This is a genomic window from Cellulomonas dongxiuzhuiae, assembly GCF_018623035.1.
Taxonomy (GTDB): domain Bacteria; phylum Actinomycetota; class Actinomycetes; order Actinomycetales; family Cellulomonadaceae; genus Cellulomonas; species Cellulomonas dongxiuzhuiae.
On record NZ_CP076023.1, the window covers coordinates 2,115,223 to 2,345,908 of the forward strand.

Annotated in this window: 183 protein-coding genes, 3 tRNA genes and 2 pseudogenes (2 of these 188 running past the window's edge); 75 read left to right on the plus strand and 113 right to left on the minus strand. The window is 72.9% G+C overall.

Going from position 1 to position 230,686, the window contains the following annotated elements; all coding sequences use genetic code 11:
• From KKR89_RS09535 to KKR89_RS09635, 21 genes are all read left to right on the plus strand, one after another.
• Window positions 1-99: the 3' portion of an MSMEG_0569 family flavin-dependent oxidoreductase gene (locus KKR89_RS09535; RefSeq protein WP_208195133.1), read on the plus strand. The gene continues 1,218 nt to the left of window position 1, outside the view; the window shows 99 of its 1,317 coding nt (coding positions 1,219-1,317); its start codon lies beyond the left edge, outside the window; it ends in the stop codon at window positions 97-99.
• 28 nt (window positions 100-127) lie between these two features.
• Window positions 128-976, plus strand: a complete 849-nt coding sequence (locus KKR89_RS09540; RefSeq protein ID WP_256443115.1) for a carbon-nitrogen hydrolase family protein — start codon at window positions 128-130, stop codon at window positions 974-976.
• An 11-nt stretch (window positions 977-987) separates the two neighbouring features.
• The gene (locus tag KKR89_RS09545; protein WP_208195134.1) at window positions 988-2,160 is read left to right on the plus strand and encodes an MSMEG_0565 family glycosyltransferase; all 1,173 of its coding nucleotides are present in this window, start codon (window positions 988-990) and stop codon (window positions 2,158-2,160) included.
• Window positions 2,111-3,547 (plus strand): AMP-binding protein, encoded by a 1,437-nt coding sequence (locus KKR89_RS09550; RefSeq protein WP_208195135.1) that lies wholly within the window; start codon window positions 2,111-2,113, stop codon window positions 3,545-3,547. Before KKR89_RS09545 ends, KKR89_RS09550 begins: the two co-directional genes overlap by 50 nt.
• Window positions 3,548-3,597: 50 nt before the next feature.
• A complete protein-coding gene (locus KKR89_RS09555) occupies window positions 3,598-4,803 on the plus strand; it encodes a Fic family protein (protein WP_208195136.1) in 1,206 nt (401 codons plus the stop codon).
• Window positions 4,804-4,944: 141 nt separating this feature from the next.
• A complete protein-coding gene (locus KKR89_RS09560; RefSeq protein ID WP_208195137.1) occupies window positions 4,945-5,808 on the plus strand; it encodes a universal stress protein in 864 nt (287 codons plus the stop codon).
• A 561-nt stretch (window positions 5,809-6,369) separates the two neighbouring features.
• Window positions 6,370-7,134, plus strand: coding sequence for an ABC transporter ATP-binding protein (locus tag KKR89_RS09565; RefSeq protein ID WP_208195138.1), 765 nt, complete (start codon window positions 6,370-6,372; stop codon window positions 7,132-7,134).
• A gap of 10 nt (window positions 7,135-7,144) precedes the next feature.
• The gene (locus KKR89_RS09570; protein ID WP_208195139.1) at window positions 7,145-7,963 is read left to right on the plus strand and encodes an ABC transporter permease; all 819 of its coding nucleotides are present in this window, start codon (window positions 7,145-7,147) and stop codon (window positions 7,961-7,963) included.
• Between the two features lie 47 nt (window positions 7,964-8,010).
• Window positions 8,011-9,123, plus strand: coding sequence for an ABC transporter substrate-binding protein (locus tag KKR89_RS09575; RefSeq protein ID WP_208195140.1), 1,113 nt, complete (start codon window positions 8,011-8,013; stop codon window positions 9,121-9,123).
• A gap of 61 nt (window positions 9,124-9,184) precedes the next feature.
• Entirely contained in the window at window positions 9,185-9,970 is a 786-nt protein-coding gene (locus KKR89_RS09580) for an N-acyl homoserine lactonase family protein (RefSeq protein WP_208195141.1), read from the plus strand.
• Window positions 9,967-11,346, plus strand: coding sequence for an MmgE/PrpD family protein (locus KKR89_RS09585; protein WP_208195142.1), 1,380 nt, complete (start codon window positions 9,967-9,969; stop codon window positions 11,344-11,346). The genes KKR89_RS09580 and KKR89_RS09585 overlap by 4 nt, the downstream gene beginning before the upstream one ends.
• Complete coding sequence (locus KKR89_RS09590; protein WP_208195143.1) at window positions 11,343-12,278, plus strand: isocitrate lyase/PEP mutase family protein; 936 nt, start codon at window positions 11,343-11,345, stop codon at window positions 12,276-12,278. Before KKR89_RS09585 ends, KKR89_RS09590 begins: the two co-directional genes overlap by 4 nt.
• On the plus strand, window positions 12,275-13,666 hold the full coding sequence (locus KKR89_RS09595) for an FAD-dependent oxidoreductase (protein WP_251140841.1): 1,392 nt from the start codon (window positions 12,275-12,277) through the stop codon (window positions 13,664-13,666). The genes KKR89_RS09590 and KKR89_RS09595 overlap by 4 nt, the downstream gene beginning before the upstream one ends.
• Entirely contained in the window at window positions 13,663-14,448 is a 786-nt protein-coding gene (locus KKR89_RS09600) for an SDR family NAD(P)-dependent oxidoreductase (protein WP_208195145.1), read from the plus strand. Before KKR89_RS09595 ends, KKR89_RS09600 begins: the two co-directional genes overlap by 4 nt.
• Before the next feature lie 23 nt (window positions 14,449-14,471).
• Complete coding sequence (locus tag KKR89_RS09605; RefSeq protein ID WP_251140842.1) at window positions 14,472-15,089, plus strand: cysteine hydrolase family protein; 618 nt, start codon at window positions 14,472-14,474, stop codon at window positions 15,087-15,089.
• A complete protein-coding gene (locus KKR89_RS09610; RefSeq protein ID WP_208195147.1) occupies window positions 15,082-15,930 on the plus strand; it encodes an aspartate/glutamate racemase family protein in 849 nt (282 codons plus the stop codon). Before KKR89_RS09605 ends, KKR89_RS09610 begins: the two co-directional genes overlap by 8 nt.
• Entirely contained in the window at window positions 15,927-16,616 is a 690-nt protein-coding gene (locus KKR89_RS09615) for a GntR family transcriptional regulator (protein WP_208195148.1), read from the plus strand. Before KKR89_RS09610 ends, KKR89_RS09615 begins: the two co-directional genes overlap by 4 nt.
• A 24-nt stretch (window positions 16,617-16,640) precedes the next feature.
• Window positions 16,641-18,077 carry an FAD-binding protein gene (locus tag KKR89_RS09620; RefSeq protein WP_208195149.1) on the plus strand — a complete coding sequence of 479 codons (1,437 nt, stop codon included), beginning with the start codon at window positions 16,641-16,643 and terminating at the stop codon, window positions 18,075-18,077.
• Window positions 18,074-19,543, plus strand: coding sequence for an FAD-dependent tricarballylate dehydrogenase TcuA (gene tcuA / locus KKR89_RS09625; RefSeq protein WP_208195150.1), 1,470 nt, complete (start codon window positions 18,074-18,076; stop codon window positions 19,541-19,543). Before KKR89_RS09620 ends, tcuA begins: the two co-directional genes overlap by 4 nt.
• Window positions 19,544-19,550: 7 nt before the next feature.
• The gene (locus KKR89_RS09630) at window positions 19,551-20,702 is read left to right on the plus strand and encodes an MFS transporter (RefSeq protein ID WP_208195151.1); all 1,152 of its coding nucleotides are present in this window, start codon (window positions 19,551-19,553) and stop codon (window positions 20,700-20,702) included.
• Between the two features lie 87 nt (window positions 20,703-20,789).
• Window positions 20,790-22,640: a phosphoenolpyruvate carboxykinase (GTP) gene (locus KKR89_RS09635; RefSeq protein WP_208195152.1), complete on the plus strand. Its 1,851-nt coding sequence runs from the start codon at window positions 20,790-20,792 to the stop codon at window positions 22,638-22,640.
• Window positions 22,641-22,721: 81 nt separating this feature from the next.
• Here KKR89_RS09635 and KKR89_RS09640 read toward each other — a convergent pair.
• The 12 genes from KKR89_RS09640 to KKR89_RS09695 form a co-directional block, all read right to left on the minus strand.
• Window positions 22,722-22,795: transfer RNA gene (locus KKR89_RS09640), tRNA-Pro, on the minus strand.
• A 91-nt stretch (window positions 22,796-22,886) separates the two neighbouring features.
• Window positions 22,887-23,945 (minus strand): hypothetical protein, encoded by a 1,059-nt coding sequence (locus KKR89_RS09645; protein WP_251140843.1) that lies wholly within the window; start codon window positions 23,943-23,945, stop codon window positions 22,887-22,889.
• Between the two features lie 7 nt (window positions 23,946-23,952).
• Window positions 23,953-25,494 carry a ribosome biogenesis GTPase Der gene (der, locus tag KKR89_RS09650; RefSeq protein WP_243882216.1) on the minus strand — a complete coding sequence of 514 codons (1,542 nt, stop codon included), beginning with the start codon at window positions 25,492-25,494 and terminating at the stop codon, window positions 23,953-23,955.
• Window positions 25,495-25,573: 79 nt separating this feature from the next.
• Complete coding sequence (locus tag KKR89_RS09655; protein ID WP_208195153.1) at window positions 25,574-26,269, minus strand: lysophospholipid acyltransferase family protein; 696 nt, start codon at window positions 26,267-26,269, stop codon at window positions 25,574-25,576.
• Window positions 26,266-26,967: a (d)CMP kinase gene (gene cmk, locus KKR89_RS09660; protein WP_208195154.1), complete on the minus strand. Its 702-nt coding sequence runs from the start codon at window positions 26,965-26,967 to the stop codon at window positions 26,266-26,268. The genes KKR89_RS09655 and cmk overlap by 4 nt, the downstream gene beginning before the upstream one ends.
• Complete coding sequence (locus tag KKR89_RS09665; RefSeq protein ID WP_208195155.1) at window positions 26,964-28,073, minus strand: prephenate dehydrogenase; 1,110 nt, start codon at window positions 28,071-28,073, stop codon at window positions 26,964-26,966. Before KKR89_RS09665 ends, cmk begins: the two co-directional genes overlap by 4 nt.
• Window positions 28,070-28,948: a pseudouridine synthase gene (locus tag KKR89_RS09670; RefSeq protein WP_243882218.1), complete on the minus strand. Its 879-nt coding sequence runs from the start codon at window positions 28,946-28,948 to the stop codon at window positions 28,070-28,072. The genes KKR89_RS09665 and KKR89_RS09670 overlap by 4 nt, the downstream gene beginning before the upstream one ends.
• Window positions 28,945-29,613, minus strand: a complete 669-nt coding sequence (gene scpB / locus KKR89_RS09675) for an SMC-Scp complex subunit ScpB (protein WP_208195156.1) — start codon at window positions 29,611-29,613, stop codon at window positions 28,945-28,947. The genes KKR89_RS09670 and scpB overlap by 4 nt, the downstream gene beginning before the upstream one ends.
• Window positions 29,610-30,563: a segregation and condensation protein A gene (locus tag KKR89_RS09680; protein ID WP_208195157.1), complete on the minus strand. Its 954-nt coding sequence runs from the start codon at window positions 30,561-30,563 to the stop codon at window positions 29,610-29,612. The genes scpB and KKR89_RS09680 overlap by 4 nt, the downstream gene beginning before the upstream one ends.
• Entirely contained in the window at window positions 30,547-31,410 is an 864-nt protein-coding gene (locus KKR89_RS09685) for a ParA family protein (protein WP_208195158.1), read from the minus strand. The genes KKR89_RS09680 and KKR89_RS09685 overlap by 17 nt, the downstream gene beginning before the upstream one ends.
• Before the next feature lie 108 nt (window positions 31,411-31,518).
• Window positions 31,519-32,451: a site-specific tyrosine recombinase XerD gene (locus tag KKR89_RS09690; RefSeq protein WP_208195159.1), complete on the minus strand. Its 933-nt coding sequence runs from the start codon at window positions 32,449-32,451 to the stop codon at window positions 31,519-31,521.
• Between the two features lie 10 nt (window positions 32,452-32,461).
• On the minus strand, window positions 32,462-33,340 hold the full coding sequence (locus KKR89_RS09695; protein WP_243882354.1) for a heme o synthase: 879 nt from the start codon (window positions 33,338-33,340) through the stop codon (window positions 32,462-32,464).
• A 543-nt stretch (window positions 33,341-33,883) separates the two neighbouring features.
• Here KKR89_RS09695 and tkt point away from each other — a divergent pair.
• The 5 genes from tkt to pgl all read left to right on the plus strand — a co-directional run bounded on the left by tkt (window position 33,884) and on the right by pgl (window position 41,285).
• Window positions 33,884-36,052, plus strand: coding sequence for a transketolase (gene tkt / locus KKR89_RS09700; RefSeq protein ID WP_208195161.1), 2,169 nt, complete (start codon window positions 33,884-33,886; stop codon window positions 36,050-36,052).
• Between the two features lie 83 nt (window positions 36,053-36,135).
• Window positions 36,136-37,269 carry a transaldolase gene (tal, locus tag KKR89_RS09705; RefSeq protein ID WP_208195162.1) on the plus strand — a complete coding sequence of 378 codons (1,134 nt, stop codon included), beginning with the start codon at window positions 36,136-36,138 and terminating at the stop codon, window positions 37,267-37,269.
• Window positions 37,266-38,807: a glucose-6-phosphate dehydrogenase gene (gene zwf, locus KKR89_RS09710; protein ID WP_208195163.1), complete on the plus strand. Its 1,542-nt coding sequence runs from the start codon at window positions 37,266-37,268 to the stop codon at window positions 38,805-38,807. Before tal ends, zwf begins: the two co-directional genes overlap by 4 nt.
• A complete protein-coding gene (locus tag KKR89_RS09715) occupies window positions 38,804-39,721 on the plus strand; it encodes a glucose-6-phosphate dehydrogenase assembly protein OpcA (RefSeq protein WP_208195164.1) in 918 nt (305 codons plus the stop codon). Before zwf ends, KKR89_RS09715 begins: the two co-directional genes overlap by 4 nt.
• 70 nt (window positions 39,722-39,791) lie before the next feature.
• Window positions 39,792-41,285, plus strand: coding sequence for a 6-phosphogluconolactonase (gene pgl, locus KKR89_RS18575; RefSeq protein ID WP_208195165.1), 1,494 nt, complete (start codon window positions 39,792-39,794; stop codon window positions 41,283-41,285).
• Between the two features lie 114 nt (window positions 41,286-41,399).
• Here pgl and KKR89_RS09725 read toward each other — a convergent pair whose 3' ends face one another.
• The 9 genes from KKR89_RS09725 to uvrC form a co-directional block, all read right to left on the minus strand.
• Window positions 41,400-41,747 (minus strand): RNA polymerase-binding protein RbpA, encoded by a 348-nt coding sequence (locus KKR89_RS09725; RefSeq protein ID WP_208195166.1) that lies wholly within the window; start codon window positions 41,745-41,747, stop codon window positions 41,400-41,402.
• A gap of 12 nt (window positions 41,748-41,759) precedes the next feature.
• The gene (secG, locus tag KKR89_RS09730; protein WP_208195167.1) at window positions 41,760-42,005 is read right to left on the minus strand and encodes a preprotein translocase subunit SecG; all 246 of its coding nucleotides are present in this window, start codon (window positions 42,003-42,005) and stop codon (window positions 41,760-41,762) included.
• A 229-nt stretch (window positions 42,006-42,234) separates the two neighbouring features.
• Entirely contained in the window at window positions 42,235-43,029 is a 795-nt protein-coding gene (gene tpiA / locus KKR89_RS09735; RefSeq protein WP_208195168.1) for a triose-phosphate isomerase, read from the minus strand.
• A 3-nt stretch (window positions 43,030-43,032) separates the two neighbouring features.
• Window positions 43,033-44,232 carry a phosphoglycerate kinase gene (locus KKR89_RS09740; protein ID WP_208195169.1) on the minus strand — a complete coding sequence of 400 codons (1,200 nt, stop codon included), beginning with the start codon at window positions 44,230-44,232 and terminating at the stop codon, window positions 43,033-43,035.
• Between the two features lie 168 nt (window positions 44,233-44,400).
• Entirely contained in the window at window positions 44,401-45,405 is a 1,005-nt protein-coding gene (gap, locus tag KKR89_RS09745) for a type I glyceraldehyde-3-phosphate dehydrogenase (protein ID WP_208195170.1), read from the minus strand.
• Between the two features lie 262 nt (window positions 45,406-45,667).
• Window positions 45,668-46,648, minus strand: a complete 981-nt coding sequence (gene whiA, locus KKR89_RS09750) for a DNA-binding protein WhiA (protein ID WP_208195171.1) — start codon at window positions 46,646-46,648, stop codon at window positions 45,668-45,670.
• Window positions 46,649-46,712: 64 nt separating this feature from the next.
• Window positions 46,713-47,720 (minus strand): gluconeogenesis factor YvcK family protein, encoded by a 1,008-nt coding sequence (locus KKR89_RS09755; protein ID WP_208195172.1) that lies wholly within the window; start codon window positions 47,718-47,720, stop codon window positions 46,713-46,715.
• Window positions 47,717-48,658: an RNase adapter RapZ gene (gene rapZ, locus KKR89_RS09760; protein WP_208195173.1), complete on the minus strand. Its 942-nt coding sequence runs from the start codon at window positions 48,656-48,658 to the stop codon at window positions 47,717-47,719. The genes KKR89_RS09755 and rapZ overlap by 4 nt, the downstream gene beginning before the upstream one ends.
• A complete protein-coding gene (uvrC, locus tag KKR89_RS09765) occupies window positions 48,655-50,682 on the minus strand; it encodes an excinuclease ABC subunit UvrC (protein ID WP_208195174.1) in 2,028 nt (675 codons plus the stop codon). The genes rapZ and uvrC overlap by 4 nt, the downstream gene beginning before the upstream one ends.
• Window positions 50,683-50,782: 100 nt before the next feature.
• Between uvrC and KKR89_RS09770 the strand changes: the two genes are divergently transcribed.
• Entirely contained in the window at window positions 50,783-51,292 is a 510-nt protein-coding gene (locus KKR89_RS09770; RefSeq protein ID WP_208195175.1) for an OsmC family protein, read from the plus strand.
• A gap of 32 nt (window positions 51,293-51,324) precedes the next feature.
• Here KKR89_RS09770 and uvrA read toward each other — a convergent pair whose 3' ends face one another.
• On the minus strand, window positions 51,325-54,237 hold the full coding sequence (uvrA, locus tag KKR89_RS09775; protein ID WP_372438473.1) for an excinuclease ABC subunit UvrA: 2,913 nt from the start codon (window positions 54,235-54,237) through the stop codon (window positions 51,325-51,327).
• Between the two features lie 70 nt (window positions 54,238-54,307).
• Between uvrA and KKR89_RS09780 the strand changes: the two genes are divergently transcribed.
• Window positions 54,308-56,173 (plus strand): glycoside hydrolase family 15 protein, encoded by a 1,866-nt coding sequence (locus KKR89_RS09780; RefSeq protein ID WP_243882219.1) that lies wholly within the window; start codon window positions 54,308-54,310, stop codon window positions 56,171-56,173.
• A complete protein-coding gene (locus KKR89_RS09785; protein ID WP_208195724.1) occupies window positions 56,170-56,886 on the plus strand; it encodes an MBL fold metallo-hydrolase in 717 nt (238 codons plus the stop codon). Before KKR89_RS09780 ends, KKR89_RS09785 begins: the two co-directional genes overlap by 4 nt.
• A 4-nt stretch (window positions 56,887-56,890) precedes the next feature.
• On the opposite strand, the gene KKR89_RS09790 is transcribed toward KKR89_RS09785, so the two are convergent.
• Window positions 56,891-58,054 (minus strand): acyl-CoA dehydrogenase family protein, encoded by a 1,164-nt coding sequence (locus KKR89_RS09790; RefSeq protein ID WP_208195177.1) that lies wholly within the window; start codon window positions 58,052-58,054, stop codon window positions 56,891-56,893.
• A 73-nt stretch (window positions 58,055-58,127) separates the two neighbouring features.
• Between KKR89_RS09790 and KKR89_RS09795 the strand changes: the two genes are divergently transcribed.
• The gene (locus tag KKR89_RS09795) at window positions 58,128-58,421 is read left to right on the plus strand and encodes a YciI family protein (RefSeq protein ID WP_208195178.1); all 294 of its coding nucleotides are present in this window, start codon (window positions 58,128-58,130) and stop codon (window positions 58,419-58,421) included.
• 45 nt (window positions 58,422-58,466) lie between these two features.
• On the opposite strand, the gene KKR89_RS09800 is transcribed toward KKR89_RS09795, so the two are convergent.
• From KKR89_RS09800 to KKR89_RS09850, 11 genes are all read right to left on the minus strand, one after another.
• Window positions 58,467-59,486 carry a TerC family protein gene (locus KKR89_RS09800; RefSeq protein ID WP_208195179.1) on the minus strand — a complete coding sequence of 340 codons (1,020 nt, stop codon included), beginning with the start codon at window positions 59,484-59,486 and terminating at the stop codon, window positions 58,467-58,469.
• On the minus strand, window positions 59,483-60,532 hold the full coding sequence (locus tag KKR89_RS09805; RefSeq protein ID WP_208195180.1) for a TerC family protein: 1,050 nt from the start codon (window positions 60,530-60,532) through the stop codon (window positions 59,483-59,485). Before KKR89_RS09805 ends, KKR89_RS09800 begins: the two co-directional genes overlap by 4 nt.
• 221 nt (window positions 60,533-60,753) lie before the next feature.
• Window positions 60,754-62,859, minus strand: coding sequence for an excinuclease ABC subunit UvrB (uvrB, locus tag KKR89_RS09810; protein WP_208195181.1), 2,106 nt, complete (start codon window positions 62,857-62,859; stop codon window positions 60,754-60,756).
• A gap of 79 nt (window positions 62,860-62,938) precedes the next feature.
• Window positions 62,939-63,388: a hypothetical protein gene (locus KKR89_RS09815; RefSeq protein WP_208195182.1), complete on the minus strand. Its 450-nt coding sequence runs from the start codon at window positions 63,386-63,388 to the stop codon at window positions 62,939-62,941.
• Between the two features lie 205 nt (window positions 63,389-63,593).
• Window positions 63,594-64,223: a dephospho-CoA kinase gene (coaE, locus tag KKR89_RS09820; protein WP_208195183.1), complete on the minus strand. Its 630-nt coding sequence runs from the start codon at window positions 64,221-64,223 to the stop codon at window positions 63,594-63,596.
• A gap of 136 nt (window positions 64,224-64,359) precedes the next feature.
• A complete protein-coding gene (gene rpsA, locus KKR89_RS09825) occupies window positions 64,360-65,856 on the minus strand; it encodes a 30S ribosomal protein S1 (protein ID WP_208195184.1) in 1,497 nt (498 codons plus the stop codon).
• A gap of 196 nt (window positions 65,857-66,052) precedes the next feature.
• On the minus strand, window positions 66,053-67,078 hold the full coding sequence (locus KKR89_RS09830) for a 6-phosphofructokinase (RefSeq protein WP_208195185.1): 1,026 nt from the start codon (window positions 67,076-67,078) through the stop codon (window positions 66,053-66,055).
• 153 nt (window positions 67,079-67,231) lie between these two features.
• Window positions 67,232-69,001, minus strand: coding sequence for an ABC transporter ATP-binding protein (locus KKR89_RS09835; protein ID WP_208195186.1), 1,770 nt, complete (start codon window positions 68,999-69,001; stop codon window positions 67,232-67,234).
• Window positions 68,998-69,939 carry an ABC transporter permease gene (locus tag KKR89_RS09840; protein WP_208195187.1) on the minus strand — a complete coding sequence of 314 codons (942 nt, stop codon included), beginning with the start codon at window positions 69,937-69,939 and terminating at the stop codon, window positions 68,998-69,000. Before KKR89_RS09840 ends, KKR89_RS09835 begins: the two co-directional genes overlap by 4 nt.
• On the minus strand, window positions 69,936-70,940 hold the full coding sequence (locus tag KKR89_RS09845) for an ABC transporter permease (protein ID WP_208195188.1): 1,005 nt from the start codon (window positions 70,938-70,940) through the stop codon (window positions 69,936-69,938). The genes KKR89_RS09840 and KKR89_RS09845 overlap by 4 nt, the downstream gene beginning before the upstream one ends.
• Before the next feature lie 16 nt (window positions 70,941-70,956).
• Window positions 70,957-72,627: an ABC transporter substrate-binding protein gene (locus KKR89_RS09850; protein ID WP_208195189.1), complete on the minus strand. Its 1,671-nt coding sequence runs from the start codon at window positions 72,625-72,627 to the stop codon at window positions 70,957-70,959.
• A gap of 129 nt (window positions 72,628-72,756) precedes the next feature.
• Between KKR89_RS09850 and KKR89_RS09855 the strand changes: the two genes are divergently transcribed.
• A complete protein-coding gene (locus tag KKR89_RS09855; protein ID WP_208195190.1) occupies window positions 72,757-73,584 on the plus strand; it encodes a class I SAM-dependent methyltransferase in 828 nt (275 codons plus the stop codon).
• 2 nt (window positions 73,585-73,586) lie between these two features.
• Here KKR89_RS09855 and KKR89_RS09860 read toward each other — a convergent pair whose 3' ends face one another.
• The 3 genes from KKR89_RS09860 to polA all read right to left on the minus strand — a co-directional run bounded on the left by KKR89_RS09860 (window position 73,587) and on the right by polA (window position 78,555).
• Window positions 73,587-75,251 carry a solute symporter family protein gene (locus KKR89_RS09860; protein WP_208195191.1) on the minus strand — a complete coding sequence of 555 codons (1,665 nt, stop codon included), beginning with the start codon at window positions 75,249-75,251 and terminating at the stop codon, window positions 73,587-73,589.
• Complete coding sequence (locus KKR89_RS09865; RefSeq protein ID WP_372438474.1) at window positions 75,248-75,643, minus strand: DUF485 domain-containing protein; 396 nt, start codon at window positions 75,641-75,643, stop codon at window positions 75,248-75,250. The genes KKR89_RS09860 and KKR89_RS09865 overlap by 4 nt, the downstream gene beginning before the upstream one ends.
• A gap of 164 nt (window positions 75,644-75,807) precedes the next feature.
• On the minus strand, window positions 75,808-78,555 hold the full coding sequence (polA, locus tag KKR89_RS09870; protein WP_208195193.1) for a DNA polymerase I: 2,748 nt from the start codon (window positions 78,553-78,555) through the stop codon (window positions 75,808-75,810).
• Here polA and KKR89_RS09875 point away from each other — a divergent pair.
• Window positions 78,554-78,958, plus strand: a complete 405-nt coding sequence (locus KKR89_RS09875; protein WP_208195194.1) for a hotdog fold thioesterase — start codon at window positions 78,554-78,556, stop codon at window positions 78,956-78,958. The two genes, polA and KKR89_RS09875, sit on opposite strands and share 2 nt — an antisense overlap.
• On the opposite strand, the gene KKR89_RS09880 is transcribed toward KKR89_RS09875, so the two are convergent.
• Window positions 78,874-79,527, minus strand: coding sequence for a GNAT family N-acetyltransferase (locus KKR89_RS09880; RefSeq protein WP_251140844.1), 654 nt, complete (start codon window positions 79,525-79,527; stop codon window positions 78,874-78,876). The two genes, KKR89_RS09875 and KKR89_RS09880, sit on opposite strands and share 85 nt — an antisense overlap.
• A 376-nt stretch (window positions 79,528-79,903) precedes the next feature.
• Between KKR89_RS09880 and KKR89_RS09885 the strand changes: the two genes are divergently transcribed.
• Genes KKR89_RS09885 through KKR89_RS09900 form a run of 4 tightly spaced genes read left to right on the plus strand, consistent with a single transcriptional unit; the run spans window position 79,904 to window position 84,061 of the window.
• The gene (locus KKR89_RS09885) at window positions 79,904-81,301 is read left to right on the plus strand and encodes a branched-chain amino acid ABC transporter permease (RefSeq protein ID WP_251140845.1); all 1,398 of its coding nucleotides are present in this window, start codon (window positions 79,904-79,906) and stop codon (window positions 81,299-81,301) included.
• Window positions 81,302-81,319: 18 nt separating this feature from the next.
• On the plus strand, window positions 81,320-82,306 hold the full coding sequence (locus tag KKR89_RS09890; protein ID WP_208195196.1) for a branched-chain amino acid ABC transporter permease: 987 nt from the start codon (window positions 81,320-81,322) through the stop codon (window positions 82,304-82,306).
• Window positions 82,296-83,249 (plus strand): ABC transporter ATP-binding protein, encoded by a 954-nt coding sequence (locus KKR89_RS09895; protein WP_208195197.1) that lies wholly within the window; start codon window positions 82,296-82,298, stop codon window positions 83,247-83,249. Before KKR89_RS09890 ends, KKR89_RS09895 begins: the two co-directional genes overlap by 11 nt.
• Window positions 83,246-84,061, plus strand: coding sequence for an ABC transporter ATP-binding protein (locus tag KKR89_RS09900; RefSeq protein ID WP_208195198.1), 816 nt, complete (start codon window positions 83,246-83,248; stop codon window positions 84,059-84,061). Before KKR89_RS09895 ends, KKR89_RS09900 begins: the two co-directional genes overlap by 4 nt.
• A gap of 124 nt (window positions 84,062-84,185) precedes the next feature.
• On the opposite strand, the gene KKR89_RS09905 is transcribed toward KKR89_RS09900, so the two are convergent.
• Entirely contained in the window at window positions 84,186-85,472 is a 1,287-nt protein-coding gene (locus KKR89_RS09905) for an ABC transporter substrate-binding protein (RefSeq protein ID WP_208195199.1), read from the minus strand.
• 204 nt (window positions 85,473-85,676) lie between these two features.
• Window positions 85,677-86,360, minus strand: coding sequence for an ANTAR domain-containing response regulator (locus KKR89_RS09910; RefSeq protein ID WP_372438476.1), 684 nt, complete (start codon window positions 86,358-86,360; stop codon window positions 85,677-85,679).
• Between the two features lie 157 nt (window positions 86,361-86,517).
• Between KKR89_RS09910 and KKR89_RS09915 the strand changes: the two genes are divergently transcribed.
• The 4 genes and pseudogenes from KKR89_RS09915 (at window position 86,518) to KKR89_RS09930 (ending at window position 89,594) form a co-directional block, all read left to right on the plus strand.
• Window positions 86,518-86,591 (plus strand) — tRNA-Leu (locus tag KKR89_RS09915).
• 510 nt (window positions 86,592-87,101) lie between these two features.
• Window positions 87,102-88,308: pseudogene (istA, locus tag KKR89_RS09920) on the plus strand (IS21 family transposase).
• Window positions 88,308-89,102 carry an IS21-like element helper ATPase IstB gene (istB, locus tag KKR89_RS09925; protein WP_208195201.1) on the plus strand — a complete coding sequence of 265 codons (795 nt, stop codon included), beginning with the start codon at window positions 88,308-88,310 and terminating at the stop codon, window positions 89,100-89,102. Before istA ends, istB begins: the two are co-directional and overlap by 1 nt.
• A 246-nt stretch (window positions 89,103-89,348) precedes the next feature.
• Window positions 89,349-89,594: a hypothetical protein gene (locus KKR89_RS09930; RefSeq protein ID WP_208195202.1), complete on the plus strand. Its 246-nt coding sequence runs from the start codon at window positions 89,349-89,351 to the stop codon at window positions 89,592-89,594.
• Here the strand turns inward: KKR89_RS09930 and KKR89_RS09935 are convergent.
• Window positions 89,591-90,487 (minus strand): hypothetical protein, encoded by an 897-nt coding sequence (locus KKR89_RS09935; protein WP_208195203.1) that lies wholly within the window; start codon window positions 90,485-90,487, stop codon window positions 89,591-89,593. The two genes, KKR89_RS09930 and KKR89_RS09935, sit on opposite strands and share 4 nt — an antisense overlap.
• A gap of 81 nt (window positions 90,488-90,568) precedes the next feature.
• Between KKR89_RS09935 and KKR89_RS09940 the strand changes: the two are divergent.
• Window positions 90,569-91,730 (plus strand): annotated as a pseudogene (locus KKR89_RS09940) (IS3 family transposase).
• Window positions 91,731-91,975: 245 nt separating this feature from the next.
• Here KKR89_RS09940 and KKR89_RS09945 read toward each other — a convergent pair.
• Complete coding sequence (locus tag KKR89_RS09945) at window positions 91,976-93,877, minus strand: patatin-like phospholipase family protein (protein ID WP_208195204.1); 1,902 nt, start codon at window positions 93,875-93,877, stop codon at window positions 91,976-91,978.
• 847 nt (window positions 93,878-94,724) lie between these two features.
• Between KKR89_RS09945 and KKR89_RS09950 the strand changes: the two genes are divergently transcribed.
• Window positions 94,725-95,579, plus strand: coding sequence for an HD domain-containing protein (locus KKR89_RS09950; RefSeq protein ID WP_208195205.1), 855 nt, complete (start codon window positions 94,725-94,727; stop codon window positions 95,577-95,579).
• 783 nt (window positions 95,580-96,362) lie between these two features.
• On the opposite strand, the gene KKR89_RS09955 is transcribed toward KKR89_RS09950, so the two are convergent.
• A complete protein-coding gene (locus KKR89_RS09955; RefSeq protein ID WP_208195206.1) occupies window positions 96,363-96,566 on the minus strand; it encodes a hypothetical protein in 204 nt (67 codons plus the stop codon).
• A gap of 229 nt (window positions 96,567-96,795) precedes the next feature.
• On the opposite strand from KKR89_RS09955, the gene KKR89_RS09960 reads away from it, so the two are divergent.
• Both KKR89_RS09960 and KKR89_RS09965 read left to right on the plus strand, forming a co-directional pair.
• Window positions 96,796-104,661: a SpvB/TcaC N-terminal domain-containing protein gene (locus KKR89_RS09960; RefSeq protein ID WP_214765477.1), complete on the plus strand. Its 7,866-nt coding sequence runs from the start codon at window positions 96,796-96,798 to the stop codon at window positions 104,659-104,661.
• 48 nt (window positions 104,662-104,709) lie between these two features.
• Window positions 104,710-114,933 (plus strand): Tc toxin subunit A-related protein, encoded by a 10,224-nt coding sequence (locus tag KKR89_RS09965; protein ID WP_214765480.1) that lies wholly within the window; start codon window positions 104,710-104,712, stop codon window positions 114,931-114,933.
• Between the two features lie 901 nt (window positions 114,934-115,834).
• Here the strand turns inward: KKR89_RS09965 and KKR89_RS09970 are convergent.
• The 6 genes from KKR89_RS09970 to KKR89_RS09995 all read right to left on the minus strand — a co-directional run bounded on the left by KKR89_RS09970 (window position 115,835) and on the right by KKR89_RS09995 (window position 122,674).
• Entirely contained in the window at window positions 115,835-116,752 is a 918-nt protein-coding gene (locus tag KKR89_RS09970; protein WP_208195209.1) for a hypothetical protein, read from the minus strand.
• Between the two features lie 1,087 nt (window positions 116,753-117,839).
• The gene (locus KKR89_RS09975) at window positions 117,840-118,670 is read right to left on the minus strand and encodes a hypothetical protein (RefSeq protein ID WP_208195210.1); all 831 of its coding nucleotides are present in this window, start codon (window positions 118,668-118,670) and stop codon (window positions 117,840-117,842) included.
• 520 nt (window positions 118,671-119,190) lie between these two features.
• A complete protein-coding gene (locus KKR89_RS18625; protein ID WP_208195211.1) occupies window positions 119,191-119,565 on the minus strand; it encodes a tyrosine-type recombinase/integrase in 375 nt (124 codons plus the stop codon).
• A 1,401-nt stretch (window positions 119,566-120,966) separates the two neighbouring features.
• Window positions 120,967-121,530 carry an isochorismatase family protein gene (locus KKR89_RS09985; RefSeq protein ID WP_208195212.1) on the minus strand — a complete coding sequence of 188 codons (564 nt, stop codon included), beginning with the start codon at window positions 121,528-121,530 and terminating at the stop codon, window positions 120,967-120,969.
• Window positions 121,531-121,619: 89 nt separating this feature from the next.
• Window positions 121,620-122,258 (minus strand): hypothetical protein, encoded by a 639-nt coding sequence (locus KKR89_RS09990; RefSeq protein ID WP_208195213.1) that lies wholly within the window; start codon window positions 122,256-122,258, stop codon window positions 121,620-121,622.
• Entirely contained in the window at window positions 122,255-122,674 is a 420-nt protein-coding gene (locus KKR89_RS09995; protein WP_208195214.1) for a hypothetical protein, read from the minus strand. Before KKR89_RS09995 ends, KKR89_RS09990 begins: the two co-directional genes overlap by 4 nt.
• Window positions 122,675-122,831: 157 nt before the next feature.
• On the opposite strand from KKR89_RS09995, the gene KKR89_RS10000 reads away from it, so the two are divergent.
• Window positions 122,832-123,635, plus strand: a complete 804-nt coding sequence (locus KKR89_RS10000; protein WP_208195215.1) for a hypothetical protein — start codon at window positions 122,832-122,834, stop codon at window positions 123,633-123,635.
• 64 nt (window positions 123,636-123,699) lie between these two features.
• On the opposite strand, the gene pyk is transcribed toward KKR89_RS10000, so the two are convergent.
• The 16 genes from pyk to KKR89_RS10080 form a co-directional block, all read right to left on the minus strand.
• On the minus strand, window positions 123,700-125,136 hold the full coding sequence (gene pyk / locus KKR89_RS10005) for a pyruvate kinase (protein ID WP_208195216.1): 1,437 nt from the start codon (window positions 125,134-125,136) through the stop codon (window positions 123,700-123,702).
• A 104-nt stretch (window positions 125,137-125,240) separates the two neighbouring features.
• Window positions 125,241-126,716 (minus strand): glutamate synthase subunit beta, encoded by a 1,476-nt coding sequence (locus KKR89_RS10010; RefSeq protein WP_208195217.1) that lies wholly within the window; start codon window positions 126,714-126,716, stop codon window positions 125,241-125,243.
• Window positions 126,709-131,274, minus strand: coding sequence for a glutamate synthase large subunit (gltB, locus tag KKR89_RS10015; RefSeq protein WP_208195218.1), 4,566 nt, complete (start codon window positions 131,272-131,274; stop codon window positions 126,709-126,711). The genes KKR89_RS10010 and gltB overlap by 8 nt, the downstream gene beginning before the upstream one ends.
• 153 nt (window positions 131,275-131,427) lie before the next feature.
• Window positions 131,428-132,306: a prolipoprotein diacylglyceryl transferase gene (gene lgt, locus KKR89_RS10020; RefSeq protein WP_243882220.1), complete on the minus strand. Its 879-nt coding sequence runs from the start codon at window positions 132,304-132,306 to the stop codon at window positions 131,428-131,430.
• Window positions 132,303-133,139, minus strand: coding sequence for a tryptophan synthase subunit alpha (gene trpA / locus KKR89_RS10025; RefSeq protein WP_208195219.1), 837 nt, complete (start codon window positions 133,137-133,139; stop codon window positions 132,303-132,305). Before trpA ends, lgt begins: the two co-directional genes overlap by 4 nt.
• Window positions 133,136-134,413 carry a tryptophan synthase subunit beta gene (trpB, locus tag KKR89_RS10030; protein ID WP_208195727.1) on the minus strand — a complete coding sequence of 426 codons (1,278 nt, stop codon included), beginning with the start codon at window positions 134,411-134,413 and terminating at the stop codon, window positions 133,136-133,138. Before trpB ends, trpA begins: the two co-directional genes overlap by 4 nt.
• Before the next feature lie 38 nt (window positions 134,414-134,451).
• On the minus strand, window positions 134,452-135,264 hold the full coding sequence (gene trpC, locus KKR89_RS10035) for an indole-3-glycerol phosphate synthase TrpC (RefSeq protein WP_208195220.1): 813 nt from the start codon (window positions 135,262-135,264) through the stop codon (window positions 134,452-134,454).
• A 197-nt stretch (window positions 135,265-135,461) separates the two neighbouring features.
• On the minus strand, window positions 135,462-135,989 hold the full coding sequence (locus tag KKR89_RS10040) for a DUF4190 domain-containing protein (RefSeq protein ID WP_208195221.1): 528 nt from the start codon (window positions 135,987-135,989) through the stop codon (window positions 135,462-135,464).
• A gap of 46 nt (window positions 135,990-136,035) precedes the next feature.
• Window positions 136,036-136,470 carry a DUF2752 domain-containing protein gene (locus KKR89_RS10045; protein WP_208195222.1) on the minus strand — a complete coding sequence of 145 codons (435 nt, stop codon included), beginning with the start codon at window positions 136,468-136,470 and terminating at the stop codon, window positions 136,036-136,038.
• A gap of 20 nt (window positions 136,471-136,490) precedes the next feature.
• Window positions 136,491-137,171, minus strand: a complete 681-nt coding sequence (locus tag KKR89_RS10050) for a DUF4190 domain-containing protein (protein WP_208195223.1) — start codon at window positions 137,169-137,171, stop codon at window positions 136,491-136,493.
• 69 nt (window positions 137,172-137,240) lie between these two features.
• Window positions 137,241-137,546 (minus strand): HGxxPAAW family protein, encoded by a 306-nt coding sequence (locus KKR89_RS10055; protein ID WP_208195224.1) that lies wholly within the window; start codon window positions 137,544-137,546, stop codon window positions 137,241-137,243.
• A 66-nt stretch (window positions 137,547-137,612) separates the two neighbouring features.
• A complete protein-coding gene (locus KKR89_RS10060; protein WP_208195225.1) occupies window positions 137,613-138,230 on the minus strand; it encodes a Trp biosynthesis-associated membrane protein in 618 nt (205 codons plus the stop codon).
• Window positions 138,227-139,804, minus strand: a complete 1,578-nt coding sequence (locus KKR89_RS10065) for an anthranilate synthase component I (protein ID WP_208195226.1) — start codon at window positions 139,802-139,804, stop codon at window positions 138,227-138,229. Before KKR89_RS10065 ends, KKR89_RS10060 begins: the two co-directional genes overlap by 4 nt.
• On the minus strand, window positions 139,801-140,259 hold the full coding sequence (gene hisI, locus KKR89_RS10070; RefSeq protein WP_208195227.1) for a phosphoribosyl-AMP cyclohydrolase: 459 nt from the start codon (window positions 140,257-140,259) through the stop codon (window positions 139,801-139,803). Before hisI ends, KKR89_RS10065 begins: the two co-directional genes overlap by 4 nt.
• 76 nt (window positions 140,260-140,335) lie before the next feature.
• Window positions 140,336-142,129 carry an ABC transporter ATP-binding protein gene (locus KKR89_RS10075; RefSeq protein WP_208195728.1) on the minus strand — a complete coding sequence of 598 codons (1,794 nt, stop codon included), beginning with the start codon at window positions 142,127-142,129 and terminating at the stop codon, window positions 140,336-140,338.
• A gap of 41 nt (window positions 142,130-142,170) precedes the next feature.
• Window positions 142,171-143,988 carry an ABC transporter ATP-binding protein gene (locus KKR89_RS10080; protein WP_208195228.1) on the minus strand — a complete coding sequence of 606 codons (1,818 nt, stop codon included), beginning with the start codon at window positions 143,986-143,988 and terminating at the stop codon, window positions 142,171-142,173.
• Between the two features lie 240 nt (window positions 143,989-144,228).
• On the opposite strand from KKR89_RS10080, the gene KKR89_RS10085 reads away from it, so the two are divergent.
• The gene (locus KKR89_RS10085) at window positions 144,229-144,861 is read left to right on the plus strand and encodes a TIGR03085 family metal-binding protein (protein WP_208195229.1); all 633 of its coding nucleotides are present in this window, start codon (window positions 144,229-144,231) and stop codon (window positions 144,859-144,861) included.
• Between the two features lie 51 nt (window positions 144,862-144,912).
• On the opposite strand, the gene hisF is transcribed toward KKR89_RS10085, so the two are convergent.
• The 9 genes from hisF to KKR89_RS10130 form a co-directional block, all read right to left on the minus strand.
• The gene (gene hisF, locus KKR89_RS10090; RefSeq protein ID WP_208195230.1) at window positions 144,913-145,683 is read right to left on the minus strand and encodes an imidazole glycerol phosphate synthase subunit HisF; all 771 of its coding nucleotides are present in this window, start codon (window positions 145,681-145,683) and stop codon (window positions 144,913-144,915) included.
• Entirely contained in the window at window positions 145,680-146,549 is an 870-nt protein-coding gene (locus KKR89_RS10095; RefSeq protein ID WP_251140846.1) for an FKBP-type peptidyl-prolyl cis-trans isomerase, read from the minus strand. The genes hisF and KKR89_RS10095 overlap by 4 nt, the downstream gene beginning before the upstream one ends.
• A gap of 154 nt (window positions 146,550-146,703) precedes the next feature.
• On the minus strand, window positions 146,704-148,065 hold the full coding sequence (pafA, locus tag KKR89_RS10100; RefSeq protein WP_208195232.1) for a Pup--protein ligase: 1,362 nt from the start codon (window positions 148,063-148,065) through the stop codon (window positions 146,704-146,706).
• A 38-nt stretch (window positions 148,066-148,103) separates the two neighbouring features.
• Window positions 148,104-148,838: a proteasome subunit alpha gene (prcA, locus tag KKR89_RS10105; RefSeq protein ID WP_208195233.1), complete on the minus strand. Its 735-nt coding sequence runs from the start codon at window positions 148,836-148,838 to the stop codon at window positions 148,104-148,106.
• The gene (gene prcB, locus KKR89_RS10110) at window positions 148,835-149,665 is read right to left on the minus strand and encodes a proteasome subunit beta (RefSeq protein WP_208195234.1); all 831 of its coding nucleotides are present in this window, start codon (window positions 149,663-149,665) and stop codon (window positions 148,835-148,837) included. Before prcB ends, prcA begins: the two co-directional genes overlap by 4 nt.
• A 6-nt stretch (window positions 149,666-149,671) precedes the next feature.
• Window positions 149,672-149,866 (minus strand): ubiquitin-like protein Pup, encoded by a 195-nt coding sequence (locus KKR89_RS10115; protein WP_208195235.1) that lies wholly within the window; start codon window positions 149,864-149,866, stop codon window positions 149,672-149,674.
• Window positions 149,867-149,965: 99 nt separating this feature from the next.
• Complete coding sequence (dop, locus tag KKR89_RS10120; RefSeq protein ID WP_307802200.1) at window positions 149,966-151,573, minus strand: depupylase/deamidase Dop; 1,608 nt, start codon at window positions 151,571-151,573, stop codon at window positions 149,966-149,968.
• 90 nt (window positions 151,574-151,663) lie between these two features.
• On the minus strand, window positions 151,664-153,298 hold the full coding sequence (arc, locus tag KKR89_RS10125; RefSeq protein ID WP_208195236.1) for a proteasome ATPase: 1,635 nt from the start codon (window positions 153,296-153,298) through the stop codon (window positions 151,664-151,666).
• Between the two features lie 190 nt (window positions 153,299-153,488).
• On the minus strand, window positions 153,489-154,538 hold the full coding sequence (locus KKR89_RS10130; protein ID WP_251140847.1) for a tRNA (adenine-N1)-methyltransferase: 1,050 nt from the start codon (window positions 154,536-154,538) through the stop codon (window positions 153,489-153,491).
• 307 nt (window positions 154,539-154,845) lie between these two features.
• On the opposite strand from KKR89_RS10130, the gene KKR89_RS10135 reads away from it, so the two are divergent.
• Both KKR89_RS10135 and KKR89_RS10140 read left to right on the plus strand, forming a co-directional pair.
• Window positions 154,846-155,442, plus strand: coding sequence for a DUF6318 family protein (locus KKR89_RS10135; protein ID WP_208195237.1), 597 nt, complete (start codon window positions 154,846-154,848; stop codon window positions 155,440-155,442).
• Window positions 155,439-156,314: a hypothetical protein gene (locus KKR89_RS10140; protein ID WP_243882221.1), complete on the plus strand. Its 876-nt coding sequence runs from the start codon at window positions 155,439-155,441 to the stop codon at window positions 156,312-156,314. The genes KKR89_RS10135 and KKR89_RS10140 overlap by 4 nt, the downstream gene beginning before the upstream one ends.
• Before the next feature lie 68 nt (window positions 156,315-156,382).
• Here the strand turns inward: KKR89_RS10140 and KKR89_RS18475 are convergent, their stop codons facing one another.
• Both KKR89_RS18475 and KKR89_RS10150 read right to left on the minus strand, forming a co-directional pair.
• Complete coding sequence (locus KKR89_RS18475; protein WP_307802201.1) at window positions 156,383-157,354, minus strand: Fic family protein; 972 nt, start codon at window positions 157,352-157,354, stop codon at window positions 156,383-156,385.
• A 204-nt stretch (window positions 157,355-157,558) separates the two neighbouring features.
• Window positions 157,559-158,689 (minus strand): site-2 protease family protein, encoded by a 1,131-nt coding sequence (locus KKR89_RS10150; protein WP_208195239.1) that lies wholly within the window; start codon window positions 158,687-158,689, stop codon window positions 157,559-157,561.
• Window positions 158,690-158,873: 184 nt separating this feature from the next.
• Between KKR89_RS10150 and KKR89_RS10155 the strand changes: the two genes are divergently transcribed.
• Complete coding sequence (locus KKR89_RS10155; protein WP_251141106.1) at window positions 158,874-159,698, plus strand: RecB family exonuclease; 825 nt, start codon at window positions 158,874-158,876, stop codon at window positions 159,696-159,698.
• A 15-nt stretch (window positions 159,699-159,713) separates the two neighbouring features.
• Here the strand turns inward: KKR89_RS10155 and KKR89_RS10160 are convergent, their stop codons facing one another.
• Window positions 159,714-160,373, minus strand: coding sequence for an HAD family hydrolase (locus tag KKR89_RS10160; protein WP_208195240.1), 660 nt, complete (start codon window positions 160,371-160,373; stop codon window positions 159,714-159,716).
• 217 nt (window positions 160,374-160,590) lie between these two features.
• Between KKR89_RS10160 and KKR89_RS10165 the strand changes: the two genes are divergently transcribed.
• Window positions 160,591-161,448, plus strand: coding sequence for a PAC2 family protein (locus tag KKR89_RS10165; RefSeq protein ID WP_208195241.1), 858 nt, complete (start codon window positions 160,591-160,593; stop codon window positions 161,446-161,448).
• Window positions 161,449-161,479: 31 nt separating this feature from the next.
• On the opposite strand, the gene mshC is transcribed toward KKR89_RS10165, so the two are convergent.
• Together mshC and KKR89_RS10175 are read right to left on the minus strand one after the other, a co-directional pair.
• Entirely contained in the window at window positions 161,480-162,724 is a 1,245-nt protein-coding gene (mshC, locus tag KKR89_RS10170) for a cysteine--1-D-myo-inosityl 2-amino-2-deoxy-alpha-D-glucopyranoside ligase (protein ID WP_208195242.1), read from the minus strand.
• A gap of 89 nt (window positions 162,725-162,813) precedes the next feature.
• Complete coding sequence (locus KKR89_RS10175) at window positions 162,814-163,704, minus strand: undecaprenyl-diphosphate phosphatase (RefSeq protein ID WP_208195733.1); 891 nt, start codon at window positions 163,702-163,704, stop codon at window positions 162,814-162,816.
• A gap of 102 nt (window positions 163,705-163,806) precedes the next feature.
• On the opposite strand from KKR89_RS10175, the gene KKR89_RS10180 reads away from it, so the two are divergent.
• Window positions 163,807-164,763, plus strand: a complete 957-nt coding sequence (locus tag KKR89_RS10180) for an aldo/keto reductase (protein ID WP_208195243.1) — start codon at window positions 163,807-163,809, stop codon at window positions 164,761-164,763.
• A 34-nt stretch (window positions 164,764-164,797) separates the two neighbouring features.
• Here KKR89_RS10180 and KKR89_RS10185 read toward each other — a convergent pair whose 3' ends face one another.
• Entirely contained in the window at window positions 164,798-165,067 is a 270-nt protein-coding gene (locus KKR89_RS10185; RefSeq protein ID WP_208195244.1) for a primosomal protein, read from the minus strand.
• A gap of 101 nt (window positions 165,068-165,168) precedes the next feature.
• Between KKR89_RS10185 and KKR89_RS10190 the strand changes: the two genes are divergently transcribed.
• Window positions 165,169-165,417, plus strand: a complete 249-nt coding sequence (locus KKR89_RS10190) for a DUF5703 family protein (RefSeq protein WP_208195245.1) — start codon at window positions 165,169-165,171, stop codon at window positions 165,415-165,417.
• A 49-nt stretch (window positions 165,418-165,466) separates the two neighbouring features.
• Here the strand turns inward: KKR89_RS10190 and KKR89_RS10195 are convergent, their stop codons facing one another.
• The 3 genes from KKR89_RS10195 to ald are packed head-to-tail and all read right to left on the minus strand — an operon-like array spanning window position 165,467 to window position 170,077.
• The gene (locus tag KKR89_RS10195) at window positions 165,467-166,798 is read right to left on the minus strand and encodes a M20/M25/M40 family metallo-hydrolase (protein WP_208195246.1); all 1,332 of its coding nucleotides are present in this window, start codon (window positions 166,796-166,798) and stop codon (window positions 165,467-165,469) included.
• Entirely contained in the window at window positions 166,795-168,888 is a 2,094-nt protein-coding gene (locus tag KKR89_RS10200) for a M3 family metallopeptidase (RefSeq protein ID WP_372438478.1), read from the minus strand. The genes KKR89_RS10195 and KKR89_RS10200 overlap by 4 nt, the downstream gene beginning before the upstream one ends.
• Window positions 168,889-168,928: 40 nt before the next feature.
• Window positions 168,929-170,077 carry an alanine dehydrogenase gene (gene ald / locus KKR89_RS10205; protein WP_208195248.1) on the minus strand — a complete coding sequence of 383 codons (1,149 nt, stop codon included), beginning with the start codon at window positions 170,075-170,077 and terminating at the stop codon, window positions 168,929-168,931.
• 107 nt (window positions 170,078-170,184) lie between these two features.
• On the opposite strand from ald, the gene KKR89_RS10210 reads away from it, so the two are divergent.
• The 3 genes from KKR89_RS10210 to KKR89_RS10220 all read left to right on the plus strand — a co-directional run bounded on the left by KKR89_RS10210 (window position 170,185) and on the right by KKR89_RS10220 (window position 172,632).
• A complete protein-coding gene (locus KKR89_RS10210) occupies window positions 170,185-170,994 on the plus strand; it encodes a fructosamine kinase family protein (RefSeq protein ID WP_208195249.1) in 810 nt (269 codons plus the stop codon).
• Between the two features lie 190 nt (window positions 170,995-171,184).
• Window positions 171,185-171,826 carry an alpha/beta fold hydrolase gene (locus KKR89_RS10215; RefSeq protein WP_251140848.1) on the plus strand — a complete coding sequence of 214 codons (642 nt, stop codon included), beginning with the start codon at window positions 171,185-171,187 and terminating at the stop codon, window positions 171,824-171,826.
• 41 nt (window positions 171,827-171,867) lie between these two features.
• A complete protein-coding gene (locus KKR89_RS10220; RefSeq protein ID WP_208195251.1) occupies window positions 171,868-172,632 on the plus strand; it encodes a metallophosphoesterase family protein in 765 nt (254 codons plus the stop codon).
• A 16-nt stretch (window positions 172,633-172,648) separates the two neighbouring features.
• On the opposite strand, the gene KKR89_RS10225 is transcribed toward KKR89_RS10220, so the two are convergent.
• Entirely contained in the window at window positions 172,649-173,455 is an 807-nt protein-coding gene (locus KKR89_RS10225; RefSeq protein ID WP_208195252.1) for an alpha/beta fold hydrolase, read from the minus strand.
• Window positions 173,456-173,575: 120 nt separating this feature from the next.
• On the opposite strand from KKR89_RS10225, the gene KKR89_RS10230 reads away from it, so the two are divergent.
• A complete protein-coding gene (locus tag KKR89_RS10230; protein WP_208195253.1) occupies window positions 173,576-174,202 on the plus strand; it encodes a ClpP family protease in 627 nt (208 codons plus the stop codon).
• A complete protein-coding gene (locus KKR89_RS10235) occupies window positions 174,199-174,792 on the plus strand; it encodes a ClpP family protease (protein WP_208195254.1) in 594 nt (197 codons plus the stop codon). The genes KKR89_RS10230 and KKR89_RS10235 overlap by 4 nt, the downstream gene beginning before the upstream one ends.
• A 15-nt stretch (window positions 174,793-174,807) precedes the next feature.
• On the opposite strand, the gene KKR89_RS10240 is transcribed toward KKR89_RS10235, so the two are convergent.
• The 5 genes from KKR89_RS10240 to KKR89_RS10260 all read right to left on the minus strand — a co-directional run bounded on the left by KKR89_RS10240 (window position 174,808) and on the right by KKR89_RS10260 (window position 180,267).
• The gene (locus KKR89_RS10240) at window positions 174,808-175,170 is read right to left on the minus strand and encodes a helix-turn-helix domain-containing protein (RefSeq protein WP_208195255.1); all 363 of its coding nucleotides are present in this window, start codon (window positions 175,168-175,170) and stop codon (window positions 174,808-174,810) included.
• A gap of 70 nt (window positions 175,171-175,240) precedes the next feature.
• Window positions 175,241-176,497 (minus strand): DNA polymerase IV, encoded by a 1,257-nt coding sequence (gene dinB, locus KKR89_RS10245; protein ID WP_208195256.1) that lies wholly within the window; start codon window positions 176,495-176,497, stop codon window positions 175,241-175,243.
• A gap of 135 nt (window positions 176,498-176,632) precedes the next feature.
• A complete protein-coding gene (locus tag KKR89_RS10250) occupies window positions 176,633-177,874 on the minus strand; it encodes a cellulose binding domain-containing protein (RefSeq protein ID WP_208195257.1) in 1,242 nt (413 codons plus the stop codon).
• 153 nt (window positions 177,875-178,027) lie between these two features.
• Window positions 178,028-178,996, minus strand: coding sequence for a PaaX family transcriptional regulator (locus KKR89_RS10255; protein WP_251140849.1), 969 nt, complete (start codon window positions 178,994-178,996; stop codon window positions 178,028-178,030).
• A 62-nt stretch (window positions 178,997-179,058) separates the two neighbouring features.
• Window positions 179,059-180,267: an AI-2E family transporter gene (locus tag KKR89_RS10260; protein ID WP_208195258.1), complete on the minus strand. Its 1,209-nt coding sequence runs from the start codon at window positions 180,265-180,267 to the stop codon at window positions 179,059-179,061.
• Between the two features lie 177 nt (window positions 180,268-180,444).
• On the opposite strand from KKR89_RS10260, the gene KKR89_RS10265 reads away from it, so the two are divergent.
• From KKR89_RS10265 to KKR89_RS10290, 6 genes are all read left to right on the plus strand, one after another.
• Window positions 180,445-180,527, plus strand: a tRNA-Leu gene (locus tag KKR89_RS10265).
• Between the two features lie 180 nt (window positions 180,528-180,707).
• Window positions 180,708-182,177 (plus strand): DUF3375 domain-containing protein, encoded by a 1,470-nt coding sequence (locus tag KKR89_RS10270; RefSeq protein WP_208195259.1) that lies wholly within the window; start codon window positions 180,708-180,710, stop codon window positions 182,175-182,177.
• A complete protein-coding gene (locus KKR89_RS10275; RefSeq protein WP_208195260.1) occupies window positions 182,174-182,938 on the plus strand; it encodes a DUF4194 domain-containing protein in 765 nt (254 codons plus the stop codon). Before KKR89_RS10270 ends, KKR89_RS10275 begins: the two co-directional genes overlap by 4 nt.
• The gene (locus KKR89_RS10280) at window positions 182,935-186,324 is read left to right on the plus strand and encodes an ATP-binding protein (protein ID WP_208195261.1); all 3,390 of its coding nucleotides are present in this window, start codon (window positions 182,935-182,937) and stop codon (window positions 186,322-186,324) included. Before KKR89_RS10275 ends, KKR89_RS10280 begins: the two co-directional genes overlap by 4 nt.
• A gap of 113 nt (window positions 186,325-186,437) precedes the next feature.
• A complete protein-coding gene (locus KKR89_RS10285) occupies window positions 186,438-187,487 on the plus strand; it encodes a Fic family protein (protein ID WP_208195262.1) in 1,050 nt (349 codons plus the stop codon).
• Window positions 187,488-187,587: 100 nt separating this feature from the next.
• Entirely contained in the window at window positions 187,588-188,229 is a 642-nt protein-coding gene (locus KKR89_RS10290) for a maleylpyruvate isomerase N-terminal domain-containing protein (RefSeq protein ID WP_208195263.1), read from the plus strand.
• Window positions 188,230-188,463: 234 nt separating this feature from the next.
• On the opposite strand, the gene KKR89_RS10295 is transcribed toward KKR89_RS10290, so the two are convergent.
• The 5 genes from KKR89_RS10295 to KKR89_RS10315 all read right to left on the minus strand — a co-directional run bounded on the left by KKR89_RS10295 (window position 188,464) and on the right by KKR89_RS10315 (window position 195,266).
• A complete protein-coding gene (locus KKR89_RS10295) occupies window positions 188,464-188,802 on the minus strand; it encodes a HepT-like ribonuclease domain-containing protein (RefSeq protein WP_208195264.1) in 339 nt (112 codons plus the stop codon).
• Window positions 188,792-189,088 (minus strand): nucleotidyltransferase family protein, encoded by a 297-nt coding sequence (locus KKR89_RS10300; protein ID WP_208195265.1) that lies wholly within the window; start codon window positions 189,086-189,088, stop codon window positions 188,792-188,794. Before KKR89_RS10300 ends, KKR89_RS10295 begins: the two co-directional genes overlap by 11 nt.
• An 85-nt stretch (window positions 189,089-189,173) precedes the next feature.
• Window positions 189,174-192,644 carry an error-prone DNA polymerase gene (locus KKR89_RS10305; RefSeq protein WP_208195266.1) on the minus strand — a complete coding sequence of 1,157 codons (3,471 nt, stop codon included), beginning with the start codon at window positions 192,642-192,644 and terminating at the stop codon, window positions 189,174-189,176.
• Window positions 192,637-194,331, minus strand: a complete 1,695-nt coding sequence (locus KKR89_RS10310; protein WP_208195267.1) for a DNA polymerase Y family protein — start codon at window positions 194,329-194,331, stop codon at window positions 192,637-192,639. Before KKR89_RS10310 ends, KKR89_RS10305 begins: the two co-directional genes overlap by 8 nt.
• Complete coding sequence (locus KKR89_RS10315; RefSeq protein WP_208195268.1) at window positions 194,328-195,266, minus strand: hypothetical protein; 939 nt, start codon at window positions 195,264-195,266, stop codon at window positions 194,328-194,330. The genes KKR89_RS10310 and KKR89_RS10315 overlap by 4 nt, the downstream gene beginning before the upstream one ends.
• A 280-nt stretch (window positions 195,267-195,546) precedes the next feature.
• Between KKR89_RS10315 and KKR89_RS10320 the strand changes: the two genes are divergently transcribed.
• From KKR89_RS10320 to KKR89_RS10350, 7 genes are all read left to right on the plus strand, one after another.
• Window positions 195,547-195,927, plus strand: coding sequence for an ArsR/SmtB family transcription factor (locus KKR89_RS10320; protein WP_208195269.1), 381 nt, complete (start codon window positions 195,547-195,549; stop codon window positions 195,925-195,927).
• A 1-nt stretch (window position 195,928) separates the two neighbouring features.
• Window positions 195,929-197,641 (plus strand): SulP family inorganic anion transporter, encoded by a 1,713-nt coding sequence (locus KKR89_RS10325; RefSeq protein WP_208195270.1) that lies wholly within the window; start codon window positions 195,929-195,931, stop codon window positions 197,639-197,641.
• 38 nt (window positions 197,642-197,679) lie between these two features.
• Window positions 197,680-198,222 (plus strand): YbhB/YbcL family Raf kinase inhibitor-like protein, encoded by a 543-nt coding sequence (locus tag KKR89_RS10330; RefSeq protein ID WP_208195271.1) that lies wholly within the window; start codon window positions 197,680-197,682, stop codon window positions 198,220-198,222.
• Between the two features lie 45 nt (window positions 198,223-198,267).
• The gene (locus KKR89_RS10335; protein ID WP_208195272.1) at window positions 198,268-198,840 is read left to right on the plus strand and encodes a YbaK/EbsC family protein; all 573 of its coding nucleotides are present in this window, start codon (window positions 198,268-198,270) and stop codon (window positions 198,838-198,840) included.
• Window positions 198,841-198,897: 57 nt separating this feature from the next.
• Window positions 198,898-199,995, plus strand: a complete 1,098-nt coding sequence (locus KKR89_RS10340) for a DNA glycosylase AlkZ-like family protein (protein WP_208195273.1) — start codon at window positions 198,898-198,900, stop codon at window positions 199,993-199,995.
• A 94-nt stretch (window positions 199,996-200,089) separates the two neighbouring features.
• Complete coding sequence (locus KKR89_RS10345; RefSeq protein WP_243882224.1) at window positions 200,090-200,647, plus strand: DinB family protein; 558 nt, start codon at window positions 200,090-200,092, stop codon at window positions 200,645-200,647.
• A 147-nt stretch (window positions 200,648-200,794) separates the two neighbouring features.
• Entirely contained in the window at window positions 200,795-201,421 is a 627-nt protein-coding gene (locus tag KKR89_RS10350) for a DUF1349 domain-containing protein (protein WP_208195274.1), read from the plus strand.
• Window positions 201,422-201,445: 24 nt separating this feature from the next.
• On the opposite strand, the gene KKR89_RS10355 is transcribed toward KKR89_RS10350, so the two are convergent.
• The 12 genes from KKR89_RS10355 to KKR89_RS10410 form a co-directional block, all read right to left on the minus strand.
• Window positions 201,446-202,285: a TrmH family RNA methyltransferase gene (locus tag KKR89_RS10355; protein ID WP_208195275.1), complete on the minus strand. Its 840-nt coding sequence runs from the start codon at window positions 202,283-202,285 to the stop codon at window positions 201,446-201,448.
• A 7-nt stretch (window positions 202,286-202,292) separates the two neighbouring features.
• Window positions 202,293-203,588, minus strand: a complete 1,296-nt coding sequence (locus KKR89_RS10360; protein WP_208195276.1) for an MFS transporter — start codon at window positions 203,586-203,588, stop codon at window positions 202,293-202,295.
• 88 nt (window positions 203,589-203,676) lie between these two features.
• Complete coding sequence (locus KKR89_RS10365) at window positions 203,677-205,017, minus strand: MFS transporter (RefSeq protein ID WP_208195277.1); 1,341 nt, start codon at window positions 205,015-205,017, stop codon at window positions 203,677-203,679.
• Window positions 205,014-206,303 carry an endo-1,4-beta-xylanase gene (locus tag KKR89_RS10370; protein ID WP_208195278.1) on the minus strand — a complete coding sequence of 430 codons (1,290 nt, stop codon included), beginning with the start codon at window positions 206,301-206,303 and terminating at the stop codon, window positions 205,014-205,016. The genes KKR89_RS10365 and KKR89_RS10370 overlap by 4 nt, the downstream gene beginning before the upstream one ends.
• A gap of 85 nt (window positions 206,304-206,388) precedes the next feature.
• Window positions 206,389-207,819, minus strand: coding sequence for an SLC13 family permease (locus tag KKR89_RS10375; RefSeq protein ID WP_208195279.1), 1,431 nt, complete (start codon window positions 207,817-207,819; stop codon window positions 206,389-206,391).
• A 228-nt stretch (window positions 207,820-208,047) separates the two neighbouring features.
• Window positions 208,048-210,039, minus strand: a complete 1,992-nt coding sequence (locus KKR89_RS10380) for an ABC transporter ATP-binding protein (protein WP_208195280.1) — start codon at window positions 210,037-210,039, stop codon at window positions 208,048-208,050.
• The gene (locus tag KKR89_RS10385; protein WP_208195281.1) at window positions 210,036-211,781 is read right to left on the minus strand and encodes an ABC transporter ATP-binding protein; all 1,746 of its coding nucleotides are present in this window, start codon (window positions 211,779-211,781) and stop codon (window positions 210,036-210,038) included. Before KKR89_RS10385 ends, KKR89_RS10380 begins: the two co-directional genes overlap by 4 nt.
• Before the next feature lie 192 nt (window positions 211,782-211,973).
• A complete protein-coding gene (locus KKR89_RS10390; protein WP_243882225.1) occupies window positions 211,974-213,197 on the minus strand; it encodes an SPFH domain-containing protein in 1,224 nt (407 codons plus the stop codon).
• Between the two features lie 83 nt (window positions 213,198-213,280).
• Window positions 213,281-213,754, minus strand: coding sequence for an NfeD family protein (locus KKR89_RS10395; RefSeq protein ID WP_208195282.1), 474 nt, complete (start codon window positions 213,752-213,754; stop codon window positions 213,281-213,283).
• Window positions 213,755-213,846: 92 nt separating this feature from the next.
• Window positions 213,847-214,644 carry an ABC transporter ATP-binding protein gene (locus tag KKR89_RS10400; protein WP_208195283.1) on the minus strand — a complete coding sequence of 266 codons (798 nt, stop codon included), beginning with the start codon at window positions 214,642-214,644 and terminating at the stop codon, window positions 213,847-213,849.
• Between the two features lie 87 nt (window positions 214,645-214,731).
• A complete protein-coding gene (locus tag KKR89_RS10405) occupies window positions 214,732-215,757 on the minus strand; it encodes a GNAT family N-acetyltransferase (protein ID WP_208195284.1) in 1,026 nt (341 codons plus the stop codon).
• A gap of 84 nt (window positions 215,758-215,841) precedes the next feature.
• The gene (locus KKR89_RS10410) at window positions 215,842-217,983 is read right to left on the minus strand and encodes a DNA gyrase/topoisomerase IV subunit B (protein ID WP_208195285.1); all 2,142 of its coding nucleotides are present in this window, start codon (window positions 217,981-217,983) and stop codon (window positions 215,842-215,844) included.
• A gap of 235 nt (window positions 217,984-218,218) precedes the next feature.
• On the opposite strand from KKR89_RS10410, the gene KKR89_RS10415 reads away from it, so the two are divergent.
• Entirely contained in the window at window positions 218,219-218,434 is a 216-nt protein-coding gene (locus KKR89_RS10415; protein ID WP_191779853.1) for a DUF7455 domain-containing protein, read from the plus strand.
• A gap of 157 nt (window positions 218,435-218,591) precedes the next feature.
• Here the strand turns inward: KKR89_RS10415 and KKR89_RS18300 are convergent, their stop codons facing one another.
• The 3 genes from KKR89_RS18300 to KKR89_RS10430 form a co-directional block, all read right to left on the minus strand.
• Complete coding sequence (locus KKR89_RS18300; protein WP_243882226.1) at window positions 218,592-220,127, minus strand: RNA polymerase sigma factor; 1,536 nt, start codon at window positions 220,125-220,127, stop codon at window positions 218,592-218,594.
• 281 nt (window positions 220,128-220,408) lie between these two features.
• Window positions 220,409-220,801, minus strand: a complete 393-nt coding sequence (locus KKR89_RS10425; RefSeq protein ID WP_208195286.1) for a universal stress protein — start codon at window positions 220,799-220,801, stop codon at window positions 220,409-220,411.
• Window positions 220,802-220,986: 185 nt separating this feature from the next.
• Window positions 220,987-222,108, minus strand: a complete 1,122-nt coding sequence (locus KKR89_RS10430; RefSeq protein WP_208195287.1) for a DUF4192 domain-containing protein — start codon at window positions 222,106-222,108, stop codon at window positions 220,987-220,989.
• Window positions 222,109-222,242: 134 nt separating this feature from the next.
• On the opposite strand from KKR89_RS10430, the gene KKR89_RS10435 reads away from it, so the two are divergent.
• Both KKR89_RS10435 and KKR89_RS10440 read left to right on the plus strand, forming a co-directional pair.
• Window positions 222,243-222,758: a hypothetical protein gene (locus KKR89_RS10435; RefSeq protein ID WP_208195288.1), complete on the plus strand. Its 516-nt coding sequence runs from the start codon at window positions 222,243-222,245 to the stop codon at window positions 222,756-222,758.
• 9 nt (window positions 222,759-222,767) lie between these two features.
• Window positions 222,768-223,886: a polyprenyl synthetase family protein gene (locus KKR89_RS10440; protein ID WP_208195289.1), complete on the plus strand. Its 1,119-nt coding sequence runs from the start codon at window positions 222,768-222,770 to the stop codon at window positions 223,884-223,886.
• Window positions 223,887-223,925: 39 nt separating this feature from the next.
• Here the strand turns inward: KKR89_RS10440 and KKR89_RS10445 are convergent, their stop codons facing one another.
• Complete coding sequence (locus KKR89_RS10445) at window positions 223,926-224,336, minus strand: Rv2175c family DNA-binding protein (protein WP_251140850.1); 411 nt, start codon at window positions 224,334-224,336, stop codon at window positions 223,926-223,928.
• Window positions 224,337-224,513: 177 nt separating this feature from the next.
• On the opposite strand from KKR89_RS10445, the gene KKR89_RS10450 reads away from it, so the two are divergent.
• Both KKR89_RS10450 and pknB read left to right on the plus strand, forming a co-directional pair.
• Window positions 224,514-225,656, plus strand: a complete 1,143-nt coding sequence (locus tag KKR89_RS10450) for a LysM peptidoglycan-binding domain-containing protein (protein ID WP_208195290.1) — start codon at window positions 224,514-224,516, stop codon at window positions 225,654-225,656.
• A gap of 49 nt (window positions 225,657-225,705) precedes the next feature.
• Window positions 225,706-227,700: a Stk1 family PASTA domain-containing Ser/Thr kinase gene (gene pknB / locus KKR89_RS10455; RefSeq protein WP_208195291.1), complete on the plus strand. Its 1,995-nt coding sequence runs from the start codon at window positions 225,706-225,708 to the stop codon at window positions 227,698-227,700.
• Window positions 227,701-227,796: 96 nt separating this feature from the next.
• On the opposite strand, the gene KKR89_RS10460 is transcribed toward pknB, so the two are convergent.
• From KKR89_RS10460 to KKR89_RS10470, 3 genes are all read right to left on the minus strand, one after another.
• Complete coding sequence (locus KKR89_RS10460) at window positions 227,797-229,149, minus strand: class II 3-deoxy-7-phosphoheptulonate synthase (RefSeq protein WP_208195292.1); 1,353 nt, start codon at window positions 229,147-229,149, stop codon at window positions 227,797-227,799.
• Window positions 229,146-230,366, minus strand: a complete 1,221-nt coding sequence (locus KKR89_RS10465) for a pyrophosphate--fructose-6-phosphate 1-phosphotransferase (RefSeq protein WP_208195293.1) — start codon at window positions 230,364-230,366, stop codon at window positions 229,146-229,148. Before KKR89_RS10465 ends, KKR89_RS10460 begins: the two co-directional genes overlap by 4 nt.
• Before the next feature lie 184 nt (window positions 230,367-230,550).
• A protein-coding gene (locus KKR89_RS10470; protein ID WP_243882227.1) for a lysophospholipid acyltransferase family protein crosses the window boundary here: on the minus strand, window positions 230,551-230,686 show its end. 662 nt of this gene lie beyond the right edge of the window; the window shows 136 of its 798 coding nt (coding positions 663-798); its start codon lies beyond the right edge, outside the window; its stop codon occupies window positions 230,551-230,553.

The following is a 230,686-nucleotide window of genomic DNA, read 5'->3' on the forward strand; positions in this document are numbered from 1 at the left end:
GACGCCCGGCACCTCGCGGAGCGGCTCGTGGCGGGCGGGTGGGCGCGCTCGGCGGACGAGCTCGCCGTGTCCGTGCCCGCGGCGGCGGTGGGTGGGTGAGCGCGCACGGGGCGGGCGTGGTGTGGCGGTGGTGACGATGGCGGCGGTCGCGGCGCACTTCGGCCGCGACGTCGACCGGAGCCTCGTCAAGATCGCGGGGATCGTCGAGCACGCCCGCGAGCGCGGCGTGGACCTGCTGGTGCTGCCGGACGCGACGATCGGTGGGTACCTGCACGACCTGTACCACCCCGAGGGAGGCCCGTTGCCGTCGGCGGTGGGCGTGGACGGGCCGGAGGTCGCGGCGGTCGCGGCGCTCGCACGGGACATGGTGGTGTGCGTCGGGATCGCGGAGCACGCGGGTCCGGGTGCGGGGGCGCGCTACAACACCGCGGTCGCCGTGCACGGTGACGGCGTGCTGGGGGTGCACCGCAAGGTGCACCTGCCGCTGGCGGAGAACGAGGCGTACCGCGCGGGTGACGGGTTCGCGGCGTTCGACACCCCGCTGGGTCGGCTGGGGATGCTCATCGACTTCGACAAGACGTTCCCGGAGTCGGCGCGCACGCTCGCGCTGGACGGTGCGGTGGTGCTCGCGTGCCTGAGCGCGTGGCCCGCGAGCGTCACGGACCGCTCGGACCGCATCCGCAACGACCGGCAGGCACGCCTGTTCGACCTGTACGACTGCGCGCGGGCCGCGGAGAACCAGCTGTACGTGGTGTCGTCGAACCAGACGGGCGTGCTGGGGGGCCTGCGGTTCCTCGGGCAGGCGAAGGTGGTGGACCCGGCCGGGGAGATCGTGGCCAAGACGTGGGCGAAGGGCGGGCTGGCCGTGGCGACGGCCGACGTGCACGGTGACGTCGCCCGGGCGCGGCGGAGCATGCACCACCTGCGGGACCGTGCCGTCGGGGCGTACGCGCTGGGCGCGTACGCGGGGACCTGAGGGGAGGCGGCGTGCGGATCGCGCAGATCACCTACTCGACCCGCCCGCGCGGCGGGGTGGTGCACACGCTCGCGCTGGCGGAGGCACTGACGCGGCGCGGGCACGACGTGACGGTGTGGACGTTGGGCCGCGGTGGGGACGCGGCCTTCTTCCGTCCGGTGGACGCGCGCGTGACGGTCCGCGTGGTGCCGTTCGCGCCGCGGGACGACGAGACGGTCGGCGCGCGCATCGTGCGGTCCATCCGTGCGATGGGTGCCGCGCTGGCCCGTGAGCGCGGGGCCGGTGCGGCGCACGTCGTGCACGCGCAGGACTGCATCTCGGCGAACGCGGCCGCGGCCGCCGGTGTGGACGTGGTCCGGACGGTTCACCACCTCGACGAGTTCACGACGCCGGAGCTGGTGCGCTGCCACGACCTGGCGGTGACGGCACCCGTGGCGCGGCTGTGCGTGTCGCGGGCGGTGGCGCGCGAGGTGCACGACGCGTACGGGCTCGCGCCGACGGTGATCCCCAACGGGGTGGACGCCGCGCGGTTCGCGGCGGCCGCCGGGCCGACGGGGGCGGCGTCCCGGCAGGCGTGGCAGGCGCGGCTCGGTGCCTACGTCCTGGCGCTGGGCGGCATCGAGCCGCGCAAGGGCACGCTCGACCTGCTGGAGGCCTGTGCGGTGCTGCGTCGCACGCACCCGTCGGTGCGGCTCGTGCTGGGCGGCGGGGAGACGCTGTTCGACTACCGCCCGTACCGCGCGCGGTTCGAGGAGCGGGCGGCGGAGCTGGGCGTGGAGCCCGTGGTCCTCGGGACGCTCGCCGACGACGACGTGCCCCCGCTCGTGGCGGCGGCGGCGGTGCTGGCGATGGTCTCGACGAAGGAGGGTTTCGGGCTCGCGGCGATGGAGGGGCTCGCGGCGGGCGTCCCCGTGGTGGCGCGCGACCTGCCCGTGACGCGGGAGGTCTTCGGGGAGCACGTCGCGTACGGCCGTGACGTGCCGAGCATCGCCGCGGCGCTGTCCGACGCGCTGGACGGCGTGCGTGCGGCGGGTGCGGACGCGGGTCGCGCCCTGGCGGCACGTCACTCGTGGGACGCCGCGGCCGCGGCCCACGAGCGGTTCTACCGGGTCGTCGTCGCGGAGGGGGGCGATAGTGGCGCGTCTGTCGATCTCGCGGGTCGTCAGCCGGCTGGCCGACGCTGACCCGGACCGCGTCGTCCTCGTCACGGCCGAGGAGACGCTGACCGCGCGCGAGCTGGACCGTCGCAGCAACCGGTACGCGCGCCACCTGCTGGCGCACGGGGTGGCGCGCGACGACCTGGTGACGGTCTCGCTCCCCAACGGCGCGGCGATGGTCGTGGTCTGCGTCGCGATCTGGAAGGCGGGCGCGACGCCCCAGCCCGTCTCGCCGGGTCGCACGCCGCAGGAGCTCGCGGCCGTCGTGCGCGTCGCCCGCCCGGCGGTGACGGTGGGGTGCGCGGTCGAGGGCGTCCCCGCGCTCGGCACGGTGCCCGGGGACGACCTGGACGACGGACCGCTGCCGGACACGTGGGCCCGTGCGTGGAAGGCGCCGACGTCGTCGGGCAGCACGGGCGCACCCAAGGTGGTCGTGGCCGCGGCGCCCGCGCTGCTCGATCCCGACGTGCCGGTCGCCGCGTTCCTGCCGCTGGCCGCGGCGCAGCTGGTCAGCGGCCCGCTGACGCACTCGGCGTCGTTCACGTACGCGTTCCGCGGCCTGCTGACCGGGCACCGGCTGGTGGTCCTGCCGCGGTTCGACGCCCACGCGTGGCTCGACGCGGTCGAGCGTCACCGCGTGACGTGGGCGATGCTCGTTCCGACGACGATGCACCGGCTGCTGCGGCTGCCCGCGGAGCAGCGTGACGTGCGCCGGCTGACGTCGCTGGAGACGGTCCTGCACCTGGGGTCGCCGTGCGCGCCGGACCTCAAGGAGCGGTTCCTGGACTGGCTGGGGCCCGAGCGGGTCGTCGAGGTGTACGCGAGCTCGGAGTCCAACGGGCTGACGATGATCCGCGGCGACGAGTGGCTGCGGCACCGCGGCAGCGTGGGCCGCCCGGTCGGCGGCACGCAGGTGCGCGTGCTGCGCGACGACGGCACCCCGGCACGGCCGGGCGAGACGGGGCTGGTGTGGCTGCGCCGCGGCGACTCCCCCGCCTACCGCTACCTCGGCACGCCGGGGCGGCGCACGGCCGCCGGGTGGGACACGCTGGGCGACCTCGGGCACGTGGACGCCGACGGCTACCTGTGGGTGACGGACCGCGATGACGACGTCGTCGTGCGGGGCGGCGAACGGGTCCACCCCGTCGAGGTGGAGCGGGTCCTCGAGGGGCACCCGGCGGTGCGGTCGGCCGTGGCCTACGGCGTTCCCGACGAGGAGTACGGGCAGCACGTCGAGGCCATCGCGGACATCGGCTCGGCGGACGTCGACGGTGCGACGCTGCGCGCGTTCGCCGCGGCGCACCTCGACGCTCCGCGGCGTCCGACGGTCGTCCACGTCGTGCGCGTCCCCGTGCGCGACGACGCCGGCAAGGTGCGCCGGCGCGACCTCGCCGCGCGCCACTTCCGGACGTAGCGACGCAACTTACCAATGGATGTCCGCAGATCCGATGGTACCGTCGTCGGATGGCAACGGATCAGGCGCGGCCGTCCGGCGGCTGGCCCACGTTCTCCACCGAGACGGTGCCGTGGGAGCCCGCGGACGCGGGCTACGGCCCGCGCGCCGCACGCAGCGCCCACGTCGGCCCCTACGAGGCCGCGGTGCCGCCGCGCATCGCGGACGCCCCCGTCCACCTGCCGTCCGCCACCGCTGCACTCGTCGCGGAGGCGTCCGCCGAGGTCGCGCGCTTCGACGGTGAGACGCACGCCGCCACGACGTCGTTCGCCGCCCTGCTGCTGCGCACCGAGGCGGCCAGCTCCTCGCAGATCGAGAACCTCACGTCCTCCCCCCGCGCGGTCGCCCTGGCCGAGCTCGGGCGACGCGGCCGCGCGAACGCGGACGAGATCGTCGCCAACGTGACGGCGATGACCCTGGCGCTGCAGGTCACCGACCGGCTGGACGGCGCCGCGGTCCTCGCGATGCACCACGCCCTGATGATCGGGCACCTGCCGGCCGCTGCGGGACACTGGCGCGACCAGCAGGTCTGGATCGGCGGCACCTCGCGCAGCCCGCACGGCGCCGCCTACGTCGCACCCGTGCACCACCGCGTCCCGGAGGCCATGGACGACCTCACCGCGTTCATGGCCCGCGACGACGTCCCGCTGCTCGCGCAGGCCGCGCTGACGCACGCCCAGTTCGAGGCGATCCACCCCTTCCCCGACGGCAACGGCCGCACCGGGCGCGCACTCCTGCACGCCCAGCTGCGCCACGGCGGCCTGACGCGCGAGGCGATCGTCCCCGTCTCCGCGGGGCTCCTCACCGACACCGACCGGTACTTCCAGGCCCTCACCGCCTACCGCGACGGGGACGTCGAGGCCGTCGTCACCGAGGTGGCCCAGGCGGTGTTCCCCGCCCTGGCGAGCTCGCGCCGCCTCATCGCCGACGTCACGGAGGCGCGCGCCGCATGGGGCGAGCGGATCCGGGCACGCCGCGGAGCGGCCGCGTGGGCCCTGGCGGACCTGGTGACGACCCGTCCAGTGGTCGACGCGCGCCTGGCCGCCGAGCGGCTCGGCGTCTCGACCGTCAACGCCCAGCTCGCGATCGACCGACTCGTCGAGGCCGGCGTGCTCGAGCAGATCGGGCACGGCACGCGGGACCGGGTCTGGCAGGCCGGTGACGTGCTCGCCGCGATGGAACGGTTCGCCGACAGGTCGCACCGCCGGACCTGGTGACGCCCGGGCCCGACCTCGGGCCCGGGTGACCCTGTACCTGGCCACGCCGTGCGCGTGGGCACAAGGTCCCCGTCCGCGAGCGCCCCACGGAGAGACCCTGGAGGAGAACAGGACACCCGGCACTCGACCGAGGAGGCGGTCATGGCAGAGAACGGAACCGTCGTCATCGCGCTCGACGGTGGGGAGCACAGCAGGGCGACCCTGGACTGGGGGCTGAAGGAGGCGGACCTGCGCGGCGCGGACGTGCTGCTCGTCCGCTGCTGGCAGGAGCCCTTCGAGATCTCGCCGTGGGGCTACTACCCGGCGACGGGCGACTGGGGGTTCGGCGAGGAGGCCCAGCGGTACCTGGAGATGGAGCAGGCGCGGGCCGTGGCCGAGCGGCCGGGCCGCCGCGTCGCCGCGCGGCTGGTGCAGGGGCCCGCGGTGCCCGCGCTGCGGCAGGCCGCCGCCGGGGCGCAGCTGCTGGTGGTGGGTGCGTGCTCGCTGCGCACCGGCGACCGCCTGGGTGGCATCGCCTCGCACCTCGCGGCCCACGCGCCGGCGTCCGTGGCCGTGGTGCGGCAGCAGATGAGGGAGGCGCACGCCCCCGTCCTCGTCGGCGTCGACGGCTCCGCGACGTCCTTCGTCGCCGCCCGCGACGCCGCGCGGGAGGCCGAGCTCCGTGACGCGCCACTGGTCGTCCTGCACGCGCGGCGGACCGTCGCCGACCCGTACGGCACGCGCACCCCACCGCCCGCCGCGGTCGGACCGCAGGACCCCGTCCGCGCCGCGGCCGATGCGCTGGCCGACGAGCTGCGCACCGCCCACCCCGATCTGCAGGTCGACGTCGAGCTCGTCGACGACGACCCCGCGCACGCACTCGTCGAGCGGTCCAAGGACGCCGGCCTGGTCGTCGTGGGGTGCCGCGGTCTCGACGCGTTCCGCGGCATGCTGCTCGGGTCCGTCAGCCACGAGGTGCTGCGCCGCGCGGCGTGCCCGGTGCTGGTCGCGCGCGAGGCGTCCTGACGCCTGGGGCACCCGCCGGCCCGCCCGGACCCTGGACGTGCGAGAGGCCGTCCGCGATCTCGCGGACGGCCTCGCCTCGCGTCCCCGGTGCGCGCCGGGGCGACCTCCGGATGTGCGCTGCACCACCTTTTCTGCCGACTGACACCGTCCTGCTCGTCCCGATTTCCACCCTCGCCGCCCCGGCAGACCGTTGTTCGCGCCCGGCTGCGGTGCACGGACCGTGACCTGCCGTTCGCACCGACGACCTGCGAATCGCCCGCTTCTCGGGCCTCGCGATGCGGGCGCACAGGCGCCGGCCGGCCCCGTCGCACGTCTCCCGGCGTACCGCCCCCGCCGCTCGGCCCGTCGGACGCCTGGCTGCGGGAGCGCCGACGAAGCCGCATCCGGCTCTAGCCAACTGTTGACAGTTTGCGAGGCCACTGCGAACGTCCTCCCCGTCCACGGATGTGACCCAGGCCACCAGCACCGACACACGGTGCCGTGAGCCCGGGCCATAGGCACCAATGGCGGTGCGATGGAGGGGTTCCTATGACTGTGACCGTCTCGGTACGCGGAGCGGAGGTGACCTTCGCGAGGCGCGGGGTGGAGCCGACGACCGCGTTGCGAGCCTTGGACCTCGAGGTCGACGGAGGCGGGTTCGTGGCCATCGTCGGCCCGTCCGGATGCGGGAAGACCACCCTGCTGCGCTCCATCGCAGGGCTTCAGCCGCTGACGCAGGGCGAGATCCGCGTCGGTGCCGACGTCGTCGCGCAGCCCCGCAGCTCCACTGCGGTGATGTTCCAGCAGCCGACGCTGCTGCCGTGGTTCACGGTCGAGCAGAACTGCATGGTCCCTGCCCGCCTCCGCGGGGGCGCCACGCCCGAGTACCGGCAGCGGATCACCGGGCTGCTGGCTCGTGCCGGTCTCGAGGGCTTCGAGAAGCAGTACCCGGCGGAGCTGTCCGGCGGCATGCAGCAGCGCGTCGCGATCGTGCGAGCCCTCGGCCAGGACCCGGACCTGCTCCTGCTCGACGAGCCGTTCGGGGCCCTCGATGCGATGACGCGCGAGCAGATGAACTTCGACCTCAACCGGATCTGGAACCGCGAGCGCGTCACGACGCTGCTGATCACCCACTCGATCCCGGAGGCGGTGCTGCTGGCGCAGCGGGTGGTCGTCATGTCGAGCCGTCCCGGCCGGATCGTCGACGACATCACCGTCCCCTTCGGTCCCGAGCGCAACGTGTCGGTCATGGAGGACCCCGAGTTCATCCGCATCGCCGCCCACGTGCGGTCGTACTTCCTCAAGGACGAGGCGCACGAGAGGAGCATGGCCAGTGTCCGTGACTGAGAGGGCGTCGATGACGCCACAGGGTGCCCACCCCTCCGCGCCGACCTCTCCGGAGGGCGGCACGCGTCGCCGGCTCCGCGGTCTCGTGCGCGGCAACGGTGTCGCGGTCGCCGCGATCGTCCTGGTGCTCGCGATGTGGGAGGTCCTGCCGCGCGCCCTGAACGTGCAGATGTTCATCTTCCCGCCGCTGAGTGCGGTGATCATGAAGTTCGCGGACCCGACCACGACCGCGCTCCTCGCCCAGCACGCCAAGGTGACCGTCTACGAGGCGCTGGTGGGCCTCGTCATCGGTGTCGTGGCCGGCGTCGGCCTCGGCTTCGTGCTCGCGGAGTGGAAGATCGTGCGCTCGGCGCTGTACCCCTTCATCGTCGCGTTCCAGGCGATGCCCAAGGTCGCACTCGCACCGCTGTTCATCATCTGGTTCGGCTTCGGCTACACGCCCAAGATCCTCGTGGTCGTCATGCTCGTGTTCTTCCCGATGCTCGTGAACACCATGAGCGGCATCCTCGCGACCGATGCCTCGCGGCTGGACCTCTTCCAGTCGCTGTGCGCGTCCAAGTGGCAGATCTGGAGCCGGCTCCTCCTTCCCAGCGCCCTGCCGTCGATCTTCGCGGGTCTCGAGGTCGCCGTCGTCAACTCCTTCATCGGTGCCATCACCGGTGAGTTCGTCGGAGCCACCGCCGGCCTGGGCGTGATGCTCCAGCAGTACAAGACCGCCTACGACACCCCCGGGGTGTTCGCGGTCCTGGTGATCCTCGCCCTCGTCGGCATCCTGCTCAACCAGATCGTCCGGCTCCTGCGCCGGCGTCTGATCTTCTGGCGCGCCTGACCCACGCCGCGCCCTCCCCCGGCTCACGAAGATCAAAGGAGATCACAGTGAAGACGAACACCCGGGCCTTCGGCTCGATGGCAGTCCTCGCCCTGGCGGCGGCACTCGCGGCGTGCGCCCCCACGCCCCCGTCCGCGCCCAACGCCGGCAGCTCGAGCGGGTCCCAGGACAAGGCGCTGACCCGCATCGTCGTCGCCCCGTCGTCGGAGATGAGTGCCGCATGGGCCGCCTTCGCGGTCGCCCAGGACCAGGGGTACTTCGCCGAGGAGGGCATCGAGATCGAGCTCCAGTGGCCCGGCGGCTCCGCGGACCTGCTCCAGGCGATGGCCACGGGCCGGGTCCAGATCGGCGGCCCGACCCCCGAGGCCGTGCTCGCGGCAGCCGCCAACGGCCAGGACATCAAGATGACCTACAACTGGTCGCGTGAGGCGGTGCAGTCCCTCGCGGTCCCGGCCGACGGGGAGATCACGTCGTTCGCGGACCTCAAGGGCGGCACGATCGGCGTCGCCAACTTCGCCTCCGGCGCCAAGCTCATGGCCGACGCGGCCTTGCGCGACGCCGGCGTCGGCGCCGACGAGGTCACCTTCATCGCCGTCGGGACCGGCGCGGCCGCGCTCGACGCGCTCACGAGGGGCGAGGTCGACGCCCTCATGATCTGGGACACCGAGTACACGAAGATGGAGCAGTACGGCGCGACGCTGCGCTACATCATGCCCGAGGAGTACTCCCGGCTGTTCTCGACCGGGTTCGCCGCCGCCGCGGACTACATCGAGGAGAACCCGGACATCATCGCCGGCTTCGGGCGCGCGTGGGCGAAGGGCACCGTCTGGGCGACCGCCAACCCCGAGGGAGCGGTCGAGCTGCTGTGGGAGTACTACCCCCAGACCAAGACGGACTCGAGCGACACGTTCCTCCAGGAGCAGGTCGCCATCTTCGAGGGCCGCAACGCCAAGGCGATGAGCGGGGACCCGGTCGAGAACGGCATCTTGGGCGAGTTCCCGCCGGACGCGCTGACCGCCTGGGTGGACTTCGCCGTCGAGTACGGCGTGATCCCCTCCCCCCTCGACCCGGCGAGCGTCTACACCAACGACTTCGTCGAGGACTACAACGACTTCGACGTCGCGGACGTCCAGGCGGCCGCGAAGAGCTTCGCGGGGTGAGCCGCACGGCGGCCCCGGGCCGCGCCACCGGGGACCACGACGACGCAAGGAAGGTGTGACCTTGAGCAACGAGATCGTGGCGGTGCAGTACGCGCACCGCACCACGACCGGGACGGAGACCTACTACCGGTACCCGACGTACGGCGAGAGCGACTGCGATCTCGCCATGAGCTACTGGTTCTGGGTCGTCACCGCCCCTGACGGCACGATCACCGTGGTGGACACGGGGTTCTCGGAGCACTCCGCCCGCACCCGGGGCCGGTCCTACGACGTGCACCCGCGCGACGCGCTGCTCACCCTGGGCATCGACCCACGGGCCGTCGGCACGGTGGTCCTGTCGCACCTGCACTGGGACCACACCGGGAACGTCGACCTGTTCCCCGGCGCGCGCATCGTGCTCGACCAGCGCGAGTGGGACTTCTGGCACGGCCGGCACGCGGACAAGCACGTCATCGCGTTCTCGGGGCCGGGCCCCGACGCCGACGTGCTGGCCCGCGCGCAGGCCGAGGGCCGGCTGGACCTCGTGGACCTCGACGAGGCGCTCGAGCTCGCGCCCGGGATCGTGCTGCAGCGTCTGGGGGGGCACACGCCCGGGAGCGCGGTCGTCCACGTCAGCACGGCCGAGCACCGGGTGATCATCGCCGGGGACGTCGTGCACTTCTCCGACGAGGTCCGCCGCGACCGTCCGTTCAACGTCTTCACGGACCTGCTCGAGCTCTTCGACGCCTACGAGTACCTCCGCCAGTTCGAGAACGAGGGCGGCATCGTGCTCGCGGGGCACGACCCCGAGGTCGCCGGCCGCTTCCCGGCGGTCGACGGCGCCCCCTGGGCGGTGAGGGTGCGATGAGCGCCACCACGCTGCTGGCCGAGGCGGTCAACGGTGCCGGCGTGGCACCACGTCCCGAGAACCACCCACGTCTTGCCGACATGGTCCTCGACGTCCTCGGCTGCACGCTGGCCGGCGTCGGCGAGCGGGCCCCGCGGGCGTGCCGCGACGGTGCCGTCGCGGCGCCGGGCGACGCCACCGTCTTCGGCACGGGCACCGGGCTCGCGCCCGCCGACGCCGCGCTCGCCAACGGCGCGGCCGCGCACGCGCTGGACTTCGACGACGTGCAGCAACCGTGGTTCGGTCACCCGTCGGCCGTGCTCGTCCCCGCGGTGTGGGCGGCGGCGGACGTCGAGAGCGCCCGTGGGCGGCCGGTCACCGGAGCCGACGTGCTCGAGGCCGTCCACACCGGGCTGGTCGTCGGCGACGGCATCGGGGCACTGCTCAACACCGCCCACTACGACGCGGGCTGGCACCCCACGGGGACCATCGGCACGCTCGCGGCTGCGGCTGCGACCGCGCACCTGTGGGGCCTGGACGTCCGGCAGACCGCGGACGCCCTCGGCCTGGCCGCGGCATCGTCGGGCGGGCTACGGGTGAGCTTCGGGTCGGACGCGAAGCCGCTGCAGGCCGGTCTCGCGGCACGGGCCGGGCTGACGGCGGCGGGGCTGGCACGTGCGGGGGCACGATCGGCCGCCGAGACGATCGAGGGTGCACACGGGTTCGCGGCGACCCACGGGGCGGCCGGGGCCATCACCTCGACGCTCCTGGCCGACGCGCTCGAGGTCGCCCGCGACCAGGCGCTCGCGAGGATCTCGTTCAAGCGCTACCCGAGCTGCTCGGCGACGAACGCGGCTCTCGACGGGGTGCTCGAGCTACGAGCCGAGTGCGGCGGGCGTACGGTGCGCACCATCGCGTGCGAGATCGACCCGCTGGCCGTCCGCCTGCTCGTCCACCACCGCCCGGAGGTCCCCGCGCAGGCCAAGTTCTCTCTCGAGTACTGCCTGGCCGCGGCGTGGGTCCGCGGGCACCTCGATCTCACCGACTTCACCCCCGAGGCCGTGGCGGACCCGCGGGTGCGCGACCTGATGGACCGCATCGCGGTGCGGCCCGCCGGCCCGATGGTGTCGACCGGGGACTTCCCGGCCCACCTGACGGTGACGTTCGACGACGGGACCACCGCGACCCGTCACGTCCTGCGCGCGCAGGGGCGTCCGGAACTGCCGCTGGGCCGCGCGGCCCTGCAGGACAAGTTCGCCGCCAACGTGGCCCACCACCCCGCGTGGCTGGCCGCCGGCGACATGATCCTCAGCCTCCCCGACTGCGATGACCTGCGCGTGGTCAGCGACATCCTGCGCCGCCAGGCGCCCGCAACGACGAAGGAGTCGGTCCGATGACCGAACGACCGCCGGTTCCCGGCCTGGTCCGCACCCGCACGCCTCACGACCTGCGCACCGCGCTCCGTGCCGCGCTGGCACGGCCCGAGCCCCTCGTCGTGCCGGGTGTCACGGACGCCATGAGCGCGCGCCTCACCGAACGGCAGGGGTTCGGGGCGGCGTACGTCACCGGGGCCGGCATGTCCAACGCGCAGTACGGGCTGCCGGACGTCGGGCTCGTGTCGCTGGCCGAGGTGGTGGAGAACGTCGGCCGCCTCACCGCCGCGGTCGACCTCCCGCTCATCGTCGACGCCGACACCGGGTACGGCGGCCCCGTCAGCGCCATGCGGACCCTCACCCTGCTCGAGCGGGCCGGGGCGGCCGCCATCCAGTTCGAGGACCAGGAGATGCCCAAGCGCTGCGGTCACTTCGACAACCACAGCCTGGTCCCGACCGGCCACATGCAGTCGAAGCTCGACGCGGCGCTCCAGGCCCGCCAGGACGACGCCCTCGTGGTCGTCGCGCGCACCGACGCCCGCTCCGCCGAGGGCAGCATCCAGGCGGCCATCGACCGCGCGGGCGCCTACCTCGACGCGGGCGCCGACGTGCTGTTCGTAGAGGCCCCGCGCACGGTCGAGGAGCTCGAGATGGTCGGCCGGTCGTTCCCCGACGTCCCGCTCGTCGTCAACGTCGTCGAGGGCGGTCGCACGCCGGCGCTGACGGCGCCCGAGTACGCCGAGCTCGGCTTCGGGATCGTCCTCTACGCCAACTTCCTCATGCGCGCGGCGATCCGGGCCGAGTCCGACGCCCTGGCGTACCTGCGCGAGCACGGGGAGACGGCAGGCTTCGCCGACCGCATCGTGTCGTGGCAGGAACGCCAGGAGCTCTTCGACCTGCCCCAGACCCTGCAGGCCGAGGCGTTCTACGACGTGCCGTGGGAGGAGCGCCCGTGAGCGGCCCGATCCCCCCGCAGGTCGACGTCCTGGTCGTCGGCGGCGGGCTGGCCGGCCACGCCGCTGCGCTCGCCGCCGCCGAGGACGGCGCCGTCGTGCTGCAGGTCGAGAAGCAGCCCGTGACGGGCGGCTCCACGGTCCTCAGCGCGGGTCTGAGTGCCTTCGCCGGCACCGACGAGCAGGCCGAGGCCGGCGTCCAGGACTCGGTCACGCTGCTGCACGACGACATCCTCGCCACGGGGTTCCACAAGAACGACCCCCGGCTCGTCGACCTGTACTGCTCCCACCAGGCCGAGACCTACCGCTGGCTGAAGGCCCTCGGGGTCCGCTACGGGAACCTGCACGCCGCGGCCGGCCAGAGCGTGCCGCGCTCCCATCCCACCGACACCCGCCGCATGCTCGACCTGCTCGCGTCACGGGCCGCCGAGCTGGGCGTCCAGCTGCGCACCGGCGTCCGCGCCCAGCACCTCGTGCGCGAGCACGGCAGGGTCGTCGGTGCCGTGCTCGAGGCGTCCGGCACGGCCGTCGAGGTCCGCGCAGGGTCCACCGTGCTCGCCAGCGGCGGCTTCGCGCGCGACCGTGCCCTGCTGGACAAGTTCGCACCGCAGATGGCGCTCGCCCTCCAGGCGGGCGGCGCGGGCAACGTCGGCGACGGCCTGCGGATGGCGTGGCAGCTGGGAGCCGACGTCATCGACACGCCCTTCATCAAGGGCACCTACGGGATCTACCCGTTGCCTCACGACGGTGAGCACGGCACCGGCATCCACGCGATCTACAAGGGCGGGATCGCGGTGAACGTGCACGGCAAGCGGTTCGTCGACGAGTCGCTGCCCTACAAGGTCGTCGGTGACGCGAACCTCGCCCAGCCGGACGGGCGATCGGTCCAGCTCTTCGACTCGCGCGTGCTGCGCGCGAGCGACGCAGCGGTGCCGATCTTCGACTTCGAGGGTCGCCGGGACAGCGGGATCCTCGTCGAGGCCGACACCGTGGAGGAGCTCGCCGCCGCCATGGGACTCGACGTCGCGGCCACGGCAGCGACCGTGGCGGAGTACAACCGCCGCATCCGGACCGGCGAGCACGACGAGCTCGGCCGGGTGCACCTCTCCGGTGGGGTCGGGGAGATCTTCCCGCTCGTCGAACCCCCCTTCTACGGGCACCTGTCGGGCACGGTGGTCCTGGCCACCTACTGCGGCCTCGTGGTCGACCGCGCGCTGCGGGTGCACGACGTCCTCGGTGACCCGATCGACGGGCTGTACGCCGCCGGCGAGATCGTCGGCGGGTTCCACGGCGCCGGCTACATGACGGGCACGTCCATCGGCAAGGCCGGGATCTTCGGCCGGCTGGCCGGCAGGTCCGCGGCCGCAGCCGCGAGCGGGGTCCCACGATGAGCGACACCAGCAGGCTGGACGGACAGGTGGCCGTCGTCGTCGGCGCGGGCCACGGCGGGCTGGGCGCGCGCGCGGCCGCCGCACTGGCCGGCCGCGGCGCCCACGTGGTCGTGACCGAGCACGAGCGGGAGTCCGACAACCTGCGCGCGACTCTCGCGAACCTGCCCGACGGCGCGCTCGGCCTGCACTGCGACGTGACGCGCGCCGACCAGGTCGAGGCGACCATGGACGAGGTGCTCACGCGGCTCGGCCGCGTCGACGTGCTCGTCAGCTGCGCCGGCACGATGCTCCGCCGGGAGTTCGACCTCACCACCCCCGACGAGTTCGAGCACGTGCTCAGGGTCAACACCGTGGGCACGTGGCTGGTCGCCGGTGCAGCGGGGAAGATCATGCGCGACCACCGGCCCGACGGCGCAGCACCCGGCCGCATCGTCACCACCAGCACCGTCTACGCCGAGCGGGTCGGCCCCATCCCCGAGGCCGCCTACTACGCCTCCAAGGCGGGGGTCCTGAACGTCACCCGGGCCCTGGCGCAGGAGCTCGGCCCCTTCGGGATCCGGGCGAACTGCCTGGCGCCGGGCGTCTTCTACCCGACACGCATGACGTCGGCGCTCGAGGAGTCGCCCGAGCGGCTCGACTGGTTCGCCCGACGCACGATGCTCGGGCGCAACGGCGACCCGGACAAGGACTTCACCGGTCCGATGCTCTTCCTCGCCACCGAGGAGTCCAGCTTCGTGACCGGACAGGTCCTGTACGTCGACGGCGGATGGTCCGCCTGGTGACCCCGAACGAGAGGAACGTCGCTGTGACTGCCAACGCGACCGACGACCCCACCACCGCCCTGCTGATGCTCGACTACGAGGTCGCACTCTGCCTGCCGGGGCCCCACCTGAAGATGCCGCCCCTCGAGGCGCAGATCTCCCAGCGGGGCACTCTCGCCGCTGCCGAACGCGTGCTGACGGCGGCGCGCGCGTCCGGCGGCAAGGTCGTGCACGTGCGCCTCGCGTTCGACGAGACGTACAGCAACCGCACCAACCGCCACCCGAGGTTCGACCCGTACGAGGACAACCGGCTGATGCTCCAGGGCTCGCCCGAGGCCGCGTTCGTCCCCCAGCTCTCCCCCGTGGCGGGCGAGACCGTCGTGCAGAAGGGCTGCGTGGACCCGTTCGTCGGGACCCAGCTCACCGAGGTGCTGCTGCACGCCGGCGTGCAGCGGGTCGTCCTCGGCGGGGTCGCCTCGAACCTCGTGGTCGAGTCGACCGCGCGGACCGCGTGCGACAAGGGCTTCGAGGTCGTGGTCGTCGAGGACATGTGCGCGTCGTTCGACCCCGAGCTGCACCGCATGTCGTTCGAGCGACTCATGCCGATGTTCGGCCGCGTGACGACGGCCGACGACGTGATCCGCGAGGTGTTCGGTGGCTGAACCCGACGCTCCCCTCCGCATCTGGCACCAGAGCTTCACGGTGCTCGACGACGTCCCCCACTACGACGCGGCGTTGCGGCGGCACCTCGCCGCCGTGGCCCGGCCCGGCACCTCGATCGACCTGCACGGCATGCGGCCGGGGACGTACCCGAGCGACTACCCCGGGACGCACATCGGCTTCAGCTACCTGTCGGACCTGCACAAGGAGCAGTTCGTCCAGGGAGCGCTCGACGCCGAGGCCGCCGGGTACGACGCCTACATGATCGCCACGATCCCGGACATCGGCTTCGAGGAGATCCGCACGCTCGTCGACATGCCCGTCGTCGCCTTCGGGCACGCGTCGGTGCACGCGGCGGCCCAGCTGGGCTCCAAGGTCGGGATCGTGAACTTCATCGGGGCCCTCGCCCCGCAGCTGCGGCGGAACTTCGAGCACTACCGCGTCGCCGACCTGGTCGGCCCGATCGTCCAGGTCGACGCCCGGTTCGCGGACGTGATGGCCGCGTACGCCGCGCCGGACCAGCTCGTGGCCGCCTTCGAGGATGCGGTGCGTCGTGCCGCCGAGGCCGGAGCCGACGTGGTGGTGCCCGGGGAGGGCCCGCTCAACGTGTTCCTCGCGGACCAGGGCGTCACCGAGGTCGACGGCATCCCGGTGGTCGACTCGCTGGGCGCCCTCGTCGCCCAGGCCGAGGACCGTGTGCGCGCCTACCGGCGCACCGGCGTCCGGCCCGCGCGGACGGGCTTCTACGGCGCCCGGCCCGCACGGGAGCTGGTCGAGGCGGCGCGCGCGTTCTACGGGCTGCCGTCGTCGATCGGCGCGACGAGCCGGGAGCGACCGGCATGACCCCGGACGAGAACCCGGCGCTCGAGGTGACGACCACCCGCGACGTGGCCGAGCGGTGGCTGCGCGCGGCCATCGTCGACGGCCGCTTCGCGCCCGGCGAGCGTCTCAACGAGGTGCTGATCGCCGGTGAGCTGGGCATCAGCCGCGGCCCGCTGCGCGAGGCGATCCAGACGCTCTCGTCGGCCGGTCTGCTGGTCCAGGTGCGTCACAAGGGCGCCTACGTGCCGTCCATCGAGGCCGGTGAGCTGCGGGACCTCTACGGTGCGCGCATCGCGCTGGAACGCCACGTCGCCGTCCTGCTGGCACGCGAGGAGCGCCCCGACGTGGCACGCACCCTCTCCGGGATGATCGCCGAGACCGAGAAGGCCATCGGCAGCGACGACGCCCCCTACCCCTCCGACCTGGACTTCCACCAGGCGATGGTCGCCCTGGCCGACAACGCCGTCCTCACCCAGCTCACCGGGGAGATCCAGCACCGGATCCTGCTCGCCCGCGCCCGCAGCGCCCGTGACCCCCACCGTGCGGCACGGGCGCTGGACGAGCACGCCGCGATCGTCCGGGCGATCGTCGCCGGCGATCCCGAACGCGCAGGGAACCTCATGGAGGAGCACCTCGCCCACTCCCTGGAGAACGCACTCCACCAGCTGTCCGCGCACGCGCCCGCGCGGCCGGCCGACAGCCACTGAAGGAACGAACGGAAGAAGTCGACGATGACGATTGCCCACAACAGCAGCGCCTACGACGTGGTCGTCGTGGGCGCGGGTGCTGCCGGCCTGTCCGCCGCCCTGTCCGCGCACGAGGACCTCCACACCGACGGCCGCCGCGGGACCGTCGCCCTCCTCGAGCGCGCCACCCGCGAGCTGCGCGGCGGCAACACCCGCTGGTCCGGTGCCTTCCTGCGGCTCCAGGACGAGACGACCCCCGTGGACGGCCTGGCGGACTACGGGCTCGCGGTGTCCCAGGGGCATGCGAGCCGCGCGTACTACGAGGCGCTCACCGCCAGGGTCCCCGAGGCGTTCGGGTGGCTGGTCGCCAAGGGCGTCCAGCTGGTCGACGGCCCGACGATCTTCCTCACCGCGTCGGCCACGCGCTACCAGCCCGTCGGCGGCGGCGAGCACATCGTGGAGACGCTGTTCGACGCGGTCGAGCAGACGGACATCGCCGTGCACTACGAGACCAGCGCCGAGCACCTCGTCACCGCCGAGGACGGCTCCGTCGTCGGCGTCAGGGTGCGCACCCCCGACGGGCGTCTGCAGACCCTGGGCGCCGGCGCCGTCATCCTGGCCGCCGGCGGGTTCCAGGGCAATCCCGAGATGATGGCCAGGTACTGCGGCGCCAACGCGTACCGCATCCCCCCCATCTCGCGCGGGGGGCGCCACAACCGCGGCGACGGGCTGCGGATGGCCCTGGAGGCCGGCGCGGGCACCGAGGGCCAGTTCGACCTGTTCCACGCCGAGCCCAAGGACCCCCGCTCCCAGGTCGCCGAGGCGGTCGTCATGACCTTCCCGTACGGCATCGTGGTCAACACCCAGGGGCAGCGCTTCATCGACGAGGGCGCCGACACCGTCGACCAGACCTACGAGAAGGTCGCGCGCGGGATCGTCAGGCAGCCCGGGTCGCTGGCCTACGCCGTGTTCGACCAGCAGGTCATGAGCACTCCCGGGTACGAGCACGCGGTGCTCACCGACGTCGACCCGGTGCAGGCAGACACCGTCGCCGACCTCGAGGCCGAGCTCGGGATGCCGCCCGGCTCGCTGGTGGCGACCGTCGAGGCCTACAACGCGGCCTGCCCGCAGGACCGCGACGCGTACGACCCCCTCGCGCTCGACGGTCTCGCCGCGACGCCGCCGGGCCAACCTGCCAAGTCGAACTGGGCCCGCCCGATCGAGCGAGGCCCGTTCTTCGCCTACCCGCAGATCTGCGCGAACGTGTTCACGTTCGGCGGCGTGCGCACGGACCTCGAGGCGCGCGTCCTCACCGCCGACGGCTACGTCATCCCGCACCTGTACGGCGCGGGCGAGATGACCGGTCTGTACTACGAGATGTATGCGGGCTCCACGTCGGTCATGCGGTCCGTCACGTTCGGGCGTGCCGCTGGCCGCCACGCTGCTGCGCAGATCCCCGCGGCGACAGGGGGTGCCCGATGAGCGAGCACGTCGACGTCGTCGTCGTGGGCGCGGGCAACGCCGGGTTCTGCGCGGCGCTCGCCGCGGCCGAACGCGGCCGGCGCGTGCTCGTGCTGGAGAAGGCACCGCAGGAGCTCGCCGGCGGCAACTCGTACTTCACCCACGGGGCCACGCGGTTCGTCCACGACGGGCTGGACGACGTGAGGTCGCTCGTGGAGCCCGACGAGCGGTTCGGGATCACCACGGTGCCGCCGTACACGGCCGAGGAGTACGAGGCGGACATCACCCTCCTCAGCGGCGGGCGCAACGACGAGGACCGCACCCGGGTCCTGGTGGCGGAGAGCCACGACGCGATGTCGTGGCTGCGCGGCCTGGGCATGCGGTACGAGCTCATGTACGGCCGGCAGGCCTACTTCCTCGAGGACGGCAGCGTGCTGTTCTGGGGCGGCCTGCACGTCGGCAACGTCGACGGCGGCATCGGCATGATCGCCGACTACACCCGCATCGCCCGCGAGCGCGGGATCGAGATCCGGTACGGCAGCCGGGTCACCTCGCTGGTGCGCGACGGCGACGGCCCGGTGCGGGGCGTCGTCGTCTCCGGCCCGGACGGCGACCCGTACACCGTGGGCGCCGAGTCGGTCGTCCTCGCCGCCGGCGGCTTCCACGCCAGTCCCGAGATGCGGGTGCAGCACTTCGGCGAGCAGTGGCGCGAGGCGGTGGTCCGCGGGACCCCGTCGAGCACGGGAGACCTCATCGTCGCCGCCCAGGCGGTGGGCGCCGCCCTGGACGGCGACTACGACGCGCCGCACGCCACCATGATCGACGCGTTCCACAGCGCCAACTCGTCGAACCGGGAGCTCACGAACAGGCTCGCCCGGCTCTCGTACCCCCTCGGGATCATCGTCAACCGTGCCGGGCGGCGGTTCGTGGACGAGGGCGAGGGTTTCCGCAACTACACCTACTCGCGCATCGGCAAGGAGGTGCTCAAGCAGCCCGACGGTCTCGCGTTCCAGATCTTCGACGACTCGGTGCGACTCCACCTGCGGTCCGACCAGTACGCCATGCCCGGCGCGACGGTCGTCACCGCCGACACGGTCGAGGAGCTGGCCACCAGGGCGGGGATCGACGTCGAGGGGCTGGTCGCGACCGTGGCCGAGTTCAACGCCGCCGTCGACGAGGCCCGTCCGTTCGACCCCGCGGTGCTCGACGGCCGCGCCGCCCGGGTGGAGCCGCCCAAGTCGAACTGGGCGGTCGCGCTCGAGAACGCGCCGCTGTGGTGCTACCCCGTGACGTGCGGGATCACCTTCACCTACGGCGGGCTCGCGTCCGACGCCGACGCCCGGGTGCTCGACGGCACGGGGCGCCCGATCCCCGGTCTGTTCGTCGCCGGCGAGATGATGGGCGGCCTGTTCTGGGGCGGCTACCCGGGCGGCGCCGGACTCGCCTCCGGGCAGGTCTTCGGGCGTCGTGCCGGGGCGAGTGCGTGACCCTGCGATGACGGGCAGGGCGCCGCGATCAGGGTTGTGGGTCGTCCTGGCCGCGAACGTCCTGTGCGCGGCCGGGGTCTTCGCGATCCGCCCGACGCTGTCCTACCGGGCCGTCGAGCTCGGGATCGGGCCGCAGTGGGTCGGAGTCGTCGGCTCGGCGTACGCCGTGACGGCGTTGGTGAGCGCGCCGGCGCTGGGTCAGCTCGCCGACCGGCGCGGGCAGCGCACGGCGACGTTCATCGGTGCCTGCACGATGGTCCTGGCGGGCGTGCTGCTGTGCACGGCCGACGGTCTGCCTGCGATCCTCGTCGGGTCGGCCGTCCTCGGCCTCGGGCACTTCCTCACCCTCATCGGGCTCCAGATGGCGGCCGGGCAGATCGGGTTGGCACAGGCGCAGGTGCACCGCGTCTTCGGGGCGTTCGCCGTGTCCTCCGCGCTCGGTCAGATGCTCGGTCCCGGCCTGATCGCCGTGGTGGGCCGCGGGAGCGTCGTGCCGCCCACGCTCGTGATCCTCGTGATCGCGACGAGCGTGCTGGCCGTCATGCCCGTGCTCACGGCGTGGCTCCCCGCGGGGGAGACGGCACGACGGGTGCACGGCTCGTGGTCGACCGTCTTGCGCATCCGCGGCCTGGCCGACGTGGTCCTCATCAGCGGACTGGTGGTCGCCGCCATCGACCTGACGGCGATCTACCTCCCGCTGCTGGGGTCCGAGCGTCAGCTCAGCTCGGCGTTCGTCGGGCTGCTCATGGCGGTGCGGGCGGCCAGCTCGATGCTCGTGCGGGTGTTCCTGGGCCGGTGGATCGCGCGGTTCGGCGCACGCGCGGTGCTCCTCGTCGCCCTCGGCGCCTCGACGGTCGCCATGGCCCTGCTGCCGTTGCACGTGCCGGCGTGGGCGCTGATCGCGCTCGTCCTGGTGATCGGGATGGGCCTGGGGGTCGGAGATCCGGTGACTGCCGCCTGGGCGTCGCTCATGGCCCCTGTCGGCGGTCAGGGACGTGTCCAGTCGTACCGCCTCATGGCCAACCGCGTCGGGCAGATCGCCATCCCGCTGGCGGCCGGCGCCCTCACTCCCGTCGCCGGCGTGGCAGGCGGCTTCTGGCTCGTGACCGGCTGCCTCGTCGTGGCGGTCGGGATCGCGCGCCGCGTACGAGGGCCGTGACGCCGGGTCGGCCCGTGCCGCGGCGACCACTCGCAGGAACCACCACCCGGACCGGAGCCACCCGGTCGCCCGACGAGAGGAAACCCCGTGACCGCCACCCTCACCGAGCCCCCGTCCCCGGGCGCCGACACGCCCCCTGCTCGCCGGCACGGCCGCCTCCAGGCATGGGTCGCGTCGATCGCCGAGCTCACGCAGCCGGACGAGGTCGTCTGGTGCGACGGCTCCGACGCGGAGTACGACCGGCTGTGCGACCTGCTCGTCGACAGGGGGACGTTCGTCCGCCTGGACCGCGCCAGGCGCCCGCGCAGCTTCCTCGCCCGTTCCGCACCCGACGACGTCGCCCGCGTGGAGAGCCGGACGTTCATCTGCTCCGAGCGGGAGTCGGACGCGGGACCGACGAACAACTGGCGCGCCCCCGGGGCGATGCGCGCGGAGCTCCAGGACGTGTTCGCCGGGTCCATGCGCGGCCGTGCGATGTACGTCGTGCCGTTCTCCATGGGTCCGATCGGGTCGCCGCTGGCCCAGGTGGGCGTCGAGATCACCGACTCCCCCTACGTCGTGGTCTCGATGCACCTCATGACCCGCGTCGGTACGCGGGTGCTGGAGGAGCTCGGCGCCGACGGACGCTTCGTGCCGGCGGTGCACAGCGTCGGGATGCCGCTGGTGGACGCCGCGGGCGAGCGTCGGGAGGACGTCGCGTGGCCGTGCCACGCCACCAAGTACATCTGCCACTTCCCCGAGACTCGGGAGATCTGGTCCTACGGCTCGGGGTACGGCGGCAACGCGCTCCTGGGCAAGAAGTGCTTCGCCCTGCGGATCGCCTCGGTCATGGGCCGTGACGAGGGATGGCTCGCCGAGCACATGCTGCTCCTGCGGCTGACGTCACCCGAAGGTCGCCGTTTCCACGTCGCCGCGGCGTTCCCCTCGGCGTGCGGCAAGACGAACCTCGCGATGATCACTCCCACCGTCCCGGGCTGGACCGCCGAGACGATCGGGGACGACATCGCGTGGATGCGCCCCGGAGACGCCGGGACGGACGGTCGGCTGCGTGCGATCAATCCCGAGGCCGGTTTCTTCGGGGTCGCCCCCGGCACCGGCGAGTCCACCAATCCCGTGGCCGTGCGCATGGTCGCCTCCGACACCGTGTTCACCAACGTCGCGCTCACGGACGACGGCGACGTGTGGTGGGAGGGCCTCACGGACGAGGTCCCGGAGCACCTCACCGACTGGCAGGGCCGGGACTGGACGCCCGCCACCGGGCGGCCTGCGGCGCACCCGAACTCGCGGTTCACCGTCCGCGCCGAGCGCTGCCCGAGCATCGCCGACACCTGGCAGGACCCGGACGGCGTCCCGATCGACGCGATCGTGTTCGGCGGACGTCGCGCGACGAACGTCCCCCTGGTCGCCGAGGCGTACGACTGGGCGCATGGCGTGCTGATGGGCGCGACCGTCTCGTCCGAGCAGACCGCGGCGGCCGAGGGCCCGGTGGGGGCGCGGCGCCGGGATCCCTTCGCGATGCTGCCGTTCTGCGGCTACGCCATGGCCGACCACTGGGCGCACTGGCTGCGCATCGGCGAGCAGCTGGGACCGAACGCGCCGCGCATCTTCAGCGTCAACTGGTTCCGCAAGGGGCCGGACGGGTACCTGTGGCCGGGCTTCGGGGACAACGCGCGGGTGCTGGCCTGGCTGCTCGGCCGCGTCGCGGGCACGACGGCCGCGACACCGTCCCCGCTCGGCCTGCTCCCGGCACCCGGTGCGCTCGACGTCGACGGGCTGGACCTCGACCCGGGTGCACTGGAGGAGCTGTTCCGGATCGACACCGACGCCTGGCTGCGCGAGGCCGCCGACGCCGAGCAGTGGCTCGCAGGGTTCGGGGACCGCGTGCCTCACGCGATCACCGACCAGCTCGCGCTGCAGAAGGACCGCCTCACCGCCTGATCCCGCGGGGCGCGTCCAGCGACGAGGCTCTCCGTGGGACGCAAGAGGCTCCGACCAGATCTCTGGTCGGAGCCTCGTCCGTCGGGCTGACAGGATTTGAACCTGCGACCCCTTGACCCCCAGTCAAGTGCGCTACCAAGCTGCGCCACAGCCCGTCGGTCCCCGCAGGAACCTCGAAGACTCTATCGCACCCGATGCCGCTCCCCCGACCACATACCGGTGCCGGGCGCGTCACGGGCGGCCGCGTCACGCGGTCGCGTCGCGCTCCTCGCGCCGCCGCCGCAGCACCTCGAGCTCGGCACCGACGACCCCCAGCACGAGCAGGTCGACGAGCAGACCCCACGACGCGTCCCACTGGGAGAGCCGGAACAGGAAGAACTGCGTCACCAGCAGGCTGACGAGCACCGCGCGGCGGAACCACAGGTAGCCGTCGACCGCGTCGTGGCGGACGCGCGCCAGCCCCACGCCGGCCAGCACGACGCTCGCCGCGCCCGCCACGAGCGCGCCGGCGACCACCCAGCCCGGGGACCGGTCGCCGCCCCACCACCGGACCACGGCACCGGTCACCGTCACACCGGACGTGCCGACGAGCACCGCGACGGCGAGCCACGGCACGAACCGCGCCCGCACCAGCGTGTGCAGCACGCGCACGACGGCCGAGGCGACGAGCCCCACGGTGTCGGGCAGCTCGGCGTGGTCCTCCTCGATGCTGCGCAGCAGCGCGCGCGTCTCCCGCGCACCGGGCACGTCGCCCGCATCGGCCAGGCGCGCCTCCGCGCGGTGCCGGGCCGCGGGCGTGAACCCGCCGACGACGCCTGCGACGGCCTCGTCCACGGCCCCCGCGAGCGCCTCGCGCGGGTCGCGCGGACGCCGGCCGTGCAGCGTGTCGGCGACCAGGCCCAGACCGACCACCGTCGCGTAGATGATGGCCGCGGTCGGCTCGTAGAAGTAGTCGTTGTCCGACGTGACGAACTTGCCGACCTCGTCGACGAACAGCCCGAACCCGATGCCGCCGACCAGCGCCCCCAGCGGGCGCAGCGACGGCCCGACGAACGACAGCAGCAGCACGAACGCCACGGCCATGAGCAGACCGCCCCACAGCACGTGGGCGATGTGCAGGCCGGAGCCCCCGAGCTGCGGGTAGCCCGTCGCGGCGAGCAGGGCTCGCGTCAGCAGCACCGTGGCGGCCGTCGCGACGAGGAACGTGGCGAGGTGCCGCGGTCCGCGGGGGTCGCGCGGCAGACCGAGGCGCAGCATGGCGTGCGTCGCCGCGCGCGCGGCGTCCTCCGGCGGCCGGGCTCTCACCCGCGCGTCACCGCTTGCGCTTCTCGCGGACGCGCACCGAGATCGTGATGGGGGTGCCCTCGAACCCGAACGTCTCGCGCAGGCGGCGCTCGATGAACCGGCGGTACGTCGGCTCGAGGAACCCGCTGGCGAAGATGACGAACCGGGGCGGGCGCGTCGAGGCCTGGGTGGCGAACAGGATGCGCGGCTGCTTGCCGCCGCGCAGCGGGTGCGGGTGCGCGGAGACGAGCTCGCCGAGGAACGCGTTGAGACGCCCGGTGGAGATGCGGGTGTCCCACGACGCGAGCGACCGCTCCAGGGCGGGCACGAGCCGGTCGGTGTGCCACCCGGTGCGGGCGGAGACGTTCACGCGGGGCGCCCACTGCACCTGGACGAGCTGCTGGTCGATCTCGCGCTCGAGGTAGGGACGGCGGTCGTCGTCCATGAGGTCCCACTTGTTGTACGCCAGGACCAGCGCACGGCCCGCGTCGATGACGTGCTGCACGATGCGGATGTCCTGCTCCGTCATGGGCGCCGAGGCGTCCACGAGCACGACCGCGACCTCGGCCTTCTCGATGGCCGCCTGGGTGCGCAGGGACGCGTAGAAGTCGGCGCCGGACGTCTGGTGCACGCGGCGGCGGATGCCGGCGGTGTCGACGAAGACCCACGGCTTGCCGCCGAGCGCGACGAGCTCGTCGACCGGGTCGCGCGTGGTGCCGGCGACGTCGTCGACGACGACGCGCTCGGAACCGACGACCTTGTTCAGCAGCGAGGACTTGCCGACGTTGGGGCGTCCGACCAGCGCGACGCGGCGCGGACCGTCCGGCAGGGGCGTGGCGTGCGCCGAGACCCTGGGCAGGGCGGCCATCGCGGCGTCGAGCAGGTCGCCCGTGCCGCGTCCGTGCAGCGCCGAGATCGGGTGCGGCTGGCCCAGGCCGAGGGACCACAGCGTGGCCGCGTCCGCCTCGACCGCGGGGCCGTCGACCTTGTTGGCGACGAGCACGACGGGCTTGCCCGAGCGGCGCAGCAGGCGCACGACCTGCTCGTCGGTGTCGGTGGAGCCGACGGTCGCGTCCACGACGAACAGCACGGCGTCGGCGAGCTCGATCGCGACCTCCGCCTGCTGGGCGACCGCCTTGTGGATGCCCGCGACATCGACCTCCCAGCCGCCGGTGTCCACGAGCGTGAAGCGTCGCCCCGACCACTCGGCGGGGTAGCTGACGCGGTCGCGCGTGACGCCGGGGTTGTCCTCGACGACGGCCTCGCGCCGGCCGATGATGCGGTTGACCAGGGTCGACTTGCCGACGTTGGGGCGTCCGACCACGGCCAGCACCGGCAGCGTCGTGGCGATCTCGCGGTCGTCGCCGTCGGTGCCGTCACCCTCGAGGAGGGCCAGGTCCTCGTCCGCGAGGTCGTACTCCGCGAGACCGGCGAGCAGGGCCCGCTCACGTGCCGCGTCGTCGACGCCGTCGGTCTGCGACGCGTCCACGGTCGGGGCCGCGGCGGGGTCGGCGGGGTCGACCCGGTGGTCGTCCGAGGCGTGCGTCGTGGTGGCGTCCGGCTGCTCCATGCACCCATTGTCCCCCGCCGCGCGCGCCCGTCCCGCCAACCGTCCCCAGGCACGCCCCCGAGCGCGGTGTCCCGCGCCGTCAGACGGTCGCGCGCGGCTCGTCCTCGGGCAGGTGCACACCGGTGCGCACCTGCGCCGATGCGAGCAGGTCGGACATGGCGTCGCGGATCACGACCGCCGCGTGGTCGACGGCGGCGCGGCGCGACAGGCCATCGGTGCGCACGTCGACCGGGTGCCCGAACTCCACGACGAGGTCGCGCCGCAGCGTCGGCAGCCCGCGGGCCGACTCCCCCGTGCGGCGCGTGCCGAGGATCGCGACCGGCACGACCAGCGCCTCACCGTTGACCGCGAGCCACGCGGCCCCCGCGCGCACCTGCTCCGCGGTGCCGCGACCGCGCGTCCCCTCCGGGAAGATGCCCACCGCACCGCCGCGGCGCAGCACCCCCACGGCCGACTGCAGCGCGGCACGCGCCATCGTGCGGTCGACGGGGATCTGCCCGGCGGCCCGCAGGACGGCCCCCAGCGGACCACGGAACATCTCGGCCTTGACGAGGATGTGCAGGCCGCGCGGCGAGACACCGGCCAGCAGCGGACCGTCCAGCAGCGTGACGTGGTTCGCCGCGAAGACCACCGCACCCGTGCGCGGCACCCGCTGGGCACCCGTGACGTGGGTGTCCCACACGACACGGGCGAGGAACCGGCCCACCCACCGCGACCACCGGGGCCCGTGCGCCGAGGGCACGTGCGGCTCGGGCGTCGCCGCGGCACGTGTCACGCCCGGGTCCCCCGTGCGCGCTCGACGACGTCGAGGACCGCGTCCACCGTCTGCTCGAGGTCCAGCTCCGAGGAGTCCACCGTCACGACGCCGTCGGCCGCGACGTGGAACTGCACGACGGTCGAGTCGTCCGCGTCACGGCGCACCACCTGGTCGTGGGTCGCGGAGATCGCCGCGGCGTCGTCGGTCCCGTGCAGCTCGCGGGCCCGCCGCGCGAGGCGAGCCTCCTCCGAGGCCGTCAGCAGCACCCGGACGTCGGCGTCCGGGGCGACGACGGTCGTGATGTCGCGTCCCTCCGCGACGACGCCCCGCCCGCCGGACCACCCGCCGGTGCGCTCCGCGTCGATGACGGCGCGCTGGCGCCGTCCCAGCTCCGCGCGCGCGTCGAGGTTGGTCGCCACCGCGCTGACGCGCGAGGAGATCTCGGTCGTGCGGATCGCGACGCCCACGTCACGCCCGTCGACGACGACGGTGGGCCCGGTCGGGTCCACCCCCACCACGAGCGGGAGGTCGCGCACCGCCTGCGCCACCGCGGCCTGGTCCGTCAGGGGCACGCCCTGGTCGAGGCACCACCACGTCGCCGCGCGGTACATCGCCCCCGTGTCGAGGTACGCCAGGCCGAGCCGGCGCGCGACCTCGCGCGACACGCTCGACTTGCCCGACCCCGACGGTCCGTCCACCGCCACGACGGTGCTCACCTCACCAGCCTCCAATCCCGAGCGGTCAGCTCGGTCTCCAGGTGCGACGCCCGGGCGGGCAGCACCGCGATCGACGCCATGCCGACGGGACGTCCCGCCGCGTGCTCGAGCTCCAGGTCCTCCAGGTTCACGCCGGCGGCGCCGACGTCGGCCAGCAGGCGAGCGAGCTCGCCCGGCCGGTCCGGGACCAGCACGGTTACGACGGCGTACTGCTTGCGCGCCCCCCCGTGCTTGCCGGGGATGCGTGCGGCGCCCGTGCCGCCGTCCGCGATGGTGCGGGCGATCGCCGCGAGCGCGCCCAGCTCGACGTCCTCCGGACCGGTGGCCGACGCGGCCAGGTCGAGCGCGCCGAGGACCACGTCGAGGTCCGCGCGCAGCGCGACCAGCACGTCGCGCACCGCGGCGGCGTTGGCCGCCAGGATCGAGGTCCACAGGGCCGGGTCGGACGCGGCCAGCCGCGTCACGTCGCGCAGACCCTGGCCTGCGAGGGCGAGGGCGTCCTCGTCGACACCGCGAAGCCGGGCCGCGACCAGCGACGACGCGAGCTGCGGGACGTGCGAGACGGCCGCGACGGCGGCGTCGTGCTCGTCGGCGTCCATCGCGACCGGCACGGCGCCGACGTCGACCGCCAGGTGCCGCACCGCGAGGAGCGCGTCCTCGCGCGACGCGCCCGAGTCCGTGATGACCCACGGCCGCCCCAGGAACAGGTCGGGGACCGCGGCCGACGGGCCGGAGCGCTCGCGACCGGCCATGGGGTGCGAGCCGACGTACCGCGTCAGGTCCGCGCCGGCGGCGCGCAGCTCGGCGAGCACGTGCCCCTTGACGCTCGCGACGTCCGTCACGACGGCGTCCGGGTGCTCCGCGAGCGCGGCCGCGACCGCGTCGGCGGTCACGTCGGGCGGTGCGGCGACGACGACGAGGACGGGTGCGGCCGAGGAGCCGTCGACCGGTGCGCCGGCGCCCACGTCGCGGGCGAGCGTGAGCGCCGTGCGGGACGGGTCGGTGAGCTGCACCTCGACGCCGTGGCGGCGCAGCGCCAGCCCCAGGGACGCCCCGAGGAGCCCGGTGCCGACGACGCGCACCGGGCCCGTGGTGGCGATGCTCACATGCCCACCGCCGTCATGAGCGACCCGACCTCCGTCTTCGACAGGACGCGGGTGCGCCCGGGACGCAGGTCGCCGAGGCGGATGGGGCCGATGCGGGTGCGCACGAGGCGCGCGACGGGGTGGCCGACCTCCTCGAACACCCGGCGCACGACGCGGTTGCGGCCCTCGTGGAGCACGACCTCGACGAGGCTCGCGTGGCTGGCCACCTGGACGATCTTGAACTCGTCGACCTGCACCGTGCCGTCCTCGAGCTCGATGCCGCGCTTGAGCTGCTGAGCGAGCGCCTCGCGGACGCGGCCCTCGACCTCGACGAGGTACGTCTTGGGCACCCCGTGCGAGGGGTGCGCGAGCCGGTTGGCCAGCTCGCCGTCGTTGGTGAGCAGCAGCAGACCCTCGGAGTCGGCGTCGAGGCGCCCCACGTGGAAGAGCCGCTCCTCACGGTTGGCGACGTACTGCGCGAGCGAGGGGCGACCCTCGGGGTCGTGCATGGTCGACACCACGCCCACCGGCTTGTTCAGCGCGAGGGTGATGATCGAGGAGTCCAGCTGCACGCGCATGCCGTCGACGTGGATGACGGCGGTCAGCGGGTCGACGCGCACGCCGAGCTCGGTGACGACCTGGCCGCCGACCGTGACGCGACCGGCCGCGATGAGCTCCTCGCAGGCGCGGCGCGAGCCGAGGCCCGCCGAGGCGAGCACCTTCTGCAGCCGCACGCCCTCGGGGTCGTGCACGTCGATCGGCTCCGCGACCTGCGCCGGTCGTCGCGACCCGCGCTGCGGACCGCGCGGCCCCCGTCCGCCGGTCCCGCCGCCCGGGCGGCCCGCACCCTCCGCGCGCCCGCCACCTCGGTGGCCACGCGCTCCCGTGCCGCTCATCGTCCGTCCTCTCGTCCGTGGGTGTTGTTGTCGATGCCCTCCAGCGACTCGATGTCCGGCAGGTAGGGCGCCAGCGGGGGCAGCTCGTCGAGGCTCGACAGTCCCATCCGCTCCAAGAAGTATCCCGTGGTCCCGTAGAGGACTGCACCAGTCGCCGCGTCCTGCCCGATCTCGGCGACCAGCCCGCGGGTCGACAGGGTGCGCATGACGCCGTCCACGTTGACCCCGCGGACCGCGGAGACCTGTCCCCGGCTGACCGGCTGGCGGTACGCCACGACGGCCAGGGTCTCCAGCGCGGCCTGCGTGAGCCGCTGGGTCTGGCCGTCGACGACGAACCGCCCCACGACGTCGCCGTACGCACCGGCCGAGTAGATGCGCCAGCCGTCCCCGGCGCGGCGCAGCTCGAAGCCGCGCGGGCGCGTGCCCCGCTCGCCGCGGTACTCGGCGGCGAGCTCGGCGAGCAGCTCCTCGACGCGGTCCGTGGGCAGCGCGAGCGTGGTCGCCAGCCGCACGGCCGGGACCGGCTCGTCGACGACCATGAGCACGGCCTCGAGCGCGGCGAGGGCCCCGCCGGGCAGCGTGTCGACGTCGAATGCGAGCTCGTCGACCGCCGGGTCGTCGGCCGCGTCGCCCGCGGTGCCGTCGGGTGTGACGTGCTCGGTCATGGTCCGGCCTCCAGCTCGGCGGGTGCGGCGACGTCCTCGACGGGCAGCGGGCCCGTGGCGTCCTCGCGGTCGAAGTCGTCGGAGACGGCGATCTCGCCGTCGTCGGTGCCGGTCCAGCGCACGGTCAGCTCACCGAGCGGCTCGACCTGGTCGAAGGACACCGCGCCCTCGCGGAAGAGCTCGAGCAGCGCGAGGAACCGCACGACCACGACCACGGGCTCGGTGGCGTCCGCGGTCAGGGCCCGGAACGTCGTCGCGCCGTCGCGCCGCAACCGGTCGACCAGCACGGCGGCCTGCTCGCGGACGCTGACGAGCGGTGCGTGCAGGTGGCTGATGTCGACGCCGGGCGGCGGCGCCTTGGGCGCGAGCGCGCGCGCCGCGAGCACCGCCAGCTGCTCGGGCCCCATCTGCCAGACCAGTTCGGGCAGCAGCGCCGCCAGGTGCGGCTCCAGCTCGACGTTGCGCCCGTGACGGCGCGCACCCGCCTCGAGCTGGGCGCCGAGGTCGGCGGCGACGACCTTGTACGCGCGGTACTGCAGCAGGCGCGCGAACAGTAGGTCGCGCGCCTCCAGCAGCTCGAGGTCCTCGGCGTCCTCGACCTGCGCGGACGGCAGCAGGCGCGCAGCCTTGAGGTCGAGCAGCGTCGCGGCGACGAGCAGGAACTCGCTGGCCTGGGACAGGTCCCAGTCCTTGCCGCCGAGCGCGGCGGCACGCTCGCCCGCCCGGATGTGCGCGATGAACTCGTCGGTGACCTGCGCCAGCGCGATCTCGGTGATGTCGAGCTTGTGCTTGGCGATCAGCCCCAGCAGCAGGTCGAACGGGCCACTGAACACGTCGAGGTGGACCTCGAACCCGGACGACCCGGCAGGTGCGCTCTCCCCCGGCGCACCCTCCCCCGGCGTGCCCCGTCCGGTCGTGGCGTCGGGCCCGCCGTCAGGCGGCGTCGCCACGCGCCACGAGCTCGCGGGCGAGCTGGCGGTAGGCCACGGCGCCGGCGTGCGTCGGTGCGTACTGCGTGATCGGCTCGGCGGCCACGGTCGCGTCGGGGAACTTCACGGTGCGGCCGATGACGGTGTGCAGCAGGGTGTCGCCGAAGGCCTCGCGGACGCGGGTGACGACCTCGCGGGCGTGCAGCGTGCGCGAGTCGTACATCGTCGCCAGGATGCCGTCGACCTCGAGGCGCGGGTTGAGCCGGTCGCGCACCTTCTCGATCGTCTCGACGAGCAGCGCGACGCCGCGCAGCGCGAAGAACTCGCACTCCAGCGGGATGAGCACGCCGTGCGCCGCGGTGAGCGCATTGACGGTCAGCAGGCCCAGGGACGGCTGGCAGTCGATGAACACGACGTCGTAGTCGTCCATGACGGGGCGCAGCACGCGCGACAGGACCGACTCGCGCGCGACCTCGCCGACGAGCTGGACCTCGGCCGCGGACAGGTCGATGTTGGCCGGCAGCAGGTCCAGGTTCGGCACGGCGGTGTGCCGCACGACCTCGTGGATGTCCGCGTCGCGCTCCATGAGCAGGTTGTAGACCGTGCGGTCCAGCTCGTGCGGGCTGATGCCGAGGCCCACGGACGCGGCGCCCTGCGGGTCGAAGTCGACGATGAGGACGCGCCGGCCGTACTCCGCGAGCGCGGCGGCCAGGTTGATGGTGGTCGTCGTCTTGCCGACGCCACCCTTCTGGTTGCACATCGCGATCACGCGCGCCGGCCCGTGCGACGCCAACGGCGCAGGCACGGGGAATACGGGCAGCGGGCGTCCCACCGCGTCGAGCGGCTGCTCGGTCGTGTCCTGGCTCATCGGCTCACCATCTGCTCCCCGTCGCCCGTCCGGGCCCACCTCGCGGGACAACCTACCCGAGCAGGGCGCGTCCACCGGTGCGACAGACCGGGCGGCGTGCGATCCGCGTCATCTGGCGCGCGGGTGGCTGGCCGCGTAGACCTCGCGCATCGTGTCCGGCGTCACCATCGTGTAGATCTGCGTGGTCGTCACCGACGCGTGCCCGAGCAGCTCCTGCACGACGCGCACGTCCGCACCGCCGGAGAGCAGGTGCGTCGCGAACGAGTGCCGCAGCGTGTGCGGGGACACGTGGTCCGAGCCGAGCCCCGCGCGCTCCGCCGCCACCCGCAGCACGGCCCAGGCGGACTGGCGGCTCAGCGGTGCGCCGCGGGTGTTGAGGAAGATCGACGCGGTGCCGCGTCCCGCGGCGGCGAGCGCGGGCCGACCGCGCACCAGGTACGCCTCGACGGCGCGGGCCGCGTACGAGCCGACCGGCACGACGCGTTCCTTGCGGCCCTTGCCGAGCAGGCGCACGGCCGCCCGGCCCGGCGTCAGGTCGAGGTCGTCGACGTCGAGCCCGACCGCCTCGGAGATGCGTGCGCCGGTCGAGTAGAGGAGCTCCAGCAGCGCGCGGTCACGCAGCGGCACGGGCCCGTCGCCGAGGCCTGCGGCGTCCAGCAGGCGGCCCACGTCGTCGACCGAGATGGCCTTGGGCAGGCGGCGCGGCTGAGCGGGCGGGCGCACCTCGGCCGCCGCGTCCGTCGGCGCGAGGCCGTCGAGGGCGAGGAACCGGTGCCAGCCGCGCAGCGCCACGATGCTGCGGGCGGCGGACGCCGGCGACAGCACGGCGCGGCCGTCGGAGCCGGTGCGCAGCACGATGACGTAGTCCTCGGCGTCGCGCTCGGTGATCTGCGCGGGGTCCGTGCGGCCCGCGGCACGCAGGTGCTCGACGTACCGCGTCAGGTCGCGCCGGTAGGCGGCCAGCGTGTGCACGGCCAGGCCGCGCTCGACCGTGAGGTGCGCGAGGTAGCCCTCGAGCGCGGCGGTCAGACGGTCGGCCACGTCCGCGCTGTCACAGCGGGAGGAAGACGTCCACCGCGACCGCGACGGACAGGAGCGTGAGGTACGTGATGGAGCCGTGGAACACCGTCATGGCGCGCAGCGGGGGGTGACGCGGGTCGCGGGCGCGACGCAGCAGGCCGATGCACAGCCACAGGAACCAGGCGCCGAGCACGGCCGCGACCGCCGCGTAGACCCACGTCATGCCGCCGACGGGCACGAGCAGCAGCGAGCAGGCGATCATCGCGAGGGTGTAGAGGATCATCTGCCGCGCGACCCGCGTGTCGGCGGCCACCACGGGCAGCATGGGCACACCGGCGGCGGCGTAGTCGCGCCGGAACTTCATCGACAGCGGCCAGTAGTGCGGCGGCGTCCAGAAGAACACGACGCCGAACAGCAGCACCGCCTCCCAGGAGATCCCGCCGGTGACGGCGGACCACCCGATGACGACCGGCATGCACCCGGCAGCGCCGCCCCACACGATGTTCTGCGGCGTGCGCCGCTTGAGGATCATCGTGTAGCCGACGACGTAGATGAGGATCGCCGAGGCGGTCCACATCGCCGACGCGGGGTTGACGACCAGCCACATCCACGTGAGCGACACCGCGCCCAGGACGAGGCCGAACACGAGCGCGGCGCGCGGCGTGATCCGGCCGGTGACGATCGGGCGCCGCCGCGTACGGTTCATCACCGCGTCGATGTCGTGCTCGAGGTACTGGTTGAGCGTGTTCGCCGCGCCCGCGGCGCCCGCGCCCCCGACGAGCGTCGCGGCGACCAGGGCGAGCGAGGGCAGGCCCCGCGCGGCCAGGAACATCGTGGGGATCGTGGTGATGAGCAGGAGCTCGATGACGCGCGGCTTGGTCAGCGCCACATAGGCACCGACCGTGCCCAGCGCCGTCGACGACGTGCGGGCGAGGCGGCCGCGCGGCGCCGCGGCCGTGGCTGCGTCGACGGGGCCTTGCGGCTCATCCCCGTCCACCGGGGCTGCCGGGCCGACGACGGCACCAGGGCTGCTCACGTCGGGCGACGCGGGGGTGGACAGGCGCACGCGCTTCGGTCTCCGTTCGGGAGGTCGGACCGGGGCTGCCGCCGACCTGACGGCGGGGCAGCCGGGACCGAGGTCCCGTCCGCCATGGTACGCACCCTGCCCGCCGGGCGGGGAGGCGCCACCCTCACGCGAGCGAGCCTGGCACGTGAGATCCGTCGCACCGCGGGACGCCGAGCGGGCCCCGGCGCCACCACGCTGGGTGGCAATCGATTGCCACCCCGGTGGACCGGGTGAGCATGACCACGTCCCTGCGCTATAGGCTCGCCAGCAGCAGACATCCCCGTCCGACGATGCGACGGGGCCCCAGCCGGACGCACCGCTCTCGCGGCCGCTGACCGGAGACGCTCGGAACGACGCCCCGCGCGTGCGGGACGGGAATGAGGTGCGGTGAACGCGAAGGCTCCCCTGGCCACCAAGGTCGGCTGGTCCGACCTTGACCTGCGTGCGGTGGACACCACCCGCGTGCTCGCGGCGGACGCGGTCGAGAAGGTCGGCAACGGGCATCCCGGTACGGCGATCAGTCTCGCGCCTGCCGCCTACCTGCTCTACCAGACCGTCATGCGGCACGACCCGACCGACCCCCACTGGCTCGGTCGCGACCGGTTCGTGCTGTCGGCGGGGCACTCCAGCCTCACGCAGTACATCCAGCTCTACCTGGCCGGTTTCGGGCTGGAGCTCGAGGACCTCGAGGCGCTGCGCACGTGGGGCTCCAAGACCCCGGGCCACCCCGAGTACCGGCACACCGCCGGCGTCGAGATCACGACCGGCCCCCTGGGCCAGGGCCTGGCGTCCGCGGTCGGCTTCGCGATGGCGGCGCGCCGCGAGCGCGGCCTGCTCGACCCCGAGGCCGCCCCGGGCACCAGCCCGTTCGACCACCACGTGTACGTCATCGCCTCCGACGGCGACCTGCAGGAGGGCGTGACGAGCGAGGCCTCGTCGATCGCCGGCACGCAGGAGCTCGGCAACCTCGTCGTGCTGTGGGACGACAACCACATCTCGATCGAGGGCGACACCCAGATCGCCTTCACCGAGGACGTGCTCAAGCGCTACGAGTCCTACGGCTGGCACGTCCAGTTCGTCGACTGGACCGCCGGTGGCGAGTACCGCGAGGACGTCGACGCGCTGCACGCCGCGATCGAGGCCGCCAAGGCCGTGACGGACAAGCCGTCGTTCATCGGCCTGCGCACGCTCATCGCGTGGCCCACCCCCGGCAAGACCGACGACCACTCGTCGCACGGCTCGAAGCTGGGCGGCGACGCGATCCGCGGCCTGAAGGAGGTCCTCGGCTTCGACCCCGAGAAGACCTTCGAGGTCGCGCCCGAGGTCATCGCGCACACGCGGTCGCTCGCCGACCGCGCCGCCACCGAGCGGGCGGCGTGGCAGGAGGCCTTCGACGCGTGGGCCGCCGCCAACCCCGACCGCAAGGCGCTGCTGGACCGCCTGCGCGCCGACGCGCTGCCCGAGGGCTGGACCGAGGCGCTGCCGACGTTCCCCGCCGGCAAGTCCGTCGCGACGCGCGCCGCGTCCGGCGAGGTGCTGTCCGCGCTCGCGCCCGTGCTGCCCGAGCTGTGGGGCGGCTCGGCCGACCTCGCGGGCTCGAACAACACGACGATGAAGGGTGAGCCGTCCTTCCTGCCGGCGCACCGCTCGTCGCACGAGTTCGCCGGCGACGAGTTCGGTCGCACGCTGCACTTCGGCATCCGCGAGCACGCGATGGGGTCCATCCTGTCGGGCATCCGCCTGCACGGCCTGACCCGGCCCTACGGCGGCACGTTCTTCACGTTCTCGGACTACATGCGTGGCGCGGTGCGCCTCGCGGCGCTCATGGGCGTCAACGTCACCTACGTGTGGACGCACGACTCGATCGGCCTGGGCGAGGACGGCCCCACGCACCAGCCCGTCGAGCACCTCACCGCCGTCCGCGCGATCCCGGGCCTCGCCGTCGTGCGTCCCGCGGACGCCAACGAGACGGCCGCCGCCTGGCGGGCGACGCTGGAGCGGACCGACGGACCCGTGGCGCTCGTCCTCACGCGGCAGAACGTGCCGACGTACCCGCGCGGCGAGGACGGCTTCGCCACGACCGACGGCGTCACGCGCGGCGCGTACGTGCTGCTCGAGGCGTCGTCCGGCACGCCGGACGTCGTGCTCATCGGCACGGGCTCCGAGGTGCAGCTCGCGGTCGAGGCGCGCGAGACGCTCGAGGCGGCCGGTGTCGCCACGCGCGTCGTGTCCGCGCCGTGCCTCGAGTGGTTCGCCGAGCAGGACGAGGAGTACCGCGAGTCGGTGCTGCCCTCGGCCGTGCGCGCACGCGTGTCGGTCGAGGCCGGTATCGCGATGTCGTGGCACAAGATCGTCGGCGACGCCGGCCGTTCGGTGTCCATCGAGCACTACGGCGCCTCGGCCGACTACCAGACGCTGTACCGCGAGTTCGGGATCACCGCCGAGGCCGTCGTGGCCGCGGCACACGAGTCGCTCGCCGCGGCGCGCGGGGACGACCGGTCGGCCAGCGCCCCCGGCACCCCGACGCAGTCGGGGACGGGCGACCTGCCCGCCTGACGATGGAACGTGGCGGGGCCGCCCCCGGGCGGCCCCGCCACGCGCAGGACGCGAAGGACCTCGTGCGACGAAGGGGAACGACCATGACCTCCATCACCACCCCCCTGCACGCGCTGCGGGACGCGGGCGTGGCCGTCTGGCTCGACGACCTGTCCCGCCAGCGGATCGCCTCGGGAGGGCTGAGCGACCTCGTCGCACGCGGCGTCGTCGGCATCACGACGAACCCGACGATCTTCGCCTCCGCGGTGTCGCAGGGTGACGCGTACGACGCGCAGCTGCGCACGCTCGCGGCCGACGGCGCGGCCGTCGAGGAGGCCGTCCTGCGGATCACGACCGACGACGTCCGCGACGCGTGCGACGTCCTGCGGCCCGTCTACGACGCGACCGACGGCCTCGACGGCCGGGTGTCGATCGAGGTGGACCCGCGCCTGGCACGCGACACCGCGGCCACGATCGCGTCGGCCGAGACCCTGTGGTCCGAGATCGAGCGACCCAACCTGTTCATCAAGATCCCTGCGACCGTCGAGGGACTGCCGGCGATCACGGCTGCGCTCGCGCAGGGCATCAGCGTCAACGTCACGCTGATCTTCTCGCTGCAGCGCTACCGGGCGGTGCTCGAGGCGTTCCTCGACGGGATCGAGCAGGCGCACGCCGCCGGGCTCGACCTGGCGCCCATCACGTCCGTGGCGTCGTTCTTCGTCTCGCGCGTCGACGCCGCGATCGACCCCCGGCTCGACGCCCTCGGCACCGAGGAGGCGGCCGCGCTGCGCGGCACGGCGGCGATCGCCAACGCGCGCCTCGCGTGGGGCGTGTACCAGGACGTCGTGACCGGCGAGCGGTGGCAGGCACTGGCGGCCGCCGGGGCACGCCCGCAGCGGCCCCTGTGGGCCTCGACCGGCGTGAAGGACCCGGCCTACCCCGACACCCGGTACGTCGACGAGCTTGTCGTGGCGGGCACCGTCAACACCATGCCGGAGAAGACGCTCGACGCCGTCGCGGACCACGGGAACGTGCGCGGCGACACCGTCAGCGGGACCCAGGACGCGTCGGCCGCGCTGCTCGACCGGATCGAGGCCCTGGGGATCTCGGTCGACGACGTGACCGAGCACCTCGAGACCGAGGGCCTGCAGAAGTTCGAGGTGTCGTGGACCGAGCTCCTGGGCACCGTCGAGGCCGGCCTCGCGCGCGCCGCCGACGCGGCCGAGGCGAGCAGGTGAGCCCCGCGAAGGTCGGACCGCACGAGAACCCGCTGCGCGACGCGCGCGACCGGCGGCTGCCGCGGATCGCCGGACCCTGCGGCCTGGTCATCTTCGGTGTGACGGGCGACCTCGCCCGCAAGAAGCTCATGCCCGCGGTGTACGACCTGACGAACCGCGGGCTGCTGCCCCCCGGGTTCGCCCTGACGGGCTTCGCACGTCGCGACTGGGAGACGCAGGACTTCGAGGAGGTCGTCCACGACTCCGTCAAGCAGTACGCGCGCACGCCGTTCCGCGAGGCGACCTGGCGTCAGCTGTCCGAGGGCATCCGCTTCGTGCAGGGGACGTTCGACGACGACGACGCGTTCGACCAGCTCAGCAAGACGGTCGAGGAGCTCGACGTCACGCGCGGCACCGGGGGGAACCACGCGTTCTACCTGTCGGTGCCCCCGAGCTCGTTCCCGGTCGTGTGCCAGCAGCTCGCGCGCTCGGGCCTCTCGCAGCCGAAGGAGGGCACCTGGCGGCGCGTCGTCATCGAGAAGCCGTTCGGTCACGACCTCGAGTCGGCGCGCGAGCTCAACGACATCGTGTCCCAGGTCTTCCGGCCCGACGACATCTTCCGGATCGACCACTACCTGGGCAAGGAGACGGTCCAGAACCTGCTGGCCCTGCGCTTCGCGAACCAGCTGTTCGAACCGATCTGGAACGGCAACTACGTCGACCACGTGCAGATCACCATGGCCGAGGACATCGGCATCGGCGGCCGCGCGGGGTACTACGACGGCATCGGCGCGGCCCGCGACGTGATCCAGAACCACCTGCTCCAGCTCCTCGCGCTGACCGCGATGGAGGAGCCCGTGTCGTTCGACGCGGCCGCCCTGCGCGCGGAGAAGACCAAGGTGCTCTCGGCGCTGCGGCTCCCCCGCGACCTCGGCCGCAACACGGCCCGCGGGCAGTACACGGCCGGCTGGCAGGGCGGCGAGAAGGTCGTCGGGTACGCCGAGGAGGAGGGCTTCAACCCCCACTCCACGACGGAGACCTACGCGGCCATCCGTGTCGACATCGACACCCGCCGGTGGGCGGGTGTGCCGTTCTACCTGCGGACCGGCAAGCGGCTGGGACGCCGCGTCACCGAGATCGCGGTGGTCTTCAAGAAGGCGCCCCACCTGCCGTTCGAGGCGACCGCGGCATCGGAGCTCGGCAAGAACGCGCTGGTCATCCGCGTGCAGCCCGACGAGGGCGTCACGCTGCGGTTCGGCGCGAAGGTGCCCGGCACGGCGATGGAGGTGCGCGACGTCACGATGGACTTCGGGTACGGCCACGCGTTCACGGAGTCCTCCCCCGAGGCGTACGAACGTCTCATCCTCGACGTCCTGCTCGGCGACCCGCCGCTGTTCCCGCAGCACGAGGAGGTCGAGCTCTCCTGGAAGATCCTCGACCCCGTGACCGAGTACTGGGCCTCCAAGGGCACGCCGGACGAGTACCGCGCCGGCACGTGGGGGCCGGCGTCGGCCGACGAGATGATGGCGCGCGACGGTCGTGCCTGGAGGCTCCCGTGATCATCGACCTGCCGGACACCACCACCCGGGACATCAACAAGCGCCTGATCAAGGCGCGCGACGAGGGCGGTGCGATCGCGCTCGGCCGGGTGCTGACGCTCATCATCGACGCCGACGCGCACGACCCCGAGGAGGCCATCGAGGCCGCCAACGCGGCGAGCCGGGAGCACCCGTGCCGCATCATCGTCATCACCGAGCGCACGGGCGAGCGTGAGGCCGGCCTCGACGCGCAGATCCGGCTCGGCGGGGACGCGGGTGCCAGCGAGGTCGTGATCCTGCGCATCTCCGGCGGCGTCACGCGTCACGTCGACACCCTGGTCATGCCGCTGCTCCTCCCCGACGCCCCGATCGTCGTGTGGTGGCCGTACGACGTCCCGGCCAACCCCTCCGAGCACCCGCTGGGCCGGATGGCGCAGCGCCGCATCACCGACACCACGACCTGCCCGCGCCCCAGCCGGGCGCTGCGCGACCTGGCACGCGTCTACGAGGACGGCGACACCGACCTCGCGTGGACCCGTGCGACGCTGTGGCGTGGTCTCATCGCGGCGACGCTGGACCAGCCGCCGTTCGAGCCCGTGCACCGCGCCGTGGTCACGGGCGAGAGCACCCACCCGTCCGTCGACCTCATGGCGGCCTGGCTCGCGCAGGCGCTGCGCTGCCCCGTCGAGATCGAGCGCGTCCCCGGCGCGCCCGCCATCACGCAGGTCCGCCTCGAGCGCACGTCGGGCGACATCGTGCTCGACCGGCCCGACGGCAAGACGGCCGCGCTGCGCCAGCCGGACCAGCCCGAGCACCGCATCGCGCTGCCGATCCGCCAGCTCCGCGAGTGCCTGGTCGAGGAGCTGCGCCGTCTCGACGCCGATGAGGTCTACGGCGAGGTCCTGCAGAAGGGTCTCGCCCGCATCGACGCGTGACACCGGCCCGGGTCCGGGCTCCGGCCCGACCCCCACGACGCCCGGCGGCGCCGGGCACAGGAGGAGACGCATGACCCCCGCCTCGCTCGAGGTCCTCGTCCACCCCGACGCCGAGGTGCTCGCCGCCGCGACCGCCGCCAGGCTCCTCACACGGCTCGTCGACCTGCAGTCGCACCGTTCGCCGGTCCACGTCGTCCTCACCGGCGGCACCGTCGGCATCGCCGCCCTCCGCGCGGTCGCCGCGTCGCCCGTCCGCGACGCGGTCGACTGGACGGGCGTGCACCTGTGGTGGGGCGACGAACGCTTCCTGCCCGACGGCGACCCGGACCGCAACGAGACGCAGGCCCGTGAGGCGCTCGTCGACGCGCTCGGGGACGCGCTGCCGGCCGGCAACGTCCACGCCATCCCCGCGCTCTCGGACGACGTCCCGGACGGCGAGACCTCCGCCCGTCGCTACGCCGCCGAGCTGCGCGCCCACGCCGCCGACAGCGGGCTCGCCCCGAGATTCGACGTGCTGCTGCTGGGCATGGGCCCCGACGGCCACGTCGCCTCGCTCTTCCCCGGGCGGTCCTCGCTGTTCGAGGCCAGCTCGATGGTCGTCGCCGAGCACGACTCCCCCAAGCCGCCGTCCGAGCGGGTGTCGCTGACCTTCCCGCTGATCCGCTCCGCGCGCGAGGTGTGGGTCGTGGCAGCAGGGGCCGAGAAGGCGCCCGCGGTGGCACGCGCACTCGCCGGTGACGACGTCCGCACGACGCCCGCCGCCGGCGCCCGGGGCACCGAACGCACCCTGTGGCTGCTCGACCTGGCCGCGGCGCCGACGGTGCCGGACGGCGGCCCCGACGGCGGGATCGCGCCTGCGGAGCACACCGACGACGACGGCCTGCGGCCGCGCACCGCGTCGAGCGCCGCGCGCGCGTGGGCCGCGGTCGACGCCTACGTGGCCCCGCTCGTCGACGAGTCACCGGCGGCACGCGACGTGCGGAACGCCGCAGCCGACGCCGGCCTGCCCGACATCGCCGTGAGTGCCGCCCAGGGTCGCCTGCTGGAGATCCTCGCCCGGTCCGTCGGTGCTCGGCGGGTCCTGGAGATCGGCACGCTCGGCGGGTACAGCACATGGTGGCTGGCGCAGGCGCTGCCGCCGCAGGGCAGGCTGGTCACCCTTGAGCTCAGCGGGGCGCACGCCGACGTCGCACGGGCCTCGCTGGCCGCGGCGGGGCTGCAGGAGCGTGTGGAGCTCGTCGTCGGTGCCGCGCTGACGTCGCTCGACGACCTCGTCGCGTCGGGCGCCGAGCCGTTCGACCTCGTGTTCGTCGACGCGGACAAGGAGCAGCTCGCGCCGTACGTGGACCGCGCGATCGCGCTGTCGCGTCCCGGCACGCTCATCGTGGTCGACAACGTCGTCCGCGACGGCGCGGTGGTCGACCCCGAGCACCCCGACACCCGCGTCCAGGGCGTCCGCGCGTTCTACGCACGGGTCGGTGCGGACGACCGTGTCGACGGCACCGTCGTGCAGACCGTCGGCGAGAAGGGCTACGACGGCTTCGCGCTCCTGCGCGTGCGCTGACGCGCCCTCCCGCGGCCGCGGCAGGCACGCCACGGGCGCCGTCCCCTCAGGGAGCGGCGCCCGTGGCACCTCGGGCTGCGGGCCGGTCGACCGACGCCCGGTCCCCGCGGGGCGTCAGCGGCCGCGTCGCGCGCGGAGCGCGGCCAGCGCCTCGTCGAGGATCGCCGCGCCGTCCTCCTCGCTGCGCCGCTCCTTCACGTACGCGAGGTGGGTCTTGTACGGCTCGTTCTTGACGGGCGCCGGTGGCGCCTCGGGGTCCTGGCCCGCCGGGAACCCGCACCGGGGGCAGTCCCACGTGGTGGGCGCCTCCTCGGCGGCCTCCTCGGCGAAGCTCGGCCGGGTCTCGTGGCCGTTCGCGCACCAGTAGGAGATCCACACGCGCGGCGCGGCGTCGCCGCGCTCCGCCTCGCCCATCGGGCCGGCACCGACGCGCGACCCCCTGATCGCACTCCCGCTCGCCATGGCCAGGTCCCCCTACTCCGAGAACTTCTCGATCAGGCCGAGCAGCACGATCATGACCGTCCACAGCAGCGCGATGGCGATCGTGATCCGGTTGAGGTTGCGCTCGGCCACGCCCGACGAGCCGGCGCCGGCCGTGATGCCGCCCCCGAACATGTCGGACAGGCCGCCGCCCTTGCCCTTGTGCAGCAGCACCAGCGGGACGAGCAGCAGGCTGGCGAGAACCAGCAGCACCTGGAGGGTGATACGCAGGGCAGTCACGTCGGTGGGGTTCCTCACTCGGGCGGTTCGGTGCAGCGGTGCACCGTGGCCGTGGGTGGCGTCGGTGCGTGTCGTGCCGGTGCGGCCGTCGTCGGCGTGCTCCGTCGACGCAGTGCCGCGGTACAGGGTAGGCGACGCGGGGCTGTGCGATCCACCATCGCGCGATCCGTGGGACGACGGTCGCCGGGGCCGGGACGCCTCAGGTCGGCGTCCCGGCCCCGGCGGAGGGTCAGGCGACGGCGTGCGCCTGGTACCGGACGATCCGGGCGAACTCCTCGGGGTCGAGGCTCGCACCGCCCACCAGCGCCCCGTCCACGTCGGGCTTGGCCATGATCGACGCGACGTTCGACGACTTCACGGAGCCGCCGTACAGGACGCGCACGGCGTCCGCGGTCGCCTGGTCGTACAGCTCGGCGATGCGCACGCGGATCGCCTCGCAGAGCTCCTGGGCGTCCTCCGGCGTCGCGGTCTCCCCCGTGCCGATCGCCCAGACGGGCTCGTACGCGACGACGATGCCCGCGACCTGCTCAGCCGACAGACCCTCGAGCGCGCCGTCGAGCTGCGCCAGCGTGTGCGGCACGTGCTCGCCGGCCTTGCGGACCTCGAGCGGCTCGCCGACGCACAGGATCGGCACCAGGCCCGCCGACAGGGCCGACTTGACCTTGGCGTTGACGAGCGCGTCGTCCTCGTGGTGGAGCTGACGACGCTCGGAGTGACCGACCGCGACGTACGTGACGCCGAGCTTGGCGAGGAACAGGGGCGAGATCTCGCCCGTGTACGCGCCCGACTCGTGCGCCGACACGTCCTGCGCGCCGTAGACGATCTCGAGCTTGTCGGCGTCCACGAGCGTCTGCACGCTGCGCAGGTCCGTGAACGGCGGCAGCACGGCGACCTCGACGGCCGCGTAGTCGTGCTTGCCGTCCTTGAGGGTCCACGCCAGCTTCTGCACGGTGTGCGTCGCCTGGTGGTGGTCGAGGTTCATCTTCCAGTTGCCCGCCATCAGCGGGGTACGGGTGCTTGCCACGAGTCAGCCCTCCAGGACGGCGATGCCGGGGAGGGTCTTGCCCTCGAGGAACTCCAGCGACGCGCCGCCGCCGGTGGAGATGTGGCCGAAACCGGCCTCGTCGAAGCCGAGCGTGCGCACGGCCGCGGCCGAGTCACCGCCGCCGACGATGGTGAAGGCGCCGTGGGTCCCGGCGTCGACGAGCGCCTGCGCGACGGCACGCGTGCCGTTGGCGAACGCCTCGAACTCGAACACGCCCGCAGGGCCGTTCCAGACCACGGTCTTGGCGTCGACGATCTTCGACGCGAACAGCTCGGCGCTCTTCGGGCCGATGTCGAGACCGATCTGGTCGGCGGGGATCGCGTCGGCGGGGACGACCGTCGCCGGGGCGTCGGCCTTGAACTCCGGGGCGACGACGATGTCGACGGGCAGGACGATCTCCACGCCCTTCTCCTGCGCCGTGGCGAGGTAGCCCTTGACCGTCTCGATCTGGTCCTCCTCGAGCAGGCTCTTGCCGACCGCGTGGCCCTGGGCCGCGAGGAACGTGAACAGCATGCCGCCGCCGATGAGGAGACGGTCCGCCTTGCCGAGCAGGTTCTCGATGACGCCGAGCTTGTCGGAGACCTTCGAGCCGCCGAGCACCACGACGTAGGGGCGCGCGGGGTCGTCCGTCGCCTTGCGCAGCGACTCGACCTCCTTGAGGACCAGCTGGCCGACCGCGTGCGGCACGCGCTGCGCGACGTCGTAGACCGACGCCTGCTTGCGGTGCACCACGCCGAAGCCGTCGGAGACGTACGCGTCGACGAGCGCGGCGAGCTCGTCGGCCAGCGCCGCGCGCTGCGCGTCGTCCTTGGACGTCTCACGGGGGTCGAACCGCACGTTCTCGAGGAGGGCGACCTGCCCGTCCTGGAGGCCCGCGACGGTCGCCTTGGCCGACTCGCCGACGACGTCGTCCGCGAGGGCGACGTCCTGGCCCAGCAGCTCGCCGAGGCGCGCGGCGACGGGTGCCAGCGAGTACTTGGCCTCCGGCGCACCCTTCGGGCGTCCGAGGTGGGCGACCACCACGACGCGCGCACCCTTGGCGACGAGCGCCTGGATCGTCGGGAGCGCGGCACGGATGCGGCCGTCGTCGGTGATGGTGGTGCCGTCGAGCGGCACGTTGAAGTCGGAGCGGACGAGCACGCGCTTGCCGCGCAGGTCGCCGAGGTCGTCGATGGTCTTCATGATCTCCTACCAGGCTGCTGCCGACGGCGGGCCGGCGAGCGGGGGTCCCTCCCCGGCGTGCCGCCGGGGCCGTGCGGGTGGGGCGGCGTGCCCCTGACATGCCAGCGTCCGCGTGCGCCGGGCCGACGGCCTCGGCGCACGCGGACGCATGGGGAAGAGCTGCCTACGTCAGAGACGCGCACCCACGTACTCGGTGAGCTTGACCAGGCTGGAGCTGTAGCCCCACTCGTTGTCGTACCAGGCGACGATCTTGACCAGGTCGCCGCTCACCTTGGTGAGCTTCGCGTCGAAGATGCTCTGGTGCGGGTTGCCGACGATGTCCGAGGAGACGATCTCGTCCTCGGTGTACTCCAGCGTGCCCTTCAGGAAGCCGTCGGCCGCGGCCTTGACCGCCGCGTTGACCTCCTCGACCGTGACCTCGCGCGAGGCCGTGAAGGTCAGGTCGGTCGCCGAACCCGTGATGACCGGCACGCGCAGCGCGAAGCCGTCCAGCTTGCCCTTGAGCTCGGGCAGGACGAGCGCCACGGCCTTGGCCGCGCCGGTCGTCGTGGGGACGATGTTCTGCGCGGCGGCGCGGGCGCGACGCAGGTCGCGGTGCGGGCCGTCCTGCAGGTTCTGGTCACCCGTGTAGGCGTGGATCGTGGTCATGAGGCCACGCTCGATGCCGATGGCGTCGTTGAGCGCCTTGGCCACGGGGGCCAGGCAGTTCGTCGTGCAGGACGCGTTCGAGATGATGTGGTGCGCCGCCGCGTCGTACGTCTCGTGGTTCACGCCCACGACGAAGGTGGCGTCCTCGTTCTTGGCCGGGGCCGAGATGATGACCTTCTTGGCGCCGGCGTCGATGTGCGCCTTGGCCTTGGAGGCGTCGGTGAAGAAGCCGGTGGACTCGATGACGATGTCCGCGCCCAGCTCACCCCAGGGCAGGTCCGCCGGGTTGCGCTCGGCGAGGGCACGGATCTTCTTGCCGTCGACGATGATGTTCTCGTCGTCGTAGTCGACGGTCTGCGGGAAGCGACCCAGGACCGTGTCGTACTTCAGCAGGTGCGCCAGGGTGTGGTTGTCCGTCAGGTCGTTGACACCGACGATCTCGATGTCGGCCCCCGAGGCCAGGATGGCGCGGTAGAAGTTGCGCCCGATGCGGCCGAAGCCGTTGATGCCGACCTTGATGGTCACTTGCCCTCCTCGGCACGCGCCGATCAAAGCCGGCGCACACAGTTGGTGTTCGGTCACGCACGCCGCTGTGCGTCCCGACCGCCACTGACCACCACCGGCCGGGTCGTGCCCAGCGCGTTGCGTCCTCGTTGCGATCGGATGACCCCGAGCCTATACCCCGAGGCACGGGGCTCGCCCAAGACGAAGGTCCACCACGGGTCGCCGTTCGTATGCTGGACCCCGCGCGTCGCGGGCCGTCCCACGGGTCGGGGGCCGTGGCGCCTCAGAGGTCGAGCAGGTCGGGGCTCAGGCCCGCCTCGGTGTCGGGGATGCCGAGCTCGGCGGCACGCCGGTCGGCCGTGGCCAGCAGGCGCCGGATGCGCCCGGCCACCGCGTCCTTCGTCAGCGGCGGGTCCGCGAACTTGCCCAGCTCCTCGAGCGACGCCTCCTTGTGCGCGAGCCGCAGCTCACCGGCCTGCCGCAGGTGGTCCGGCAGGTCGTCACCGAGGATCTCGAACGCCCGGTCCACGCGGGCACCGGCCGCGACGGCGGCACGTGCCGAGCGCCGCAGGTTCGCGTCGTCGAAGTTGGCCAGGCGGTTGGCGGTGCCGCGCACCTCGCGGCGCACGCGCCGCTCCTCCCACACGAGCATCGCGTCGTGCGCGCCGAGCCGCGTCAGCATGACGCCGATCGCGTCGCCGTCGCGGATCACCACGCGGTCGACCCCGCGCACGTCCCGCGCCTTGGCGGCGACGCCCAGGCGCCGCGCGGCCCCCACGAGCGCGAGGGCGGCCTCCGGTCCCGGGCACGTCACCTCGAGCGACGACGAGCGCCCCGGCTCGGTGAGCGAACCGTGCGCCAGGAACGCGCCGCGCCACGCCGCCTCGGCCTCGCCGATGCCCGCGGACACGACCTGCGGCGGCAGCCCTCGGACCGGACGGCCCCGGTTGTCGAGCAGACCCGTCTGCCGCGCCAGCGACTCGCCGTCCTTCACCACGCGCACGACGTAGCGGCTGCCACGGCGCAGACCGCCGCCGGAGACCACGATGATGTCGCTCTCGTGCCCGTAGATCTCGGTGATGGCCTGCCGCAGGCGCCGGGCCGCGATCCCGGTGTCGAGCTCGGCCTCGATGACGATGCGCCCGGAGATGATGTGCAGCCCGCCGGCGAACCGCAGGGTCGCCGAGATCTCCGCCTTGCGACAGGACGTCCTGTCCACCTTCAGCCGGGCGAGCTCGTCCTTCACCTGTGCTGTCAGCGCCATGGCGTCATCCTGCCACTGCCGCCCGGGTGGTCGTGACCGTCCCGTGACCCGTCACCCATCGGGGTCACGTCCCGGCGGCGCGGTGCCCGGAAGGAGTCCCGACGTCACCGAGGTAGTCCTCGACGACGTCCCGCAGCGCGGCTGCCAGTCGCAGCGGGTCGTGCACCGCACTCTGGTCGCCGCGCCGCACCTGGCGGACCAGCAGGCGGCAGCCCATCGCCGCGCAGAGCTCGGCCAGCTCACCGACGTCGTCGACGGACGCCGGGTCGGCGATCACGGCGTGCAAGGAGAGCTCGGGCGCGTGCGCGCGCAGCACCTCGAGGTGGTCGACGGCACGCATGCCCTCGGTCTCGTGGTCGGGCGTCAGGTTGAGCGTCACCACGATCCGGGCCGCCGTCTCGACGAGTGCCGCACGCAGCTGCGGCACCAGCAGGTGCGGCAGGACCGACGAGTACCACGACCCGGGGCCCAGGACGACCCAGTCGGCCTCCAGCAGCGCCGCGGCGGCCTCCGGGCACGCCGGGGGGTCGGCGGGGTGCAGCCGCAGCTGCTCGATGCGGTGCGACGTGAGGGCCACCTGCGTCTGACCCCGCACGACCTCGCGCCTGCCGTCCGCCGTGCGCACGTCCGCCTCGATGCACAACGGGACGGACGCCATGGGCAGCACCCGACCGCGTGCGCCCAGGAGGCGGCCGACGAGGTCCAGCCCCTCGACGGTGTCGCCGAGGATCTCCCACAGCGCCACGATCAGCAGGTTCCCGACCGAGTGCCGGTCGAGGGGCCCGTCCGTCGCGAACCGGTGCTGCAGCAGGTCGCGCCACGTGCGCCCCCACTCCGAGTCGTCGCAGAGGGCCGACAGCGCCATCCGCAGGTCGCCCGGCGGCAGCACGCCCATCTCCTCACGCAGGCGCCCCGAGGAGCCCCCGTCGTCCGCGACCGTCACGACGGCCGTGATCCGGTCCGTCATGAGCCGCAGCGCCGACAGCGACGCCGACAGCCCGTGGCCGCCCCCGAGCGCGACGACCGCGGGCCGCGTCGGGTCGCCGAACCGGCCGACCGACGGCGCGCTCACTCCTTGCCCAGGTCCCGCGCCGTCACCTGCACCCGGTGCCCGCGCTCACGCAGCCGTGCTCCGATGGCCTCGCTGATCGCCACGGAACGGTGCTTCCCGCCGGTGCAGCCGACCGCGATCGTCGCGTAGCGCTTCTCCTCGTGCAGGTACCCCGCGAGCACGGGCTCCAGGGCCTCGACGTAGCGGTCGACGAACGTCGTCGCCCCGGGCAGCCCCAGGACGTAGTCCCGCACCGGGGCGTCGCGGCCGGACAGGTGGCGCAGCTCGGTGATCCAGTACGGGTTGGCGAGGAACCGGACGTCGACGACGTGGTCGGCGTCGAGCGGGATGCCGTACTTGAACCCGAAGGACAGCACGGACAGGTGCAGGACGTCGTCGCCCGGGTCCGCGACGCCCGCCCGCACGACCCGCGCGAGGTCGTGGACGTTGAGCTCGGAGGTGTCGATCACGGTGTCGGCGCGCTCGCGCAGGTCGGACAGCAGCGCGCGCTCGTGCGCGATGCCGTCGAGGATGCGGCCGTCGGCCTGCAGCGGGTGCGGGCGACGCACCTGCTCGAACCGTCGCACGAGCACCTCGTCCGACGCGTCGAGGAACAGGAGCCGCAGGTCGACACCCGTCCCCTGCAGGTGGTCCAGGACGCCGGTCAGTGCGGCGAAGTACTCGCGCCCGCGCACGTCGATCACGGCGGCGAGGCGGCGTGCACCGGTCCCGACCGGCCCGCTCGTCAGCATGCCGACGAGGTGCGTGAGCATCTGCGCGGGCAGGTTGTCGACGACGTACCAGCCGAGGTCCTCGAGGACCGCGGCCGCGCGCGTGCGGCCCGCACCGGACATGCCGGTGATGACCAGGACCTGGGGCTGCTCGAGGACGGGCGCCTCGGCAGCCGCCTCGAGTGCGGGGATGCCCGACGGCACCGTGATCGGCGAGGGCTCGCTCATGCCCCCAGGATGCCAGGCTCCCCGAGGGTCGGGTCGACCGACGTGCCGGGCGACCCCTCGCCTCCCGTCGCGGCCGGTCCCGCGAGTGCCGCGACCACGGCCTGGGCCGTGCGCGCACCCATGCCCGGCACCGTCGCGATCTCCTCGGCCGTCGCCGCGCGCAGCCGCTTCACCGAGCCGAAGTGCCGCAGCAGCGCTGCCTTGCGGGCGGGTCCGAGACCGGGCACGTCGTCGAGGACGGAGACCGTCATGCCCTTGCTGCGTCGCTTGCGGTGGGCGGTGATCGCGAACCGGTGCGCCTCGTCGCGCACGCGCTGGAGCAGGTACAGCCCTTCGGACGACCGTCGCAGGATCACCGGGTACTCCTCCCCCGGGAGCCAGACCTCCTCCAGGCGCTTGGCGAGGCCGCACAGGGCGACGTCGTCGATGCCGAGCTCGGCGAGCGCGGCTGCCGCGGCGGCCACCTGGGGTGGCCCGCCGTCCACGACGACGAGGTTGGGCGGGTAGGCGAAGCGCGTGGGCCGGCCGGTGCGCTCGTCGACCGGCCCGGTGCGTGGCGCGTCGTCCTCGTCGCCGTCGTCCAGCTCCGGGTCGTGCGCGTCGACGCGCTCCGCGAGGTAGCGCCGGAAGCGTCGCGTGATGACCTCGTGCATGGCGGCGGTGTCGTCGCGCGCCCCCTCGCCCTGGGGGCCGCGGACCGTGAACAGCCGGTACTCGTTCTTGCGGGCGAGGCCGTCCTCGAACACGACCATCGAAGCCGACTGGTAGGTGCCCTGGTTGTGGGACACGTCGTAGCACTCGATGCGCAGCGGCGCGGTCGGCAGGTCGAGCGCCTCCTGGATCTCCCGGAGCGCCATGGATCGGCTCGTGAGGTCGCCCGCGCGTCGCGTGCGGTGCAGCGCCAGCGCGTGCTCGGCGTTGCGCAGCACCGTGGCGGCCAGCTCCCGCTTGTCGCCGCGCTGCGGCACCCGCACCTGGACCTTGCCGCCCCGCAGCCCCGTGAGCCACGCCTGCACCTGCTCGACGTCCGTCGGCAGCACCGGGACGAGCACCTCGCGCGGCACGGACGCGGTCGCGGCCTCGGGGTCCTCGCTCCCGTACACCTGCTGCAGCAGGTGCTCGACGAGCGCTGCGTCGTCGAGGTCCTCGACCTTCTCGACGACCCAGCCACGCTGCCCGCGGATGCGGCCGTCGCGCACGTGGAAGACCTGGACGGCCGCCTCCAGCTCGTCGCCCGCCATCGCGAAGACGTCGGCGTCGGTGCCGTCGGACAGCACGACCGCGTTGCGCTCGGTGGCCTTCTCCAGCGTCTTGATGTCGTCGCGCAGGCGGGCGGCGCGCTCGTAGTCGAGGTCGGCCGCCGCGTCCTTCATGGCGCGGGTCAGCCGCCGCGTGAAGCGCGCGGTGTCACCGGCCATGAAGTCGCAGAAGTCCTGCGCGAGCTGGTGGTGCTCCTCGACGCCGATCCGCCCCACGCACGGGGCCGAGCACTTGTCGATGTAGCCGAGGAGGCACGGGCGTCCCTGCTGACGTGCCCGCTTGAAGACCCCGGCCGAGCACGTGCGCACCGGGAACACCCGCAGCAGCAGGTCCACGGTCTCGCGGATCGCCCACGCGTGGGCGTAGGGGCCGAAGTAGCGCGTCCCGCGGCGCTTGGCGCCCCGCATGACCTGGACGCGCGGCACCTCGTCCGCCATCGTCACCGCGAGGTACGGGTAGGACTTGTCGTCGCGGTACTTGACGTTGAACCTCGGGTCGAACTCCTTGATCCAGGAGTACTCGAGCGCGAGCGCCTCGACCTCGGTCCCGACGACCGTCCACTGGACCGCGGCGGCGGTCGTGACCATCTGCTGCGTCCGCGGGTGCAGCCCCGCGATGTCCTGGAAGTAGCTGTTCAGCCGGTTGCGCAGGCTCTTGGCCTTGCCGACGTAGACGACGCGGCCGTGCTCGTCCCGGAAGCGGTACACGCCGGGCGCGTCCGGGATCTCGCCGGGGGCCGGTCGGTAGGTGGCGGGGTCGGCCATGCGTCCGAGCCTAAGTCCGCGGACCGACAGGACCGCGCCGGGGGGCGCGCCCCGACGGATGCACCGACGCGGGTGTGACGTGCGCCACTAGGGTCTGGGCATGGCACACCTCCTGCACCAGTTCTCCGTGGACCTGACGTGGACGGGCGCCCGCGAGGCCGGCACCGCGACGTACACCTCGTACGGTCGGGACCACGTCCTGACGTCGGGCGGGCGGCCGCCGCTGCCCGGGACGTCGGACCCGGGGTTCCGCGGCGACCCGGAGCGCTGGTCGCCCGAGGACCTCCTGGTCGGGGCGCTCTCCCAGTGCCACATGCTGTGGTTCCTGCACCTCGCCGCCAACGCGGGCGTCGTGGTCGTCGGGTACACCGACTCCGCGTCGGGGACCATGCGGATCGAGGCCGCCGGCCACGGCCAGTTCACCGAGGTCGTGCTCCGCCCCCGCGTCACCGTCCGCAACGCGGCCCTCGCCGACGGCACGCCCGTCGACGACGCACTGCTCGCCGCAGTCCACCACCGCGCCCAGGAGCACTGCTTCATCGCGCGGTCCGTGAACTTCCCCGTGCGCCACGAGGCGGGGCCGCTCGCGCACGAGCGCGCCCCCGCCTGACCGCACGAGCACGGCCCCACCTGACCGCACGGTCAGGCGGGCACCTCGACACGCGCGGGCTCGAGCACCTCGGCGAGGAACCGGCCCGTGTGGCTCTCGGGGACGCTCGCGATGTGCTCGGGGGTGCCCTCGGCCACGACCAGCCCTCCGCCCGACCCGCCCTCGGGCCCCATGTCGACCACCCAGTCGGCGTTCTTGATCACGTCGAGGTTGTGCTCGATCACCAGGACGGTGTTGCCCTTGTCGACCAGCGACTGCAGGACGCCCAGGAGCTTGCGGATGTCCTCGAAGTGCAGGCCCGTCGTCGGCTCGTCGAGGACGTAGATGGTGCGGCCGGTCGACCGGCGCTGCAGCTCGGCCGCCAGCTTGACGCGCTGCGCCTCGCCGCCCGAGAGCGTCGGTGCCGGCTGCCCGAGCCGGACGTACCCGAGCCCGACGTCGACGAGCGTGCGCAGGTGCCGCGAGATGGCCGGCACGGCGGCGAAGAAGTCGGCCGCCTCCTCGATGGGCATCGCCAGGACGTCGGCGACGGTCTTGCCCTTGAAGTGGACCTCGAGCGTCTCGCGGTTGTACCGGGCGCCGTGGCAGACCTCGCAGGGCACGTACACGTCCGGCAGGAAGTTCATCTCGATCTTCAGGGTGCCGTCGCCCGAGCACGCCTCGCAGCGGCCGCCCTTGACGTTGAAGGAGAACCGGCCGGGCGCGTATCCGCGCACCTTGGCCTCGGACGTCTCGGCGAACAGCCGACGGACGTGGTCCCACACACCGGTGTAGGTGGCAGGGTTGGACCGCGGCGTGCGCCCGATCGGGCCCTGGTCCACGTGCACGACCTTGTCGAGCTGGTCGAGGCCGGTCACGCGCCTGTGGCGCCCGGCGACCTGCCGTGCGCCGTTGAGCTCGTTGGCCATCACGGTGTAGAGGATCGCGTTGACGAGCGTCGACTTGCCCGACCCCGACACCCCGGTCACGGCCGTGAGCACGCCCAGCGGGAACGACACGTCGATCCCGCGCAGGTTGTTCTCCCGCGCACCGACGACGGTGATCTGCCGGGACCTGTCGACCGGTCGGCGTGCCGCCGGCATCGGGATGGAGCGTCGGCCCGACAGGTACGCGCCCGTCACGGACTCCTGCGACGCCAGCAGGCCGGCGAGGTCGCCCGAGTGCACGACGCGGCCGCCGTGCTCACCTGCGCCGGGGCCGATGTCGACGATCCAGTCGGCCGCCCGGATGGTGTCCTCGTCGTGCTCGACCACGATGAGCGTGTTGCCGAGGTCCCGGAGGCGGGTCAGCGTGTCGATCAGCCGCCGGTTGTCGCGCTGGTGCAGCCCGATGGACGGCTCGTCCAGCACGTACAGCACGCCGACGAGACCCGAGCCGATCTGCGTCGCCAGCCGGATGCGCTGGGCCTCACCACCGGACAGCGTCGCCGCCGGCCGCATGAGCGAGAGGTAGTCCAGGCCGACGTCGAGCAGGAAGCCCAGGCGCGCCTGGATCTCCTTGATGACCTGCGCGGCGATCGCCCGCTCGCGCTCGCCGAGCTCCAGGCCGTCGATGAAGGCACGGGCCTCGTCGATCGGCAGGGCGCAGACGTCCGCGATCGAGCGGCCGCCGACCTTCACCGCGAGGACCTCGGGCTTCAGGCGGGCGCCCTGGCACGCGGGGCACGGGACCTCGCGCATGAAGGCCTCGTACTTCTCCTTGCTCCAGTCCGAGTCCGTCTCCGCGTGGCGCCGCTGCAGGAAGGTGATGACGCCCTCGAACCCGGTCGAGTACTGCCGCTCACGGCCCCACCGGTTGCGGTACTTCACGCGGACCTCGTGGTTCTCGCCGTGCAGGACCGCGTCCCGCGCACGCTGCGGCAGCGCCCGCCAGGGCGTGTCCATGGAGAACCCGAGATCGGACGCGAGCGCCGACAGCACGCGCTGGAAGTACTCCGAGGAGGTCTGCGCCCACGGCGCGACGGCGCCGTCGGCGAGCGAGAGCTCGTCGTCCGGGATGACGAGCTCCGGGTCGACCTCGAGGCGCGACCCGATGCCGGTGCACTCGGGGCACGCGCCGTAGGGCGCGTTGAAGGAGAACGTCCGCGGCTCCACCTCCTCGAGGGTCAGCACGTGGTCGTTCGGGCAGGCGCGGTTCTCGGAGAAGCGGCGCTCGCGCTCCGGGTCGTCGGCCTCGGCGTCGACGAGCTCGACGACGAGCAGGCCGCCGGCGAGCCCGAGCGCCGTCTCGACGGAGTCCGTCAGGCGCCGCTGGACGCCCTCGCGGGAGACCAGCCGGTCGACGACCACCTCGATGTCGTGCTTGAGCTTCTTCTCCAGCGTCGGCGGTGACGCGAGCTGGACGACCTCACCGTCGACCCGGGCCCGCGAGAACCCCTTGCCCTGCAGCTCGCGGAACAGGTCGGCGTACTCGCCCTTGCGTCCGCGGACCACGGGCGCCAGGACCTGGTAGCGCGTGCCGTCCGGGAGCTCGAGCAACCGGTCGACGATCTGCTGCGGCGTCTGGGCGGTCACACGCTCACCGCACACCGGGCAGTACTGCGTGCCGGCGCGGGCGAAGAGGAGGCGGAGGTAGTCGTAGACCTCGGTGATCGTCCCGACCGTCGAGCGCGGGTTGCGGTTGGTCGACTTCTGGTCGATGGAGACCGCGGGCGACAGCCCCTCGATGAAGTCGACGTCGGGCTTGTCCATCTGCCCCAGGAACTGGCGGGCGTACGCCGAGAGCGACTCGACGTAGCGACGCTGCCCCTCGGCGAAGATCGTGTCGAACGCCAACGAGGACTTGCCGGACCCTGACAGGCCGGTGAACGCGATGAGCGCGTCGCGCGGCAGGTCCAGGTCGACGTTGCGGAGGTTGTGCTCCCGGGCGCCGCGGACCACGAGACGGTCGGACAGAGGATGGGTCACAGCCGACGAGTCTACGTGGGGCAACCGACAATCGCACATGTGTTCGAGATCACGAACGTCGGCGCGTCGCGACAAGCGGCGCCGGGCGACGAGCGCCATGCTGGGGCCGATGGACGCCCCCCCGCCCCTCTCCCCCACCCGCCCGGCACTCCCGGCGCTGCTCGGCCGGCAGGTGCCGATCGAGGACTACGCCGTGCTCGGTGACGGCCACACCGCCGCACTCGTGTCGCGCCACGGCTCGGTCGACTGGCTGTGCCTGCCGCGGTTCGACTCCGACGCCTGCTTCGCCGCCCTGCTGGGTACGCCCGAGCACGGCCGCTGGCTGCTGACGGTGCGCGACGCGACCGAGGTGACCCGCCGGTACCGCGGTGACTCCTTCGTGCTCGAGACCACGTACCGCACCCCGCGGGGCACGGCCGTCGTCACCGAGGCCATGCCGCTGGCCGACGGCCGGGCCGACCTCGTGCGCCGCGTCGAGTGCACGCACGGCGAGGTGGAGGTCGAGCACGACTGGGTCGTGCGGTTCGGGTACGGCGCCGTCGAGCCGTGGGTGCGGCACGAGACCGACGTCGAGGGCTGCGACACGATCCGGGCCGTCGCCGGGCCCGACTCTCTCGTGCTGCGTGGCGACCGGCTCCCCCGGCCCGTCGGTCGCCGCCACCACGACCTCTTCACGCTGCACGCGGGCCAGGCCGTCGAGCTCTCCCTGACGTGGGTCCACTCGTGGGAGCCCGTCCCGCCGCGGCTGACGGTGCCCGACCGGGTCGACGCCACCGAGATCGCCTGGGGGGTGTGGGTACGGGACTGCACCTACGGCGGGCCGTACCGGGAGGCGGTCGTCCGCTCCCTGCTCGTCCTGCGTCTGCTGTCCGACGTCACCACCGGCGGCATCGTCGCCGCTGCCACCACGTCGCTGCCGGAGACCTTCGGCGGCGAGCGCAACTGGGACTACCGCTTCTGCTGGCTGCGCGACGCCTCGCTGACCCTGGAGGCGCTCCTCGAGCAGGGCTTCCGCGACGAGGCGACGCAGTGGCGGGACTGGCTCGTGCGCGCGGTGGCGGGCGACCCCAAGGACCTGCAGATCATGTACCGGGTGGACGGGGGGCGGCGGCTGCCCGAGTTCGAGCTGGACCACCTGCCGGGCTACGCCGGGTCGCGCCCCGTGCGCATCGGCAACGCGGCGGTCGGCCAGGTGCAGCACGACGTGCTCGGCGAGGTGATGTCCGCGCTCGCCATGGCCCGGGACGCGGGGCTGTCCGAGACCGCCGACACGTGGTCGCTGCAGCGGCACCTCGTCGACGCCCTGGCGGGCGCGTGGCGCGAGCCCGACCGCGGCATCTGGGAGGTGCGCGGGGACCCGCGCCACTTCACGCACTCGAAGGTCATGGTCTGGGCTGCGCTGGACCAGGCGGTCCGGGCCGTCGAGACGCACGGCCTGCCCGGCCCGGTGGACCGCTGGCGGCGGGTGCGCGAGGAGGTCCGCGCCGACGTCATGGAGCACGGGTGGTCGGCCGAGCGCCAGACCTTCGTGCAGCAGTACGGCGCGGAGCACACCGACGCGTCGCTGCTGCAGATCGTGCACGTGGGCTTCGTCCCGCCGGACGGCCCGCACGCCCGCGGCACGATCGCGGCCGTGCGCGAGGAGCTCGAGGTCGCCCCCGGCCTGCTGCTGCGCTACCGCACCGAGCGCACCGACGACGGGCTGCAGGGAGCCGAGTCCCCGTTCCTCGCGTGCTCGTTCTGGCTCGCCGACGCGCTGGCGCGCTCGGACGACCTCGCCGGGGCGACGGAGGTGCTCGACGCCCTCGTCCCCCTGGCCAACGACGTCGGGATGCTGGCGGAGCAGTACGACCCGATGACGCGCCACATGGTGGGCAACGTGCCGCAGGCGCTGTCGCACCTCGCCCTGGTCCGCGCGGCCCACAGCCACGACCTGGCCGCACGGCGGGCGGCCACGCGGGTGGGCGCGTGCTGAGCGACGGCGGCTGGGACGGGCGCGTCGTCCCGGGCGGCGCCAGCGCGGTCCGGGTGCTCGACGACGCGGAGATCCGCAAGGCGTCCGTCGGCCCGATGGACAACGACGCCTACCTCGTGACCTGCCGCCGCTCCGGCGCCCAGCTGCTGGTCGACGCACCCACCGACCCGGACCGTCTGCTCGCGCTGGTGCGCGAAGGATCCCCGTCCGCGCGGCTCGACGTGGTGGTCGTCACCCACCAGCACGGCGACCACCTCGGCGCCGTCGCGTCGGTCGTCGCCGTGACCGGTGCACGGCTCGCAGCCGGGGCGCCCGACGCGGACGCCGTCAGCAGGCTCGGCGGCCACCCGGTGGACACCCGCCTCCAGCACGGCGACCGCCTGGCCGTGGGCCACCTCGTGCTGGACGTCGTCGCGCTGCGAGGTCACACGCCGGGCTCCGTCGCGCTCGCCCTCACCGAGCCGGACGACGCCTCGGCACCCGGTGCGGTGCCGGGGCGCGTCCACCTCTTCACGGGCGACTCCCTGTTCCCCGGCGGGGTGGGCAGCACCCAGGGCGACCCGCAGCGGTTCGCGCAGCTGCTCGGTGACGTGACGTCCCGCGTCTTCGAGCGGTACCGCGACGACACGTGGGTCTACCCGGGGCACGGCGACGACACGACCCTGGGCGAGCAGCGGCCCTCGCTGCCGGCCTGGGCCGCCCGCGGGTGGTGACGGCTCAGTCCTGCGGCGGGCCCAGCACCGAGGTCGCGAGGGTCGCGTGCGCCGACTCGTCGTCGGACGGGTGGTAGATGCCGGCCAGCACGTCGCGGTACAGCCGCGCGAGCTCGCTGCCGGTGAAGTAGGCGCCGCCCCCGGAGACGCGCAGCGCGAGGTCGACGACGACACGGGCGGTCTCGGTCGCGCGGACCTTGAGGCCGACGAGCTGCGCGAACCACCGCGCACCGTGGTCGACCTCCTCGTCGACGTCGCGCGCCAGGGCGAACACCTGCAGCTCGGCGCCGTCCTGCGCGAGCGCCGCATCGGCGATGCGCCAGCGGATGTCGGGGTCCTGCGCGTACGACCGACCGCCGTGCTTGAACGAGGTGCGGCGCCGGGCGTGCCCGACCCCCAGCTCGAGCGCGCGCCGGCCGATGCCGGTGTACACGGCCGCGAGCAGCGTCTCGAACACCGCGAAGAGCGCGAAGACGAAGGAGTCCGCCGAGGGTCCGACGGGCAGCCGCCGGTACACGCGGTCGGCCGGCGCGTACGCCCCGTCGAGCACGGTCGTCGCGGACTGCGACGCCCGCATGCCGAGCGCGTCCCAGTCGTCGCGCGGCTCGACGCCGCCGCCGTCGCGCGCGACCACACCGTGCACGAGCCGCGGGTCGTCGGGGTCGGAGTCGTCCAGGCCGAACGTCGCCAGGCGCGTCCACACGGGCGACAGGGACGTGAAGATCTTCGTCCCGTGGTACCGGTAGCCGCCGTCGGGCTGCGGGACGGCCCGCGTCCGGGACCCGAACATGACGAGGTCGTTGCCCGCCTCGGAGTTGCCGAACGCGAAGACCTCGCCCGCGGCCGCGTCGCGCAGGACGAACTCCACCGACCGGTCACCCCGTGCCACGAGCAGCGCCGCGAGCCCCGTGACGACGAGGTGCATGTTGACCGCCAGGGCCGTCGCCGGGGCCGCTCCGGCGAGGCGCACCTGCTCGCGGGCGACCTCCTCGAGGGTCAGGCCCGCACCGCCGAGGTGCTCGGGGACGAACGCGCGCAGGTAGCCCGCCGCGACCAGGTCGGACAGGTCGTCGTGCGGGAACGTGTTGTCGCGGTCGTGGGCGTCGGCGCGTGCGCGGATCCGCGCGAGGACGTCGTCGGTGAGCAGGGTGCGCAGCGTGCGGGCCATCCGACCACTCTGCCACCGCGCCGGCCGTGGTCGGTCCCGCCACCGGACGGGCGACCTCGGGCAGGATGGCGTCATGAGCATCTTCGCCGTCCGCTACACCTACGACGAGCGGGCCGAGGTCCGCGACGCGGTCCGTCCCGAGCACCGCGCCTGGTTGGCCGAGCTCGCGACGGCGGGGGTCCTGCTGGGCTCCGGTCCCTTCATCGACGGCGAGCCCGGTGCGCTGCTCGTCCTGCAGGCGCCGGACGAGAGCGCGCTGCGCACCGTGCTCGCGCAGGACCCGTTCGCCCGCGACGGCCTCGTCACCGCGACCGAGGTACGCGGGTGGAACCTGGTCCTCGGCCCCTGGTCGACACCCTCGTCCTGACGCGTGGGCCGACCCCTGCGGGTCGGCCCACGCCTCAGGGTGCCGTCAGTCCGGGGCAGCGGCTCCCAGCGCCTGCGGCAGCCGGGCCGCGCTGCGGCGGGACCGGACGAGGCTCGCGGCGGTCGCGACGCCGAGCGCGGCCGCGATGACCACGAGCGACAGCCACGTCGGCACCTCGGGAGCCCATGCCACGGGCTCGCCGCCGTTGAGGAACGGCAGCGCGTTGGTCGCGAGCGCCTCGAGCACGAGCTTCGCGCCGATGAACGCGAGGATCGCGGCCAGGCCGTACGGCAGGTAGACGAGCCTGTCGAGGAGCCCTCCCAGCAGGAAGTACAGCTGTCGCAGGCCCATGAGCGCGAACACGTTCGCGGTGAACACGATGAACGGGTCGTGCGTGAGGCCGAAGACCGCGGGGATCGAGTCGAACGCGAACAGCAGGTCGGTCGTGCCGATGGCGACGAAGACCACCACGAGCGGCGTGAAGACGCGCCGGCCGTCGTGCTCCGTGCGAACCTTGCCGCCGTCGTAGGTCGGGGACATCGGCAGGACGCGTCGCACGGTCCGTACGAGCCGGTTCTCCTCGTACGCCTCGTCACCACCGCCGACGCCCTCGCGGACCAGCTTGACCGCCGTCCACACGAGGAACGCCCCGAACACGTAGAACACCCACGTGTACCGCTCGATGATCGCGGCACCCGCGACGATGAACACGGCACGCAGGACCAGCGCGATGATGATCCCCACCATCAGCACCCGCTGCTGCTGCTCCCGGGGCACGGCGAAGCTCGACATGATGAGCAGGAACACGAAGAGGTTGTCGACCGAGAGGCTGTACTCGGTCAACCAGCCGGCCAGGAACTCGCCGCTGGGCGCCGCCCCGCCGACGAGCGCGAGCACGCCCGCGAACACGAGCGCGAGGCCCACGTACAGGGCCACCCAGGTCACGCTCTCGCGGATCGAGGGCACGTGCGGACGACGACGGACGACCGCGAGGTCGAGCAGCAGGATCGCCACGACCGCGACGAGCGTCGCGACCTCGAAGGCGAGCGGCAGCTCGTGCGTCACTTCCGGCCCTCGGTGTCCTCGTCTCCCGCTGCCAGACCGTGGGTGTGGGCGCGGGACCGCGCGCGTGCGGCGGCGGCCTCGTCGAGACGCGTGCGCCGCAGCGACAGCACCGTCGTCACCACGAGGGTGCCGACGATGACGCCGAGCGAGACCCACGTCCCGATCTCCGGGACGACCGTGACGTGCTCACCGCCGTTGATGAACGGCACCTCGTTGGTGTGCAGCGCGTGGATGAGCAGCTTGACGCCGATGAAGCCGAGGATCACACCCAGGCCGTAGGCCAGGTAGACGAGCTTGTCGAGCAGGCCGTCGATGAGGAAGAACAGCTGGCGCAGCCCGAGCAGCGAGAACGCGTTGGCCGCGAAGACCAGGTACGTCTCCTGCGTGAGGCCGAAGATCGCCGGGATGGAGTCGACCGCGAAGATGATGTCGGCGGTACCGATCGCGACCATCACGATGAGCATCGGTGTCATGAACCGCTTGCCGTCGCGCCGGACGATCATCTTGTCGCCGACGTAGTCGTCGGTCGTCGGGAACGCGCGACGTGTCCAGCGCAGCACGAGGTTCTCGTGGTACTCGTCGTCCTCGGTGCTGCCGGACTTGATCTGGGTCCACGCGGTGTACAGCAGGAAGGCGCCGAACAGGTAGAAGATCGCGCTGAACCGCTCGATGAACGCGGCACCGACGAAGATGAACACCGTCCGCAGCACCAGCGCGATGGTGATGCCGATGAGCAGCACCTTCTGCTGGTACAGCCGGGGGACCCGGAAGCTCGCCATGATCAGGACGAACACGAAGAGGTTGTCGACCGACAGGCTCTTCTCGGTCACGTACCCGGCGAAGTACTCCGCGCCGTACGTCGAGCCCCACACGGCCCACACCAGCACCCCGAAGACGAGGGCGACGCCGACGTAGCCGGCCGACCACCAGGCGGACTCCCGGAGCGTGGGCTCGTGCGGCGAGCGCACGTGCCCGACGTAGTCGACAGCGAGCATGACGAGGATGACGCCGACGGTGACGGCCCACACCCACAGGGGAACATCCACGAAAACAGACCTCCGGATCGGTACGACGAGGGATCGGAGGTCTCTTCCGCCAGCGCCCACCGCCGCCGGTGCGGGGTCGCGCGTGGCCGACGCACCGGGCCGGCAACGCTGGCGACCGTGATGACGATGACGTCGTGGGGAGTACTCCCCTCCGCCCCGAACTATAGGTGACGACGGCTCTCGTGCCACTCCCAGCCGGCGACCGGCGGGCCGGGCGCGCCTCAGGCGGTCGCGGACTGCATCTGGCGGAGCTCCTTCTTCAGGCCTGAGATCTCGTCCCGCAGACGGGCCGCGAGCTCGAACTGCAGCTCACCGGCGGCAGCGTGCATCTGGTCCGTGAGCTGCTGGATGAGGTCGGCGAGGTCGTGCGCCGCCGCGCCCGTCAGCCGCGTCCGGTCGTCCCCCGCACCGCCGCGCGACCCCAGGCCCGGGACGGGCGCCTTGCCGCGGCTCGACTGCCGGCCGGCACCGCCCAGCAGCTCGGCCGTGTCGGCGTCCTCGCGCGCGAGCATGTCGGTGATGTCACCGATGCGCTTGCGCAGCGGCTGCGGATCGATCCCGTGCTCGACGTTGTAGGCGATCTGCCGGTCGCGGCGGCGCTCGGTCTCGTCGAGGGCCTGCCGCATCGCGGGGGTCACGGTGTCCGCGTACATGTGGACCTCGCCCGACACGTTGCGCGCGGCGCGGCCGATGGTCTGGATGAGGGACTTGCCGGAGCGCAGGAAGCCCTGCTTGTCGGCGTCGAGGATCGCCACCAGCGAGACCTCGGGCAGGTCGAGGCCCTCGCGCAGCAGGTTGATGCCCACGAGCACGTCGAACTCCCCCAGCCGGAGCTCGCGCAGCAGCTCGACGCGGCGCAGCGTGTCGACCTCCGAGTGCAGGTAGCGCACCCGCACGTCCTTCTCCAGCAGGTAGTCGGTCAGGTCCTCCGACATCTTCTTGGTCAGCGTCGTCACCAGGACGCGCTCGTCGCGCTCGACCCGCTCGCGGATCTCGCCCAGCAGGTCGTCGATCTGGCCCTTGGTGGGCTTGACCAGGACCTGCGGGTCGACGAGGCCGGTCGGGCGGATGATCTGCTCGACGACGCCGTCCGCCATCGACAGCTCGTAGTCGCCCGGGGTCGCGGACAGGTAGACGGTCTGGCCGATCCGCTCGACGAACTCCTCCCAGCGCAAGGGCCGGTTGTCCACCGCGCTCGGCAGCCGGAAACCGTGGTCGACGAGCGCCCGCTTGCGGGACATGTCGCCCTCGAACATCGCGCCGATCTGCGGCACCGTCACGTGCGACTCGTCGATGACGAGGAGGAAGTCCTCCGGGAAGTAGTCGATGAGCGTGTTGGGGGCGGAGCCCGGCGCGCGGCCGTCGATGTGGCGCGAGTAGTTCTCGATCCCCGAGCACGAGCCGATCTGGCGCATCATCTCGATGTCGTAGGTCGTGCGCATCTGCAGCCGCTGCGCCTCGAGCAGCTTGTTCTGCTGCTCGAGCTCGGCGAGCCGCTGCTCGAGCTCCTCCTCGATGCCGGCGATCGCGCGCTCCATGCGCTCGGGCCCGGCCACGTAGTGCGTCGCCGGGAAGACGTGCATCTGCTGCTCGGAGCGCACGACGTCGCCCGTCAGGGGGTGCAGCGTCGCGATCGCCTCGATCTCGTCACCGAAGAACTCGATGCGGATCGCGAGCTCCTCGTAGACCGGGATGATCTCGACGGTGTCGCCGCGCACGCGGAACGTCCCACGGGTGAACGCCATGTCGTTGCGCGTGTACTGCATGGTGACGAACTTGCGCAGCAGCTGGTCGCGGTCCATCCGGTCGCCGACCGCGAGCGTCACCATGCGGTCCACGTACTCCTGCGGCGTGCCCAGGCCGTAGATGCACGAGACCGACGAGACGACGATGACGTCGCGCCTGGTCAGCAGCGAGCTCGTGGCCGAGTGCCGCAGGCGTTCGACCTCCTCGTTGATGGAGGAGTCCTTCTCGATGTACGTGTCCGACTGCGCGATGTACGCCTCGGGCTGGTAGTAGTCGTAGTACGACACGAAGTACTCGACCGCGTTGTTCGGCATGAGCTCGCGGAACTCGGTGGCGAGCTGCGCGGCGAGCGTCTTGTTCGGTGCCATGACGAGCGTCGGGCGCTGCAGCTCCTCGATGAGCCACGCCGTCGTGGCGGACTTGCCGGTCCCGGTCGCGCCGAGCAGCACGACGTCCTTCTCGCCGGCCCGCACGCGCGCCGCGAGCTCCGCGATCGCCGCCGGCTGGTCGCCGCTCGGGGTGTACTCGGAGATCACCTCGAACGGCGCGACGGTCCGCTGCAGGTCGGTGACGGGGCGCATGTGCCCACGTTACGTCGGCCCACCGACATCGACGCGGCGTCGGTGCGCGGAGCCCGGACGGGCGGCCGTCAGCGGCGGGCTACCACTCGCCGCTGAACGACACGTTCGCCGCGGGGTCCGTCTCCGCGAGCATCGTGGCGTACCGGTCCATGAAGGCCCGGTAGGCGCTGAAGCCGATGATCTTGCGCTTGGTCATGGGCATCAGGCCGCTCATGCCGCCCGACTTGACGACGTAGCTCGTGATGAGGGTCCGCACCGTCACACGGCCGACCGCTCGGTCCACCTCGACGTCGAAGAAGAGCACGGGGTCGGTGCTCTCCCGCGTCATGTCCCGGACCGACAGGGACACCTTGTTGGCGCTGCGCTCCCCCACCCGCAGCCAGCCGCTCTCGTCCTCGACCGCGGCCGCCGCCGTGGTCACGAGATCGAGCACCTGGTTCGCTGACAGTGCGCCCGTGGCCACCGACATCGAGGCCTTCGACTGCAGCGGGCGCGCCTCCCACCCACTACCGACCGACTGGACCGCCATCGTTCCTCCGGCTCCGTTGCCGCGGATCGCCCGACGCGACCCGCTGGACGCGCTTTGCGCGTCCATCCGAGTGATCGGCGCCTGAACGCTACTCCTCGCGTGGACAAGCGTTCAATTCACTCGTACGGGTGCGTGTTACTAGCCGGTACGAAGGACCTTGGTCCTGCAGGGCACACCGGCGACCGACGCGGGCCGACGAGGAGGGTCAGGGCACGTCGGCCGCACGCTCGTCGTCACGCTCGACGGCGAGCCGCGCCCACAGCTCGTCCACCTGGCGCACCAGGTCGGCGTCGCTGCCCGCGCCGTCCAGCACGACGTCGGCCGCCGCGAGCCGGTCCTCGTCGCGCGCCTGCGCGGCGACGCGGGCCTCCGCGTCATCGCGCGTCATGCCGCGCAGCCGCACCAGACGCTCCACCCGCAGCACGGCGGGCGCGTGCACGACGACCACGACATGGAAGTTCTCCACCTGCCCCGTCTCGACCAGCAGCGGGATGTCGTGCACGACGACGGCCCCGGCGTCGAGCGCCACGGCGGCGGCCTCGCGCTCGGCCGACAGCCTCCGCACGACGGGGTGCACGATCGCGTCGAGCCGAGCGCGCGCACCGGCGTCGGAGAACACGACGCGCGCCAGCGCGGGCCGGTCGAGGGCGCCGTCCGCGTCGAGGACCGCGGGCCCGAACGCGGCCGCGACCTCGGCGAGGCCGGCCGATCCCGGCGCCACGGCCTCGCGCGCGAGCACGTCGGCGTCGATCACGACCGCACCGAGCTGCCCGAACCTGCGAGCGGCGACCGACTTGCCCGCCGCGATGCCTCCGGTCAGCCCGATCCTCTGCATCGCCCCATCGTGGCGTCCGCCGACCTTCGGCGCGAGCCCGGCACCCGGGCGGAGCAGCACCCGGGTACGCCGACGGCCGGCCACCCGAGGGTGACCGGCCGTCGTCGTGCTGCCGTGCGGGCGGACCCGCGTGGCGTCAGTTGCCGGTGAGCTTCTCGCGGAGCGCGGCGAGCGCCTCGTCCGACGCGAGCGTCCCGGTGACCTCCTCGGTCGCCGACGAGTACGTCGACGGCGCGGGGCCGCTGCTGCTGCTGCTGGAGCTGCTGGCGGCCGGGGTCTCCGACGTCGAGGCCTCGAGGTCCGCCTGGGCGGCCGCGGCGACCTGCTTGCGGTGCGCGTCCCAGCGCTCGTGCGCGGCCGCGTACTGGGCCTCCCACGTCTCGCGCTGCGCCTCGAAGCCCTCGAGCCACTCGTTGGTGGTCGAGTCGAAGCCCTCGGGGTACTTGTAGTTCCCCTGCTCGTCGTACTCGGCCGCCATGCCGTACAGGGCGGGGTCGAAGTCGTCCGACTCGGGGTCGAAGCCCTCGTTCGCCTGCTTGAGCGACAGCGAGATGCGGCGACGCTCGAGGTCGATGTCGATGACCTTGACGAAGACGTCGTCGCCGACCTGGACGACCTGCTCCGGGATCTCGACGTGGCGCACGGCCAGCTCCGAGATGTGGACCAGGCCCTCGATGCCGTCCTCGACGCGCACGAACGCGCCGAACGGGACGAGCTTGGTGACCTTGCCGGGCACGACCTGGCCGATGGCGTGCGTCCGGGCGAACGCCTGCCACGGGTCCTCCTGCGTCGCCTTCAGCGACAGCGAGACACGCTCGCGGTCGAAGTCGACCTCGAGCACCTCGACCGTGACCTCCTGGCCGACCTCGACGACCTCGGAGGGGTGGTCGATGTGCTTCCAGGACAGCTCGGAGACGTGCACGAGGCCGTCCACGCCGCCCAGGTCCACGAAGGCGCCGAAGTTGACGATCGACGACACGACACCGGGGCGGACCTGGCCCTTCTGCAGGGTCTGCAGGAAGGTCGAGCGCACCTCGGACTGCGTCTGCTCGAGCCACGCACGCCGCGACAGCACGACGTTGTTGCGGTTCTTGTCGAGCTCGATGATCTTCGCCTCGATCTCCTTGCCGACGTACGGCTGGAGGTCGCGCACGCGACGCATCTCGACGAGGGAGGCGGGCAGGAAGCCGCGCAGGCCGATGTCGAGGATGAGTCCACCCTTGACGACCTCGATGACGGTGCCGGTGACGACGCCGTCCTCCTCCTTGATCTTCTCGATCGTGCCCCACGCCCGCTCGTACTGCGCGCGCTTCTTGGACAGGATCAGACGGCCTTCCTTGTCCTCCTTCTGGAGGACGAGGGCCTCGACCTCGTCGCCGACCTTCACGACCTCACCGGGGTCCACGTCGTGCTTGATGGACAGCTCACGGGAGGGGATGACGCCCTCGGTCTTGTAACCGATGTCGAGCAGGACCTCGTCGCGGTCGACCTTGACGATGGTGCCCTCGACGATGTCGCCATCGTTGAAGTACTTGATGGTGGCGTCGATCGCGGCGAGGAAGTCCTCGGCCGAACCGATGTCGTTCACCGCGACCTGCGGGCTGGCGGGCTTCGCGGGGGTGGAGATGCTCATGTAGTGGTGGGCTCCGATGCGGACAGGAAGTAGGACGGACAGGGAATCGTGCGTGGCAGGGCGCCACGTCGGGACTGCGTCCCCGCCACCCACGAACGGCCTGGGACCGGTGGGTGTCGAGGATTCGGTACGCGCGAGGACGCGCGGCACCGCCGTCCACCCTATCGGGTGGACGGCCGGGCAGGCAAAGGGAACGTCAGGCCAGCGCGCGCGCCACGGTCAGCAGGCCCTGCGGGACGAACTTGACCTTGCCGGCGACCTCGGAGAGGGGGACCAGCACGACCTCCCCGCCGCGGATCGCCGTCATGACGTTGGACGTGCCCGCCGTCACCGCGTCGATCGCCGCGACACCGAACCGCGAGGCCAGGATGCGGTCCGCGGCGGTCGGGATACCGCCCCGCTGGGTGTGCCCCAGCACCGTGACACGCGTGTCGAAGCCGGTGCGCTGCTCGATCTCGACCTTGAGCCGCTCACCGATCGCCCCGGCGACGATCTCGCCGAACTTCCCGACCTGCGTCTCGTAGAGCATGGACGTGCCCTCGGCAGGCACCGCGCCCTCGGCGACGACCACGATCGAGAAGCTCGCGTGGGCGCGGTGGCGGTGCTTGAGGAACTTCTCGATCCGCGTGATGTCGAACGGCTCCTCCGGCGCGAGCACGAGCTCCGCACCACCGGCGATGCCCGACGTGACGGCGATCCAGCCCGCATGACGTCCCATCACCTCGACGATCATCACGCGGTTGTGGGACTCGGCCGTCGTGTGGATCCGGTCGATCGCCTCGGTCGCGATGCTGACCGCCGTGTCGAACCCGATCGACGCGTCCGTCGCCCACACGTCGTTGTCGATCGTCTTGGGGATGCCGACGACCTTGACGCCGGCCTCGGCGACCTTGCTGGCCGCGTTGAGCGTCCCGTCGCCGCCGATGCAGATGAGCGCCTCGATGCGCTCGGCCTCGAGGGTCGCCAGCGCGGCGTCCAGGCCGCCGTCCGACGCGTGGGGGTGGTACCGCGCCGTGCCCAGCAGGGTCCCGCCGGTCGGAAGGACGTTGCGGATGTCCCGGCGGGTCAGCGGCATGACGTCACCGTCGACCACACCCTTCCAGCCGTTGCGGAAGCCGATGATGGTGTGGCCGTGCTCCCCCTCCCCCCGCTTGACGACGGCACGGATCGCGGCGTTCAGGCCCGGGACGTCGCCGCCACCGGTCAGCAGACCGACTCGCACGCTGGAGCTCCTCGTTCGCAGGGGCCACACCCCGGATGCTCGGGGGGCCGGACGCACGTCGCCGCGCGCCACGTACAACCCTAACCACCCCGTCGCCACCGGTCCTGCGCCGAGGGTCCCGGCGCCGCCGCGCCGAGCCCGCGAGCGCCGCCGTCAGGCCGGTCGGCCCAGGTCGAGGTCGCGGCCCGGGATCGCGTCGAGGAGCGTGCGGGTGTACTCGGTCCGGGGGGAGTCGAACACGTCGTCGACCGTGCCGCGCTCCACGATCCGCCCTTCCTGCATGACGCAGACCTCGTCGGCGATCTGTCGCACCACGGCGAGGTCGTGGCTGATGAACAGGTACGTGAGCCCGAGCCGCTCCTGCAGGTCGGCGAGGAGACGCAGGATCTGCGACTGGACGATGACGTCGAGCGCGGAGACGGCCTCGTCGCACACGACGAGGTCGGGCTCGAGCGCGAGGGCCCGGGCGATGGCGACCCGCTGCCGCTGGCCGCCGGACAGCTCGGCGGGGTAGCGGCGCAGCAGCCCGGCCGGCAGGGCGACCTGCTCCATGAGCTCGCGGACGCGCGTGTTGCGCTGCGCGCGGTCGCCGATCCCGTGCGCGCGCAGCGGCTCCTCCACCGTCCGGTAGACGGTGAACAGCGGGTCGAGCGACGCGTACGGGTCCTGGAAGATCGGCTGGACGCGACGGCGGAACGCGACCTCGCCGGCGCGGTCGAGCCCCGCGACGTCGGCACCGTCGAAGCGGATGCTGCCGGACGTCGGCGTCAGCAGGTCGAGCATCATGCGGGCGATGGTCGACTTGCCGGAGCCCGACTCCCCCACGACCGCCAGCGTGCGTCCGCGCGGCACGACGAAGCTCACGTCGTCGACGGCCGTGAAGTCGGTCGAGCGACCGAGGGGGCCTCGCCCGCGGATCGGGAAGACCTTCGTGACGCGGTCGACCTCGACCAGGGGCGGCGGGGCGTCGAGCGCCGCCGCGACGAGGGGGCGGGCGGGCGGGGTCGGCTCGGTCGGTGCCCCGGTGGCTGCGGTGGCCGGCTCGTCCGTGGCCGGGAAGGTCACGTCGACGCCATGGCGCGCGAGCTCGATGCGCCGCGACGCGAGCGAGGGCGCGGCTGCGAGCAGCCGCCGCGTGTACTCGTGCTGCGGGTCGGTCAGCAGCGAGCGCGCGTCGCCCTGCTCGACCACCTCGCCGCGGTACATCACCACGACACGGTCGGCACGTTCGGCGGCCAGGCCGAGGTCGTGCGTGATGAGCAGCACAGCGACGCCCAGCCGGTCGGTGAGGTCCGTGAGGCCGTCGAGGATCGTGCGCTGCACGGTGACGTCGAGCGCGGAGGTGGGCTCGTCGGCGATGAGGAGCCGGGGGCGCGCCGCCAGACCCATCGCGATGAGCGCCCGCTGGCGCATGCCGCCCGAGAACTCGTGCGGGTACTGCCGGGCTCGGCGCAGCGCGTCCGGCAGCCCGGCCTCCGCGAGCAGCTCGACGGTGCGCTCGCGCACGCCACGGCCGCGCACGACGCCGTTGTCCTCGAGCGTCTCGTCGATCTGCGCACCCACGCGGCGCACCGGGTTGAGGTTCGACATCGGGTCCTGCGGCACCATGCCGATGCGGGCGCCGCGCAGCCGGTGCATGGCGCCCGGGCCGAGCGTGGCCAGGTCCTCCCCCTCGAAGAGGATCTGCCCACCGGTGACCGCACCGTTGCCCGCGAGCAGCCCGATGACGGCGGCGGCGGTGGTCGACTTGCCGGAGCCGGACTCCCCCACGACCGCCACGGTCTGCCCGGCGTGCACGTCGAACGACACGCCGCGCACGACCGTCGCGCTGCCGGCCTCGGTGCGGAACGTGACCTCGAGGTCACGGATGCTCAGCAGCGGGGCGCCCTCGGCGCCGTCCTGCGGTGCGCTCGTCACGCTCATCGTCTCCTCGATCGCGGGTCGAGCGCCTCGCGCAGCGCCTCGCCGAACAGGGTGAAGCCCAGGGCCGTGACCGAGATGCAGATGCCCGGCCACAGCGCGAGGCGCGGTGCGATCTCGAGCTCGTTCTGCGCGGCCACGAGCATGCGGCCCCACTCCGCCGTGGTCGGCGAGCCGCCCCCGAGGCCGAGGAACGACAGCGCCGCAGCCTCGATGACCGCCGTCGCGAGCAGCAGGGTGGCCTGCACGATGACGGGTGAGACGCTGTTGGGCAGGACGTGGCTCATCGTCACGGTGCGGCGCGTGAGGCCGAGCGAGCGCGCGGCCAGCACGTAGTCGGAGCCCTTCTGGGCGAGCATCGACCCGCGCAGGAGCCGCGCGAAGACCGGCACCTGCACGACGCCGATGGCGATGACCACGGCCGACGGCGTCTGGCCCGCGACGGCGGCGATGGAGACCGCGAGCAGCAGGCTCGGCACCGCGAGCATGAGGTCGACCAGTCGCATCGCCGCCGAGTCGACCCAGCCCCCGAAGGCGCCTGCGAGCAGGCCGACGAGCATGCCGCCGGCGAGCCCGAGGAGCGTCGAGAGCACGCCGATGAGCAGCGACGCCCGCGCCCCCCAGATCAGCTGGGACAGCACGTCGGCGCCGTAGCGGTCGAGGCCGAGCGGGTGGCCGGCCGACGGCCCCGGGATGAAGGTCGGCCGCACGTCGGCGCGCCCCGGCAGCGCGCCCGGCCCGTACGGCGCCAGGAGGGGCGCCAGGACCGCGACGAGGACGAACGCGACGACGATGAGGACGCCCACGACCGCGGCGGGGTTGCGCACCAGCCGGCGCACCGCGACGCGCCAGAGCGACTCGCCCGCGCGACGGTCCTCGGCCAGCGCCGCGCCGGCGTCGACCGGTCCCTGCGGGACCTCGTACACCTCGGGTGCGCTCATCGCGTCCTCATCCTCGGGTCGATCAGGCCGTACGACACGTCCACCGCCAGGTTCACGAGGGCGTAGACCACGGCGATGAGCAGGATGAACCCCTGCAGGACGGCGTAGTCGAGGTTGAACACGGCGTCGGCGAGGAACTTGCCGATGCCGGGGAAGGCGAACACGGTCTCGGTGAGCACGGCACCGGACAGCAGCAGCCCGACCTGCAGGCCGATGGTGGTAGAGACCGGGAGCATCGCGTTGTGCAGGATCACGCGCCCGCGCACGTGCGGCGTCGACAGGCCCTTGGCGCGCGCGGTGCGCACGTAGTCGGCGTGCTGCACGTCGATGACGGACGCACGCGTGATGCGCGCGATGATCGCCAGCGGGATCGTGCCGAGCGCGAGCGCCGGCAGCAGCAGGTGCACGAGCGCGTCCCAGCTCGCGTCCCACTCGCGCGTCAGCACCCCGTCGAGCACGTAGAACCCCGTCGGGTGCGTCGCGATCATCGCCGGGTCCTGGCGTCCCGTGGACGGGAACCAGCCGAGCTGCACGGCGAACAGCCACTTAAGCAGGAACGCCAGGAAGAAGACGGGGATCGTCACGCCGAGCAGCGACGTGACGACCGCCGCGTGGTCGACGAGCCGTCCCTGGTGCCGGGCGGCGAGGTACCCCAGCGGGATGCCGATACCGACGGCGACGAGCAGGCCGACGAGCGAGAGCTCGACGGTGGCGGGGAAACGGGCCCAGAACTCGTCCAGCACGGGGCGTCCGGTGCGGGTGGACACGCCGAAGTTGCCCTGCAGGAGCTGCCCCAGCCACGTCACGTACTGCTGCGGCAGGGGCCTGTCGAAGCCGTAGAGCTGGTTGATCCGCTCCACGGCCTCCGGGGTGGCGCGCTCCCCCAGGAGAGCCGTCGCCGGCCCTCCCGGGAGAGCGCGCACCCACAGGAACAGCAGGACCGACAACCCGAGCAGGGTCGGGACGAGCAGCGCGAGGCGCCGCAGGATCAGTCGGGTCATCGGGTCGAGCCGCTCCTCAGTCGCCGAGCGTGATCACGTTGTAGACCTCGTCCTGGACCGGCGAGGCCGGGTACCCGTGGACGTCGGCCTTGAACGCGAGGGACGGCACGGGGTGCGCGAGCGGGACCCCGGGGAGGAAGTCGAGGATCGCCGCGTTGGCCACCTCGTACGCCTCCCGCTGCGCGTCGACGTCCGCGACGTAGCGGGCGTCGTTGATCGCCGAGAACAGGTCCGGGTTGTCGAAGCCCCACTCGTTCGAGGCCCCGCCGAAGAAGACCCCGATGAAGTTGTAGGTGTCGTTGTAGTCGCCGGTCCACCCCAGCAGGTGCAGGCCGTGCTGCGAGCCGCCCTGGATCTTGTCGAGGTACTCCGGGTTCCACGGGTCCGGGACGGGGTTGACCGTGATGCCGACCGCCTCGAGGTCCGCCGTGATCGCGGTGAAGACCTGCTCGGGCGTCGGCATGTACGGCCGCGAGACGTTCGTCGGGTAGTTGAAGTCGATCGTCAGGTTCGACCTGCCCGCCTCGGCGAGCAGCGTGCGCGCCTTGTCGGGGTCGTAGTCGTACGTCGCGACGTCCTCGTTCCAGCCCACGACCGACGGCGGGACGAAGTTGGTCGCCACCTCGGTGCCCTCGGGCAGCGTCTGCGCGACGAGCGCGTCCTTGTTGATCGCGTGCGCGATGGCCTGCCGGACCTTGAGGTCGGCCAGGTCGGGGTTCGCCTGGTTCATGCCGAGGTACAGCACGTTGAACGGCTCGCGGTTGACGATCTGGAAGCCGGCCTCCTCGAGCGCCACGACGTCGGCGGGACCGACGAGGTCGTAGCCGTCGATGTCGCCCGCCTGCAGCGCCTGACGACGCGCGGTCGCGTCCGAGATGATCGGGAACACGATGCGCTTGACCTGGCCCTGCTCGCCCCAGTAGCCGTCGTAGGCGGTGAGCACGACCTCCTCGCCCGGGCTCCACGACTCGAACGTGTACGGGCCCGTGCCGGTCGGGTGGCTCGTCGCGTACTCCGGCAGGACCGGCGCCTCGCCGTCACCCGTGACGGCGTCGGCCTCGTACTCCTGCAACGCGGTCGGCGACTGCATGGAGAACGCCGGCAGGGACAGTGCCGACACGAGCTCGGGCAGCGGGCTCTGCAGGTGGATGACCGCGGTGGCGTCGTCCGGCGCCTCGCACGACTCGTACTTGCCGGTGCCGTTCAGGCTCGCGACGTCGCTGGTCGCGAAGCCGCCGTTGACCTTCTGCCAGTAGTACGACAGCGACTCCGACTGCAGGACGCCCGTGAAGTTGTTCCAGCGCTCGAAGTTGAAGCACACGGCGTCACCGTCGAACGGCGTGCCGTCCTGGAACGTCACGTCCTCCTTGAGGTGGAACGTGTACTCCAGGCCGTCGTCGCTGACGTCCCACGACTCCGCGAGCAGCGGCGCGGGGTCGGCCGTGCCCGGCTCGACACCGACGAGACCCTCGAAGATCTGCCGCGCGACGCGGAACGACTCCCCGTCGCTCGCGAAGGCGGGGTCGAGCGACGAGGGGTCCCCCGACGCCGCGAAGATGAACGTGTCGCGCCCCCCGCCGGTCGCACCGTCGGTGCTGCCCTCGGGGTCCCGGTCGCTGGCGGCGCACGCGGACAGGGCGAGCCCCACCACCACACCGCCCGCGACGATCTGCCATCTGGTCCTCACAGCTGCCACCTCTCGTCTGGGCGCGGTCGTGGTGCACCGCGCCACGCGGGAACCCGGTGAACGCTAGGTGCGGCGTGTCACGCGGTTGTTACGCATCGGTACGGATTCGGCATCGGACACACTGGCACCATGCCGGACGAATCCCACGACGACGCGCTGGCGGACGCCGGGTACCGGGCGGTACCGGACGACCAGGGCGGACGCGCGGCCCGCGGGTGGTGGGACGCCAACGCGCAGGAGTACCTCGACGAGCACGGCGAGTTCCTCGGACCCGTGGACCTGCTGTGGTGCCCCGAGGGCCTGCGCGAGTCGCAGGCCCGGCTGCTGGGCGACGTGCGCGGCGCGCGTGTGCTCGAGATCGGCGCAGGCGCCGCGCAGGGCACGCGGTGGCTCCGCAGCGTCGCCGGCGCCGACGCCGTCGCCACCGACGTCTCCGCGGGGATGCTCGCCGCGGCCGCCCGCCTGGACGCCGACAGCGGCGTCCGCGTCCCGCTCGTCCAGGCCGACGCGCGGGCGCTGCCGTTCGCGGACGCGTCGTTCGACGTCGTGTTCACCGCCTTCGGCGCCCTGCCGTTCGTCCCCGACGCGCCGCGCGTGCACGCCGAGGTCGCTCGCGTGCTGCGCCCGGGCGGCCGCTGGGTGTTCTCGGTGACGCACCCCCTGCGGTGGGCCTTCCCCGACGACCCCGGGACCGGCGGGCTCACCGCGACGCGCTCCTACTTCGACCGGCGCCCCTACGTCGAGTCGGCCGCCGACGGTCGGGTCCTGTACGCGGAGTACCACCGCACCGTGGGCGACCACGTCGCGGACGTCGTCGGTGCCGGTCTCGTGCTCGACGCCCTGCTCGAGCCCGAGTGGCCGGCCGGGCACGAGCGCGTGTGGGGTGGCTGGGGGCCGGTGCGCGGCGCCCGGTTGCCCGGGACACTGATCGTGCGTGCGCACCGACCCCCCGCCTGACCTCAGTGGGCGACGGTGGCCTTCTCGGCCCCGGCCCCGGTGAGCGAGCGCACCTCCATCTCGGCGAACTTCTCCGGGTGCGGCTTCTCCTTCGACAGCAGCGTCCCGACGATCCCGAGCAGGAAGCCGAGCGGGATCGAGATGATCCCCGGGTTCTCCAGCGGGAGGATCGCGAAGTCCACCGACGTGTCCCGGATCATCGACAGGCTGGCACCGGTGACCGGGTCGACCTTGCCGGACACGACCGGGGACAGCGCGATGAGCAGGACGCAGGAGATCAGCCCGCCGTACATGCTCCACAGCGCGCCGGAGGTGTTGAACCGCTTCCAGAACAGCGAGTAGATGATGGTGGGCAGGTTCGCCGACGCGGCGACCGCGAAGGCCAGCGCCACGAGGAACGCGACGTTCTGCCCGTTGGCGAAGATGCCGCCCACGATGGCCAGCGCGCCGATGACGACCACGGTGATGCGCGCGACCCGCACCTCGGCGTCGGGTGCGACCTCGCCGCGCTTGATCACCGACGCGTAGATGTCGTGCGCGAAGGACGCCGCCGCCGTGATGGTCAGCCCCGCCACCACCGCCAGGATCGTCGCGAACGCGACCGCCGAGATGATCCCGAGCAGGAACACCCCGCCCAGCTCATACGCGAGCAGCGGTGCGGCCGAGTTCGCCTTGCCGGGCGACGACATGATCGTCTCCGGACCCACCAGGGCACCGGCGCCGTAGCCGAGCACCAGCGTGAACAGGTAGAAGATGCCGATGAGCCAGATCGCCCACACGACGGACCGCCGCGCCTCCTTGGCCGAGGGCACCGTGTAGAAGCGCATGAGGACGTGCGGAAGGCCAGCCGTCCCGAGCACGAGCGCGAGCGCGAGCGACAGGAAGTTCAGCTGTGTGAGCGACGACGCGCCGTACTGGGCCCCCGGTCCGATCAGCCGCTCACCGTCCTCGCCGCCCATGTCGATCGCACCCTGCAGCACGGCCGACAGGTCGAACCCGAACTTGGCCAGCACCCAGATCGTCATGAGGCCGGCGCCGGCGATGAGCAGGATCGCCTTGATGATCTGGACCCAGGTGGTGCCCTTCATGCCACCGACGAGGACGTACAGGATCATCAGCGCACCGACCACCGCGATCACGAGCGCCTGCCCGGCCCCGCTGTCGATGCCGAGGAGCAGCGCCACGAGCCCACCCGCGCCCGCCATCTGCGCCAGCAGGTAGAAGAACACGACGGCGAGCGTCGAGATCGCCGCCGCGAGCCGGACGGGGCGTTGCTTGAGCCGGAACGACAGGACGTCGGCCATCGTGAAGCGTCCGGTGTTGCGCAGGAGCTCCGCGACCAGCAGGAGCGCCACGAGCCACGCGACGAGGAACCCGATGGAGTAGAGGAACCCGTCGTACCCGTAGATCGCGATCGCACCGCAGATGCCGAGGAACGACGCGGCCGACAGGTAGTCGCCGGCGATGGCGGTGCCGTTCTGCGGACCGGTGAAGGACCGCCCGGCGGCGTAGTAGTCCGCCGCGCTCTTGTTGTTGCGGGACGCGCGGAACACGATGACGAGGGTCACCACCACGAACGCGCCGAAGATGGCGATGTTGACGACCGGGTCACCGACCTGCCCGCTGTCGGTGGCTGCGGCGAGCACGGTCGCGTCGTACCGGGTCATGCGAGACCTCCGTCACCGCGGCGCGCGCCGCCCTGGAGCGATTCGTCGGCGCCGCCGTCGATCAGCGCACCGGACTCGATGTGCTCACGGAGGTTCTCGGCCACCGCGTCCTGCTTCTGGTTCGCCCACCGCGCGTAGGCCATGGTGATGACGAACGTGGAGACGAACTGCCCGAGCCCGAACAGCAGCCCCACGGTGATGTTGCCCGTCACGCGCGTGCTCATGAAGTCGTGCGCGTAGTTCGCGAGCAGGACGTACAGGAAGTACCACGCGAGGAAGAGCGCCGTCATGGGGAACACGAAGTTGCGGAACCTGCGGCGCAGGTCCTGGAACTCCGGTGAGCGTTGAACCCGCTGGTAGTCGGTCTCCTGATGACTCTCGGACACATGCACCTCCGATGGTCCGGACGGCGCCGTCGCCGTCACAGGGGGACCACTGTGGCGTACGACACCCCGAAATATCCACACACCGGCGACGAAATCTTCGCTACGTGTCGGCTCCGACGACGGACGTCACACGATCTGGTGACATGCGTGCCCCGGAGGGCGGCCGGAGCTCAGTGGCCTGCGGCGTGCCAGCTCGCTCCCGCGCCCACCGAGACGTCGAGCGGGACGTCCAGCGCACCGCCCGGGACGCCGTCGCCGGCGCGGGCCATCTGCTCGCGGACGAGCGACTCGACCTCCTCGTGCTCACCCTCGGCCACCTCGAGCACAAGCTCGTCGTGGACCTGCAGGAGCATCCGCGAGCGCAGCCCGCGACGTGCGAGCTCCCGGTCGACGCCGAGCATCGCGACCTTGATCAGGTCCGCCGCGCTGCCCTGGATCGGCGCGTTGAGCGCCATCCGCTCCGCGGTCTCGCGCCGCTGCCGGTTGTCGCTCGTGAGGTCCGGCAGGTAGCGACGACGTCCGAGGATCGTGGCGGTGTACCCCGTGGCACGGGCCGCGTCCACGACGGTGGTCAGGTACTCGCGCACGCCGCCGAACCGCTCGAAGTAGTCGGCCATGAGCGCGGAGGCCTCCGAGACCTCGATCGAGAGCTGCTGCGACAGGCCGTACGACGACAGCCCGTACGCCAGCCCGTAGCTCATCGCCTTGATCTTCGATCGCATCGCGGGGGTGACCTGGTCGGTCGGCACGCCGAAGACACGGGAGCCCACGTAGCTGTGCAGGTCCTCCCCCGACCGGAACGCCTCGATGAGCCCCTCGTCCCCCGACAGGTGGGCCATGATCCGCATCTCGATCTGCGAGTAGTCCGCGGTGAGCAGCGTGGCGTACCCGGGACCGACGACGAACGCGCGACGGATCTGACGCCCGGCCTCCGTGCGGATGGGGATGTTCTGCAGGTTGGGGTCCGCGGACGACAGCCGCCCGGTCGCGGCGATCGTCTGCTGGAACGTCGTGTGGATGCGGCCGTCGTCGGCGACCGAGCGCAGGAGACCCTCGACGGTCTGCCGCAGGCGGATCGCGTCGCGGTGGGCGAGCAGGTGCTCGAGGAACGGGTGCCCGGTCCGCGCGAACAGGTCCGTCAGCGCGGCGGCGTCGGTCGTGTAGCCCGTCTTGATCCGCTTCGTCTTCGGCATGCCGAGCTGGTCGAACAGGACCTCCTGCAGCTGCTTGGGCGAACCGAGGTTCACCTCGCGCCCGATCACCGCGTACGCGTCGGCAGCAGCGCCCTGGACCTGGCCGTCGAAGTCGCGCTCCAGCGACGTGAGGTACTCGTGGTCGATCGCGATGCCGGTGCGCTCCATGCGCGCCAGGACGTCCTCGAGCGGCAGCTCGAGGTCCGTGAGGAGCGTCGTCGCACCGCGGTCCGCGACCTCGGCGCCGAGCACGTCCACCAGGTCCCGCACGGCAGCGGCGCGCACGGCCGCGCGTCGCCCCTCGTCGGCACCGTCGACCTCGAGGTCGAGTGCACCCTGTCCCTGCGACGAGCCGTCGTCGCTGCCCAGCTCCCTGTGCAGGTAGCCGATCGCGAGGTCGGGCAGGTCGTACGCGCGGCGGTCCGGCTGGCACAGGTACGCCGCGAGCTCGGTGTCGAAGCGCACGCCGCGCAGCTCCAGGCCGCGCCCGGCCAGCGCGTGCCACGCCTCCTTCGCCGCGTGCAGCGACTTGCCCCGCGCGGGATCGGCGAGCCAGGCCGCGAGCGCGGCGTCGTCGACGGGGTCGATCGCCGTCAGGTCGTAGGCGACGGCCTGGCCTGCGCCGTCGGCGATCGCGACGCCCCAGGCGTCGCCCCGTGCCGGCGCCCCCGAGCCGCGCACGTCGAGACCGAGGACCTCGTCCGCGCGGGCGTCGAGCCAGGCACCCAGCGCCCCGACGCCGGTCTCCACCAGGTCGAGCGAGGCCGCGGTCGCGACACGCTCGTCACGGGTCTCGTCGGGCAGCATCGCGAAGAGCCGGTCCCGCAGCGTGCGGAACTCCAGTCCGTCCAGCATCTCGTGGAGTGCGGCCCGGTCCCACGGCCGCACCGCGAGGTCCTCGGGGCCGACGGGCAGCTCCAGGTCGGCGAGCAGGTGGTTGAGCTCACGGTTGAGCGCGACCTGCGCCAGGTTCGCGCGCAGGGACTCGCCCGCCTTGCCGGTGATCCGCTCGGCGTTCTCGAGCACGCCCGTCAGCCCGCCGTACTGCAGGATCCACTTGGCGGCCGTCTTCGGGCCGACGCCGGGTACCCCGGGCAGGTTGTCGCTCGTCTCGCCGACGAGCGCCGCGAGGTCGGGGTAGCGCTCGGGCGGCAGGCCGTACTTGGCCTCGACGGCCTCCGGCGTCATGCGCGACATCTCCGAGACCCCGCGCACCGGGTACAGGACCGTGACGGTGGGCCCGACGAGCTGGAACGTGTCGCGGTCGCCGGAGCAGATGAGCACCTCCATGCCCTGGTCCCGGGCCTGCGCCGTCAGCGTCGCGAGGATGTCGTCGGCCTCGAACCCCGGCTTGTCGAGCACCTGGACGTGCATCGTGGCGAGCAGGTCCTTCACGATGTCGACCTGCCCGCGGAACGGCTCGGGCGTGGCGGCCCGGTTGCCCTTGTACGACTCGAGCCGCTCGGTGCGGAACGTGGTGCGCCCGGCGTCGAACGCGACCGCGACGTGGGTCGGCTCCTCGTCGCGCAGCAGGTTCGCCAGCATCGAGGTGAACCCGAACACGGCGTTGGTGGGCTGTCCCGTCGACGTCGCGAAGTTCTCGACCGGCAGCGCGTAGAACGCGCGGTAGGCCATCGAGTGGCCGTCGATGAGGAGCAGGCGCGGGGGCGTCGAGGTGCTGGTCGCTGGCTGGTCGGCACTCACGGGTGCCAACCTATCTGCCATGTCCGACATCCCCTTCGCCGTCCCGCCGACCGACGACACGCTCCTGCACCGCATGGGCATCGAGCTCACCCACGTCGACGCCGACGGCGCGACGGGCACGATGCCGGTGGCCGGCAACACCCAGCCGTACGGCCTGCTGCACGGTGGTGCGTCGGCCGTGCTGGCCGAGACCCTGGGGTCCCTGGCGGCCGTCGCCCACGCGGGACCGGGGCGTGCGGCCGTCGGCATCGAGCTCAACGCGACGCACCACCGGTCGGCCCGCACCGGCGTCGTCACCGGGACGGCGCGCGCCCTGCACCTCGGGCGTTCGCTGGCGACCTACGAGGTGGTCGTCGAGGACGACGAGGGGCGACGGTTGTGCACCGCCCGCCTGACCTGCATGCTCATCGACGCGGTCGCCTGACGCGCGAGCATCTCCTCGTCCAGCGCGCGGGCGCGTGCCCGACGGCGACGCTCGATGAGGTCCTCGAGCCCGCGCGTGCCGCCGCGTCGCGCGGGTGCGGGCACGTCGAGCGCGAGCCGGCGCAGCAGCGCGCCGGTGCTCACGACGCGGTGCGCGGCCGCGGGTGCGAAGCCCAGGCGTGCGAGGAACCGCTGCATGCCGCGCGACCCCGGCAGCGGGGCGGCGTACACGTCGGTGACGCCGGTCGTCTCCGCGAGCTCGGCGACGGCCTGCAGCATCGCGTGACCCAGACCGCGCCGTCGCTGCTGGGGCCGCACGTAGACCGCGTCGAGGCTGAGGACCACGGTGTCCGACATCAGGCCGGGCCCGAGGAGCCGACCCAGCACGAGCCCCGCGGGCTCACCGTCGCACGTGGCGACGAGCGTCAGCCCGTCGGGTGCCGCGGCGAGCACGGACAGGTGCTCGCGCAGCCGGTCACGGTCGTCGGAGCACAGCTGGCGCCCCACGCCCGACTCGGCACGCGCCTGCAGGCAGAGGTCGACGAGATCCTCGAGATCGACCGACGACACGGGTCGGACGTGGACACCTGGCCGCACTGCGGGCCTCCCGGGGACGAGGGTGGGACGTCGGCAGCACGGTCCCCCGGTCCGTGCGTCCTGCGTCGATGATGACGCAGACCCGGGCGTCTGCCTAGTGCGCACGCCGCCCCGGGCCGGTGAACCCGGACGAACCATCCCCACCGGTGCGCGCAGCAGGACGCAGTTCGCTACCGATCAGTAAGGAACCCTCGCGCAGACGTAATGAACAGGACACAATCCCTCCCTATCGTCTGCTGACCGTGGGCGAGTGCCCATCACCCGTGCGGCGACCTCGTGTGCCCGTGCCCGACCATCAGGACGGAGGTCTGACGTGCGACCAGTCGCGTGCCGGGACCGTTCCGTCGCCGTGCGACGAGGAGGAGCCGGCCTGCTGCTGGTCCTCCTCACCGCCCTGTCGACGCTCCTCGTCGGCGGGTCCGCGCGCGCGGCGACCACCCCCTGCAGCCCGGACGACGCCACCGCGTGCCTCAACGTGACGGTCACCGTCCCCGGCACCGGACCTGCTGCGGGCGTCGCCCTGAACGTCGAGGGCGCGGACGGAGCGGTCGACGTCGTGACCGACGCCGCCGGCAAGATCTCGGTGCCGCTGACCACGGCGGGCGACTACACCGTCACGGTGGACGAGACCACGCTCCCTGCGGGCACGGTCCTCAAGGACCCGGCCGCCAACCCCGTCGTCGTCGCCGTCGTGCTGGGCCGCTCCGCGGGGCGGATCGTGCAGGCCGTCCCCCCGGACCAGGCCGGCGCCGCTGCCGAGGAGACCGAGGAGGCGAGCCCGACCACGGGAGCCGACGCGGGCAGCGGTGCCGACACCGAGGCGGGAGCCGAGGCCGAGGCGAGCGCCGAGGCCTCGGCCGGCCCCGGCACCAACAGGTACGCCCAGCTCGTGCTCGCGGGCACGGTGTTCGGCGTGCTGCTCGCGCTCGCGGCGCTGGGCGCGAACCTCATCTACGGCACGACCGGCCTGTCGAACTTCGCGCACGGCGAGCTCGTCACGCTCGGCGGGATGACCGCGTTCATGGCGGTGCAGTGGTGGGACCTGCCGCTGTGGCTGGCGATCGTCGTCTCGACCGCCGCCGGCGGACTGATGGGGTGGCTGCTGAACCGGGTGGTCTTCGGGCCGCTGCGACGGCGCGGCGTGGGCATCACGCAGCAGATGATCGTGACGATCGGCCTCTCGCTCGCGATGCTGTCGGGCTTCCTGTTCGTCTTCGGCGCCCGGCCCGCGCCCATCGTGTCGGGCATCTCCCAGCGCATGCAGATCGGACCCGTCCAGATCTCCGGGCAGTCGCTCGTGTCGGTCGGCATCGCGCTCGTCGTCCTGGCGGTGGTCGCGTTCGTGCTCGCCCGGACCCGGCTCGGCCGCGCCACGCGCGCCGTGTCCGACAACCCGGCGCTCGCCGCCGCGACGGGCATCAAGGTCGAGTCCGTCATCAGCCGCGTGTGGATCGTGTCCGCCGCGCTCGCCTCGCTCGGCGGCGTGCTGCTGGCGCTGTACCTCAACACGACGCGGTTCAACTTCGGGTCCACCCTGCTGCTGCTGATGTTCGCGGCGATCACCCTCGGAGGGCTGGGGTCACCGCTCGGCGCCGTGCTCGGCGCGCTCGTCATCGGCCTCGTCGTCGAGCTCTCGACGCTCGTCCTGCCGAGCGACATGCGCTACGCGAGCGCGCTCGTGATCCTCATCCTCGTCCTGCTGCTCCGGCCGCAGGGCATCCTCGGGCGCGCCGAGCGCATCGGTTAGCGGGAGGTCGTCGCCGACATGGACTACGGACAGCTCTTCACGAACGTCCTCAACGAGATGCTGGGGCCGACCGCGATCGCGTACGCGCTCGCGGCGATCGGGCTCAACATCCACTTCGGGCTCACCGGCCTGATCAACATGGGCCAGGCCGGGTTCATGCTGCTGGGCGCCTACGGCTTCGCCGTCGCCACCGTCCAGGGCGCGCCGCTGTGGCTCGCGTTCCTGGTGGCGATCACCGCGGCCGTGATCTTCGCGCTGCTGCTCGGCCTGCCCACCCTCAAGCTCCGCGGCGACTACCTCGCCATCGTGACGATCGCGGCCGCCGAGATCGTCCGCATGGTCGGACGCTCGACGGCCCTCACCGACGTGACCGGCGGCTCCGAGGGGATCACGGGCAACGCGTTCAAGGGCACCTTCCAGGACGCGTCGCCGTTCCCCGACGACCGGTGGGCCCTCGGGCCGATCACGCTGTCGACCAACACCTCCAACTCGTGGTGGCTGCGGGTGGTCGGCTGGACCGTCGTGCTGCTCGCGTGCCTGCTCGTCTGGCGGCTGGTCCGCAGCCCGTGGGGCCGGGTCCTCAAGGGCATCCGCGAGGACGAGGACGCGGTCCGCGCGCTCGGCAAGAACGTCTACGGCTACAAGCTGCAAGCCCTCGTCCTCGGCGGTGTCTTCGGCGCCCTGGGCGGCATCGTGTTCGTCCTCGCCAGCTCCGTGCAGGCGGACTCGCTCGGCCGTCCCGTCACGTTCAACACCTGGACCATCCTGCTGCTCGGCGGCGCGGCCACCGTCTTCGGGCCCGTGCTCGGGGCTCTGCTGTTCTGGGGTGCGCTCGTCTTCGTGCGCGGCTTTCTGCGCGGGGTCGTGCCGCCCGACGTCCTGTCGGTGCAGCAGATCGAGCAGATCGGCTGGATCCTGGTCGGACTGACGCTGATGATGCTCATCATCTTCCGACCCCAGGGCATCCTGGGTGACAAGAAGGAGCTCGCGATCAATGCCCACTGAGGACGTCGTCGAGCAGGCCAGGGGACGCCTGGCACAGATCCCCCGCGTTCCCGGCGCAGCCAAGCCGGACGCGCTCCTCGTGGCCGACGGCGTGCGGCGCAGCTTCGGTGGCGTGAACGCCGTGGACGTCGAGCACGTCGAGGTGCAGCGGCACGTCATCACCGCGCTGATCGGCCCCAACGGCGCCGGCAAGACCACGTTCTTCAACCTCATGACGGGCTTCGACAAGCCCGACACGGGCAGCTGGGTCTTCGACGGCACACCGCTCGCGGGTGTCGCGGCGTCCCGCGTCGCCACGTCGGGCATGGTGCGCACGTTCCAGCTCACCAAGGCGCTCGCGCGCATGACCGTGCTGGACAACATGCGGCTCGGCGCCCGTGACCAGCCCGGCGAGGGGCTCTTCACCGCCCTGGTGAAGCCGCTGTGGGCCCGGCGCGAGCGGGAGATCACCGACAAGGCGCTGACGCTGCTCGAGCGCTTCCGTCTCGACGCCAAGAAGGACGACTTCGCCGGGTCCCTGTCGGGCGGTCAGCGCAAGCTGCTCGAGATGGCGCGTGCGCTCATGTCGGACCCGACGCTCGTCATGCTCGACGAGCCGATGGCCGGGGTGAACCCCGCGCTCACCCAGTCCCTCCTCGGTCACATCACCGACCTGCGGGACTCCGGCACGACCGTGCTCTTCGTCGAGCACGACATGCACATGGTCCGGCACATCTCGGACTGGGTCGTCGTCATGGCCCAGGGCAAGGTCGTCGCCGAGGGGCCGCCGTCGGAGGTCATGGCCGACCAGGCCGTCATCGACGCGTACCTCGGCGCCCACCACGACACCGACCTCGGTGACGACGACCTGCTGGACGAGGGCAGCATCATCGACGCCGAGGCGGAGGCCGAGGCCGAGGCCGAGCTGGCGCCGGCGACCAAGGCTGAGGAGAAGGCCCCGTGACCGAGACGACCGCACCCGCGCTGCACCGCGGCGCACCGCAGGGCGAGCCGCTGCTGCACGCCGACTCCCTCGTCGCGGGCTACGTGCCCGGCGTCAACATCCTCAACGAGTGCTCGCTCGTCCTGCACCCCGGCGAGCTCGTCGGGATCATCGGGCCGAACGGTGCGGGCAAGTCGACGCTGCTCAAGGCGCTCTTCGGGCTCGTCGCGATCCGCGAGGGATCCCTGACGATGCAGGGCGAGTCGATCACGAACCTGCGGGCGGACGTGCTCGTGCAGCGCGGCGTCGGCTTCGTCCCGCAGACGAACAACGTCTTCCCGAGCCTGACGATCGAGGAGAACCTGCAGATGGGCGTCTACCAGACGCCCCACAAGTTCGCCGACCGGCTCGAGGTCGTCCTCGCGCTCTTCCCCGAGCTGACGCACCGCCGCAAGCAGCGGGCGGGCGCCCTGTCGGGTGGTGAGCGTCAGATGGTGGCCATGGCACGGGCCCTGATGCCCGAGCCGTCCGTGCTGCTGCTCGACGAGCCGTCGGCGGGCCTGTCCCCCGTGCGCCAGGACGAGGCCTTCCTGCGCACGCGCCGCATCAACAAGGCCGGGGTCTCGGTCATCATCGTGGAGCAGAACGCGCGACGAGCGCTGCAGATCTGCGACCGCGCCTACGTCCTGGACCAGGGGCGCAACGCCTACTCGGGGCCGGGCCGCGAGCTCATGCACGACCCGAAGGTCATCGAGCTGTACCTCGGCACGCTCGCGACCGACGTGGACGCCGCCCGCGCGGCGGAGAAGGACGCGGGCCCCGGCGCGGCCTGACGCCGGCACGCGACACCTGCCGACCTCGGACGGCACGAACGCCACGCGCGGCACCACCCCCGCGCACACGACGACCCCCGGAGCCAGGCTCCGGGGGTCGTCGTCCGTGCGTCAGGTCAGCAGGTCAGCCCTGCGGGACCTCGCCCTCCTCGGAGCGGCTGAAGGTGTACGTGTTCTCGGGGCCGAACTGGTAGATCCCGATGAACGCCGACGACGGGTCGTTGGCCTCGTTGAACGGGCCGACGCCGGAGACCGCCTGGTACGCGATGTCCTCCCCGTCCTCGAGGAGCGCCTTGCACTCCTCCCAGCCGGTGCACTCCGTGCCACCGTCCGCACCGGAGACCGCCGCCATGTTGGCCTGGATGGTCTCGCCGTCCGACGCACCGCCCTTGAGAGCGGCGAGCGCCACGAGCATGACCGCGTCGTAGGACTCGGGGCCGTAGGAGTAGTCCTTCAGCTCCGGGTCGATCTCGAGCATGCGGCCCTGGAACTCCTCCGACGGGTACGCGCCGGGCAGCGTGCCCTGCGCGTCGGCGAGCGTGCCGGCCGGGAAGCCGATGTCGCCCTCGACCCCGAAGTTCTGCAGGTTGCCGTCCACGAAGTACGTCTTGCTCATGTCCCAGCCCTGCGACACCAGCTCGCGCACGATCGACGGCGTCTGGTTGGTGAACGACAGGATCGCGATGGCGTCCGGGGACGAGGCGATGGCGTCCGCGACGATGGTGGCGAAGTTCGTCTCCGTGGGGTCGAACTCCTGGCCCGACGTGCCGTAGACGACCGTGCCGCCGGCCTCGTCGACGACACCCTCGACGACGTCGCGCAGCGACGTGCCGTAGGAGTCGTTGAAGACGAGGATGCCGACGTTGCTCGCGCCGTCGCTCACGATCAGGTTGCCCAGCACGTCGCCCTGCACGGTGTCCGGCGGCGCGGTGCGGAAGTAGAAGTCGGAGTAGCCGGACAGGTCCGTCGCCGTGTTGGCCGGGGAGACCTGCACGATGCCCGCACCGGTGATGTCGTCGACGATGTTCTTGGTCACCGACGACGACGCGGCACCGATGACGGCTGACACGCCCGAGGAGATCAGCTGCTGCGCCGATGCGGTCGCGACCGACGCGTTCTCGGCGTCCGAGGAGTCGGTGTGCTCGACCTCGACATCGGAGCCGAACAGACCGCCCGCGTCGTTGATCTCCTTGACCGCGAGGTCGACGCCGGCGATCTCCGGCGGGCCGAGCTGAGCGAGCGAACCGGTGACGGGGAGGACCGTCCCGATGCGCAGCGGCTCGCCACTGGCCCCACCGGTCGTCTCCTCACCGGTGGCGGCGTCGTCGGAAGCGCTGCTGCAGGCGGTGAGCGCCAGCGCGACCGCTCCGGCGACCGCCAGTGCGCGTCCTGCACGTGTCGAACGAATCATGCGTGTGGTACCCCTCTGTGAGCCCTGCACGACCGCAACCCGGGGGCGGGCAACGACGATGTGGCGCGAACGTACTCATGGTTTGTGTCCGCCATGTGAATGGCAATGTCTCGCACCCATGTCGTTGTGCAGTTGTGACCAACGACGCAGCGAGCCCGCACCGACGGTGGCGTCGGTACGGGCTCGGTGTGTGCTACGCAGGCGTCAGGAGGACGCGCCGCCCACCTGCTCGATGACGGCGTCGGCGACCTCGCGCATCGTCAGGCGACGGTCCATCGACGTCTTCTGGATCCAGCGGAACGACTCGGGCTCCGACAGGCCCATCTTCGTCATCAGCAGCCCCTTCGCGCGGTCGACGCGCTTGCGGGTCTCGAAGCGCTCGGCGAGGTCCGCGACCTCCGACTCCAGCGCGGTGATCTGCGCGTAGCGGGAGATGGCGATCTCGACGGCGGGCAGCAGGTCGGCGGGGCTGAACGGCTTGACGACGTACGCCATGGCGCCGGCGTCGCGCGCACGCTCCACGAGCTCGGTCTGCGAGAACGCCGTCAGCAGCACGACCGGTGCGAGGTGCGCCTTGCCGATGCGCTCGGCCGCCGAGATGCCGTCGAGGACGGGCATCTTGACGTCCATCACCACGACGTCCGGCCGCAGCTCGGTGGCCAGCTCGACCGCGCGCTCGCCGTCGCCCGCCTCACCCACGACCTCGAACCCGGCCTCGGTGAGCGTCTCGACGACGTCCATGCGGATGAGCGCCTCGTCCTCGGCGACGACCGCCCGGCGCGCCGGCCTGCCGGCAGACGGCGTGCCCGCACCCCGTGCGGGCTCGGCGGACAGGTTCACGGCCTGCGGCGCGTCCTGCGTGGGCTCGGTGCTGTCGTCCTTGGTCACGTGCACAGAGTAGTGCGCCGAGGGCACGTGGTGGCGCGATGAGCCTCGTGGTCGCCGTCACGTGGCGTCGCGGGGCGCGGTCGGCCCTCCGTCATGGCCGCGCAGACGCTCCACGTGACGACGTCGCCGCGCCACCTCGCACTAGGCTGGGCCCGTTGCCCCGATAGCCCAACCGGCAGAGGCGTTCGGCTCAAACCCGATCCAGTGTGGGTTCGAATCCCACTCGGGGCACCTATCTGAACTGCATGAACGCGATGGCGTGTCATATGCGTGTCATAAGAGGTCGCTCGCTGGTTCACGCCGATGAGGGCATCCGGGTTCGGCACGACGCTCAAGAGGGCCCGTCGGGACGCCGATGGCGCGAGCATGTCCAGTGAGTGGCGTCGACCCGAACGCTCGCTCGAGAGCCTCCTCGGCGCGCCCGACTCGACGCCACGACGTGGTCGCGGCGGCCGGGTACGCAGCGTGCGGCGGCGCCAGCGAGTCGCTGGAACACGACGGTGCCAATCCCCGCCGCCGCCGCGTCCCGCGGGCCCCACGATCCGATTCGCCATGTCTCAACTTGGCACCACGCCAATCGCCAGTACCGCCTTGCCTCGTCCTCGATCTCCTCAGGAGCGGGCGCCGGGTGCTCCCGAAACAAGCTCTGCGCGTGGCAACCGGTCGATTGTCGTCGACGCCTGAAGACTGATCAGGGATCGACGGCTGAAATCTGACCACCTTGCCGCGATCCTGCGGAGGGTGATCGGTTTGGAGGACTGGGCAGAGGTCCGTCGGCTGCGTCGCGTCGAGGGCATGGCGATCTCGGCGATTGCGCGCCGGCTCGGGATCGCGCGGAACACGGTCTGGAAGGCGCTGGCCTCTGATCGGCCGCCGAAGTACGAGCGGCCGGCGCGCGGGTCGTTGGTCGATCCTGTCGAGGGGCAGGTCCGTGTGCTGCTCGCGGGCTGTCCCACGATGCCGACGACGGTGATCGCGCAGCGGATCGGCTGGGAGCACTCGCTGACCGTGCTCAAGGACCGGGTGCGGGTGCTGCGCCCGTACTGCCTGCCCGTGGACCCGGCCACGCGCACCAGCTATGACCCGGGCGCGCGGGTGCAGTGCGACCTGTGGTTCCCGCCGGTCGAGGTGCCGCTCGCGGCGGGGCAGGTCGGCTCACCACCTGTGCTGGTGATGGTCGCGGGCTACTCGCGCATGGCCTTCGCGACGATGCTGCCCTCCCGGCAGGCGCCGGACCTGATCGCTGGTCACTGGCTGCTGTTGCAGCGCATGGGCGCGGTCCCCAAGGAGCTGGTCTGGGACAACGAGGCCGCGGTCGGGTCCTGGCGGGCCGGAAAGCCGAAGCTGACCGACGACTTCGAGGCGTTCCACGGGATCCGCGGGTCGGGTCCATCAGTGTCGGCCGCGCGACCCGGAGGCCAAGGGTCTGGTGGAACGAGCGAACGGCTACCTGGAGACCTCGTTCCTGCCCGGATGCACCTTCACCGGCCCGGGTGACTTCAACACCCAGCTGGTCAACTGGCTGGGGCTGGCCAACGCGCGCAAGCATCGGGCGCTCGGCTTCCGGCCGGAGCAGCGGTGGGAGGTGGACCGGGCGGCGATGCTCGCCCTGCCACCGGTGACCCCGCAGCTCGGCTGGCGCACCCGGGTGACGTTGCCGCGGGATCACTACGTCCGCCTGGGCTCGAACGACTACTCGGTCGGCCGGTTCGTCGAGGTCGTCGCCGACCTCGAGCAGGTCAGCGTCCAGATGGGGAACCGGGTTGTTGCGACCCATCCGCGCTGCTGGGCGCGCTGGCAGACCATCACCGACCCGGCCGACCGCGACGCTGCGCTGGCGATGGCCCAGGTCGCAGCCCACCGCCCGGCCGCTGCGCCCGCCGACGAGGTCGAGCAACGTGATCTGAGCGCCTATGACGCGGCGTTCGACCTGACGGACGTGGCCTGATGACCCCCGCGGCCAAGACCAACACCCGCGACGTCAGCGCCGAGCTCGCGTTCTTGACCCGCGCGTTGAAGGCCCCGACCCCGCGTGAGGCCGTCGACCGGCTCGCCGAACGCGCCCGGGCCGAGTCCTGGATCCACGAAGAGTTCCTCGCCGCCTGCCTGCAACGCGAGGTCGCCGCCCTCGAAGCCCACGGCGGCGAAGGGCGCATCCGCGCCGCTCGGTTCCCCGGACGCAAGTCGTTGGAGGACTTCGACTACGAGCAACCACGCGGGCTGCCCCGCGACCAGATCGCCCACCTGGGCACCCTGGACTTCGTCGCAGCCCGAGAGAACGTCGTGTTCCTCGGACCGCCCGGCACCGGCAAGACCCACCTCGCGACCGGGATCGCGATCCGGGCCCGCCAGGCCGGGCACCGGGTCCTGTTCGCGACCGCGTCCGAATGGGTCAACCGGCTCGCGACCGCCCACCACGACGGACGCCTGCAGGACGAGCTGCGCCGCCTGGGTCGCTACCCGCTGCTGTCCATCGACGAGGTCGGCTACATCCCCTTCGAGCCCGAAGCCGCGAACCTGTTCCTCCAGCTCGTCTCCGCCCGCTACGGACGCGCCTCGCTGATCGTCACGAGCAACAAGCCGTTCAGCCGCTGGGGCGAGGTCTTCGGCGACGACACCGTCGCCGCCGCGATGATCGACCGCCTCGTCCACCACGCCGACGTCATCGCACTCAAAGGCGACTCCTACCGGCTCAAGAACCGCGACCTCGGCCGCCCACCCGCGGCCAGCACGACCGACTGAGCAACCGGGCAAGGTGGTCAGATTTCAGCCGTCGATCCCTGATCAACTTTCAGCCGTCGTTGACATCGATCCGAACTTCGCGGCCAAGCCGACCTCCAGCCGCGCGCGTCGTGCTGCCCACCGCACGCGACGCCTTGGAACACGCCGGGTGGAGTTCAACGGATGCGGCACGGATCGTCGCGGCAGTCGCCAGGATGAGGGTGACATCTCGCGACAGCCGCATACGGACACCCCGGGCGGCGGTCCATGGCTGCCGACCTCGGCATCCCGCCATGGCAGGCTCGCCGACTCACAATCGCGCTACGCGGCACCGACGACTGGCCCGGGGTTCTGGCGCGCATCACCGCCGAAGGCCCCGACGTCGTCGGATCCCCCGTCGTCCGCGCCGCGCTGACCGCCACCCGCAGGCACTGCGACCGCTCCCCCATCTTTGCCGCTCGCCGCGCCGAGCAGGCACCCGCTGATGTCGGCCCGCAGCACCATGCCGGCTAGAAGGTGTCCACAATCTCGCGATGCCGAACTCGCGTGTTCCACACTTTCTGGCCCACCCAGCTTCTCGTGGCCGCTGTCAGCGGAGCGTCAGAGTTGGTGCTCGAGCCAGACGAGGCCCAGCCCTTGTGTGGGGTACCACGGACGGTAGGCCCGCCGGTCGGCAGCGTGGACTTCACTTGTGTCGAGAGCAACCGGGACACGTTCGCAGTCAGCTTGATACCTGCCGCGATCCCGTTGAGCCGAGGTGTCAGATCGAGGCCCACCGTGGCCGAGAGCGCCGCCAGCGCGGAGTCCTCGCGCTGCTCTGACGGGCCGTGCAGCAGGTCGGCCACGTCGCCGGGCCGCTCCACGAACTCACGGGCCGCCTCCACCGGACCGCCGATGCTCTCCCAACGGACCTCCATGTGCACAGGAGCGCCCTCCTTCTGGACTTGGGCCCGTACGGTCTGCACGTGGTGGGTGCCGTGGAAGGTGAAGCCCCACTCGGAGACACGCACAGGTAGGTGAACGACCACTTGTGTGTACTGACCGGTGCCCGCGGTGCGCGTGATGCTCTGCGTGATGCCGTCGGTGGCATCACGCCCGAGGCCTGCACCCAGGACAGTGACGCTCAGCCCATGGCTGTCCTTGGTGGCCTCGGTGCTCGTCCACGAGATGCCGGCGCCGGGTACGTCCGGCGCGCCGATGAGCAACGTGGGCACGGCGACCTGCACCCAGACCGGGTCACCTATCTCGATCTGGTCCTGGGTTTGATTCGCCCACCACAGCGCGAGTGCGCTGGCTTGCCGTCGGGAGTTGTGTGCCGCGATGAGCTGCTCTTCCTCGGTCCCGCCTCCGCTTCGTCGCTGAGGGGGTCGGCTGGCGAGGGCTTCGTTGAGGTCGACCCAGGGCACTGCCCGGATGACGTCGGGGACTGCTGCAGGGCTGGTTGACACTCCATCTGTGGGACGAGGTCCCGCTGGAAGGATGTCGCTGTGCCCAAGAAGTTCCCGCCCGAGTTCAAGCGTGACGTCGTGCGGTCGCCCGCCGTGGCGATCTGAACCACGCCGAGGTCGCTGGCGACTTCGACATCTCGATCGAGTCCGTCCGGCGGTGGGTGCGCCAGGCCGACATCGACGACGGCGTCGTCGATGGCCAGACGTCCAGTGAGCAGAACGAGCTGGTCCAGCTGCGCCGGGAGAAGCGCCGGTTGGAGCAGGAGAACGAGATCCTGCGCCGCGCTGCGGCCTACTTCGCCGCCGGCTCGCTCCCAAAATGAGCTACCCGCTGGTCCGTGACCTGGCCGCCGAGGGCATCCCGGTGCGGTTGACCTGCGGGGTGCTCGGCCACTCCAGGCAGGCGTACTACGCCTGGCTCGCGCAGCCCGTCAGCGCCCGAGAGCTGCAGGACGCCTACCTGACCAACGCGCTGATCGACGCCCACGGCGACGACCCGGAGTTTGGCTACCGGTTCCTGACCGACGAGCTCGAGCGCGCCGGGCACGACGTCGGCGAACGGCGCGTCTGGAGGCTGTGCTCACAGCAGCGCCTGTGGTCCACCACGGTCCGCAAGGGCCGCCGCGGCGCCGGCAAGTCCCCGGGGCCGGCGGTCCACGACGACCACGTCCAGCGCAACTTCGCTGCCGCCGAGCCAGACCAGATCTGGGTCACCGACATCACCGAGCACCCCACCGGTGAGGGCAAGCTCTACTGCTGCGCGATCAAGGACCTGTTCAGCAACCGGATCGTCGGCTACGCGATCGACGAGCGGATGACCGCCCAGCTCGCCGTCACCGCGCTGCGCACCGCCGTCGCCAGACGCGCCCCGACCGGTGTCGTGGTGGTGCATTCGGATCGAGGATCCCAGTTCCGAGCACGGACCTTCCGGGCTGTCCTTGCCGCTGCAGGCCTGCAGGGATCGATGGGACGCGTCGCCTCAGCGGGCGACAACGCGGCCATGGAGTCCTGGAACGCGCTGCTGCAGAAGAATGTCCTGAACCGTCGGCGCTGGGCCACCCGCGACGACCTGCACGACGCGATCGTCTTCTGGATCGAGCGGACCTACAACCGTCGTCGCCGCCAGCGCGCCCTCGGCAAGCTCACCCCCGTCGAGTTCGAGCTCGCCTTCACCGCCCAGAACGCCGCCCTTGCGGCATGATCGCCACTCACCCGGTGTCAACCGACCCTGCAGCAGTCCCTCGTCCGCTTCGTTGATTGCTTCGTAGGGCAGGCCGAACTGTGTGAGCTGCCGCAGCTGGGCCAGGGTCTCGGTGACGGGACGTGTCGTTTCGTCGGTGATGGTCTGCTGCGACGCCCACGGGAGGTCGTGTCGTTCCAGAGTTTCGGGATGCTCCATTGCGATGTCCCTGCACCTCGTTGTGCCCGGCTGGTGGGGTTCTGCGTTCAGATCGGTGGGATGCGTCGAAGCGATCCGGCGCGGCTCGGCGCGCTGGCCAGCTTCGTGGCTGCCTTGGGCCCCGCGTCGGCAACGGCTTGCGCGGCGCGGTCGAGTGCCGCGCTCAGAACATCGGCGAGGTCCTGTGTCGCCGCATCGTCGATGGCGTAGCTCGTGGCTTGCTTCGTGGGCCTGGCTTGGCGTCCGCGGGCGTACGCGTTGAGCCAGTCCGGCAGCGTGGCAAGCAGAGCGCGCAAGCGGACCCGGTAGTGGTTCTCCCAGGCGTTCGCTCCCTTGAGGTCGACCACGGGCTTGGTGAACCGTTCGGCCATGATCGCGGCGGCGACCTTTCCCCGTTCGGCGAGGCGGTCGATGAGCCTGTTCGGCATCCTGAGGTTCATGCCACCTTCGGCTTTGCTCTGCAGGATGCGCACGATGCGGTCGCGGTAGCCGGGCGCTGTCACGTAGGAGCTGTCCTGCCAGTTCCGTGCCGTATTGAACGCTCCGCTGGCGAACGCGCCGACTGCGGCGAATCCTCGTTCTGGCATCTTCGCGTTCGTCGCCCGCATGCCGTCGTAGTTGTCGTCGGCGTACACGATGTTGCCCCTTTGCTCCAGGGCGGGCTCGTCCTGGCGGGGCGGCAGGTTGCCGAGGTTGATGGCTAGCGTCGGGCGGGCGGGCAGCGGGGAGTCAAACAGGTAGATCGGGAAGTTGCTGCACAGCCCGCCGTCGGAGAACCACAGCTTGACGAACTCCAGCCCACGCTCAGGGGCGTCGGTGCGAGCCTTGCGTGCGGCCCGGAACGCTTCTCGAGCGGCGCAGGACGCCTCGGAGCTCCACTCGATCGTCCACAGCGGGATGGCCGATATGAGCAACGGAAAGCTCAAGGACAGGCGTGTGGCGACGATGACCGGCAGGTGCTTGGCGGCCGGAAGCCGGCGCAGCTTCGGGTTGTGGTTCAGGGCCACCTGCTCTTCCCATTGCCATTGCGGGATGTCGATGTCGTCGCCGGGGTCATCGAGGTCGAGCTGAGTGGGTGTGGCTCCGTACTTCTCTAGTGCGGCCATCACGTGCGGCGGGAAGAGCGTTGCCCACACCTCGGGGTCGTAGAAGAACGTCCGTGCGTCCCACGGCATCTCGTACGGCCGCGCTTGGCTCAGGCAGGTGCTGATCATCCGCAGGTCGACTTTGCGGTCGGCCGCGGGACACCACGTGCTGACGGTCTGCCCTGTCCACAGGTTGCCGAAGGTGAGGGGTTCGCCGCCGGGCGGTATGCCGGCGAGCGTCTCGATCTTCTCCGCGAGCCAGTCCGTGAGTCCGGGCTCGCCGTCAACGCCCAGTCCCCGGCAGATGCCGAACAAGTTCTCCGGGACCGCCTGCGTCAGCAGACCGATGGCGCGTACGCCTACGGCGGCAGCCCATCCGATCGCGGCCAGGAGCAGCCCAGCGCCGATGAGCAGCCAGCCTGTCAGCCCGAGGTTCAGGGTGCCCACGACGACCAGAGCCAATCCGGGGGCCAGCCCGAGCAAGGTCGCGACAGGGAATGCCCGCACGACGGACCAGAGAAGGCGCGGGACGCGACTGGACTTGCGTGCGGACGGTGCACTACTGGGATCTGGGGGGTCCGTCACGGGCGGTGGCGTGGTCGCGGTGAGCATGAGGTCGAGCAGGGGACGGGTGCGCGGCTGGGCTTGGAACATCCGCGCGAGTCCGCCGTCCTTGAGCTCGTCCGGGAGGCGGTCCAGGTGGACGAACCCGTCGGACTTGCGGCCGAACTCGGCGGCAGCTCCCAGGGCCGCTCCGATCGCGCCGGCGGACGCACCACCCAGTCCCCGGAATCGGTAGGTCGCTGCCAGCTCGGCGAGCGCTCGCGGGTAGATGACCCCGGAGGCGATCCCGCCCTTCATCACGACGTCACAATCGAGCTTTGGGCCGGCGTAGCGGTCTGCTTGCGCTGCTGCGGCGTGAACTGGTCCTGCCGTCACCTGGCCACCCCCTGATGGCTGCGGAAAGCGACCCCGTCTGCATCGACGGATCCCGCAGCCGAGCGCCTCGGCCCGCGTCCTCCACAGTTCTCCCGCTGCGGGTGCGCCGTCAAGACCTTGCGTCTAGGCGGCACCGCATCCGCGGCTCGCTCGAGCTGGTTGGGGGCTACCGGGGCGAGGCCGGACGGGACGCCGGTCGCTGCAGGTAGTGCAGTGATATGTCGCCTGCGGGTTCGCGTGGTTCGGGAACTCCGTCGCTCTCGATGGGAACACGCGGGCTGTCGGCGCCCAGGCGACGCAGGGCTTCCGCGGCGCGGTCCACGTGTGCACCCGCGCCGGTGAGGTCTGGATGCTGGCGTGGACAAGGCGAAGGAACGCAATGCCGCGGACGCGCCGAAGTCGAAGCCGAGTCGATCGCCTACGTCGTATTCGCCAGCGCCGGCCTCGACCCGGTCTACTCGCTGCCCTACATCGCCGGCTGGTCCGACGGGCCACCCAGACGCGTTGCGTTTGAGCGCTACTCAAGTGCTCACCGTCGCCCGCTCGATTGGCATTCGCGACGTGCCGAGGTACGGCACGAGAAGCTTGTGGGCCGGATTTGGGATCCGCGACGATGTCGAGCCTGGCCCAGGACGGGCTCCGGCACCGGATCTCTGGTGAGCCGCCAAGGCTCTAGCGGAGGCTCTGGTGTGCGCAACCTCGTTCCCCCTGGCACGCCCGACGCGCACTCAGGCAGGTGCCGCGTGGCGTCCGTACGGAGCCGGGTGAGAGAGTGGGACTGCTCGTCAGTGATCGCCTCGCCGGAGGTGCAGCGTTGTCCTACGTCGGTTCCGATGCTTGGTGCCGGAGCACGGCAGGCGTGCTGCGACCTCGCGACAAGGCCGAGCTTGTTCGACTGGCAGCCGTGCTGGCTGTGTCTCAACTTCCCGGCTATGCGTTGTACCGCCTCCGCGTGCCCCCCGTCCGACCGCGAGGCACTTTCCAGTTCGCGGAACCGGACGGGGTCGCTGCGAGGACTGCGCGAAGTCAGCTTGCCGCTATCGCCGAGCCGTACCTGGTGAACCACAGCCTGCGCACGTATCTGTTGAGCAAGTTCATCGGCGAGCGCACAGACCGGGAGTTCGACTGCGAGCTGCTTTACGTGGCGAGCCTCGCGCACGACGTCGGGATCCTCGACGCGGGCACGACTGCGACGGGCGATGCACCTTGCTTCTCGATTCGGAGCGCCGACTGGGCAACTGCCATCGCACGCAGCGCAGGGTGGGAGGAAAGCCGCATCACGCGCCTCCGAGATGCCATTACGCTCAACCTCAATGGCATGGTTGCTAGAAGGCAAGGTGTCGAAGCACACCACTTGATGCGGGGCGTCCTCGTCGATGTCGTCGGCTTCTACGCCTGGCGGGTCCCGCGCACGGCTCTTGCCGGCCTGTACGAGAGATTTCCGTTGCTGGATCAGCGGCCCGAGCTGTCGTCCGCTTTCGTGGTCGAGGGCGACCGACACCCGCTCTGCCGCGCACACTTCTCGATCGCGTGCGGTTTCGGGTTCTGGATGCGGCATGCTCCGCAGCCGCCTCCGCCCCATGACTCACCCGGCGGAGTCGAGGTTTCGCGGCGCTCGGGCGACTAGCGGGTCGGCATGCTCGCGCGCAGATCGGCGCCAAGCAGCGCCCTAGCCACCCGCGGCCAGCAGGTTCGTGAGGTCCTTGAGGTTCACGACCGCCTCTGGGCATGACTCAATGGCCCTTGACACGCGTGGGTGGGGCGGGCATTGACGTCGGCAAGGGCCCCCGCTCGCTGCGGCGCGTCTTGCGCAGGAGTGCGCGCAACCCTCCCTTGTCCCGATGGATCAAGGAGGAGCGATGCACCCTGCTGAAGAGAATGAGCGACACGAAAACGTGCAGCCCTGAGGATGTGTGGCCGAGCTCCTGGGGACATCCGGATGGTGGGTGCGTGAACAGGTGCGCCGTGGTCGCGTCGAGCACCTACGTCTCGTGGTCGCCGGACCCGGTTCACGCAGAAGCAGGTAGACCAGCTCGTCGAGCTCGCCACCGTCCAGCGCAGATTGGCGCCGTCCCCGCAGATGCGGGCGCCCACTAATGCTGGGGCGACTCTCGGAGCTACCCAACGGTCCGGCATTCGACACATTTCGGGAGGTCGCCACTCCCCCGAGCCAACGGGATCGAGGCGCCGTCCCCGGCGGGGGTGGCACCGACCGATCCAGATCGACGACATCCCACGAGGCCCAACGGAACCGCAGGTCACGGCGCTAGCCGAAGAGCATGGCCTGACGCGTAGCGGGATTGCGCCCTTCCGCTCATCCGAGCCCCTGCGGGTGCGCTTGAGCGCTGTACCTGATGTGTGCGACGCAGGCGGCCTAAGTGGACTCTCATCCGGCGAGCGACGTGTGATGTCAGTCGTCGTTGCCCTCGCGGACCCGACAGGCAATTCTCGGCTCGACGTGGCCGATCTCATGTCCGGCGTCGATCGCAGTCACGCGGACCTCGCCCTGCCGCTCTGTCACACGCCTCCGGCAGCCACGAAGGGTCGACGGCGAATGGGTCATGTAGAGGATCGTCGCCCCGGCGAAGCCGCGCCGGGAGAGGTGCTGGCTCACCGCACGGATGGGCGTCGGCGCGGATGCTCCTTGACGCGGGCAGCCGATGGGTGGAGCGTCACCACCATCGTTGGTACTTGATCCGTGGTGCGGTCCCATTGGGCAGCGCGCCGCAAGGGGGGCCATGAACCGCGGACATCCTGTCGGCACGCCCACGCCCGACACTCAGGCGGGAGTATCGCCGCCGCCGCAATCTCTGTCCCTCCCGCGAGGCGGCGCCATTCGCGGCATGGGCGAGAAGTTCGCGGCCAATCCGGCGACGGGAACCGGCTCACTCACCCTCCCGCTGCCGCTGAGTCCGGGCCGGGGGGGCGGCCAACCCCAGATCACCCTGAGCTACGACTCCGGCGGGGGCAACGGCCCCTTCGGTCTGGGCTGGAGCCTGGACGTGCCGGCGGTGACCCGGAAGACCGACAAAGGCCTGCCGACCTACGACGACGCCGCCGAGTCCGACGTCTTCACGCTGGCTCGGTCCGAGGACCTCGTCCCTGCCTACCGCCTTCGGCCGGACCGCACCGTCAAGCGGGACGCCAGCGGGCGTGCGGTGCGTGATGTCGAGGAGCGGGGCGGTTACCGGGTCGCGCGGTACCGGTCCCGCACGGAGCGCACGTTCTCGCGCGTCGAGCGCTGGACCAACATCACCGATGCCGCCGATGTCTTCTGGCGCGTCGTGTCGCGCGACAACGTCGCGTCCGTCTTCGGCCGGGATACCGGCTCCCGCATCACCGACCCCGCTGACCCTGCACGGATCTTCAGCTGGCTGCTCAGCGAGACGTCGGATGATCGCGGCAACGTCGTGGAGTACATCTACCGCGGCGAGGACGGGTCGGGGGTCGACCTCAGCGACTCGTACGAGTCAGCCGAGCGCTTGGCGCAGTGCACGGCGAACCGGTACCTCAAGGAAATCCGATACGGCAACGTGGTATCTCGGCTGCATCCCGACCCGCCCTCGGACGCAGCCGGACGGTGGCACTACCGCGTGGTCCTGGACTACGGCGAGGGGCACCTGGAGCACCTATCAGCGGACCCTGGCCGGCCCGAAAACGAGCAGCTGTCGAGGCTTCGCGCGTCACCGACGGCCGGCACCCAGGCCCCGATGCGCCCTGACCCGTTCTCGAGCTACCGAGCGGGATTCGAGCTGCGCACCTACCGGCGGTGCAAGGCAGTGCTGATGTTCCACGCCGAGATGCCCGGCACGGACGGCTTACCCTTCCTGGTCCGGGCCCTCGAGCTCGGATACGACGACGCGCCGGCGGGGCTAACCACGCGGGAGCTCCTCACCCATCCCGGCAGCACCCCGTTCGCCTCCGTGCTGACCTCGGTCACCGAGCATGGCGTCGTGCGGCCGTCAGACCCGGTCGTCGCGGGACCCGACGCGTCCACCTGGACGACCTACGTCCGGCAGTCGCTGCCGCCCGTCAGGATGCGGTACGCACGACCGCCCGTCCAGCGCGAGGTGCACAGGCTGCCGCCGGAGAGCGAACACCCCCGCCCTTTCGGCTCGTCGGGCGCCACGACCTGGGTGGACCTCGATGGCGACGGCATACCTGGGGTGCTGTGCGACAAGGCCGGCGCGCTGTGGTACCAGCGAAACGAGGGTGGCGGACGGCTGGCTGCCCCCACCCTCCAGAGCACTCGACCCGCTGGCGGCCTCGAGGGCGGTCGCCAGCTGCTCGACCTGGGGGCCGACGGGCACCTGGACCTGGTGGACCTGGAGGGCCCCACCCCGGGCTTCCACGAGCGGACGACGGACGGGAGCTGGGCCCCCCACCGGGCATTCGCCTCCCTACCGGTGCTCGACTGGACCCAAGCCACGCTCGACTTCGCGGACCTCACCGGTGACGGATACGCCGACGTGCTGCTCACCGATCCCGATCGAGAGGTCTGGTTCCCGTCGCTCGCCGAAGACGGTTTCGGCCCGGCACGCCGGGTGATGCGGGCACAGCCGTCGGGGGCAGAGCCGTTCGCGATCGAACCAAGCAATGATGCGGCCCTGCGCGTCGTGGACCTGACCGGTGACGGGCTCGGTGACCTCGTCCGAGTGCGCGACGGGGAGATCTGCTACTGGCCCAACCTCGGACACGGCCGGTTCGGCCGCAAGGTCGTGATGGGCAACCCCCCGCACCTGGGCGCTGACGAGCCGTTCGACCCGGCGCGCGTCCTCTTCGCCGACCTCGACGGGACCGGTGCGAGCGATATCGTCCTGCTCCGCCGAGGCGGTGCGGAGCTGTGGTTCAACCGGTCCGGCAACTCCTGGTCCGACCCCGTGCCCCTGGGCGGCTTCGCGGTGCCTGACGGCGTGTCGTCCGTCGTGGTGGCGGACCTGCTGGGTCGCGGCAGTCCGTGCGTCGTCCGGTCGTCGTCGCTTCCCGCGGACGCGGGCGCACCGGTGACATACGTCGACGTCTTCGGTGGTCGGAAGCCCTACCTGCTCGTCGGCGTGGCGAACGGCCGCGGCGCCGAGACGGAGATCACCTACGTGCCGTCGACCGACTTCGCGCTCCGCGACCGCGCCGAGGGCAGCCCGTGGCTGACCCGGCTCCCATTCCCCGTCCACGTCGTTGAGCGCGTGGAGACGGCCGACCGGATCAGCGGAAGCAGGTTCATCACCCGATACGAGTACGCCCACGGACTCTACGAGGATCGCGAGTTCCGCGGTTTCGGCCGGGTCGATCAATTCGACTCCGCCGAGCGGGATGCGGGCGACGGGTCCCCGCCCGCCGACGGGGTGGTCGCCACGTCGCCTCCACCGGTGCTCACCCGGACGTGGTTCCACACCGGCGCGTACCTCGACCGCGACCGCATCTCCACGCTCTACGCCGGCACGGTCTTGGAGCCGGGTGAGTATTACCGCGAGCCGGGGCTCACCGGCGCCGCCGTGCTGGAGCGCCTGCTCGACGACACCCCGCTACCGCCGGGGCTGAACGTGTGGGACGAGTCCGAGGCCTGCCGTGCCCTTCGCGGGGCCATGTTGCGCCAGGAGGTCTTCGCCCTCGACGGCACCGACGGAGCGGGCTTCCCGTTCGGCCACCCCTATCTCGTCGTCGAGCAGAACTTCACGCTGCGACGCGAGCAGCCACGCGAGAACAACCGGCACGCCGTGTTCTTCGCCCATCCGCGGGAGTCGTTCTCGTACCACTACGAGCGCGAACCCGAGCACCCGCGTGTGCTGCACGACCTCACCCTGGCGGTCAACGAGTTCGGTGACGTCACCCGCTCCGTCCGCATCGCATACGGGCGGGCTCCGGACTCGTCTCTCCCGTCCGCGACCCAAACCATCCAGGCTACCGCCATCGCACTATGCACGGAGACGCGGTACACCGCCTGGCCCCTGCCGGGCGCGCCTGCGGGAGAGCACCGCGCGCCCGCACCATGGGACACGTCCACCTGGGAACTCACCGGCCTCAACCTGCCACCGGGGGCGGTGCTCAGCATCGACGACGCGGCCCTGCTGACCGAGGCCACCGAGATCGCGCCGCACTTACCGGCGCCGGTCGGTGCCATCCGGCGCCGGCCGGTCTCGCGTGAGCGCACGCGGTACCGGCGCGACGACCTGACCGGACCGTGCCCCGACGGCTTCCAGGACCTCCGGGGACTGGTACACGAGCGTTACCGGCTCGCGCTGACGCCCGAGGTCATCTCTGCGTCGTTCTGCCGGCCGTCAGGCGCGGGCGGGGCACCCCTGATCCCGGATCCCGCCACGGTGCTGCCCGTCGACGCTGCGACCGACGCGGCGGCGGACCGCGGCGGGCACGTCGACCTCGACGGGGACGGCCGGTGGTGGGCTCCGTCCGGCCGCGGGTTCTACGCCCCGCCGGGCACGGATCCCACCGCCGAGCTCGACACAGCACGACGACACTTCTTCCTGCTGCGCCACCAGCGCAGCCCGTTCCACCTGCCCGGCCGACCGGCCGAGACGCTCGTCGACCACGACCTCTGTGACCTGCTGCCGGTGCGGACCACTGACGCGGTCGGGAACGTGTCGACCGTGGAGAACGACTACCGCGTGCTCGCACCTACGGTGCTCACCGACCCGAACGGGAACCGCACGGCGGTCGCTTTCGACGCGCTCGGTCTCGTGGTGGCCACGGCGGTCACGGGCAAGGATGGCACCCCCGGCGACACGGTGGATGACGTCGACGCGCTCCTGACGCCTGCCGCCGTCCGGCGTGCGCTCGAGGCGCCGCTGACCGACACCGCCACGCTCCTGGGCTCGGCCACCACACGGCTGATCTACGACCTCTTCGCATACGGCCGCGCTGCCGTTGCCGCACGTCGAGAGCCGCTGGGCGTGCTCACGATCTCACGGGAGACGCACACCGGCGACCTGGTGCCCGGCGCTGTCTCCGGGGCCCTGCACGTGCTGACCTACCACGACGGGCTCGGCAGGGATCTGCAGTCCAAGACCCGTGCGGAGGGCGGTCCGGTGCCCGAGCGGGACGCAGCAGGACGGATCGCCGTCGTTGCTGGCCGTCCCCGGATGACTACCCAGCCCGCGGAGCCGCGCTGGGTCGGGAGCGGGTGGACCGAGTACGACGCCAAGGGCGACCCCATTCGCGTGTTCGAGCCGTTCTTCTCGGACACGCACCGGCCGGACTTCGATGTCGCGATCGGCGTGGCCTCCCGCCAGGTGTACGACCCGCTGCGGCGTCTGGTCGCCGTGCTGCACCCTAACGGCACATACGAAAAGGTCGTTTTCGACGCCTGGCGCCATGCCAACTTCGACGTCAACGACACCTGCGCCCCGACCGCCGACGGCCTGCAGACCGGCGACCCGCGGACCGACCCGGACGTCGCACCGTTGGCCGCAGTCTTCCTCGGAGAACTGGATCCTGCGTGGACGACGTGGTACGCACGGCGCCGCAACGGTGCCCTCGGCCAGGCCGAACGGATCGCCGCGGAACAGGCCGCCGCGCATGCCGGGACGCCGACGACGACCTACCTGGACCCCCTGGGTCGGACGGTCCTGAGTCGCGCCTCTCTCGGGCTCGATCCCCAGGGCGAGCCGGTCCTCCTGGACACCCGGACAGACCTGGACGTGCAGGGCAACGCCCGCGCGGTCGTCGATGCCCTGGGGCGCACCGCTGCCCGCTACTCCTACGACCTCCTGGGCAACCGCCTCCGGGTGGAGACCATGGACGCCGGGACACGCTGGTCACTTACTGACGTGACCGGCCAGGAGATCCGGCTATGGGACTCGCGGGGACACGTGACCCGGTCGAGCTACGACGTCGCGCGGCGACGGCGCGCCGTTGCCGTGCGTGGCACGGATGCCGCGCAGTCCGACCCACGCACGCTGGCGGCGGAGGTCGTGGTCGCCGCCACGGAGTACGGCGAGGACGCTCCCGACCCGGCCGGCCGCAACTTGCGTGGTCGGGTGCACCGGGAGCGCGACGGAGCCGGCCGGGTCACCGTGGAGTACGACGGAAAGGGGAATGTGGTGCTCACCACCCGGGAGGTCACCACCGACCATCGCGCCCTGACTGACTGGGCAGGGACTCCGGCCGTTGGGGCCGGTGCGGTCGCCGGCACCCGCTACGACGCGCTCAACCGCCCCGTGCAGCTGACCGGCCCGTCCCTGCCGGGTGCACCGGTGCCGGTGGTGCAGCCGGTGCACGGCGTGGGCAACCTCCTCAGCCGGGTCGACGTGTGGCTCGCGCGGCCGACACGACCGAGCGGCGTGCTCGACCCGCGGATCGAACCACCCTCGGGCGCCGGGATCACCCGTCTGGAGCACGATGCCCGGGGCCGGCGGATGCGCGTCGTGCACGGCAACGGCGTGGTGTCCAACTACGTGTATGACCCCGACACGTTCCGTCTCGCCGCCGTGTACACGCGCAGGGGGCCGGCCTTCGCCGAGGACTGCGGGGGGGATCCGCCGCCACCACTGACGGCCGCGCCCGAGGTTCGCCCAACCGGTGTGCCCTGCGGTGTACAGAACCTGCGCTTCACCTACGACCCGGTCGGCAACGTGATCCGCGTCACGGACGACGCGCAGCAGCGCGTGTTCTTCCGCAACGCCGTGGTGGAGGCGACCGCCGACCACGTCTACGACGCGGTCTACCGCCTCGTGCAGGCCACCGGCAGGGAGCACGTCGGTCAGGCCGGCGGCACCCCGACATCCCACTCGTTCGCGGACGCGCACCGCACCGGACGTCCCCACCCGCAGGACGGCGGCGCGATGAGCCGGTACTGCGAGACCTACGAGTACGACGCGGTCGGTAACCTGGTGACCCTGCGGCACGCGGTCGCCTGCCCGGGCGCCGAGACGTGGTCGCGCTCCTTCCGGTATGAGGAGACGAGCCTGCTGGAGAGCGGTGCCGACGGCACGGCCCGACGCTCCGGCAACCGGCTGACCGCCTCGACCGTCGGCGGCAGCATCGAGGTCTACAGCGCCGCCGGGACGGGGTACGACGGGCACGGCAACCAGCGCACGATGTCGCACCTGCAGGAGCTGGAGTGGGACCACGCGGACCGGTTGCGGGTCACCCGTCGACAGGCAGTCGGCCCCGGGGACGCCAGCGGGGTCGAGCGGCAGGCCGAACGGACCTTTTACGTGGACGATCGCGCGGGGCGGCGCGTGCGCAAGGTCACAGAGCTGCCCGGCGGCGCGATCAAGGACGAACGCGTCTACCTCGGCGGGGTCGAGGTCTACCGGGTGCACGCGGGCGCCGATGCCGGACTAGTCCGCGAGACGCTGCACGTGATGGACGACCAGCAACGGATCCTCCTCGTTGAGACGAGGACGGACACCGCCGGTGCGGAGCCGGTGGTCCGGTACCAGCACGGGAACCTGCTCGGCTCGGCGGTGCTGGAGCTGGACGAGTCCGGCGAGATCGTCTCTTACGAGGAGTACACGCCCTACGGGAGCACGACGTACCAGGCCGTGCGAGCGGACGTGCAGGCGAGCCCCAAACGCTACCGGTACTCCGCCCGGGAGCGGGACGAGGAGAGCGGGCTGTACTACCACGGCGCGCGCTACTACGCGCCGTGGCTCGCGCGGTGGACCGCGGCCGATCCGTTGCTCCTCCGGGACTCCCCCAACGTGTACCTGTACGCGCTGGCGAACCCCGTGATCGCGAAGGACCCCAGTGGTGGGCCGGTCTGGCTCATCCCGGTGGTGATCTACCTCGGCTGGCGGGCATTGGAGTCTGCGGCCGAGACGGGTGTCGAGGCCGGGATCGCCAAGGCGACCGGAGAGGAGGACTTCAGCCCGCTAGGGAGCTTTGCCAAGAACATGGCGGTGAACTCCGTCGTGGGCCTCGTCCCGGGCGCGGTCGAGGCCAAGGTCGCCACGAAGGTGGCTATCTACGGCACCAAGCTCGCAGTCCGCACCGCGGGCGACGCCACGTACGACACGCTGCGCGGCAAGGGTGACTTCGGCGAGAACCTCCTCAAGAGCGGCGCGGGCAACATCGTGGGCGACGGCATCGGCGCCCTCGCCAAGAAGGGAGCCGGGAAGATGTTCTCCAAGGCGGTCGACAAGGTCGGAGACCCCGTCGCCGGCACGTCCGTTGCCAAGGGGACACAGCAGGCGGCAAACGCGGCCGGCACGACCGTCCAGAGCCCGGTGACCATGGACTCTCTATTCGCAGCGGCTGACGGCGCTGTCCGCGCCGCGCGGCAGAACGCGGCCCCGGCCGTCGCGGCCGCGACGCTCGGCCGAGTCGGGACGGTGAACACCCGCGCGGGCTTCCGCCAGGCGGTGATCGACCTCATCGCCGCGGACCCCCAGCACCCGCTGAAGTTCCTGCTGAACCCCGCGGGCAGGCTGCGAAACACGACGGCCGCCGGGGTGACGCAGGATGTGCTCTTCGACAACCCCGAGATGATCGAGGCGGGGCACGTGCTGAGCTCGAAGGCGTTGACCGGAGCCTTGCAGGGCACGGACAAGTTCGCGGTCATGTCCGGGTTCTGGAACCGGTTCATCAGCGGCACGATCGAGCACCCATCCAAGGGCGGCACCCACATGGCGGTGGACGAGGTGATCGACATCGGTGGCATCCCGGTGCACTTGCAGACCGCGGCTGAGTGGATCCAGCGTGGCCTGCTCGACTCGGACCTCGTGGCAAAGGCCCGGCGGGTCGTCTACTGACCGACCGTACGTGCGCGAAACCGACCGACCGCACCAGGAGGTGCACCGATGAGCGACGAGACGACGGGGACCGGCGAGACCGAAGATCGTGTGCTCTACACGGTCACGGGACACGTGCTGCGGCCGGGCGGGGACGGCGGGCCGGCAGCCCCTGTCGCGGGCGTCCGGGTGCGCGCTTTCGACCAGGACCTCGCCGAGGCGCGACCGCTCGGTGAGGCCGTCACGGGCGCCCAGGGCCGGTACACGATCACGTTCGCCGGGCGGTACAGCTCGTCGCGACCCTCTTCGCCGGGACCCGACCCGGTGGCGCTTCTGCGGCCCGGCCGGCCGGCGGAGCGCGCCAAGGACGGCCCGGACCTGTGGGTCGCCGTCTTGGGCCCCGACGACGGCGACTTGCTGGCCCGCTCACCCGTGCTGACCGACTCGGGGCCACACATCGAGCAGGACCTCCTCCTGGAGGACCCCTCCGCAGACGGCTCGGAGCTGGACCGGCTGACCCGGTTCCTCGCGCCACGCCTCGGGGGGATGTCGCTGCAGGCGCTGGACGACGATCAGGTCGCCGCAGTGGCTCAGGACCCGCGTCTGGCTGCGCCGGAGGTCATGGCCGCGGCAAGGGCCGCCCGGCTGACCGACCGTGCAATGGAGCTGGCGGCCCGGCACGGCATCGAGGTCGGCGATGAGGCGGCGCAGCTCTTCGCCGGCCTGTACGCGGCGAGCCGGGTCGAGGCGGTGCCGGCCGCGGTCGACCCGCTCGCGCGGGACGACCAGTGGTGGGCAATGACGTGGGCTGTGGCGGTCCGAGACGGGCGGGTCGCCGTTCCCGCCGGCGGACAGGACGGCGTGCTGGGCCTGCTCGGTCGGCTGCGCCGCGCCCAGCGCCTCGAGCCCGCGCCACCGGGTACGGCGGCGAGCCTCGGAGACCTCCTCACCACGCTTCCCGGCGGGCTCGACGACACCGGTCGGGCGACCGTCGCCGCCGAGCTGGACGCCGACCCGGGAGACCTGGGCGGGCTGCGAGCAAGACTGCTCGACGCCCACGGCTGGACGGCTGGCACCGTGAACTCCGTGCTGCGGGCCGTGGGTCTGGGCGAGATCACCGGCGGTCACGCCCCTCTCGTCGCAGCGCTCGGGCGGCCGGACCCCGACGACGCCGCCGCGGCTTTGGCGGACCTGGCACCTCTGGGCAGGTCGCAGTGGGCCGAGCTGGTGGCGGCCCACGGCGTCCCGGTCCACCTGGACCTGCCGGGCGACGGAGTGGGTCCCTACGTGGACCGGCTGCTGCACGACGTCGAGCAGCGGATGCCGTCGGCGTACCTGCGGGCCCGGGTGGAGGACGGCCGGATCCCCGTGGCGGAGCCCGCCCAGGTGGCGCGATTCCTGGCTAACGCGCAGACGTTCCGCCTCGGCGACCAGCCAGTCCTCGGGCGGTTCGCGGCCGCCGTGGACGGCGACCTTGCCGGCATCGCGGCCGAGGCCGTTCCCACGGTCCAGGCCGAGCTCCTGCGGATCGAACGGCTTGCCCGGGTCAGCCCGTCGCTCGAGGTCGCCGAGCGGCTGCTGGCCGGCGGATGGAGCTCCGCGCTGCAGATCGCCTCGGTCGACCGCCGTCGGTTCATTGAGGAGGTCGGCGACGGCATCCCCGGCGGCGCGGAGGTTGCCTCCGCCGTGCACGAGCGCGCGGCCGCGGCCAGCGCCACGGCGTCGGCCCTGTTGCTGTCACAGGCACCGGGGCTGGACCGGACGCCGCTCCTGCCGGTGCTTCCGATGCAGACCGACGTGGCGCCCGTACCGGATGCGGACCCGGCGGCCGCCACCCTTCGCTCCGCACTGGCGGCCGGCGGCCAGACCGCCACGCTGGAGCTGCTCTTCGGCTCGCCGGACACCTGCGGGTGCGCAGGATGCGCGTCGATGTACAGCCCCGCCGCGTATCTCGCCGAGCTGCTGCAGATGCTCGACGGCGGCCAGCACAACACGGCCGGCGCGAGCCCGCTGGACGTCTTGCTGGCCCGTCGCCCGGACCTCGCCGAGCTCGAGCTCTCGTGCTCCAACACCGAGACGGTCCTGCCGCTCGTCGACATCGTGCTCGAGCTGCTCGAGTCGTCACTCGCGGGCGACTCCTTCTGGAACACCCTCGCCCGCGGCACGCGGACGGCCGACGGCACCATCGACGACTGGGGGTTCGACGCGGACCTGGACGCCGGGAACCTCCCGCAACAGCTGCGCGACGACCTGGCGGATCTCGGGATTGACGTGGGCGCCTCGGCGGACGTCACGACGATGCCCGTCGAGACCGGCAGGCGCTGGCGCGTTGCCGGCAACGGCTGGCGCCTTCACCTTCGCGGTGGTGCCAACCCTGCCCGGCTTCGGCTGACCTTGTACCCACAGTCGATCCCCGCGGCCGCCGGCGACGCAATCCCGCGGCAGTACGTCCAGTGGGCCTACGAGCCCCTGCGGTACGCCCGTTTCCCGTGGGCCCTGCCGTTCGACCTCGCCGAGGCCGAACGCGACGCCTGGCTCGAGCGCCTGCGGGTCAGCAGTCGGCAGGTGACCGACGCCTACGCCGGCAGCGACCGGTGCATCCGCGTGGACGCCGCATGTGCGGTGCTCGGCATCGGCCAGGGCGAGCGCCGGCTGCTCCTGGAGGCCCCGTCGGACCCCTGGATCGACTGGGGGTTGGATGTCGAGTCCACCATCGACGAAAACGGATACCAGCGCCTGTGGCTGGACGAGCTGCGGCGGGTCCGCACGCTGCGGGATCGCACCGGCCTTGATCACCGCGAGCTGCTCGACCTGCTCGACAGCCGGTTCGTGCAGGCGTCGCCCGGCCTCGCCGCACCCATGGTCCTGACCGGCGACGAGTGCGACACCACGCGGATGTTTGTAGGCGACGGGTTTCCCGGCGGTCGGCTGACGGCGTCCGTCGCACGTCGCATCCTGCTCTTCGTGCGGCTCGCCCGCCGGCTCGACTGGACGTTTCGCGAGCTCGACTGCGCGATCCGTGGCCTGGGTCGGGTCACGGAGCCGGACCTGCCTGTGCCGCCAGGGAACCTCTCGTTCGAGCACTTCACCGAGGCCTTCGTGGTGCAGCTCGCGGGCGTGCAGCGTCTACGGGAGGCCACGTCGCTGCCGGTCGAGACCGTGCTGAACCTGTTCCGCGACGAACTGGACACCCAGCGATACTGGGACCACACGGTGTCGCCGCCGCGGCTCGCCCCCTCCTTCTACGAACGATTGCTCAACGAGCCGGCCGTGACGCGACCCCGGGCGCCCGGGCTCGAGCTCAACGCGACCCGGGACGGGCTCAAGGCGGTGCCACCGGGCACCGGTCTGCCGCTGCTGCGCCTGAGCGACTACGCCGACGAACTGGCGGCGTCCCTGTCGTGCCGACGCTCCGACGTCGTCGCGGTGCTGCCGCCCACAACGACGTCCGTCCCGCAGGTGTTGCTGGGTGCAGCCAGCGGACCGGCGACTGTCGACGGGGCCTGGGTCGAGCTGCCCGGGTCGGGCGCGCGGGTCGACTGGGTGGTCGGTCGGCCGACGGACGCCACCACGCAGGTACGCGTGACGGTCCAGCAGCAGCTCCCCAGCGGCGCTGCGGCCGACGTCAGCACGACCATGGTGGCCCGCGGAAGCCAGGACTGGCGCCGGGTACGCGTCGTCCTGACCGGCGGCGAGCGGCGGGTGCGCGTCCGGGCCGAACGCGTCGCCGGAGCCGGCTCGGTGTGGTTCACCGCCCAGGTGACCACGGGTAGCGGCCTGGTCGAGGACGTGCTCGACCTCGGAGCCCTCAGCGCCCTGAGCGCCCACCTGTTGCTCGCTCGCGGACTGCGGATCCCGGTAACGGACTACGTGACCCTCGTGACGATGAGCGGCATCGGACCGCTGGGTAGGCCGGCGCGGGCGCTGGAGCTGCTGGACGCCCACCGCCGGACCCGGCAGGCCGGGCTGACGGTCGCGGAGCTCGACGTGTTGCTCCGGCACCGGTACCGGTCCGCCGAGGAGGAGGAGCAGGCCGACCGGGAGCTGTCCGCGCTGCTCGGCACGATCCGGGAGAGCCTGCGCGTCGAGGAGGCGTCGCTGACGGGCACCACCGAGACCGCCGTATCGCTGACGGGGCAGCTGCTGCTGGAGCTTGGATGGCCGGAACGGCTGGTAGACCTGGTGCTGAGCGCCGAGGTCCTGGATCGGACCTTCCCGGCGATGCACGCCGTCCGCCTCCCCACCCTGCCAGGGCAGCTTCTCGGGGTGCTGCCCGCCGGGCTGCGCTACTCGGGTGCTACCGGCCAGTTGGAGGTCTCCGCACCACCGCGACAGGCGGCCGTGCGCATGGCGGCCGCCGCGGCGACGCTACGGGCGTCCGCGGAGTACGCGGCCGCGACCGCGGAGCAGCGGACCGCGCTCGACGTGGCACTCGACGACCTCACCGCACGGACCGCCGCGACCTCGCAGGAGGTCGCCGCGGCGCTGGCGCCGCTCGCCCGCATGGCCGGAAGCATCCTCCCCCCCGTGCACACGGCCGGGCTGCGCGCGGACACTCTGCCGGGTGCCGCCATGCCCACGATCCCACCGCAGTGGCGCGGCAGCTTCTGGTGGGACCCGGTGACCCAGAGCTTGTGCTGGATCGGGCCGATGTCCGCGGGATGGCGCGACGAGCTCGCGGAGCTGGGCGGCACCCCCGCCGGCAGCGCGTACCGGGCGGCCGTGGTCGCGCTGTTCCAAGCCGCCGACGCCTACCAGCCGACGGCCACGAACTTGCTCGTCGCGGCGCCCGGTGCGTCCCCGGTGCCCGGGGTACCGACGCCGGAACGGCTGCTCGGCGAGCTGCCCGCCGCAGCCGACCGGTGCCTGGCGCTGCTCACCCGGGTGGTCCCGGCCGTCCGGGAGCGACGGGCCGAGGCGGTCGTCCGCGGCGTGCTCGGCGAGGCGTTCGGCGTCGACGAGGACCAGGCCGCGGTCCTCCTGGAACGGTTCCGGCACACCGAGGACGCCGTCACCCGCCCTCTGGTCGCGCGCGACGCGGAGCAGAGCTGGCTTCTCGCCCGGGACTTCCTCGGCGCCGATCCGGCCGTGTCGGTGGGCCAGGCGGCTTTCCCCGCCCAGCTTCACGCCCTGGGCCGGCTGGCAAAGCTCGCGATGGTCGCGGCACGGACAGAGCTGACGGCCCCTGCCACGGCGTGGCTGTTCGGCGGCTGGTGGCCGGCCGCCGGGTTGTTCGACCTCACGGCGCTGCCGCAGCGGCCCGTCGACGGTCCGGCGCCGGCGTGGTCCACCTGGACAGCCCTGACGACCGTGCTCACCGATGGGGAGCGTGCGCCGGACCGGACCGAGCTCGAGGCGATCCGCACGGCACTGTCCGCGGTCTCGAACCCGGCCACTCGGGCCGCCACGCTGGCCGCCGTCTTGGGCATCTCCGACGACGATGTCGTGCGGCTGACCAGCGACCTGACAGTGGACCTTGGCACCGGCGGGTGGACTCCTCCGGGAATGCTCCACCCCGAGCTGGTGTCCCGGCTGCTCACCTGCGCCGAGCTGCTCCGACGCACGGGCGCCGACGCCGGCACACTGGACGCCTGGCGGCGCCCCGCCACAACGGTCGGCGCGACCCGGGCCCGTCAACTTGCCCGAGCGGCGCTGAGCGAGCAGGGCTGGGCGGCGGCATCTCCGCCGGTGCTCGATGGTCTCCGCCTGCGTCGACGGGACGCCCTGGTGGCCTTCTGGCTGCGGGACGGGCGCCGCGACGCCGAGGACCTGTACGGGGACCTGCTGGTGGACCCGCTGACCAGTGCCTGCGCGATGACGTCCCGGGTCCGACACGCCATCGGCAGCGTCCAGCTGTTCGTGCACCGGATCGTGCTCGGCCTGGAGCCGGAGGTGCGGACGGACGCTGTCGACCGGGGACGCTGGGACGTCCTGCGCAGCTACCGCGTCTGGGAGGCCAACCGCAAGATCCTGCTGTACCCGGAGAACTGGATCGAGCCCGAGCTGCGCACCGACCAGACACCGCCGTTCCGCGCCCTCGCGGGCACCCTGACCCAGGCCGATCTCGACGAGCGAACCGCAGCCGAGGCGCTGCGGCTGTACATCGAGGGACTCGCCGACGTCGCCGGGATGCGAGTCGCCGGACTGTGCCACGAGTACGCCGACGACGGCTCACTGCGGACCACTTATGTCTTCGGACGCACCAGCTTCGAGCCGAAGACCTATTGGTACCGGCGCTTCACCCGGCCGGCGTCCGTGCGCCATGACGACCCCTCGGGGAGTTGGACGGCCTGGGAGCCGCTCGGCGTCGACGTCGAGGGTGAGCACTTGGTCCCGTTCATGTGGCGCGGGCGACTGTTCGTGGCGTGGGCGCAGCTCCGCCAGGAGGCGAGGCCGCCGGCCCAGGCGCCGGTGGCGGGTACGGTGGAGCAGCCGCGCAAGTTGTGGACCATGAAGCTCGCCTGGAGCGAGCGCCGCAACGGCCGGTGGACCGCGCGACGCGTCCACTCCGGACACCCCGCCCTGGCCAACGTCCTCCTGAGCGTCGACACCTGGCCGGAGGACACCATCTTCCTACGTCCGGTCGTCCAGGAGCAGGGCGTCGCGATCAGCGTCTACCTCAACCCGACCCTCTACTCCAACGCCGCCGCCGACACCCTGAGTCAGAGATCGCTGGACAGCGTGCCTGTCTTCACGTTCTTCTTCGACGGCGACGACGCGCGTCCCGCGGCCGGCTACTACCGGTACAGGCAGTCGCGGCTCGGGCAGCCTCCCGAGGACAACATCGGCTATTCCGCGGTGGAACCGGCGGAGAACCCCATCGCAGTCGACCTCACGACGTCGATCACCCCCCACCGGGCGATGACCGTTCCGCGACCGGCGGGCCAATTCTCCGTGCCGTCCGGCACTGGGATGTCGTCAGTCCTGAAGACCGCCCCCCGCCGTCTCGCGGTCGTCATGCCCGCCGACGAACCGGTGCTGCAACTGCAGGCCCCGTCCACGCTGCTGCCCGGTCTGGGCGGCCGCACGGTGCCGTTCGTGCTCGCCGACAGGGCACGGCAGCTGTTCGTCTACCCCGTGAACCGCCTGACCATGCGCTCGTTTCCCCCGCCGGTACCGGGATCCCCTCCGCTCATTTCGCTCGTGGACGAGCCGGGAGTGCACATCACCGCCCTCGACATGCCGCAGCTCGGGCGGTTTCGCCAGATCCTCGAGCGCCGGGGTGTCGACGCCGCCCTGGCCACCGCGACGCAGTACGAGCCGGAGGCGCCGGCCGGCGTGCGCGGGACCTTCGGGCAGTACGGGGCGGACGCCGCCGTCGTCCTCACCCAGCCGCTTGACGACGTCGTCTTCGCGCCGACTGAGCCGGCGGGGCCGTACAGCTGGGAGCTGTTCTTCCACGTCGCACTCGCCGCGGGGACGGCGCTCAGCCGCAACCAGCGGTTCGCGGACGCCCGCAGTTGGTTTCACCGCATCTTCGACCCCACCGACACCGGACCCGGTCCCGTCCCCGGTCGCTACTGGCGCTTCCGGCCCTTCCGGGAGATCGACGCGGGGCCGCCGATGCCGGAGCTGCTCCGGCGGCTCGCCGACAAGGACGACCACTCGCCGGAGAAGATGGCGCTGCTGGCGACGATCGCCGAGTGGCGGGAGCGACCGTTCGAGCCCCACGTCGTGGCCCGGCTCAGGCCGCGGGCCTACATGTACGCGGTGGTGATGAAGTACCTGGACAACCTGATCGCATGGGGGGACCAACTGTTCCGCCGAGAGACCATGGAGGCGCTCGACGAGGCCACACAGCTGTATGTGCTCGCTGCGCAGATCTTGGGCCGCCGACCTGAGACGATCCCGCCACGGACGCGGCCACTGGCCAAGTCCTATGGGGACCTGCGTCCGGAGCTGGTCGGGGACGCGGGAACACTGGGCAACCCGCTCGTCGTAGGGGAGAACATCCTCGGCTCCGGCGGCACGACGTCGCCCGCGACCGGTGCGCTGCCTCGGACGCTGTACTTCTGCGTCCCCGGTAACCCCAAACTGCTCGGCTACCACGCCACGGTCGCCGACCGGCTGAACAAGCTGCGCAACTGCATGACCATCGACGGCGTGGTCCGGCAGCTGCCGCTGTTCGAGCCGCCGATCGACCCCGGTCTCCTGGTGCGCGCTAGAGCCTCCGGCGTCGACCTCGGCTCCGTGCTCGCCGACGCCAATGCGCCACTCCCCCTGTACCGCTTCGCCACCATGAGCCGCACCGCGGCCGAGCTCTGCGGCCATGTGCGCGAGCTCGGCAGCCAGATGCTGTCGGCGATCGAGAAGCGCGACGGCGAGGTCATGAGCCGGCTGCGGGACGGGCACGAGCGGACGCTTCTGGCCAGCGTTCGGCAGGTGCGTCAGCTGCAGGTCGACGAGGCGCTCGCGAGCCTGCAGTCCTACCAGCCGGTGCTCACGAGCGCGCAGGAGCGGCTGGCCTACTACGCGGGTCTGGTGACCCAGGTGGGCGAGGTGTCCATCCCCGGCGGGCCAGCCGGGCCCACCATCGAGTCGATCGCCGGTGCAGCCATCGAGACCGTCACCAACACGCTCGGCTTCACGCAGTCGCTGATCTCCCAGATCGACCCGTTCTCCAGCGCCGCCACCGAACTGGTCAAGCAGGCGCTCACGCGCGCCACCGAGCTGATCCAGGGCGGCGTGCCGGAGGCCGGGGAGGCGACGGCCAAGGTCCCGATCAACGACGCCGAGAAGCGGCAGCTGACCGAGCTCCGCCAGGCCCGAGACAGCCAGGCCCGCGCCGCCGACATGAAGGCTGCCGCCCGGTTCCTGGCGATGATCCCGGACATCACTTTGGGCAGCTCGGGCGCCACGGGCTCCCCCGTGGTGACCGCGCAGCTCGGCGGCACCCTGCTCGCCAAGGCGGCCGAGCTGTTCGCCGCGCAGGCTGACGGCGCGGCGGCCGAGCACAGCTACCGGGCATCGGTCGCAGCGATCCTGGCTGGGCACCAGCGGCGCGCGGCCGACTGGGTCGAGCAGGCCAAGGCCGCAGCGAACGACATCACGCAGGCCACCCACCAGATCGCCGCCGCCGGGACCCGGGTCGCCATCGCCTCCGCGGAGCTGCGCAACCATGACCTCCAGGCCGAGCAGGCTGACGAGGTCGACGAGCTCATGCGCAGCCGATTCAGCAACCAGGAGCTCTACGCCTGGATGATGCAGCAGGTGGGCGACGCGCACTTCCGCAGTTACCAGCTTGCCTACGACGTCGCCAAGCGCGCGGAGCAGGCCTACCGGCACGAGCTGGGGGTCGACAGCACGAGCTTCATCCGGTTCGGGTACTGGGACAGCGTCCGGCGCGGGTTGAGCGCCGGCGACCACCTGCTGCATGACCTCAAGCGAATGGAGGTCTCGTACCTGAACGAGGATCGCCGTGAGCTGGAGGTCGTCAAGCACGTGTCGCTCCGACAGCTCGACGGCGCAGCGCTGCTCCGCCTGCGTGCGACGGGGACGTGCGAGTTCGACGTCCCGGAGTCGCTGCTGGACCTCGACTTCCCCGGCCATTACTTCCGACGGCTCCGGGACGTCGCGGTCTCGGTCCCAAGCGTCGCCGGGCCGTACACCGGGGTCAACGGCACACTCACGCTGCTCTCCAGCGTCGTGCGGAACCGGCCCGTAGCGTCCGGCGACTACGACGCTCCGGAGAATCTCGCCATCAGTCGGGTGCCCATCCAGTCGGTGGTGACCCACAGTGGTCAGGAAGACAACGGGAGGTTCGACGGTACCCGGCCCGACGACCGGTACGGCCCCTTTGAGGGCGCCGGCGCGCTGTCCCGCTGGCGGTTCACAATGCCCGACGAGTTCCGCGCCTTCGACTACTCGACCATCTCGGACCTCGTCCTGCACCTCCGCTTCACCGCCCGGGACGGCGGCGAGACGCTTGCCACGAAGGCTCGCAGGTCCCTGGCCGAGCGGCTTGGCGCGCAGGTGCGCGCCCGCAGCACCGAGGTCGGACTGGTGCAGTTGCTGCCGCTGGAGCTGGACTTCCCACGTGAGTGGCGGCGGTTCAGGGACGACCACGAGCCCTTGCTCTTGACCGTCACTGAACAGCACTTCCCGTACATGTTTCGTGGGCGGGTGGCCCCACACGCCGCCGCCCTGGTCTGGGACGGCGAATCGCCCGGGATCTCCGTCGATCCTCTCCAAGGCAACGATGACGCCCTGCCGACCTACACGCTTTCCTACGACGCCAAGTCCCCGCTCCTCACCACCAGCGATCCCCACCTGTTGGTCGCCTACAGCGTCTGATCGACTGTTCGCGGTCGAGTTCCACTCGCGGCGTCGTGACATCCCGGTGCTCAGCCTCAGCCGAGGCAGAGGTGACCGTCAGCGCCCAGGGAGGCCAACACTCCGGTTTTTCGAGCGACCCGTGGGATCAGCCGATCGCGGAGCTCATCTCCGACTTCCAGTTGCGCGTCGCGTTCGATGCGGACCATGTCCACGCCATGGCGGGCGTGATGCGCCCGCTCGGTGCCACATCCTCGGCTATGTCGTTACTCCGGCCCTGCTCGCCTGACTGGGTGCGCTCCACTACGAGTACCAGACCGAGCGCCTCCGCGGACCTCAGGAACGGGTCCGCCGTACTTACGCGCTTCGGCTCGCCTCCGTCGCCGAGGAGCTGAACCTGATCTCAGGTCCGACCGACATGCAGGCACAGGCCATCCATGAGGAGCGCAGGCTGCTCGCCCGCGAGATTGCCCTGGGGGCCGTCCCGCGCCGGGGTCGTCCCGGTCACGCAGCAGCACGTACTCGTCGACGTCGTACGTCGCGTCCTCCGCTCGCGCGAACCGCATCGGGACGACTCGGTCGTCCGGGTCACCGAGCAACGCGGCTGCCCGGTCGGCGTCGTCGGCGAGGTCCACAGCTGGCTCGACCTGCCCGTAGTCGGTGGCGATCATGTCCTGCCGGCGCAGGTGAGGGGCGCCGAAGGCGGATGCGGGCCGGGTCCCGACGGCCACTCCGTCCTGGGTCCGCACGCCCAGCGGCAGGGAACCTCGCAGCGCCAGCGCCGAGCCTGTCGGCGAGCCGAGCGGCGACAGAGGTCCAGGGACGCCGTCGTCTGAGCGTTGACTGGGTCGTGCCACGGCACGGTCCTGGTCAATCTCTGCCCCCCGGCCGCTCGGTCGCCGAGCACGCTGCTGTCGGTGAGTCAGTGGAGCCACGCGGCGCACCGCGAGACCTGGAGGAGGTACGGCTCGGTGGTGACCGTGTCCCCGTAGGTGGTGCCGAGGAAGGTCCCGTACGAGGTGATGGCGCCGGTCGGCGTGAGCGACGGAGGCGACGCGGAGGCCTCGACGCACCACACCCGGTGCTCGGGGCCGTTGATCAGCTGGCCGAAGCCCAGGACCGAACCCTCGTACGCGTCGAGGAACCCGGTGACCGGTGCGCCTGGGGGTGCGGTGATCGGGCCTGCGAAGAAGTTCCTGGTGACCACGTTGTGCGCGAGCCACGTGTACTGGTACGGCAAGGACGTCGTGGCGCGGGACATCTCCGCCGGGTCGAAAGCGAGCACGAGGGCCTGCCACTCGAAGAACATCGGGGCCGTCCACGCCGAGTCCCTCAGGACACCCCAATAGTCCAGCCAGAGATTCGGTGGCGTCACCGACAGGTTGTTGACGTGCGCCGCCACCCCGTTGAGGAGAAGGGGGCCGGCGTCGGTGCCGACGTCCCAGATCTGGGTCGCCATCCCGACGTAGTCCATGCCGACCGGGATCGCCCCGGGGAGGTACTTCGACATGCTGACCTCGGAAGTCCCGACCCCACCGGTGCTCACGCGGGCGATGTGCGCGACGCCCGAGTCGGTGCAGATGACGACGAACGTGACCTCCGCCAGCCACCCCTGCCCATCCGTGCTGAGCAGCGGGGTGATGCCGACCTCCAAGTCCCCCGTGCTCGCGTCGTAGGCGAAGGACTGGACGTTGACCGCGACGCGCGACACCGGTGCCGCGCTCGTCTCCGTCTGCAGCCGGTGACCGACCTCCGCCACCTCCACGAGCTCGAAGCCGGAGGCGACCCGCAGGGGTCCGCGAAACGGCTCGTGTCCGACGTAGCTGAAATACTGAAGCACTGTTCGTCCGGAAGAGCTCGTGAACTCCGCGACAAGGGTCGGCGGTCGCGTGTTCACTCGGTCCATCTCCATCCCTGGGTGCTCACTCCGCCCACCTCCATCCGCGACGCCAGCCATATAAATGTGTGGCTCCACGTCGGTACGGCGCGAGCAGCCGCGCGAAGGCGCCGGCGCGCTGCCCTTCGCGCGGTCACGGTGGGTCCGGGTCGAGGACCCCCGCCCGGGACACCGCCTTTTGACGGTCCGCCCTGGGGGACGGTGTGTCAAGCCGATTTGTCATTGCTTGCCCTGTGGGTTCCCGAAGGAACCGCCTGCAGTCTGTGGATCGACGGCACCTCCACTCCGACCGCCCCCAGATCCTCGGCGCCACCTCGAGTCGCCGAAGCCCGGCGAACCGCCACCGAGAAGGCCCGCACCCGCGAGCCGTTCGACAAACGCGCGATCTACCGGTTCACGCCGCTCGCCCGGAAGCGCGACAAGGCCGGCAGCCAACGGTGGAAGGACCGGCCCTGGCCGGGCGCGATGACGCCGACGACGATCGACGAGCGGCGGCGCCACCACGGTGCCGCCGGGGCTCGGTTGATCGCGCCTTCGGCGGTCGACCCTCTGCGGTGTCTTGCTCAATGACCGTCATTCCGGCACGCGCATGCGCGGCGAACACCCCGCCGATAGGCTGACGGACCGACGTCGGAGCAGAACGCGACCCTTCGACGGTCTCGGCGACCGGGATGCGTTCCGGGATCGGAGCGGGGACCCCTTTGGCGGTATCGCCGACCGGAGTCGCCTGTCGACGTTGGGCGGCCTCCAGTTCCGAGAGCCGAGCCTGAGCCGCCGCATCCCCCACAATGTCAGCATCCGGTCCGTAGGCGCGTCGTCGCAGGCGCGCCAGGTCGTCCGCGTGTTCGAACTCGACCGACCTCCGCGGCGCATCCACATCCTCATGGTCCCCCCGCGCACGACATGGGGCGAGGGACGTCCGGACGTCGCGAAAACCGGAGTTCACTGGCTCGTCGCTCAGGCGACTCCCGCCCGGTGACGGCGGGCTTGCGCTCGAGGTGAGAACCGTGGCCGCGCTCTACAACTGGACCTACGCAATTCGCGAACGCGATTCCAATCTGTCGAGCAAGCTCTTCGCGAGGTCCGTACAGTTGGCCTGAATTGCGCGGGTATAGTCCGGACCTTCAAGTCGAAAGTCGTACAATCGTGGGAATTCGTCCTTTGACGACAACAGTTTCCATGCGCTCCAGTTCAGCGCCGGGGCAAGCTCGCGAACGGGTCCTGGTGGTCGCGTCCCGTGTGTCTGTGCGTAGGTCTTGATGGCTTCCGTGGCCATCGCCTCATCGAGCCGTTGAACGTCTGAAATCGGCTTGTAGCCGTCGCGATACTCCTGAATAAGATCCGTCAGATAATCCTCCGAGTCAATCACGAGGTTCACATACGATCCTGCGTCATTCCAGCGCGCCTCTAGGCGGAGTCGCAGAGCCTGCAGACGAACGCGGAGTGCAATCACGTCCTGCATACGATCTCGGTACGAGAGTGTCGAGCGGTGCGCTTCGATCAGGATGCGCGCATGTTCGATGCCGCTTCGGATGCCCTCGATCTCGGCGACGGACTCGTGCACAAACTCCCGCTCCTGTTGCCGCTCGTCGTGCTCGCGAGCGACGCGTGAGGCCTGATCGTTGCGCTGTTGCGCGTACCGATCCAGCAGCAGTTTGACGATTCCGCCGATGATCGCCACGGCGATGATGGCGATCAGTGCCTTGGCGACCTCCATCCAGAGGGCTTTCGTGTCGAGTCCGTCGACGTTTGCCCACAACAGGATGAGGCCCACGAGAGCGAGTACGGCAACGACCGAGACGCCCACCAATGGTCGGATCGTGAGCGCCGAGCGCCCGCCGTGCGCTGTCTCTGGTCCCATCGGACTCCTCGGCAAGGTCGCTACCCCCTCCTGGATGGTTTACCACTGCCCGCGCGGAGTCGACCAGAGGTGCTGCTTCCTCGATGAGCGAGCCGACGTCATTGGATCGGCCCACGGCCCGTAGTTGCGAGCACTCCTGAGTTCCCAGCACCATCGGTCCTACAGGACGCGAGCACAGGACGACGGCGCATCGAACAAGTGGGACTCATGCGCGATGTCGACGACGCGTGGCTCGATCTGGCCAGCGACACGCTGCGTGCCTTCACCGACACTCGCTCGGGTAGTCGTTGATCGACGCAACCGGTCCCGCTCGCTCGTGACGACGCCTCCGTCGGCCACCATGGAGACCAGCGCGTGGCTGGACGTGGTCGATCGACTCTGGCGGACCCTGACATCTGCGGCTGCACCGCTGATTCTCTGCACAGCGGTGTCAGCGCTCCCTCGGAGCGCGCTCCTCGGCCGAGTCCTGGGCCCATGGACGTGATTGTTGAGACCAGCCGGCAAAGCCGAAGAAAGCCAGCTACCTCGCGAACTCTGAGAGTGCAGCCGCTAACGCTTGGTCGCGGACCGCCGTCGCGTGCTGATAGAGCATCACCGTGGACGGAGTCGAGTGCCCAGCGCGGGCTTGAAGCTCAGCCAACGTGGCGCCCGACTGGGCTGCCAATGTCAGACCGGTGTGGCGGAGCCAATGGAAACGGAAGTCGAACGGCAGCGACGTCGTCCTCACGGCCTGCTTGAAGTAATACGCGTACGTGGACGAGTGCATCTGGCCCGAACCCCCTGCTCGACTCGGGAAGAGCAAGGCGTCAGCGCCCTGGGCCGGGTGAGCGTCGAGATGATGTACCCACGGCAGCCGCAACGTGCGGCGGAATGCTGACGGCACGAATACCTGCATCGGTCTTCGGCGGACCAACGATTTGCTCCCCGTCGACCCACGTGACTCCGCGGGTGACCATCACGGCCTCGGGAGTGATGTCTCGACGGCGAAGTTCGAGCACCTCGCCGTTTCGCAACTGGCACCAGGCGCCAAGGAGAACTGAGAGCGCGAGACGGTCAGGCATAGCGGCGGCGAGCTCGGCGACTTGCCGAGGAGACGCGACGAACTTCTTCGCCGCCGGCTTCGTTCTCCCGGCACCCCGTACGCGGCAGGGATTCTCGGCGATGAGGTCGTCCTCCACCGCTGTAGCGAGGATTCCTCGGAGCAACGCGTAGGTGCGCGCACGGAGGGTGGGACGGTCCGGAAGCAACTCCCGATACCAGCTCGCGATCGACTCCGTCGTCAGCTCACCAAGCAGCTTGCTACCCAGGCCGCCGTAGACGTGCTGCGTCAGATAGTGCTCGTAGACCGGCGGGTGGACGCGCGGAGCGGCTCGCCCGACGCGTTGCGTCGGTCTCGCATCCAGGCCTCGGCGTACTCACGAAGGCTGAGGCTGGCGGCAAATGCCCTCGGTCGGACGATTCCGTCCTCGAGGGCGGTGCGCTGTCGCGCCAACCACAGTTCGGTGTCGACCTTCCGCGTGAACGTCTCGGGTGCACTGACCCACACCTGCGGGAACGTTCCGGGAACCGTGTAGCGCGCGCGGTAGCGCTTGGAAGGGAGTCTCGTGATGGAGCCGAAGCCGTTCCGGTTGGTCGTCATAGGGGTAGCTCAACCGCTTCGCGTGTTATAGGCGTGTCATAGAGAACAGTACTCGCGGTTCACCTTGGTTCAGAGCGAGGCCCGGTACCGATGCAGGTCAAGGCGCGAAAGTGCGCCCTCGGTTCATCGCCGTGCATCCCGATTCGGCCTTTGTGTGTGGGTTCGAATCCCACTCGGGGCACGCGCGTGATGTCGCAGGACATCGGCCACAAGCCGGACCCTCAGGGGTCCGGTTTGTTGCGTTGTTGGGGTTGGTAGTCGCGGGTGGTGTCGATGGTCGGCTCGCGCAGGCGCTCGCCGGTGATGGCGTTCACCACGGGATGTCGAGGTCGGCGATGAGCATGATCACGGGGCTCGGGCGCCGCCGTGGGGGTAGGCATACGCGGCGTAGGCGGCGGCGGGGTCCGTCGGTGCAGGGAAGTCCGCGGCGGGGACGCCGTTGTCGCCGGGCGACCTCCGCCTGGGAGCGGCCCTCGAGCACGACGGCGGCGGTGATGACCAGACGGGCACGCGACATGCCCGCGCATCGCCGCGCAGGTGCTGCCCATGCCCTGAGACATGCGTTGCGCATGTCGTGGAGCAGCACACCACTCGGGCACTCCCTGGGTCCGGTTCGCCGACGGTGCACCGTCCTCCGCTGATCGCCGCCTCGCGGCCTCAGCCCGAGGCGCCGCCGAGCTCGACCTCCGCCGCCGTCGCCGTCCCCGCCGTGCGCCCCGGCGCCTCCTCGAAGCCCCAGTACAGGTTGGTGTGCGCGACGACCTCCGCCGGCGAGGGCGCACCCCACGCGCTCAGGTCCTCGGTGGTGTGGGCGTCCGACACGAGCGTCACGTCGTACCCGCGCGTGAGGGCCCCGTGCAGCGTCGAGCGCACGCAGGCGTCCGTCTGCGCGCCCGCGACGACCAGCCGGCCGATGCCGCGCGCCGCGAGCACGTCCTCCAGGTCCGTCGCCTCGAACGCGTCGCCGTACCGCTTGTGCACCACCGGCTCGCCGTCGCGCACGGTCAGCTCGCTGACGATCTGCCAGGGCTCCGACTCCACGGGGAGCTGGTCGCTGCTGTGCTGCACCCACACGACCTCCGTGCCGTCGCCGCGGGCACGTTCGAGCAGCACCCCGATGCGACCGAGGACGCCGTCGCGGTCGTGCGCGCCCACCAGGACGCCCGTCTGGACGTCGATGACGAGCAGTGCGCTGCGGTCGCGGTTCTCGAGCGTGGTCATGACGCCTCCTGCGGTCCCATCCGGTCGGTCCCATCCGGTCGGTCCGATCCGGTCACCACCACGCTAGGACCGACCACCGACACGGCCCGTCAGGTGCGGTCCGGCTGCTGACCGTCCCCCGGCGCCGGTGCGACGGCCACGCCGGACGCCGTGCCCACCGCGTCCTGCAGCACGGCGGCGCGGTTCTCCAGGAGGCGTGTCACCGCCTCCTGCGCGAAGCCGAACACCAGCGCGTACACGGCGATCTCCTGACGCGTGGCCAGCCCGACGAACCCCGTGACGATCTGTGCCTGCAGCACCATCACCCCGACGACCGCCACGATCCCGCCGAAGGGGATGCGCAGCCAGCCGAGCGCGGGCGTGATCCGGTAGGGGGACAGCGACGGTCGCGTGCGGCGCACCGCGACGACGGCCGTGATCCCCGCTCCCACCATGCCCAGCGCGGCCACGCTCGCGACGTCCCCTGCGGTCGGCGTCGCGCCGCCCGCGGGACACGCGGCCGCCGCCCCCTCCAGGCACAGGGGGAACAGCGTGGGCACCAGCGTCCCGGCAGCGACGACCACGAGCAGTGCGACCGTGGTCGCCCACGCGACGCGCATCAGTCGGTCCCGCAGGTGCCGCATCTGCCGGTACTCGCGGTCGGCTGCCCCGTACGCGGCGGACAACGCGTAGCTCAGCGTGTGCCGGTGCGCCTCCGTCGCGGGGGCGGTGCGTGCGAGCCGGGTCAAGCGGGACAGGAGCTCACCGTTGCGCGGCGCATGCGCCCGACCCGCTCGACCGCGTAGAGGTACTGGCTGCCCAGCGCGTCGTCGGGGACGATGAGCGGCAGCATCGCCCGTGCCCGGTGCACCGCGTGCCACGCGAACTCGATGCGGGCGTCGCGGCGGGCCCTCGGCTCGCGTTCGCCGCTCACGGCCTGGTCGATCGCCGCCTGAGCGACGTCGAGCTCCCCGGCGCAGATGTGCCGCGCCGCGCGCGCCGCCGCCGTGCGCCGCTCCCCCGCGGCCGCGATCGCGTCCTGCACCAGCATCAGGTCGGCCTGCACCGCGAGCGCGTTGAGGTCGTGCGAGCGCACCACCTGCCGGGCCCGCGCGGTCCGCGTTCCCCACGTCGTCGCGGGCATGTCCGTGCGCACCACCGTCATGACCCCTCCTCGGTCGTCCCCCACCGTCTCCTGGAGGGACGCCAGGCGGTGCGACTGATACCCGTCCCCGCGCGCCGGTCGACGCCCGATGGCAGGGTGTGCGCGGGAGGAGGGCCCCGTGCACGCAGGAGCGATGTCGACGGCCGACCGTCGAGCCGTGCGTTCCACCTACCGCAGCCTGCGGCTCGGGGTGGTGATCCTCCTCGGTCTCCTCGGTGCCGCCGTGGTCCTGGAGTCGGTGCGGCTGGGGTGCTGGCTGGACTCGCTGAGCGCCTACTACTGGAGCGGCGCGCGTGACGCCCTGGTCGGGTCGCTGTGCGCCGTCGGGGCGCTGCTCGTGGCCTACACGGGCACGGACGACGTCGAGGACGCGCTGCTGGACGTCGCCGGCCTGCTCGCGCTCGTCGTCGCGTTCGTCCCGACGGAACCGCGCACCGGGTGTGCCGGTCCCGGGGCCCCGTCTGCCCTCGCGGTGGAGCACGACGTCCGCACCCAGGTCGCGGCGCTCGTCCTGGCCGGCCTCGTCGCGGGCACCGCCCGCGCGGTCGTCGCCGCGCGCTCGGGCCTCCCCCTGCCGAGCACGCTCGTGCGCGCCGCGGTCGCGGTACCTGCCGTCGTGCTGGCGGTGGCGTTCGCAGCGGCTCCGCAGGTGGTCGTCGCGCGGGCGCACGACGTGGCCGCGGTCGTGCTGTTCGTCGCCGTCATCGGCGTCGTGGTCCGACGTGCCTTCGACGCACGCCCGACCTCGGGCCGCTGGGCCGCCGCGTACGCGACGGTCGGGTCCGCGATGCTGCTGACGCTGTCCGTCGTCGTGGCGCTGCACGCGCTCGCGCCGGCCTGGGGGCATGCCGTGCTGATCCTCGAGGCCGCCCTGGTGGCGCAGTTCGCGGTCTCCTGGGTGCTGCAGACGGTGGAGCTGTGGGGCACCGACGTGGTGGACGGGACGACGGGTCCCGCGTGACCCGCCACCGGTACGCCGACGGCCGCCGCCCCCGGAGGGACGACGGCCGTCGGCGCGGACGCGATCAGGCGATGCGGGTGCGCTCGACCTCGTCGTCGCCGATCTTGTGCACCACGACGGTGTTGGTCGAGCCGACGACGCCCACGGGCGTGCCGGCGACGACGACGACGTAGTCCCCGACCTCCGCCAGGCCGTTGGCGCGCAGCGTGTGGTCCACCTGGCTGACCATCGAGTCGGTGCTGTCGACCCTCGGCACCTGGTACGTCTGGACGCCCCAGGAGAGCGACAGGCGGTTGCGCACGTCCTCCTCGGGCGTGAAGGCGAGCAGCGGGATCGGCGCCCGCAGGCGGGACATCCGCCGCGCGGAGTCGCCGGACTGCGTGAACGTCACGAGGTACTTGACGCCGATGCGCTCACCGATCTCGGCAGCAGCGCGCGTGATGGCCCCGCCCCGCGACGACGGCACCGAGCCGAGGGGCGCGATGCGCTCCCGGCCGAGCTCCTCGGTGCTCTCGATGATCCGCGCCATGGTGCGCACGGCCTCGATCGGGAAGTCCCCGACGCTCGTCTCGCCGGACAGCATGACCGCGTCCGCGCCGTCGAGCACCGCGTTGGCGCAGTCGGACGCCTCGGCGCGCGTCGGGCGGGGGCTCGTGATCATCGACTCGAGCACCTGCGTCGCGACGATGACCGGCTTGGCGTTGCGCCGGGCCAGCTCGATGGCACGCTTCTGCACGAGCGGGACCTGCTCGAGCGGCAGCTCGACGCCCAGGTCGCCGCGCGCGACCATGATGCCGTCGAACGCCTGGACGATCTCGTTGAGGTTCTCGACGGCCTGCGGCTTCTCGATCTTGGCGATGACCGGGACGACCCGGCCCTCCTCCTCCATGATCCGACGGACGTCGTCGTAGTCGGCCGCCGAGCGGACGAACGACAGCGCGATGAGGTCGGCGCCGACGTTCAGGGCCCAGCGCAGGTCCTCCTCGTCCTTGTCGCTCATGGCGGGCACGGACACCGCGACGCCAGGCAGGTTGAGGCCCTTGTTGTTCGACACCGGGCCCGGGACCTCGACGCGGGTGACGACGTCGCTGCCCTCGACCGCGGTGACGCGGACGAGGACCTTGCCGTCGTCGATGAGGATCGGGTCGCCGGGCTTGACGTCCCCGGTCAGGCCCTTGAACGTCGTCGAGACGCGCTCCTTGGTGCCCTCGACGTCGTCCGTCGTGATGGTGAAGACGTCACCGACGGCGAGGTGGTGCTTGCCCTCGATGAACCGTCCGAGACGGATCTTGGGGCCCTGGAGGTCGACGAGGACGGCCACCGAGCGGCCCGAGGCCTTGGCAGCGGCACGCACGTTGTCGTACACGCGCTTGTGCACCTCGGTGTCCCCGTGGCTGCGGTTCAGGCGTGCGACGTCCATGCCCGCGTCGACGAGGGCCTGAACCTGCTCGGGCGACTCCGTCACGGGACCGATGGTGCAGACGATCTTGGCTCTACGCATAAGTCGAGACTATGCCTTCCTGGATTTCGGCGTTGAGGCCGGACGTCCCGGGGTACGTGCCCGCCCTGCGGGTACGCGCGTCCCGGGAAGGGATGGGGGCGGGCTCAGGGTCGCAGTGCCACCGTGCTGGCTGAGACGGGGGCAGGGAGCTCGGACGAGCCCGACAGGTAGGCGTCGACGGCAGCTGCTGCGGCGCGGCCCTCGGCGATGGCCCAGACCACGAGGGACTGCCCGCGGCCGGCGTCACCGGCGACGAACACGCCCGGCACGCTGGTGCTGAAGTCGTCGTCCCGGGCCACGGCGCCGCGACCCGTGAGCTCCACACCGAGCTGCTCGGTGAGGTCACCGGTCTCCGGGCCCGTGAAGCCCATCGCGATGAGGACCAGGTCAGCGGGGACGTCCTGCTCGGTGCCGGGCGTCGGCACGCGGCGGCCGTCCGGCAGGTACTCGGTGGTCGCGAGGCGCAGCGCACGCACGTGCCCGCCGTCGTCGCCCTGGTCACCGAGGAACGCGACGGTCGAGGCGAGGTAGGCGCGCTCACCACCCTCCTCGTGCGACGACGAGACCTCGAACAGCACCGGGTCCGTCGGCCACGGCTGGGACTCGGGACGCTCCGTCGGCGGCCGCTTGCCGATGGCGAGCGTCGTCACCGAGGCCGCACCCTGGCGCAGGGCCGTGCCCAGGCAGTCGGAGCCCGTGTCGCCGCCGCCGATGATGACGACGTGCTTGCCCTCGGCCGTGATCCTGTCGGGCACGTCCTTGCCGGCGACGACCGCGTTGGCCTGGTGCAGGTAGTCCATGGCGACGTGCACGCCGCCGAGCCCGAGCCCCGGCACCTTCAGCTCGCGCGGCACCGTGGCACCGGTGGCCAGGACGATCGCGTCGTAGCGGGCCTGCAGCTGCACCCACGTGACGTCCCGGCCGACCTCGACGCCCGGCCGGAAGCGCGTGCCCTCGGCGCGCATCTGCTCGAGACGGCGGTCGATGTGGATCTTCTCGAGCTTGAAGTCCGGCACGCCGTAGCGCAGCAGGCCACCGATCTCGTCGTCGCGCTCGTACACCGCGACGGTGTGGCCGGCACGCGTGAGCTGCTGCGCGGCCGCGAGGCCCGCGGGGCCCGAACCGACGACGGCGACCGTGTGACCCGTCAGCCGCTGCGGCACCTGCGGCGTGACGAGCCCGCGCGCGAACGCCTCGTCGATGATCGAGACCTCGACGTTCTTGATGGTGACGGGCGGCTGGTTGATGCCCAGCACGCAGCTCGACTCGCACGGTGCCGGGCAGATCCGCCCCGTGAACTCGGGGAAGTTGTTGGTCGCGTGCAGCCGGTCGATGGCGTCGGCCCACTGCCCGCGCCACACGAGGTCGTTCCAGTCGGGGATGAGGTTGCCCAGGGGGCAGCCGTTGTGGCAGAACGGGATGCCGCAGTCCATGCAGCGGCCCGCCTGCTCCTTGAGGAACGGCTGGCCCTCCTCGAGGTGCGCGTGGACGTCCTTCCAGTCACGCAGCCGCACCTCGACCGGGCGGTTCGGGGGGAGCTCGCGCTCCCGCACCTTCAGAAAGCCGCGGGGGTCAGCCACGGGCCACCTCCAGGATCTGGTCCCACACGCCGGGCGCGCTCGGGTCGAGGCCGTCGGCCTCGGCCTGCGCGAGAGCGCTGCGGACGCGGGCGTACTCGGTGGGCAGCAGACGCGTGAAGCGTGCTCGCGTCGCGGCCGGGTCCTCCAGCAGCTGTGCCGCGACGAGGGACCCGGTCTCCTCGGCGTACACCCGCAGCAGGCTCTCGACGTGCGTGAAGTCGTCGTCGTCCAGCGGGTCGAGGGCGAGCTCGCCCGTCCGGACGGCGTCGACGTTGACCAGCTCGGGCGTCAGGTCGAGCACGTAGGTGGTGCCGCCGGACATGCCGGCTCCCAGGTTGCGGCCCGTGGGGCCCAGCACCATGACGGTGCCACCTGTCATGTACTCGCACGCGTGGTCGCCCACGCCCTCGACGACCAGTGTGGCGCCGGAGTTGCGCACACCGAACCGCTCGCCGACGAGGCCGCGCAGCAAGATCTGCCCGCTCGTGGCGCCGTACCCGATGACGTTGCCGGCGATGACGTTGTGCTGGCTCGTCAGGGCGGAGCTGCGGTCGGGACGCACGACGATCCGGCCGCCCGACAGGCCCTTGCCGACGTAGTCGTTGGCGTCACCGAACAGCCGCAGGGTGATGCCCTTCGGCAGGAAGGCGCCGAACGACTGCCCGGCCGAGCCGGTGAGCGTCACGTCGATCGTGTCGTCGGGGAGCCCGGCGCCGCCGTACCGCTTGGTCACGTGGTGGCCGAGCATGGTGCCGACCGTCCGGTTGACGTTGCGCACCGGCAGCGCGATGCGCACGGGCTCCGCACGCTCGAGGGCGTCCGCCGCCATGGCGATGAGCTGGTTGTCGAGCGCCCGCTCGAGGCCGTGCTCCTGCGACCGCGCGTGGGACAGGCCCGACCCGGGCTTCGGCCGGGGCACCGCGAGCACCGGCGTCAGGTCGAGCCCCTCGGCCTTCCAGTGGTCGACCGCGCGGCGCGTGTCGAGCATCTCGACGCGGCCCACGGCCTCCTTGATCGACCGGAACCCGAGAGCCGCGAGGTGCTCACGCACCTCCTGCGCGATGAACTCGAAGAAGGTCACGACGAACTCGGGGCGGCCCGTGAACCGGGCCCGCAGCTCGGGGTTCTGCGTCGCGACACCGACGGGGCACGTGTCGAGGTGGCAGACACGCATCATCACGCAGCCCGAGACGACGAGGGGCGCGGTGGCGAAGCCGAACTCCTCGGCCCCCAGCAGCGCCCCGACCAGCACGTCGCGGCCGGTCTTGAGCTGCCCGTCGACCTGCACGACGACACGGTCGCGCAGGTCGTTGAGCACCAGGGTCTGCTGCGTCTCCGCCAGCCCGATCTCCCACGGGGTGCCGGCGTGCTTCAGCGACGTCAGCGGGCTCGCGCCCGTGCCACCGTCGTGACCGGAGATCAGGACGACGTCCGAGTGCGCCTTGGCCACACCCGCCGCGACCGTGCCGACGCCGAACTCGCTGACCAGCTTGGTGTGGATGCGCGCCGACGGGTTGGCGTTCTTCGCGTCGTGGATGAGCTGCGCGAGGTCCTCGATCGAGTAGATGTCGTGGTGCGGCGGCGGCGAGATCAGTCCCACCCCCGGCGTCGAGTGCCGCGTCTTGGCGACCCACGGGTACACCTTGTGACCGGGCAGCTGACCTCCCTCGCCCGGCTTGGCGCCCTGGGCGAGCTTGATCTGGATGTCGTCCGCGTTGGTGAGGTACTCGCTGGTGACGCCGAAGCGACCCGACGCGATCTGCTTGATCGCCGAACGCCGCCGCGGGTCGTGCAGGCGGTCCGGGTCCTCGCCGCCCTCGCCCGTGTTCGACTTCCCGCCCAGCTGGTTCATCGCGATCGCCAGCGTCTCGTGCGCCTCGGCGGAGATCGACCCGTAGGACATCGCGCCGGTGTTGAACCGCTTGACGATCTCGCTGACGGGCTCGACCTCGTCGATCGGCACCGGCGGGCGCTCGCCCTCCTTGAACCGCAGCAGGCCGCGCAGCGTCATCAGGCGCTCGGCCTGCTCGTCGACGCGGGCGGTGTACTCACGGAACACGTCCATCTGGCGCGTCCGCGTGGAGTGCTGCAGACGGAAGACCGTCTCGGGGTCGAACAGGTGCTCCTCGCCGCCCCGGCGCCACTGGTACTCGCCGCCGACCGCGAGGCGCTGGTGCGCCTGGCGGTTGCCGCTGGCGGGGTAGGCGTCGGCGTGCCGCGCGGCGACCTCGGCCGCGATGACGTCGAGCCCGATGCCGCCGAGGCGGCTCGTCGTCCCGGTGAAGTACCGGTCGACCAGCGCGTGCGACAGGCCGATCGCCTCGAACACCTGCGCACCCCGGTACGACGCGATCGTCGAGATGCCCATCTTGGACATGACCTTCAGGACGCCCTTGCCGAGCGCCTTGATGAGGTTCGCGACGGCCGTCTCCGGCGTGACGCCCGGCAGGTAGCCGCTGCGCGCCTGGTCCTCGACCGTCTCCATCGCGAGGTACGGGTTGACCGCCGCCGCGCCGTAGCCCACGAGGAGCGCCACGTGGTGGACCTCCCGCACGTCACCCGCCTCGACGACGAGCGAGATCTGCGTGCGGGTGTGACGCCGCAGCGTGTGGTGGTGCACGGCCGAGAGCAGGAGCAGCGACGGGATCGGTGCGAGGTCCGCGTCGGAGTTGCGGTCCGACAGCACGAGGAAGCTCACGCCGTCGGCGACCGCACGGTCGACCTCGGCGAAGATCTCCTCGAGGCGCCGCTCGAGCGCCGCCCCTCCCCCGTCGACCTTGTACAGCCCGCGGATCGTGATGGCGCGGAAGCCCAGGGACGGCTCCTTGACGACGTGCACGACCTTGGCGAGCTGGTCGTTGTCGATGACCGGAAACGGCAGCATGATCTTGCGCGCGTGCTCGGGCCCGTCGACGAGCAGGTTCGGCTCGGGGCCGATCGCGCCGCCGATGGAGGTGACCAGCTCCTCGCGGATCGCGTCCAGCGGCGGGTTGGTGACCTGCGCGAACATCTGCGTGAAGTAGTCGAACAGCAGCCGGGGACGCTTCGAGAGCACGGCGACGGGCGTGTCCGACCCCATCGCCCCGAGCGGCTCGGCGCCCGCGGCGGCCATCGGCGCCAGGAGGATCTTCAGCTCCTCCTCGGTGTACCCGAACGCGCGCTGCCGGCGTCGGACGGAGGCGGCCGAGTGGGCCACGTGCTCGCGCTCGGGCAGCTGCGAAAGGTGGACGGCGTTGTCCTGGACCCACTGCGCGTACGGGCGCTGGGCGGCGAGCTGGGCCATGACCTCGACGTCGGCCACGATCCGGCCCTGGCCGGTGTCGACGAGGAAGAACAGGCCCGGCTCCAGGCGGCCCTTGGCGACGATCGAGGCGGGGTCGATGTCGAGCACGCCCGCCTCGGACGCGCAGACCACGAGACCGTCCTCGGTCACCCAGTAGCGGCCGGGCCGCAGACCGTTGCGGTCCTGCACGGCACCGATGAGGGTGCCGTCGGTGAACGTCATGGCCGCGGGACCGTCCCAGGGCTCCATGAGGGTCGAGTGGTACTCGAAGAACGCACGCGTGGACGGGTCCATCTGCGCGTGCTTCTCCCACGGCTCCGGGATCATCATCATCACGGAGTGCGGCAGGGAGCGTCCCGACAGGTGCAGCAGCTCCAGGACCTCGTCGAAGCTGCCGGAGTCGGAGCCGCCGGGGGTGCAGACGGGCAGGAGCGGCCCGAGGTCGCCCAGGAGCTCGGACGAGAGCATGCCCTCACGGGCCGCCATCCAGTTGCGGTTGCCGCGCACGGTGTTGATCTCACCGTTGTGGGCGACCATCCGGAACGGCTGGGCCAGGGGCCAGGACGGGAACGTGTTGGTGGAGAAACGCGAGTGCACGAGCGCGATCTCGGTCGCGTAGCGCGGGTCGGACAGGTCCGCGAAGAACGGCTCGAGCTGCCCGGTCGTCAGCATGCCCTTGTAGGTGATCGTGCGCGCCGACAACGACGCGAAGTACACGCCGTGCTCGCGCTCCGCGCGCTTGCGCAGTCGGTACGCGCGTCGGTCGAGGGCGATGCCGGACAGCTCGCGCGACGGGTCGGCCACGACCAGCTGGCGGAACACGGGCATCGAGGCCCGGGCGGTGGGGCCGACCAGGTCCGCCGTCACGACCACCTCGCGCCAGGCGAGGACCTCGAGCTTCTCCTCCGCAGCGACGGCCTCGACCGCCGCGACCACGTGCGCCCGCTCGGCGTCGTCCACGGGCAGGAAGGCCATGCCGATGGCGTAGTAGCCGGCGGCCGGCAGCTCGGCGTCCACCACGTCGCGCAGGAAGGCGTCGGGGATCTGCGTGAGGATGCCGGCGCCGTCACCGCTGTCCTCCTCCGCACCGACCGCACCGCGGTGGTCGAGGTTGAGCAGCGCGGTCAGCCCGGCGTCGACGATGTCGCGCCCGGGGGTGCCGCGCAGCGTCGCGACGAACGCGAACCCGCAGGCGTCGTGCTCGGCCGCCGGGTCGTAGAGGGCATGCCGGGCAGGCGCCACGGCTGGGCCAGGGCTCACGGGCGACGTCGACATCAGCACCGTCCTCACAGTCCCCGGGAGGCCAGGGCGTCGAACGAACAAAGGGGGTACCGGGACGTCGTCGGCCCGAGGTGTGAGGCGACGATACCGCCCGCGCGACGGTCGCGATGACCGCGTCGGACGGCACAACGTCCGACGCACGCGGTGTCACCGGATGCGGTCGGGGGTGTTCGCCTCGTCGTCCTGCGTGGTGTGGGGTGTGAGCAGGACGGTCGTGTCACGTCCAGGGTGCTGACGTCCGACCACCACGAACGCTACCAGCGCGGCCAGGCCGACCACGATCGACGTCCAGACGTTGAGTCGCAGGCCGAGCACCGTCTCGGCGGGGTCGATCCGCAGCAGCTCGATCCACAGCCGGCCCGACGTGTAGAGCACGACGTACAGCCAGAAGAGCCGCCCGTGGCCCAGCTGCAGGCGTCGGTCCAGGTAGATCAGGAGCGCCGCCGCCGCGAAGTTCCACGCCAGCTCGTACAGGAACGTCGGGTGGAACAGCGTGCCGGGGTCGTAGCCCGCCGGCAGGTGCACGTCGTCGATGCGCAGACCCCACGGCAGCGTCGTCGGCCCGCCGAAGAGCTCCTGGTTGAACCAGTTGCCCAGCCGTCCGACGCCCTGCGCGACCAGCAGGCCCGGCGCCAGGGCGTCGGCGAAGACCCCCAGCCGCACACCGTGACGACGGCAGCCGATCCACGCGCCGACCGCACCGAGCGCGACGGCGCCCCAGATGCCCAGCCCGCCCTCCCAGATCGCGAACGCCTTCCACGGGTCCCCGTGTGGCCCGAAGTACGCGTCCGGCGAGCTGACCACGTGGTAGATCCGCCCACCGACGATCCCGAACGGGATCGCCCAGTACGCGATGTCGAGCACCGTCTCGGGATCCCCCCCGCGGTCCTTCCAGCGTCGCTGCGTCATGACGGTGGCGACGACGATCCCGAGCAGGATCGCGATCGCGTAGGCACGCAGCGGGAAGGGGCCCAGGTACCAGACGCCCTGCGACGGGCTCGGGATCGCGAAGGGCGCCGGCATCATCGCGGCGTCCGCACCGCCGAGCGCACGCCGGCGGCCAGACCGCGCACGACGCCCGCCAGCGCGTCGAGACCGGTGGCCTCGTCGGGCGCCTCCAGGAGCGGGCGCACGAGCGCGGACCCGACGATCACGCCGTCCGCGTACCCCGCGACCTGAGCCGCCTGCTCGGGACGGGACACGCCCAGGCCCACGCACACCCGGGACGCACCGGCGGCCCGCGTGTCGGCGACGAGCTGCTCGGCCCGTTCGCCGACCGTGGCGCGCTCCCCCGTGACGCCCATCGTCGACGCCGCGTACACGAAGCCGCGGCTCGCGGCGACGGTCGAGGCGAGCCGCTCGGGCGTCGAGCTCGGCGCGACCAGGAAGACCCGGTCCAGCCCGTGCGCGTCGGCCGCCGCGAGCCACTCGCCGCCCTCGTCCGGGATGAGGTCGGGCGTGATGAGGCCCGCACCGCCCGCGGCCGCGAGGTCCCGCGCGAACGCGTCGACGCCGTAGCGCAGCACGAGGTTCCAGTAGGTCATGACGAGGACGGGCGCACCCGCGTCGGCGACCTGCTCCGCGACCAGCAGCGTGTCGCGCACCCGGGTGCCGTGGGCGAGCGCGTGGTTCGCTGCGGCCTGGATCACCGGTCCGTCCATGACGGGGTCGGTGTAGGGCACGCCGAGCTCGACGATGTCGACGCCCGCCTCGACCATGGTCCGCACGGCGCGCGCCGAGCCGGGCACGGACGGGAAGCCGACCGGCAGGTAGCCGATGAGCGCGGCGCGGGGCTCGGGCCCGGAGGCCAGCGTGTCGAGCTTCTCCCCCGTCGCGGACCTCACGTCCGTCACGCTCACAGCTGCTCCCCCTCGTCGGCCTTCAGCACGGGCTCGGGCTCGATCAGGCCGAACCACGCGGCCGCCGTCGCCACGTCCTTGTCGCCGCGTCCGGACAGGTTGACCAGGATGACGGGAGCCCGCCCGTCCTGCGCCCACGTCGCGGCCTCCTGGCCGAGCTGGATCGCGCCGGCGAGCGCGTGCGCGGACTCGATGGCCGGGATGATGCCCTCGGTGCGGCACAGCAGGCGGAACGCCTCCATCGCCTCGTCGTCGGTGACGGGCCGGTACTGCGCGCGGCCCGTGTCGTGCAGCCAGGCGTGCTCGGGACCGACGCTCGGGTAGTCCAGGCCGGCCGACACCGAGTGGCTCGGCAGCGTCTGCCCGTCCTCGTCCTGCAGCAGGTAGCTCCGCGCACCGTGCAGCACGCCGGGCGCGCCGCCCGAGAAGCGCGCGGAGTGACGGCCGGACGCGATGCCCTCGCCACCCGCCTCGAACCCGAAGAGCCGGACCTGCGGGTCGTCGAGGAAGGCGTTGAAGATGCCCATCGCGTTGGACCCGCCGCCGACGCACGCCACGACCGCGTCGGGCAGCGCGCCGGTCTCGACGAGGATCTGCGCCCGCGCCTCGTCGCCGATGATCTTGTGGAAGTCGCGCACCATCTCCGGGAACGGGTGCGGGCCGGTCACCGTGCCGAGCATGTAGTGCGTCGACTCGACGTTGGCGACCCAGTCCCGCAGCGCCTCGTTGATGGCGTCCTTGAGCGTGCGCGAGCCGATGGTCACCGGCACGACCGTGGCGCCGAGCAGCTCCATGCGGGCGACGTTCAGCGCCTGGCGCTGGGTGTCCTCCTCGCCCATGTACACCGTGCACTCGAGGTCGAGCAGCGCCGCGGCGGTCGCGGTCGCGACACCGTGCTGCCCCGCACCCGTCTCCGCGATCACCCGCCGCTTGCCCATGCGCTTGACCAGCAGTGCCTGTCCCAGCACGTTGTTGATCTTGTGCGACCCCGTGTGGTTGAGGTCCTCGCGCTTGAGGAACACGCGCACACCGTCACCCACGTGCCGGGCGAACCGGGGCACCTCGGTGAGGGGGCTCGGCCGGCCGGTGTAGGTGCGGTGCAGGCGCTCGAGCTCGTCGGAGAACGCGGGGTCGGCCAGGGCCTTGCGATAGTGCGCCTCGAGCTCGTCGAGCGCGGCGATGAGCGCCTCGGGGACGAAGCGGCCGCCGAAGTCACCGAAGTACGGCCCCTCGTGGCTCCCGAGCGGCCCGCCGCCGAGCAGGACGTCCCGCATGCTCCGCGTGACCTGGCCGCGCCCGGTCTCCCGTGCGCTCACTGCCGCACCGCCCGCAGCGAGGGGTGCGCTCCGGCGGCCACGAGGTCGGCGACCGACTGCCGCGGGGCGTCGTCCGTGACGAGGGCCTCGCCGACCAGGACGGTGTCCGCCCCGGCGCGCGCGTAGTCCATGACGTCGTGCGGTCCGCGGACACCCGACTCGGCGACCTTGACGACGTCCGAGGGGATCGCGGGTGCGACGCGCGAGAACGTGGTCCGGTCGACCTCGAGCGAGCGCAGGTCACGCGCGTTGACGCCGATGACGCGCGCCCCTGCGTCGACGGCGCGGGCCACCTCCTCGGTGTCGTGGACCTCGACGAGCGCGGTCATCCCCAGGGAGTGCACGCGCTCGACGAGGGACTCGAGGACGGTCTGCTCGAGCGCCGCCACGATGAGCAGGACCAGGTCGGCGCCGTGCGCGCGCGCCTCCCACACCTGGTAGGGCGAGACCACGAAGTCCTTGCGCAGCACAGGCACGTCGACCCGGGCCCGGACCGCGTCCAGGTCGTCCAGCGAGCCGTTGAACCGCCGCTGCTCGGTCAGCACCGAGATGGCCACCGCACCACCCTTCTCGTACTCGGCAGCCAGGGCCGCCGGGTCCGAGATCGAGGCGAGCGCGCCCTTGCTCGGGCTGGAGCGCTTCACCTCCGCGATCACGGTCACGGCGTCCGCCACCTTGAGCCGTGCCACGCACTGCAGCGCCGACTCCCGGCGCGCGGCGCGCTCCTTGAGCACCCCGAGAGGCGTCGCTGCCTCCCGCGCGGCAAGGTCTTCCCTGACCCCCGCGACGATGTCGTCCAGCACGGTCATCGACGGATCATCCCCTCTGGCCGGTTCGTACGGCACACCTCCCGCTCACTGCCCGGGGACGTCGCCGACGAGCCATGGTAGACGCGCCGCACGCCGCGTCCGTCCACCCTCCCGAGGCGTGGACCGCGACCACCGGCCCGCGGCGTCACCTGCGTCGTGGTCCGGCTCCTGGTCCACGGGTGGTCCGGCGGCGGGACCTAGCCTCCCGTGCCGAAGAACGGGACGGCGATCCCCATGAGGACCAGCGGCAGGATCGTCAGGAACGCCACGGCGAGCAGGGCCAGCACGCCCAGACCCGTTGCGACCCACCCGAGCACGATGCCCGCGGTCGCCATCCCGTCGTTGTCCGCCTCACCGGCCGCGACGGCGCGACGGGCGTTGTTGCCCACGATCACGGCGGGCACGCCGGTGAGGAAGAGGCACCCCATGATGCCCAGCAGGCCGAGGACGAGCGACCAGACGGCGAGGTCGTTGCGCGGCAGGTACCGCCCGGGCGCCCCGGGGACGGGGTAGGGGTAGCCCTGCGGCAGGGGGGCACCGGGCGGCGGTGCGTCGAACGGCGTCGGCGCGGCTGGCGGCGCGGCCGGCGGTGCGGGGGGCCCGGGCGGCGGAGTGGCGGGACCGGGCGGCGTGGACGAGGCCGCGGGGGTCCCCGCCGGGTGCCGCGCGTAGGCCCCCTCCTGGCCGTAGACGGGTCCCTGCTGCGGTTCGGGAGATGGGCTCATCGGTGCCTCCTGGCGGTTCGGTTCGAAGGGCGCGTCGCGCCCGGGGTCAGGGCAGCGGCGCGGGACCGAGGTACGGCGCGAGCGCGGGGACGTTGCGCAGCACCCCGAACGCGACGACCGCGACGAGCAGGGCCCACGGCACCCACGACGGCACGGTGACGGGCGGTCCGCCACGCAGCCGCCGCACGGCCCAGGTGCCCCAGAGGAGGACGAGCAGCGGGGCGATCAGCGTCCACAGGGGGTTGGCCGACCAGGCGCCCGCCAGGTCACCGGTCAGGAGGTCGTGGGTCGCGCGCAGGCCACCGCACCCCGGGCAGGACACCCCCAGGAAGAGCAGCGAGGGGCAGTACCCGTAGCTCAAGGGCGCGTAGGGCGTGCGCGCGACGAGCAGGGCCGCACCCGCCACGGCCGCGCCCCCGACCGCGAACGGCACCGCCCCCCGTCGCCACGCGGGCGACGGAGGTGCGGTGCCGGTGCTCACCGGGGCTCCCGGTGCGGGGATCACGGCGCCATCTGCTGCTGGCGCTCCATCTCCTCCTGGAGGTACTCCATGAAGCCGTCCCAGCCGCCGTACTCGTTGACGAGCACGCCATAGCTGATGAGGAAGTACAGCCCGGCGAGGATGCCCAGGACGCTCAGGATGATGCCGGTGAGCGCGAGGCCGCCGTTGCTGGCCTCGCCGCGCGCCGCAGCGCCGCGGCCCTTGATGCCGAGCCAGATGCCGATGGCACCGGGGACGATGCCGACGACGAAGCAGCACAGGACGATCGACAGGATGCCCAGGACCAGCGACCACACACCGAGCGAGTTGCGCGCGGTCGACTGCGGTGCGCCGTACCCGGCAGCGCCGTAGCCGCCGGCCTCCTGGCCGTACGCGGGCGGCTGACCCTGGCCGTACGCGGGCGGCTGACCCTGGCCGTACGCGGGCGGCTGACCCTGCCCGTACGCGGGCGGCTGACCCTGCCCGTACGCGGGCGGCTGGCCGTAGGGGGCCGCCGGCGGGGTCTGGCCGTAGGCCGGCCCGGGTGCCGGGGGCACGTCGGGAGCGGTGCCCGCCGGGTACGGCGGGACCTCTCCCGCGGCCGGGGGCACGGACGGGGCCGACGCCGGGTCGGGCGTTCCCGACCCCGCGTCCGGCTCGTCGGGGCGGTACGGGTCTCGTGGGTCGTTGGGGGTCGACATGCAGCACTCCCTGCGTCAGTGGTGGCCGGCCGCGCCGGCCCGGTCCGGACCGGAGGGTCCCGGTACGGGTCAGTGGCCGCCGCGTCGCTGCGCGCGGGCGAGCGTCGCCGCTCCACCCTGCCCGTGGCCCAGCAGCTGCAGGACCTTGCCCAGGACCAGGGCGACGACGATGACGCCCATGCCGACCCAGAAGAGCCAGGCGTACGTCAGGGCCACGCCCAGCGCGGCCACCACGCCTCCGAGGACGACTCCCCACGTCGTCGTCCACGCGGCGACGGTGCGCCCGTGGTTCGTCGGCGCCGTCGTCGGCGGGAGGTGCATCGTCTCGGTGCGGGTCGGGTTCTGGGATCGGTGGGCCAGCGAGTGATCGGCCATCAGAAGTACGTCCTTCGTGCTCGGTTTGCCTCACCCTATCCGAGACCGGACGTGCCGACGCGCTGGTCAGGACGGGTCGTCGCCCCGGCTCAGCGCGTCCCAGTCCGAGCGCTCGTCGGCCGGCCCCGCCGGAGCCGGACCGCTCCCCGTGGCACCGGGACGCTCGTGGCGTCGCGAGCCCTGGCGCCAGGCACCGCGGGCGCGCGCCAGCGCGGCGGCGAGGAGCACGACGAGCACACCCACGACGACCGCGGCGACCGGAGCCGGCGTCGTCGTCGTCCGCGCGGCACCGGCGGCCACGCCCGTGGCCTGCGCCACCGCGCCCGTCACGGCGCCGCTCGGGTCGGCGAGCACCGCGACCCCGGCCGCCACCACGAGCACCCCGGCACCGGCCACGACGATCGCCACCACCCAGCGACCTGCCCGTCCCACGAGTGCGGCCGCCCCGGCCGCCGCGAGCAGGACGAGCGCCGCGGCCGAGGCCTGCGGCGCGACCTGCGAACCCGCCACGGCCACGCGGACCTGGTCCTCCAGGGCGCTGCTGCCCTCCGCGACGACCCACGTGGGCAGCGCCACGAGACCCACCAGGGCCGCGGCGAGCAGGAGCAGGAGCACCCAGCGCCCGCGGCGCGCGGGCCCGTCCGTCACCGCCGCCCGGGAGCCGGCCGTCGACGCACCCGTCACGGCACGTCGCGACGCAGGCGCGACGCGAGCTGGATCGCCCGCACGACCGCCGCCGCCTTGTTGCGCGACTCCTCGTACTCGAGCGCGGGCACGGAGTCGGCCACGATGCCGCCGCCGGCCTGGACGCTCGCACGGCCGTCCCGGATGACCGCGGTGCGGATCGCGATGGCCATGTCCATGTCGCCGGCGAAGTCGAAGTACCCCACGGTGCCGCCGTACACGCCGCGGCGGGCCGGCTCCAGCTCGTCGATCAGCTCGATCGCGCGGGGCTTGGGCGCACCGGAGAGGGTGCCGGCGGGGAACGTCGCCACGAGGGTCTGCAGCGCCGTGGAGCCCGCGCGCAGCCGTCCGACGACCGTCGAGCAGATGTGCATGATGTGCGAGAACCGGCGCACGGCCATGAACTCGACCACCTCGACGCTCGTCGGCTCGCACACCTTGACCATGTCGTTGCGGGACAGGTCGACGAGCATGATGTGCTCCGCACGCTCCTTCGGGTCCGCGAGGACCTCGTCGGCCAGCGCGCGGTCCTGCTCCGGCGTGGCGCCGCGCGGCCGCGAGCCCGCGATCGGGAACGTCGTGACGTGGCCGTTGCTGACCTTCACCAGGGTCTCGGGGCTCGACCCGACGACCGAGAAGTCCCGGCCGTCCGCGTCCTGCAGCGCGAGCAGGTACATGTACGGACTCGGGTTGACGGTGCGCAGCACGCGGTAGACGTCCAGGGGGTCCGCCGGGCAGTCCAGGTCCAGGCGGAGCGACAGCACCACCTGGAACACGTCGCCGTCGCGGATCGCCTCCTGCCCCCGCCGCACCTGCGCCTCGAACTCGTCGCGCGTGCTGCGGAACTCCAGCTCCGGCACCACCGCGTCCGGGTCGATGACGGCGGGCGCGGGCGACGGGGGCCGGCGCAGCGCGGCCTGCATCTCGTCGAGCCGGCGCAGCGCGTCGGCGTAGGCGTCGTCGACCCGCTCGTCGGTCGCGTCGAAGTTGATGGCGTTGGCGACGAGCCACACCGACCCGTCGACGTGGTCGACGGCCGCCAGGTCGGAGGCGAGGAGCATCGTCACCTCGGGGATCCCCAGCTCCTCCGGCGCGAGCGCGCGCAGCGTCGGCTCCCAGTGGTGGACGACGTCCCATCCGAGCACGCCCACGAGGCCGCCCGTGAGGGGCGGCAGGCCCTCGATGCGCGGCGTGTGGAGCACCTCGAGCGTGCGACCCAGGACCTCGAGCACGTCCCCCTCGGTCGGCACGCCCACGGGCACGTCGCCGGACCACACGGCCCGTCCGTCCCGCACCGACAGGCACGCGCGCGCCGTCACGCCGACGAACGACCAGCGGCCCCAGGTGCCGTCCGACTCGGCGGACTCGAGCACAAACGTCCCGGGCCGCCCCGCCGCGAGCGTGCGGTACAGGCCCACGGGCGTCACGTCGTCGGCGAGGAGCCGCCGCACGACGGGCACGACGCGCCGGTCCGCGGCCAGCTCACGGAAGTCCTCGCGCGTCGGCCAGGTCGCCCCCCACGGCAGGTCCGTGGCGGTCGCGCGCGGCGCGGCGGAGACGGACGGCTGGGTCACGGCAGAGCTCCTCGGGAGGTCGGGGCGTCGCCGACCGCGGACGGGTCGGAGGCTGCGGGGACGGCGACCGGCAGGGGGCCGCCGGCCTCGAAGCACGTGCGGGTGCCGGTGTGGCAGGCCGCGCCGACCTGGTCCACGGTGACGAGCAGCGCGTCACCGTCGCAGTCGATCGCGACCGAGCGCACGTGCTGGACGTGCCCGGACGTGTCGCCCTTGCGCCAGTACTCCTGGCGCGACCGGCTCCAGAACGTCACGCGGCCCGTCGTCAGGGTGCGGTGCAGGGCCTCGTCGTCCATCCAGCCGAGCATGAGCACGTCCCGCGTGTCGTGCTGCTGCACGACAGCGGCGACGAGCCCGGCGTCGTCGCGACGCAGGCGTGCGGCCACGGCGGGGTCGAGGGCGCTACGCGCCTGACGGCCGTCGGCGGTGGTGGTGGAGGGCTCGGTCTGCGGCACCCGACGATCCTGCCACGCGCGAGGGCGCACGGGGCCACCCCGCCGCCGCGGTGGGACCCCTCGCGCGTGCGTCCCGTCAGCGGGTCTGGGAGACCCAGGCGGCGTGCATCGCCGCGTAGTGGTCGCCGCGCGCCACCAGGTCGGCGTGGGTGCCGACCTCGACGACGCGACCGGCGTGCACGACGACGACGAGGTCCGCGGCCTCCGCCGTGGACAGCCGGTGCGCGATGGTGAGCGTCGTGCGGCCGCGCGCGAGCTCCCGCAGCGCGCGGGCGATCCGCACCTCCGCGACGGGGTCCACGGCCGACGTCGCCTCGTCGAGCAGCAGCAGGTCACCGTCCGCGAGACGGGCACGCGCGAGCGCGATGAGCTGCCGCTCCCCCGCCGACAGCAGCTCACCACGCTGGCCCACCGGGGTGGCCATGCCCGCCGGCAGCTCGGCGACCCAGGTGTCGAGCCCGAGCTCGGCGACGACCCGCTCGACCCGCGCCACGGCGTCCGGCGTCAGGCCACCCGTGGGCGCCTCGTCGCGCAGCCCGTACGCGACGTTCTCGGTGAGCGTCCCGTCGAACAGGAAGCCCTCCTGCGGGACCAGCACGACACGACGACGCAGGTCGGCCGACGCGATGCGGCGCAGGTCGACGCCGTCGAGGAGCACGGCCCCGGTCGTGGGGTCCATGAACCGCGCGACGAGCTTGGCCATCGTCGTCTTGCCGGAGCCGGTCGCCCCCACGACGGCCACGGACGTGCCGGCGGCGACGTGCAGGTCGACGTCCCGGAGCACCGGCGGACCGTCCGGGTAGGCGTAGCCGACGTCCGCGAACGTGAGGGACGCGGGGCCCCGCGGACTGGCGACGGCGTCGTCCCCGGGCTCGGCCACGTCGACGGGTGTCTCGAGGACCCCGAGGACCCGCCGCCACCCGGAGATGGCGTTCTGCAGCTCGTTGAGGATCTCGGTGGCCATCTGCACCGGACCCGTGAACAGCTGGACGAGGAAGAGGAACGCCAGGACGCGCCCGACCGTCAGGTCACCGGCGACCCCGAGCCACGTGCCGGCCACCACGACGACCGCCAGCACGAGGTTGGCCACCAGCACGCCGGACGAGAAGACGACGGCCACGAGCGTCTGGGCCCGCACCATCGCCCGGCGGGTCGCGGTCACCGCGGCGTCGATCCGACGCTGCGTCCGGGCCGACACGCCGTACGCGCGGATCGTCTCGGCCCCGACGACGGCCTCGGACACGGCACCCAGCATCGCCCCGTACCGCTCCCGGACCGCCGCGTAGCGCCGGTTCACACCCTTCTGCATCCGCGGCAGCACCACCATCAGCGGCAGGAAGCAGGCCCACACGAGCAGCGTGAGCTGCCACGAGTAGACCGCCATGAGCGTGGTCGCCACGAAGATCTGCAGCACCGAGACGAGCAGCATGATGCCGCCCCACTGCACGAACATCGAGATCGTGTCGACGTCCGACGTCACGCGGGACACCAGCGAGCCGCGCCGCTCGCTGTTCTGCGTGAGGACCGACAGGTCGTGGACGTGGCGGAACGCACGCGTGCGCAGGGTCAGCAGCCCCGCCTCGCTCGAGCGGAAGAGCCGCACGTTGACGACCGCGGAGCACGCCGCTCCCACCGCGAGGCCGAGGGCCGCGACGCCGACGAGCGCCGCGGCCCGGGACACGTCGACGCCGCCGGGCGCGAGGATCGCCGTGTCGACGGTCTGCTGGACCGTGATCGGCACCAGCACGCGGGCCGTCGCCGCGACCAACGCGAGCGCGAGCGTGACGGTCAGCCCGTCGAGCAGCTCGGGTGAGACCTGGGCCGCGCGGCGCAGCGTCGCGAACACGCCGAGCGTGCTCGCCGGCGCCATCCGGCTGTCCGCGGCGCCCTCCTGCCCTGCGTCGGTGGTGCTCACCTGTGCCCTCCCCCGGTCGCCACGTCCTGGTCCCACACCTCGGCCGCCTCCTCGTCCGCCTTCTCCCGCACGCGCCGCAGCGACTCACGCTCGTACGCCGTGGCGAGCTCCCGGTAGCCCGGGTCGCGCGCGAGGAGGTCGGCGTGCGTGCCGCGGTCGACCACGCGCCCGGCCTCGACGTGCACCACCTCGTCCGCGAGCAGCACCGACGCCATGCGGTACGCGACGAGCAGGACGGTGGGGCCGCTCGCGTCGTCGTCCGCACGCAGGCCCGTGAGGATGTCGCGCTCGACGCCCGGGTCCACCGCGGACGTCGCGTCGTCGAGCACCAGCACGCGCGGGTGCCGGACGAGCGCACGCGCCAGCGCGAGCCGCTGGCGCTGCCCGCCCGACAGGTTCGCGCCGCGCTCGCCGAGCGGTGCGTCGAGCCCGCCGGGCAGCGCCCGCACCACGTCGTCGACGCGTGCGGCGGCGAGCGCCGCCCACACCTCCTCGTCGCCGGGTGCCGCGGGGTCGTCGGGATCGGCGAGCGTCACGTTGCCGCGCACGGTGTCCTCGAACACGAACGTCGACTGGCTGACGTAGCCGACCTGCGCCGCGAGGTCGGCGGGCCGCAGCTCGCGCACGTCGGTGCCGTCGAGCTCGACGACGCCGGCCGACGGGTCGACCAGGCGCGGCACCAGGCCGACGAGCGTCGACTTGCCAGCGCCGGTCGGGCCGACGACCGCGAGCGTCCGTCCCGCCTCGACGCGCAGGTCGACACCGTGCAGCAGCTCGACCTCGCCGTCGGCGGTCGGCACCCGCAGGTCGACGCCGCGCATCTCGAGCGTCGCCCCGGGGGACGTCGCGACCCAGGGGGTCGTGCCGTCGGTGGGGACGCCGGGGGCGTCCAGGACGCGCGAGATCCGGTCGTGGCCGACCAGACCGCGCGGCAGCTCGCCGAGCACCCAGCCGAAGGCGCGGACCGGGACGGCGAGCAGCGTGAGGAGGTAGGCGGCCGCGACGACGTCGCCGGTGCCGATCGCGCCGGCCGCGACCCGCTGGACGCCGACCAGCAGCACGAGCAGCGTGCCGAGGTTGGGCAGCAGGTCGATGACCGGGTCGAAGACCGCGCGCACGACCCCGACCCGGATGTTCGCGTCGCGCAGCGCGCGTGCCCGGTCGGCGAACCTGGCGTCCTCGCGGTCCTCCGTCCCGAGCGACTTCACCAGCGCGGCGGCCTCGAAGCTCTCGTGGGCCACGTCGGCCACCTCGGCGCGCAGCTGCTGCGCGCGGGTGATGGCCGGGGTCATGCGGCGCTGGAAGACGAGGTTCGCGACCACGGCGAGCGGCAGCACCACGAGGGCGGCGACGGCCAGCCACACGTCGGTGCGCAGCAGCGCCGCCGTGGCGACCGCGATCATCACGACCACGCCGAGCGCGAAGGGCAGCGGGTTGAACACGCCCGTCGCCGCCTCGACGTCCGACCCCGCGTTGGAGAGCAGCTGCCCCGTGGGGTGGCGTCGGTGCCACGACATCGGCAGCCGCAGGTACTGCCGTGTGACCAGGCGACGGTGGTCCGCCTGGATGTCGGCGACCCCGATCCCGGCGAAGACCCGTCGGGCCGCGACGGTCCCCGCGAGCGCGAGCGCGACGATCGCGACGACGAGCCCGGCGAGCCAGATCCGGCCCTGGGCCTCCTCGGACCCGGCCAGCGCGGGCACCACCACCCGGTCGGTCACGCCGCCGAGCACCCGGCTCACCGCCACGGTCAGCGCACCGAACAGCGCCGAGGTGCCGACGGCGGCGGCGTACGTCCGCGGGTGGGCCCGCATGCCGCGCCAGACCAGCCCCACCGACCTGCGGGCGGTCGAACCGCGGAGCGCCGACCCTGCTGCCGACGCATCGGGACGCGAGGGGTCGGCGGGGGTCCGGGGGCGCGCGGGCACGGCGGTCACACTCCTGACGGGAAGGGGATGCGCGATCCTCTCACGCACCTGTGACAGCGCCCGGCGGGGGGCCGGGCGGGTGGCGCGGTGCGCGACGGCACCCGTCGCGTGGCACGATCACGTGCCATGACCTGGCACGAGACCGAGCGCGACTGGCTCGCCGAGGCGCTGCGCGCCGCGGACCCGCACGACCCCACCCTGTGCGAGGGCTGGCAGGCCCGGCACCTGGCGGCCCACCTGGTGATCCGGGAGCGCCCCGGGCAGGCCGCCGCGGCGGTGCGCGGCGGTCTCGCCGCCGCCACGGAGCGCCTCGCGGCGACCGCGTCCGACGCCGCCGGCTACGCCGCGCTCGTCGACCGGTTCGCGGTGCAGCCCCGACGGTGGAGCCCGCTCGCGTGGGCGGGGGACGCGGTCAACGCCACGGAGTACTTCGTGCACACCGAGGACGTGCGCCGGGGCGCCGGGGATCGCGCGCCGCGCGAGCTGCCCGAGGGCCTCGTGGAGGTCCTGTGGTCGCAGCTGGTGCGCATGGCACCGCTGCGCCTGCGCGGGCTCGGCCCGGGCGTCGTGCTCGTGCGGGACGACGACGTCCGCTCGGCGGTGCACGCGCCGCGCTCCGGCCGCGGGACGGTCGTGCTGCGCGGTGCGGTGGGCGAGCTCGTGCTCGCGGTGTCGGGCCGGCTGCAGGCGGCGGACGTGCGGCTCGACGGTGCCGACGAGGACGTGGCCGTGGTGCGGGACCTGCTCACCGGCCCCTGACCGGGGCGCCCCGCGCCCTGCACGGGGTCGGGGCAGGAGCTGCCGGCGGCGTCAGCGGACGACGACGCCTGCGGCCCTCAGCGCGTCCTTGACCTGCCCGATCGTCAGCGTGCCGAAGTGGAAGACGCTCGCGGCGAGCACGGCGTCGGCCCCGGCGCGCGCGGCCTCCACGAAGTGCTCGACGGTGCCCGCGCCGCCCGAGGCGATGAGGGGGACGCTCACGCGCGCCCGCACGTCGGTGATCATCCGCAGGTCGAAGCCCGCGGTGGTGCCGTCGGCGTCCATCGAGTTGAGCAGCACCTCGCCGACGCCCAGCTCGACCGCGCGGTGCGCCCACTCGACGGCGTCCACGCCCGTGCCCCGGCGACCGCCGTGGGTGGTCACCTCGTACCCCGACGGCGTGCGCGTCTCGCCCCTGGTCCGGCGGGCGTCCACCGACAGCACGAGCACCTGCGAGCCGAACCGGTCGGCGATCTCGGTGATGAGCTCGGGTCGCGCGATGGCCGCGGTGTTGACGCCGACCTTGTCGGCGCCGGCGCGCAGCAGCCGGTCCACGTCGTGCGGCGACCGGACACCCCCGCCCACGGTCAGAGGGACGAACACCTCGCCGGCGGTGCGGCGCACGACGTCGTACGTGGTCTCGCGGTCGGACGACGACGCCGAGACGTCGAGGAACGTCAGCTCGTCCGCACCCTCCGCGTCGTACCGGCGCGCGAGCTCGACGGGGTCGCCGGCGTCACGCAGGTTCTCGAAGTTCACGCCCTTGACGACGCGTCCGGCGTCGACGTCCAGGCAGGGGATGACACGCAGGGCGAGGCTCACGGGGCACCCTGCGCAGGGCTTCCCGTGGCCAGGATGTCGATCACGAAGACCACCGTCTTTCCGGCCAGCTCCTCGCCGTCGGTGACGCCGAGAGGGTACGAGGGGGGGACGACGAGCATCACGCGGCTGCCGGCGGGCTGGTCGACCAGCCCCTCGGCCCAGGACGGCACGTCGGAGAGCAGGAAGGAGACGGGCAGCCCGCGCTGCCACGTCGAGTCGAACAGGGCGCCGTCGTCCCAGGCGAACCCGGCGTACTGCACCGTGATGACGTCGCCCTCGGCGACCTGCGGACCGGTGCCGCGCACCAGAGGCTCGACCGCCAGGCGGTCCGGCGGCGGTGCACCCGTGGGCGTCAGCGTCAGCGAGCCGTCGTTGGCCTCGGTCACCACGGGCAGGGTCGGGTCCGGCGTGACCGGCTCGCCGACCGCACGCGTCGGGAGCACGTCGAGCACGGTGACCGTCGGGTAGTCGGCTCCGGAGCCGCCGGGGGCGACCTGCAGCAGACGGGCGCCGACCTGCTGGCCGCGCAGCGTCTCGTACAGGTCGGTGCCGAGATCCTCGACCGTGAGCAGCCGCGGCGTGGGGCTCGTGGAGTAGCTCTCCTTGACGAGGCTCGCGTCCCGCGCGTTCTCCAGCCAGAAGTCGATGAGCACCGGGGCGCCGTCGACGAGCTCCGCGCCCGTGCCCGGCCAGATCGTCTCCCGGTACGTCTCGTCCACGGTCAACGGCGTCAGGTACGTGACGGTCGGGGCCTCACCCGCACCGCCCGTCACCGTGACCTCGGGCTCGACGGTCGTCGTCGCGGTGCACGCGGCGAGCACCAGCCCGACGAGGACCACCACCGCCACCCGGCGAGCAACCGCCACCCACCGCACGTCCGTGCCTCCCGCGAGATCGGTCCTCCATGACGTCGCCACCGGGCCGGAAGGACCGACCCGCGCGCGACGGGGCCTCACTGTACGGCCCCGTCGGCTCACCGCGCCGCGACGTCCGACCGTCCCGGCCGCGGCCGCACCGCGGTCACATCGACTCGATGAGCCGGTCCACCCGCTCGTCGACGCTGCGGAACGGGTCCTTGCACAGCACCGTGCGCTGCGCCTGGTCGTTCAGCTTCAGGTGCACCCAGTCCACGGTGTAGTCGCGCCGCGCGTCCTGCGCCGCCCGGACGAAGTCGCCGCGCAGCTTCGCGCGCGTCGTCTGCGGCGGGACGGCGGTCGCCTCGAAGACGTCGAGGTCGGTGGTGACGCGCTCGACCAGGCCGCGCGCCGCGAGCAGGTTGTACAGGCCCTCCGTGCGGGAGATGTCGTGGTACGCGAGGTCGAGCCGCTGCACGCGGACGTCGGACAGCTCGAGGTCGTGCTTGGCCCGGTAGCGCTCGATCATCTGGTACTTGATGACCCAGTCGAGCTCCCGCTCGACGAGCGTCAGGTCGCCCGTGCGCAGCGCCCGCAGCCCCCGCTCCCACAGCTCGAGCAGGTGCTTGGTCTCCGGTGACGGCCCGACCTCGGCGGTGACGAAGTCGCTGACCCGCGACAGGTACTCCTCCTGCAGGTCGATCGCCGTCACCGTGCGACCCGACGCGAGCGTGACCGGCTGCTTGCCCGTCATGTCGTGGCTGATCTCGCGGATCGCCCGGATCGGGTTCTCCAGCGACATGTCCCGCATCGTCACGCCGGCCTCGATGAGGCGCAGCAGCAGGTCCGTGGAGCCGACCTTGAGCATCGTCGTCGTCTCCGACATCGACGAGTCACCCACGATGACGTGCAGGCGGCGGTAGTGCTCGGCGTCCGCGTGCGGCTCGTCGCGGGTGTTGATGATGGGCCGCGAGCGCGTCGTCGCGCTCGAGACGGCCTCCCAGATGTGGTCGGCGCGCTGCGACAGGCAGTACACGGCGCCGCGCGGCGTGGCCAGCACCTTGCCGGCACCCGTGAGGATCTGGCGGGTGATGAGGAACGGCACCAGGACGTCCGACAGGCGCGCGAAGTCCCCCTGGCGGCGCACGAGGTAGTTCTCGTGGCAGCCGTAGGAGTTGCCCGCGGAGTCGGTGTTGTTCTTGAACAGGTGGATGCGCCCGGGCAGCCCCTCGTGCTCGAGCCGCTGCTGCGCGTCGGCCACGAGCCCTTCGAGGATGCGCTCACCCGCACGGTCGTGCGTGACGAGCTGGCGCCAGTCGTCGCACTCGGCTGTGGCGTACTCGGGGTGCGATCCGACGTCGAGGTACAGCCGCGAGCCGTTGCGCAGGAACACGTTCGACGACCGGCCCCACGCCACCACCTTGCGGAACAGGTAGCGCGCGACCTCGTCCGCGGACAGGCCGCGGCCGTCCTGCGCCGCGCACGTGACCCCGTACTCGGTCTCCAGACCGAAGATGCGCCTGTCCATGCGTCACTCCCCGTCGCTCGTCCGCCGGCGCCGTCCCGTCAGGGTGCCGGCGGCCCGTCCCCGCCCGCCGGGGCCTGCGCCCCGCCGAGCACGTCCTCCAGCAGCGCGCCCGTCAGCCGCCGGAAGGCGCGCCGCGGGCGGGTGCGGTCCAGGACCGCGACCTCGAGCTGCGCCGCACCCAGCACCCGCGGCTCACCGTCGTCGGCGGCGGAGCCCAGCACCTGCACCGCGAGCCCCAGCGCCTGAGCGAGCGTCATGCCCGGGCGCCACCCGGCGCCCAGCAGACCGGCCAGACGCTCCGCCTGGCCCCCCATCACGACCCACCCGTGCTCGTCCGCCACGGAGCCGTCGTACGACAGCCGGTAGATCTGGTCACCGGCGGGCTCGCGGCCGACCTCGACCACGACCAGCTCGACCTCGAGCGGCTTGGACTCCGTGGTGAACACCGTGCCAAGGGTCTGCGCGTAGGCGTTCGCCAGACCGCGCGCCGTCACGTCGACGCGGTCGTAGGAGTACCCGCGCAAGTCGGCGTACCGCACGCCCGCGACCCGCAGGTTCTCGAACTCGTTGTACTTGCCGACCGCGGCGAACGCGATGCGGTCGTAGATCTCGGAGATCTTGTGCAGCGCACGCGACGGGTTCTCGGTCGCGAACGCGATGCCGTCGTCGTACTGCAGCACCACGACGGAGCGCCCGCGGGAGATGCCCTTGCGCGCGTAGTCCGCCCGGTCCTTCATGAGCTGCTCGGGCGAGACGTAGAACGGCATGCTCATCGCGGCCCTCCCTCGCGTCGTGCGCTGCGCCGGCCGTTCTCGACGGTCTCGACCGCGGCGGCGAGGTCGTCGTCCGACACCCGCAGGTACCCGGCCTCCGTCACGGTCGCCACCACGGGCCAGATGCGGCGCGCCCGGTCGGGGCCACCGGTCGCGGAGTCGTCGTCGGCTGCGTCGACGAGCGCCTCGACGGCGACCCGCACGGCGGTCGACGCGTCCAGCCCGGGCCGCCAGCGCTTCTTGAGGGAGCCACGGGCGAACACGGATCCGGAGCCGACGGCGTGGTGCTCGTGCTCCTCGTAGCGTCCGCCCGTCACGTCGTAGGAGAAGAGGCGCCCGACGCCGTGGTCCAGGTCGTACCCGGCGAACAGGGGCACGACCGCGAGGCCCTGCATCGCCATGGCGAGGTTGCCCCGGATCATCGTCGCGAGCCGGTTGGCCTTGCCGTCGAGGGACAGCAGACTGCCCTCGATCTTCTCGTAGTGCTCGAGCTCGAGCTGGAAGAGGCGGACCAGCTCGATCGCCAGCCCCGCGGTGCCCGCGATGCCGACGGCCGAGAACTCGTCCGCCGGGAACACCTTCTCGATGTGCCGGCTCGCGATCATCGAGCCCATCGTGGCGCGCCGGTCGCCCGCCATGACGACGCCGCCGTCGAACGCGAGCGCGACGATCGTCGTCCCGTGCGGCGCCTGCACCTCGCCGGGCGGCACGGGGCGACGCCCGGGCAGCAGGTCAGGGGCGTACCCCGCGAGGAAGTCGACGAAGGAGGCGGAACCGGGTGTGGTGAAGGCGTGCGGGAGCCGGCCGGACGAGTCGTGCAGGGTCATCGGCGCTCACTGACCGCCCTTCTGGACGAACCCGCGCACGAACTGCTCGGCGTTCTGCTCGAGGACGTCGTCGATCTCCTCGAGCAGCGCGTCGACCTCCGCGTCGCGGGTCTGCGCGCTCGCCGCCGCGGGCGGCGGCGTGACCGGCTCGTCCGCCGGCTCGTCGTCCTGACGGTGCCTGACGTGATCCTGACCAGCCATGGTGACCTCCGTCCTGGGGGTCACGTCCCACGTACCCCGCGTGCCCACCCTAGGCCCAAGACCGCTCGGACGGGGGTGCGGGGACGAGCGCGGCGTCGGTCAACCGCCCAGCGCCGCCAGCAGCGCGCGGGCGTCCGGGCTGCGGTCGAGCAGCTCGCCGACGTGCGCCCGGGTGCCGCGCAGCGGATCGCGCATCGGCACGCGCTGCAGCGTCTGGGCGCCGGGCACGTCGAACACCACGGAGTCCCAGCTCGCGGCGGAGATCTGGCCGCCGTAGCGCGCGACGGCCTCCCCGCGGAAGTACGCGCGCGTGTCCTGCGGCGGGTGCCGGACGGCGTCCTCGACCTGCTCGGGCGTCACGAGCAGCTCCACGGCACCGGCCGCGACGAGCCGGTGGTACAGCCCCCGCTCGGGGCGCACGTCGGACCACTGCAGGTCGACGGCCGCGAGGCGCGGGTGATCCCACGCGAGCTGGTCGCGCCGCCGCATGCCGTCCAGCAGGCGCAGCTTGGCGAGCCACTCGACCTCACGGGCGCACGACGCCGGCTCCTCGCCCAGGCGGTGCAGCAGGGACTCCCAGCGGTCCAGGACGTCGCGCGTCTGGTCGTCGGGCACCTCCCCGGCCGCGTCCAGCGCGCTGCGCACCGCCGCCAGGTACTCGGCCTGGACCTGCAGCGCCGTCAGCCGTCGACCGTCGGCCAGCTCGAGGCGCTCGGTGAGGGACAGGTCGTGGCTCACGCGGTGCACGGCCTGCACGGGGTCCCGCAGGGCGAGGCGGTCGACGCTCCGGGCGATCCCGCGGGCCGCGCCGCCGGCCTGCGCCTGCTCCACCAGCCACAGCACGAGCGACGTCGTGCCGAGCCGCAGGTAGGTCGAGACCTCGAGCATCGTGGCGTCGCCGATGATGACGTGCAGGCGCCGCCAGCGGGCCGGGTCGGCGTGGGGCTCGTCGCGCGTGTTGACGATGGGTCGGCGCAGCGTCGTCTCCAGGCCGACCTCCGCCTCGATGTAGTCGGCACGCTGCGAGAGCTGGAAGCCCGGGTGCTCGGCGCGCTGACCCAGGCCGACGCGGCCGGCACCGGTGAAGACCTGGCGGGTCACGAGGAACGGCGTGAGCCGCGCGGCGAGGTCGCCGAACGGCACCGCGCGGTCGACGAGGTAGTTCTCGTGGGTGCCGTACGTGGCGCCCTTGCCGTCGACGTTGTTCTTGTAGAGGTTCACGTCCGGCAGGGCCGGGTTGGCGGCCAGCCGCCGCACCGACTCGAGCATGACGAGCTCGCCCGCGCGATCCCACCGCACCGCGTCGAGCGGCGTCGTGACCTCGGGCGACGAGTACTCGGGGTGCGCGTGGTCGACGTACAGGCGCGCGCCGTTGGTGAGGATGACGTTGGCCGCGCCGGGGTCCTCGTACTCCTCCACCGCCGAGCGCGGCATCTCCTGGGGCCCGTTGCCCGGGGGCGCGGCGACGGTCGGCGAGTCCGTGAGCATCGACGGGTGCGCGGCCGCACGGTCCAGGTGGAAGCCCCGGGCGTCGTGCAGCGGGTCCTCGTCGTCGTAGTCCCAGCGCGCCCGCACCCGTCCCGCCTCGCGCGCCGCGCCGTGCACCGCCACGACGTGGCTCGACAGGAGCATCGGGTTGGCCAGCGGACGCCCCGGCTGCAGGACGCCGTACTCCGTCTCGATCCCCATCACGCGCCGCACGGTCACGGCGCCCACACTAGGTGCCGCGCTGCGGACCGGCGCCCCGTGCCCAGGGGTCAGGACGCGGGACGCCGGTGCCCGCTCACGCGCGGTCCGTCACAGGTACTGGCCGGTGCTGGTGACGTTCTCGATGGTCCGGGACGCGTCGACGCCCTTCTTGCCCTGCACGATCGTGCGGATGAACACGATGCGCTCGCCCTTCTTGCCCGAGATCCGCGCCCAGTCGTCGGGGTTCGTCGTGTTCGGCAGGTCCTCGTTCTCCTTGAACTCGTCGACGCAGGCCGCGAGCAGGTGGTCGACGCGGATGCCCCGCTGACCGGTGGACAGCAGGTCCTTGATCGCCGACTTCTTGGCGCGGTCGACGACGTTCTGGATCATGGCGCCGGAGTTGAAGTCCTTGAAGAACAGGACCTCCTTGTCGCCGCTGGCGTACGTCACCTCGAGGAAGCGGTTCTCGTCGGCCTCCGAGTACATGCGCTCGACGACGCGGGCGATCATGGCCTCGACCGCCGCGGCCGTGGACCCGCCGTGCTCGGCGACGTCGTCACCGTGGATCGGCAGGTCGGCCGTGAGGTACTTGGCGAAGATCTCCCGCGCGCCCTCGGCGTCGGGCCGCTCGATCTTGATCTTCACGTCCAGGCGTCCCGGCCGCAGGATCGCGGGGTCGATCATGTCCTCGCGGTTCGACGCCCCGATGACGATGACGTTGTCGAGCCGCTCGACGCCGTCGATCTCCGAGAGCAGCTGCGGCACGATCGTCGTCTCGACGTCGCTGGACACGCCCGTCCCACGGGTGCGGAAGAGCGACTCCATCTCGTCGAAGAACACGACGACCGGGTGCCCCTGCGACGCCTTCTCGCGGGCCCGGGCGAAGATCAGCCGGATGTGCCGCTCGGTCTCCCCGACGTACTTGTTGAGCAGCTCGGGGCCCTTGACGTTGAGGAAGAACGAGCGCGCGTCGGATGCGTCGTCGCCGCGTGCGGCCGCGGCCGTCGCGGCGAGCGAGTGCGCGACCGCCTTGGCGATGAGCGTCTTGCCGCACCCGGGCGGCCCGTACAGCAGCACGCCCTTGGGGGGCTTGAGCCCGTGCTCGCGGAACAGCTCGGGGTGCAGGAAGGGCAGCTCCACCGCGTCCCGGATGGCCTCGATCTGCGGTCCGAGGCCACCGATGTCGGTGTAGTCGATGTCCGGGACCTCCTCGAGGACCAGCTCCTCGACCTCCGCCCGCGGGATCACCTCGAAGACGAAGCCGCTGCGCGGGTCGATCGTCAGGGCGTCGCCGACGCGCACGCGGCCGTCGGCGACCTGGCCGGCGAACCGGACGACGCGCTCCTCGTCCCCGCGCCCGACGACGAGCGCCCGGCCCTCGCCGAGCATCTCCTTGACCGTGACGATCTCACCGACCTGCTCGTAGCCGCCCGCCTCGACGACCGTGAGCGCCTCGTTGAGCATGACCTCCTGGCCGGGGCGCAGGTGCTGGACGTCGAGCGACGGGCTCGCCCCCACGTGCATCTTGCGTCCGGCCGACACGATGTCCACCGACCCGTCCTCACGCGCCCCGAGGAACGTCGCGTAGGTGCCCGGCGGCTTGGCCAGGTCGTCCACCTGGCGCTTGAGCTCGAGGATCTGCTCGCGCGCCGCGACGAGGGCCTCGCTGAGCCGTTCGTTCTTCGCGGCGAGCACCGTGAGCTCGCGTTGCACGTCTCGTCCAGGGGCAGCGGGTTCGGTCATGGTGGTCGGCCTCCGTTCCGCGTCGCGATGGACCCGTCCTGCGGCCCATCGTGCACGTCGCTGTGCCTGCTGGTCCGACGACCCTAACCGTCCGTGTCAACAGGCCGCGCGGCCCGCGCCGCATGTCGTCCGGGCGTCCCGCACCGTGGACGCCCGGACGGCCACGGTGCGGCGGCGGGCACCGGCGGGGTCACTCCCCCGTCGCGGGCCCCTGCGGGCCGAGGTCCTCGGGCGCGACGTGCAGCTCGCGGCGGGCACGGCGGATCTTCTTGGCCGACGTCTCGCGCTCGCCCATCGCCTCGGGCGACCACAGCTCGGTGTCCGTGGCCGGCGTGCCGTCCTCGGCGACCGGGTAGGAGCCCTTGGCCGGGCGCCGCTTGCGGTGCGGCGGCTCGACGCCGTCCGCCAGGCGCCGGGTCGTCAGGAGGAAGCCGGTGTGCCCGATCATGCGGTGCTGCGGGCGGACCGCCAGGCCCTCGAGGTGCCACCCGCGGACCATGGACTCCCACGCCTCGGGCTCGGTGTAGCGGCCGTCGCTGCGCACGTCCTCGGCGAGCCGCGAGAGCTGCGTGGTCGTCGCGACGTAGCAGACCAGCACGCCACCGGGCGCGAGGGCGGCGGCCACCGCGTCGAGGTTCTCCCACGGCGCGAGCATGTCGAGCACGACGCGGTCCACGGACCCCGGCTCGGCGGCGTTCGGGAGCACGTCGGCGAGGTCCCCGAGGCGCAGGTCCCACGCGGGGTGCGCACCGCCGAAGAACGACTCGACGTTGCCGCGCGCGATCGCGGCGAAGTCCTCGCGCCGCTCGACGGAGACCAGACGGCCGCGGTCACCCACGGCGCGCAGCAGGGACAGCGTCAGACCGCCCGAGCCGACCCCGGCCTCCACCACGGTCGCCCCGGGGAACACGTCACCCATCGTGACGATCTGGCCCGCGTCCTTGGGGTACACCACGGCGGCGCCGCGCGGCATCGACAGGACGTGGTCCGCCAGCAGGGGCCGCAGCGCCAGGTACTCGATGCCGGTGGTGTTCTGCACCACCACACCCTCGGAGGCCCCGATGAGCTCGCTGTGCCGCAGGTAGCCGCGGTGCGTGTGGAAGCTGCCGTCGGGCTGCAGCGTGATCGTGTGCAGGCGTCCCCGCGGGTCGGTGAGCTGCACCCGCTCACCGGTACGGAAGGGTCCGCGCCGCTGGGCGGCCCCGGTCGGTGCGGGCACGGCGGCGTCGTGGGTGGTCACGGGCGCCGAGTCTAGGTGTTGTGGTTCATGAGGACCGACCCGCATCAGCCACGCCGGGTACTCCGTCAGTTCGAGCATCTCTCGGTGCGGCGGCGCGGGCGGGTCCTTCTCGGGAGGCACGGTGCGCTCAGCGCGGTCACCCGTCGCCCAGCCGGAGGGTTTGCCGTCGAGCTCCGTGATCGGGAGGGACTGGAGGTCGGACGACGGGCGGCGACGCAGCCGGCTGACCGCGCCGTCACGCGCGCAGCTGTCCACAGATGCGAGACGACCGGCCGACCGAACCGCTGCGAACCAGTACCTTCCGGACATGCGCATGCTTGAACCGATCGCCGTCGCCGCGGTCGCGGTCGGGTTGCTGGTCTCGGGGTGCACGACCGACACCGCGCCCGCTGACACCAGCACGGAAGAGTCGACAGCGATGGAGACGGCGACACCGAGCCCGTCGCCCACACCCTCGCCGACGCTGGACGTCACCGTGCCACCGAAGCGACCCGAGGCGATGGCGACACCGAGTGCCGACGGCGCGGCGGCGGCGGCGAGCTACTTCATCTCGCTGTACGTCTACATGTACGCAACAGGCGACACGAGCACATGGCGCCAGATGTCGGCGCCCACCTGTGCGTTCTGCCTCGACGCGGCCGCTGACGCCGAGGCGGTCGCGGCCTCGGGACGACGCGGCGGTACGCCGGTCGAGATCAAGTCAGCAGAGGGCCTCGAACTAAAACCCGGAGAATGGTTCACGGCGCGCCTTCGCGTGATCCAACCGCCCACCATCGAAGTCGACACCTCGGGCAACGAGACGCAGACGAGCGATGGCGGGACGTACGACTTCGACTTCGCGATGACATGGAACGGCGACTGGACCATTGATTCCATCGGAGTCGAACCGGTAGTCAGCGAATGAGGAAGACTGTCGTCACCCTGGTTGTCACGACGGTGCTACTTATCTGCTCATGCAGCGGCGCCTGGGCAGGAGAGGGCTTCGACGGTCGCGCTACCAACGACCATGTTCGTCTTTCCGCCGACCGCTCAGAGCAGCTTGCTCGGGAGAACCGCGCCATCCCGCCAGAACTACAGCTCTTCCGTTACGAACGAGCACCGTTGTGCCGCGAAGCCGCCGGGCTGTGGACTCGCGGCTCGGCGGACGGCACCTGTCCCGAGCTCGCCAACCTCGCCGGGGTGATCCAGCAGTGCGAGGACGGCGACAGCATGGTCCTACCGATGTGGCGCCAGACCCGCGCCACACCCGCGGCGGCATGGGGCCCCTGGGAGCAGATCGATGCCGGGGGCTGCGGGGTCGACCTGCTGCCCGTCCTGACCGAGGCCGACTTCCGGCTGCTCCCCCTGCCAACCCCGGCTCTGACTCTCCAACCGGACCGCGGCTGGGTCCTGGTCAACATCGAGACCATCGTCTCCACCGACCCCACTCCCGTGACCCTGCGCACCGAGCTCCTCGGAATCGGCGTCACCGTGGAGGCCACCCCCACCCGCTGGACCTACGACTTCGGCGACGGCCACACCCTGAGCACCCGATCACCGGGCCACCCCTACCCCCACCACGACGTCTTCCACGAGTACGAGACCCCCGGCACCACCACCATCACCCTGAACGCCGAATGGACCGGCCGCTACCAGATCGACGGCTCACCCATCTGGCGCGACATCAACGGCACCGCCAACACCACCACCACCTCCCCACCCTTCACCGTCGAAGAACGCACCAGCCGCCTCGTCGCCGACCTGTGCACCGACAGACCCACACCGCCTGACTGCTGAGAGCACGCTGGCAAGCGACTTCATCGCACCTGACCCCTGTGCAGGGACGCTGGTGAGGACGCCACGCTTCAGCCGCGCGCTGCGGACCTGTACTTCGACGCGATGTACTCATCGACCCACGCTCGACTGCTGCGCCACTGCCCGTTCTCGGCACGCTGCGCCTTGAGCCGGCCCCGTTGCGCAGCGTTGCGCAGGGCGAGGTGGCTGACCTCGGGTGTCGCGAGTGATGCGAGCGGGACCAGGCGCTCGGGTCCTGCCAGGGCAGGCACCACGAAGCGCAGGATGTTGTCCAGCACCGCACGGGCGATCTGCTCGGCGAGCGGCCCGTGGTTGCCCGCGTCCGCCTGACGCAGTGCGCGCAGGTAGCGCTCGCGCTCTCTCTTCTGGATGATCGCCGGCGCATACCCCAAGCGGCACAGGATCAGGTTCATCAGCAGCCGCCCGGTCCGCCCGTTCCCGTCGATGAACGGGTGGACCTGCTCGAAAGCTGCATGGATGGCAGCGATCGCCTCCATCGGGTGCGCGGCCGATGCGCGCACCGCCTCGACGCTGTCGAGCCAGTCCCTCAGGCGCGGCTCGACGAGAGCATGCGACGGTGGCTTCATCCCACCGGGGAACGAGTGGATGTCATGCCGGCGAAAGTTGCCGGGCCCCTCGTGAGGTCCGGCATCCGGGTGCGGTGCGACGTCCCACACCGGTGTCATCGCCATGCGGTGCACGTACCGCACCTCGGTGATCGTCAGCAGCTCACCGTCGCCGAGAAGGTCCGGCACGACCGCCTGGCTGTACACCCACCGCGCGGCGTCTGCGTAGCCCTTGACCTCCATGTACTCGGCGAGCTGCCGGTCACCGACCGCGCGTCCTTCGTGAAGGAGCTGTTGGACCTCACGCAGCACCAACGTGTTGCCCTCGATGGCCGTCGAGTTGTGCGCGTCGTGCACCCACAGCTCGTCCCAGATGGCGCGGGCCTCCGCGGGCGAAGGCAGACCCCCGAGCTGGTCCCGGACCTCCGAGATCGCCTCGTCGAGGGAGCGATACACGGCTTGGCGACTCATCCGACCTGGTCCACCACGACGGACGGCCATGAGACTCCCTCAGTTGCTACGGTCGAGCTCTTTGAATCACACCATTGCAACCGATCTGTTTGCAACGGTAGGCCTGGATGAAAGAGACCAGAGCAACCTTGCCCTGGACCTGACCGCTCGCGGTGCCAGCGCTCTGCGTGCACTGCCGCCGGTCAGGCGTCAGCCCCGCAGCGCCGCCACGACGTCGGCCGTCCGCACGAGCGCCACGACCCGCCCGTCGACGAGCGCAGCGATCACGGGCCCGTGCGAGGACGCCGCCGACAGCGCGCGCAGCAGCGCGTCACCGGTCAGCGACCCGTCGACCACCGCGCCGACGGGCAGCGGCGTCGAGACCGCGACGACGGTGGTGGTGCCGGCCAGCTCCGCCGGCACGCGGGCGGCCGCCTCGGTGTCCACGTAGGCGGCGGGGCGACCGTCGGGGGCAAGCACGACGACGTCGGCCACGTCGGCCGCGGCGGCGGTCGCCCGCGCCTGCGCGAGCGACGCCTGCGCGCCGACGACGACGGTCGGGCATCCCACGCTCGCCACGGTCAGCCCGTCCACGACCCGGCCGGTCCGGCCGGCACGCACGGCGGCCGAGGCGCCGGACCACAGGAACGCACCGATGAGCGCCGACCAGGCGACCGTCGCGAGGTCCGGGCTGGTCCCGGCGAGGAAGGGGCGGACCAGCGCGACCAGGACGACGCCGACCGCGACGGCGCGCCCGGTCCACCCGGCCACCACGCTGCCGCGGTGCCGGTCGCCCGTAGCCGCCCACACCCCGGCCTCGAGGATGCGGCCGCCGTCGAGCGGCAGCCCGGGCACGAGGTTGAAGAGGCCGACGAAGCCGTTGGCGACCGCGCCGGCCCACAGCACCGTCTGCAGCAGCGTGCCCTCCGGCACGGCGTGGTCCGCCACCAGCAGGAACGCGGCGGCGAGCACGAGGTTGGCCACGGGACCCACGACCGCGACGAGCGCGCTCGTGGCGGGTGTGGCCGCGGCGCCGCCGAACGTGGTGTGACCGCCCCACAGCGTCAGGACGAAGGCCTGCGGCTGCTGCCCGCGCGCCTTGGCCACCAGGCCGTGCGCGAGCTCGTGGACCAGCACGGAGGCGAACAGCAGGACGACGAACACGAGGGCCACGACGTACGGCAGTGCACCGCCGCCGCCAGTCCACGTCTGCACGCTGGGCGCGAACACGAGCGTCAGGACGACGGCAGCGAGCAGCCAGCTCGGGGCCAGGACGACGGGGGCTCCGGCGACGTGACCGAGCACCCAGCCGGGAGGACGCGCAGGTCGGGGTGCACTCACGTCGGTCAGCCTACGTTCCGCGCCGCCCGGGCCGGCCGGTCGTGTCGGCGGCGGCGCCTAGGCTCGTCGCGTGAGCGTGGACACCGAGCGGGACCCCGGCATCGACGGGTCGGCCTCTGCGTCGACGCCCGCAGCGTCGAACGGCGGGACCGGCGAGGTCGGCGCCCCGCCCACCGAGCCGCGTGTGCCGGGCCTGTCGCCGTCGCGCGCCAACGACTATCTCCAGTGCCCGCTGCTGTACCGCTTCCGGGTGGTGGACCGCCTGCCCGAGCCCGCGTCGCCCGCGGCCGCCCGCGGCACGCTCGTGCACGCGGTGCTCGAGCGGCTCTTCGACCTGCCGGCTGCCGAGCGGACGCTCGAGGCCGCGTGCGCGGCCCTCCCGGAGCGCTGGGCCGAACAGCTCGAGCAGGACCCGCGCTGCGCCGACCTGCACACCACCGACGCCGAGCGGGCGGAGTTCCTCGCGGGGGCGGAGCGGTTGCTCGCGACCTGGTTCACGCTCGAGGACCCCACGCGGATCGAGCCCCGCGCGCGCGAGCTGCAGGTGCTCCACGACCTCGAGGACGGCCCGCGGCTGCGCGGCGTGGTCGACCGGGTCGACGTGGCCCCGAACGGCTGGGTGCGCGTCGTCGACTACAAGACGGGCCGGTCCCCCCGCGCGGGTTTCGAGAGCTCCGCGCTGTTCCAGATGCGGTTCTACGCGTACGTCGTGTGGCGGTCGCGCGGCGTCCTGCCCAAGCGTCTCCAGCTCGCCTACCTGGGCGACGGCGTGGTCGTCACCCACGAGCCGACCGAGTCCGAGATGCACACCCTCGAGGCGCGCGTGCGCTCCATCTGGGCCGGCATCGAGGACACCGCCCGCTCGGGCGACTGGCGCCCGCGACCGTCGCGCCTGTGCGACTGGTGCTCGTTCCGCGACCGGTGCCCGTCGTTCGGCGGGACACCACCGCCGGTCCCCGAGGGCGCCGTCCAGCGGGCGATCGGGGTGACGCCCGCGCCGGCGGCCTGACGCCGGGCGCGCGCGTCAGACCGGGCGGGCACCGCCCTGACGGTCTCGCAGGTCGAGCGTCTCCCCCGCGGCCACGCGCGCGATCGTCTCGAGGTCGAAGCTCTCCAGCGTCGACGTGCGCGACACACCGGCCGGCGGGTCGAGCACGACGTGGGAGTCGACGGCGACGACCCGCGCACCGCTCGCCACGGCGGACGCCAGCCCGGACCGGGAGTCCTCGAAGGCCACGCAGTCCGCGATGTCGACGCCCAGCAGCCGGGCCGCCGTCAGGTACGGCTCGGGGTGCGGCTTGGGCCGCGCGACGGTGTCACCGCTGACCACGACGTCGAACAGGCCCACCGTCCGCGCGAAGGGCGCTGCGACGACCTCGAACGACGACGTCACCAGCGCCAGCGGCACACCGGCCTCGTGCAGGGCACGCAGCGCCTCGTGGGCGCCCGCCTGCCACGGGATCCCGGCTGCGACCGCCGCGCGCACCGAGGAGTTGAGCGCGTCCGCGATCTCCGCGACCGACAGCGCCACGCCCGCCGCCTGCAGCAGGCCCGCGGAGACGTCCATCGAGCTGCCGATCATCGCGACCGCGTCCTGGCGCGTCCACACGCCGCCGTGCGCCTCGACCAGCTCGATCTCGGCCGCCATCCAGTACGGCTCGGTGTCGATCAGCGTGCCGTCCATGTCCCACAGCACCGCCGCGGGCAGCGCCCGCTCGGGCCCGGGGCGCGAGGCCTCCAGCGGGACGTCGTGGGCGTCGTGGGAGGCGCGGTCGGCGAGGGTGCTCAGGGTGGTCTCCTGGTGCGTGCGGGGTCGAGCGGGGATCGCACGAGAGTACCCGCGCGCGCCGCCGCACCCGCGGCGTCCGGCCGGGAGCGCGCTCGCGCCCTAGGCTGGGACGGTGAACGACCATGCAGCCCCCGACCTGCCGGCCCGTGAGACGGTCATGCTCGCGGCGTTCGAAGGGTGGAACGACGCGGGCAGCGCGGCGACCACGGCCCTGGAGCACCTGCACGACGTGTGGGGCGCCGAGCAGGTCGACGAGCTGGATCCCGAGGACTACCACGACTTCCAGGTGAACCGGCCGGTGGTCGGCCTGGGACCCGACGGCACGCGCGAGATCACGTGGCCCACGACCGCGGTGGCCGTCGCGACGACGCCGCGCTCCGGACGCCAGGTCGTGCTCGTCCACGGCATCGAGCCGTCGATGCGCTGGCGGAGGTACTGCGGCGAGCTGCTCGACATCGCGGCCGGTCTCGGCGTGCGCACCATCGTCACGGTGGGAGCCCTGCTCGCCGACGTGCCGCACACCCGGCCCATCCCGGTCAACGCGACCAGCGAGGACGCGAACGTCCGCGAGCTCATGGGCCTCGAGCCCAACACGTACGAGGGGCCGACGGGCATCGTCGGGGTGCTGCAGCACGAGGCCGCGGCGCGCGGCATGCAGGCGTTGTCCCTGTGGGCGGCCGTGCCGCACTACGTCGCGGCTCCCCCGTCCCCCAAGGCGACCCTCGCGATCCTGCACCGCATCGAGGCGCTCATCGGTGAGCCCGTGCCGCTGGCCGAGCTGCCGGAGGACGCGACGGCGTGGCAGCTCGGCGTCGACGAGCTGGCCGGCGAGGACTCCGAGATCGGCGAGTACGTGCGCCAGCTCGAGGAGGCGAAGGACACCGCCGAGCTCCCCGAGGCGAGCGGCGAGGCCATCGCTCAGGAGTTCGAGCGCTACCTGCGCCGTCGCGACAAGGGCACGGGCGGCTGACGGGTCGTCCGGCGGTCGCTCGCGGGCGACCTCACATCCGCACGCCCAGCAGGGCGTCGACCGCCCGGGCGACCAGCCCGGGTGCGCCTTCGTGGAACGGCACCTCGCCGGCCAGAGCCGTGACGGCCCAGGCGTCGACGGTCGCGAGCGCGCGGGGCGTGTCGAGGTCGTCGGCGACCGCCGCGCGGATCCCCGCGAGCACGGGTCCGGCGTCCGGGCCGCCGTTGCCGGCCAGCGCCCGACGCCACGTGACCACCCGCTGCTGCGCGGCCAGCAGGCCCTCGTCGGTCCACTCCCAGTCCTCGCGGTAGCGGTGCGCCAGCACGGCGAGGCGGACCGCCATCGGCTCGACCCCGTCGGCGATCAGGCGCGAGACGAGGACGAGGTTGCCGCGCGACTTGCTCATCTTGTGGCCCTCGTAGCCGACCATCCCGGTGTGCACGTGCGCGCGCGCCGACTCCCCCGCGTCCAGCAGACGCAGGTGCGACGCGCTGCACTCGTGGTGCGGGAACGCCAGGTCCGATCCGCCGCCCTGCACGTCGAACGGCACGCCAAGGCCGTCGCGGGCGATCACGGAGCACTCGATGTGCCACCCGGGACGGCCGCGCCCGAGGCCGGGCGCGTCCCACGCCGGCTCCCCGGGACGCTCCGCGCGCCACAGCAGCGGGTCGAGGGGCGAGCGCTTGCCCGGCCGGTCGGGGTCGCCGCCGCGCTCGGCGCTCAGCGCCAGCATCGCGGCCGCGTCGAGCCCCGCGACCGACCCGAACGCCGCGTCGGCGGACAGGTCGGCGTACACGTCGTCGCCGCCGTCGGGCGCCGGCAGCCGGTAGGCCGCACCGCGCGCCAGCAGGAGCTCGACCGCAGCGACGACCTGCGGGACCGACTCGACGACACCGCGGTACACGTCGGGCGGGACGACGCCGAGGCTCGTCATGTCGGACGCGTACAGCGCCGTCTGGTCCGCGGCGAGCGCGCGCCAGTCGACGCCGGTGGCCGTGGCACGCTCGAGCAGCGGGTCGTCGACGTCGGTGACGTTGGACGCGTACGTCACGCGCTGCCCCGCGTCGCGCCACGCGCGCACGAGGACGTCGAACGCGACGTACGTCGCGGCGTGGCCCAGGTGGGTCGCGTCGTACGGCGTGATCCCGCACACGTAGAGCCGCGCCTCGGGGCCCGGTGCGGCCACCACGAGCTGGCCGGTGGCGGTGTCGAGCACCCGGACCGGCTCACCGGTCCCGGGCAGTCGAGGGATCTGCGGAGCGGGCCAGGTGAGCACGTCGGAAGCCTAACCGGCGCGGCCGGGGGTGCCCGACGCACGACGGACGCGTGCCACGTGACGTCGACCGCTCGGGCCGGCCGCGCGCGTCAGGCGTTGGCCGGGGCGCTCACGGGCTCGAGGACGCCGGTCAGCAGGAGCAGCACGACCACGAGCGCCAGGACCAGGCGGTAGTACACGAACGGCGCGTAGCTGAAGGTCGAGACGATCTTGAGGAACGCGATGATGACGACGTACCCCACGACGAACGCCACGAGCGTGGCGACGAGCGTCGCCCCGAAGCCGGGCGTGCCGGCCTCGCCGAAGTCGCCGACGCTCTTGACCAGCTGGAACAGGCCTGAGCCGAACACCGCGGGGATCGCCAGGAGGAAGGAGTAGCGGGCCGCGGCCTCACGCGTGTAGCCCATGAGCAGGCCACCGGTGATGGTGCCGCCCGAGCGCGAGACACCGGGCACGAGCGCGAGCGCCTGCCAGAACCCGAAGGCCAGCGCGTGCCGCGGCGTCAGCTCCTCGAGACGTCGCGTCTTGGCGCCGCGCCGGTCCGCCCAGCCGAGGACGAGCGCGAACCCGGCGAGCGTCAGCGCGACGAGCCACAGGTTGCGGAACGGGCGCTCGATGGCGTCCTGGAACGCGAGCCCCAGGACCACGATGGGCACCGAGCCCAGGATGATGAACCAGCCCATCAGCGCGTCGCGGTCCGACGGCTGCCCGGTCGGCATGCCCGCGCGTGAGCGCCAGTCCGTGCCGTAGGCGCCGCGCAGCGCCGCCCACCAGGCCAGGACGATGCGCTTGATGTCGCGGCGGAAGTACAGCAGCACCGCGGTCTCGGTACCCAGCTGCGTGATCGCCGTGAACGCCGCCCCGGGGTCCCCCGACCCCACGAGCTCGCCGAAGATGCGCAGGTGCGCGCTCGAGGAGACGGGCAGGAACTCGGTCAGCCCCTGCACCAGCCCGAGGAAGATCGCCTCACCTGTACCGATGCCCGTTGCCACGAGGCGCAACGATAGCGCTGCCGTGCCGGGCGCGATGGCACGGCACGTCGGTCTCCGGTCGCCCTCCGGGCGCGGCTAGGGTGACGCCCCATGGAGCACCGCCGTCTGGGCCGCACGGGCCTGCGCGTCTCGTCGCTCGGCCTCGGGACCATGACGTGGAGCCGCGACACCGACGACCACGAGGCCGCCGACCAGCTGCGCGACTTCGTCGAGGCGGGCGGGACCCTCGTCGACACCTCCGCGTCGTACGCCGACGGGGGTGCGGAGGAGCTCCTGGGGAACCTCCTCGGTGACGTCGCGGACCGCGAGGACGTGGTGATCTGCACCAAGGCCGGCGTCCGGCGCACCCCGGCCGGCGGTGTCGTCGACGCGTCGCGCGGCGCGCTGCTCGACAGCCTCGACGCCTCGCTGCGCCGGCTACGGACCGACCGCGTCGACCTGTGGCTCGCGACGCCGGACCCGCGCACGCCGCTGGAGGAGACGGTCTCGGCGCTGCGGCACGCCGTGCACGTGGGCAAGGCCCGCTACGTGGGCCTGTCGAACCACGCCGGCTGGCAGGTGGCGCGGGCCGCGACGCTCCTGGAGGCAGACCCCGGCCTCGCGGCCGTGGAGGCGGAGTACTCGCTGCTGCAGCGGGGCGTCGAGCGGGAGGTGCTGCCGGCGTGCTCGTCGCTGGGTGCCGGGCTGCTCGCGTGGTCGCCGCTGGGGCGCGGGGTGCTCACCGGCAAGTACCGCCGGACGATCCCGTCGGACTCCCGCGCCGCCACGGCGCACCTCGCGGGGTTCGTGCAGCCCTACCTGACTGCCGACGCGGCAGGTGTCGTCGACGCGGTCGTCATGGCCGCGTCGGGCCTGGACCGCACACCGCTGGAGGTGGCGCTCGCGTGGGTCACCTCACGGCCGGGTGTCGCCAGCGCGGTGGTCGGCGCCCGCACCGCCGCGCAGCTGCGCGGTGCGCTGGCGGTCGACGACCTGCGCCTGCCGCCCGAGATCGTCGTCGTGCTGGACGAGATCACCGCGCCCCAGGCGAGCTACCCGGAGCGCTGAGCCGATCCTCGCGGACCGTGCGGCCCGAGCGGGTTCAGGCGTCCTCGACCTCGAGGTCGTCCTCGTCGAGGTCGTCCTCGTCCTCGTCCTCGTCCTCGTCGTCGTCCTCGCCGAGGTAGAACGGCGTGGCCTCGCCGTGCACCGTTCCCAGCGCGTCGTCGTACACCTCGAAGGCGTCGGCCAGCACGTCGTACGCGTCGTCGACCGCAGGGTCGTCGTCGTCCTTCTTGCTCAGGACGGCGGCGTAGTGCGCCTCCAGGGCGGCCACCAGACGGTCGAGGGCGGCGCGCGGGTCCACGGTCATGCGATGACCGTAGCGCCGTGGGGGCACAATGGCACCGCAGCGGCGCCCGAGGGCGCTCCTGGCACGGCGCCGGGACCCGGACGGACGGGACGAGGTGGACGATGGCGGACAGCACGGTGCGCAGGCGGCACAGCGAGTGGGACGCGCACGGCGGGCAGTGGGAGTACCGCGTGCTGCGCATCCCCGCGACGACGTCCGGCAGCGACGCCCGGCGCATGCTGACGGACGAGGCCGAGTACGGGCGCTGGGAGCTCGCCCGCCTGCGGCTCTACGCCGGCGGTGAGCGGCGCGTGTGGCTGCGGCGCAAGATCATCCGCGTCCGCTCGACGCTCGCCGAGACGCTGGGCTGACACGCCGGGCGCGCGGCCGCGTCGCCTCGCGAGGCGGCCCGCGCGCCGTTCAGCAGGTGCTCAGCAGCCGGTCCAGCACGCGCGTGCCGAAGCGCAGCGCATCGACCGGCACCCGCTCGTCGACGCCGTGGAACATCCCGGCGAAGTCGAGGTCGGGCGGTAGGCGCAGCGGCGCGAAGCCGTAGCCGGTGATGCCGAGCAGCGACAGCGACTTGTTGTCGGTCCCCCCGGAGAGCATGTACGGCAGGACGTGGGCGCCGGGGTCCTCGGCGACGACGGCCGCCACCATCGCGTCCACGAGCGCTCCCTCGAAGGGCGCCTCGAGCCCGGTGTCGCGCACGAGGTCCTCGACCCGCACGTGCGGCCCGACGAGCCGGGCGACCGTCGCGTCGAACTCGTCGGACAGCCCGGGCAGGAAACGCCCGTCGACCGCCGCGGTGGCGCCGCCCGGGATGACGTTCTCCTTGTAGCCCGCGGCCAGCCGCGTCGGGTTCGTGGAGTGCCGCAGCGTGGCCCCGACGAACGTCGACGCCGGCCCCAGCGCGTCGACCAGGGCGTCGAGCGTCGCCGGGTCCTCGGGGTCGAACGGCAGGCCCGTGAGGTCGGCGACGCCCGTGAGCAGCGCCCGCACGGTCGGCGTGAGCTGCAGCGGCCACGCGTGCTCGCCGATGCGCGCGACCGCGGCCGCCAGGTGCGTCACGGCGTTGTCGGTGTTGACCTGGCTGCCGTGCCCCGCGCGCCCATGAGCGACGAGCCGCAGCCACGCCAGCCCCTTCTCCGCGGTCTGCAGCAGGTAGACGCGCTGCCCCGCGACGTCGACCGAGAAGCCCCCGACCTCGCTGATCGCCTCGGTCGCACCCGCGAACAGCTCGGGCCGGTGGTCCACGGCCCAGTGGGCGCCGAGCCGCCCGCCGGCCTCCTCGTCGGCGAACATCGCCAGCACGACGTCCCGCGCGGGGCGCCGCCCCTCGCGCACCATCTGCCGGACGACCGCGAGGACCATCGCGTCCATGTCCTTCATGTCGACGGCCCCGCGCCCCCACACGAGGCCGTCGCGCAGCTCGGCCGCGAACGGGTCGACCGACCAGTCCGCCGCGTGCGCGGGGACGACGTCGAGATGCCCGTGCACGACGAGCGCCGGACGCGACGCGTCGGCACCTTCGAGGCGCACGACGACGTTGGCCCGCCCCGGTGCGCTCTCGAACAGCTCGGGCTCGAGCCCGACGTCCTGCAGCAGGCCGACGACGTACTCGGCGGCCTCCCGCTCCCCCGGCCCGCTGCCGTCGCCCGGGTTCGTCGTGTCGATGCGGATGAGGTCGCGGCACAGGTCGACGACCTCGTCCTCGGCGGCCGGGACGGCGCGCACGTCGGCGGCGGTCATCGTGTCGTCAGACCGCGACGCACCAGCAGCGGCTCGATGTGCGGGTCGCGGCCGCGCAGGTCGCGGAACGCCTGCAGCGGGTCGATGGATCCGCCACGACCGAGCAGCCGCGAGCGGAAGACGTCGCCGTTCTCGCGGCGCAGCCCGCCGTTCTCGGCGAACCAGTCGACGGTGTCCGCGTCGAGCACCTCGGACCAGATGTAGGCGTAGTACCCGGCCGAGTACCCGCTGCCGAAGATGTGGTTGAAGTAGGTCGTGCGGTAGCGCGGCGGGACGGTCCGCAGGTCCACGCCCGCGTCACGCAGCGCGCGGGCCTCGAAGGCCTCGACCTGCTCCGGGTCGGTCGGTACGTCCTGCGGAGCGAGCCGGTACCAGGCCTGGTCCAGCAGCGCGGCCGCGAGGTACTCGGTGGTGGCGAACCCCTCGCCGTCCTGGCGCGCCGCGAGCAGCGTCTCGACCCACGCGTCGGGCATCGGCTCGCCCGTCTCGTGGTGCACCGCGAACGACCGCAGCACCTCGGGGTCCCACGCCCACATCTCGTTGACCTGCGAGGGGTACTCGACGAAGTCGCGCGGCACGCTCGTGCCGGACTGCGACGGGTACCGCACGGCGGACAGCAGGCCGTGCAGCGCGTGCCCGAACTCGTGGAACAGGGTGATGACCTCGTCCCAGGTGAGCAGCGTCGGCTGCCCCGGGGGCGGTTGCGGGACGTTGAGGTTGTTGACGACGACGGGCGCCTCACCCAGCAGGGTCGACTGGTCGACGAGCGAGTTCATCCACGCGCCGCCGCGCTTGGCGGGCCGGGTCCACCAGTCGCCGAGGAACAGGCCGAGTCCCGAGCCGTCGGCGTCGAACACCTCGAAGACGCGCACGTCGGGGTGGTAGCCGACGAGGTCGTGGCGCTCGGCGAAGGTCAGCCCGTACAGCCGGTTCGCCGCGAGGAACACGCCGTCGGCGAGCACGCGCTCGAGCTCGAGGTACGGGCGCAGCTCGGCCTCGTCGAGGGCGCGGCGCTCCTGGCGGACGCGCCCGGCGTAGTACGACCAGTCCCACGGCTCGAGGGACGCGCCCGGGTGGTCGGCCTGCAGCGCGTGCTCCAGGTCGGCGGCCTCGGCGCGCGCGTTCGTGACCGCGGCCGGCGCGAGGCGCGTCAGCATCTCCTCGACGGCCTGCGCCGACCCGGCCGTGGCGTCCGCCGCGACGTAGGCGGCGTGGTGCTCGAAGCCCAGCAGCCGGGCGCGCTCGGCGCGCAGGCGCACGAGCCCCAGCAGGGTGCTGCGCGTGTCGTGCTCGTCCCCCGTCGCACCGCGTGTGGTCGACGCGGTCATGACCCGCTCGCGCAGGCCGCGGTCGCGCAGGAGCGACAGCACCGACTGCTGCGTGGGCAGCTGCAGCTCGATCAGCCACGCACCCTCGTGCCCGCGTGCGGCGGCGGCCTGCGCCGCGGCGTCGCGCGCGTCGTCCGGCAGCCCGTCGAGCTCGGCCTCGTCGGTCACGAGGACGGCCGCGGCGTTGGCACCCGCGAGCAGGAGGCGCCCGAACGCCGCGTCGAGCGTCGTGATCTCCGCGTTGATCGCGCGCAGCCGCTGCTGGTCCGCCTCGCCCAGCCCGACACCGGCGCGCGCGAACCGCGTCCGCGTGCGGTGCAGCAGCCACGCGGTGTCGGGCGCGAGCTCCGCCTCGTCGTCCGCCACGCGTGCGGCGAGGGCCTCGACGCGCGCGTGCAGCCGCGCGTCGAGCCAGATCGCGTCGGAGTGCTCCGCAAGCAGGGGCGCGACCTGCTCCTCGACGGCCTGCAGCGCCGGTGTCGACTCCGCGCCGGACTGGACGTAGAACGCCGAGGCCGCACGGTGCAGGAGCCGGCCCGAGCGCTCGAGCGCGGCCAGCGTGTTCTCGACCGTCGGGTCGGCCGGGTCGGTCGCGATCGCCTCGACCTCGGCGCGCTGCTCGGCCATCCCGGCGAGCAGCGCGGGCAGGTAGTGGTCCTCGCGCAGCTCACGGAAGTCGGGCAGCCCGTACGGCAGGTCGGACGCACGTGCGAACGGGTTGGTGGCGGCGAGCGGCAGCGCGTCGGAGGTCATGGGTCCCATCGTCACATCCCGGGGGGTACCTCCGTGCCCGTTGTCGCGGTCAGCGCGTGGCGCCCGTGCCGGTCGTCCCTGTGGGCGCGGCGAGCACGTCGTCCGGGGGCGTCCAGGACCGTCCGTGCGCCTGCGCGACGGCCGCGTTGAGCAGGTGGCCGGCGTGCGTCGTCAACCCGGCCGCGAGCGCGGGGTCCGCGGCGGCGGCGGCGCGCCAGCCATCGCCCGCGAGCGCCGCCAGGTACGGGAGCGTCACGTTGGTCAGGGCCCGCGTCGAGGTCACGGGAACAGCCCCGGGCATGTTGGCGACGCAGTAGAGCAGCGACCCGTGGACGGGGAACGTGGGGTCGTCGTGGGTCGTGGCGTGCGTGCTCTCGAAGCAGCCGCCCTGGTCGACGGCCACGTCGACGAGGACCGAGCCGCGCCGCATGCGGGACACCAGCTCGTCGCTCACGAGGCGCGGGGCACGGGCACCGGGCAGGAGGACGGCCCCGACGACGAGGTCGGCGTCGAGCAGCTCGCGCTCGATCGCCCAGGCGGAGGACGCGAGGGTGCGCACGCGCCCGTCGAAGAGGTCGTCGAGCTCGCGCAGGCGCGGCAGGGACAGGTCGAGCACGGTGACGTCGGCGCGCATCCCGACGGCGATCTGGGCGGCGTGCGTGCCCACGACGCCACCGCCGAGGACGACGACCTTCGCGCCGTCGACGCCCGGGACGCCGCCGAGCAGGACGCCGCGACCGCCGGCGTGACGCATGAGGTGGTAGGCGCCGACCTGCGTGGCCAGGCGTCCGGCGACCTCGCTCATGGGGGCGAGCAGGGGCAGCGAGCCGTCGGGGAGCTGCACCGTCTCGTAGGCGATCGAGGTGGTCCCGGCGGCGAGCAGAGCGTCGGTGGTCGCGCGGTCGGCGGCGAGGTGCAGGTACGTGAACAGCGTGAGGTCGTCGCGCAGGTACGCGTGCTCGGCGGCCTCCGGCTCCTTCACCTTGCAGACGAGCTCGGCGGCCCAGGCGTCGTCCGGCGTGGGCACGACGCGGGCGCCGGCGGCCGCGTAGTCCGCGTCCTCGATCGCGGAGCCCGTGCCGGCGCCCGTCTCGACGAGGACGTCGTGGCCGGCGGCGACGAGGTGCTGCGCCCCCGCGGGCGTGAGGGCCACGCGGTGCTCGCCGTTCTTGGTCTCGCGCGGGATGCCGACCTGCATGGTGGGGCTCCTGTCGGGAGGCGGGGGCGGTGGTGGGCCCCCGGGGGGTGCGACGTGGCTGTCCTTCGACCGTACGGCGCCGCGCGGGCGTTCGGTAGCGTGCGGCCATGGCAGCGACCCGTCCGGCGCCGGGGGCGTCGGGTGCCACGCCCCTGCACCGCAAGTCCCGGCACGACGCCCCGCACGGGTTCTTCGCGTGCGAGGCGGCGGGGCTGCGCTGGCTCGCCGCCGCGGGCGGCGCCCGTGTGGTGCAGGTGCTGGAGGTCGCCGACGACCACCTCGACCTCGTCCGGCTGCGGCCGGTGCCCCCGGGGCGGGAGGCGGCCCGCGTGTTCGGCGCCGCGCTGGCACGCACGCACGACGCGGGCGCCGAGGCGTTCGGCGTCCCGCCCGACGGCTGGCGCGGTGACAGCTGGTTCGGCCCGCTCGACGCACCGCTACCGATGCGCGCCGGCCGGTACGACGCCTGGGGCGCGTTCCTCGCCGAGTGCCGGGTCGCGCCCGTCGCCCGCGCGCTGCGCGACGCGGGCCTGGCGACGCGCGCCGACGAGGCCGCGTTCGACCGGCTCCGCGGTCTGCTGCACGACGGCCGGTGGGACGACCCCGACCCTCCGGCGCGCGTCCACGGCGACCTGTGGCAGGGCAACGTCGTGTGGACGGACCAGGGGGTCACGCTCATCGACCCCGCGGCGCACGGCGGGCACCGCGAGTCGGACCTGGCGATGCTCGCGCTGTTCGGCCTGCCGCACCTGCAGGACGTCCTGGACGGCTACCAGGAGGCGCACCCGCTGCACGGCGGCTGGCGCCACCGGGTGGGGCTGCACCAGCTGTACCCGGTCGCCGTGCACGCGCTGCTGTTCGGCAGCGGGTACGTCGAGCAGACCCGGCGGCTGCTGCACGCCGTCGCACCGGCCTGACCGGGCACGGTCCCGCCGAGCGCGCTCACGGCGCTCGTGTGAGGAGTTGGTGAGGGGTCGCGCGACCCCGCTGCCGCTCCCAGGTACGCGAGTTACCCTCACGCGTCGCTCCAGGTCGGCACCGACGTTGCCGACACCTGGAGGGACGCACCCGCAGAGGAGGACGACCATCTCCAGGCCCATCGTGCTCGTGCACGGCACCCGGACGTCGTCGGAGATCTGGCACGCCCAGGTCTCCGCGCTGCGTCACGGTGGCCACCCGACGTTCGCGATCGACCTGCCGGGCCACGGCACCCGCAGCGACGAGCGCTTCACGCTCGACGGTGCTCTCGCGGCGATCGACGAGGCGGTCGAGGCCTGCCCGTCGCCCCCGCTGCTGGTGGGTCTCTCGCTCGGCGGGTACGTCTCCCTGGCGTACGCGAGCCGGCACGAGGGCAAGCTCGCGGGCGTCGTCCTGGCGGGGTGCTCGACCGAGATCAAGGGCAAGCCCCTGCACCTGTACCGGCGCGCGTCGACGCGCGTCACGCGGTGGCTGGGTCTCGGCCAGGGGACGTGGCACGTCGTCACCGACATGCTGGGCGCGCTCGCCGGGTACTCGCCGCTGCGGGACCTGCGCCGCCTCCTGCTGCCGGTGTGGGTCGTCAACGGCCGGCGTGACCCGCTGCGTCTCGACGAGCGGCGCTACCTGCGCGCCCTGCCGGGCGTCCGTCTGACCGTCGTGCCGCGGGCCGGGCACGACGTGAACTCCCACGCCCCGGCGGCGTTCAACCGGGTCCTGCTCGACGCCCTGCACGAGCTCGGCGGGCACGGCGCCCGCGTCTCGCCCGCCTGACCGGGCCTCCCGCCCGCACCGGACCAGGAAGGGAGCACGGGATGGAGCGCATCGCTGTCCTGTCCGACGTGCACGGCAACATGACGGCCTTCGACGCCGTGCTGCGGGACATCGACGCGCGTGGCATCGCGACGGTCCTCAACCTGGGCGACGTCGTCGGCAAGGGGCCGCGCGGCTCGGCCGCGGTCGCGCGCAGCCGCGAGCGCTGCGCGCTCACGGTGCGCGGCAACTGGGACGACTTCCTGCCGCGGCCCGAGACCGTGCGCGACGAGGCCCTGACCTGGTGGTACGACGAGCTCACGCCCGACGACCACGCGTGGCTCCTGGGACTGCCGCTCGTGCACCACCTCGAGCTCAGCGGGCGACGGATTCGGCTGCTGCACGCGTCGGCACGCAGCGTGCACGTGCGCGTCCGGTTCCACCACACGCCCGAGGAGTTCGACGGGATGTTCGCCACGACGGAGCTGACCGGCGACGGTCCGAGCCCGACGATGGTCGGCTACGGCGACGTGCACGACGCCTACGTCGAGACGTTCGAGGGACGCACGCTGTTCAACGTCGGCAGCGTCGGCAACCCGCTCGACGAGCCGACCGCGTCGTACGTGGTCCTCGAGGGCGAGCCGGGCGGCGATGCCACCGCACCCTTCGCGCTCCAGGTCGTGCGCGTGCCCTACGACGTGGAGGCGGAGATCGCCGTGGCGCGCGACCTGCGCATGCCCCAGCGCGTGCCCTACGCGATCGAGCTGCGGACCGCCGTCTACCGGGGTCTGCACGCGGAACGGGGCCTGCGCGCGGACGACGTGTGACGTCCGCCGCCGGACCTCAGCGGTCGTCGGCGGCGAGGAAGGTGCGCAGCACCGAGACGAACGCCTCCGGCTGCTCGGAGTGCACCCAGTGCCCCGCGCCCTTGAGCGTCACGAGCGTCGTGCGGGGAAACAGCCGACGCATCGCCGGTCCGTGCTCGGGGAGCACGTAGTCGGACCGGTCGCCCGCCACCCACAGCACCGGGCGGTCGAAGGCGGCGTCACCGACGTCCGGGAAGCCGCCGATCTCGGACAGGTCGCGGCGCAGCAGGTCGAGGTTGGCCTGCCACCGGAAGCCGCCGTCGGCGGCGCGCAGGTTCTGCAGGAGGAAGCCGCGCACGCGCGCGTCGTCGACGCGCGCGGCGAGCTGCTCGTCGGCCTCGCCGCGGCGCGTCACCGTCGTCAGGTCGATCGCCGCGAGGCTGTCGAGCAGGTGCGCGAACTCCCCCTGGGAGCCGCCCGACGCGGGGGCGATGTCCGCGACGACCAGCCGGTCGACGAGGTCGGGGTGGCGCAGCGCGAGGAGCATCGCCACCTTGCCACCCATGGAGTGCCCGACCACGTGGACCGGTCCGTCGGCCGCGAACCCGGCGCGCACGTGGTCGGCCACGAGGTCGGCGGTCGACGCGTAGTCGAACCGGTCGGTCCAGGCGGACCGGCCGTGGTTCGGCAGGTCCACCAGCAGCGAGCGGTACTCCGGGAGCAGGCCTTTGGCGATCTGCGTGAAGTTGCGGCCCTGCCCGAACAGGCCGTGCAGGAACACGACGGGCGCACCGGCGTCGCCGACGGTCGTGCTGGTCAGGGTGCCGGACGCGCTGCTGCTCACGGGGCACGAGCCTAGGGCGTGGGCGCACGGCCCACCCGCCGACGTCCGCGCTGCCGAGGGCGGATCCGCCCTGAGCAGCACCGCCGACCCCGCGTCGGCGCGGCGGCGCAGGGTGGGCCCATGAGCACACCGACGCCCCCGCGGCCCTACGACGACGAGCTGCTGTCCCGGCTCGCCCACGAGCGCATCGTCGTGCTGAGCACGGCGCTCGACGAGCAGACCGGCCACCGGCTGGCCGCCCAGCTCTTCCTGCTGTCCACCGAGGACCCGCACGCCGACGTGACGCTGTGGATCAGCTCGCCCGGCGGGTCGGTGCCCGCGATGCTGGCGATCCACGACGTCCTGCGCGTCATCCCCAACGACGTCCGGACCGTCGCGGTCGGCATGGCCGCGAGCGCCGGGCAGTTCCTGCTCTCGGCCGGCACGCCCGGCAAACGGTTCGCGATGCCGCACGCGCGCGTGCTGCTGCACCAGGGCTCGGCCGGCATCGGCGGGACCGCGGTCGACGTCGAGCTGCAGGCCGACGACCTGCGGCACACGCGCGACACCGTGCTGGGGCTCGTCGCGCAGCACACCGGGCAGAGCGTCGAGCGTGTGCGGGAGGACTCGCTGCGCGACCGCTGGTTCACGGCGCAGGAGGCGATGGCCTACGGGTTCGTCGACGCGATCGTCCGCGACGTGGCCGACGTGCGACCCGCAGGCCGCCGCGGCGTCGTCGGCATCGGGGTCGCGGGGCTGGACGCATGAGCGGCTACCTGGTGCCGAACGTCGTCGAACGGCGCGGCAACGTGGAGCGCACGGTCGACGTGTTCAGCCGGCTGCTGTCCGAGCGGATCGTGTACCTGGGCACACCGATCGACGACCAGGTCGCGAACGTGCTGGTCGCCCAGCTGCTGCACCTGGAGTCCGAGAACCCGGACCTGCCGATCCAGCTGTACGTGAACTCCCCCGGCGGGTCCACGTCGGCGATGCTCGCCGTGTACGACGCGATGCAGTACGTGCGGCCCGCCGTCGAGACCACGTGCGTCGGGCAGGCGGCCGCCGACGCGGCCGTGCTGCTCGCCGGTGGCGCCGCGGGACGCCGGTCGATCCTCGCGCACGGGCGCGTCGTGCTGCACCAGCCGTCGACACGCGGGCAGGGCACCATCCCGGACCTGATCCTGGCGGCGGACGAGGTCGTGCGGGTGCGCGCCGAGCTCGAGGAGGTGCTGGCCCGGCACACCGGCAAGGACACCGCGACGCTGCGGCGCGACACGGACCGCGACCTCGTGCTCACGGCCGAGGAGGCGGTCGCCTACGGCCTCGCGGACCAGGTCGTGTCCGTCCGCGCGCGGTGAGGCGCCGGCCCGGTGTCAGGCCGCGAGCAGCGTCGTCGCGCGGGGCACCGGCGTCGCGTGACGAGGCACGGTCCGGGACGTCAGGGACAGCACGGCGCTCCGCCGGACGGGCGCGTCGAGCGCGTCGACGATGCCCTGGGCGAGGTCCACCAGCGTCAGCCCGAGGGCCGCCGTGATCGCCGCGAGGACCTCCGACGACGGCTCCTTGAGGCCGCGCTCGACCTCGGAGAGGTACTGCGGCGACAGGCGCGCCCGGACGGCGACGTCGACCAGCCGCATCCCCCGGTCCTCCCGGGCGGCACGCAGCAGCGCGCCGATCGTGCGCCGCCACGCGGATGGGCTGCGGGACGGCCCGGGCGGACCGCTGTCGTGCTCCATGAGGCGAACGTAGCGACGGACCCGGGCCGTGGCGCCGCGATCCGCTGAGGGCAGAACGCGCGCGGCCGCCTCACAGGTCGTGCTCGGCGAGCTCGCGGAACTCGTCCGGCACGGTCCGCACGCGCGGCATCGCCGTGGGCAGGTAGCCGACGGCGCCGCTGCCGAACCGGGCGCGCACCGCGTCGACCGACCGGTCCACCGCCCAGCGCGCGGCGCCGGGCGACGACCCGGGTCGCCGCGGGTCGTCGGTGAGCAGCGGCAGCTCGAGCTGCAGCGACGACTGCGCGACGAGACCGGTCACGGAGACCGCCAGCAGGGTGATCTCCGGCTCGGGATGCGGCTGCTCGCGGATCGCCTGCCAGACGAGCTGCTCGGCGACCTCGGTGAGCGTGAGCGTCGTCGCGACCGGTCCGGGCAGCGTGAGCGACCGCGTGACGGACCGCATGCCGGGGAACCGCACCCGGACCGTCACGGTCCGTCCGGCACGGTCCTTGGCACGCAGCCGCCCCGCCACGCGGTCGGCGAGGTGGCTGAGGACCTCGCGGACCAGCTCGCGCGTCGCACGTTGGCGCCCCAGTGCGGACTGCGCCCCGAGGGACCGGGCGCGTCCCGCTCCGGCCACCTGCCGCGGGTCCTCGTTGTGCGACAGCGCCGACATCCGCGCACCGACCGCCTGCCCGAGGATCTGCTCGACCGCGCTCGACGGCGTGCGCGCGAGCTCGCCGATCGTGGTGATGCCACGTTCCGCGAGCCGGGCCCGCGCGACGGGCCCGACCCCCCACATCAGGCCGACCGGCAGCGGCTCGAGGAACGCGCGCTCGGCCTCGGGCTCCACGACCACCAGCCCGTCCGGCTTGGCCACCTGCGACGCGATCTTCGCCAGGTGCTTGGTCCGGGCAGCGCCGACCGAGATGGGCAGGCCGATCTCGTCGCGCACCCGTCGGCGCAGCAGCGTCGCGATCTGCGCGGGGGTGCCGAACAGGTGGGTCGAGCCCGCGACGTCGAGGAAGGCCTCGTCGATCGAGATGCGCTCGACGGCCGGGGTCACGTCACCCAGGACGTCCATGACGCGGTCGGCGAGCGGTTGGTACTCCCGGAACCGCCCGGGGACGAACAGGAGCGAGGGGCACAGCCGGGCGGCCCGCCAGCCCGGCATGCCGCCGGCGACCCCGTAGGCCTTGGCCTCGTAGGAGGCCGCGAGCACGACGCCACCGCGAGCGCTGCCGCCCACGGCGATCGGCCGCCCGCGCAGCCGGGGGTCCAGCAGCTGCTCGACGGAGGCGTAGAACGCGTCGAGGTCGGCGTGCAGGATCGTCGCACCGGACATGGCAACAGCGTACTCGAACACGTGTTCTAACGTCCGCCGCGGTTGAGGGTCTCAGCCCTCACCCCGCCCGCACGTCGGACGGTGCGACGCGGCGGGCCGCCCCCGTGGCCCACCGCGTCGCACCATCCCCGGCCGTCAGGCGGCCGCGCAGGAGACGGTCGCGCCCGCCCCGTTGCCGGTCCCCTGGAACCCGAAGCCGGTGCTCTGACCGGCCCCGAGCCGACCGTTCCAGTCGGCGTTCGTCACCGTGACCACGCCGGTGCTGGCACTGCCGCGCACACCGTTCCAGGTGTGCGCCACCCCGGCACCGCCGGGGAGCTGAAGCGTGACCACCCAGCGCTCAAGGTTCGCGCCCGCCGTCACGGTGACGTCGGCGACGAAGCCCTCGCCCCACTGGTTCGCGACCTTGTACGTCGCGGTGCACGCACCACCGGAGCCCTGCGTCGGCGTGGGTGTGGGCGTCGGCGTGGGCGTGGGCGTGGGTGTGGGCGTCGGCGTGACGCTCGGCGTCGGCGTCGGCGTCGGCGTGGGCGTCGTCTCGTTGAGCGTCAGGTTCTTCTGCTGGACCGTCCAGGCGGTGTTGCACAGCCCGCAGTTCGGCCCGACGAACGCGCGTCCGGCCTGCGTGTCGCCCTTGAGCTGCCACCGGAACCACAGCTGCGCCGCGCGGCCGAACTCTCCGCCGTTGGTCTCGTGGTACGTCCCGCCGTGACCGACGTTGAGGTTGCCCATGAACGCGGGCAGGCCGGCGGGCAGCTTGCCCCAGTCGTCCATCGCGTTCGGGTAGGCGATGTCGCTCGGCCCGCCGATGAAGTAGGCGATCGGGTGGTCGAGGCGCCGCAGCTGGTAGTCGTCCGCGTCGTTGAGCAGCCCGCTGCTGAAGATGCCGGTCGTGGTGACCCGCGGATCGCCGGACACGGCGTAGGCCTCGACACCACCGCAGGAGAACCCGGCCACGCCGATCTTGGTCGTGTCGAGCCTGCCACGCAGGTTGCTGATCGTGCTGGTGTTCTGGGCCACCGCCCAGTCGATGGCCTGCGTCAGCCAGGTCGAGCTGGAGCTGCCCCCGCCTCCGGGCCGGCCGTTGGAGACCACGAGGAAGCCGTGCGACGCAATCTCCTTGAGGAAGTTCTGCGCCGAGGTGCCGTCGGCCGCGCAGGCCCCGTTGCTCCAGACGACGATCGGCATCTTCTCCTGCGGGAGGGTCTGCGGCTGGTAGATCGTGTGGTTGGGCAGCACACTCGTCGTCCAGTAGTCGGCCGGGTACGGGCCCGACCCGCTCGGTGCGGCGACCGCGGGCGTCAGGACCGCGGCGCCGACCAGGCCTCCCAGGGCCACTGCCGCTGCGAGCGCCGCTCGTCCGATGGTGCGTCTCATGGGGTTCCCTCCGGGGCTGTGGGCTTCTGCGCCCATACCGTTGCCGCAGTCACGACAAATGTCGAGAAGTCCGGCGACGAGGGCCAGGGTGCTAATCGTTTCCGCGTGCGAGGGGGGAGCCCGTCGCCGCACGGGCCGTCCGCCTGCGCTGCGTCAGCGCTGCGGCAGCGGAGCGTCGGCCCGGCCCCCGCGAGGGGGCGCCAGCGGGTCGTCGGGTGCCACGAAGTGCGTCACCCAGGACGCCGCCTCGGGCCAGAAGGGCGCCATGAGCTCCACCAGCCGCTCCTGCGCGAGCGGGCCCAGCGCCGTGTGGACCTCGAGGAACGTCTCGCGCGCGTCCGCCCGGGGCCACGACGGGGGCAGCAGGTGCTCGGGCAGGTCGGGGTCGGTGTCGGCGAAGGTCCGCCACGCGTCCATGACGGTCGCTCGCGCGACGAGCGCACGGGCCGGGGTCACGCGGCCCGCCCGCACGTCGGCCCGCAGCGGCGCATGCTCGGCCACGAACGCCCGGTACGCGTCCCCGAGCGCCTCCAGGTCGTAGGCGCCCTGCGGTCCCTGCGCCGCGGGATCGTCGTCGAACCGGGCCCGCATGACCGACCAGCGGGCGCCCGCGACGTCGGCGAGCAGCTCCCTCACGACGTCACGCACCGTCGCGGGGTCCGGGGCGGGGCTGATCCACACGCTGTCGTAGAGGCGCGCGAAGCCGTGCTCCCCCAGCGCCTTGCGGACGGCGTGCCGGTGTGACTGGCCGGACTCCGGCAGGGAGTACGACACGACGAGCCACTGACCGTCCCACGTCCGCGGCACCGCCCCGAACGAGAGGAAGGCGTGCATGACGGCGCGGTGGTGCGCGATCACGTCGGGCCGCACGTGGTAGGTCGTCGACCGGCCGCTGCCCCGGGACGCGACGAGCCCTCGCCGCACCAGGCGCGCGAGCGCCGCGCGTGCGCTCCCGGGGCTGATGCCGAACTCGCCCAGCACCGCCACGAGCGCAGCGGCCGGCAGCAGGGCGTCGGAGGAGTCCAGGTACTCCCCCAGCACGGTCGCGAGCAGGTGCTGCGGGCGCGGGCCCGTCTGCGCCCGCGGGGTGTTCACCCCGCTGCCCGACGTCTGCGCTGCCACGCGGTCAACCTAGCGAAGGCCGGCGCCCTCTCGGGGCCGCGGGCCGGGACCGACGCCGCGCCCTACCGGTCGGCGAGGGCCACCTCGTCCTCCTCGTCGACGTCCGCGTCGTCGTCCTCCTCCTCCATCGGGGGGTCGACCGTGCGCAGCCGCGAGAAGATCGCCCACGCCACGGCGACGAGCGGCACCGAGATGACGGCACCGAGGATGCCCGCCGTCAGCGTGCCGGCGGTCACCGCGAGCGCGACGACGACCGGGTGCAACGAGACCTGCTTGCCCATGATCAGCGGCTGCAGCACGTGCCCCTCGAGCTGGCCGATCAGCGCGATCCCGACACCGACGCCAACCGCGCACCACAGCCCGTTGGCCGCGAGCGCGACGATCATCGCCACGACCATCGCGGCGGGCGCGCCGATGAGCGGGATGAAGGCACCGATGAGCACGAGCACCGCGAGCGGCGCCGCGAGCGGGACGCGCAGGACGCTCAGCAGCAGGAACGCGAGGAGCCCGTCGGTGATCGCGATGATCACGGTGCCGCGCGTGTAGCCGGAGAAGGTGTACCAGCCGGCGCCTCCCGCGGTCATCCAGGTGCCGCGCGCCCGGGCGGGCAGCTGGTTGAGGAACCACGTCCACATCTGGGCGCCGCGCGCGAGGAAGAAGATGGTGCAGAACACCGCCAGGGCGAGCGCCGTGAAGCCCTCGACGACCGTGCCGGCGCTGGCCGCGACCTCGCCGGCCAGGTCGCCGGCGTGGTCCTGGATCCACCTGACCGCGTTGTCGATCCACTCGGCGATCTGCTCGTTCGTGATGGTGAACGGCAGGGTGCCGCTCTCGAGGAAGTCGGTGATCTGCTCGATGCCGGTGGCGAACTGCCTGCTCAGGTCGTTCCACTGCGTGGCGATCGAGTACCCCACGTACGTGAGCAGCCCGACGAAGAACAGGATCCCTGCGAGCAGCGACAGCGCGGTCGCCAGGCCGCGCGGCATGACGCGGGACATGAGCTCGACGAGCGGGCGCAGCACGGCCGTGAAGACCAGCGCGAGGAACACGGCGATGAACAGCAGCGTCACGCGCGACGTGGCGTAGAACACCACGACCACAGCGGCGAGCACCACGAGCAGGCGCCACGAGACGCCCGCCGAGCGGCGCAGCCACCGGGGGGCCGTGTCGTCGCGTCCGACGACCGCGGGGTTGCGCCTGCCACCGGCCACCTTGCGCGCGGCCGCGCTGGTGGGGCCGGGTGAGGAGCGCGTGTCGGACACGTCGACCATGCTGCGACCTCCACCCACGGGGAACCGTCAGGTGCAGTCTGCCCTCGGGTGGGGAGGGGTGCGCGGCGACCCTCCGGCGGACGTGCGCAGCGGTTCTCGATGCGGGGACGCCTCCCGCACCGTGGTATGTTCTCTGCCGCGCCGAGGTGCCCGCAAGGGCCCCGCGGACGTCCACCTGTCCGGGTGGCGGAATGGCAGACGCGCTAGCTTGAGGTGCTAGTGCCCGAAAGGGCGTGGGGGTTCAAGTCCCCCTCCGGACACTCGTTGAGACAGCGACGGCACGAGCCCTGATCCCCGCCGGGATCGGGGCTCTTGTCGTTCGTGCGACCCGCGTTCCTCCTGCTGCGGACGGACGGCGCGTGGCGCGGTGCGCAGCGTCACCCGGCCGCATGCGCCCCGGTGTCCCGCCGACGACCTCGACCCACCTACGCTGTCCCGCGATGATCACTCGAGTCGAAGGGGCGTACCTGGGCGCGGTCCGGGCGTTCCAGAACCCCATGCTCGACCTGCTGCACAAGCGGCACGCCCCCCTCGTGGTCTCGCTGCTCTCGCTCGTGTTCACCGCCGAGCGGCCCTCGGTCCCCGTCGCCGACGCGCACACCGAGGTCGCCGACGCGCTCGACCAGCTGCGCGCCGCGGGTCACGGCGACGACCTGCCGGTGGGCTCCGCGCGCGACCTGTGCCGCCAGTGGGCCGACGTGGGTTGGCTGGTGCGGCACGTGCTGGACGACGACGTCGAGGTCTACCGGCTGTCGGCGCACGCGGTGGGTGCCCTCGAGGTCGCGGGCCGTGCGGGCGGTACGCGCGCACGGGTGTCGCAGTCGCGCGTGCGCACCGTGCTCGAGGCGGTCGAGCGCCTGGCCCTGGACGCCGACCCGGACGTCATGGTGCGCATCGCACGCCTTGACACCGAGGTCCGACGTCTGCAGGAGGAGATCGCGCGCCTCGAGCGGACCGGGCAGGTCGACGAGGTCGACGACGAGGAGCTGCTCGAGGAGGCCGAGACGGTCGTGCACCTGGTGCGCGAGCTGCCGGCGGACTTCGCGCGTGTCGCCGAGTCGATCAAGGCGATGCAGCGCGACGTGGTCACGGCGCTGCGTCAGGACGCGCGCCCCACGGGCGAGGTGCTGCGTGAGTACCTGCGGCGCGGCGAGCAGGTGATGGACGCGACGCCCGAGGGCCGCGCGTTCGGTGGTGCCCTGCGGCTCCTGGGCGACCCGCAGCGGCTCGACGAGCTGGCCGTGCAGCTCGAGACCGTGCTGCGGCACCGGTTCGCCGCGCGGCTGCCGTCGGCGCAGCGGGCGGACCTGCGCGAGCTGGTCCGACGCATCGAGCAGGGGTTGGACCAGGTGTTCGCGGCGCAGCGCGAGGCGTCGTACGTCATCACGGCGCAGGTGCGCAACCACGACCCGTTGCGCGACCGTCAGGTCGACGACCTGCTGCGCGACGTCATGACGGGCATGCAGGCGTGGCTGCCGGGATCGCGGCGCGGGCAGGCCGTCGCGCCGCTGCGGCGCCTGCCGGTCGCGGACGTCGAGCACCTGCGCCGCACCCCGGACGACCTGCGTCCGCCGCAGGCGCCGGACGCGTTGCCCGACTGGGACGACGACGGCGACGTGAGCGACACCGACGCACGCGCGTGGGGCGGTCCGCGGTACGCCGACCTCGACGCGCACCTGGTGGAGTTCGCCGCCGGCTCCCCGCAGGTGGACCTGGCGGCGGCGTTCGGTGCCGCACCGGTCGAGCTGCGCCGCCCGGTCGACCTGCTGGGCCTGCTGGAGATCGCGCACCAGCGCGGCATGACGGAGAGCGACGAGGTCGTGTTCGTGGACGCGGTCCGGCCGGACGGCACGCGCCGCCGGTTCGCGTTCGGCGCGGCCACGACGAGGACGAGGGAAGAAGGCGCATGACCGACACCGACGTCACGCACGACGACGCCGAGGTGCGAAGCGGCGGCTTCATCTCGCCGGTCGCGATGGAGGACGACCCGGCCGAGCTGTTCGCCGGTGACACCGGCACGCTAGACGCCGACGTGCGCCGGGTGCTGGTGCGGCTGCTGCAGCGGCGGTTCCTGCTCGCGGACCGCCACACCGCCCAGTGGCGCACACTGCTGGAGAACCAGCAGGTCGTCGAGTCGCGGCTGCACGACCTGTTCGTGCACCTCGTCGTCGACCACGACCGCGGCATCGCGTACAAGCGGCAGGTGCGCTCGGCCGAGCTCGACGTGCCGGTGCTGCTGCGCGACGAGCCGTACACGCGCGCCGAGACGCTCGTGCTCGTGCACCTGCGCACGGTGTTCCAGCGCGAGCGCGGCGCGGGCGAGACGTCGGCCCGCGTGGACGTCGAGGAGCTCGAGGCGACCGCGCTGACGTACTTCGACCCGGACGACACGAACGTCGCCGCCCACCAGCGCGAGATCCGCACGGCCGTCGCGCGGCTCGCGAAGGACGGCGTCATCGAGGAGGAGTCCGAGGGCCGCTACCGCGTGACGTCCCTGGTCGAGGTCGTGCTCAGCACCGAGCGGCTCACCGAGCTGCGGGCGTGGCTGCAGGCACGGCACGACGGGGAGGGCGCCGAGGAGGCCGACGCGTCGGCAGACCAGGTGGCCGGCGCCGACGACGAGGACGACGACGGGGACGACGCGGACGACGACGAGGAGACGGCACCGTGACGATGGTCGACTCGCTGTTCGGGCTGATCCCCGCGGCGTCGACGGGCCAGCAGTGGGTCGCCCTGGACCTGCAGCTCGTCAACTGGGGTGGCTACGACGGGCACCACCGCGTGCGGCTGGCGTCGACGGCGACGCTGCTGTCCGGCGGGTCGGGGTCCGGCAAGTCCACCCTGATGGACGCGTACATCGCGCTGCTCATGCCCCACACCACGCCGTTCAACGGCGCCTCCAACGGCGGTGTCGTGGGGCGTCCGCGCGGCAAGGACCAGCGCAACATCCTGTCCTACGCGCGCGGCAAGCTCGACGAGTCCCGCACCGAGGACGGCACGCGGCAGCGGGTCCTGCGCGGCGACGGCAAGGACACCTGGTCGGCGATCGCGATGACGTGGGCGGACCAGTCGGGCACGCGGTTCACGGCCGTGCGCGGCTGGTACGTCCCGTCCGTGGCGCGCACGCTCGAGGACGTCACGGCGGTCCGTGCGACGTGCGAGGGGCCCTTCGACCTGCGCGACCTCGAGCCCGCCGCCGCGCAGCGCCTGGCACGCTCGGCGCTGACGGCCGCCGGGCTGACGTGCTTCGACACCGACCGGGAGTTCACCGCGCGTCTGCACTCGACGCTGGGGATCGGCGCGGCCGGCGACGGCGGCAAGGCCGTCGCTCTGCTCGGGCGCATCCAGGCCGGGCAGCAGATCACGACCGTCGACGCGCTGTACAAGTCGATGGTGCTGGAGGACCCGGACACGTTCGCCACGGCCGACGCCGTCGTCGAGCAGTTCGACAAGCTCACCGGCACGCGCGAGCAGATGATCACCGCGCGCCAGCAGGTCAAGGCGCTGGAGTCGATCGCCGAGCACCGCACCGCCATCGAGGGCGCGGCGGCCCGGTTGCGCGTCGTCGACGCGGTGGGCGGGTTCGACGACGGCACGTCGCCGGCCGCACTGTGGCGGCACGAGCGACGCCTGGTCCTGCTGCGCGACGTCGAGCAGGACCTGCGGCAGCGGCACGGCGAGGCGCTGCGGCTGGCCGCGGAGACGTCGGCGCGTGTCACGGCGGCACGTGTCGAGCTCGACGGCGTCAAGGAGACGCTCTGGGCGTCCGGCGGCGACCGGCTCGCCACGGCACAGCGCGAGCTGCGCGGCGTGGCCGCCCGGCTCGAGGAGGTCACGCGGGCCCGGGCCCGCCTCGACCAGGTCCTCGCCTCGGCGCTCGGAGAGACGGTCGCGTCGTCGGAGGCCTTCACGGACCTGGTGGGCCGCGCGCGGCACGCGCTGGCGGACGCCGACGCCAAGGCGAGCGCTCGGCAGGCGCTCCTCGACGCGATGGCCGAGCGCAAGGAGGCGTCGGTGGACCTGGCCGTGCTGCGGCGTGACCAGGCGGACGCCCAGCACCGGCACGACAACGTCCCGGCGGACCTGCACGCGACGCGCGCCGCGCTGGCGAAGGTCGCCGGTCTGACGACCGAGGACCTGCCGTTCGTCGCGGAGCTCGTCGAGGTCCGCACCGAGCACGAGCCGTGGCGCGACGCGTTCAACCTGGCGCTCGGCGGGTTCGCGACCCTCATGCTCATCGACGTCGCGCACCTCCAGGCCTTCCGCCGCGCGATCGACACGGTCCGCACGAGCCGCCGCCTGCGGTTCGAGGGCGTCCCCACGGGCATGCGGGACGACGTCGGGCTCGACGGGCGCACCCTGCCGGGCCGGCTGGACTACCGCCAGGGGCCCTTCACCGGCTGGCTGCGCAGCGAGCTGGCGTCGCGGTTCGCGTACGTCTGCGTCGACACCACGGGTGAGCTGGCTCAGCACGAGAAGGCGCTCACGCGCTCCGGGCAGGTCTCCGAGGGCCGGCGCGGGGCGCACGGCGGCCAGGGCAAGCCCAACGTCCTGGGGTTCACCAACACGCGTCGGCTGGCCGACCTCGACCGGCAGGTCGCCCGGGCCGAGGCCCGGCTCGCGGACGCCGAGGCGCGCGTCGACGCCGCGGAGTCCGCGTGGGACCGGCACGACGCGACGCTGCGGGCGTACGCGGCGATCGTCGACCTCACGTGGGACCAGGTCGACGTCGCGGCGGTCGAGGCCGAGCGCGACCGGTGGGAGCGGCTCGTCGGGGAGGTCACGTCCGGCAGCCCGGACGTCGTGCGCCTCCAGCAGCGCGCGACCGAGCTCGAGACGCAGATCCAGGGCCTCACCGAGCAGCTGGGCCGCACCAAGGGCACGGCGACGGAGCTGGGCGTGCGCTGGTCGGCCACGACGGACGACGTCGACGCCGCGCAGGGTGCGCTCGACGCCGCGCAGCACGCGGGCACGCGGCTGGACGCCGAGCAGCGCAGCTACCTCTCCCAGGTGCTGGGGACGACGGGGGTGCCGACTCCGCACGGTGACGGAGCCGGGACGGCGGGCGACCCCGCCGACGCCCTGGCGGCCTTCGACGGCGTCGTCACGCGTGCCGCGGACCTCCTGCGCGCCGACCGGCAGAGCGCGCAGCAGACCGTCGCGACCGCGCGCGACGCGCTGCGGCGCACCTTCGAGACGTTCGCGGAGCGTTGGCCCGACCCGAACCTCGGCACCGACCCGGATGCGTCGTACGCCGACTACGCCCGGATCCTCGCCGAGCTCCAGGCGCACGGGCTGCACGAGCTCGAGGCGGACTGGCGCACGAGCCTGCTGCGCCTGTCGGGCAACGACCTGGCCGACCTGCACAGCGCGCTGACCCGCTCGGTGCGCGAGATCAAGGAACGCATCCGGCCGGTCAACGAGATCCTCGCGGACCTGCCGTTCGCGGACGACGGCCACCGGCTGCGGATCGACGCGCGCGACACGCAGTCGACGGTCGTCGCCCGGTTCCGCAAGGAGCTGCGGGACCTGCGCGAGGAGCTGTCGACCGAGGCGACGGACGCCGAGCGCGAGCGCCGTTACCACCGCATGGCCAAGGTGATCGACCGCATCCGGCGCTCGTCGCCCGACTTCGCGGACCTCGTCGACGTGCGCCGCCACGTGCGCCTGTCCGCCGAGAAGGTCGACCTCGCCGGGGAGCACGTGGCGCTGTACGACCACATCGGGGAGAAGTCCGGTGGCGAGTCGCAGGAGCTCGTGGCGTTCATCGTCGGTGCGGCGCTGCGCTACCAGCTCGGGGACGCTGGTGCCGCGCGGCCGCGGTACGCCCCGGTGTTCCTGGACGAGGCGCTGATCAAGGCCGACGCGCGGTTCACGGGACGCGCGGTCGGCGCGTGGCGCGGGCTGGGGTTCCAGCTCGTCATCGGCGCGCCCAACGACAAGTTCAGCGCCCTGGAGCCGCACGTCGACCTCAAGTACGTCGTCCTGAAGGACACCGCGGGGCGGTCGCGGACCAAGCCGGTCGCGGGTGTCCCGGAGGAGACGGGACGATCCTGATGACGCAGGGTCCGTACACATCACGCGTTCGAAAACCCACTAGTGAACTACCCAAACCTGCTAGCGTCACCGCGTCCATGTGCTGTTCAGCAGGTTCCTGAGGTGATTCTGTCGTGAGGTCGTTCGAGGACCTGGACCAGCTGGTCGGGGCGGTCCCCTTCGGGGTCGTCGCCGACCTCCGAACCGTCGACGCAGGCCGAGGCAGCCAGGCGCTGCACCGGCTCACGCTGCCGGAGCTGCTCGAGGCCCTCACCGACCACGCGCGCACCGCGAGCCTCGAGGCGTCCTCCGCGATGGACGGCGTCGTCGTGCGCGACCGCACCCGCGCGGCCCAGATCCTTGCCGGCCACACCGCGGACTTGCGGGACCGCGACGAGCAGGAGCTCGCCGGGTACGGCGCGGCGCTCGACCGGCTGGACGAGGAACGTGGCCCCCGTCCGGACGTGGACGTCGTGCTCGACCTGCACCGCCTCCTCTTCCGGTTCACCCCGACCCCCGGCGGCCGGCTCCGGCAGGTCGAGAGCGTCGTGGCCGGCCCCGCGCCGGACGGCGCACGGGTCAAGCGCTTCACGCCGGTGCCCGTCGCCGCCACGCCCGCGCACCTCGACGAGCTCGTCGCGCGGTACCGCCGTGCCCTGGGCGCGGGACGCCACCACCCGGTCCTCCTCGTCGGCCTGTTCGCGCTCGACCTCCTGGCGATCCACCCGTTCGCCGCCGGCAACGGGCGCGTCGCGCGGATGCTGACGAACGCTCTGCTGCAGGACGCCGGGTACGACGTCACGCGGTACGTCCCGGTGGAGCCGGCGATGGCAGGGTCACCCGAGCGGTACTCCGCAGCACTCCTGGACTCGACGCACGACTGGCACCTCTCCCGGCACGACCCCTGGCCGTGGCTGCGGTACCTCGTGCGTGCCCTCGCGGACGCCACCACCCAGCTCGGGGCGCTCACGTCGAGCGCCCGCCGGGCGGGGAGCAAGCAGGGACGCGTCCGCGACCACGTGCTGCGCCACGCGCGCCCGCGGTTCCGGATCAGCGAGGTCCGTGCCGGGCTGCCCGACGTCTCGGACCAGACCATCCGCCTGGTCCTGGCCCAGCTCCGGACCGAGGGCCTCATCGAGGCCGACGGCGTCGGGCGCAGCGCCACCTGGAGCCGTCGCGCCTGAGGGCGGGGGCGACGCGGCGCGAAGCACCCGGGCCGGGAGGTCGCGCGTGGCGTGCGGGCCGCTCGTCGACCGACCACCGCCCTGCTGCCAGGATCCCGTCATGACGACACCGGCGCGTGATGCCTATGCCCGCGGTGCCGACGTCGCCGTCGGCCTCGTGACGAGTGAGCAGGTCGCCACCGCGTGGGACGAGCCCTCGGTACTCGACGGTATGAGCGTCGGCGAGCTCGCGGCGCACCTCGCGCGCAGCGTCCTGCAGGTGGAGTGGTACCTCGACGGCCCGCTGGACGACCAGGCCTCGCCCGTGACCGCCGAGGGGTACTACGCCGGCCTCAGCGGGACGTCCGACCTGGCGTCGTCGCTCAACACCGGGGTGCGTGCGCGCAGCGCCGAGACCGCCGCGCAGGGCGTGGCGGCGCTGGTCGCGCAGCTCACCGCCGCCCGCGAGCGCCTGCGGCACCGGATCGAGCAGGAGCCCACCGACCGTCGGATGACGGTCCGGCACCAGGGCCACACGCTGCTGCTGGACGACTACCTGCGGACCCGGTGCGTGGAGCTCGCGGTGCACACCGAGGACCTCGCCCTGAGCCTCGGCAGCGACGTCCGCACCCCCGCACCGACGCTCGCCGTGGCGGTGGAGGTGCTCGTCGGCGCCGCCCGCCGCCGCCACGGCGACGACGAGGTCCTGCACGCGCTCGCACGCCGGGAGCGGGACGGGACCGACGCGCTGCGGGTGCTGTGAGGCGCGGCGCTCGAACGGGTCGCACGTGCGACCACTTCCCGGCTCCTGCGCCGCAGATGTGACCACTCCTGGGGACATTGAGGGGCACTGTCCGGTGCACTCGGGATCCGGTCGTCGCTGATGCCGACGGTGATGCCGTCGGCATGATGGCGACGACCCTTCGGCGCGACTCAGCACGACCTTGGCTGCCAAGGCGTCCAGTTGCGGACCTACCCACCGGGGTCGCCGGTGACGCTAGGAGAGAGCGTCGCGGACCTGGCGCAGCTGGACGAGGAGCCCAGGGACGACGTCGTGCGCGGTGGACACGAGGACGTCGATGTCGGCAGACCAGTAGCCGTGGACAATCCTGTTGCGCAGTCCGGCGGCGCGACGCCACGGGAGCTCCGGGTGCTGCGACCGCGTTTCCTGCGATACCTGGTTCGCCGCCTCCCCGAGAACGGTGAAGTTCCAGAGCAGAGCCTCACGCACGGTGGCGTCCCGGTCGACGGCAGCCGCGTCGCGACCCGTGGTGAGCGCGGCAATCCGCGTAGCCGCATCGATCATCTCGACGACGAACAGCAGGTCAGGCCGCATAGAGCGCCCGGGCCTCCATCTCGATGCGCTCACGCAGCAGCGGATGCACCGCTCTGCGGGAGACGAGGTCCACCGGACGTCCGAGGATCTGCGACATCTCCTCGGCGGCGTCGATGACCTCCCAGGTCACGTGCCGCCCGGGGAGCAGGTCGTAGAGCACGTCGATGTCGGAGTCCGTACGCTCCTCGCCACGCGCGACCGATCCGAAGACCTCGAGCCTGGCGAACCCGTACCTCGCGCACAGCTCGACCAGCGCACGGTACTGACGCTCGTCGACGTGGATCATGGCGACAGGCTAGCCGTCAGCCCGCCGCGGCGGGAGGTGCAGGCGCGCGCCCTCACCGGTCCGGCTAACGCCACTCCTGTCCCCCCTACTGGAAGTCCCGTGACGAGCTGCGGATCCGCAGCGACAGCGGGCTCAGGTGCTCGGCGACGAGGTTCGTCGCGCCGTCGGCCTTCTCCAGCCGCCCGCGCACGACCATCGCCTTGGCGGTCCGCGCGGTCCGCCGGAACCTCTGCCACAGGCCGGCGGAGCACACGACGTTGATGAGCCCGGTCTCGTCCTCCAGCGACAGGAAGGTCACGCCGTTGGCGGTGCCGGGGCGCTGGCGGTGGGTGACGACGCCCGCGACGGCGACGCGGCGGCCCTCCTCGGTGCGGAACGCCTGCTCGACGGGCAGCACGCCGGCGGCGTCGAGGCCCTCGCGGACGAACTGCGTCGGGTAGGAGTCGACGGACACGCCCGTGGACCACACGTCGGCGGTCGCGACCTCGACGTCCGAGAGCCCGGGCAGGGTCGGCGCCTTCACGCCGACCGCGATGCCGGGCAGCGTGTCCGGGCCCTCCTGCGCGAGCGCGCCCGCCGCCCACAGCCCGGCGCGGCGGTCGACACCGAGCGAGCCGAGGGCCCCGGCGGTGGCGAGCGCCTCGAGCTGGGCCGTGCTGAGCTGCACGCGCCGCACCAGGTCGTGCAGGTCGGTGAACGGTCCGTGGGCCGTGCGCTCGTCGACGAGCGCACGTGCGACGTCCTCGCCGACGGTCCGCACCTGCGTCAGGCCCTGCCGCACCGCGAGGGTGCGCACCGACCCCTCCCCGGTGCGCACCCCCACGGGTCGGGTCGGGCCAGTGCCGCTGGCCTGCGGCACCAGGCGTGGCTCCCCGCCGGGCAGCGGTGGTGCGGTGCGTTCGACGGCGGCGAGCACGTCGGACGCCTGCACGTCCGGGCGCAGCACCTCGATGCCGTGCCGGCGCGCGTCGGCAGCGAGCGACTGCGGGGAGTAGAACCCCATGGGCTGCGCCGCGAGCAGTCCCGCGTAGAACGCAGCCGGGTGGTGCACCTTGAGCCACGAGCTCGCGTACACGAGGAACGCGAACGAGTAGGCGTGCGACTCGGGGAAGCCGAAGTCCGCGAACGCCTTGAGCTTGTCGAAGATCTCCTCGCGGACCTTCGGCCCGATGCCCTTGGCGGCCATGCCGTCCATGAGCCGCGCCCGCATCGCCTCCATGCGCTCGATCGAACGCTTCGAGCCCATCGCCCGGCGCAGCTGGTCGGCCTCGGCGGGCGTGAAGTCCGCGACGTCGATGGCCATCTGCATGAGCTGCTCCTGGAACAGCGGCACGCCGAGGGTCTTGCTCAGCGACTTCTCCAGCGTCGGGTGCAGGTACGTGACCTTCTGCCGGCCCTGGGCACGCTCGATGTACGGGTGCACCGACCCGCCCTGGATCGGCCCGGGCCGGATGAGCGCGACCTCGACGACGATGTCGTAGAACTTCTGCGGCCGCAGCCGCGGCAGCGTCCCCATCTGCGCGCGCGACTCCACCTGGAACACGCCGACGGTGTCGGCGGCGGACAGCAGCTCGTACACCGCCGGGTCCTCGTGCGGCAGCCCGTGCAGGTCCAGCGACACGCCCTCGTGCTTCTCCACCTCGGTGAACGCGAGCCGCAGCGCCGTGAGCATGCCCAGGCCCAGCAGGTCGAACTTCACGAGCCCGGCGTCGGCGCAGTCCTCCTTGTCCCACTGCAGGACCGTGCGCCCCTCCATGCGCGCCCACTCCACGGGGCACACCTCGATGACGGGCCGGTCGCACATCACCATGCCGCCCGAGTGGATGCCCAGGTGCCGCGGCAGGCGCAGGAACCGCTCGGCCAGGTCGACGACGTGCTCGGGGATGTCCTCGGCGTCCGCGGCGGACGGCGGGAGGTGCTGCGGGACGACGTCGTGGTTGTCGGCGGTCGGCCGTCCCGGCGTCTCGGGCCCCACGGGCCCCGAGCGCGTCAGGTGCCACCACGGGCTCGGCTTCTCCTGACCGCGCAGGCTCCCCCACCGCTCGATCGACGAGCTCCACGCGTCCTGCTGTCCCACGTCGTACCCGAGGGCACGGGCGGCGTCCCGCACGGCCGAGCGCGGCCGGTAGGAGATGACGTTGGCGACCTGCGCCGCGTGCGTGCGGCCGTGCGTCGCGTAGACGTGCTGGATGACCTCCTCGCGGCGCGCGGACTCGATGTCGACGTCGATGTCGGGCGGGCCGTCGCGCTCGGGCGCGAGGAACCGCTCGAACAGCAAGCCGTGCTTGACCGGGTCCACGGCGGTGACGCGCAGGACGTAGCAGACGGCGGAGTTGGCGGCCGACCCGCGACCCTGCGCCATGATCCCGTTGCGCCGGCAGAAGTCGACGAGCTCGTAGACCACGAGGAAGTAGCCCGGGAAGCCGAGGTCCTCGATGACGCGCAGCTCGTGGTCGAGCTGCGCGTACGCACCGGGCACGGTCTCGGCGTCGCGTGGCCCGTACAGGTCGTGCGCACCGCGCCGCACGAGCTCGCGCAGCCACGTCGCCTCCGTGTGGCCGTCCGGCACCGGGTAGGGCGGCAGGCGCGGTGCGACGAGCGACAGGTCGAACGCGCACTCCGCCGCCAGGTCCGCGGCCGTCGTGACGGCGCTCGGGTGGCGACGGTGCAGCTGCAGCATCTCGGCGGCCGAGCGCAGGTGCGCGACGGGGGCGCCGGGCAGCCACCCGTCGAGGTCGTCGAGCGACGAGCGTGCGCGCACGGCCGCGAGCGCCTGCGCCAGGTCCGCGTCGCGCTCGGTCGCGTAGTGCACGTTGCCGGTCGCGACCAGCGGCAGGTGCGCGTCGGCGGCGAGCTCGGCGAGCGCGTCGGTGCGATCGGTGTCGTACGCGTCGCCGTGCATCGTGGTCTCGACGGCGACGTTGTCGCGCCCGAACAGCGCGACGAGCCGGTCCAGCTCGGTGCGCGCCGCCGCGAGCCCACCGGGTGCCACACCGAGCACGCCCGACGGGTCCCCGCCCGCCAGCGCACGCCGCACCGCGCCCTTGCGGCAGCCGGTCAGGACGAGCCACTGCCCCGCGGCCGCCTCGGCCAGCTCCTCCAGGTGGTACTCCGCGGCGCCCTTGCGCCCCGTGCGCAGGTGCCCCTCGGCGATCGCCCGGGACAGCGCGCGGTACCCGTCGGGGCCGCGCGCGAGGACCAGCAGGTGGCTCGCGCGCGGGTCGGGCACGCCCGTGGGGGCGTCGAGCACCGGCGGACCGGGTGCGGGGCGCTTCTCCCGCGGGTGCCTGCGCGGGTCGGGTGCGGGCAGGTGCAGCTCGGCGCCGAACACCGTGGGCAGGCCGACGGCGCGCGCGGCCTGCGCGAACCGCACGACGCCGTACAGCCCGTCGTGGTCGGTCAGCGCCAGCGCGCTCTGCCCCAGGCGTGCCGCCTCGGCGGCGAGCTCCTCCGGCTGGCTGGCGCCGTCGAGGAAGCTGAACGCCGAGTGCGCGTGCAGCTCGGCGTACCGGGGCGGCCACTCCCCCCGCGCGGTGCCCGGGCGACGCTCAGTCATAGTCGGCCTCGCACGTCCACGTCCCGCCGGTGTGCGTGAGCAGCACCGCGCCGCCGTCGTCGAAGGCGACCTGCAGGTGGGCGCGCACCTGAGGTGCGACGCCGGGGTGCGTCCACCAGCGGTCGGACAGCAGCCACGGCCCCGCCCACCCGGCGACGACACGCACGCGGTCGCTCCCGGCACCGGTCAGCACGCTGCCGGGCGGGCCGCTGAGCCGGCCGCGACGGTCGACGCGCACGGGTGCACCGTGCACGTCACGCACCTCGACGTGCACGGGGTCCACCAGCACGGTCGCGGGCGCGGGGTCCGGCAGCCGGCCCGGCCAGGGCCGGTCGGCGGGACGCGGCGGGTCGCTCTGCTCGCCCCACGGCCGCACGTGCACCTGGTCGCGCACGTCGCGGCCTCCCTGCAGGGTCGCGGTCAGCACCCCCGGACCCCCGACGATGCTCTGCGCGCGTTCGAGGGCGCGGTGGGCCCGCAGGTCACCTCCCGACGGCCCGCCCCACAGCTGCGTGGCCTCGGCGCCCGCCGGTGCGACGTCGAGCGCCGTGAGCGTCAGCCGGACCAGCGCGACGGGCGCCAGGTCGTCCTCGTCGCCCGGCGCGCGGACGTCGACGGGGGGCTGCGCCGCGGACCACGCACCGCGGTCCCGGTCCCGCGCCTCGCGCCGCCGGTCGCGGACCGTCGCGACGGCCGACGCGGTCAGCCACCCGTCGAGCTGCCAGCGGATCCGGTCGGTGATGCGGGCGGCCGCGAGCGCCCCCCACCCGCCCAGGTCGGTGCGCCACGTGCGCACCAGCTCGGTCCCGTCGTCCGTGCGGGCGGTGATCTGCAGGCGCCCGCACGTCACGGACCGCGCGACGAGGTCGGCGTGCAGCTGCTCGGCCAGGCGCCGCCCGGCGAAGGTCGCGGTGTCGACGCGCTCGACGGGAGGGTCCAGCTCGGTGCTCACCTCGAGGTCGGCCTCGGGCCGACGCCGGGCGGGCGGGCGCTCGTCGAGACCGCTCGCGAGCGTGCGCGCCCACGTGCCGAGCCGGCCGAAGCGGGCGTGCACGTCGGCCCCCGGCAGCGCGGCGAACGCCCCGAGCGTGCGCAGCCCCAGCCGGTGCAGCAGGTCGACCAGTCCCGCGACCTCGGCGGCCTGCTCGGGGGTGCTCGTCGCGTGCACGAGCTCGGTCACGCCGTGGGGTGCGAGGAACACCGCCGAGACCCCGGGCTCGACGACGGCGCCGGTGCGCGCGGCCAGCACGGCGGCGAGCAACCCGTCCGCGGTCCCGACACCGCACTCGTGCCCCGTGGCCCGGGCGACGGCGTCGACGATCCGCTCCGCGAGCGCCTCCTCCGAGCCGTGGTAGCGCGCCGCACCGCCCGCGGGCAGCAGGAGCAGCCCGGGGCGCGCGACCTCGACACCCGCGACGACGGTCTCGGTCGCGGCGGCGACGGCCTCGAACAGCCGCACGTCGCGTGCGTCGTCGGCCGGCAGCAGCACGAGCTCGGGGCACACCCCCTGCGCCTGACGCCGCCGCATCCCGCGGCGCACCCCGTCGGCGCGCGCGAGCGCGGACACCGCGGTGACCCGCCGCCCGTCGTGCACCGCCGCGGGTGCGTCGACCGGGACCTCGTCGGCCACCATCGCCGCGACCACGGGCCAGTCGGGCACCCACACGACCGTCGTCCGCGTGCTCATCCGACCAGCCGCAACCCGCGGGCCGTCCGGGGACGACGGCGCACCGGGCCGGGCGGCACGTGCTCGCCCGGCGGCGCGAACGGCAGCACGACGTCCGCCGACGTGGGGACGGCGGCGCTGCCGCGACCCGTGCGGCGCACCTGCACCTCGCACGAGCGCAGGCGACCGTCCCCCTCGCCGGCGCCCGACCACCGGGCCGGGCCGGCGTCGAGCACGACGGCGGCGCCGGGCCACGGCGCGGTGGTCAGGAGCGCGGCGCCGCGCTCACGGGCGCGTGCGGACAGCCGGCGCCGGTCGGCGTCCGCGAGCGGGGTGCCCGGCCCGACGAGCACGACGTCGATCCCGTCGATCAGCGCGGCCAGCACGAGGGCGGCGTCGGCGCCGGGGTCGGGGACGAGCGCGAACCGTGCGAGGTCGACCCCCGCCTGCGCGGCGGCGAGCAGCCCGAGCCGCGGCTGCCCGACGGCGACCGCCCACGCACCCGAGGCGCACGCGTGCGCGAGCACCCCGAGCGCCAGGGACGTGGACCCGAGGACCGAGGTGGTCGCGCCGCGCCGCAGCCCGTCCGGCAGGAGCGCAGCCAGCGCGGGCGGCACGGGCAGCGGCGGGCGCTCACTGGTGAGCAGGGACGTGCGCCGGGGCGCGGTGGGTGCGGCGGTCGTGACGGCTGACGGGGGCGGGACGTCGGGCGCCGGCACGGTCGAGAGGGACGTCCCGGGACGCGCGTCCTCCAGGACGTCGAGCGTGCCGAGCACGCCCGTCCCCTCGAACGACGCCGGAGCGCCCGTCGCGGCCCGCACCGCCGACGCCCCCGTGCTCGACGAGCCCGTGGTGGACGTCCCCGTCAGCACCGAGCGCGCTCCGGTGCGGCGCTCGGCGGCCACGAGCGCCGCGCGCGCCCGCGCGGCCCGCTCCACGGTGCTCGTCCCCGTCACGCCGCTCCCCTCTCGCCTCGCTCGCGTCCCACCGGGACGTCTTTCACCGGTGGGTGGCCGACCACGACGACCGATGCGTCGGACCGACGTCGATCGAACACATGTTCGATCATGCCAGTACACGCCGACACCGAGGGGGTGTCAAACCGCCTGCGGAGCCCGGCGGGACGTCGCGCGGAACACCCGCCGCCGTTCACTCGTCCGGGCGCGACGCCGCCCACGCACCAGCGAGCGTGAACTACCATTTGATGGTTTCATCACACCGTCATCCGGAGACCTCGTGCCCGTGCACGCCCTCGGTGTCGACCGCCCTCTCGCGGACGTCAAGGCCGAGCTCTTCAAGGCCCTCGCCCACCCGGTTCGGGTGCGCACCCTGGAGCTCCTCGTCGTGCGCGACCGGCAGGTCAGTGAGCTGCTCGTCGAGCTCGGCCTCGAGGCGTCGCACCTGTCCCAGCACCTGGCGGTGCTCCGACGGGCCGGTGTCGTCACCGCGCGCCGCACCGGCAACGCCGTGCACTACGCGCTCGCGCTGCCCGCCGTCGCAGAGATGCTCTCGGCCGCCCGTGCCGTCCTCGTCGACGCGGCGACGCGCCACCGGGACCGGCTCGACGAGACGACCGCCGCCACCTCGTCCGACACCACCACCGACACCACCGCCTGACATGAGCCTCGACACCTTCGTCCCGGCCGCCCGGCGACGTCTGCTCGCGCTCGCCCCGCGCCGTTCCGACTACGCCGACCTGCCGCGCTCCTGGCGGCACGACCTGATCGCCGGGCTCACCGTCGCGATCGTCGCGCTGCCCCTCGCCCTCGGGTTCGGCGTCTCCTCCGGGCTCGGCGCCGCCGCCGGGCTCGTCACCGCGGTCGTCGCCGGCGCCGTCGCCGCGGTGCTCGGCGGCTCGCACCTGCAGGTCAGCGGGCCCACGGGTGCCATGGCGGTCGTGCTGCTGCCCGTCGTCGCCCGCCACGGCACCGAGGCCGTGCCGATCGTCGCGATCATGGCCGGCGGCCTGGTCATGCTCGCCGGCGTCCTGGGCATCGGCCGCCTCGTCGCGTACATCCCCTGGCCCGTCGTCGAGGGGTTCACGTGCGGCATCGGCGTCGTCATCGCGCTGCAGCAGGTGCCCCTCGCGCTGGACACGCCGCGCGCCGAGGGCGAGAACGCGGGCCTCGTCGCACTGCGCACCATCGGCGGCACCGACTGGCCGCAGGCCGTCGTGCCGCTCGCGCTGGTCGCCTTGGTCGTCGCCGTCATGATCGTCCTGCCCCGGCTGCACAAGGGCTCCCCCGCCTCCCTGGTGGCCGTCGTGCTCGCCACGCTCGTCGCCGAGGTCGCCGGGCTCGACGTCGACCGCATCGGCGTCCTGCCCGACTCCCTGCCCGGCCCGCACCTGCCTGTCGTCGACGTGGCCACCACCAGCGCGCTGTTCTCCGCAGCCCTGGCGGTGGCGGCGCTCGCCGCCCTGGAGTCGCTGCTGTCCGCGCGCGTCGCCGACGGCATGGCCGATGACATCGAGCGCACCCGGCCCAACCGCGAGCTGTTCGGCCAGGGTGCGGCGAACGTCGCGTCGGGCCTGTTCGGCGGACTGCCCGCGACCGGGGCCATCGCCCGCACCGCCGTCAACGTGCGCGCCGGCGGGCGCACCCGCGTCGCCGCCCTCACGCACGCCTTCGTGCTGGCAACGATCATCTACCTGGCCGCACCCCTGGTCGGGCGCATCCCGCTGTCCGTGCTGGCCGGGGTGCTGCTCGTCACCGCCGCCCGCATGGTCGACCTGCCGACCGCGCGCGCCATCTGCCGGTCCGGGCGCTCCGGTGCGCTCGTGTTCTGCGTGACGCTCGCGGTGACCGTCGTGTTCGACCTCGTCATGGCCGTCGAGGTGGGGGTCGCCGTGGCCGCCGTGGTGGCGCTGCGCGCGATCGCCCGCAGCAGCGGTCTGCACCGCGAGCCGATGGCGGAGGATGCGCAGGAGTCCCAGGAGAAGCTCACCGCGGACGCGGGGCGCACCCTGCTGCACGAGCACATCGCGGTCTACCGCATCGACGGCGCGCTGTTCTTCGCCGACGTGCGCCGGTTCCTCGACGAGCTCGCGCTGGTCAGCGACGTGCGCGTCGTCGTGCTGCGGCTGGGCAACGTGCGCATGCTCGACGCGAGCGGCGCCAACGCGCTCGTCGAGATCATCGACGACCTGCGCCGGCGCGGCATCGTCGTCCTGCTCAAGGGCCTGCGACCCGAGCACCGCCAGCTCGCGCAGAGCCTCGGCGTCATCGACGCGCTCGCCGACGAGCGGCACCTGTTCGACGACCTGGAGGACGCGCTCGCGTACGCCCGCGCGCACGTGCGCCGGTCCCTGCGCACCGCCAGGATGGGTTGACCCCGGCGGCCGGCGCCGGGCCGTCGACGGAGGTCGCCGTGGCAACGTCCCTCACCCGTCCGGTCGCACCCGAGCCCTACGCGCTGCTGCCTCCCGTGCCGTCCTTCACGGTCACGAGCACCGACTGGGTCCACGGCGCCCCGATCCCCGACGTCCACACCCACACCGACGCCGGCGGCGGCGTCTCGCCGCAGCTGTCGTGGTCCGGCTTCCCCGAGGGGACCGCCGGCTTCGCGGTCAACGTGTTCGACCCGGACGCGCCCGGGGTCGCCGGGTGGTGGCACTGGACGGTGCTGGGCCTGCGCCCGGACGTCACCTCGCTCGACCGCGACGCCGGCCGCCCCGACGGCTCGGGCCTGCCGGCCGGCGCGTTCCACCTGCGCGGCGACGACGCCGTCGCGGGGTACGTCGGCAGCGCCCCGCCCCCGGGCGACCAGGTGCACCGCTACTACGTCGCCGTGCACGCGCTGGACACCGCGGACCTCGGCCTGACGCCGGACACGCCGCCCGGCGCCGCGAGCTGCGTGCTGGTGTTCCACACGCTCGCCCGTGCCGTCCTCATGGGCACCTACCAGCGCTGACGTGCCACGGTGTCCCCGGGCACGTCGCCGGGTAGCCTGCCGCGCATGACCACCACGCTCGGGACGCTCACCTGGGAGCGCGCCGTCGACCGTCCGGACCTGCTGGCCACCGCCACGCACGCCATGATCAGCGGGTGGGCCGCCGTCGAGCGGGAGGTCGCCGACGCCGTGCTCGTCGCCGCCATCGACCCCGACCTCGCCGACACCGCGGCCATGACCGACGCCTACGCGCTGCCGCTGTCGGCGTCGGTCAACTGCGTCCTCGTCGCCGGCAGACGGGCCGGCGAGGAGCGGACCGCCGCGTGCCTCGTGCGGGCCACGACACGCGCGGACGTCAACAACGCGGTCAAGCGCCTGCTCGACGTGCGCAAGGCGTCGTTCCTGCCGATGGACCGCGCGACGGCCGAGTCGCAGATGGAGTACGGCGGCATCACGCCGCTCGGCCTGCCCGCGGGGTACCGGGTGCTGGCCGACGCCGGCGTCGCCGCCGACGACCCGCACGCGGGGGCCACCGTCATCATCGGCAGCGGCGTGCGCCGCTCGAAGATCGCGCTGCCCGGCGCGCTGCTGGTGCGCGCCCCGGGCGTCGAGGTGGTCGACGGGCTCGCGATCGGCTGAGGACCGCGGCGTACCCGGCTCCCCTGATGCTGTCGGAGCCCCGCAGTAGCCTCGAGCATGACCGCCGTCCGGTGGCCCGGTGCGCTCGCGTGGCGCCTGGGCCGGCACCACCTGGAGCCCTCGGCCACGACGTCCGTGACCGACGTCGTCGCGGACCTCGGCGCCGTCGCCGCCCAGCTGGACCCGTCGGCCGCCGAGCTCGGCGTCCGTACCCGGCTGCGTGACTCACGGCCGGGCGACGTCGACCGCGCGCTGTCGGAGGGCTCCCTGGTGCGGACGTTCGCGTTCCGGGGCGCCACCCACCTCATGACCCCGGAGCAGGCCGGTGTGCACCTGGCGCTGCGCGCGTCGACGCGCATGTGGGAGCGGTCGTCGTGGCGGGAGTACTACCGACTCGCGCCGGGCGACTGGCCGCCGCTCGGGGCGGTGGTGCACGAGGCGCTGGCACCGGGACCGCTCACGCGCGCGGACCTCGCGGCAGCGGTGACCGCGCACCCCCCGTTCCGTCACCTCGGGACCGCGTTCACCGACCCTCAGGCGACCTTCCTCAAGGCGCTCGCGTGGCAGGGGGTCCTGAGCCTCGGTCCGGGCGGTGGCCCGCTGACGCTGCAGGCGCTCGGCACGAACCCGCGCTGGACGGGCCTGCCGGACGTCGACGAGGCCGGCCCCCGGGCGGTCGAGGCGTACCTGCACGCCTACGGGCCGGCGACGCCCGAGCACCTGCGCTACTGGCTCACCCAGGGGCTCGGTGTGCGGTTCACGGCCGTCCGTGGCTGGCTCGACGCGCTCGGTGACCGCGTGAGCCGCGTGGCCGTCGACGACGAGCCGATGCTCGTCCTGCGCGACGACGTCCCGGCGCTGGCTGCCTCGGGCCCGACGGACGTCGTGCGGCTGCTCCCGCAGTTCGACCAGTGGGTCCTGGGCCCGGGCACCGCGGACGTCCACGTCGTCCCGGCGGAGCTGCGAGCGGCCGTGAGCCGCGGTGCGCGCGTCGTGGTCGTCGGCGGCGTCGTCGCCGGCACGTGGACGATCACGGATCAGACCGTCGTGGTCACGTGGCGCCCGGGCGCGGACCCTCGGGACGGCGGCGTCGCCGCCGAGGTCGACCGTCTCGCCGGCCTGCTGGGGCGGCCGCTGCGCCCGGCGACCTCCTGACGCGCGCCCGGGCGCTCGTCACGAGGTCGCAGGTGCCACGCTCGCACGGCACCGCTAGCGTGCAGGAGGGACTCGATCCACGCGGAGGAGCGACATGGCCGATCGACAGCCCGAGCGCACGTTCGGCTGGGAGGACATGTGGGTGCCGCCCGCGGACGACCCCCGGGAGGCGGGCGAGGCGGTCTTCGGGGAGCGGGCGACCCTCGTGCGGTACCTGCGCGACCGGCGCCTGACCCTCGAGCTCAAGTGCCAGGACCTGACGCCCGAACAGCTCGCGCTCCGCTCGGTCCCGCCCTCGGACCTCTCGCTCCTGGGCCTGGTCCGGCACCTCGCGGAGGTCGAGCAGTACTGGTTCCGCGTCGTCATGCTCGACGAGCGGCCCGAGCGCCACTACCGGGGGTCCGCCGCGGTCGCCTTCCACGAGGCCGTGGGTGACGACGAGCACGTCGACGACGCGTGGCGCCGCTGGCGCGACGAGGTCGCGTACGCCGAGCTCGTCGTCCTGACGACGCCCGACCTGGGCACGCGCGGCCGGGGCCCCGAGCAGCCCGAGCTGCGCGAGGTGCTCGTGCACATGATCGAGGAGTACGCGCGCCACCTGGGGCACGCCGACCTGCTGCGCGAGCGGATCGACGGACGCATCGGCCAGTGACCGCGGCCGTCGGCTGACGGCGCGGCGCGGCAGGCGCGCCCGGGCCGACGGGAGCACGACGCCCGGTGCGATGCTGGCGCCTGCGCCGGGCGTACGGCCTCGCACGGTCCCGCGACCGGCCCGCCCACGACACCCAGGAGATCCACGATGACGGCACCGCTGTACGTGCCCACCGTCCCCTTCGCGCTGGCCCCCTCGGCCGGCTCCGCGTGGGTGGTGGACGACGTGCCGGGCACCGTGCGGGTGACCGCGCCGCCGCGCACCGACGTCTTCCTCGACCCGCGCGACGGCGTCTCGTCCGACTCCGCGGGCGTCCTCAACGCCCCCACGCTGCTGGGCACTCCGCCGGCGGGCGATTTCCAGCTGACCGCGCGCGTCACGGTGGACTTCGCCGCGACGTTCGACGCCGGGGTGCTGCTGCTGCACGTCGACGACCGGCACTGGGGCAAGCTCTGCTTCGAGTACTCGCCCGACGGCGTCCCGCTCATCGTCTCCGTCGTCACGCGCGGCGTCTCGGACGACGCCAACGGGTTCGCGGTCGACGGCAACCAGGTGTGGCTGCGGGTGTCGCGCATCGGCGCGGCGTACGCGTACCACGCGTCGCTCGACGGCACACGCTGGTCGTTGGTCCGGCACTTCGCGCTGGCCGACCCGCAGCGTGTGGTGACGGTCGGCTTCGAGGGTCAGTCCCCCACGGGTGACGGGTGCGCGGTGACGTTCGACCGGATCGGCTTCACGCCGACCCGCCTGGGCGACCTGCGCGACGGGTCCTGAGCCTCGGGCGGCCCGGGGGCTCGTTCAGACCCGGGTCGCCCAGAACGCCACCGCCGCGGCAGCCGCCACGTTGAGCGAGTCCACTCCCCCGGCCATCGGGATCCGCACCGTCAGATCGCCCGCGGCGACCGTCGCGGGCTTGAGCCCGTCCCCCTCAGCCCCGAGGACCAGCGCGAGACGCTCCGGAGGGTTCGCCACGAGGTCGTCGAGCGACACCGCGTCGTCCGCCAGCGCGAGCGACACCGTGACGAACCCCGCGTCGCGCAACGTCGCGATCCCCTCGGGCCACGGGTCGATCCGTGTCCACGGCACCTGGAACACCGTCCCCATCGACACGCGCACCGACCGCCGGTACAGCGGGTCGACGCAGCGCGGCGTGACGAGGACGGCATCGACGCCCAGCGCTGCGGCGGACCTGAAGGCAGCCCCGACGTTCGTGTGGTCGACGAGGTCCTCGAGCACCGCGACCCGGCGGGCACCGGTGCCACCGCGCGCCGACGCGAGCACGTCGGCGACCGTCGGCAGGTCCGGTCGGTGCATGGCCGCGAGCGCGCCGCGGTGCACGTGGAAGCCCGTGATGGCCTCGAGCACGGAGTCCTCGGCCACGTGCACGGGGACGGTGCCGTCGACGGGCGAAGCCGCGAGCATCTCCACCACGGCGGGCAGCCACCGTGGCGCCAGCAGCACGGACCGCGGGCGGTGCCCGGCCCGCAGCGCACGGGCCAGGACGGTCGAGCTCTCGGCGACGTACAGGCCGTTCGCGGACTCGACCCGGGTGCGCAGCGCGACGTCGGTGAGCCCGACGTAGTCGGTCAGCCGGGGGTCGTCGCGGTCGGTGACGGGCTGGACGTCGGGGTGGAGCACCCGTCCATCATCCCAGGTCGGGGTGCGCGGGCGGGCGCACGGCCCGGGCACCCAGGACGGCCACGACGACACCCGCCGCGGCCACGACGGGCACGAGCAGGAACGCCTGGTGCGTGCCGAACGCGTCGGCGAGGGCGCCCAGCAGGAACGGCGCGACGCCGATCGCGAGCGCACCGGCGAGCGTCGCGTGCGACTGCGCGCGGTCGGCGTGCCCGCGCGACACCGCCAGGAGCAGCGAGACGCCCAGCGGGTACTGCGCGCCGTAGCCGAACCCGGCGACGACCAGACCCGTCAGCGCCACCCCGACGTCCGTCGCCGTCCACAGCAGCGCCCACCCCGCGATGGCGATGGCGAAGGAGCCCGCGAGCAGGTGCGCCGGGTGGATGCGCAGCGAGAGCGGCCCGACGATGAACCGCATGACCGACATTCCCGCGACGAGGCCCGCCGTGGTCGCCGTCGCGATGCCCGGCCCGGCGTCGGTGCGCGCGAGCACGAGGTCCGTCGCCCAGTACGTCGTCGCGTTCTCGAGCGCGGTCGCCGCGACCAGGGCCGCGAGGAAGAGCGGGGCGGCGTGGCGCGAGACGCGGGGCGCGCCCGGCCCCGAGCGGTCCACGGGCTCGACGACCCGGGCGCGGTCCGCAGCGCTCGACCCTGGTGCCGCGTCCGACGCGTCCGCCTGCCCGGCACGGCTCCGCGACCGCGGCAGCGCGGGTGTCGCGGGCAGCCGGCCGACGACGAGCGCCGCCACGAGCGCCAGTCCCACCGTCACCGCCACACCCGGGCGCCAGCCCCACCCGGCGGCGACGCACGCCCCGACGGCGATCGGCCCGATCAGACCGACGGACGAGCCGGCGCCGTTCGCCTCGGTGATCGCGGCCGAGGCCGCCGGACCCGTGTGCTGCGCGATTCCCACCTGCGTGGAGGCGATCATCACGTTGCCCCCCAGCGCGGTGACGAACATGCCCGCCAGCGTCCACGGCAGGGTCGGGCCGAGCAGCAGTCCCGTGACGCCCGCGGCGACGAGCACGAGGGCGGCCACGATCGTCGCGCGTCGACCGGCGAGCCGGACCGCGCGCGGCGTCAACGGCGCGGCCGCCAGCCCGCCGACGGCCATCGCGGTCCCGTGCAGGCCTGCCTGCGCAGCGGTGACGCCGAGCTCGTCGGCCAGGAGCGGCACCGAGGGGTTGAAGCTGTAGAGCAGCCAGCCCCAGACCACGAACGGCGTGTACAGGCCGACGGTGGGGCGGTCGCGCACGAACCGGGGGCGCGCGGGGGACGACACGGTGGCCGACGCGGAGGGCATGGCAGAAGCATCGTCGCCGGACCGCGCCCGCTGGACGACCGGCGCTGGTGACGTTCGTCGCACCGCCCCGGGCGCGCGCCCGCGGCGCTCAGCCTCGCGCGACGACGCTCCCGGGCGCCTCGCGGCGGGCGAGCCGTCCGCCCGTCACGGCGGTGAGGGCGCCCGCGACCGCGAGCGCCGGGACGACGAGGAACGCGAGGTGCGGCCCGACGGTGTCGCCGAGCGCCCCGAGGAGGAACGGCGCGACGGCGAGTGCGAGGGCGCCGGCCAGCGTGGCGTGCGCCTGCGCGCGGTCGCGGTGGCCCGGCGTGACCGCGAGCAGCAGCGCGATCGACAGCGGGTACTGGGCGCCGTACCCGACCCCGGCGAGCACGAGCCCGGCGAGCGCCACGCGCGCGTCGGTCGCGGTCCACAGCACGGCCCACCCGCCGATGGCCACCACGAACGACGCGGCGAGCACGTGGACCGGCGCGACGCGCAGCGACAGCGGCCCGGTGACGAAGCGGACGGCGGACATGCCGGCGACGAGACCCGCGGTGGTGGCCGTCGCGATACCTGGGCCGGCGTCGGTCCGGGTGAGGACGAGGTCGGCCGCCCAGTAGGTCGTCGCGTTCTCCAGCGCGACCGCGGCGACGAGCGCACCGAGGAACAGCGTCGAGGCGCGCAGGCGGCCGGCTGGCCCGGTAGCGGCGGCGTCGTGCGCCTGCGCGGCGGCCTGCTCCTCCGGGGCCGCTGCGTCGGGCACCGACGGGCGCGACCGGCGCCGCAGCGCGGGCACCGCGGCGGTCGGCGGCAGCCGCGCGACGACGACCGCGGCGACCACGGCCAGCACGGCCGCCACCGCGACACCGGGGCGCCACCCCCAGCCCGCGGCCACGCACGCGCCGACCGCGAGCGGGCCGACGAGCCCGACCGACGAGCCGACCCCGTTGCCCTCGGTGATCGCCGCCGACGCGGCGGGCCCCGTGTGGTCGGCGAGCCCGACCTGGACGGCGGCGATCGCGCCCGAACCGCCGAGTGCGGCGACGAGGATCGAACCCAACGTCCACGGCAACGACGACGCGAGGACGAGGCCCGTCACGCCCACCGCCACGACGAGCACCAGCAGGACGACGGCTCCGCGACGTCCGAGCACGCGCACCGCACGCGGGACGGTGACGGAGGCCAGCAGCGTGCCGGTCGCCATCGCCGTCCCGTGCAGCCCTGCCTGCGCACCGCTGATGCCCAGCTCGTCGGCGAGCAGCGGCACCGACGGGTTGAACGAGTACAGCACCCAGCCCCACGCGACGTACGGGGTGTACAGGCCGACGGTGGTGCGGTCCCGCACCAACCGGGGCCGGACCTCCGCGGGCGCACCGCCGCCCGGCCCGTCACCCACCGCGGACGGCGGGGACGCGGGGTGCGCCCGCGGACCGTCCGGCGTGCTCATCGCACGACGACGTCCGCACCGTCGTCGCCGACCGTCACCTCGTGGCGGGAGCCGTCCACCTCGACGGCGTACCGCCCGGGCATGCCGCTGATCGCGACGCGCCCGTCGTCGTCGGTCGTCGCGGTCGTCGGCGCGAGCCACCACTGCCCGCGGATCAGGCCGCGCAGCGCGTCGTACGCCGGCTTGGGCGTCCCGTCCGCGAACACCAGACCGCCCGGCGCGTTGAGCCACATGCCGTGGTCGGACAGCCCCCAGTACGTGATGACCTGCACGCGCGGGTCCGCGACGAGCGTGGTGTAGAGCTCCACGGCGTCCTGCGCCTGGCGCTCGAGGCCGTCCGGTGTGCTGGGCCACTCCTTGACCTGGTGGTCGTTCAGGTCCTCGATGTGCCGGGGCATGTGGTCGCCGGACATCAGGGTGATCTCCGTGAAGTGCAGCGGCAGGCCGAACCGGCCGAAGCGCTCGAGCACGTCGAGCGTCTTGTCCTTGCCCCACGTGCCCTTGTGCATGTGGCTCTGCAGGCCCAGCGCGTCGATGCGGATGCCGGCGGCGAGGCACTCCTCGATGAGGTGCTCGTAGTCGGCGGACATGTCGAAGTCGTTGAGCAGCAGCGTCGCCGACGGGTTGGCGGCACGGGCCTCCTCGAACGCCAGGCGCACCATCCCGACGCGGCCCACGGTCTTCGCGACGCGCGTCACGGCGTTGTCGTCCTTGGTGAAGACGGGCATGATCACGACCTCGTTGATCGCGTCCCACGTGTCGACGAGCCCGGCGAACTCCGACGCGTCGCGCTGGACGCGGGCGCGCAGCAGCCGCAGGACCTCGTCGTCGGCCTTGGGCACCAGCCACTGCGGGGCGACCGTGTGCCAGACCAGCGGGTGGCCCTTCACGCGCGCGCCGCGCGAGACGAAGTGCTCGGCCGCGGCGCGCAGCGCTGCGGTGCGGGGCCCGCCCTCCTCGGGCTCGAACGTGCCCCAGTAGAACGGCAGGGTCGCGGTGTCGAACAGGTCGAACCACAGGGCGTCGAGGCGCTCGTGCAGCTCCTCCTCCGCCGCCGTGAACGGCTTCCCGGCGAGCCGGCGCCCCGCACGGTGCACCTCGTCGAACCCGATGCACCCGAACCCGAGGTCGTGCCCGGTCTGCTCCACGGTGACGGGCGCCCCCACCAGTGGGTTCCCGGCACGGTCGAGCACCTGCACCGTCCGGGTCCGGGTGCGGTGCGCGACGGTGGGGTCGGTGGCTGCAGCGGCGGCCACGACGGCGGACGGGTGCGACTGGGGGGTCATGCGGCTCCTCAGGACATGGGGACAGAGCGTGCACGACCGCGACCGAGAGGCGAGCGTCGTCGCACGTGCGCACAGGCTCTCATCCTCAGGCCGGGATCCCCAGCACCCACGAGGCGAGCGTCGTCACCGTGAGCGTCACGAGGAGCACCGACGCCACGCTCAGGGGGGCGCCGGCACGCATCATGTCCGGCACGCGCACGTACCCCGAGGAGTACGCGATGGCGTTGGGCGGTGTGGCGGCGGGCATCATGAACGTGCAGCCGGCCGCCAGCGCGACCGGCACGGCGAGGAGCAGCGGGCCGTAGCCGAGCGAGGCACCGACCGTGCTCATGATCGGCAGCAGCGTCGCGGCGGTGGCGGTGTTCGACATGAACTCCGTCATCGCGACGGTCAGCAGGCAGACCACCGCGACCACGACCACCGTCGGCAGCCCGCCCAGCCCGTGGGCTCGTTCGCCGATCCACCGCGACAGCCCCGACGACGTGATCTGCGACGCGAGCGCGAGCCCACCCCCGAACAGCAGCAGGATCCCCCAGGGCAGCTCACGCGTGTCCGACCAGTCGAGCAGCCGCCCGCCGCAGTCCTCACCCGAGGGCAGCAGGAACAGCAGGAAGGCGACGAGGATCGCCACCACCTCGTCCGTCACCGGGGTGTCGCGCCAGAGGATCGGCAGCGCGATCCACGAGACCGCGGCGAGCACGAACACGGCGACGACGCGCCGCTGCGGGCGGCCCATCGGCCCGAGCCTCTCGAGCTCGGTGCGCACCACCGTGTCGTCGTCGCACAGCGGCGCGGGGTCGAAGCGGAACACGACCCGGGTCAGCAGGAGCCAGGCGAGCAGCAGGAAGACCACCGACAGCGGCAGCCCCACGGCCATCCACTGGCCGAAGGAGATCTCGATGCCGTAGGTCTCCGACATGTACCCGACGAGCAGGGCGTTGGGCGGGCTGGCGATGATCGTGCCGAACGACCCGATCGTGGCCGCGTACGCGATGCCCAGCATCAGCGCGGCGGACAGCCGGCCGTCGACCTCGCCCCGCTCACGACCCAGCAGCGCCAGGACCGACACCCCGATGGGCAGCATCATCACCGCCGTCGCGGTGTTGGACACCCACATGCTCAGCAGCGCGGTCGCGAGCATCATGCCGAGCACCAGCCGGCGCGGCGCGGTGCCGACCAGCCGCACGACGCCGAGCGCGATGCGCAGGTGCACGTCCCAGCGCTGCAGCGCGATCGCCAGGACGAACCCGCCGAAGAACAGGAAGATGACCTTGTTCGCGTACGGGGCGGCGACGTCACCGATCGGCGCGGCACCCGCGACGGGAAGCACGACCAGCGGGAGCAGCGCGGTGACGGCCAGCGGGAGGGCCTCGGTCATCCACCACACGCCCATCAGGACGAGCGTCGCCGCGGTCAGCGCGCCCGCGTACGCGGGCGCACCGGAGGCCTCGGGCTGCATGTCCGGGACCGCCCAGAGCGCGAGGACCGCGAGGAGGGGCCCGACGACGAGGCCCACGGTGGCACGGCTCGGCCGGCGCAGCCGCTCCGCGAGCGGAGGTCCTCCTTGCGATCCGGCTCCGGCTGACGGGTGCGTGGGTGTGGTGGCGGCGGTCGCGTTGATGGCTCGACCCTCTCGTCTCGTGAGCGGGTGTGGTCGTCCCTCTCGACGCTACGTCGCAGCCAGTGGCCCCTCGTGGGACCTTCGGTCGGCCCCGTCAGCCCGCGCGATCGGCCTTCCCTGCGCTCACTGGGCCGGGTCCGCCGCGGCGGCGAACTGGCTCTCGTAGAGCCGCGCGTACGCACCTCCGGCGGTCACGAGCTCGTCGTGGCTGCCCTTCTCGACGATCTGGCCGTGCTCCATGACGAGGATGACGTCGGCATCGCGGATCGTCGACAACCGGTGCGCGATGACGAAGGACGTGCGCCCGACGCGCAGGGCGTTCATCGCGTGCTGCACGAGAACCTCGGTCCGCGTGTCGACCGAGGACGTCGCCTCGTCGAGGATGAGGATCGCCGGGTCGGCCAGGAAGGCGCGCGCGATGGTCAGCAGCTGCTTCTCGCCCGCCGAGACCGCGCCGCCCTCGTCGTCGAGCACGGTGTCGTAGCCGTCGGGCAGCGTCCGCACGAAGCGGTCGACGTGGGTAGCCACCGCCGCCTCGACGATCTGCACGTGCGTCGCCTCGTCGACGCCGTAGGCGATGTTCTCCGCGATCGTGCCCTGGTACAGCCACGTGTCCTGCAGGACCATGCCCATCTGCGAGCGCAGGGCGTCACGCGTCAGGTCGCGCGTGTCCACGCCGTCGAGCGTGATCCGGCCGGCGTCGACCTCGTAGAACCGCATGATGAGGTTGACCAGCGTCGTCTTGCCGGCACCGGTCGGTCCGACGATCGCGACGGTCTGGCCGGGCTCCGCGACGACCGACAGGTGCTCGATGAGCGGGGTGTCGGGCTCGTAGCGGAACGACACGTCCTCGAAGGCGACCCGGCCCTGCACGCGCGGCGCGAGCGCGGCGGGCTGCACGGGGTCCGGCGACTGCTCGTCGGCGTCGAGGAGCTCGAACACCCGCTCGGCCGAGGCGACGCCCGACTGCAGGAGGTTGGCCATCGACGCGATCTGCGTGATCGGCTGCGTGAACTGCCGTGAGTACTGGATGAACGCCTGCACGTCGCCGAGCGTCATCGTCCCCGACGCGACGCGCAGCCCTCCGACCACGGCCACCACCAGGTAGTTGAGGTTCGCGACGAACCCCAGGGCCGGCTGGATGATCCCCGAGATGAACTGCGCCTTGAACGCCGAGTCGTAGAGCCGCTCGTTGCGCTCGGCGAACGTCGCGGCGGCCTCGTCCTGGCGCCCGAACACGGTCACGAGGGCGTGCCCGGTGAACATCTCCTCGATGTGCGCGTTGAGCTTGCCGGTCCAGGCCCACTGCTCGACGAACTGCGGCTGCGAGCGCTTGGCGATCGCGGCGGCGATGACCACGGACAGCGGGACGGTGACGAGCGCGACGACCGCGAGCAGCGGCGAGATCCAGAACATCATCGCGAGGACGCCGATGACCGTGAGCACCGACGTCACCAGCTGCGACAGCGTCTGCTGCACGGTCTGCGCGACGTTGTCGATGTCGTTGGTGACGCGGGACAGCAGCTCGCCGCGGGGCTGCCGGTCGAAGTAGGACAGCGGGACGCGGCCGATCTTCTCCTCGACCTGCGACCGCAGCCGTCGGACCGTGTTCTGCACGGCACGCGCCGTCAGTCGTCCCTGGAGCCAGCCGAAGAAGAACGCCGCGACGTACACCAGGAGCACGATCAGCAGGATCGAGCCGAGCTTCTCGAAGTCCACGCCGGCCCCGACGGTCAGGGCCGACATGCCGCCGACGAGGTCCGCGAGCTGGTCCTGGCCGGCGGCGCGCAGCGCCTCGACGGCCTGCGACTGCGTCGTGCCGGCGGGGACGACCTGCACGAGCTGGCGGGACACCACGCCCTCGAACAGCACGTCGGTGGCGGTCCCGAGGAGCTTGGGACCGGCGACCGCGGCCGCGACGGACAGCGTGCCGAGCACGAGGACCGCGATGAGCCGGGCACGTTCGGGCCGCAGCACCGTGAGCAGGCGCCGCAGGGACCCGCGGAAGTTCATCGACTTCTGACCGGGCATCCCCAGGCCCATGCCCATGGGTCCGCCGCGCGGACCGCCCGGCGGCGGGCCGGCGGGCCGCGCTTCCTTGGTCGTGGCGCTCATGCCGCCTCCTGCGCGCTCAGCTGGGAGTACACGATCTCCTGGTACGTGGGGTTCGACGCGAGCAGCTCGTCGTGCGTGCCGTCCCCCACGACGCGTCCCTCGTCCAGGACGAGGATGCGGTCCGCCGACCGGATGGTCGCGACGCGCTGCGCGACCACCAGGACCGTGGCCGCGCGCGTCTCCGGCACCAGAGCGGCGCGCAGGGCGGCGTCGGTGGCGTAGTCGAGGGCCGAGAACGAGTCGTCGAACAGGTAGATGCTCGGGCGCCGGACGAGGGCGCGCGCGATCGCGAGGCGTTGGCGCTGGCCCCCGGACAGGTTGGTACCTCCCTGCGCCACCGGGGCGTCCAGCCCGTCGGGCAGCTCCTCGACGAAGCGCCGGGCCTGCGCCACCTCGAGCGCGTGCCACAGCTCGTCGTCGTCGGCGTCCGGCTTGCCGAACTGGAGGTTGCTGCGCACGGTGCCGGTGAACAGGTACGGTCGCTGCGGCACGAGCCCGATGCGGCTGCCGAGCGCGACCGGGTCGGCGTCGCGCACGTCGACGCCGTCGATGAGGACACGCCCCCCGGTGACGTCGTACAGACGTGGCACGAGGTGCAGCAACGTGGTCTTGCCGGAGCCCGTGGAGCCGATGATCGCCGTGGTGCGGCCGGGCTCGGCGACGAAGGACACGTCGTGGAGCACCGGGTCCTCGGCCCCCGGGTAGCGGAACTCCACACCCCGCAGCTCGAGGAGCCCGGGGCGCGCCGCCGCGCCGGTCGGGAAGGCGACGGGACGCTCCGGCGGCACGACGGTGGTGGAGGTGTCGAGGACCTCGCTGATGCGGTCGGCGGAGACCATGGCCCGCGGGACCATGACGACCATCATCGAGCTCATCATCACGGCCATGAGGACGAACATGATGTAGCTGAGGAACGCGATCAGCGACCCGATCTGCATCTGACCGGCGTCGACCCGCTGGGCCCCGAACCACACCACCGAGACGCTCGAGAGGTTCATCACCAGCATCACGACCGGGAACATCAGGGCGAACAGCAGGCCCGCCCGCAGCGAGGCGATGTAGAGGTCCGTGTTGGCCACCTCGAACCGCGCCTGCTCCTGGCGCTCGCGCACGAACGCCCGGATGACGCGCACCCCGGACAGCTGCTCGCGCATGACGCGGTTGACCGCGTCGATGCGCGTCTGCATCTGCCGGAACCACGGGACCATGCGCGACACGATCAGGCCGATGACGACCGCCAGGACCGGCACGATCACGAGCAGCAGCCCCGAGAGGGGCACGTCCTCGCGCAGCGACATCACGACGCCGCCCACGAGCATCAGCGGCGCCATCACGAGGAACACGAAGGTCATGAACACGACCATCTGCACCTGCTGGACGTCGTTCGTCGTCCGGGTGATGAGCGTCGGTGCACCGAACTTGCCCATCTCCTGCTGGGAGTAGGACTGCACCTGGGCGAACAGCCGTGCCCGCACGTCACGGCCGAAGGCCATCGCCGTGCGTGCGCCGAACCAGACGGCCGCGACGGACGCGACGACCTGGACCAGGCTGACGCCGAGCATCACGCCGCCGAGACGCCAGATGGTCGCGGTGTCCCCCTGCGCGACACCGTCGTCGATGATGTCGGCGTTCAGGCTCGGGAGCCAGAGGGTCGCGATGACCTGCACCAGCTGCAGCACGAGCACGGCGACGACGGCGCCCCGGTAGGGCCTCAGGTGCTCCCGCAGGAGACGGACAAGCATGGACGGCGCCCTTCCCTGCGACGGTCCCCCGGTGGATCCGTACGGCCGACCGCGGGGGCGGGCCGACCACGGCAGGTACACGATGCCCCCCGCGTGGCACCGACGCACGACCATTCCGCCGAGGGCGGACAGCCCGACGCCGGCACCCGCGGGAGGCACCGGCGTCGTGTGGGACGTGCACAGGAGACGGCGTCAGGGTGCCGGCTGCTCCGGCGGACGGGGCTCGTCGCTCGTCGGTGCCGGCTGCGCGGGCGCCGGTGGTGCCTGCGCGGGCGTCGGCGACCCGTACACGGGCTGCTGCGGCGCCGCAGGGCCCGTGCCCGGGCGCTGCCCACGCTCGGCGGACGGGTCGAACGGCACGCCGGACAGCGTGCCCGCGCTCGTCGCGTCGGCCGTCGCGGCCGCCGACTCGCGCCGTGCCTCGGCCAGCGCCTCGCTCGGGTCCGTCAGCGAGACGGGGGGCAGCTCGCCCTCGGCGATCGGTGAGCTGCCCGCGGGGCGGGTCGGGTAGTCGCCCTCGCCGCCGCCGCCCTGGAACCCCTTGGAGAGCCAGCCCAGCGCGCCGCTGAGCTCGGCCGGGAGGAACCACATCTTGTTCGACGGGCTCGCCGCGATCTTGGGCAGGGTCTGCAGGTACTGGTACGCGAGCAGCTTGGGGTCGGCGTCGCCACGGTGGACGGCGTCGAACACCTGGAGGATCGCCCGCGCCTCACCCTCGGCCCGCAGGATCGCCGACTGGGCCTCGCCCTCGGCCCGCAGGATCGCCGACTGCTTCTCGCCCTCGGCAGTGAGGATCGCCGACTGCTTGACGCCCTCGGCAGTGAGGATCGCGGCACGGCGGTCACGCTCGGCGCGCATCTGCTGCTCCATGGAGCCCTGCACCGACGCCGGCGGGTCGATCGCCTTGAGCTCGACGCGGTTGACGCGGATGCCCCACTTGCCGGTCGCCTCGTCGAGCACGCCGCGCAGCTGGCCGTTGATCTGGTCGCGGCTCGTCAGCGTCTGCTCGAGGTCCATCGACCCGATGACGTTGCGCAGGGTCGTGACCGTCAGCTGCTCGATGCCGGTGATGTAGTTGGCGATCTCGTAGACCGCGTCCTTCGGCGACGTCACCTGGAAGTAGATGACGGTGTCGATGCTCACCACGAGGTTGTCGGAGGTGATCACGGGCTGCGGCGGGAACGAGACGACCTGCTCGCGCAGGTCCACGCTCGCGCGCACCCGGTCCACGAACGGGATCAGCAGGTGCAGGCCGGCGTCCAGCGTCTTGTTGTACCGTCCGAGCCGCTCGACGATGATCGCGACCGCCTGCGGCACGATCCGCACCGCGCGCACCAGGGCGACGACGACGAAGATCAGGACGAGGACGAGGACGAGGATCAGCGCGATCTGGCCGGCACCGGGGCCGTCGTTCATGGGACCTCCGCAGGTTGCGCCGCCCGTACCGGGACGGCCACGGTGACCCGGGAGCCCGGGTCGGATGTCTCGGTCGACAGGTGTCAGGCGGGAGCGACGCCGGGGGCGGCGGTGTCGCCCGGGGCGTTGGCGGCGGCCGGGCTGACGACGGCGGTGGCCCCGTCGATCTTCGTCACCGTGACCGCGGTGCCCGGCGGCAGGGAGCCGCCGTCCGCGGTACGGGCGGTCCACACCTCACCGACGAGCTTGACCCGACCGGTGGTGCCGTCGACCGTGGAGACGACCGTCGCCGGCCGCCCGACGAGGGCAGCGGCGTTCGTCTCCGGCAGGTCCACGCGGCCCTTGAGGTGCCGCAGCAGCCAGGGCCGCAGCGTCGCCAGGAGGATGATCGCGGTGAGCGCCGCGACGAGGATCTGCACGGCCACGGGTGCTCCCAGCGCGTACGCCAGCGCACCGGCCAGGGCGCCCCCGGCGAACATCACGAGCACGAGGTCCAGCGACAGCATCTCGAGGATGCCGAGCGTCAGGGCTCCCCCGACCCACCAGAGCCATCCCATGCCCGCCACCTCCGCGATCGCCGTCGTCCGTGGAACGATCCTATGCGATGGCTTTGCGAACCTGTGGGCGGCGGGTCACGGTACGGCCACGATCAGGCCGTGACCGCACCCGTCGCGTGGGCGGACCAGCGGCCGTCGACGTGGTCCAGACGCAGCGGGACGTCGAACGCACCGGAGAGGTTCTCGGCGGTCAGCGTCTCGTCGATCGGCCCGGCGGCGAACACCCGGCCGGCGCGCAGCAGCAGCAGGTGCGTGAAGCCCGGGGGGATCTCCTCGACGTGGTGCGTGACGAGCACCAGCGCGGGTGAGCGCCGGTCCCGCGCGAGCTCGGCCAGCGCGCCGACGAGCTCCTCCCGTCCCCCCAGGTCGAGGCCTGCGGCGGGCTCGTCGAGGAGCAGCAGCTCGGGATCGCTCATGAGGCTGCGGGCGATCTGCACGCGCTTGCGCTCCCCCTCGGACAGGGTGCCGAACCAGCGCTCCGCGAGGTGGGCGACGCCGAAGGCCGCGAGCAGGTCCGTCGCACGCGCCTCGTCGACGGTCTCGTACGCCTCGCGCCAGCGACCCGTCACGCCGTAGGCCGCGGTCAGCACGACGTCCCGCACGGTCTCGCCCGACGGGATGCGGTCGGCGAGCGCCGCGCTGGCGAGGCCGATCCGGGGCCGCAGCTCGAACACGTCGGTGGCACCCAGGCGCGCACCCAGCAGGGTCGCGGTGCCGGACGTCGGGTGCATGCGACCGGAGGCCACCTGCAGCAGGGTCGTCTTGCCGGCGCCGTTGCGACCCAGCACCACCCAGCGCTCCGCGTCCTGGACGCGCCACGACAGGTCCTCGAGGATCGTCGTCGCCCCCCGGCGGATCGTCACGTCCTGCAGGTCGAGCACGTCGGTCATGTCCACAGACCCTAACCGTCCCGGGGTGCCCGACATGCCGTGGGCGCGCGTCCCGGTCGATCTCACAGTGCCGGGAGGCGCCGGGACTCACAGTTCGATCGTCAGCATCGTCGACGAGTGCGCGACCTCGTAGCCCAGCGCGGCGTAGAGGCCGTGGGCACCGGACGGGTTCTCCGTGTCGACGTCCAGCTCGGCGTACTCGATGCCGTCGTCCGCGTACGCGCGCATCACCGTGGCGAGAAGCGCGACCGCGAGGCGACGTCCGCGCCACTCGCGGCGCACCCCGAGCAGCTCGGTGTACCCGGACGAGAACCCGGCCGCGGCCCAGTCATGCTCGTACCGCCCGGAGACCGCGTAGCCGGCGACCCGGTCTGCGTCGTCGAGGGCGACGAACGACCAGGTCGGGGCGAACATCGCCCGGCCCTGGCGCCACTGCTCCGGCGTTCGGGGCTCCGAGCCCCAGTGGTCGGCGAACACGTCGTTGTGGGCGCGTCGGACCGCGTCGTCCAGCTCGGGCGCCCACGGCACCACGCGCGCGCCGTCGACCTGCGGCACGTCGGGCAGCGCGAGGCCCAGGGCCCGACGCATCTCGGTGTAGTAGCGGATGGGTCGGAAGCCGGCGGCCTCGTACACGCGGGCCACCTCCGGCGTCGCGTCGTCGCAGTACGTGGCGATCCGTGCCGGGAGCTCCTTGCCGGACCCCGCGAGCAGCTGCCGCGCGCGCGCCTGCGACCATGCCACCAGCGCGGTGCCGACGCCACGACCGCGCCATGCGGGGTCGACGGTGCCCTCGACGAAGGCCCGCACGACACGCTCGTCGCCCGGGGAGGTGTCAGCGTGCGCCCAGGCGCGCGCCGTCCCGTCGGCGTCGAACCCCAGGAGAGTGTCCAGCCGCAGGTCGCGCCACTCCCCCGTGAGCTCCTGGGTCGTCTCGGCCTCCGAGGCCCGGTACGGCAGGCCGTCGGCCTCCTGCGAGCGGACCCGCAACGCGGTGATCCGCGCGGCGTCCTGCACCGTCGCCGGCCGCCAGGCCAGGCCGAGGTCGGGTCCGGGGACCGGGACGTGCGCGGGTGCCGCCGCGCGGACGTCCAGGGGGGCGATCGTGTCAGTCATGGGCACCAGCCTCGCGTGCGTGTCGCGCGCAGGCCACCGGTTTGTGTGCGACGCACGCCGTCCTGGTGTCGTGCGCCGGTGCGCTCAGGCGTCGATGCGGGACTGGTCGAGCGCGTGCGCGTTGGCGACGATGAAGTCCTTGCGCGGGGCCACGTCCGAGCCCATGAGCAGCTCGAACACCTTCTCGACCTGGGCGGCGGCCTGTTCCGCCTCGCCGATCCGGACCCGGCGCAGCGTGCGGTGACGCGGGTCCATCGTCGTCTCGGCGAGCTGGTCGGCGTCCATCTCCCCCAGGCCCTTGTAACGCTGGATGTCGTCCTTGTACCGCTTGCCGGCGCGGTCGAGCTTCTTCAGGGTGCTCGCGAGCTCGGCCTCCGAGTAGGTGTAGACGTACTCGTTCTTGCGCGACCCGGCACCGATGACCTCGATGCGGTGCAGCGGCGGCACGGCGGCGTACACCCGCCCGTCCTCCACGAGCGGACGCATGTACCGGAAGAACAGCGTGAGCAGCAGCGTGCGGATGTGCGCGCCGTCGACGTCGGCGTCGGTCATCAGGACGATCTTGCCGTAGCGCGCGGCCTCGAGGTCGAACGTGCGACCCGACCCTGCGCCCACCACCTGGATGATCGCGGCGCACTCGGCGTTCTTCAGCATGTCGCCGACGGACGCCTTCTGGACGTTGAGGATCTTGCCGCGGATCGGCAGCAGCGCCTGGAAGTCCGAGCTGCGGGCGAGCTTCGCGGTCCCGAGCGCGCTGTCGCCCTCGACGATGAACAGCTCGCTGCGTGCGACGTCGTCGATGCGGCAGTCCGCGAGCTTGGCGGGCAGCGAGGACGACTCGAGCGCGTTCTTGCGGCGCGAGATCTCCTTCTGCTTGCGGGCCGACACTCGCGCGCGCATCTCCCCGACGACCTTGTCGAGCAGGAGCGACGAGTGCGCCTTGTGGTCACGCTTGGGCGACGCGAAGATCTCGGTGAGCTGCTGCTCGACGACGCGGGCGACGATGCCACGCACGGGTCCGGTGCCCAGCACCTCCTTCGTCTGACCCTCGAACTGCGGCTCGGCGAGCCGCACGGTCACCACGGCGGTGAGGCCCGCGAGCACGTCCTCCTTCTCGACCCGCTCCGACGACGAGTCCTTCGCCGAGATCTTCAGCCGCCGGGCGTTGGCGGCCACCTGGGCCCGCACGGTCTTGAGCAGCGCCGCCTCGAAGCCGGCCACGTGCGTGCCGCCCTTGGGCGTCGCGATGATGTTGACGAAGCTGCGGACCTCGGTCGCGTACCCCGTGCCCCACCGGACGGCGACGTCGACGTCGCACGTGCGGGAGACCTCCTGCGGCGTCATGTGACCGCGGTCGTCGAGCACGGGCACCGTCTCCGTGAAGGTGCCCTGACCGGTGAGGTTCCACGTGTCCGTGACGGGCCCGTCCGGGGAGAGGTGCTCGACGAAGTCGACGACGCCGCCCGTGTGCAGGAACGTCTCCTCGTGCGGGCCGTGCTCGCCGGGGGTGCCGGCGACGCGGCGCTCGTCGCGCAGCGTGATCGCCAGGCCGGGCACGAGGAAGCTCGTCTGCCGGGCCCGGGTGACGAGCTCGTCGTAGGAGAAGACCGCGCTGTGAGGGAAGATCTGCCGGTCCGCCCAGTACCGCACCCGCGTACCGCTGACGCCCTTGGCGACCTTGCCGACGACGGCGAGCTCGGAACCCTGCACGAAGGGCTCGAACGGCGACTCGGGGCTGATGCCCGCGCTGTCGTCGAACACGCCGGGCTCGCCGCGGTGGAACGTCATGCGGTACGTGCGCCCGCCACGGTCGACCTCGACGTCGAGGCGCGCGGACAGCGCGTTGACCACCGACGCGCCGACACCGTGCAGACCACCCGACGCCGCGTACGAGCCGCCGCCGAACTTGCCGCCCGCGTGCAGCTTGGTGAGCACGACCTCGACGCCGGTCAGCCCGGTCTTGGGCTCGACGTCCACGGGGATGCCGCGTCCGTTGTCACGCACCTCGACCGAGGAGTCCGCGTGCAGCACGACCTCGATGCGGTCCCCGTGCCCACCCAGGGCCTCGTCGACCGAGTTGTCGATGATCTCCCACAGGCAGTGCATCAGGCCACGGCTGTCGGTCGTGCCGATGTACATGCCGGGTCGCTTGCGCACGGCCTCGAGTCCCTCGAGCACCGACAGGTGCCGTGCGGTGTAGCCGGCCTGAGCGGAGGTCGTCGTCACGGCGCCGATGCTATCCGGGTGGGCCCCTGCCACCCGTCCCGCCATGCCGCTCGCCGCCGGTGGCGACGCCCGGACCATGTGTCGGCCCTGTGACGCGTGTGGCACCTCACGTTGCACCAGGGTCACGAACGCGTGACACCTCGTCACGATCTTGTACGCAGAGAGCGAACCACCTGCCTTCGAGGGCACGAATCCGAGGAGCGGGTGGTTGTATGGAGATGTGACAGGGACGACGATGGAATCCAGGACCCCGCTGACGGCTGCCGACCGCTGCGACCGCTGCAACGCACAGGCCTATGTCCGCGTCGTGCTCCCGGTCGGTGAGCTGCTGTTCTGCGCCCACCACGCGCGGGAGCACGCGCCCAAGTTCGCATCGGTCGCGACGCACGTCCAGGACGAGACGGACCGGCTGCTCGCCGAGCACGGTGCGGGCCCCGGCGCAGCCGGCTGACGAGCGCACCACCACGAGCCACGTAGGCCCCGGACCCCACGGTCCGGGGCCTTCGTCGTGCCGGTGGAGGTGCTCGATGCGCGCCGTCCCGGGTGCACGGACGCCGAGAGCCCGGCCCCTCGGTGCGGGCCGGGCTCTCGGGGACGTCAGGTGGCCGTCAGTCGAGGTAGTCGCGCAGCACCTGCGAGCGCGACGGGTGACGCAGCTTCGACATCGTCTTGGACTCGATCTGGCGGATGCGCTCGCGCGTCACGCCGTACACCTTGCCGATCTCGTCGAGCGTCTTGGGCTGGCCGTCGGTCAGGCCGAACCGCATGGAGACCACGCCGGCCTCGCGCTCCGAGAGCGTGTCGAGGACCTGGTGCAGCTGCTCCTGCAGCAGCGTGAAGCTCACGGCGTCCGCGGGCACGACCGCCTCGGAGTCCTCGATGAGGTCACCGAACTCGCTGTCGCCGTCCTCACCGAGGGGCGTGTGCAGCGAGATGGGCTCGCGACCGTACTTCTGGACCTCGACGACCTTCTCAGGCGTCATGTCGAGCTCCTTGGCCAGCTCCTCCGGCGTGGGCTCGCGGCCCAGGTCCTGGAGCATCTGGCGCTGCACGCGGGCGAGCTTGTTGATGACCTCGACCATGTGCACCGGGATGCGGATCGTGCGGGCCTGGTCGGCCATCGCCCGGGTGATCGCCTGCCGGATCCACCACGTGGCGTACGTCGAGAACTTGTAGCCCTTGGTGTAGTCGAACTTCTCGACCGCGCGGATCAGACCGAGGTTCCCCTCCTGGATGAGGTCCAGGAAGAGCATGCCGCGGCCCGTGTAGCGCTTGGCGAGGGAGACGACCAGACGCAGGTTCGCCTCGAGCAGGTGGTTCTTGGCCCGCCGACCGTCCTGCGCGATCCACTCCAGCTCGCGACGCATCTTCGGCTCGAGCGTGTCGCGGATCTCCGCGAGCTTCTCGTCGGCGAACAGGCCGGCCTCGATGCGCTTGGCGAGCTCGACCTCCTGCTCGGCGTTCAGCAGCGCGACCTTGCCGATCTGCTTGAGGTAGTCCTTGACGGGGTCCGCGGTGGCGCCGGCCGTGACGACCTGCTGCGCGGGGGCGTCGTCGTCGTCCGCGTCGGAGTAGACGAAGCCCGTGTCCTCGGGCTCGTCCTCCTTCTTCGCGACCGCCGGCTTCGCCTCGGTCTCGTCGGCGACCTCCTCGGTGTCGTCCGCCTCGACCTCGACCGTGTCGGCGACCTCGACGTCCTCCAGCTCGGTGACGTCGACGTCGACGACCTCGTCGACGGCCTCGTCCGTCACCTCGGACGCCTTGGCGGCAGCACCCTTCGCCGTCGTCTTCGCGGCGGCCGTCTTGGTGCCGACCGTCTTGGCAGCGGCGGACTTCGTGGCGGCCCTGGCCGGCTTGACGGCGCCGTCGGTGACGGTCGCCTTCGCGGCAGGGCGCGACTTCGCGCTCGTCGCCGCGACGGCCCGACCGGCAGAACCAAGGTCGTTCACGTCGACGCCTGCCGTACCGAGACCTCGGACGACGGCACGCAGCCTCTTGGGGTCCTCGACGCCGGCAGCCTCGCAGGCGGCGCGAACCGAGGCGCTGTCGACGCTCCCGTGGGTCCGTCCACGCATGACCAGCTCCTGCAGCGCAGGGTGCTGGAACTCACGCGGGAGCGCGGGGTGGGGGGTCTGGGACGTCAAGAAACGACCTTTCGTCAGCGCGGCAACCGGAACCGTGGAGAGTCCGAAGGACCGGGAGACAGACAGATATTGTACCGACCCGCGGAGGCCTGCCGCGCGTGCAGCCGCGCGCGTCGCCGGCGGCACGTGGATCGCTCCCCGGGGTCGACCTGCTGCAACACCGCGAGGGGCCAGGTCATTCCCGACGCGCGCATCCGGGCGCGCCGCGCGTCACGCACCGCACCGGGCTGGGGGCCGCATGCGAGCTCGGGCGAGGCGACACCGCCGCCGATGCCCGCGTGTCAGCCTGCGGGCTTGACCGTAAGCACGGGGCACGGCGCGTCGAAGAGGACCCGCTGCGCGTTGGACCCGAGGATCAGCTTGCCCACAGGGCTCCGCCGACGCAGACCCAGCACGACGAGCTGCGCCCCGACCTCCTCGGCGGTGCTGATGAGGTCGTCGGCGACGTCGCCCCCGGCGAGCAGCCGGACGTCGTGCTCGACGCCCTGCGCCGTGAGGTCGTCGCGCACCTCGCCCAGCGCCTGCTCGACCTCCGCCCGACGTTCCGGCGTCTCGTCGCGGCGCACGCTGAGGACCACGACCACCGGGACGGACCGGCGTCGAGCCTCCTCCACGGCGGCGTCCAACGCTGCGTGCCCCTCGGGGGTCGCCAGGTAGCCGACCACGATTCCCATCGCCGCTCCTCCTCCTGGCCCCTGCCGGCCTCGACGGCGACGCTACCCGAGCGCGAGGCCTGCCACGACCTCGACAGGTGCGCGACGCACCACCACTGACCGGCGACGACGCGCGCCCGCCCACCAGCACCGACGCACCCGATCGGCCGCACCGTCGCCCGCGACGGCCGCTCCCGACGCCGCGGTCATGGCTGCCGACGCACCCACCCGGGCGCCAGCCCGGCCTCGACTGCGCTGCGCATGAGCCGAGCGAGCCGGTACTCCGGGTCGTCGTCCAGCGCCCGCTCGAGCAGCACGGCGGCGCGCGCGCCGTCACCCTGCCACCAGGCCACGGTCGCGAGCAGCGTCGAGGCCGGCGCCTGCGCGCCGCGCCTGCCGTGCGCCACGACGTCCTCGAGGGCGTCGCGCACTGCACGCACCGACTCGTCCGGGTGTCGCCCGTCCCCCGGGTCCACCAGACGTCCGATCGCCGCACGCACCTCGGCGTCCTCGTCCGGACCGGCCTGGGTGAGCGTCCGCTCGGGCAGCGAGCCGGCGTCCGGGAGGCAGGCGACGAGAACCGCGTCACGGACCCGGCGGTCGGCGAGCCCCGCCTCGACCCGGCCCAGCAGCGCCGGTCGCGACACCGGGACCGCCCGCTCCGTGGACGGGCGGACGACCAGCGCGCGCCACGCGGCCAGGGACTCCGACCGCCACCGCGCCAGCTCCTGCGGCCCGCTCGCCGCCGCTCGCACCCGAGCGTCCGCACGGCGCCGACGCACCCGTGCGACGGCACGGCGGGCTGCGGGCGGCGCGGTCGCCACATGTCCCAACGACTCACGTCCAGCGGCCACCACGGACCCGGCCAGCACCATCTCGGCGCCCGCCCGGGTGGCCTGCAGGTCGCTCAGTGGGTGCCCCTGAGGTGGGCAGCACGTGTCCTGGCACGAGCGGCAGCGGAAGGTGGTGTCACCGACGAGCACCACCTCGACGCCGCCGAAGGGCACGTCGAAGGCCTCGGCCACGTGCGAGGCCGCAGCCTCGGCGAGCCCGGCGCCCGCAGGGACGGAGGTCTCGGCGTAAACGACGAGGACGGCACGTCGGGCGCCGTCGCGGTGCAGGTGCGTCGCCAGCGACCGGGCGACCTGCGGGCCGTGCGTCGGGTCGGCGACGTCGCCGAGGTCGACCCGCGCCACCATGCCCACCTGCCCCCGTGGCCCCCGCAGACTCACCGCGACGGCGCTGTCGCGGGGCTGGAAGCCGAGGAGGTGCGGGACGAGAGCGAGCAGCTCGCGCGGCTCGCCGAGCCGGAGGAGGAGAGGTTCCATGTGCCCACCGAAGCGCGCCACGCGCGCACCGTGGGGCGTGCGGGTCGGACCTGTGGGCCCGCCTCGGCCGGGCCGGGCCTGTGGTCGGCTCGCGCGCCCGTCCCACGACCGCGCGGTCGCGCTAACCTGGCGCCGTGCCCCGTACGACTCTCCTCGCCCTGGCAGCCGCGACGCTGCTCGGCCTGGGCCTCGTGACCGGCTGCACGACGAGCACCGCGCCGCCCGCCGCCCCCTCCGGGTCCACCGCGACGCCCACACCCACGCCCGGCGAGTCCCTGCTCACGGACGACATCGCGGACGGCACCGCGGTCGGCACGCTGGCCCCGAGCTTCCCGGCGGACCTGGTGCCGGTGCCGCCCGACGCCGAGGTGCTGGTGTCCTCCGCCGAGCCCGCCGGCGACGCGACGCTCCGCATCAGCCTCAACGTCCGGACCGGCCAGGACACCGCCGGCCTGGTGGAAGCCGTCCGGGCACCGCTGCTGGCCGCAGGCTTCACCGAGTCGGCGCCACCGGCGGTCGAGGCCGGCCTCGCGGCCCAGACCACGTTCTCCCGCTCCGCGGGGTCGGAGCTGCTGGTCGTGGGCGTGCTCGACCGGGACGGCATGCGGACCATGACCCTCGGTGGGACGGTGGCGGCGCCCGCGCCCTAGGGTGGGCACGTGCCCACCGCGAACGCTGCTCTGGTCGACCGTGAGAACCTGCGCGCCGGCGTGGACGCGGCCCTCGCCCGGCACGTCGCCGGTCTGCGCGAGACCTGCCGCGCGATCAGCCCGGACGCCGCACCGCTGGCCGACGCGGTCGAGAGCATGCTCGCCGGCGGCAAGCGGCTGCGTGCCGCCTTCTGCTACTGGTCGTGGCGCGCGCACGGCGGGACGCCGGGCGACGGGCGGGAGCAGGCGGTCCTGCGCGCAGGTGCCGCGCTCGAGCTCTTCCAGGCGGCGGCGCTCTTCCACGACGACGTCATGGACGACTCCAGCACGCGTCGCGGCCGGCCGACCGCGCACCGCGTCTTCGCGGACGACCACCGGGCGGGCGTGCGTCGGGGCGAGCCGCGGCGCTTCGGGGACGGTGCCGCGATCCTCCTCGGCGACCTGGCTCTCGTCGCGAGCGACGACGAGATGACGCGCGCCCTGGCCGACCTGCCGGCGCCCGTCGCGCACATCGCGCACGCGGTGTTCGCGGACATGCGGACCGAGGTGACGGTCGGGCAGTACCTCGACCTTGTCGCCCAGACCATGCCGTGGGGCGATCCGCAGGAGGACGAGCGGCGGGCACGCGACGTCGTGCGGGCGAAGTCCGCGCGCTACAGCGTCGAGCACCCGATCGTGCTGGGCGCCGCGCTCGCCGGCGCCGACGAGGCCGCCGTCGCCGGCTGCCGCGCCGTCGGGCTCCCGCTCGGTGAGGCGTTCCAGCTCCGCGACGACCTGCTCGGCGTGCTCGGCGACCCGTCCACGACGGGCAAGCCGACCGGCGACGACCTGCGCGAGGGCAAGCGCACGGTCCTGGTCGCGCGGGCCCTCGCCCGGGCGACCGCCGCGGGCGACGCCGGAGCCGTGGACGTCCTGACGAGCGGCGTCGGGGACCCGCACCTCGACGCCGCGGGCGTCGCGACCCTCACCGAGCTGCTCGTGCGCACGGGTGCGGTGGCGGAGGTCGAGCAGCTCATCGACGAGCTCTGCACCGAGGCCTTCGCGCAGATCGAGGCACGCGACTGGCCCGAGCCCGCGCGCAGCGCACTCGTCGACCTCGCGCACGCGGCGGTCCAGCGCGCCGCCTGACGTCCCTGCGTCGTCCGCCCGTGCGGACGCGCCGGCCGGCTAGAGGAGCGCCTGGGCCACGCGCCGTACCTCGGTCTTGCGGCCGGCCCGCAGCGCCACGATCGGCGCGACCCCGAGGGTCTCCTCCTGCGTGAAGAGCCACTCGATCGTCTCCTCGTCGGAGAAGCCGTCGTCGCCCAGCACGGTCAGGGTGCCCTGCAGCGCCGCCAGGACGGCCCACGGCCGGTCGGCGGAGGGCGCGTCGGGGGCGGCCGGGTTGGAGAGGTGGCCGGGCACGAGGCAGTCGGCCGGCACGCTCAGCACGGGCGGGGTGCCCCGCCGCACGCCGACGAGCCGCCGCTCCTGCAGGAGGCGACGCACCCTGCCCGCGTCCACGCCGAGCATCTCCGCAACGTCGGGAACGGTCAGCCAGCTGCCGACGAGAAGGTCCAGATCCGAGGTCGAACTCACCCGGTCAGCCTACGGGTCCCGCGCGCGGAGACCGTCATCCGGCCCGCGGGGTTTCCGTCCTGGACATTCTCGTCTAGCGTCGAAGTTCGTCACACCCGTCACACGCGCACCACGCGTCACGTCCGTGCCGCTCCGCGCACACCGCACCACATGCTCCACAACCGCCCTGGGGGGGCCATGTCCGCACTTACTCCGCGTCCGCGCACCGTCGCGCGCGCCGCGACCGGGACGGGGGCCACGCTCGCTCTCGCGACCGTCGCGCTCGCCGCCACCGGCACCGCCGGCCACGCCGCCGACTACACCGTCCGGCAGGGCGACACCCTGACGTCGATCGCCAAGCGCAGCGGGACGACCGTCGCGCGGATCGCGGCCGACAACACCCTGGCCGACCCTTCACGCGTGCGTGTGGGGCAGGTGCTCCGTCTCCCGGACGCCGCGCCGGCGGCGTCCGCCACGCCTGCACCCGCTCCTGCCGGCACGTCGTACGCCGTCCGTAGCGGCGACACCGTCTCGGCCATCGCGGCACGGCACGGGACCACCGTCGCCGCCGTCGTGGCCGCCAACGGCCTCGACGCCCGCGCCTTCATCCGCGCCGGGCAGAGCCTGACCATCCCCGGCGCGGCCGCAGCGCGGCCCGGCACCGGGGCCGCTCCCGCGGCCTCCACCGGCACCTACACCGTGCGCAGCGGCGACACCGTCTCGGCCATCGCGGCACGGCACGGCACCACCGTCGCCGCCGTCGTGGCCGCCAACGGTCTCGACGCGCGCGCGTCCATCCGCGTCGGGCAGGACATCGCGCTGCCGGGCGGCACGTCCGCGGCGACGCCGACGCAGCTCGTCGGCGACACGTTCGCGGGCCGCACGTACGCGCCGCAGGTCGTCGACGCGGCGAACCGCAACAAGGCGACGCTGCTGGCGGCGGGCGTCCCCTCGCGCGCCGACATGCAGGCGAAGGTCGCGGCGACCGCGCGGGCCATGGGGGTCGACCCCGCGCTGGCGCAGGCCGTGGCCCACCAGGAGTCCGGCTTCGACCACACGGCCGTCTCCCCCGCCAACGCCATCGGCACGATGCAGGTGATCCCCTCGTCGGGCGAGTGGGCCTCGCAGCTGGTCGGCCGCCAGCTCGACCTGCTCGGTCCGGACGACAACGTCGTCGCGGGCGTCGCGATCCTGCGGTCGCTGGTGCGCACCTCCCCCGACCTCCCGACGGCGATCGCGTCGTACTACCAGGGCGCGGGCTCGGTGAAGCGCAACGGCATGTACGCGGACACACGGCGCTACGTCGCCAACGTCCAGACGCTCATGACGCGCTTCCGCTGACGCGCGCGGCTCCCCGGATCTCGCGCCCGCCGACCGTAGACTTCCGCGCGTGGGAACCACCGTCACCGATCCGCTCGTGGGCCGTCTGGTCGACGGCCGGTACGAGGTCGTCTCGCGCATCGCGCGCGGCGGCATGGCGACGGTGTACCTCGCCATCGACCGTCGGCTCGACCGCGAGGTCGCGCTCAAGGTCATGCACCCGCACCTCGCCGAGGGGGCGACCGGGGGCGCCTTCGTCGCACGGTTCCGCCGCGAGGCACGCAGCGCCGCGCGACTGACGCACCCCGGGCTCGTGGGGGTCTTCGACCAGGGCGTCGACGGCGAGACCAGCTACCTGACGATGGAGTACGTCGACGGGTCCAACCTGCGGCGCCAGATCGCCGAGCAGGGCGCCCTGCGCGTCGGCGAGGCGCTGCGGGTGACCGAGAGCGTGCTCGACGCGCTGGCCGCCGCCCACCGCGCGGGCCTCGTGCACCGGGACGTCAAGCCCGAGAACGTGCTCATCGCGTCGGACGACCGCGTGCGCGTGGCCGACTTCGGCCTGGCCCGCGCGGTGACCGAGGTCACGTCGACGACCACCGGCACGGTGCTCGGGACGGTGGCGTACCTCGCGCCGGAGCTGGTGCAGCGCGGGGCCAGCGACGCCCGCACGGACGTCTACGCCACGGGCGTCATGCTCTTCGAGATGCTGACCGGCAGGCAGCCCTTCACGGGCGAGACCGCCATCCAGGTGGCCTTCCAGCACGTGACCTCCGAGATCCCGGCCCCGTCGACGCTGGTCGACTGGCTGCCGTCCGAGGTCGACGAGCTCGTCGGTGCGCTCGCCGCGCACAGCCCGGAGGACCGACCGCTCGACGCCGGGGCTGCACTCCTGCTCGTGCGGCGCACGCGCCTCGCGCTCGACGACGTCACCCTCGACCGACGTGCCGAGGTGCCGCCGACCGTCGTGCTGCCCGCCGCGACGGACCTCGACGAGACGGACCTGCCCTTCGTGGGCGACGCCGAGGACGACCTCGCGGACGACCCCGGCCTCACGGCGCGCGTCCCGGTCGGCGACCACGCCCGCGGCGGGACCGTCGCGCTGCCGATCGGGCTCGGGGTCGTCGAGCCCGCCGGCACCACGGCGCCGCCGGCGAGCCGGCGCCGCAGGACCGTGATCGCGGTGACCGTGGCCGTCCTCGCGCTGCTGGGCCTCGGCACGTGGTGGTACCTGGAGGCCGGCCCCGGCGCCTACACGAGCGTGCCCGCGGTGCTGGAGGTCCCCGAGGACGACGCCGTGGCCGCGCTCGAGGACGCCGGGCTGCGGCACACGCGCGCCGAGGCCTTCGACGACACGGTCGCAGCCGGCTCGGTGCTGTCGACCGACCCCGGTCCCGGAGCCGCCGTCCGCAAGGACGGCACCGTGACCTACACGGTCTCGAAGGGCCCCGACCTGGTCGTCGTCCCCGACGGGCTCGTCGGCGCGATGCAGGCGGACGCCGAGGGTGCGCTCGAGGGTGCCGAGCTCGTCGCCGCGTACGGCGACGAGGAGTACCACGACGAGGCGCCCGCCGGGCAGGTGCTCACCGCAGCGCTCCCGGACGGCACCGCTGCCGATGCCGGGGCGCAGGTGAAGCGCGGCAGCGCCGTGACGCTGGTCCTGTCCAGGGGGCCCGCCCCCGTGACCGTCACCTCCGTGGTGGGCATCACGGTCGAGGACGCGCAGGAGCAGCTCGCGTCCGACGCGCTCACCGTGGAGGCCACCGAGGCCTTCCACGACACCGTGCCCGCCGGGCGCATCATCGACCAGTCCCCCGTGGCCGGTGAGACCGCCCACCGCGGTGACGTCGTCACCGTCACCGTGTCGAAGGGTCCGGAGACGGTCCCGATGCCCGACCTGACCGGCAAGCAGTTCGACAAGGCCAAGGCCGAGCTCGACAGCCTCGGGCTGACGGCGAAGCGCGAGAACGTCCTGGGCGGCTTCTTCGGCACCGTGCGGACGCAGAGCGTGCCGGCGGGCGAGTCCGTGCGCAAGGGCACGGAGATCGTGCTGCAGGTCGTCTGACGACGCCCGCCGCCTGCCCCGCCACGCGGCGGTGGACCGACGTGGGACGGCCCCGGCCCAGACCGTCGTGGTCGGGGCCGGGGCCGTCCAGCCACGTCAGGCGCGGCGCAGCAGCTCCACGACCTGGAACGCCATCTCGAGCGACTGCTGGTGGTTCAGGCGCGGGTCGACCAGCGTCTCGTAGCGCCGGGCCAGCCCCTCGTCGTCGATCTCCTCGGTACCACCGAGGACCTCGGTGACGTCGTCGCCCGTGAGCTCGACGTGCAGGCCGCCGGGGACGGTGCCCAGCGCACGGTGCACCTCGAAGAACCCGGCGACCTCGTCCATGACGTCGGTGAACCGGCGCGTCTTGTAGCCGCTGGCCGACGTGATGCCGTTGCCGTGCATCGGGTCGCACACCCACGTCACGGGACGCCCGTCGGCGGTGACCTTCTCGACGAGCGCCGGGAGCAGGTCGCGGACCTTGCCGGCACCCATGCGCGTCACGAACGTCAGACGACCGGGCTCCCCCGTCGGGTTCAGCCGGTCCATGAGCGCGATCGCGTCGTCGCCCGTGGTGGTCGGACCGAGCTTGACCCCGAGCGGGTTCTGCACGCGCGAGAAGAAGTCGACGTGCCCGGAGTCGAGCTGACGCGTCCGCTCCCCGATCCACAGGAAGTGGGCCGAGCAGTCGTACGGCAGACCCGTGCGCGAGTCGATCCGCGTCAGGGGCCGCTCGTAGTCCAGGAGCAGGCCCTCGTGCGCCGAGTAGAAGTCCACCGCGCGCAGCGCGTCGACGTCGGCACCGCACGCGGCCATGAACCGGATCGCCCGGTCGATCTCCGCCGCGAGCTGCTCGTAGCGCGAGTACGCCGGGTTCGCCATGAACCCGCGGTTCCACTCGTGCACGCGCAGCAGCGACGCGAAGCCGCCCGTGGTGAAGGCGCGGATGAGGTTCAGCGTCGACGCCGACGTGTGGTACGCCTCGAGCAGGCGGTCCGGGTCCGGCGTGCGGGCCTCGGGCGTGAACTCGAAGCCGTTGATGATGTCGCCGCGGAACGCGGGGAGCGTGACGCCGTCACGCGTCTCGACGTCCGACGAGCGCGGCTTGGCGTACTGCCCCGCCATCCGGCCCATCTTCACCACGGGCAGGCTCGCGCCGTACGTGAGCACGACGGCCATCTGCAGGATCGTCTTGATCTTGTTGCGGATGTTGTCGGCCGTCGCCTCGGCGAAGGTCTCGGCGCAGTCCCCGCCCTGCAGGACGAACGCCTCCCCGCGCGACGCGGCGGCGAGCTGTGCCCGCAGCGCGTCGGCCTCGCCGGCGAAGACCAGCGGCGGCAGGCTCGCGAGCCGGTCACGCACGCGCCGGACCTCGGTGGCGTCCGGCCACTGCGGCTGCTGACCGACGGGCAGCGTCTCCCAGGCGTCGAGCCCGGCGACGACCTGCGGGTCGGGCTGCACGCTCATGAGTGGCTCGCCGGGACGAGGGGCTGCCCGATGTCCGACAGGAGCTCGCCGAACCACGCCTGCGACACGTCGAACGCCTTGCCCCCCGCGATGCGGGGGAACTCGATCGCCCGCAGCCGGTCGCCCTGCTCCTCGTCGTGCCCGATCACACCGGACTCGCCGCGCAGCGCGCACTCGACGGCCAGGTCGGTCATCGACTTGATGAGGCGCAGGTCCTCGGCGTTCGCCGCCGCCGCCCGGGAGTAGTACCCGGACTTCTGGACCATGACCTTCTCGGCGCCCAGCCGCTCGGCGAACTGCTTGGCGAACCACTGGCCGGGGTTGATCGTGTCGAGCTTGACGTGGCCGAACGGGTCACGCTCCGGGGGCGTGCCCGCCGCCTCGAGCTGCTCCACGATCTCGTGCATGCCGGCACCCTCGGACAGGAAGATGTTGACGTTGCCGAGCTCGTCCATGACGCCCTTGAGGCGCGTCGCCTCGGCGTCGATGTCCAGCGCCAGCTCCGGCAGGAAGACGGCGTGGATGTCCCAGCGCTCGCGCGAGAGCCCGATCTCCGGCACCCACTCCTGCAGGTCGAGCCACTTGCGGTACTCCGCGGCAGCCGCTGCCGTCAGCCAGCCGCAGTGGCGGCCCATGACCTCGTGCACGATCAGCATGCGCGGGCCCGAACGGTGCTCGCCGATGATGTTCACGGCGAAGCCGGCGGCCTCCTCGGCGGCCGTCCACGCGCCGAGGGACTGGCGGATCGGCACGACGTCGTTGTCGATCGTCTTGGGCAGGCCGACGACCGTCAGCTCGTAGCCGTTGTCGTGCAGGAACGCGGCCAGGTCGGCAGCGGTCGTGTTGGTGTCGTCGCCGCCGATCGTGTGCAGGACGTCGATGCCGTCGGCCTTGAGCTGCTCGGCCGCGACGTGCAGCGGGTCCTGACCCTCGGCCACCAGGCCGCGCTTGACGCAGTCCTTGGCGTTGGTGAGCTTGACGCGCGAGTTGCCGATCGGCGAGCCGCCGAACCGGTGCAGCACGCCGGCCTTGGCGCGGACCTCGGGCGTGACCGTGATGCTGTCACCCCGCAGCAGGCCGTGGTAGCCGTGCTGGTAGGCGATGATCTCGACCTCGGGAGCGATCTCCGTGTAGCGCTCGATGAGCCCACCGACGGCGGACGACAGGCAGGGAGCGAAACCGCCGGCGGTCAGAAGGGCGACGCGACGGACCGACATGGGACACACCTCTCGTTGGCAGAGCACGGACGGCGCGGGTGCAGGACGTACCCGGCCGGCCCAGCGTGGGGCCCGCGCAGGGGGCACGACCAGGACCGAGGTCCGGGTCGACCCGTCGCGCGGGGGACGGCGGGCACGCGCCCAGCGGGCACGCGCACGGGCCCGGCACGCGTCCGGGTCCGCCTCATCCTACTGACGGCGGAGCCTCGTCCTGCGGTGGGACCGGAACCTGGACATCGGGCACCGGTCGGCCGCCCGGCGCGGCGGGCATCGCGCCCGCGTCGTCCGGTGCCTGCGGGTGGCCCGTCGCGATCCGTGCC

Bases quoted from the DNA above. Each gene is read 5' to 3' on its own strand.
- KKR89_RS09555 (WP_208195136.1), top strand. From the start codon at position 3,598: ATGGCAACGGATCAGGCGCGGCCGTCCGGCGGCTGGCCCACGTTCTCC.
- KKR89_RS09560 (WP_208195137.1), top strand. From the start codon at position 4,945: ATGGCAGAGAACGGAACCGTCGTCATCGCGCTCGACGGTGGGGAGCAC.
- KKR89_RS09570 (WP_208195139.1), top strand. From the start codon at position 7,145: ATGACGCCACAGGGTGCCCACCCCTCCGCGCCGACCTCTCCGGAGGGC.
- KKR89_RS09585 (WP_208195142.1), top strand. From the start codon at position 9,967: ATGAGCGCCACCACGCTGCTGGCCGAGGCGGTCAACGGTGCCGGCGTG.
- KKR89_RS09590 (WP_208195143.1), top strand. From the start codon at position 11,343: ATGACCGAACGACCGCCGGTTCCCGGCCTGGTCCGCACCCGCACGCCT.
- KKR89_RS09600 (WP_208195145.1), top strand. From the start codon at position 13,663: ATGAGCGACACCAGCAGGCTGGACGGACAGGTGGCCGTCGTCGTCGGC.
- KKR89_RS09615 (WP_208195148.1), top strand. From the start codon at position 15,927: ATGACCCCGGACGAGAACCCGGCGCTCGAGGTGACGACCACCCGCGAC.
- KKR89_RS09620 (WP_208195149.1), top strand. From the start codon at position 16,641: ATGACGATTGCCCACAACAGCAGCGCCTACGACGTGGTCGTCGTGGGC.
- tcuA (WP_208195150.1), top strand. From the start codon at position 18,074: ATGAGCGAGCACGTCGACGTCGTCGTCGTGGGCGCGGGCAACGCCGGG.
- KKR89_RS09630 (WP_208195151.1), top strand. From the start codon at position 19,551: ATGACGGGCAGGGCGCCGCGATCAGGGTTGTGGGTCGTCCTGGCCGCG.
- der (WP_243882216.1), bottom strand. From the start codon at position 25,494: ATGGAGCAGCCGGACGCCACCACGACGCACGCCTCGGACGACCACCGG.
- KKR89_RS09670 (WP_243882218.1), bottom strand. From the start codon at position 28,948: ATGAGCGGCACGGGAGCGCGTGGCCACCGAGGTGGCGGGCGCGCGGAG.
- scpB (WP_208195156.1), bottom strand. From the start codon at position 29,613: ATGACCGAGCACGTCACACCCGACGGCACCGCGGGCGACGCGGCCGAC.
- KKR89_RS09685 (WP_208195158.1), bottom strand. From the start codon at position 31,410: ATGAGCCAGGACACGACCGAGCAGCCGCTCGACGCGGTGGGACGCCCG.
- tal (WP_208195162.1), top strand. From the start codon at position 36,136: ATGACCTCCATCACCACCCCCCTGCACGCGCTGCGGGACGCGGGCGTG.
- pgl (WP_208195165.1), top strand. From the start codon at position 39,792: ATGACCCCCGCCTCGCTCGAGGTCCTCGTCCACCCCGACGCCGAGGTG.
- KKR89_RS09725 (WP_208195166.1), bottom strand. From the start codon at position 41,747: ATGGCGAGCGGGAGTGCGATCAGGGGGTCGCGCGTCGGTGCCGGCCCG.
- KKR89_RS09740 (WP_208195169.1), bottom strand. From the start codon at position 44,232: ATGAAGACCATCGACGACCTCGGCGACCTGCGCGGCAAGCGCGTGCTC.
- whiA (WP_208195171.1), bottom strand. From the start codon at position 46,648: ATGGCGCTGACAGCACAGGTGAAGGACGAGCTCGCCCGGCTGAAGGTG.
- rapZ (WP_208195173.1), bottom strand. From the start codon at position 48,658: ATGAGCGAGCCCTCGCCGATCACGGTGCCGTCGGGCATCCCCGCACTC.
- uvrC (WP_208195174.1), bottom strand. From the start codon at position 50,682: ATGGCCGACCCCGCCACCTACCGACCGGCCCCCGGCGAGATCCCGGAC.
- KKR89_RS09770 (WP_208195175.1), top strand. From the start codon at position 50,783: ATGGCACACCTCCTGCACCAGTTCTCCGTGGACCTGACGTGGACGGGC.
- uvrA (WP_372438473.1), bottom strand. From the start codon at position 54,237: ATGTGCGATTGTCGGTTGCCCCACGTAGACTCGTCGGCTGTGACCCAT.
- KKR89_RS09780 (WP_243882219.1), top strand. From the start codon at position 54,308: ATGGACGCCCCCCCGCCCCTCTCCCCCACCCGCCCGGCACTCCCGGCG.
- KKR89_RS09790 (WP_208195177.1), bottom strand. From the start codon at position 58,054: ATGGCCCGCACGCTGCGCACCCTGCTCACCGACGACGTCCTCGCGCGG.
- KKR89_RS09795 (WP_208195178.1), top strand. From the start codon at position 58,128: ATGAGCATCTTCGCCGTCCGCTACACCTACGACGAGCGGGCCGAGGTC.
- uvrB (WP_208195181.1), bottom strand. From the start codon at position 62,859: ATGCGCCCCGTCACCGACCTGCAGCGGACCGTCGCGCCGTTCGAGGTG.
- KKR89_RS09815 (WP_208195182.1), bottom strand. From the start codon at position 63,388: ATGGCGGTCCAGTCGGTCGGTAGTGGGTGGGAGGCGCGCCCGCTGCAG.
- coaE (WP_208195183.1), bottom strand. From the start codon at position 64,223: ATGCAGAGGATCGGGCTGACCGGAGGCATCGCGGCGGGCAAGTCGGTC.
- rpsA (WP_208195184.1), bottom strand. From the start codon at position 65,856: ATGAGCATCTCCACCCCCGCGAAGCCCGCCAGCCCGCAGGTCGCGGTG.
- KKR89_RS09835 (WP_208195186.1), bottom strand. From the start codon at position 69,001: ATGAGCGTGACGAGCGCACCGCAGGACGGCGCCGAGGGCGCCCCGCTG.
- KKR89_RS09840 (WP_208195187.1), bottom strand. From the start codon at position 69,939: ATGAGCGCACCCGAGGTGTACGAGGTCCCGCAGGGACCGGTCGACGCC.
- KKR89_RS09845 (WP_208195188.1), bottom strand. From the start codon at position 70,940: ATGACCCGACTGATCCTGCGGCGCCTCGCGCTGCTCGTCCCGACCCTG.
- KKR89_RS09855 (WP_208195190.1), top strand. From the start codon at position 72,757: ATGCCGGACGAATCCCACGACGACGCGCTGGCGGACGCCGGGTACCGG.
- KKR89_RS09860 (WP_208195191.1), bottom strand. From the start codon at position 75,251: ATGACCCGGTACGACGCGACCGTGCTCGCCGCAGCCACCGACAGCGGG.
- KKR89_RS09875 (WP_208195194.1), top strand. From the start codon at position 78,554: ATGTCCGACATCCCCTTCGCCGTCCCGCCGACCGACGACACGCTCCTG.
- polA (WP_208195193.1), bottom strand. From the start codon at position 78,555: ATGGCAGATAGGTTGGCACCCGTGAGTGCCGACCAGCCAGCGACCAGC.
- KKR89_RS09890 (WP_208195196.1), top strand. From the start codon at position 81,320: ATGGACTACGGACAGCTCTTCACGAACGTCCTCAACGAGATGCTGGGG.
- KKR89_RS09895 (WP_208195197.1), top strand. From the start codon at position 82,296: ATGCCCACTGAGGACGTCGTCGAGCAGGCCAGGGGACGCCTGGCACAG.
- KKR89_RS09905 (WP_208195199.1), bottom strand. From the start codon at position 85,472: ATGATTCGTTCGACACGTGCAGGACGCGCACTGGCGGTCGCCGGAGCG.
- istB (WP_208195201.1), top strand. From the start codon at position 88,308: ATGACCCCCGCGGCCAAGACCAACACCCGCGACGTCAGCGCCGAGCTC.
- KKR89_RS09930 (WP_208195202.1), top strand. From the start codon at position 89,349: ATGGCTGCCGACCTCGGCATCCCGCCATGGCAGGCTCGCCGACTCACA.
- KKR89_RS09960 (WP_214765477.1), top strand. From the start codon at position 96,796: ATGGGCGAGAAGTTCGCGGCCAATCCGGCGACGGGAACCGGCTCACTC.
- KKR89_RS09965 (WP_214765480.1), top strand. From the start codon at position 104,710: ATGAGCGACGAGACGACGGGGACCGGCGAGACCGAAGATCGTGTGCTC.
- KKR89_RS09975 (WP_208195210.1), bottom strand. From the start codon at position 118,670: ATGGGACCAGAGACAGCGCACGGCGGGCGCTCGGCGCTCACGATCCGA.
- KKR89_RS18625 (WP_208195211.1), bottom strand. From the start codon at position 119,565: ATGCAGGTATTCGTGCCGTCAGCATTCCGCCGCACGTTGCGGCTGCCG.
- KKR89_RS09985 (WP_208195212.1), bottom strand. From the start codon at position 121,530: ATGACCACGCTCGAGAACCGCGACCGCAGCGCACTGCTCGTCATCGAC.
- KKR89_RS09995 (WP_208195214.1), bottom strand. From the start codon at position 122,674: ATGACGGTGGTGCGCACGGACATGCCCGCGACGACGTGGGGAACGCGG.
- pyk (WP_208195216.1), bottom strand. From the start codon at position 125,136: ATGCGTAGAGCCAAGATCGTCTGCACCATCGGTCCCGTGACGGAGTCG.
- gltB (WP_208195218.1), bottom strand. From the start codon at position 131,274: ATGTCGACGTCGCCCGTGAGCCCTGGCCCAGCCGTGGCGCCTGCCCGG.
- lgt (WP_243882220.1), bottom strand. From the start codon at position 132,306: ATGATGCCGGCGCCCTTCGCGATCCCGAGCCCGTCGCAGGGCGTCTGG.
- trpB (WP_208195727.1), bottom strand. From the start codon at position 134,413: ATGCGGGACGTCCTGCTCGGCGGCGGGCCGCTCGGGAGCCACGAGGGG.
- trpC (WP_208195220.1), bottom strand. From the start codon at position 135,264: ATGACCGTGCTGGACGACATCGTCGCGGGGGTCAGGGAAGACCTTGCC.
- KKR89_RS10040 (WP_208195221.1), bottom strand. From the start codon at position 135,989: ATGAGCCCATCTCCCGAACCGCAGCAGGGACCCGTCTACGGCCAGGAG.
- KKR89_RS10050 (WP_208195223.1), bottom strand. From the start codon at position 137,171: ATGTCGACCCCCAACGACCCACGAGACCCGTACCGCCCCGACGAGCCG.
- KKR89_RS10055 (WP_208195224.1), bottom strand. From the start codon at position 137,546: ATGGCCGATCACTCGCTGGCCCACCGATCCCAGAACCCGACCCGCACC.
- KKR89_RS10075 (WP_208195728.1), bottom strand. From the start codon at position 142,129: ATGGCGCCGGCGAGCACGCTCGGCGTGTTCGCGACGCTGCGCCGCGCG.
- KKR89_RS10080 (WP_208195228.1), bottom strand. From the start codon at position 143,988: ATGCGGGCCCACCCGCGGACGTACGCCGCCGCCGTCGGCACCTCGGCG.
- KKR89_RS10085 (WP_208195229.1), top strand. From the start codon at position 144,229: ATGACCTGGCACGAGACCGAGCGCGACTGGCTCGCCGAGGCGCTGCGC.
- pafA (WP_208195232.1), bottom strand. From the start codon at position 148,065: ATGGACAGGCGCATCTTCGGTCTGGAGACCGAGTACGGGGTCACGTGC.
- prcA (WP_208195233.1), bottom strand. From the start codon at position 148,838: ATGAGCATGCCGTTCTACGTCTCGCCCGAGCAGCTCATGAAGGACCGG.
- prcB (WP_208195234.1), bottom strand. From the start codon at position 149,665: ATGACCCTGCACGACTCGTCCGGCCGGCTCCCGCACGCCTTCACCACA.
- KKR89_RS10115 (WP_208195235.1), bottom strand. From the start codon at position 149,866: ATGGCTGGTCAGGATCACGTCAGGCACCGTCAGGACGACGAGCCGGCG.
- arc (WP_208195236.1), bottom strand. From the start codon at position 153,298: ATGACCGAACCCGCTGCCCCTGGACGAGACGTGCAACGCGAGCTCACG.
- KKR89_RS10135 (WP_208195237.1), top strand. From the start codon at position 154,846: ATGCGCATGCTTGAACCGATCGCCGTCGCCGCGGTCGCGGTCGGGTTG.
- KKR89_RS10140 (WP_243882221.1), top strand. From the start codon at position 155,439: ATGAGGAAGACTGTCGTCACCCTGGTTGTCACGACGGTGCTACTTATC.
- KKR89_RS10160 (WP_208195240.1), bottom strand. From the start codon at position 160,373: ATGGACGGCACGCTGATCGACACCGAGCCGTACTGGATGGCGGCCGAG.
- KKR89_RS10180 (WP_208195243.1), top strand. From the start codon at position 163,807: ATGGAGCACCGCCGTCTGGGCCGCACGGGCCTGCGCGTCTCGTCGCTC.
- KKR89_RS10185 (WP_208195244.1), bottom strand. From the start codon at position 165,067: ATGACCGTGGACCCGCGCGCCGCCCTCGACCGTCTGGTGGCCGCCCTG.
- KKR89_RS10190 (WP_208195245.1), top strand. From the start codon at position 165,169: ATGGCGGACAGCACGGTGCGCAGGCGGCACAGCGAGTGGGACGCGCAC.
- KKR89_RS10195 (WP_208195246.1), bottom strand. From the start codon at position 166,798: ATGACCGCCGCCGACGTGCGCGCCGTCCCGGCCGCCGAGGACGAGGTC.
- KKR89_RS10200 (WP_372438478.1), bottom strand. From the start codon at position 168,888: ATGGGACCCATGACCTCCGACGCGCTGCCGCTCGCCGCCACCAACCCG.
- ald (WP_208195248.1), bottom strand. From the start codon at position 170,077: ATGCAGGTCGGCATCCCGCGCGAGACCAAGAACGGCGAGCACCGCGTG.
- KKR89_RS10210 (WP_208195249.1), top strand. From the start codon at position 170,185: ATGGCAGCGACCCGTCCGGCGCCGGGGGCGTCGGGTGCCACGCCCCTG.
- KKR89_RS10220 (WP_208195251.1), top strand. From the start codon at position 171,868: ATGGAGCGCATCGCTGTCCTGTCCGACGTGCACGGCAACATGACGGCC.
- KKR89_RS10230 (WP_208195253.1), top strand. From the start codon at position 173,576: ATGAGCACACCGACGCCCCCGCGGCCCTACGACGACGAGCTGCTGTCC.
- KKR89_RS10235 (WP_208195254.1), top strand. From the start codon at position 174,199: ATGAGCGGCTACCTGGTGCCGAACGTCGTCGAACGGCGCGGCAACGTG.
- KKR89_RS10240 (WP_208195255.1), bottom strand. From the start codon at position 175,170: ATGGAGCACGACAGCGGTCCGCCCGGGCCGTCCCGCAGCCCATCCGCG.
- dinB (WP_208195256.1), bottom strand. From the start codon at position 176,497: ATGTCCGGTGCGACGATCCTGCACGCCGACCTCGACGCGTTCTACGCC.
- KKR89_RS10250 (WP_208195257.1), bottom strand. From the start codon at position 177,874: ATGAGACGCACCATCGGACGAGCGGCGCTCGCAGCGGCAGTGGCCCTG.
- KKR89_RS10260 (WP_208195258.1), bottom strand. From the start codon at position 180,267: ATGGTCGACGTGTCCGACACGCGCTCCTCACCCGGCCCCACCAGCGCG.
- KKR89_RS10270 (WP_208195259.1), top strand. From the start codon at position 180,708: ATGATCACTCGAGTCGAAGGGGCGTACCTGGGCGCGGTCCGGGCGTTC.
- KKR89_RS10275 (WP_208195260.1), top strand. From the start codon at position 182,174: ATGACCGACACCGACGTCACGCACGACGACGCCGAGGTGCGAAGCGGC.
- KKR89_RS10290 (WP_208195263.1), top strand. From the start codon at position 187,588: ATGACGACACCGGCGCGTGATGCCTATGCCCGCGGTGCCGACGTCGCC.
- KKR89_RS10295 (WP_208195264.1), bottom strand. From the start codon at position 188,802: ATGCGGCCTGACCTGCTGTTCGTCGTCGAGATGATCGATGCGGCTACG.
- KKR89_RS10300 (WP_208195265.1), bottom strand. From the start codon at position 189,088: ATGATCCACGTCGACGAGCGTCAGTACCGTGCGCTGGTCGAGCTGTGC.
- KKR89_RS10305 (WP_208195266.1), bottom strand. From the start codon at position 192,644: ATGACTGAGCGTCGCCCGGGCACCGCGCGGGGGGAGTGGCCGCCCCGG.
- KKR89_RS10310 (WP_208195267.1), bottom strand. From the start codon at position 194,331: ATGAGCACGCGGACGACGGTCGTGTGGGTGCCCGACTGGCCCGTGGTC.
- KKR89_RS10325 (WP_208195270.1), top strand. From the start codon at position 195,929: ATGAGCCTCGACACCTTCGTCCCGGCCGCCCGGCGACGTCTGCTCGCG.
- KKR89_RS10335 (WP_208195272.1), top strand. From the start codon at position 198,268: ATGACCACCACGCTCGGGACGCTCACCTGGGAGCGCGCCGTCGACCGT.
- KKR89_RS10340 (WP_208195273.1), top strand. From the start codon at position 198,898: ATGACCGCCGTCCGGTGGCCCGGTGCGCTCGCGTGGCGCCTGGGCCGG.
- KKR89_RS10345 (WP_243882224.1), top strand. From the start codon at position 200,090: ATGGCCGATCGACAGCCCGAGCGCACGTTCGGCTGGGAGGACATGTGG.
- KKR89_RS10350 (WP_208195274.1), top strand. From the start codon at position 200,795: ATGACGGCACCGCTGTACGTGCCCACCGTCCCCTTCGCGCTGGCCCCC.
- KKR89_RS10360 (WP_208195276.1), bottom strand. From the start codon at position 203,588: ATGCCCTCCGCGTCGGCCACCGTGTCGTCCCCCGCGCGCCCCCGGTTC.
- KKR89_RS10365 (WP_208195277.1), bottom strand. From the start codon at position 205,017: ATGAGCACGCCGGACGGTCCGCGGGCGCACCCCGCGTCCCCGCCGTCC.
- KKR89_RS10370 (WP_208195278.1), bottom strand. From the start codon at position 206,303: ATGACCCCCCAGTCGCACCCGTCCGCCGTCGTGGCCGCCGCTGCAGCC.
- KKR89_RS10380 (WP_208195280.1), bottom strand. From the start codon at position 210,039: ATGAGCGCCACGACCAAGGAAGCGCGGCCCGCCGGCCCGCCGCCGGGC.
- KKR89_RS10385 (WP_208195281.1), bottom strand. From the start codon at position 211,781: ATGCTTGTCCGTCTCCTGCGGGAGCACCTGAGGCCCTACCGGGGCGCC.
- KKR89_RS10390 (WP_243882225.1), bottom strand. From the start codon at position 213,197: ATGAACGACGGCCCCGGTGCCGGCCAGATCGCGCTGATCCTCGTCCTC.
- KKR89_RS10395 (WP_208195282.1), bottom strand. From the start codon at position 213,754: ATGGGATGGCTCTGGTGGGTCGGGGGAGCCCTGACGCTCGGCATCCTC.
- KKR89_RS10400 (WP_208195283.1), bottom strand. From the start codon at position 214,644: ATGACCGACGTGCTCGACCTGCAGGACGTGACGATCCGCCGGGGGGCG.
- KKR89_RS10405 (WP_208195284.1), bottom strand. From the start codon at position 215,757: ATGACTGACACGATCGCCCCCCTGGACGTCCGCGCGGCGGCACCCGCG.
- KKR89_RS10415 (WP_191779853.1), top strand. From the start codon at position 218,219: ATGGAATCCAGGACCCCGCTGACGGCTGCCGACCGCTGCGACCGCTGC.
- KKR89_RS10425 (WP_208195286.1), bottom strand. From the start codon at position 220,801: ATGGGAATCGTGGTCGGCTACCTGGCGACCCCCGAGGGGCACGCAGCG.
- KKR89_RS10430 (WP_208195287.1), bottom strand. From the start codon at position 222,108: ATGGAACCTCTCCTCCTCCGGCTCGGCGAGCCGCGCGAGCTGCTCGCT.
- KKR89_RS10450 (WP_208195290.1), top strand. From the start codon at position 224,514: ATGTCCGCACTTACTCCGCGTCCGCGCACCGTCGCGCGCGCCGCGACC.
- KKR89_RS10460 (WP_208195292.1), bottom strand. From the start codon at position 229,149: ATGAGCGTGCAGCCCGACCCGCAGGTCGTCGCCGGGCTCGACGCCTGG.
- KKR89_RS10465 (WP_208195293.1), bottom strand. From the start codon at position 230,366: ATGTCGGTCCGTCGCGTCGCCCTTCTGACCGCCGGCGGTTTCGCTCCC.